Origin of the sequence: Geothrix terrae, from assembly GCF_022808775.1 — a bacterium.
Taxonomy (GTDB): domain Bacteria; phylum Acidobacteriota; class Holophagae; order Holophagales; family Holophagaceae; genus Geothrix; species Geothrix terrae.
Genome location: NZ_JAKZLA010000008.1, coordinates 1 through 182,558, shown reverse-complemented (window position 1 = coordinate 182,558; position 182,558 = coordinate 1). Strand labels below are relative to the sequence as shown.

Here is a 182,558-nt window from a genome sequence, read left to right as displayed (position 1 = left end):
CTCAAAGGCTTCCTATCTTCTATCCGGTTTTCAAAGACGCCCACCGCGTTTCTACACGGTCCAGAAGAACCTTCCAGCCCTTCCCGGCACTCCGCAGCCTCAACTGCGCAGGACATTCAGACTAACAGGGGCGAGCCGCAGCGCAAGCGGAATTTTTTGGGGAGGGGCGCACCAACGTTGCATCTCTGGCGAAAACCCCATGGAATTCCTAGGAAATCCCCAGTTTCAGGAGAGTCCGTCGCTTGCCCGATTCCACCGCGGGCTGATCGAAGGGATCCACTTCGAGGGCCATGCCGCACAACCCGACCACCAGCTGCCAGGCCATGAGGAAGGCGCCCAGTGAGGCCTCATCGAGCGTCTCCAGGTGCCAGTGGATGACCGGCACGCCGGCGTCTTCGAGCGCCTCGCGGGTTCCTTCCGCCTGGGCGCGAACCACCTCCGCGCCGCCCCGGCGGCCCAGCCCCGCAAAGGGGCACTGAACCGGCGGATCAGAAGGCTCCGCCGCCTCCCCGGATCCAATGGTGACCATCACCACGCCGACGTTGCGCGGGCCGTCAAGCCAGCGCTGCAACTGGGCGTGCTGGTCCTGGGGACCCACGGCGCGGATGGGCGTGAAGCCGCGCCGACTGCCATCCTTCGCCTGCTTGCCGAGGCTTTCCGCGATCAGCTGCACCCACCATCCGCCCACGGTCTCCAGGCGCGTGGCGTAGGGCATCATCACCCACTGATCCACGCCGCTGAGATACCCCTTGGTCAGGGTCCCGACCATGTCCCACACACGCGTGCCCCAAGGACCGCGTCCTTGCTCCGTCTGCGCCAGCACCACGCGGGCGCCGGCGAGGAAGCGCCCGGCATCCCGACCGGCCCAGTGCAGCGGTAGCGTCCCGATGGGCGTGAACGCCGAGTAGCGCCCGCCCACCTCCACCGGGATCGGCAGCAGCGTCCATCCTTCGGCCCGGGCCAGCTGTGCGAGTGGATTCTCATCGTCCTGCGTGATGGCGATGGGCGCCCGATGCCACCGGCCCCACCCCTCCTGGGCGCGCAATCTCCCGATCCAGCTCCACAGCTCCAGCGTGCGCCCGCTCTTGGAGGCGAACACCAGCTGGTCCTCGCGCTCCAGGCGCAGGTCATTGGGTTCCGGCGAGGCCAAGGGCTGCCAGCGGAGGCGGAACGGCGCGTCCGCCAGGGCCTGGACGAGCGCGTCCGCCGGCAGCACGGAGCCTCCGATCCCACACCAGAGCAGGCGCCCGGGCCCCAGAGACGCCGGCAGGGCCGGGCCCTCCACCGACCGCCATCCCGACATGGGATGTCCAACCATCTGCCGCCACAGCGCCTTCGGGTCCATCCGGATCCTCCCATCGCAGCCATCTTAGGCCATCATGATCCCCGGAGCCCCTATGCGAACCCTCCGAAAAGCCGTTATTCCCGTGGCCGGGCTGGGCACGCGGTTCCTGCCCGCTACCAAGGCCCAGCCCAAGGAGATGCTGCCGCTGGTCGACACGCCCGTGATCCAGTACGTGGTGGAGGAGGCCATCCGGGCCGGGGTGGAGAGCATCGTGCTGGTGACCGGGCGCGGCAAGGGCGCCATCGAGAATCATTTCGACGTCGCCTACGAGCTCGAGGACACCCTGCGCCGGCGCGGGAAGCATGAAGACCTCGACCTCGTGCGGGACATCACCCACCTCGCGCAGTTCGCGTACGTGCGCCAGGGCGAGCCGCTGGGCCTTGGCCACGCGGTGCTCTGCGCCCGCCATGCGGTCGGCGACGAACCCTTCGCTCTGCTCCTCGGCGACGACGTCTTCGACGAGCGCGATTCGGCCCTCGATGCCCTCATCACGGCCTATCACGCCACCGGGAAGTCCGTGGTGGGCGTCCAGGAGGTTCCGGAGGACCACGTTTCGCGCTACGGCATCGTCAGCGCACCCCGCAACCACGAGTCCGTCTGGGACGTGACAGCGATTGTCGAAAAGCCGAAACCCGAGGATGCGCCCAGCCGGTGGGCCGTGGTGGGGCGCTATGTACTGGAGCCCCGCGTGTTCGACCACCTGGCCGCCCTCAAGCCCGGGGTCGGCGGCGAGTACCAGCTCACGGACGCCCTGGCCCTCCTGGCCAAGGAGGGGCGCCTGGTGGCAGCTCCGATCCCCGCTCAGCGCTTCGACACCGGGAACAAGCTCGACTACCTGAAGGCCAACGTGGAATTCGCCCTCAAGCGGGAGGATCTGCGAGACGACTTCGCCGCCTACCTCAAGGAGCTGGCGAAGCGGCTCTAGCGGCTCTACCGCCGCAGCCTCAGCGCGTTCAGCACCACGGTGAGGGAGCTGAGGCCCATGGCCAGCCCCGCCAGCATGGGTCCGCCGAACCGCTCCAGCTGGCCGGAGGCCGCCAGGGGCACCAGCACCAGGTTGTAGCCGAAGGCCCAGGCAAGGTTTTGCCGGATGATGCGGTGAGTCCGCAGCGCCAAGCGACGTGCGGCCAGGATGGGATCCAGGCCCGGCCGCAGCAGCACCAGGGGAGCCGCCGCCATGGCCGCGCCGGTGCCTTGCTCGCCCGCTCCCGAGCCCATGGCGATGCCGCAGTCCGCCTGGGCAAGGGCCGGCGCATCGTTCACGCCGTCACCCACGAAGCCGACCACGGCGCCCCGGGCCTGGAGATCCTTGATGCGGGTGAGCTTGTCCTCGGGGCGCAGACCCGCGGACACGGAAGCGATACCGACGGCCTCGGCCATGCGGGCGGCCGGTTCGGGACGGTCTCCCGTGAACAGGTGGAGGCGCAGCCCCTGGTGTTTCAGCTGACCGACAACCGCGGCGCTCTCGCTCCGGAGCCGGTCGCCGAGGATGAACACGCCCTTCAGTCCCGAGCCATCCGCCAGGCCCACGGCGGTTCCATCCTCATCCACAGAGGGGAAGGGCATCCCCAGGAACGCGGCGCTGCCCAGCCGCCAGGCCGTCCCTTCGATCTCGCCGCTGACGCCCCCGCCGGGATGGGTCCGGAAGGCGGATACCTCCTTCAAGGCTCCGCCATGAGCCACATGGGCCACGACCAGGCCCCGGGCGATGGGGTGCTCGGAATCCCGTTCCAGGCTCGCCGCAAGCTGCAGCAAGTCCGCTTCGGCCATGTCCGAGGTCCCCACGGTCCGGCGCAGCCGGGGCCGACCTTCCGTGATGGTCCCGGTCTTGTCGAAGGCCAGGTCCGTGGCTTGCCCCAGGGCTTCGAGGGCCGCGGCGTCCCTCACCAGCACACCCTTGCGCGCCGCGGAGCCCAGGCCCACCATGACCGCCACCGGCGTGGCGAGACCGAGGGCGCAGGGGCAGGCGATCACCAGGAGGGTGACGGCCGGTCGCCAGGCCTGGGCCAGGGCCCCGGTCCCCACCCACCAGCCCGCCAAGGTCAGCAGGGCGAGGATCAGGATGACGGGCACGAAGACGGCGCTGATGCGATCGGCCAGATCCTGGGCCGGGGCCTTGGAGCCCTGCGCTTGCGCCACCAGCGCCGCCATGCGGGCCAGCTGCGTCTGGGCCCCCACGGCCTGGATCTCCATCTCGAGCATGGAACCGTGCACCACCGTCCCGGCCACCAGACCTTCGCCACCCCCCTTGGGCACGGGAAGGGGTTCGCCGGTGAGCATGGATTCATCCACCTCCGCCTGGCCGGCGATCACGCGGCCATCGGCCGGCACCGCGTGACCCGGGAGCACCCGCACCCGGTCGCCGGGATGCAGGTCCCCCACCGGGACCTCCACCGCGGAGCCGTCGGCGCCGAGGCGCAGGGCCGTGGGCGGCGCGAGCGCCAGCAGCTCCTTCAGCGCGTCCGTGGCCTTGGCCTTGGCGCGGGCCTCCAGGTATTTGCCCGTCAGCAGGAAGGCCACCAGGGCGGCCGCCGTCTCGAAGCTGAGGTGGTGGACGCCATTCAGCCATTCCACCACGGCGAACAGCCAGGCGACGCCCGAGCCCAGCGCGATGAGCGTGTCCATGGAGGCTTGGCCATGCCGCGCTTGGCGTCCCGCCCGGACGAAGAAGCCCCAACCCGCCCAGAACACCACCGGCGCCGAGAGAGCCGCCTGGAGCCAGGCCGGCAGGTGGAGGCCCAGGCCCGGGAGCATGGCGAGCAGGAGCGGGGCCGTGAGGATGAGGGCCACGAGCATCCGGTTCCTGGCGGGCGCCGGATCATCCTTTGCCTGCGCCACGACCTGGTCGGCCTGGGGCCGGCCCAGGCCATAGCCCGCATCCTCGACCTGCGCCGCCAGGGTCTCGAAGCTGGCGTCGCCTTCCACCGTGGCGGTGGCGGTGGCCAGATTGACGGAGGCGGCCCGGACGCCGGGCGTGGTGGCCAGGGCCTTTTCCACATGCCGCACGCAGGACGCACAGGTCATGCCCGTGACGGTGTAGGTCTCGACGCTCATAAGCCTTCCGGACGCGGCCTAGGCCTGTTCTGACATCTGGTAGCCGGCCTCGGCCACCGCCGCAGCCAGGGCCTCGAAGGTCGCGGTGCCGCTCACGGTGGCAGAGCTCTTGGAAAGGTCCACGGCCACGTTCGTGACGCCCGGCGTGGCGCGCAACGCCTTGTCCACGTGGCGGACACAGCCGCCGCAGGTCATGCCGGTCACGCGATAAGTCTGGGTGTTCATGGGTCCTCCAGGAGGCTCAGGCCCGCAGTTCCGTGAGGGCGGGCAGGCGCTTGGCTTCGGCGAGCAGGGTTTCCATCAGGTTGCAGCCGAGGTCGCTGCTCTGTCCGTCGGGGGTGCCCAGGGTGACGCGGAGGATCTCGACCAGCAGCTGGATCTCGGCCAGCTTGCTTTCAAGGGCCCTGAGCTTGCCGCCGAGGGCGTCGCGCACGTGGGCGCAGGGGGCGCTGTCCTGGCGCAGGGCCCGGAGCAGCTCCTGCACCTCGTCCAGGGTGAACCCCGCGGCCTGGGAGGCCTTCAGGATCCGCACCCACTGGACGGCCTGCGGGGGGAACAGACGGTAGCCCTTCGGAGACCGGGGCAGCTCGCCGAAGACTCCGGCATCGGCATAGAAGCGCAGGTTCCTGGCCGTCAGGCCCGAACGGGCGGCAAGCTGGCCGATCTTCAGCATCCGAGGCGCGGCGAGGGCCGAAGCAGGTGCGGGGTGGAGGTCAACGACGGTCGACATGGGACCCTCCCGAGGACGAACACCCCCAGTCTAAGCTTCCAGTTACATGGAAGATCAAGGATAAAATCACAAAAAACTATATGCGCGATGAGCGATGAATATGCAAGTGCAGCAGGGTCACCGCGGCCGGGGTGACGCCGGGGATCCGGCTGGCCTGCCCCAGGGTCTCGGGCCGGTGCAGGGTCAGCTTCTCCAGGACTTCCTTGGACAGGCCGTGCAGGTGCTCGATGCGGAAGTCCGCGGGGATCCTCACGTGGTCCCAGGACCGGTGGCCTTCCAGAAGGCGGGCCTCGCGTTCGCGGTAGGGGGCGTAGCGCAGCTCGAAGAGCAGCAGGTCCCGTTCCCAGGCCGGGTTCCATCCGGCCTGCGCCTCGTCCCAGCCCTCCAGGAGGGCCAGGCAGGCGTCGGTCTCGGCCGGCCCCATGTGCTGGCGGCGCAGCAGGTCCGCCAGGTTCAGACCCGCGTCCAGGCGCAGTCCAGCCCCGGCGGCGATGGGCCCGAAGGGGCTGGTCTGGGTCACCCAGGCGGCCTCGCACTGGGCCCGCAGCCGCTCCCGCCGCTCGACCCGGCCCTCCACCGAGGCCAGCTCGGCGGCCGAGAGGGCCCCGACCTCTCGGGCCACGTCCAGGAGCCGGGCGTCCGCCACATCGCAGGCCAGGCCCAGCCGGTGCTCGGCCCGGGCCGTGAGCATGCGGTAGGGTTCGTCCGTCCCCTTGGTGACGAGGTCATCGATCATCACGCCCAGGTACGCCTGATCCCGGCCGAGCACCACCGGATCCTTGCCTTCCAGCCGGCGCGCGGCGTTGATGCCCGCCAGCAGGCCCTGGCCCGCGGCCTCCTCGTAGCCGGTGGTGCCGTTGATCTGGCCGGCGAACCACACGCCTTCCAGGGCCTCCACCGACAGGTCCTGCTGCAGTTGCAGGGGATCGAAGCTGTCGTACTCGATGGCGTAGCCGGGACGCAGGATCTCGGCACTTTCGAAGCCCGGCAGGCTCCGCACCATCCGGAGCTGCACCTCCGGCGGCATGGAGGTGGACAGGCCGGCCAGGTAGATCTCCTCGGTCTCCAGGCTCTCGGGTTCCACGAAGATCTGGTGGCGCCCCTTGTCCGGGAACTTCACGAACTTGTCCTCGATGGAGGGGCAGTACCGGGGCCCGACCCCCTCGATGTGCCCCCCGTAGAGGCTCGACTTCGGGAGGTTCTCCCGCACGATGGCCTCGGTCTCCGCCGTGGTGTGCACGATGTGGCAGGGCACCTGCGGCTGGGGGATGCCTGGGCTGAAGAAGCTGAAGGGACGCGGTGGATCGTCGCCGGGCTGGACCTCCAGCCGGCTGAAGTCGATGCTGGCCCGGGCCAGCCGCGGACTGGTGCCCGTCTTCAGGCGGCGATGACGCAGCCCCAGGCCTCGCAGCTGCTCTGCCAGATGCGTGCTGGCGGGCTCTCCGGCCCGGCCCGCCTCGATGCGACGCTCTCCAATGAGGATCCGCCCGTTGAGGAAGGTGCCGCTGGTGACCACCACGGCGTCGCAGGGCAGCACAGAACCGTCCAGCAGCTCCACACCCCGCAGGCCTTTGGTGCCTGATTCCCACAGGAGGGCGGCGGCGATGCCCTGGCGGAGGCGCAGGTTCGGCGTGTGCTCTAGCAGGTGCCGGGCCGCGATGCGGTACTTGACCTTGTCTGCCTGGGCCCGGGGGCCGCGCACGGCCACGCCCCGGCTTTCGTTGAGGATGCGGAAGTGGATGCCCGTGGCGTCGATGAGGCGCCCCATGGCCCCGCCCAGGGCGTCCAGCTCGCGCACCATGTGGCCCTTGCCCACGCCACCGATGCTGGGGTTGCAGCTCATCTGGCCGATCTGGTCCAGGTTCATGGTGAGCAAGGTCGTGGCCGCGCCCAGCCGGGCGGCGATATGCGCGGCCTCGATTCCGGCATGTCCTCCGCCAATCACCACCACCTGCTTCACCCGGGCCTCCGAAGGGGGACAGGATACCCTCCCCAATCGACGCGTTCGGGAGCCGCCGGGATGTGAGAAAATGGCCCCATGCGACCCCGCCTAAGCCCAGAGGAACGCCGCGACCGCCGGAGACGCGCCATGCGGCGGTCCATGTTTGTGCTGCCCTCCAGCATCACCATGGCCTCCATCTTCTGCGGCTTCTCCAGCGTGGTCATGTCCATCAACGCCGCCGGCGCCACCCCCGAGCGCTATTTCCTCTGGGCGGCGGGCCTGCTGGTGCTGGCGGGGGTCTTCGACGGCCTGGATGGCCGGGTGGCCCGGGCCACCAACACGGCCACCGAATTCGGCGTGCAGTTGGACAGCCTGGCGGACGTGGTCAGCTTCGGCATGGCCCCAGCCATCCTCGCCTACCGGTACGGTTTCTTCCACCTGGGCATCCAGGATTCTCACCTGCGGGCCGTGGGCTGGGCGGCCTGCTTCGTCTTCACGGCCTGCGGCGCCCTGCGCCTGGCGCGCTTCAACGTGCAGGTCGGCGCCGTGGACCCCCGCTACTTCGTGGGCCTTCCCATCCCCGCCGGGGCGGCCTGCGTGGCCTCTGTGATCATCTGGAGGCCCACGCCCCCGGCAGTGGCTCTCCATGCCTATGCGTTCGCCGCGGAGCTGTTCCTGGTCGGCCTCCTGATGGTCTCCACGATCCGGTTCCCCAGCTTCAAGAAGCGCGCCGGCAGTCCCCGCGCCGCCATGCTGACCAGCTTCACCATCGTGCTGATCTTCGCGCTGATGATCCTTCTGCAGCAGCGGTTCTTCGTGGGCTTCTTCGCCGCCTACATCACCCTGGGCCTTCTGCTGAACCTGGCCTGGAAGGCCGGCTGGCGCGGGATCGAGCCCCCGAGGGACGGGGCCGAGGACTTGGCGCACGTCCACTGAGCGAATCGACGGAAAGGGGCTGCCAAGCAGCCCCTTTCCGTCGCCGTCCAGCCAGGACGTCAGAAGGTGGTCGCCCCCGGGGGCACCGACACGCCCACCACGTTCGCGACCTTGACGTTGGCCAGAAGCCGGCCTCCCGTCCCGGGCCCGACGGCCAGGACGGCCCCCTGCTTCACGGCCGCCTCGCTCGTGGCCACGGTGGGGATCTTCTGGATCGCCATGCGCTGGATGATGAAGCTGGCCACGGATGTGCCGTCCCCCGCCACATGATCGCCCGCCAGGAGCACGACCGCGTCCGGCTTCCGGCCCGACAGGGCGGCGACCGCCCGGCCCACGTCCTGGGGCCCCTTGACGTCCACGACTAGGACCTTGAAGCCGTCCGCGGCCGCGGTCAGCGCCGCGACGGCCTTCTTGCTGCCCGCCGCGTCGCAGACTACCGCGAGGGTCTTCACCTGGGGCCAGGCCTTCTCCATGGTCCCGATGAGAGCGTCATAGTCTCCAGCCGCAAGCGACAGCGAGACAAGGGCACACGAGAACACCAGGGTCCTGAAACGGGCCATCCAAACCACCTCCAGCCCTTCCACTCTATCCCTGGATAACGGTTGTTGGAATATCGATTTTTTCGTATTGTTTTTTTCTAGGTCAAGATCCCCGCGATGCACGCGCTCAGGAAGTTGGCCAGGGTGCCAGCCAGCATGGCCCGCAGGCCCAGGCGGGCCAGATCGCCCCGGCGCTCAGGCACCAGGGCCCCGATGCCCCCCACCTGGATGGCGATGCTGCTGAAGTTGGCGAAGCCGCAGAGTGCGAAGGTGGAAATCAGCCGCGCCTTGGCGGAGAGGTTCGTCATGGCGCCCAGGTCCAGGAAGGCCACGAACTCGTTCACCACCATGCGCTTGCCCAACAGGGAGCCCACCTGCCCCGCCTCGATCCAGGGCACGCCCATGAGGTAGGCGAAGGGCTTGAAGGCCGCTCCCAGCACCATCTCCAGGCTGAATCCTGGATGGATGGCCTTCATCAACCCGTTGATCAGATAGATCAGGGCGATGAAGGCGATGAGCATGACGGCCACATTGAAGGCCAGCTGCCCCCCCTCGAAGGCACCCCGGGCCGCGGCGTCCAGCACGTTGGCATCGTGGGTGGGGATGTCCACCTTCACCTCACCCGCGGTCTCGGGAGCCTCGGTCTCGGGCTCCAGGAGCTTGGCCATCATCACCGCCCCGGGCGCCGTCATGATCACGGCCGTGAGCAGATGCACGATGTCCACGTGGGCCACCTGCACGTAGGCCACCATGATGCTGCCGGACACATGGGCCATGCCCGCCGTCATGATCACCATGAGCTCGCTGCGGGTCATGCGCGCCAGGAAGGGCCGGATGGTGAGGGGCGCCTCGGTCTGGCCCATGAGGATGCTGGCGGCCACGCTCACGCTCTCGGCGCCCGACACCTTCAGGAACCGGCCCATGGCCCGGGCCGCCGCGCCCACCACCCACTGCATGACGCCGATGTAGTAGAGCACCGCGAAGATGGAGGCCACGAAGATGATGGTAGGCAGCACGGCGAAGGCGAACACCATGCCCACCTTGCCGCCGGGCCCGTCGGACAGGGACCCGAAGACGAAGCTGGCGCCCTCGTGGGCGTAGGCCATGAGGTGCTCGACCACCACGCGCATCTTGTCGAAAGTGGAGCCCACCAGGTTGCCCCGGAGCAGGCCCAGGACGATGACGCCGAAGAGGCCCCAGTTGAGGGGCCTGTTCTCGTAGGAGGCGAACCGCCGGAGCAGCATGGGCGTGAACATCAGCAGCAGCACCACCCAGCCGGCCCCCTTCGGGAAGGGCAGGAAGGACAGCAGCCCCGCGATGGCGGAACCTTTGAGGACGATCAGGGCGAAGACCCACTGGAGCGTGAGGCCCCAGCCGATGGTCCGCCAGTGGATGGCGCTGCGCTTGTGCGACAGCGCGTACGCAATGGCCATGAAGGCCACGATTCCGGCCAGACCCATGAGGCGTTCCATCGGGGCTCCTAGGCCAGGTGGGCGGGTTCATCCCACCCACCTGGCGGGGGCCCGGGGGGACATCGCGAGCTTGGCGAGCAGGCGGTCCTCCCGGACAGCATTAGAGTTCCTGGTTCAGGGCCTCGACGGCCTTCTCCATGTAGAACCGGGCCCGGCCCAGCAGGCCGTCCCGCTGCATCACCAGCACCAGCGTGCACTGCTCCCTGGCGCCCATCATGAGGATCCAGTGCTGCTCGGTGGCGAAGGCCACCTGCTTGACCTCGCCGCGGTCGAACTCCTCCACCGCCTGCTGGAGGTGCCGCTTCACCACATGCTGGTAGGCCCCCAGAAGCTGCAGCCCCTCGTTGGGCACCTGGATGGTGCGTGAGCAGATGGGATCCCCATCGCGATCGTTGAAGGTCGCGGCCAAGGCCTCGGGCACCTGTTCGATGAGCCGATCCAGGAGTTTCTGGAACATGATGGGACTCCGGCAATGCGTGCTGACAGCATGACCGCACTGGGGGGCCATGGCAAAACCCGGGCTCCCTAGATCCCCCGGGCCGCCTGGAGCGCCCAGATCCCGGCCAGCAGGAGCCAGGCCCCGACCCGGAGGCCGCGGGAATCCGGCAGAGGCGGGTAGGGATCGCCCCGCCAGACCCGGCGGAGGTCCCAGAGAACCGCGACGGGAGCCGCGGCGGCGAGGATCGCCAGGGCCGGATACCAATGCAGGGCCGCCCCCCACTGGCCCTGCCCCAGGGCCAGTGTGCCGCGGGTCAGCCCGCAGGTGGCGCAGGCGACTCCCGTGACGCGCTTGAAGGCGCAGCCTGGAAGCAGGTCCGCCCAGGGGGCCAGGAAGCCCGCCAACCGGACGCCCAGCCCCAGGCCCAAGGTGGCCAGTACGATCCAGGGCACCCGCCTCACGCGGCCACCCGCAGCATCGCCAGCAGGACCACCGCCAAGCCGAGCGCACAGGTCCCAAGCAGGATGGCGTGTACCACGGTGGCAGCCACCCCCCGCCAGACACCGCAGCCGTGCCTGGCCCCCAGGGCGAAGCCGCGGAAGAGCCACAGGTAGCCGTCCAGGAGGAGCAGCGGGAGGGCCAGCAGCATGCCCAGGACGGGCACGAAGCCCAGCAGGTCGATCAGCGTGCCCAGGGCCGTGATGCGCAGGGCCTCGGCCTCGGCCACCAGGGTGACGCGGAAGCCGCGCTTCGCCTTCAGCCCCCCCACCAGCCACAACCCGGCGTGGTCCCAGACGGCGTCATGGATCCAGGTCCCCAGCACGCCCAGGGGCACGACCAACAGCAGCCAGGGCCAGATGGCACCGAAGGCCGGAGGGGGCGGAAGGGACCGGAGCAGTTCCCGCAACACGTCCGGATCGGCGCCCAGGGCCTGCTCCAGCCAGGCTGGCGGGGCGCTGTGCCGAAGCTGGCCATAGGATTCGAGCGCCCGCCAGACCGTCAGGCCGGTGTTGGCCAGGGACAGCGGCACCCACACGGCCAGCATCCGCGCCAGGGCCCGGCCCAGGGTCGGCGGCGGCTCGGTGAACGCCGCGGAAGGCCGGACCAAGGCCCGAAAGGGGGCCCGAAAAGAGGCCCAAAAAGGAGCCCGGATCGCGTCCGTGAAGGGAACCCCCATCACTTCCTCAGGAAGAGGGTCTCGAACTCGCGGAGGGCGATGACGTCGCCGTCCCGCTTGAGGGGGCCGTGGAAGTCCTGGGGGCTCAGGTCGGCGAACTCGCCGAAGGTGGCCACGTTCCCGTTGATGTAGGCGATGAACTCATCCTGCCGGTGCTTGATGTAGCCCCGGAAGGGCCGGGCGATGGCCCCCAGCAGGGCGGAATCCAGGGCCGTCCAGGTCTGGAGGTGGGTCTCGAAGCCGTTCTTCCCCTCCCAGTAGCGGTACGAGGTGAGCATCTTCGCCTTCACGGCGAAGGGCGTCTTCAGGCGGCCCTTCTCGGCCACGCCCTCCACCAGGTAGACCCGATGCCCAGGCCGCCGGTACACGAGGCGGAGCGTGCCCTTCAGCCCGTGCGCGTCATCGATGCTCCAGGAGCCGTCCGGATGGATGAAGGCGTAGAAGCCGGGCACGAACTGGCAGTGCCGCCACATGGCCGAGGCCAGGCGGGGATGGTCGAAGAGTTTCTCCATGCTCGCCAGCCGCACGTGCTTCGGCTGGGTCTGTGTCTCGAAGATGAAGTCGGCCCGATCGATGATGTCCTGGGCCTCGGCCTGGGCGGCCGGGGGCAGCTGGGCCAGGAAGGCCGGCGGCTGGGCTTGGACGCAAACGGCCAGGAGGGCGAAGATCACGGCACGCATACCCAAGACGCTAGCACCTCCCCGGGGCCGCCGGGGCCCCCAACGGCGCTAGCGGTTGGCGCGGACCGGACCCCGGGTCGCGGCTATGCTTTTCCTCTGTCCCGAGGCTTCCATGCTGCCCGCCCCCCCCTGGTCCCGCGTCCCGGTCGCCCTGCTCTGCGCCCTGCCGGTCCTGGTCCAGGTGACCGGGCGCGCCCAGGAGGCTGATCTGGCCGAACGCCTGTATCAGAGCGGCGAACGCGCCTACGCGGCCAAGGCCTACCAGGAGGCGGCGGACACCTGGGGCCAGCTGCTCCAGTCCGCCCCTGGGAGCGCGTTCGCCCCGCGAGCCCTCCTGGGGCTGGCCCGGCTCCAGGTGGAGGTGAACCACAAGCCCGAGGCCGCCATGCCCCTCCTGGACCGGCTGAAGGCCGACCACATCCGGACCCCCGAAGCCGCAGAAGGCCTGCTGCTGCGAGGAACCCTGCTCGCCCGGCAGGCCCGGCGCCCGGCCGAGCTCAAGGACGCCATGGCGGAGTTCAACCGCGTCATCGACCTCTTCCCGGAGTCCCCGGCGGTGCCCGAGGCCCGGTTCCGGCTGGGCCGCGCCTGGCGGGACCAGGGGCAGTGGGGCCGCGCCCTCCAGCTCTTCGTGGACGCCTTCCGCCTCCACCCCGACGCCGCCGTGGCGCCCCGGGCCATGCTGGAGGCCGCCGAGACCATGGACCTCCTGGACGATCTCCCGGGCTGCCTGCGGATGCTCCAGCGGCTGCGGACCCTGGCCCCCCACACACCTGAAGCCGGGGAGGCCGCCTGGCGCACGGCCGTGCGAGTAAAGCACCGGCTGCAGAAACAGCCCCTGACCAACGAAGGCTCCTGGCCGGCAGGGCGCGTGAAGTGGCTCCGGACACCAACCCTCATGGCCAACGCGCCAGACGGGGACCTCCTGATCTACCAGAACGACCTGGACCATGCCTTCCGGCTCCACGACGGCGAACTGGCCCCCGCCGGCCCCGCCGCGGCCGGAGCCAAGGCCATGGCCGTCTCGCCTGCCGGCGAGGTCTGGCTCCTCTCCAAGGCCGGCCTCTCCCGGGATTCGGCGGCACCGATGCCACTGAACGGTCTGGGTGCCATCAGCGGCGCCGCCCTGGACCGGTGGGGCGCCCTTTGGGTGGCCGATGCGAAGACCCCCGCTCTGACCGTCTTCAACCCGGATGGTGCCTCCCGCACCGTGGCTTCCCCCATCGCCAACGCCCTGGCCGCCCTGCCCACCGGCGGCATGGCCATCGCCTCGGACGCGGATCGCAAGCTGCTCTTCCTGGATGCCGACGGTCAGCCGCGCGTGGTGGTCCCCTACGGCAGGGACCTTCCGGCCCCCTTCCGGAACGTGGTCGCCCTGGCCTCGGACGGGGCAGGGCAGGTGGCGGTCCTGGTGGATGGAGGCGACTTCGGGGAGGGTGTCCTGATCCTCGATCCCCATGGCGCGGTGCTTCGCCAGGCCACCTTCAAGAGCCTGGGCATCAGCGGCCGCATCACGTCGCTCGCCCTGGACCGCTCCGGCGGCCTCATCCTCTGCGACCGCCGCAACGACCTCCTGTACCGGTTGAACTGACATGCGCCTGCGCCGACTCCTCCCCTTCGTCTTCCTGCTGAGCCTGGGCCTTGGCGCCCAGGATGCGGCCCTCAAGGACACCTTCCTCCAGGCCAAGGCCCTCTGGGCCACCCAGGGGGACCGCGAGGGCGCCAGCACCCGCTTCGAACAGGTGGTCGCGACCCTTTCGCCCAAGGCTGCCGCCCTCGATCCCACCTGGGCCCAGGTGCTCTGCGAAAGCTACAATTGGCTGGCGGTGCTGGATGACCGCAGCCCCCAGACCAAGCCCCGGGCCCAGGCGCGCCTCCAGGCACTCATCGACCTGAACCCGGACTTCGAGGTGGATCGGACCCTCACCTCCCAGCGCCTGGCGGCCCTCTTCGATCGCCTGAGGGCGGAGAACTACGCCCCCGTGCGGCTCAGCTACGCGCCCGAAGGGGGGACCCTGTCCGTGGACGGCCGCCCGGGATCTCCCCAGGCCCGCCGCTTCCTCCCCTTCGGCTCGCACAAGCTGACCTACAGCCGCCCGGGCTATGCGCCCGTCGACCTGATCCTCGACCTCGCCTCCGGGGACACCAAGGCCGCGGACTTCAAGCTCACCCGCATCTCCTCCACCGTGGCTCTGTACGTGCGGCCGAGCGGCTCAGAGGTCCTGCTGGACGGCCATAGCCTCGGCCATGCCAAGGGCCAGGCGGGCCCCGACGCCGCCCCCCTGGTGACGCCCCTGGGCCTGCGCCCGGAGGAGGTCTCCGAACCCTTCATCATCGGCGAGCTGGCCCCGGGCAAGCACCAGCTGGAGCTTCGCGCCCCCTGCCACCGGACCAAGGTGCTCGAGATGCAGGCGGACCTGGCCACACCCTTTGCGGACCACACCCTGGAGCCCATCCGCCTCGATCCCTCCAAGGGCACCCTGTCCGTCCATTCCGACTGGCCCGGCGGCGAACTGTTCCTCTCCGGCCAGAACCAGGGTCCCCTGCCCGTGGCGCAGCTCCCGGTCTGCTCGGGTCCCTATGATCTGCTTGTCCGCTTCCCGGCAGGCGGCTTCTCCCGGCGCATCACCGTGGAGGAGGGCAAGGCCCTCGCAGTGGAGGCCCGGCCGAAGCCGCGCCTCGCCTTCCTGGGCCTGGAGGGGGAGCTGGAATTCACCGGCCGGGCCCGGCTCCTGTCGCTGCTGGAGGGCCTCGGCGACCGCCTGCAGCAGGTGGCCTACCTGCCCGCCCATCCTGGCGAGACGCCCCAGGAGGCCCTGGCGCGGGTGAAGGCCTCGCGGGAGGCCGAACTCATCCTCTCCGCCGCCCCGATCCCGGGGAAGGTGACCCACCAGGTGGAGCTTCGGATCGCCACCCTCGAGGGCGAGGAGGAGCGGCTGCTGGTGAAGCCCCTGGAGGAGGATCCGCTGGGCCCCCTGGTGGCCCGTCTCAACGCCGTGCCCCCCTTGCATGAGCCCGGGCTGGACCTGGCCCTCCTCGACCTCCCCGGAGAGCCGGGGCCCTGGGTCCTGTCCGCCTCCGAGGCTGATCAGAAGGCGGGCATCCAGGTCGGCAGGCCCGTCACCCTGGCCAACGGCAAACCCGTGGCCTCGGTCCAGGCCCTGCGCCAGGTGCTGGCGGCCGCGAAGGGAACCGTGACCCTCAGCCAGGGTGGCCCCCCCGTGAACCTTCCGGTCCAGGACCAGGCCCTGGAGCTCCCCCTGGGTTCCCCGGCCCTCTGCTACCCGGCCATCCTGGCCCGCCTGCGGCTGGACTACGTGGGAGCGAAGGCGGGCGCCAAGGGCGACGAAGCGAATCTCATCCGGATGAACCTCGGCCTGGGCCTCATGCACTTCCGCCGGTACGACAAGGCCATCGAGCAACTGCGGGATGCCCGGCTCGGCACCGCGAGCGGCGTGAGCCAGGGCACCCTCGACTACCACACGGGCCGGTGCTTCCTCCGACTGGGCAGCGCCTACCAGGCCGAAGCAACGCAGGCATTCCGGCAGGCACTGAAGTATCCTCAGGCAACCCTGCTCGGCCCCGATGGCCCCCTGGTCGCCCCCCTGGCCCGGCAGGCCCTTGAAGACCTGAAGTAGTTTGGAGGAACTCATGAAGCGTCAGCGCGGCGAAGGCAAGATCGGCTGCATCGTCTCCCTGCTCGTGTTCGGCACCCTGGCCGCCGCTGGATACAAGGCCTTCCCCGTCTACTACAGCGACAGCGAGCTGGTGGATGCGTGCGGATTCATCGCCAGCAGCTCCGCCAGAAAACCCGTCGAGACCGTCGAACGTGAGGTCAGGGACAAAGCCCGGGAATTGGCCATTCCCGAAGTGTTGGCCGACAGAAGCACCGTCCGGGTCGTCAAGAGCGGCAGCGGCGAGGCCGGCACCTGCACCATCACCCTCCGCTACAAGCGCACCATCGACTTCTACGGCGCCTACCAGTGGACCAAGGAAACCGACAAGCGCATCTCCAAGCCGATCTTCGAGAACATCGGCTGATCCGGTCTTCGATGGGCTTGCGGCGGGGGGCCGGGCGCGGCACCCTGCCATATGCTCCTGTCACTTCCTGAAGACACCACCCTGCCCCGGGGGGCGGCGCTGCACCCGATCCGCGTGCCCGGATCGAAGTCCGTCACCAACCGGGCCCTGCTGCTCGCGGCGGTGGCGCCGGGCACCAGTCGGTTCCGCGGGGGGCTGGAGGCCGAGGACACCCGCTGGATGCGGCGGGCCCTGGCGGATCTGGGGCTCGGCGTCCGGGAGGAGGACGGCACCTGGAGCATCGAAGGCGGCGGCCGTCCCCGGACCTCCACCCCCCTCTGGCTGGGCGCCTCCGGCACCACCCTGCGTTTCCTCCTGCCCTGGCTGGCCCTGAAGGCGGAGGGCCCCGTGCGGCTGGAGGGCGATCCGCGGCTCTTCGAGCGCCCCCTGGGGCCCCTGCTGGCCCCCCTGGAGGCCCTGGGGGCCACCTGGGAACCCGATGCGAAGGGCGCCTGGCTGCGCCCCGCGGCGCGGGCCCCGGAGCGGCTGGACCTGGAGGTGGACGCCCGCCTCAGCAGCCAGTTCCTCACGGGCCTGGCCCTGACCGCGGCGGCCCTGCCCGGAGGCGGCACCCTGCGCTGGACCGCGGTGGCCAGCCCCAGCTACCTGGCCCTCACCACCCAGTGGCTCCACCACTTCGGCTGCGGGGCCCGTCTGGAAGAGGGCCGGTGGCTCATCCCCGGCGGCGCCCTGGCCCCGCGGGACCTGGACCTGCCCGGCGACTGGAGCGGGGCGGCCGCCTTCCTGGCCGCCGCGGCCGCCACGGGCCGGGCCCTCCGCCTGGCACCCCTGGATCCCGAGGATGCCCAGGGCGACCGCGCCATGGTGGCCATCCTCCAGGACGCGGGCTGCCGCGCCCGCTGGACGGGGCCCCAGGATCTGGAACTGGAGGGCCCGCTCCAGCACGGGCTGGATGCGGATCTCACGGACTGCCCGGACCTGGGCCCCGTGCTGGCGGCCCTGGCGGCCCTGGCACCGGGTCCCTCGGAGCTGCGAGGCCTCCACACCCTGCCCCTCAAGGAGTGCGACCGCCTGGACGCCTCGGCGGAGCTGGTGCGCTGGCTGGGCGGGCGGGCCGAGGTGATCGGCGACCACACCCTGCGCGTCCAGCCCGGCCCGCGGCCCGGGCCCCGCCCGCCCTTCGACCCCCGGAACGACCACCGCATGGCCTTCGCCGCCGCCGTGGGCGGCCTGCGCTGCGGCGGCGAGATCCGCGATCCCCACTGCGTGGCCAAGACCTTCCCGGACTTCTGGGAGGTCTGGCGCGGGATGCTGGGGTGCTGAAGGCCTCCTGGCTGGGCCACTGGAAGGCCCCCTGGGGCCTGGACCGCGGACGGCGCTGGGGGGATCCGGCCTGGGCCCTGGCCGCCATCTCCCAGGCCTGGATGCTGGGGGGACATGAGGGCCGCTGGCCTCGGCTCGCCCAGGAGGCCCGTCGCCCCTTCGGTCCCCAGGTGACGGCGCCGCCCACGGCCTTCGGCCCCCGCCCCGATCCTGCCTGGGTGGCCCTCCTGCGCCACGGCAGCCCCGCCGTGCCCGCGGACCGGCGGGGTGCCCGGGAGAGCGAGCTGCTTGCCTGGGCCTGGGAGGCCCTGCTGGAGGGGGATGGCAGCCCGTGGATGGCGGCGGGCTCGGTCCTTCTCGACCGCCCCCAGCGCCTGCGCTGGATCGCGGTCCTGGGGGCCGTGGAAGAGGGCGGCCGCCTCGTGCTCCCGCCCTTCCTCGAGATGCTGGTGCCGCCCGAGCTCCACGGCCTGCCGTCGGACTGGTGGACGTTCCTGCTCCGGAGCCAGGACGCCGGGGGACGCCTGCTGCCGGAAGGAGCCCTGGATCCAGAGCTGCCCTGGCCGCTCCTGCAGGCCCTGGCCGGCCCGCTGGTCCTCGACGGGCCCTGCGAGGCGCTGGCCCCGCACCATGGCGCGCCCTGGCTGACGGAACTCCCCGGGGGACGGCGCATGTTGGATCCCCGCCTGCGGGCCTGGGCCCGGGGCGCGGGCGCCTCCCCGACGGGACTCGACCCTTTGGCGCCCGGCGGCCTGGCCGGCGGCGGGCTTCCGGACCCACCCCTGGCGGCCTTCCTGCGCCTGGAGCTGGCCGAGGATCAACCAGGGGACTGGCGCAGCGCCCTGGAAGCAGACATCCACGAGACCCTCCACCGGCCCACACCACCTGCTCCTTCGGGCGACCCCGCCTGGGATCGGATCCGCATGCGCTGGGGTGGCGAGGCAGCCCCGCCGGCACCGGGCTACCCGGACTGGGGCGCACCGGCCCATCCCTGCGCCGACCCCTTCCACTGGATGGCCGAGGGCCTGCGGGCGGACGGGGCCTGCGATCCAGAGGGTTCCCTGCGGGCCTTCACCTTGGCCCACGCCCACTTCCTGCGGCTGGGGGCAGCCGGCTGGGCGGAGCGGGCTGCCTCCAACGCGGCGCACCTGGCCCTCAAGTGGGCGGATCTCCCGGCCCATGCCCGCTGGGCCGCCCTGCGCGGCCCGCTCCCCCAGCCCTGGCAGGATCTGGAGGAGGCCCAGCTCGCGGAGGTGAACCGCGACCCGGATGCGGCCCTCGCGCGGATCCGCCGCCTGGTGGAGGCGCACCCGGAGGTTCCGGCAGCCTGGGGCCTCCTGGCCCTGCACGGGGCGGACCGGGAGCGCTGGGACCTGGTCCGCGAGGCCCTGCCCCGGGTCCGGGCCCACCCCTACGCCCGGTTCCTGGAAGCCGCCCTGGGTCCCCTGACCGAGCCACCCCCGGCGGAAGCGGATCCTGAGACCCGCCTCAGCTGGGAGGCCCACCGGCTCTTCCGGGGCGGTGGCGATCCGGACGCCTTCTGGGCGGCCTGGCGAGGCTGCCCCACCCAGATCATGCGCCTGGAGCTGGGTCTGCAGGTGCTGGAGCGGCGGCCGGACCTCCGCCGGGCCGAGCATCTGCTGGCCCTCCAGGCCATCGCCGATCGCGCCCATGCGCCCCGCCACCAGGCGCGCCTGGCGATCCTCTGGCCCCCGGCGGAGGCCGTGCCCGCCGAGGACGCGACGGCCTTCCTGGATCGCTGGCTGGCCCAGCGATCCACCCCCACCTGGCTGGTCTGGGGAACCGGGGCGGAGGTCCATGCGCTGGGCGCCGGCGACCCGCCCCCCGAGGGGGCCCTGGGCCGGTTGGCCCGGGAGGGCGGCCTCGCCCCCTTCCGCCAGGACGGCTGGATCTGGCGGGGCCACGCCCTGGTGTGGGAAGGCTGTCCCGTGGGCGGCATCCTGCTGGCCCAGGCGCCGGACGCCGCCCCCGCGGCCCCGGTGGAGCCCCTGCTTCTGGCCCCTTGGCTGGCCCGGCTCCAGGAGGTCCGGCCCCTGGAATCTCCGGAGGATGGCGGCCTGCTGCTCACGGATGGCAGCGAGCCCATGGCTTCGGTGCTGCGGGAGCTGGACCGCGTGGCCACGTCGGATCTGCCGGTGCTGATCCTCGGCGCCACGGGGACGGGCAAGGAGCTGGCGGCCCGGGAGCTGCACCGGCGCTCGGGCCGCTCGGGTCCCCTGGTGGCCGTGAACTGCTCGGCCTTCGCCGAGGGCCTGCTGGAATCCGAGCTCTTCGGCCATGTGAAGGGCGCGTTCACCGGGGCCGACCGCGACCGGCGCGGGGCCATCGAGGCCGCCCGGGGCGGGACCCTGTTCCTGGACGAGGTGGCGGACCTCTCGCCGCGCCTCCAATCCCTGCTGCTGCGGGTGCTCCAGGAACGCGAGATCCGGCGGGTGGGCTCGGACCAGGTCATCCGCGTGGACGTGCGCTTCGCCGCCGCCACCCATCGGGACATCGAGGCCCTGGCCATCACGGGCACCTTCCGGCGCGACCTGCTCTACCGCCTGCAGGGTGCGACCTTGCGCCTGCCGCCCCTCTCGGCCCGCCGCCACGAGTTCCCCTTCCTGGTGCCGCGCCTGGTGGTGAAGGCCGCGGCATCAGCCAAGCGGCCCGTGCCCGCCCTCGCGCCCGGCCTGCCCCAGGCCCTGGCCCGTCTGCCCTGGCCGGGGAACGTGCGGGAGCTGCTGCATGCGCTGGAGCGCGGCCTCCTGCGCTGCGAGGGCGGCACGCTGAGGCCGGCCCACCTGCCGGAGCTGAGCGCGCCGGCCACGCAGGCGCGGAGCTGGGACGAGGCCACCCAGGCCTTCCAGCGGCGGCTCCTGCTGGAGACCCTCCAGGCCTGCGGGTTCCGAGTGGCCGAAGCCGCCGAGACCCTGGGCCTGGCGCGTCCGGCCCTCTACGCCACCGCCAAGCGCCTCGGCGTGGACCTGGTGGCCGAGCGCGGCCGCGCCGCCACCGCCGGCCTTGGCTCAGGGAACGGCCCGGCTACAGCCGCCGCCCGAAGCTCCGCTCCAGCTCCTCGAGGGTGAGCTTCTTGAGGATGGGGCGGCCGTGGGGACGGGGCCCCGTCCGTGAGGGCCGAAGGCCCGAGCGGGAGCATCGTGCGGGGCACGATGCGATCCGGGGGTGGTCGGCGGAGCCGCGCGGGGGTGTCCCCCCACGAGCGCTCGCGCGAGTGGTAGGCCGCCGATTGGGCTAGATTCGCCGCCCGAAGCTCCGCTCCAGCTCCTCGAGGGTGAGCTTCTTGAGGATGGGGCGGCCGTGGGGACACGTGTTGGGCACCTCGCAGGCCAGCAGGTCCCGGATGAGGCCCAGGGCCAGATCCGGGGGCAGGGCGTGGTGCTTCTTGATGGCGGCGCGGCAGGCCAGCTCGGCGTTGAGGTCCCGGCGGAAGGCGTCCAGATCCACGCGACCCTCGCGCTCGAGCCGGGCCAGCAGGTCCTCCAGCAGGGCCTGGGGGTCGCGGTCCGCCAGGAAGTCCGGCAGCCCGCGCACCACCAGGGCGCCATCACCGAAGGGCTCCGCCTCCACGCCCGCCGCCTCGAGCTCCGAGAGGAAGGGCGTCAGCCTCGCCAGGGCCTCCGGCCCGATCTGCACCACCCGGGGCGGCATCAGGGGCTGGATGGCGGGGGCGTGGCGGCGGAGGAAGAGCCGCTCGAAGAGCACCCGCTCGTGGGCCACGTGCTGGTCCACGATCCACAGCTCGGGCCCCCGCTCCCCTTCGATCTCCGCCAGCAGGTAGGTCTGCTGGAAGGAGCCCAGGTAGCGGATGGCGCCGCCGGGGTCCAGGTTCTCGGCAGCCCCTGAAGACATCGGCTCGTAGGCGTAGACCGTCTCCAGAGGCCGCGTGTTGAACGCAGCATCAAGGGCCTGGTAGGCCCCCAGGGCCCCGCCGGAGTGATCGGACCAGAGGCGGGGATGCTGGGCTGCGGCCCGGCGCGAGGGATCCAGCTCGAACTCCGCCTCGAGCGGTTTCGGCGGCAGCTCCAGTACCGAAGCCAGGCCGCCTCGGAGTTGCGCCCAGGCCTCCTCGGCCCCGCTCCGCACCCAGGCGAAGATGCGCTGGGGCTCCCGGAAACGCACCTCGGCCTTGGTGGGGTGCACGTTCACGTCCACGGCTTCCGGAGGCAGCTCCAGGAAGAGCACCGTCGCCGGGTACGAGCCCTTGGCGAAAGTACCAGACCAAGCCTCCGACAGTGCCGCCAGCAGGAGGCGGTCCCGCACGGCCCGGCCGTTCACGAAGAGGTAGAGGTGGTTGCGGTCGCGGAAGCTGAGGTCCGGCGGCGACACGAAGCCCCGCAGACGCCAGGGGAGCTCCCCGTTCACGAAGGGCACCAGGCGAGTGAGCTTTTCGCCGAGCAGAGGACCCAGGCGTTGTCCCGCGTCCGCCACGGGCGGCAGCACCAAAGGTGCGCCGCGGTCAGGGCGGATGGCCCAGTGCACGCCCGGCGCGCTGAGCGCCAGCCGGGCCACGGCCCCCCAGAGCTGGGCGTGCTCCGTGTCCGTGGACTTCAGGAAGCGCCGCCGGGCCGGCAGCTGGGCGAAGAGGTCGCGCACGGCGACCGTGGTGCCCCGGCTGTGGGAGACGGGCGCCACCTCCTTGATGACGCCGAACTCGCAGCGCAGGCGGTGGCCCGCGCCCTCGGTTTCGGCACTGGTCAGGTCGAAGCGGCTCACGCTGGCGATGCTCGGCAGGGCCTCGCCCCGGAAGCCGAAGGAAGCCAGATGCCCCAGGTCTTCCGCCGTGCGCACCTTGCTCGTGGCGTGGCGCTCCAGGGCGAGGTACAGGTCGTCCCGGGCCATGCCCGAGCCGTCGTCGGCCACCTCCAGCAGCCGCTTGCCGCCCTCCTCCCAGGCGATCTCGATGCGCCGGGCCCCCGCATCCAGGGCGTTCTCCACCAGCTCCTTCAGCACCGAGCTGGGCCGCTCGACGACTTCCCCCGCCGCGATCTGGTTCGCGACCTGGTCGGGGAGCACGCGGATCTTGGCCATGGCCTAGAACGCTATCAGCTATCAGCTCCCGGCTGTCAGCTGGTCCTTCGCTCAGCGGTGGTCCGCAGTTCGACCTGGGCGTGGGGGATGAAGAGGTGGCCCAGGTAGGCCAACAGGAAGAGTCCGGCGCTCAGGCCGTGGGCCCAGCTGAAGGCCGTGCGCCAGGCGGGGCTGGTGACCACCTGCACGGCATAGCCGGACAGCACCATGGGCGCGATGAGGAATGCGGCGCCCAGGCCCGTGCGACGGCCCTCGGAGCCCCGCTTCAGCTTCGCCTGGAGGTGGCCGCGCACCGTCATGCCCAGGGCGAAGAGGAGGAGGGGCGCCGTGAGCACGTGCAGGTGCTGGGCCGCCGGGAGCCAGGGGTGGGGCTCGGGGCCGAACTCCCCGGCCCGCACGCCGAACCAGCGCAGCAGGCCGTCCATGAGGCCCGTGCCCGCCGTGGCCAGGGCGGCGAGGTGCAGGCTCCAGCGTTCGAGCGGGCTCATTTCCCCTCCCGGTAGAGCACCTGGTGCAGGGCCAGGCAGCGGCGGGCCGCGTCCGTCATGGCGTTCGCCGTGAGCGTGGCGCCCGACAGCGGGCGGATGGAGCCCTTGAGCGTGAGCTGCGGGTCGAGGTCCTTCCCTTCGAACTGCTTCACCCAGGCCTCCTTGGCCATGTACTCGGCGGGCTCGTGGAAGGTCACGGCCTCCACCCGGAGGATGCGGCCTTCAGGCGAGATGGCCACCAGCAGCGTCTCGTTCAGGGTCCGGACCCGGTGGGTGTCGAAGAAGCCGACGCCCACCAGGGTTCCGTTCCGCCGAGCCTCGTAGGCCACCAGCCAGCGCCCCGGCACCTCCACCTGCGCCAGCGCCTTCGCGCGGCCGGCTTGAGGCTCGCTGAGCACGAATTCCCTCCGGGCGAGCTGGGCCCCGGGAAAAGCCAGGGCCAGGGCCTCCTGCGTGGTGGGCAGGGCCGCGAAGAGCGGCAGGGAGAAGGCGAGGGGAGCGAGGACGCGGATCATGGCGGGTCCTAGAAGTAGAAGCCGAGGCCCAGGTTGAACTGGTCGCGGCCGGTCTCGGCGCGGTTCTCGATCTTGTTCCAGTCGGCCTTCACGGCGACGTTGGGGATGGGCTTGTAGCTCACGCCCACGGTCTTGACCGTCACGTCGTTGGCGAAGTCCGGGGTGACGCCCTCCACCACGCGCTGCTGGGAGTTCAGGCGCTCGTAGCGGACGAAGGGGATGAGGGCCTGCTTGCCGGTGCCACGCAGCACATCGTAGCCCGCCTCCAGGTAGCCGCCGAACTGCCGGGTGCCGGTCTGGAAGCCGTCGCTGGTCGGCGGAAGGGCCGCCACGCCGGCCTCGGAGTTGGTGACGCGGGAGAAGAGGCCCCGCAGCTGGAGGCCCGCGGCGCGGTACTCCGCATGGACGTCCCACAGGGTGGTCATGAGGGACTCCGCGCCGTCCGTGGGATTGGAGTTGCCGCGGTAGAAGCTGAAGCCCAGGGTGGTGCCGGGGATGGGGGCCCAGTCCAGGCGGCCGGTCCAGGCCAGGCTGTTGGCCTTGGCCTCCTTGCCGAACTGGCGCCCGCCCTTGATGCTCTCGGCCGTGAAGCCCTCGTGGCCGTTGCCCGGATCGGGGTTGGCGTCCATGCCGTTCACCAGGTAGAGGCGGTAGCTCAGGTTGCCCGGCAGCTCGCCGTGGAGGCCCACGCCGTTCTCGTGCCATGTGCTGGGAATGATGCGGCGCTCCACCAGGGGGCGCTGGGAGCCGAGGAAGGCGGGGGGCTCGTGCATCTCGTTGATGAAGCCCACGGGCAGCAGCATCATGCCGGCCCGCACGTTGAAGGCCTTGTCGACCAGGAAGTCCAGGTAGGCGAACTCGACCTTGACCTCGCCCCCTGTGGACTCGTCGGAGTAGCCGCCGTGCTCGAACTCCAGCTCGGAGTTGAACACGATGCGGTCCGTGAACTTGTAGCCCGTGTAGAGCACGAGGCGCAGGGCATCGAGGTTGGCTTCCCGGGGGGCCTTCGTCCCGTTCTGCAGCTTGGAGTCGAAGTTCTGGTAGAGGAACTCGCCGTAGCCGCCGATGCTGAGGCCCGCGGGCGCCGCATAGACCTTGCTGGCCGCCGCGCCCAGGCCGAAGCGGCCCTCCTCGCCGGCGGGCGGCACCACGCTGCCGGTCTTCTGGCTCTCGAGCTCCCGGGACATGGCATCCAGGCGGCGCTCCAGATCGGCAATCCGCTTGTCCGTGTCCGGCTTCTCCTGGGCGAAGGCGGGCGCCGCCAGCAGGGCGCACATGAGGGGGGTGAGCAGGAACTTCATCGGGACTCCCGAGCGATCAGGGTGGGGTGGAGGGCGCGGAAGGCCGGGCTCATCCGGACCGTTCCGTCGTTGAGGAGGAAGGCGGCGGCCACACCCTGGCGTTCCGCCCAGGTCCGGCCCGCGTCGGGGCCCAGGACGTAGAGGGCCGTGGAGAGGACATCCGCCGTGAGGGCGTCCGCGGCCACCACCGCGGTGCTGCCCCAGTCGGGACAGGGTTCGCCCGTGCGCGGGTCGAGGATGTGCCGGCCCCGCTCGGAGGTGCCGCTGCTGGAGAGCGAGGCCTCGCGCAGGGAAAGGGTGAGCCGGGCGAGGCGGCGGTCCCGGGGATCGGCCACGGAGGCCTCCACTGGCGCACCCCAGGCCAGCAGCTGGCCGCCGAAGTCCAGCAGGCCCGCAGGCGTACCCACCGCCTGGCGCAGGCGGTCCAGGGCGTAGCCCTTGAGGAAGCCGCCCTCCTCCACGCCCGCCTCGGGAAGGGCCAATCGGGCGGTGCCCGCGGTCCGATCGAGGATCAAGAGAGGGGCGCCCGAGGCGCGGCGCGCGGCCGCCAAGGCCGCTGGATCCGGCGTCCGGCCCCCCGCCCGGATGGCCCAGGCCCGCATCAGGGCCATCAGGACAGGGTCGAAGGCCCCCTCCGTGCGCGCCTGCCAGGCTTTCATCTGCGCCAGCAGGTCGAGCCACTCGCGGTCCAGCGCCACGGGGCGGCCCTGGGCCGCGTTCAGGCGGCTCCAGGTGGAGGCGGGGTCCCAGGTGGAGCAGGCGGCCTCGAGGCGGGCGACCTCCGCCAGCGCCACCTCCGAGGCCCGGCCGAGGTCCCCGGGGCCCTCGAGGTGCAGGCGCAGCTCGGTCCCCATGGCGAGCACGAGGCGATCCAGGGCCGGCGCGGACCCTTGGACGACCATCAAGGTCGGCGCCGGGGCAGTCGCCGGGAGTGGGAGGGGTGGTGCCACAAACATGAGAATGAGTCTCACAACAATGAATCTCGAATTTCAACCCTAAATTTGAGATGAATTCTCAAAACATGATCCCCATCACATCCTGGGTTCACACTGGGGCCATGCGCCTCCGGACCCTGACACCCGCCCTGGCCCTCTTTCCCGCCCTGATCCAGGCGGCCCCCGCCCGGGTCCAGGCTCCCGATGCGCGCTGGCTCACCTTCGCCACGGCGCACTACCGCATCCATTGCCCCGCGGCCTTCGAGGCCTTCGGCCGGGACGTGGCCTCCCGGGTGGAAGGGGTCCATGCCCAATACCTGGGGCTGGTCGGCTTCGCCTACGAGAAGCCGGGGAAGCCCATCGACATCCTGATCCTGGACCCCGTGATGGAGGCCAACGGCCTGGCCTTCCCCATCCTCCCCCGTCCCCATGTGGTGCTGTGGAAGACGGTGCCCGAACCCGATTCAGTCGTCGGCCACCACCGCGACTGGGCGGAGCTGCTGGTGGTCCACGAACTGGGCCACATGCACCACCTGCTGCGCCCGGCCCTGAAGCCCAGCCTCTGGCGGCGCTGGACCGCGGCGCTGGGGCCCCTCGCGGAGAAGTCCCCCCGCTGGGTCACCGAGGGCTACGCCACCCTCATTGAAGGCAAGCTCACGGGCAGCGGCCGCCCCCACAGCGCCTTCCGCGCCGCGGTGCTGCGCCAGTGGGCCATCGAAGGCAAGCTCCCCACCTACGAGGCCCTGAGCGGCACCCAGGGCTTCCTGGGCGGCAGCCTGGCCTACCTGGGCGGCAGCGCCTACCTCGAGTGGCTGGAGAGGACCTCCGGCGATCCGAAAGCGCTCCAGACCCTCTGGATCCACCTGGCGGGAAAGCGTGACTTCGACGCGGCCTTCGCCGCCACCTTCGGCTTCCCGCCCAAGGATGGCTACCAGCGCTTCTGTGCTGAGCTGACCCACACCGCCCTGGAGCTGGAGCGCTTCGCCCGGGCCCAGGGTCTGCGCGAGGGCGAGCTGGTCACCCAGCTCCAGGGCTGGGCCACGGATCTGGCCCTGAGCCCCGACGGCACGAAGCTCCTGGCCCGGGTGCTGGCCGCCAAGAAGCCCGGACTCTATGTCTGGGATCTGAAGGCCGCGTCCAAGGCCGCCAAGCCCCAGCCCGGCGAGCCCCCCGACCACGCCCCCCTCGTGCCGGTGCTGCCTCCGGCGCGACGGCTGGGATCCATCGATGGCGCCCTTCCCTGGAAGCCCGTCTGGACGGCCCCGGACGCCATCGCCTTCCAGCTCCGCCTGCCCGATGAAGAAGGGGTGCTGAAGCCCCGGGGCCGGGTCTGGACCTTGGGCAAGGGCGTGCGTGGCACCTCCGTCATCGCGGCGAAGCCCACCGCACCGGCCGGCCCCTCCTGGAAGGAGGTGGGTGGCATCTGGAACGTGGTGGATGCCGCCGGGCGGCCCCTCACGCGCACCCTGGCCGCCGCCTGGAACCCGGTGGCCACGCCGGACGGCAAGTGGATCTACTACACCCAGCTCAGTGCCACGGGCGTCCAGATCCGCCGTCTCGACGCCACCCTGCCGCCCCTGGAGCCCCGCGACCTGCCCCAGGATCCCGCCGCCCTGATCAAGGGCCAGATCCTCCCCAGGTCCGACGAGCCCAGCCCCCTGCCTCCACCGGTCCCCGTCGTTCCTCATCCCTACCGCGTCGGGGAGAGCCACGAGGCCTTCACCCTGGCGGGCTACAGCCTCACCCCATCCGGCGAAAGCATCCAGCTCGGCGCTGGAGGCAACGACATCCTGGGCCGCCTGAACTGGCAGGTGCTGGCGGGGCTGGGCGACGGCGCGGGCCCCCGGGGCGGCATGGCCGGCGCGGCCTGGCGCGGCTGGCGCTGGGCGCCTTCGCTCCAGGCCTTCTCCCTCCTGGAGCGCCCCTCCAGCCAGCGGTTCGCGCCCGTGGCGGGCTTCGACCGCGAGCGCCGGGGCGTGGAGCTGGCCTTCGACCGGGAGGACCTGGGCCGCCCCCGCGCCCACCTCCGGCCCATCCTGGCCTACGAGCGGGTCACGCCCCAGGGCGGGACATCGATCAGCCGGGCCCTCTGGGGCGCGGAAGCGGGCCTGAGCAACTCCTGGAGCCGGGACGGGCAGGGTCTCCGCGCCGCTCTGGCCGCCCGGGGGCAGCAGGGACGCACGGACGGCCGGAGCTGGACCCTGGCGCGCGCCACCCTCACGCTGGGCTGGATCAACCCCTGGTCGCCACTGATGGTGCGCCTGGAGGAGGGTCGCGTCGGCGGCGACTCCTCGGCTCTGGACCGCTTCCACCTGGGCGGCGTGGGCACCTCCCTGCTGCCCGGATCCCTGGACGCCAACCGGGTGGACCAGGCGGCCCTGCCCGCCTACACCGCCATGGGCGATCGCCTGCGGCGCCTGCGGGGAGACCTGGGGCTCGGCCCCCTCACGGCCTACGTGGAGCACGCGACCGTGTGGCAGGACCCCGATCCCCGGCCCTCGGCCCAGCGGGTGGCGGGCCTGGAGCTGAACAGCCGGAACCTGGGACTACCCATGGACGTGGTGCGCCGCCTCGCGGGGAACCTGTCCTTCACCCTGGGTGTGCATCGCCCCTTGGACGGGGCCATGAAGGGTCGTACCGTGGGAACCCTCAGCGTGATCGTGCGGCCGTGATGTCATCCTGGGAATCCTGATGCTCTTCCTCACCGGCCTCGTCCTCATCTTCCTCGTCCAGTGGCTGCACCTGCGCCTGCTGCGACTGGAACTGCCGAGCCGGTACCATCGAGCGCTGCCCTGGATCCTGGGGCTCATCCACATCCCCCTGATCCTCTTCGCCGGGCTACGCCTCATCGGCCTGGGCGGGCATGGCGCCCTGCCCCTCCTGCGGGGCATGGCCCGGGGGGGATTCTATTTCCAGGCCTTCACGGTCCTGCACCTGCTGGCGGGCATGGCGGCCGAGGGTCTCTGGCACCTGTGGAGCCGCCACAAGCCCGAGCCGCCGGGCGAGGCCTTGGATCCCGGACGGCGCGCGTTCCTGCGGACCGCCGCCCTCGCCAGCACCGGAGCCGCGGTGGCCTTCGGCGCCCGGGGCGCCCGGGAGGCCTATGGCGATCCGGTCATCACCCGCCACGAGCTGGCCTTCTCGAACCTGCCTCCGGGGCTCGAGGGCCTCCGCCTCGCCCAGCTCAGCGACCTGCATTCCGGCCCCCTGGTGGGCCCGGAGCTGGTGCGCCGGTGGCGGGACCTCGCGGCGCGGGAGCGGCCGGACCTGCTCCTCATCACCGGCGACCTGGTGGACAGCCGGCCCGACGAGCTGGGGCCGGTGGTCGACGCCTTCGCGGGCTTCCCGGCGGCCTACGGGACCTTCGCCGTGCTCGGCAACCACGACTACTTCGACGATCCCCGGCCCATCTGGCGGGATCTGGAGGCTGCCGGCATCCGCTGCGTGGAGAACGCCTCGGCCCTGGTCCGCCGGAACGGCAGCACCCTAGCGGTGATGGGGCTCCAGGATCCGATGGCCCGGAACGGCCGGTTCCGGCGCATGGTCTTCGGGCCCGGCCCCCGGCCCACGGAGGCCACCCGCGACGTGCCCGTCGACGCCTTCCGCCTCTGCCTGAACCACCGGCCCAGCGAATGGGAGAAGGCCCTGACCGCCGGCGCGCGCCTGACCCTGTCCGGGCACACCCATGGCGGCCAGATCAATCCCATCCCCGGCCTCAGCAGCGCCCACCTCATCGGCCCCCGCACCGAGGGCTTCTACCGACAGGGCGAGGACGTGCTCTACGTGAGCCGCGGCCTGGGTGTGGTAGGCCTCCCGCTGCGCATCGCCGCCCCGCCGGAGATCACGATCTTCACGCTGAAGCGGGCCTGACCTACTTCTTCTCCGGCGCGTCGAAGAAGCCCACCAGCATCAAGTCCAGCCCCACCTGGCGCTTCAGGCTGATCTTGGCCGCCACGCTGTCGGCCCCCACGCCATAGTCGAGGCGATCCAGCGGCAGCGTGGCCCGGTACGCCCACGTGTGGGCCCCGGCCCCGTTCGTGCCCTCCGCGGGCGTGAAGGGCAGGCTCAGCTCCCGGCTCACCCCATGCATCGTGAGCGTGCCGCGCACCACCACCTTGTCCCCGTCCCGCTTCACCTCCCGCGACACGAAGGTGATGGCGGGGTGCTTCGCTGCGTCGAAGAAGTCCGGGGAGCGCAGGTGCTCGTCGCGCGTGCCATTGGCGGTGTCCACGGAGCGCGCGTCGATGTCCAGGCGGACCTTGGCGCCTTCCAGCGTGGCCGGATCGCCCTGGATGTCGGCTTTGTAGCGGGTGAAGCGGCCCGGCACATCGAAGAGCAGGGTGGAGGCCTTGAAACCCAGCACCGTGTGCGTGGTGTCCACCCGGAAGGTCCGGCTCTGGGCCGCGAGGGAAAGGGTCAGCAGAAGCAGGGGCGCGAAGGCGCGGATTCGCATGGGAACCTCGATGGCAGGGGAGGACAGAAGTCAGTGGGGCGAGCGGAAGCCCAGGACGGCGCCCTGTTCGCGCAGATCCCGGAGGAGGGCGAGCGCCGGGGCCGGATCGGCGAAGCCCAGGGCCGCCGCGGATTCGGCCAATGGGCGCGTGCGGGCCTGGACGAGCAGGGCCGCGGTGGCCGCCGTGAGCTCCAGGACGCGAGCCTCGCCTTCTGCGTCTCGGAACGCCAGGAGGTGGGTGGGCCGCGCTTCAGGCACGGGAGCCGCCTCGGTGGCCCGATGCACCGCGTGGGCGTAGGCCACCACCTGCGTTCCAGGATCGAACCACACGACATCCTCCGGGCCCGGCTCGTCATGGAGATCCTGGGCCGGATCGCCCTCCGGGAAGCGGGCCACCAGCACCTCCAGGAGCTCCGCATGGGCCAGCTCCAGGAGAAAGGGCCAGCGCTCCTGGCCCCAGCCCGTGTCGGCCAGCCAGCCCAGGAAGCTGGGGGCGAGGTCGCGGTAGTGGGTGCTCCGCACCCGCCGGGCCGACAGGAAGGCCTGGACGCAGCTTTCCCAGGCGCCGGCATCCTCGAGCAGGGCCTTCAGCACCGGGAAGGTGGTCTCCAGGGGCTCGACGAGGCTGAGGCGGGCCAGCTCCCGGTAGAGGTCCATGGCTTCGGGCTGATCGCGGAAGGCCTGCTGGTCGCTCGCCGGGAGCCCCAGGCGTTCCGCCGGCGCGCCGAAATCCTCCGGCTCGTCGTCCAGGATCAGGGAGGCCATGGCCCGCTGGAGGCGGAAGGTGCGGGACTCAGGCACGGACGGCCTCCGCCGGCGCGGCTTCCGCCTCTGCCGGGCTCAGCGCCGCATCGTAGGCGGCCTGGATCCGGACCCGCTCCGCCAGGAGATCCCCGAAGTCGGGGATGTGGTTGTCCCGCTCCAGCAGGACGGGCACAGGCCGCCCGAGGCGCGCGAGCGTCCACTGCATGAGCTCGATGACGGGGGCGATCACGTCCGCGCCATGGGTGTCCACGGTGATGGAGCCGAACTTCTTGTGGCCGGCGATATGGATCTGGGCCACGCGGTCCAAGGGCATGCGGGCGAGCCAGGCCTTGGGATCGAAGCCGAAGTTGAGGGCGTTCACGTAGACGTTGTTCACGTCCAGCAGCCAGCCCACATCGGCCCCTTCCAGCACTTCGGAGATGAAGGCCGCCTCATCCATCTCGCGCTCGCCGAGGTGGGCGTAGTACGTGATGTTCTCCAGCAGGAGCGGCACGGACAGCCGGGCCTGGAGGTCCTTGGCCCGGGCGATGGTGTGCCGGGCCGCCGCGCGGGTGAAGGGCAGCGGCAGCAGCTCGTGGAGGCAGCTGCCGTCCACGCCCGTGAAGCAGAGGTGCTCGGAGTGCCAGGGTGTGCCCGTGCGGACCAGGAAGCGGTCCAGCTCACGCAGGTAGTCCCCGTCCCAGGGGTCGAAACCGCCCAGGGAGATGGCCAGGCCGTGGGTGAGGACCGGGTCCCGGTCGAGGATGGCGCACGCCAGCCGGTGGTGGCGGCCGCCGTCCCCGATCAGGTTCTCCGGGCAGGTCTCCCAGAAGGGGACGCCGTGGTCCTCCCGGGCCGCCACCTCGTCGAGGTGGGCGCGCCGGAGGCCGAGACCCACGCCCTGGAAGGATCCGGGAGATCTGCCCTGAGCCATGCGTCGCTCCGCTATTTCTTGTCCGCGGGAGCGTCCTTCTTGGAATCCTTGCTGCCGCAGGTGCCCTTGCCGCAGGAGCCGTCCTTGGCCCCCTTCTTCGCCTTGGCATCCTTGCTGCCGCAGGAGCCCTTGCCACAGGAGCCGTCCTTGGCCTTCGCGTCCTTGGCCTTGGCGGGAGTCTTGCCTTCCTCCTTGGCGTCCTTGGCGCCGCAACCGGCGGCGGTGCTGAGGGCGGCGTCCGCGCCGAAGGGTTCGACGGACGCGGCGCCCAGGGTGGCCGGCGCACCGGCGACCAGGGAGCCGGCTGCGAACAGGGTGGCCGCCCCGATGAGTTTGGTGATCATGGATCCTCCTTGCGGCCAGGGCCGCGCCTGGGGCCGATGCGGCCCCGCTGGTGGGACGAAGTCCGCCCCCCGGCTTGGGGGATCGGGACTGTGGTGCTGTCGTCAGCCTTTGGAGTGCCCGTCCGGGGTGCTTTGTGACACTTTTAAATTTCTATGGCTCGAACCGCCCGTCCCCGGGCGCGATGAGGGCACAGGCCTCCCGGCGCCGCCGGAGGCGGGCCACCAGGCGGTAGACCCCATCCCGAAGCGGGACGGGCACCCAGGCCAGGGCGACAACCACCGCGGGCCAGGGCGATCCCAGCCGCCCCAGCAGGTGGAGGATGGCCTCCGAGCGAGACAGCACCGCGCCCTCGGCCGTGAGGACCACCAGGCTGTCCGGCAGGTCCCGACGTGCCTCTGCGGGCACGGTCCGCCGGAAGGTGGGACCGTCCAGAGGGGCGAAGCGCAGGCGTCTGAGGGTGTCGCGCCGGGCCGCGAAGCGCACCGCCCCATGGCAGAGGCCGCAGCCGCCGTCGTAGAAGACGCGGGTCGGCTCCGGGCCCGGGTTCAACCCTTGATCAGCACCCACAGGCCCACCGCGATGAAGGCCACCCCCGCCACCCACTTGATGGCCGCCTCGGGGATGTACTTGAACAGCACGCCGCCCACGGCCACACCGATGGCCGTGGCGCACACGAGGGCCGCGCTGGCGGCCAGGAACACGGTCCAGATCTGCCCGCTGCGCACCGTCGCCGTCATGGCCGCGAGCTGCGTCTTGTCGCCCACCTCGGCGAGGAAGACGGTGGCGAAGGTGGTCCAGAAGAGGGAGCGGTTCATGAGGCCTCGCAGATCGTGACGAAGGATCATGGTACCGGACTGCCATACTGATCCGATGGTGCTCGACCACTTCGACCTTCCCACGACCTACGTGGACACGCCCGAGAAGCTGCAGGAGGCGCTGCCCCTGTGGCATGCCGCGGGTGTGCTGTCGGTGGACATCGAGTGCAGCCTCACGGGCATGCACCACTGCCTGCTCGCGCTGCTGCAGGTGGCCACCCACGACCAGGCCTGGCTGGTGGATCCGATCCCCCTCGACGGCCTCATGCGGCCGGCCCTGCTCGCCATGGCCCAGGTGCCCTGGATCGTCCACGACTTCTCCGGCGACGGCATCGTGTTCAAGCGCCTCTACGACGTGGTGCCCGACAGCATCTTCGACACCATGCTGCTCTCCCGCGCCCTGGGCTATCCCCAGCCCGGCCTCAAGACCATGGCCAAGCTCAAGCTGGGCCTCGACATCCCCAAGGAGGAGCAGGACTCCAACTGGATGCTGCGTCCCCTGCGCGATACCCAGATCAGTTACGCCAGCCGCGACGCGGCCCTGCTGCTGCCCCTGCTGCGCATCCTGGCCGACGAGGCCGACGCGAAGCGGGACCACCCGGAGATCGGGCCGCGTCTGGCCGCCCTGCCCAAGGAGATGCGCCACCTGCTGAAGCGGGTGCGTGCCTACGTCCCCCCCAAGCACGATCCGGTGGTGGACAAGGTCCGGCACCTGGGGGACCTGGCGGTGGAGCGCGCCCGGAAGCTCACGGCCCTGCGCTGGGCCTGGGGCAATGAAGGCGATGTGGGCGCCGTGATGGAGCTGGGCAACCGCTGGCTCATGGCCCGCCTGGAGCATCCACCCGCCACCAAGGAGGCCCTGGAGCGTACCATCCCCAACCCCCGCTTCCGCCGCAAGCGGCTGGACGCCCTCTGGGAGGTGTTCCGGGAGGGCGCGCACGAAACCCCGGGGGAGGTAGATTCTTCCGATGGACTGATCTGGAACAACTCCGGGCGTCCATGACCGACGAAGGCATCCTCCTGGCATTCCCGAAGGGCCTGCCGGGCTTCCCCAGCTGAGCTCCTTCCGGCGCTTCGAACCCCGGGACGGCTACCCGCTGAAGTTCGTCCAGGGGGTGGACGCCCCGAGATCTCCTTCACCGGCCTGGACTCCGTGGGCATCAAGGAGGGCCATGCCGTGCCCCTCGGACGCGATGATCCTGACCCGGGTCGTGATCCCGGAGGATCCCCGCCGCCGTCGCGCAGAACCAGGCCAAGGTGCAGACCGAGGCAGCGACCCGCGTGTTCAAGAAGGCCCTGGACATCAGCGCCGAGGAGGGCGCGGGCTTGGCCGAGATGGTGGCCCAGACCGGCGGCGTGGGGCAGTGGGTGCACCTCCGCGCCTGAGGGCCACCCCGCGGAATCCCTGGGAGGCCCCCGCAAGGGGGCCCTGGCGTTTAGGGGGACCCCAACCTTTCCGCCCCCAGTTGCGACCCGGGGGGTGAGATCTCGACCTTCTTGGGATTCGAGCCGGAAAACCAGGGGCCCATTTTTGACGCCATTGGCGGCGGGCTGTCTCATCGACCCAGCGAAGAGCCGATCCTTGCGGGCCAGGATGACGTTCCCCCCAGCCGCCGGTAGATGTCCGCCTCGTCCCCACCTCGTGCCCCTTCGGCGGGGATGATCCGCTCCACGCCGGAACGGCGCTTCCCCGTGACTCCTCCTCGGCTTGATTGAGGCGGATCCCACGGAGGGATCGGCTTGATGTACGAGGAGACCGTCACCGCCATGCCCAGGAGAAATGGCCGGATGATTTTAGATGGTGGAAATCACAGAACCGATGGCGCCCGATCAACGGCAGCTGAAGATCTCAGTTCGGCGCAGCCCACCGTTCGATGGTCATGGAGTCCCCCCCCGCCACCACGATGCTGCCATCGCCCAGGCGGTGGGGTTTGAAGAACCTTCTTGCAGAGGTAAGGCTGCCGGCGAAGGTGAAGGCATCCACTCGATCATCGTAGATCTCGCAGGCACCGCTGACATTCAGGGCTCCCCCTCCAAGGATCAGGATCCGGTGATCGTCCAGCGCGATGGCGGCGGACTCCCGTCTCGTATATTTCATGAAGTTGGCGGTCGGGGAGAAGGTGCCACTGGCCGGGTCGTAGATTTCAGCGGTATTGCTCCCGTCGAAGGTTCCTCCGGTGATCAGGACCTTCCCGCTGCCCAGGCGGGTCGCCGTGTGGGTTTCGCGCTGGTCCACAGGATCACCCGTTCGCACAAAGGTGGATGTGACAGGATCGAACAGCCAGGCTTCGTGATAGGTCCCGATTATCGTCTTTTCGTAACCCACGAACAGGATCCTGCCATCGAGCAGTTCCGTGGCGGTGCACCGATCGAAGCCGATGGGCACATTCATGGCCGTGAACAGACCGGTGGCGGGGTCGAACATCTCGGCCCGGTTGATGCCCAGATTCATCTCGTTGACGCCGCCATAGACCAGGACCTTCCCGTTGGGCAGCTTGGTGGCTGTGGGATGTCGGCGAATATCCTGGATGTTTCCGACCATGACCGAAGTTTCGGTGGCCGGATCGTAGACCTCGGCGGTCACCGCGGTCTCGTCCGCACCGCCTCCGACGAATAGAACCTTCCCATCCCCCAGAAGGCAGGTGCCCGCTCCCCCCCTCACCCGGAGGGTCCTTCCCGCCTCCTGGACCTGCCCCGTTATTGGATTCACCTTTGCCAGGTAGGGACCAAGGTCCGACTGGTTCAGAAGGATTTCGCCACTCTGAAGGACCAGGGAATCCCCGTATCTGCGCGAGCCATTGGTGTCTGACCAATGGACGAAGGGGCCGTTGCCGGTGACATGCACGGGGGCCCAGCCCACCTCCCACCAATTCGTGGAATAAGAAGAACCGATGGATACCCCGATGGTCGTCTCGCAGGCGGCTTCGGGCGCAACATACAGGCCGCTTCCTGGCGAGATCGTGCCGTTGATCGGGAAACCGGCGGCATCCTCTTCATGAGTGCCCACGAACCACATCACGCCTGGAATCGAAGGCCCCATCCAGGTGTAACTCATCTGGTGAGTTGAGCCTGCACCAATGGTGAGGACGGCGGGAAGCGGCTTCATCTGCCCGATGCGCAGGGAGAGGGGGTTTCCCTGCAGGGGGTCCTCGACGCTGCGGGCGTAAACCTCGACCTCGAAATTCGTCTTCATGGGGGCCGTGTAGAGGCCTTCGCTCGTGAGGGTCCCGACCTCAGCAGGCGAACCGGGCGAGAGAAGGCTCCAGGTCACCCGCTTGTCTGCCGCGTTCAACACCGTGGCCGTCAACTGCACGGTCTCGCCCAGGACCACGGACCGAACCACATCTGGGAGCACCTGGACCTTCTGCTCGACCACGTGGATCGTCATGTCTGCATGAACCGACGGGACATCCACGCTGGAGACACGGATGTGGTAAGTCCCGGGCGTCTGTGGAGGCGTGTAGGAGTAGAGCGGCCCCAGGCCGACGGCCCCGCCCGCAGGACCTTCCAGAACGGTCAGGGTCACGGCATTGGAAGGAAGGCCCGTGGTCGTGTACCAACCTTCCATGAACACGAGTGATTCCGTAACGAGCAACCGGAAGGTCGATTGGGTCAGTATCACCGCTGGTGTTGGGTTTCGGATGGTCACAGCGGCAGTGGCCGTCTTGGAGGCATCTGCCCCGCTGGCCGCGGTGACGGTATAGCCACCCTCCAGAGACCCAGCTGTAAAGGTGGTGCTCGACCCGTTGGATGCACTCAGGGTTCCACCCGTGCAACTCCAGCGGATGTTCTCATCCGTTCGGCCGTTGACCTGAGCGGTGAAGGTCTGGGTTTGGGCGACCTCCAACGAAATGGCCGTCGGATTGATCGACACCGCGATGGCGATAGGCGGGGTTGAGGAGCCTCCTTTTCCACCTCCGCCACAGGCGACGCACATGAGGACCACAAGGACCGGTCGAAAAATCCAGAGGCATTCCTTCATTGCAGAACCTCGAAACTTTGGCTGATGGTAATGCCCTTGATGATGACGCTGAAGTGGTTTTCGATGAACCCGAACATGGCGTCGGACGCTCCCCATCCACCCTCTTGGGAAGGTTCTGAAATCCGCGAACCCTGGTTGGCCCCTTGGACCGATGGGGACGCCTCGACCGGAATGGCCGTCCACCATGGACACTTAGAACATGCACCTGAACAGGCCGGTGCGCTCATTCCGCATACCGCGGCGCGCGAGGGGGCCGCTCATTTCAGGTAGGGCGCCAGGTACCGTCCCGTCACGCTGGCCTTCTTCTTGGCGATGTCCTCGGGCGTGCCCACGGCAATGACGCGGCCGCCTTCGGCGCCGCCTTCGGGACCGAGGTCGAGGATCCAGTCGGCGGTCTTGATCACGTCGAGGTTGTGCTCGATGACGATCACCGTGTTGCCCGTCTCCACCAGGCGGTTCACCACCTCCAGCAGCTTCTGGATGTCCTTGAGGTGCAGGCCCGTGGTGGGCTCGTCCAGGATGTAGACCGTCCGGCCCGTGGGGCGCTTGCTCAGTTCCTTGGCCAGCTTCACGCGCTGGGCCTCGCCGCCCGATAATGTTGTGGCGCTCTGGCCCAGGCGCACGTAGCCCAGGCCCACGTCCACGAGGGTCTGCAGCTTGTTGGCCAGCACGGGGATGGGCGCGAACAGCTCCAGCGCCTCCTCCACGGTCATGTCCAGCACCTCGGAGATGCTCTTGCCCTTGTAGTGGATCTCCAGGGTTTCGCGGTTGTAGCGCTTGCCCTTGCACTGCTCGCAGGTGACGTAGACGTCGGGGAGGAAGTGCATCTCGATCTTGAGGACGCCGGCGCCCTCGCACTTCTCGCAGCGGCCGCCCTTCACGTTGAAGCTGTAGCGGCCGGGCGCGTAGCCCCGGGCCTTGCTCTCAGGCAGCTGCGAGAACAGCTCGCGCAGCGGCGTGAAGAGGCCCGTGTAGGTGGCGGGGTTGCTCCGGGGCGTGCGGCCGATGGGGGCCTGGTCGATGTCGATGACCTTGTCCACCGCCTCGAGGCCCTTGATGGCCTTGTGCTTGCCGACGATGTGGACGCCCTGGTGCAGCTGGTTGGCCAGGGCCTTGTAGAGGATCTCGTTCACCAACGTGCTCTTGCCCGATCCGGAGACGCCTGTGACGCAGGTGAAGAGGCCGATGGGGAAGTCCGCGTCCACCTGCTTGAGGTTGTTCTCTTCGGCACCCACCACGGAGAGCTGGCCGCGCTTGGCTTTGCGCCGGGTGCGGGGCACGGGGATGGCGTCGCGGCCCGACAGGAAGTCGCCCGTGATGGAGCCCGGCGTGCGGCTGATGTCGTCCGGCGTGCCCTGGGCCACCACGAGGCCCCCGTGCTCGCCGGCGCCGGGACCCATGTCCACGACGTGGTCCGCTGCGAGGATGGTCTCCAGGTCGTGCTCCACCACGAGCACCGTGTTGCCCAGGTCTCGCATCTCCTTGAGGGTGCGGATGAGCTGCAGGTTGTCCCGCTGGTGGAGGCCGATGCTGGGCTCGTCCAGCACGTAGAGCACGCCCTGGAGCTTGCTGCCGATCTGCGTGGCCAGGCGGATGCGCTGGCCCTCGCCGCCGGAGAGCGTGGCCGCACTGCGGTCCAGGGTGAGGTAGCCCAGGCCCACGTCGTCCAGGAACCCCAGGCGCTCGCGGATCTCCTTCAGCACCTTCTCGGCGATGACGGCGTCCTTGCCCTCCAGGGCCAGGTCGGCGAACCAGGTCCGGGCCTCGCGCACGCTCTGCGTCACCACTTGGGCGATGTTGAGGCCGCTCACGTAGACCGCCAGCACCTCCGGCCGGAGGCGCTGCCCCTCGCAGGCCTCGCAGGGGATGACCTGCATGGATTCCTCGAGCTCGGCCTGGATCTCCTCGCTGGTGGTCTCCCGGTAGCGGCGTTCCAGGTTGCCGATGATCCCTTCGAAGTGGTGGACGAAGTCGTAGCGGCTCTTCTTGCCCTCGTAGGTGAACCGCATCTCCTTCTCGGTGCCGTGGAGGAGCAGGCGGCGGATGTCCGCGGGCAGCTTCTTCCACGGGGTGTCGAGGCTGAACTTCAGTTTCCGGGCCAGCTGGTCCAGCATCTGGGAGCGCCAGCCATCGTCGCTCACGCTCTTCCAGCCGCTGGCCTGGATGGCGCCCTCGTTGATGGAGAGGGCCGGGTTGGGGACGATCAGCTCCTCCGCGAACTGGCGCTTGAAGCCCAGGCCGTCGCAGGTGGGGCAGGCGCCGTAGGGCGTGTTGAAGGAGAAGGAGCGCGGCTCCAGGTCCGGGAGCCCCAGCCCGAACTTCGCGCACTTGGCGTTGTTGCAGGCCAGCTTGGAAGAGAACAGCCGCTCGCTGCCGTCGAGGTCCACCAGGGCGGAGCCCTCGGCGAGGTTGCACGCGATCTCCAGGCTGTCCGCCAGCCGCGACTGGATGGCGGGGCTCACCTTCAGGCGGTCGATGACCACCTCGAGGGTGTGCTTCTTCTGCTTGTCCAGGTCGGGGATGCCCTCGGTGAGATCCAGCATCTGGCCGTTGACGCGGGCCCGGATGTAGCCCCGCTTCATGAGGTCCTGGAGCAGCTTCTTGTACTCGCCCTTGCGGCCCCGCACCACGGGGGCCAGGATCTGCAGCTTCGTCCCCTCGGGCTTCGCCAGGATCTGGTCCGCCATCTCCTGGATGGTCTGGCTAGCGATGGGCTCGCCGCAGGCCACGCAGGTGGGCCGGCCCGTGCGGGCGAAGAGCAGGCGCAGGTAGTCGTAGATCTCCGTGACCGTGGCCACGGTGGAGCGGGGGTTCTTGCTGGTGGTCTTCTGCTCGATGGAGATGGCCGGGGAGAGCCCCTCGATGCTGTCCACATCGGGCTTCTCCATCTGGTCGAGGAACTGCCGGGCGTAGGCCGAGAGGCTCTCCACGTAGCGCCGCTGGCCCTCGGCGTACAGCGTGTCGAAGGCCAGGCTGGACTTGCCCGAGCCCGATAGGCCCGTGATCACCACCAGCTGGTTGCGCGGCAGCGAGAGGTCCAGGTTCTTGAGGTTGTGTTCGCGCGCGCCCTTGATGTGAATGTGTTCCATAGACCTCTCAGTTTACGTCAATTTTTCGCTTCCGCAGAATGCGCCTAGAATCATGGGATGCATCCGGCCGAGCTGGCGATCCTGCTCCACCGCGCCCTGGAGGTTCGGCTGGCGGCGCTCCAGGCGCTCCTGGCGGTCGAGGGGTGGGCCTCGGAGGAGGAGCCCCTGCACCAGGTGCGCGTGGCGACCCGGCGCCTGGGCGCCGTGCTGGACCTGCTGGATCCCGAGGCCTATCCCAGCCACAAGCGGCAGCGGCGGGCCCTGAAACGGCTCGTGGACACCCTGGGCCTCCCCCGGGAACTGGATGTCCACGCCGCCTGGCTGGAGACGCGTCGGCACACCGCCTCGGATCCCGCCCAGGGCGCGGTGATCGAACATCTGCAGGAGCGGGTCGACCGGGCCCGGACCCGGGCCCGCCGGACCATGCACCAGGAGCTGGAGGACCTGCGCCTGCCGGAGCTGGACCGGCTGCTGGAGGTGCCGAGCCTTCCGTCCCCCTTCCAGCGCGCCTCCCTGCAGGAGGCCGCCTGGGCCTGCCTCGCGCCCCGTGCCGACACTGCCCTCGGAGATCTGGCGGCCCTGGCCGCCCGCGAGGACGCCCCCGCCCTCCACAAGGCCCGCATCCGCATCAAGAAGCTGCGCTACACCGTGGAGGCCCTGGAGGGGGCCTTCTCGGCCCTGCCCGAACCCGTGCTCAAGGACCTGCGGGCGCTCCAGACCATCCTGGGGGAGTACCACGACCTCGCGGCCCTGGAGACCCTGCTGGGGGCGGAGGAGGAACAGCTCCACGCCCGGGGACGCCTCCTCCTGGCGGGGGGCGTGCGGGCCCTGCTGGAGGAGACCGGCCGCCTGCGGGGGGCCGCCTTCGACCGCTTCAACGCCTTCGCCCGCGGCCAGGGCCCCGCCGCCTTCGCCGGGGCCGTGCGCCCGGCCCTGGGCCTGCCTGGGCCGGAGGGAACGCACCCATGAGCTTCTGGCGCGTGCGGATCCGCCCCCTGGCCTGGCTGCGCAGCGTGCACGCCAAGCTGTTCCTGCTGCTGGGCCTCGTCACCAGTGTGCTCACCGTGGCCGTGGCCTACTCCATCACCCGCAACAGCCGCCGCGAGCTGGAGAGCTATTCCCGCCAGCTCACCATCGACACCGCGGGCACGGTGGAGACGGATGTGGTGGAGCGGGATCCCGCCTTCCGGGATGCCGACAAGCTCGATCAGCTGCTGGAGAGCATCGCCGGCCCCGACCGCAGCATCTTCCAGATCGACGTCTTCAAGCGCGTGGGCAAGAGCAACGAGGTGGAGCTGGTGCGCTCCTCCGGGGACGAAGCGACCGTGGAATGGGGGCCGGAGATCGGCTCCTACCTGACGCTCACCAAGCCCCAGGCGGAGCTGGTGGACCTGAACACCGGCGGCCGCGCGTGGAAGGTCTACCAGCCCATCCGGTCCCACAAGCCGGGCCAGGCGCCCCTCGGGCTCATCCGGGTCTACTGCGACCTGGAGCGCTGGGAGGTGGTCTGGGACAACAACCTCAAGCGGACCTACCGCACCCTGCCGGGGGTCCTGCTCGGCGAATTCATCCTCCTCTGGCTCATCCTGCGCGTGCTCATCAGCGATCCCATCGAGGCCACCGTCCTGGCCATGGAGCAGCTGGAGCGGGGCGAGGCCGGGGCCCGCATCCCCATCCGGCGCAGCGACGAGCTGGGCCTGATCGCGGCGCAGTTCAACGGCATGGCGGTCCAGCTCCAGCGAGCCGGCGAGGAACGCGAATCCCTCATCCGCGAGATCCGCGGCCTCAACGCCAACCTCCAGGACCGCATCGACGCCGCCCTGTCGGAGCTCCAGGCCAAGAACGTCGAGCTCGCCGCCATGGCCGAGCGCAACGCCCTCCTGCGCGAGGAGCTGGGCGGCCAGGAGCGCCTGGCGGTGGCGGGCCAGCTGGCGGCCACCTTCGCCCACGAGGTGGGCACCCCGCTCAACCTGGTGAACGGCCACCTCCAGCTCATGGAGGGCCAGAAGGACCTGCCCGACAAGGTGCGCGAGCGCCTGGGCGTCATCCAGGCCCAGATCCAGCGCGTGAGCGGCATCGTCCGCCGCATGCTGGATCTCACCCGCCGTCCCCAGCTGCACCAGGAGGCCCAGTCCTTCGAAGGCCTGCTGGAGGACCTCCACCAGCTGTGGGCGCCCACCCTCACCTCGCACGGCATCGCCCTGGACATCGATCTGCCCGCCGGCTGCCGCCTGAACGTGGACCGCAAGCAGATGGAGCAGCTCTTCCTGAACCTCATGAAGAACGCCGTGGACGCGATGCCCGGGGGCGGCTCGGTCCGGCTGTCCGCCAGGCCCGCCGAGGAGAGCACGCCCAACGGCCTGTGGTGGGAGATCCGCTTCCAGGACACGGGCCAGGGGATCCCCGCCGAGCTCCTGGGCCAGGTCTTCCGCCCCATGTTCACCACGAAACCCGAAGGCAAGGGCACGGGCCTGGGGCTCAGCATCTGCCGCGAGATCGTCCGCGGCCACGGCGGCGACATCCGCATCGACAGCGTGGAGGGGAAGGGCACCTGTGTGGTGTTCACCCTGCCCGGAGCCACGGCCCAGGCCTAAGCGTTCCGGCCCTCCAGCCGGAGCCTGAAGCCGAAGACCCGCAGGGCCCCCTGAAGGAAATCGAGATCCTGCGAGCGCTCGAATCCCATCCGCTCGTAGAGCCCCCACGCGACCCCCATGGCCTCGGTCGTGTGGAGGACCACCTGGGCGTGCCCCCTCTCCCGTGCCAACCCGATGCAGGCCTGGGTGAGGGCCCGACCGATCCCCATGCCCCGGAACCTCGGATCCACGCCGAGCAGGCGGATGCCGGAGGCGTTCGTGACCGCCGTGGCGGCTCCGCCGGAGCCGTACTCGGCCATGTCCCCGAAATAGACGACGCCGCCCATCAGCTCGCCCGAGGACGAGACGGCCACGAGCACCTTGGCGTCCTTCTTCTCCGCGAAGGCTCCGATCCGGGCCAGCATCGCGTAGTAGCCGGGCTGCTCTTCCGGCGTGGGAAATCCCGCGAGCCCCGAATAGACCTCGACCATCAGCCGGCCAAGCCGTTCGGACTCGTCGTCCCGGAGCTCACGGATGCACAGGTCCTGGTTCATCCCCGCCTTCCCCGCCGTCAGATGTCCACCACTTCCACGTCGCCCAGCGCCTCTTCCAGGAAGCGGCTCCCCACCTCCTTCAGGCGGCTGCTGGCGTCCGTGAGCTGGACGCGGAGGGTGCCGCGGGCGCTCCGGGTGCGGTAGCCCAGGCTGCCCTGGAGCAGGCGGTCCACCACCTTGGCGGTGACCCGGCCGCTGTCGATCCAGCGGGTGCCGGGGCGGCAGCGCTCCAGGCTGGGCAGCAGGGTGGGGTAGTGGGTGCAGCCCAGCACCACGGTCTTCACGTCGGCGGGCAGCAGGTCCAGGTAGCGGCGGCAGACGCTGTCGGTGACGGGATCATCGAACCAGCCCTCCTCCGCCAGGGGCACCAGCAGGGGGCAGGCCACGCTGTGGATGACCTTGGCGGGATCCCGGCGGAGGATGGCCGCTTCGTAGGCGCCGCTGCCCACGGTGGCCAGGGTGCCGATGACGCCCACGGCGCCGGGCGCCTCCGCCGCGGCCTCCGCGCCGGGCTCGATGACGCCGATGACCGGGCAGGGACTCACCGCCTGGAGGGCCGGCAGGCCATGGGCGCTGGCGGTGTTGCAGGCGATGACGATGAGCTTGGGATCGTGGCGCTGGAGCAGCTCGCCCATCTGGAGGGTGTAGCGCTCGATGGTGTGGTGGCTCTTGCTGCCGTAGGGCAGACGCGCCGTGTCGCCCAGGTAGATCAGCTCCTCCTGAGGCACCAGCTGGCGGAGGGCATGGATGACCGTGAGGCCCCCGATGCCCGAGTCGAAGACGCCGATCGGGCGGTCCGCGCGGCTCATGAGGGTTCCCGCGTCGCCAGCACCGCGATCCACTCGCCTTCCTTCAGCACCTTCTCTGGCTTGAACCCATGCGAGACGAGGCTCACCAGGGCCTCGTCCGTGCGCTCCGCCAGGATGCCGCTGGCCACGAGCCAGCCGCCGGGGGCGGCCACCTCCGCCATACGGGGCAGCAGCTCCTGGATGGTCTCCAGCAGGATGTTGGCCAGCAGGCCCGCGTAGGGGCCGTTCACCCTCGGATGGTCCAGGGTGCCCACGAAGCTCTCGTAGGGCCGCTCGCCCCTCAGCAGGTGGGCGTTCAGCTCCATCAGCTCGGTCATGGCCGGCCCGCAGTCGGGGTCGATGTCGAAGGCCGTGAGGCCGCGTCCGCCCAGCAGGAAGGCCGCCAGGGAGAGGATGCCCGTGCCCGCGCCGATGTCGAGCATGGGGCCCTTCAGGCGGCCCGTGGCGGCCAGCTCCTCCAGCAGCTCCATGCACAGGCGCGTGGTCTCGTGCCCGCCGGTGCCGAAGGCGAGGCCGGGGTTCACCACCAGGTCCAGGCGGTCCGCCGGTCCGGGCGTCTCGTCCCAGAGGGGCCGCACGTGGAAGCGCCTGCCCACCTCGAAGGCGCCGAAGCCCTCCCGGCTCTTGGCCAGCCAGTCCTCGTCACCGAAGGCCTCGGCCTCCAGGAGGCGCACCCCGGGGAAGGCCGCCAGACCCGCCGCATCCGGCGGCGTCTGGTCCGGCGGGAAATAGGCGTAGCAGGCCCGGGGCGGGTCGGCCTCACGGTAGAAGGCGGAGGATCCACGAGCCTCCAGCCAGACGCAGAGCGCCTCTTCCTGGGGGTCGGGCACCTCCAGCTTCCACCTCAGATGCGTCGCGTCCGTCATGCCCTCAGGTTAACAGGGGCGCCTCAGGCCTCCGCCTCGGCGCCGTCCGCATCCTCCAGATCCAGGCGCTTCATCTTCTCCAGGAAGGTCGTGCGCTTCAGGCCCAGCAGGTCGGCTGCGCGCTTCTTGTTGCCCCGGGTGATGGCGAGGCTCTGGAGCATGAGGGTCTTCTCCATGTCCGACACCACCTGGTTCAGGTCCATGCCCTCGGGCGGGAGGTCCACCCCGAAGGCCGCCGCCGGGGGCGGGAACGAGGCGGCGGCCGGAGGTACGAAGGCCGGGGGCACGAAGGCCGCGGGCACCACGTTCGGGGCCGGCGCCGGCGCTTCGGAGCGGTCCCCTGGGCGATTCGAGGACAGGCCCATCCGCTCCGCGAGGAAGGTGAAGTCCTCCCGCGTGAGCACGGGCCGCGTGCCCGAGAGCACGATGGCGCGCTCGATGGCGTTCTCCAGCTGGCGCACGTTGCCGGGCCAGGGCAGGGACATCAGCAGGGGATCCACGCTGGGGTGCAGGGCCTTGGGGTAGAGGCGGTGCTCGCGGGCCTTGCGGTTGAGGAAGTGCTGGGCCAGGAAGGGGATCTCCTCGACCCTCGTCCGCAGCGGCGGCATGAGGATGGGCACCACCTCCAGGCGGTAGAACAGGTCCTCGCGGAAGCTGCCGTCCTGCACCTTGCTCCACAGGTCCACGTTGGAGGCGGTCACCACCCGCAGGTCCACCTTCACGGGGGCGCCGCCGCCCAGGGGCTGCACCTCGCGCTCCTGGAGCACCCGCAGGAGGCGCACCTGGGCCGCCAGGGGCATGGTCCCGACTTCATCCAGGAAGATGGTCCCGCCCTGGGCCTCGCGGAACTTGCCCGGCGTGTCCTTGCGGGCGTCCGTGAAGGCGCCCTTGTTGTAGCCGAAGAGCTCCGACTCCAGGAGGTTCTCGGGGATGGCGCCGCAGTGGACGGCCACGAAGGGTTCCGCGGCATCGGCGCTCATACGGTGGATGGCCCGGGCGATGACCTCCTTGCCCGTGCCGCTCTCCCCCAGCAGCAGCACCGTGGCCCGCGTGGCGGCGGCGCTGCGGGCCCGGGCCAGCACCTCCTGCATGGCGGGGCTGGTGCCGATGAGGCCGAAGGCCAGGGCCTGCGAGGCGCTGAGCTGGGTGGTGTTGCCCGAGCGCGGCCGCAGCCCCGGCATGGGCGGCTCGGGCCCCAGCACGCCCCAGCGCACGCTGCCCAGGGCGCCCCACTCGGAGAGGGCCTTGGAATCCATGGGCGGGGCATCCGCCTTCAACCCGAGAAGGATGGGAAGGGCCGCCACCTCGGCCATCAGGCGGTTCATCTCCGGCGGCGGCCAGGCGCCCTTGGCGCTGATCACCCACAGGTCCGTGTCCTTGGGCGGCAGGGCCGGCGAGGCCCCCCGATCCACCGTCACATCCCACAGCCCCGCCCACCGATGCTCCAGCCCCCCGGTGTCGTCCCCGAGGGTGGACCAGTGAAGGCGTGGCAGCTGGGTCATGGGCTCCTTGGTTGAAATCAGCCTAGAGGCAGGGGCAGGGGGGTCAAGTCAAAAAAATGACCCCGGCATGGTCTGCTTGCCCCTGGGCGTACATTGGAAGGGCCACCCCGGAGGTCCCCATGGCCCTGACGGAATCCACCATGGTCCCGCTCGGCACGACTTGTCCGGACTTCACCTTGCCGGGGGTGGACGGGCGGCTCTGGTCCCTGCGCGACTTCCACTGCCCGGCCCTGCTGGTGGTGGTCATGTGCAACCACTGCCCCTACGTGCAGGCCGTGGACGATCGCCTCAACGCGCTGGCGAAGGCCTACCAGGGGCGCTGCGCGGTGGTGGGGCTCAATGCCAATGACGCGGAGACCTACCCGGAGGACAGCTTCGAGGCCATGCGGGCCCGGGCGGCCGCGAAGGGCTACGTCTTCCCCTACCTCTGGGACGAGGAACAGGTGGTGGCGCGCAGCTTCGGCGCCGTCTGCACGCCGGACTTCTTCCTCTATGACCAGCACCGCCACCTGGTCTACCGGGGCCGCCTGGACGACAACTGGAAGGATGCGGCCCACGTGACCCGGCGGGAGCTGAAGGCCGCCATCGACCGCGTGCTGGCCGGCCAGGAGCCGCTGGAGGTCCAGCATCCGAGCATGGGGTGCAGCATCAAATGGCGGAATCATCGCTGAGGCTCTTCTTCGCGCTGCCGCTCCCGTCGGCGCTGCAGGCATCCCTGGGGCGCTGGCAGGCGGCGCACCCCGGGATCGACCGCTGGTCCCGGCCGGAAGGCCTGCACCTGACCCTGGCCTTCCTGGGCGAGCGCCCGCCGGAGGGCCTGTCCGCCCTCCAAGCCCTGGGCGCCGGGGTCGCCGGCTGCCACCGGGCCTTCCCCCTGGCCACGGCTGGGCTGGGCACCTTCCCTACAGGCCCGCGGGCGCGGGTGCTCTGGCTGGCGCTGGCCCCCAGCCCCATCCTCGAGGCCCTGGCCGCGGACCTGCGCGGGGCCCTGGCGGCGGCGGGCGAAGCCTTCGACGCCAAGCCCTTCCGGGCCCACCTCACGCTGGCGCGGCTCCGGCGGCCCCAGCCCCTGGGAGCGTTCGACGCGCCGCCCCCCGCCACCTTCACGGCGGATCGGCTGGTGCTCTTCGAGAGCGGCCCGCAGGGAAGTTACACGCCCCTGCGGGCCTGGAATCTGCGGACGGTATGATCGAGGTTTTTCCGGAGCCCCGATGCGCCTTGCCGTCCTGCCCGCCCTGCTTGCCACCGCCCTGCCCCTCTCCGCCCAGTGGGACCTGCGCCTGGAGTTGCCGCGACCCACGGGCCAGAACCTGCCCCAGACCCTGATCTCGGGCACGGGCCAGCTGGTGGCAGGGGACTTCGACACGGGCAAAGGCTTCATCGCCACCGTGAACCACCAGATCTTCCAGGTGGGCCCCCTGCTGAAGCTGGAGGGCGGCCTGGAATACTCGCAGTTCAAGGCGGACGGCAGCCTGGCCACGGGCACCACCGCCCAGGGCACCGCCCTGAAGCAGCAGGGCGTGGGGCTGGGGCTCAACGCCCAGGTGTGGGTGCCCTTCGTGGGCCTGGCCGGGGAGATCGGCCTCATCCAGCGCTTCCAGCGCTACACCGTGGACACGGCGGGGGCCTCCAGCGCCAAGGACCTGAGCCGCACCTGGCTGCGGGTGGGGGCCCGCTGGCGCATTCCCAGCGTGCTGGTCCACCCCTATCTGGCCGCCAGCTATCAGCAGCCGGTCAGCAAGGATCACCCCGTGCAGCTCGGCAGCGCCTCGGATCTGGGCGCCTACTTCACCGCCCAGGGCAGCGGCCAGGAGTTCGAGCGGATGTGGACCTTCGGCGTGGGGGTGACCTTCTGATGCGGCGCCTGCCCAATCTCGCCGGGATCCTGGGTGCGGCCGTCGTCCCAGCCCTGGCCGCGACCCTCGCTCTGTCGCTCACCGCCGCCGAGCGGCCCCGCTTGGTGGTGGCCATCTCTGTGGACCAGCTTTCCGCCGAGCTGATGCAGACCTACGGACCCGAGCTGACGGGCGGCCTGGCCCGCCTCATGCGCGAGGGCACCTATTTCACCGAGGCCTACCACGACCACGGCTTCACCGAGACCGGCCCGGGCCACTCCGTGCTGATGTCGGGCCGGTTCCCCGCGCACACGGGCATCATCGAGAACCGCTGGTTCGAGCGCGCGTCCGGCCGCTTCGTCTACTGCGTGGAAAACGGGGAGGGCGGCGGCACCCCCGCCACCTCCACCAACGCCCGCTTCCTGGGCGAGACGCTGGGCGACTGGCTCCAGGCCCAGGCCCCCGGCAGCCGCGCCTTCTCCGTGTCGGGCAAGGACCGCGCGGCCATCCTCATGGCGGGACGCCGGCCCACAGCCGTCTACTGGTTCTCGGGAGCCGCCGGCTTCGTCACCTCGCCGGCCTACGCCGACCGGCTCCCCGCGTGGATGATGACCTTCGACGCCGGCCTGAAGGATCGCTTCGCCACCCGCAGCTGGCTGTGGACGAAGGCGCCCTCCACCCCGGAAGGGCGTGTGGCCACCTGGACCTTCCCCGGCCAGGTCATCCGCAATGGCGCCCTGCCCCGCCTCGTCCAGGGCGCGGGCATGCCCCTCGACAAGGGCTTCGAGGCCCGGTTCCGCAAGTCGCCCTTCCTCGACGAGGTCACCCTGGAAGCCGCGGAGACCCTGATGGAGGCGGAGCACCTGGGCCGGGGCCCCGCCACGGACCTGCTGACCGTGAGCTTCTCGGCCACGGACTACATCGGCCACAGCTACGGGACCCTGGGCACGGAGATGCGCGACCAGGTCCATCGGCTGGACCGCACCCTGGCCCGGCTGCTGGAGGCGGTGCGGCGGCGCGACCCCGGCGCCTGGGTGGTGCTCTGCGCCGACCACGGCGGCATGGACATCCCCGAAGCCCTGTCCGACAACGGGTTCCCCGCCCGGCGCATCGACGTGCCCGTCTTCCTGAAGGAGCTCCGGGAGGCCCTGAAGGTCGCCTTCAGGGTGGACGCCGACCTCGTGGAGGACTCGCCCGAACCGAACGACCTCTACCTGCGGGAGGCCGCCCTCAAGGCCGCCGGGCTGGACCGGAAGGCCGTGATCGCGAAGATCCAGGCCTGGCTGCGCGCCCGGCCCGAGGTGGCCGACGCCTTCACCGCCGAGGAGCTGGCCGCCACGGACCCCGCCGTCACAGGCAGCCCCCGGGACTCCAGCCTCCGCGTCCTCCTGCGCCGCAGCTACGCAGCCGGACGCAGCGGCGATGTGCTCGTGGCCTTCAAGCCCTGGACGGTCTTCGGCGTGCCCCCCACGGAATGGCCCACGGGCCATGGGACCCCCTATGCCTATGACCGGCGGGTTCCGCTGATCTTCTGGGGCCCCTGGAAGGCCGGCGAGCGCCCCGAACCCGTCCGCACCGTGGACCTCGCCCCCACCCTCGCCCGGGAGCTGGGCCTGAGGCCCGGCCCCGTGGACGGGCGCGCGCTGGATCTGCTGCCGAAGCGCTAGGATGCCGGCATGACCCTCTCCCGCGACGCCTCCCTCGTGATCCTCACCGGCGCGGGGATCTCCGCGGAGAGCGGCCTGCGCACCTTCCGGGACGCCAATGGCCTCTGGGAGAACCACCGGGTGGAGGACGTGGCCACGCCCGAGGCCTTCGAGCGAAACCCCGCCCTGGTACACCGCTTCTACAACGAGCGGCGGCGGAGCCTGCCGGGCGTCCAGCCCAATGCCGCGCACCACGCGCTGGCCCGGCTGGAGCGGGAGTGGCCCGGCGAGGTGCTGCTGGTCACGCAGAACGTGGACGACCTCCACGATCGCGCCGGGTCGCGGAACCTGCTCCACATGCACGGCGAGCTGCTCAAGGGCCGCTGCCTGGCCTGCCGGACGGTCCTCTCCTGGCCCGGCGACATGGATGCCGACAGCCGCTGTCCCGTCTGCCGGCGCGGAGGGATGCGCCCCCACATCGTCTGGTTCGGCGAGGTGCCGCTGGAGATGGACCGCATCTTCGACGCCCTGGAGCGCTGCGACCTCTTCGCGGCCATCGGCACCAGCGGCCACGTCTACCCCGCCGCGGGCTTCGTGGCGGCCGTGGGCCCAGGTGCCCGGACGGTGGAGCTCAACCTCGAGCCCAGCCGCGTGGTGGACGCCTTCCGGGAGCATCGCGTAGGCCGGGCCACGGAGCTCGTGCCGGCCTTCGTGGACGAGCTGCTGGGGACCTAGGCTTGGCCCATGGCGCTGAGGATGAGGCCATCCTGGGGATCGCCCTGGCGCCAGATGACGGCCACGTGGCCGCCGGGAGCCAGCACGGCACCCGGATTCTGGATGTCCTTGCGGCTGGGCGTCCCCAGGAGGAGGGGCCGCGCGCTCCAGGCCCGGCCATCGAAGCGCCGCACGCAGACCATGGCCTGGGCGGCCTGGCGCTGGAGCCAGAGGACCACGGCGTGGCCCTCGGGATTGACGGCCAGGGCGTGGGCCTGGCTGTGGCCGGCATCCTCCACCAGCAGGGTGCGCTGCTCGTCCCAGCGCCCCTCGGCGAACCGCTTGGCGTAGAGCTTCATCAGGCCCGCCGCCTCCTGCCGCCACACGAGGTGGGCCCCGCCCCGGGCGTCCATTCCCACCTGGGGCCAGAGGATGGCACGGCCCGAGCTGAGGCGAGGCGCGCGCGTCCACTCGATCCGGCGCGCGTCCAGGTGGCTGGCCTGCAGCGTGCGGATGCCCGCCTCACCCTCCTCCACCCACAGCACGATGGCGTTCCCCCGGGCGTCCACGGCCATCCGGAGGTAGATGGAGCGGCCCTCGGCCACCCGCGTGGGGTGGTCGCTCCAGCAGCGGCCTCCGGGATCGTAGTGGCAGGCCACGATGCGGTTCCCGCCGGCATCCCAGGCCACCAGGCCCTGACCCGCGTCATTGACCGCCAGCTGGGGGAACAGGGGCTCCGACGAGGGATCTCCCAGCGGGATGGGCTGCGGATCCCACCCCCCGTCATCGGCCCGGTACCCGCTGGTGTAGACGCGGTAGGCCCCGGGTGTCCCGTGGCACCAGATGACGTGGATGTTCCCCTGGAGGTCCATGGCGGTGTGCAGGCTGTGCACCTCGCCGGCGGCGGCCTGGAGGGTCATGGGATAGGGCACCCAGGTCTCCTGGCTCCCCAGCATGTGGCGGGCGCAGACCCGGACCTGGTCCCCCTCCTGCTCGTGCCAGACCACCGCCAGTTCGCTGCGGCAGTTCATGGCGATCTCCGGCGCCTGGGCCTGGGTGCGGGCGCTGTCGAGGCGCCGGGGCACCACGTCCCAGCTCCGCTGGGCCCCGTGATAGCGGCAGATGTAGACGCCTTCGTGATCCGCGCTCCGGTGATGCCAGGCGGCCAGGGCGTTCCCCTGGTCGTCCATGGCGATCTGCGGCCGGCCCACCCGGCCCCGGTCCAGAGCCCTCGGCCGCTCCCAGGTGCCGGCGGTGGGCGCGGGCTTCCGGGGCAGCAGTCGACTCAGCAGCGATCGAAACGACACGGGGCGTCTCCGTCCAAGGGCCTGGTTCGGGATGGGATTCTGCGCCCATCCTACTCCCGGGCAGGGCAAAAAATCCCTTCTACCTCGCCACCGGCAGCTCCACGAAGCTGGCCCGGCCGGGCGCGTGCCAGACGCGCTGGGTGGCGCGGCGGTAGTCCTCGGGCCGGGCGAAGAAGATGTTGGGCACGAAGGTCTGGGGGTTGCGCTCGTAGAGGGGGAACCAGGTGGACTGCACCTGCACCATGACGCGGTGGCCCGGCAGGAACACGTGGTTCGCAGCGGGCAGGGCGAACCGGTAGACCAGGGGCTCGTCCGGCTTCAGGGCCTTCGGAGCGTCCCAGCCCTCGCGGTAGCGACCGCGGAAGATGTCGGCCGACACCATGAGCTGGTAGCCGCCCATCTGCGGCTGGGCGGCTACCTCGTCTGGGTAGACGTCGATGACCTTCACCACCCAGTCGGCGTCGGTGCCGGTGGTGGAGGCCACCAGGTTCGCCACGGGCTCTCCGGCGATGCGGAGGGGCTCCTTCAGCGGCTCGGACACGAAGGCCAGCACGTCGGGCCGGCCGGAGGCCTCGCGCTGGTCGTCCGTGAGCCACTGGGGCCAGGTGTGCGACGGATCGTAGCCCACGGGCTGGATGGGCCGGGCCCGGAAGGGCACGGGCTTGGCCGGGTCGGACACATAGGTTTCGTACGAAGCGTCCCCGGCCTTCGGCGCGGTGGTGGCCACCTTCAGCCCCGCCTCCAGGTAGAAGGGCGTGGCGTGGACGGCGGTGCCTTCGCCGGCCACGGGCCAGGCCGGGAGCTTCTTCCAAGTGTTGGTGCCCGTTTCGAAGGCGCTCACCGGCGGAAGATCCGCCTTCGCTCCTCCCTTCAGGTACTGATCGAGGAAGGGCTTCAGGATCTCGCGCCGGAAGTGCAGGGCCGTGTCCTGGCCGAATTTCAGGGGTCCCAGGCTGCTGCCCTCGCCGATCTCGCCGCCGTGGCTCCAGGGGCCCATGGCGAGGAAGAGGTGGTCGCCCGTGGTGTCCTTGGGCTTCAGCGCCTTCCACACTGCCAGGGCGCCGTAGATGTCCTCGGCGTCGTAGAGGCTGTGCACCAGGAGCGTCGGCACCTTCAGCGGCCCCTTCCCGGCCCTGCCCGCGAGGACCTGGTCCATGGCCTGCTGGCGCCAGAAGGCGTCGTAGGCCGGATGCTCGGTGAGCTTGCGCCAGAAGCCCAGCTGCTCCATGCCCCGGCTCGCAGCCAGGGCCCCCGTGGAGCCCGCCCGCAGGAACAGGTCGTAGTCGTCGAAGACATCGGTCCACCACTTCAGGTCGTTCGCGCGGGTGGCCTGCTGTTCGTAGATGTAGCTGAGGTTCTGGGCGCGGAAGGCGCCGTGGTGGAACCAGTCGTCGCCCCGCCAGCCGTCCACCATGGGGTTCATGGGCACGGCCGCCTTCAGGGCCGGGTGCGGGTCCACCAGCGCCATGAGGGGCAGGAAGCCGTCGTACGAGATGCCCAGGATGCCCACGCGGCCGTTGCTCTCCGGCAGGTGCTTCACCAGCCAGTCGATGGTGTCCCAGGTGTCCGTGCTGTGGTCCACCTCCGTGGGATTGAGGGGCCCGCGCAGGGGCCGGTTCATCACGTAGTCGCCCTCGGAGCCGTACTTGCCGCGGATGTCCTGGATCACGCGGATGTAGGCGCCCTCCACGATGAGGTCCGCCACGTTGTCGTAGCCTTGCAGCACCGGCCCCAGGTGCGCGCTGGCGGCGTGGCTGGTCTGCTGGGCGGCGCTGTACGGCGTGCGGGTCAGGAGGATGGGGGCATCCTTCGCGCCCTTGGGCACGAGGATGATCGTCTTCAGCCTCACCCCGTCCCGCATGGGGATCATCACTTCCCGGCGCGTGTGGTCCCAGCTCCCCGAGGCCTCCCTGAACTCGGCGGGCATCTCGCTCGGCAGGCCCGTGCCCTGGGCCATGAGCCCCGCAGCCAGGACCAGCGTGAGCGCCGATGAACCCAGGGATCGCGTGATGGACATGGATGCCTCCAGCGCCTCCCGCAGTCGCCGAGGGCCCGGCGCGAAGGCGCGGAGCAGCGGGTCGGCGGTGGAAGGAGATCGGCCAGTCTAGCCTGGGCGGAGCCGGCAGAGTCTTGGAAGCATCTGCGACAATTTTGCCAACCACAACATTCATCGGATTCCGGAACCGGAACCCGGGCCTGGAGTGCAAACCTCGAGTCGGCCCGCACAATTAGGAGATCCGCGAGTCGCCTGATCGCGCCACCAGGAAATTGCTTGAACGGCCTAGACTATTTCCCGGGGAGGCGGGCATGTCCGATCGGCAGCGCCCTTCAGGCCAGGGGGAGGAGGAGGGGGCTCGTCCCCGGTCCCCCCTTCTGGACTGGGCCTACCTGGACACCTGCCTCCAGCATGGGATCCCCGAGGCGCGCCTCCTCCAGATGGTCGACCTGTTCGAGCGCCGCTTCGCCGAGGATCGCCTCCACCTGCTGGAGGCTCTCGAGGCCGCGGACCTGGCGCGGGTGCGCGCCTCCGCCCACCGCCTGAAGGGCTCCTCGGGGAGCATCGGGCTGGCGACGCTCCGGTCTCGCGCGGCGGCCATCGAAGCGGCCGCGAAGGGTGGTGATCCGGCGGCCTGCCAATCCGCCCTGGAAGGATTCCAGGAGGTCGGGGCCGCCTCCATCCAGGCCTTCCGCGATCACCTCAGGACCCACGCGCCGCAGTGACCCGGCGCTCCGGCGCGGGTCGGCTCCGTCAGCCCCGTGGGCGCCTTTCGAGGGCCCCCTGGACGACCCGCCGGATCTCGTCGGGCCCGCAGTGCCCTTTCAGGAGCACATGGATGAACTCCCCATCCGATTCCACCGACTGGCTGTCCCCGGTGTAGAGGACCACCGGGAAGTCGGCGCCGTAGGCTTCGCGCAGGAGGGGCAGCAGGTCGGCGCCGGCCCCGTCGGGCAGCATGCCGTCCAGGACCGCCAGGCCCCAGCGGCCCTCCGGAATCCGCTGCCGGGCCGCTTCCAGCGTGCTGACGTGATCGACCCTCGCCACGCCTTCCAGGGCGCTGGCCAGCAGCTCGCTCACCACGTCGTCGTCCTCCACATGGAGGACGGCGGCGAGCTGGCCCGACCCTTCGCCGACCGGCCCGGAGAGGCTGGGCGGCACTGGAAGCTCCAGGCAGAAGACCGTGCGCCCGGGCTTGGACTCGAAGGCCAGGGCGCCCCCCATGGACTGGGCGAAGGAGCGGGAGATGGAGAGCCCGAGCCCGCTCCCAGGCTGCTGGTGGGGACCGCCGGCCTGGGAGAACTCCTGGAAGACCCTGGGCTGGAAGGCCGCCGGGATGCCGGGCCCGTGGTCCTCCACCTCCACGGCCCAGCCGGTTCCGGAAGGCCGAACGCGCGTGACCACGGATTCTCCCGGGGGGCTGTACTTCACCGCGTTCGACAGCAGGTTCACCAGGATCTGGATCACCCGGTCGGGATCCGCGTGGACTTCGGCCTCCTGCGGGCAGAGGTGCAGGGGCAGGTGCACGCCGAAGGAGTCGCTGTAGGCCTGGACCATCTCCACGGCCTGGCGGGCCAGGGCCTGGAGGTCGCAGCGCCGCAGCGAGACGGACAGGTAGCCGCGCTTTGCCTGGCCAAGGATGTCATCCACGATGCGGGCGAGGCGCACGGTGTTGGTGTGGGCCATGGCGGCGAATTCCCGGGCCTTCCCGGACAGGCCGTCGGCGCGCTCCTGCTCGAGCATCAGCTCCAGGCTGCTCCGGATGCTGGAGAGGGGCGTCCGCAGCTCGTGGATGACCGTGCGCAGAAAGCGCTCCTGCATGCGCTCATGCTCGCGCCGGGTCGAGATGTTGCGGACGATGCTGAGGACCTGGCCGGGCTCGCAGGGCACGATGCGCGCCTCGAAATCCTCCCCGCGCCCGTCGAGGGTGAGGCGGTATTCGATCGTGCGCGTTTCTCCGGTGTCGAGCACCTCGCCGATGCCCTTGAGGAAGGCCATGGCCTCCCCGGGGGGAAGGACCTCGGAAATGGTGTGGCCTAGCAGCTGCTCGGGAGGCTTGACCAGGTCGTCCGTGGAGCGAGCCACGACCTCCAGGTACGTCCCCTGGCGGTCCTGGCGGAACAGGAAATCCGGCAGGGCCTGAAGCATGAGCTTCAGGTGGGCTTCCCGCTCCAGCGCCTCCGGCGCGGGGGCGGCCGGTTCCGCGGGCCCGACGGGATCCCCGGCCCCCGCGGGGGGATGGATCAGCTCCAGCTCCGCCCAGGCGGCCATGTCCAGCAGGTAGTCCCGGTCCGAGCGCGAGAAGACGCGAGGGGCGCGATCGATCACGCAGAGGGTTCCCACCAGGGCGTTCCCCGGGCCCCGGAGGGGCATGCCCGCGTAGAACCGGATGAAGGGGGGGCCGGCGACCAGGGGATTGTCGGCGAACCGCGCGTCGAGGCGGGCATCCTCCACGACGAAGGGCTCCCAGGCCAGGATGGCGTGGCCGCAGAACGACAGGTCCCGCGGCGCCTCAACCTGGTCGAGCCCCTGGCGGGCTTTGAGCCACAGGCGTGTGGCGTCCACCAGGGCCACGAAGGCGACAGGCGCCCGGAAGAACCGGGCCGCCGCCCGGGCGATGCGGTCGAAACGCTCCTCCCCCGGGGTGTCCAGGAGGCCGAGGCTCCGCACCACCTCCAGACGGAAGGCTTCATCGGGAGGCAGGGGAGGCGGTTGCATGGCGGTGGCCGAAGGACATGATCCTCTGTTTTCCAGGGCCCGGAAAGCCACGGCCCTGCCCCGCCTTTGCGGTACCCTGAAGAAACCCGCGCCAAGCCGCACATTGCTCCGGCCCGCCCGACCCTCTCCTGGATGCCATGTACTCGATTCTGCTCACCGAAGACGATCCGGTCACGGCGATGATGGCCGAGGAGATGCTGAGGACCCGCGGCTGCTCGGTCCACTGGGCCGCCAATGCCTCGGAGACGAGGGACTGCCTCTCACGGACGACCTACGATGCGCTGATCATGGACCTGGGCCTACCGGACGAGGACGGATTCGACCTGCTGCGCGGGCTGTCGTACCAGCACCCCAGCCTGCCCATCCTCGTCATGACCACCCGCGACGACGCGGCTTCCGCCATCCGGGGCCTCCGGTACGGCGCCACGGACTACCTCACCAAGCCGGTCACGCCCGACGTCCTCTTCGAAGGGCTCTCGGCCGCCATCCGGCAGAAGGCGGAGTTCTGGAACCTCCAGGAGAACGAGCGCCAGCGCCAACGCTACTCGGACCTGGGGCAGCTGGCCGCCTCCTTCGCCCACGAAGTCCGGAACCCCCTGGCCTCCATCCGGACCCTCTGCGAGCTCCTGAACCAGGATCTCCAGCCCGGCCCCCAGCTGGAGTGCGTGGAGCGTCTCCAGAAGCTGGCCCTGCGCATCGAATCGCTCATGAAGGTCTTCCTCGACTTCAGCCGCCCCTCGGTGCCCACCCCCAAGGTCCTCGACGTGAAGTCCATGGTGCTCCGATCCATGGAGAGCCTCGAGGGCCGGCTGCGCCCCTTCGGCACCAGCCCCACCCTCTCCGTTCCGCCGGGCGGCCTCACGGTCTACGCGGACGAGGTGCAGACCGTGAGCATCCTCGTGGCGCTCCTGGAGAACGCCCTGGACGCCGTGAAGGATCCCACCCGCATCCGGATCGAGGCGGCCTCCGCGGGAACCCTCCGGGGGCAGACCATGACCCACATCCGCATCTACGACGACGGCCCCGGCATCCCCCCCCAGCTGCTGACCAAGATCTTCTCGCCCTTCTTCTCCACCAAGCCCAAGGGAACCGGGATCGGGCTGGCCATCGCCCACCGCCTGGCCCTGGAGAACCAGGGCAGCCTGGTGGCCACCTCCATCCCCCAGCAGGAGACCTGCCTCCTGCTCTCGCTCCCACGGGAGGCCCCTCGTGCCCAGGGTGCTGCTGACGGAAGATGACGATGACCTGGCCTTCGCCCTCACCGGGCTGCTGAGCCGCCAAGGGTACGAGGTCGAACGCGCCGCCACGGCCGCCCAGGCGAGGAGCTTGGCCGCCAGGGCCCTCCACGACCTGGTGGTGATGGACCTCGGCCTGCCCGACGAGGACGGGCACGATCTGCTCAAAGGCCTCCTGGCCCAGGATCCCACCACGCCCGTCCTCGTCCTTACCGCCCGCGACGAGGCGGCTTCCGCCATCCGGGCCCTCCGCCTCGGCGCGGCGGACTACCTCACCAAGCCGGTGGGAGCCGAGACGCTCTTCTCGAGCCTCTCGGCCGCCCTCGAGCAGAGCACCCTCCGCCGTAGCCTCGAGGCCATGCGGCGCCAGTCGATGGCGGGGGAGGGGATCGTGGGCTCGGCTCCGGCCTTCCAGCGGGCCATGCGGGCCCTCACCCAGGCCGCGGGAGCCGTGCATGCCCCGGTGCTCATCACGGGGGAGACGGGCACCGGCAAGGAGCTGGCCGCCCGCTTCGTCCACCGCGCCAGTCCCCGGAAGGATGGCCCCTTCGTCGTGGTCAACGCGGCCTGCCTGCCCAAGGAGCTGGTGGAATCCGAGCTGTTCGGCCACGAGGCCGGCGCCTTCACGGGCGCCAAGTCGGCCCGCCGGGGCCTGTTCGAGCTGGCCTCCCGGGGCACGCTCTTCCTGGACGAAATCGGGGAGCTCCCCCTGGACCTCCAGCCCAAGCTGCTGCGGGTGCTGGAAGGGCACCCCTTCCGCCGGGTGGGCGGGGAGCGGGAGATCCAGGTGGATGTCCGCATCGTGGCCGCGACCCACCGGGAGCTCTCGGCCTTCGTCGAGGCCGGCCGCTTCCGGGAGGATCTCTACTTCCGCCTCAAGGTCCTGGCCGTGCACCTGCCGTCGCTGCGGGAGCGGCTGGAGGACATTCCGCTCCTGGCGGACTGCTTCCTGGCGAAGTTCCGGGAGAGCATGGGCGCCGCTCCTTCGGGCTGCTCGGCCGAGGCCATGGCGGCCCTGACCCGCTACCGGTGGCCCGGAAACATCCGCGAGCTGCGCAACGTCCTGGAGCGCGCCACCATCCTCACGCCCAGGGCCGAGATCCAGCTGGCGGACCTGCCCTCCGAGATCGCCGGATCCTCCGCGGCCTCCCTGCCGCCCGCGCCCCAGGAGCGCCTGGAGGACACGATGCGGAGCCGGATGGTGGAAGCCTGGGAGGCCTCCGGACGCAACCTCAGCCAGACGGCGAGAACCCTGGGCGTGACCCGGGTGACCCTCCGGTCCTGGCTCCGGAAGGCGGGAGCTTACCCGGTCAAAGACTGATCACCTGGTTAATAAATGATCCGGATCGCCGCTCCGAATTCGACTCCGTTAACATTTAAGTCTAATATTACATTCAATTAATAACATGCGAACACTTGGCCTCCCCATTGCATCCCATTCGACCATGGCCAGTGTCCTGATGGTGGATGACGAAGAGGATCTCCTCTGGTCGGTGTCTCAGCACTTCGCGCGTGAGCGCCCGACCGTGGATTTCAAGATCTGCTCCAACCCCATGGAGGCCCTGTCCCTCCTCCATCGGGAGAAGATCGACGTCCTGATCACCGATTTCCAGATGCCTGTGGTGAACGGCATCGACCTGATGATCCAGGCCCAGAAGATCCAGCCCGACCTCTCCATCATCTTCATCACGGCCTTCGGCAGCCCCCAGATGCGCAAGGAGATCGATCAGCGGGGCGCCTTCGGCTTCGTCGAGAAGCCGTTCGCCCCCAAGGCCCTCATCGAGGAGGTCGATCTCGCCATCCAGTCCAACCAGGGTGGCTTCACCGGCTCCCTGAGCCTGGGGTTCGTGGACCTCGTTCAGCTGTACTCCGCCACCCGGAACACGGGGTGCCTGACCGTGCGGCTGGGCCGGCAGACGGGCCGCGTCTGGCTCAAGGACGGCCAGGTGGTCCACGCGGTCCGGGACCAGGTCACCGGAGCCCAGGCGGTCTACGACCTCATCGCCTGGAAGGGCGGCAACTTCGACATGCAGGAGGGCGCCGAGGCGCCCATGCACTCCATCCGGGAGAGCACGGCCATGGTGCTCCTGGAGGGCCTGAGGCTGCGGGATGAGGCCCTGCGCGCCCCGATCGAGGGTTCCTCCTCTCCGGAGGCCTCCGACCGGATTCCGCCCGTCCTCCAACCGCCCCCCAGGGCCTTCCCGCCTGACCTCCTCCACGAAGACACGCGTCCCAGCCTCGAGCCCTCCGAGGGCAAGGAGCTGACCCCCGCCGGGGCCCAGCTCCTGTTCCACCCCGCTCCGAGCCCTCCGGCCCCCCTGGACACCCCGGAGATCCTCCGCCTCCACGAGGAGGCGCTCCTGATCCACGGCGTGCTGTCCGAACGCATCGCGAGGGCGGCTAAGCTGATCGAGGCGGGCATCCAGGTCCCGGTGTCCACCTTCCAGCAGGAGGCCGACCTCCTGCTGGGGACCGTCCGGCTCCAGTCGGAAAGGCCCGCTCCGACGCCCTCTCCCGCCCGCCACACCGCCCCGGCCGACGATCCCGTGATCCAGTTCCTCCTCGAGCTGGAGGAGCGCTACGCCGGCACTCCGGAAGAGCTGGCCAAGGTCCACGCCATCACCGTCCACCCGGATTCCGTCGAGGTGGGGGGCATCGGGCTGCGGCGCCACAATGAAGTCGCCGCTCCGGACCACCGGGAGGGCATCTACGAGTTCAACGGAAGCACCCTGTTCACCTGGCACGCCGCCATGAAGCTGTTCGGGTCCCGCATCCCCTCGGACGACGAGTGGGGCACGATCTTCGAAGCCATCCCGGGGCTGAGCGACAACAGCCGCCTCGCGAACGGCCAGGCCATCCTCCAGATCCCCTTCGTGGGCCACCGGAACCCTTACGGCGACTTCCTGAACCCGGACGACGAATCCAACCTCTGGTCCTCCACCCCGGACGGCAACGTGAAGGCCCGGTGCTGGTACCTGCTGCGGAACTTCCGCGTGGTCACGCGGTACTCCAACTCGAAGATGTACTCCTTCTCGGTGCGACTCAAAGCCGAGTAGGGGCTGAATAGGGCGCCGAACCGGCTCAGCCCCGCCGTCCCCGCCGCACGGCGTCCAAGATGGCCTTCGGCAGCGCCTGGAGCGGCACCACGGCGTCCACGCCGCCGCGGTCCACCGCCTCCTTGGGCATGCCGTACACCACGCAGGTGGCTTCGTCCTGGGCGAGGTTGTAGGCGCCGGCCCGCTTCATCTCCAGCATGCCGTTGGCGCCGTCATCCCCCATCCCCGTCATGATCACGCCCACCCCATTGGATCCGGCGGCGCGGGCGGCGGAGTGGAACAGGACATCCACGCTCGGGCGGTGGCGGGAGACCAGGGGCCCGTCGCTCACGCGGACGACGTAGCGGCCGCCGGACCGCGCCACCTCCGTGTGGCGGTTCCCGGGCGCGATCAGGGCGCGCCCCACGAGGATCCCGTCGCCGTCCGCCGCCTCCTTCACCTCGATCCTGCAGACCTCGTTGAGCCGCTTGGCGAACGCGGCCGTGAACAGCTCCGGCATGTGCTGGACGACCACGATGCCCGCGCAGTCCACCGGCATGGCGGACAGCAGCTCCCGGAGCGCCTCCGTCCCCCCCGTGGACGCGCCCACCACCACCACCTGGTCCGTGGTGGTCCCCAGCACGGGCGCCCCGGTCTCGAGGGGGGGCCGGTGCTGAGGCGCGGCCCGCCTCCGGCGCAGCCGGGAGTGGGCGGCGGCGCGCACCGTGTCGATGATCTGCATGGCCGACTCGTGCAGGAAATCCCGGACGCCGAGCTTGGGCTTGGTGATGACCGACAGGGCTCCCTCCTCGAGGGCCAGCATGGCCGCCTCCGCCCCCCGGGCGGCCAGGCTCGAGCAGATCACCACGGGCAGGGGATCGTCCTTCATCAGCCGGCGCAGGAAGGTGATGCCGTCCATGCGGGGCATCTCGAGGTCCAGGACGATGACATCCGGGCGCAGGGTCTGCATCTTCTGGAGGGCGAAGATGGGATCCTGCGCGGTCACCACCCGCATGTCCCGCTCCTGGCCCAGGATGGCCGTGAGCGCCTGCCGGACCACGGCCGAATCGTCCACCACCAGGACCTGGATCGGGAGCTGTCCGGGGTTCCGCTGGAGTTCTGGCATCGCGCTCCACCCTGCCTGCGTGGTCCTGGCCTCGCTAAAGAAGTACGTGGCCCGACGCGGCGAGACAAGAGAATACGTACGTCGGAGTTCTTATCGGCGGGCGGACCCGACCCTTGAAATCACGGTCAGCGCAGCCGTGGCAGCCTCTGCCCGCTGAAGTAGGTGGACTGGAGCGGCGCGTAGATGGTGGGTCCCACGCTGCGCGCCTGCTCGGTGAGGCCGTGGAGGCTTTCGGCGTGTCCGAGGAGCAGCAAGCCGCTCGGCGCCAGATGCGCCAGCAGCTCCTCCACCACCCCCGCCTTGGTGGCCGTGTTGAAGTAGATCAGGACGTTCCGGCAGAAGATGATGTCGAACCCGCCGGGGACGGGGTAGGGCCGGCTGTTCAGGTTCATCCGGGAGAAGGAGACCAGCGACCGGATCTCGGGTCCGGCCTTCATCTTGCCCTTCTCGGGGCCCGTCCCTTCGAGCATGAAGGCCTTGAGGTAGGGCGTGGGGATCTCCTCGGCCTTCTCGATGCGCCAGAGCGCGTCCTTGGCCTTCTGCAGCACCCGGGTGGAGATGTCGGTGCCCAGGATCTCGATGGACCAGCCCTCCGAGGCCGGGAGCTGGTCCAGCAGCAGCATGGCGATGGAGTAGGGCTCCTCGCCCGTCGAGCAGGCGGCGCTCCAGACCCGGATGGACCGGGGCCGTCTTCCGGCCTGGGCATCCTCCACCCACCTGGGCAGCACCCGGGTCTTCAGGAATTCGAACTGGTGGGGCTCCCGGAAGAAGTGGGTCTCGTTGGTCGAGATCCGGTCGAGCATCTCGATGCGCTCGGCCTCGTCCTTCTGGACGGCCTTGAAATACTCCCCGTAGCTGGTCATGCCCAGGGCGCGGAGCCGCGCGTGGAGGCGGCCCCCTAGGAGGGCCAGCTTGTGGTCCGCGAGGAAGATCCCGGATTCCCGGTGGATCAGGTCCTGGAAGGCGCGGAACTCCTCCTTCCGGATCGAGTAGTCCCCTGCTGCCTCAGACGCGGGAGAGGCGGGGCGCCGCGGTTGGTCCATGGGTGGGGGTGGCCTTTCAATCGCCCGGCGCGGGTTCCGCGCCTTCCGGCGCCGCCTCCGCGGCCTGCCCTGCGATGGCGGTGACCGAGGAGAGCTCGGACGGGGACAGGGCCTTGTCGATGTCCAGGACCATCACGAACTTCTTCCCGGAGCGCCCCATCCCGAGCAGGTACTCCAGCTTGACCTTGGTCCCGAAGTCGGGCGCAGGCTCGATCTGCTCCTCCGGAAGGTCGACCACCTGGCTGATCGAATCCACGATCACCCCCATGGTCGTCTTGTCCTCGCCCGCGCCCACCTCGACGATCACGACGCAGGTCCGCTTCGTGACTTCCCGCTCGGGAAGCCCGAACTTCAGCGCCAGGTCCACCACGGGCACCACGGCGCCGCGCAGGTTGATCACCCCGCGCACCGTCGGAGGGGCCCCGGGCACCTTGGTGACCGTCCCGTACTCCAGGATCTCCCGGGCCTTCAGGATCCTCACCGCGAACTCCTCGTCCGCGAGGAAGAACGACAGGTACTGGCTTTGATCGTGGTTGGCCAGATCGGCCAGAACGCTCATGTCCATCGCCGCCTCCCTCAGAACCGCTTGAAGTGCTGGTCTTGGCCGAGGCCGACCGCGGGCTTCAAGGTTCTGCCCGCCAGCGGGGCGGGTTCCGGGTGCATGAAGTGGGCGACGGGGGCGTGCCGCGAGACCGTCTCCTCGCCGGTCACCTTGAAGAAGGCCACCAGCTGCTGGAGGGCCTCCGCCTGGGAGGCGAGCTCCTCCGCCGTGGAGGAGAGCTCCTCGGCGGCCGAGGCGTTCCGCTGGGTGACCTGGTCCACCTGGGTCATGGCCTTGTTCATCTGCTTCACGCCGCTGGCCTGCTCGCGCGACGTGGCCGCCACCTCCTGGACCAGCTCGGCGGTCTTGCGGATGGCGGGGACGAGCTCCTTCAGCTGCTCGCCCGACTTGATGGCCACCCCCACACTGCCGCCCGCCACTTCGTTGATCTCCTTGGCCGCACCCTGGCTGCGCTCCGCCAGCTTGCGGACCTCGGTGGCCACCACGGCGAACCCGCGGCCGTGCTCACCGGCCCGCGCCGCCTCGATGGCCGCGTTCAGCGCCAGCAGGTTGGTCTGGTAGGCGATCTCCTCAATGATCGAGATGCGCTCGGCGATCATCTTCATGGCTTCGACGGTCTTCTCCACGCTCTGGCCGCTCTCGTCGGCGTCCCGGGCGCTCTGCATGGCCATCTGCTCGGTCTGGCGGCTGTTGTCGGCGTTCTGCTCGATGGAGCTGCTCAGCTCCTCGAGGCTGGCGGTGGTCTCCTCCACGGACGAGGCCTGTTCGCTGGTCCCCTGGGAGAGCCCCTGCGAGGTGGAGGACACCTGCTGGGCCGCCGAGGCCAGCGCGTTGGCGCCCGTCCTCACCTCTCCGATGGTCTGGGACAGGTTCTCCACCATGCGGTTGAACGCGACGCCCATCTCGGCCAGCTCGTCCTTGCCCGCCACATCGACCTTGTCCCTCAGGTCCCCGTCGGCCATCTTCCGCATGCCCTCGGCCACCCGGAGCAGGGGGACGGAGATGCCCCGGGAGATCCGCCAGGCCACCACCAGCGCCGCGATCACCGAAGCGATCGTGACCACCATGACCATCCGGAGCACAGTCTGGGAGAAACCCTGCATCTGCTGGGCCTTCGCGGTCATCTCCTTCTCATGCCTGGCCATCGCCTTTTCCGAGGTGGCCTCGAGCCGGTGGACGGCATCCTTGAAGGGATCCTCCGCCTTGTTCAGCTCCTGCGAGGTCTTGAACAGGCCCATGTCGATCTGGGGGATGACGCGCTCGAACTCCGTGCTGTAGGTGCCGAGGTCCAGTCGGATCGCCCGGACGGCATCCTTGTCCTCACTGGCCTCGAGCCGCTTCTCGACCTGGTCGAGGGTCTCGACCAGGGAAGCGTGGGTCTCCTTCCACTTCCGGACGTAGCCCTCCCGCTTGGCCGCGTCCTCGAAGTTGAGAAATACATCCTTCTCGTAGCGGCGGAGGTTGAGGGTGTCCGTGCCGATGTTCGTGAAGGATTCAGCGAGTGCGTACTCGTGGCTCAGGATGCCGTTGGCTTCCCGGCTGAGCTGATCGACGGCGTTATTGCCGACCAGGGCCACGGCCACGAGGAGGGCGGCGATGATCCCGAACGCCAGGAACAGCTTCGTCCTGATCTTCAGGTCTCGGATTGAGAGCATGGGGACTCCTTTCTACTTATCAAACGGATGGGAGGATCTGGGTCTGAAGTGGAAATGGCGGATTTTCGGCCGGGGCCGGCTCAGGGCGCCTCGCCGCGGGCTGCGGTGCGGACCACCGCCTCGCGCAGGAGGGCCGGGACGTCCAGGATCATGGCGACCCGGCCGTTGCCCAGGATGGTGGAGCCCGAGATGCCGATGGTCTGCTTGAACAGGTTGCCCAGCGGCTTGATCACGGCCTGGCACTCGCCCTGGAGGTCGTCCACGGCGATCCCCGCTAGGCCCTCGCCATGGCGGACCACGACGATCTTCCGGCGGCCCTCGCCGCCCGTCCCGAAGCGGAAGAGCTCCTGGAGGCCCAGGTAGGGCAGCGGCTCGCCCCTCAGGCTGAGCACGCCGGAACCCTCGGTCTCGCTGCGCTGCTCGGCCGGGAGATCGACACATTCGACCACCGCATCCAGCGGGATGACGTAGGACTCGTCCCCGGCCGTGACCCCGAACCCCTCGATGATGGCGAGCGTCAGCGGGAACCGGAGCGTGAATGTGGTGCCCTGGCCCAGAACGCTCTTCACGGAGATGGTGCCCCGCAGCCGCTCCACGGCGCGCCGCACGATGTCCATGCCGATGCCCCGGCCGGAGAGGTCCGTCACCCGGGTGGCCGTGGAGAACCCGGGCTCGAAGATCAGGGCCTGGAGGTCGGCGTCGCTGAGCCGGTCGACGTCCTCCACACCGCCCCACTTCCGGGCCTGCGCCAGCAGCTTCTCCCGCGCCATCCCGCCGCCGTCGTCGGCGACTTCGATGACTACGAACGCTGATTCGTGCCGGGCCCTCAGGTTGACATGCCCGCAGGGGGGCTTGCCCGCGGCGCGCCGCTCCACCCCGTTCTCGATGCCGTGGTCGATGGCGTTCCTGAGGAGATGGATGAGGGGCTCCCGCAGCTGCTCGACCACGGCGTTGTCCACTTCCACGTCGCTGCCCTCGATGGCGAGGTCGATCTCCTTGCCCGTGTGCAGGGCCAGGTCCCTGACCGCCCGCGTGTACCCCTGGAAGAGGGTGCCGACGGGCACAAGCCGGGCCTGCATCACGTGCTCCTGGAGCTCGCTGAAGAGGCGATCCATGTCCCGGTGAGCGTCCTGGATGGCCGAGGCCTTGGCACCTGCAAGCGTGGCGATCTGGGTGTCCAGGCGGCCGCGACTGATGGCCAGCTCCCCGACCAGGTCCAGCATCCGGTCCAGCTTGGCCACCTTCACCCGGAGGGTCTTGGCCGTGTCCCGGGCCCGGGATCGCCGCTCGGCTCCGATCTGGGGCTCCTGCTGCGCCGTACCGCCCCCATGCGAGGCGCCTTCCAGCTCGTTCAGGAGCTCCCGGGTGCTGGCCGGCATCAGGCTCGGATCCTCGGCCCCCGCCAGGGCCCGGAGGGCGTCCACGGAGCGCAGGAGGATGGTGGCCAGGGCGGGCGTGAAAGGCTGCCCGCCCCCGGAGATCTTCTCCAGCAGGCTCTCCAGCCCGTGGGCGAATTCCGTCATGGCCGTGTAGCCCACCATGGACGCGTCGCCCTTGATGGTGTGGGCGATCCGGAAGATGGTCTTGGCCAGGGCCTTGTCCCCGGGCTGCCGCTCCAGCTCGATCAGAGCCCCCTCGAATTCGTTCAGGTGCTCGCCGGTCTCAGCGAAGAACGTCGCACGGATGGCATTGAGATCGATGTCCATGCGGCCTCCTAGAGCGTTCTCACCAGCACCGCGCCATCCAGGGTCTGGAAGTGGATCTTCCGGCCTCGGGCGCCCTCCACGTCCTCGCTCACCACGCGGATGCCATGGGCGGCGAGCCGTTCCCGGGCCACCTGCACGTTCTTGAGCCCGAGGTGGTTGGCGCCGGGAGCCGCCGATCCCAGCACGCAGGCCCCACCGAAGAGCTTGGCCTGGAGCCGCCCGAGGGATCCGCCCGCCCGGGCCGCGGCGCTGATCAGCATGTCCGTAGCCGAATCGCCGTAGCGCGCGGAATCGGGCTCTCCCGCCGGATGGTGGGCGAGCAGGAAGTGGTTCATGCCCCCGACCCGCGAGACGGGGTCCCAGAGGCAGACCGCCACGCAGGAGCCCAGGATCGTGGTCATGGTGCAGGGCACGAGGGAGACATGCAGGTGCCCGGGGTGCAGGTAGACCGATACACCACCGCTGGCGGCATCCGCCGGGATCCAGCCGGGGGCGGGCAAGTGGGGCATGGGTCTCCTTGGTGCGGTCAAGCGTCGGGGGGTGGCTACTTCCCGCCCTTCACGAATTCCTGAAGCTTCAGCCGGTAGAGGGCCATGGCCGCATTCGCGGCCAGCAGGTCGAAGAGCTCCCGGTCGAGGGGCTCGAGCCCGGACTTCTGGGGCAGCAGGCGGTACATGGCGACGGCTCCCACCGTCTCGTCCCCGACACTCATGACGATGCTGGCCGAGGGCCTGGAGACGTCCAGCTCGTCCATGCTGAGGACCGCCGGGTCCGTCACGTGCATCTTCCGGGACTTCAGGTGGCCGGCCAGTGCCCCGTCGGGACGGGTCATGCTGGCGAGGAAGTCATCGGGCAGCCCCATGGAATCGCAGACCTGCCACCCCCCATGGCCATCGGGCTCCAGCAGGGCGAACTCCTCGCAGCCGACCAGGTTGATGACGATCTCCCGGATGGCGTCCACGAGCTCCGCCCGGTCCAGCGCGCTGTTGAGCCGGTAGCTCGCCACGTAGAGGTTCGCCAGGTTGGTGTTCTGCTGCTCGATGGCCAGCTGCTGCTCGGTGGATTTCTGGTTCGCGTTCACCTGGGCGGTCAGCCGCTCCCGCAGGGCGCTCAGCTCGCTCATCTGCTGGTTGGCGCCGGCCTCCAGCTCCTCGACCCGCTTCTGGAGCGCCACCCGCTCGCATTCGAGGGTGGCGACGAGTTCCCTCAGCCCCTCGTTGTCCTCGCGGAGGCGGCGCTCGTACTCGCGCGTCTCCTCCAGCACGCGGCGGACATAGGATTCTTGGTTGGGTTCGTTGGCCACGGAAGGCTCCAGCAATCGGCTGCGGTTGTTCGGGACCGGGAAGGCTCCGGGCGTCAGGAACCGATGAGGTTGTTGATCTTGCTCAGCAGCTCGGATCCGTTGATGGGCTTGGTGACGTAGTCGTTGCAGCCGACCGTGTAGCCGGTCTCGATGTTCACGCCCTCGCCGCGGGTGGTCACCATGATCACGGGGATGTCCTTGATCTCCTCATGGGCGCGGATCTCCCGCAGGGCGTCGAAGCCGTCCATGCGCGGCATCATCACGTCCATCAGGATCAGGTCGGGGCGCTCCTTCAGCGCCGTCTCGAACCCGGCCTCCCCGTCCCTCGCGATCAGGATGTCGAAGGGGCTGTTCTTGAGGATCATCTGCTCGACCATGAGCACGGTGCTGGAGTCGTCGACGAGCAGTATTTTTTTCCGTTGGGTCATGGGGCCCCTCAACACGAGAAGGACCGGGGCGTCAGGGCGTCCCGGCGCTGTTCGAAAACCGGCAGCTACTACAGCCGGGTTTGCAAATCGGCGGCCAATCCCGATCCGTAATTGCATCGATACATATGATACGAGTTACCAATTAAGGGTCGACGAATCCGGAATCCTGTTCTTAGATCAGAATCTGTCCATGGCGGTCAATGTTTGACCGGTCAGGGTCCTCAGCCCGGTCACCCCGCCCGGAGGCGTTCAACCCATCGCGGCTTCCAGGCGCGTGACCAGGCGCTCCAGGTGGGAGCTGAGGGCGTCGATGGGATCCGGCGTCTCCCGCCGGCCCCGCTCCGAGCGCACCCAGCGCCGCAGGAGGGACAAGGTCTGGGGGTCGCGGACGCCCAGCTTCTTGGTGGACTGGATGAGGATCTTGGTCAGCCGCGTCCGGCCCGGGCCCGCTCCCTGCGATTCCTGCAGCTGCTGGCTGAGGCGGAAGGCCTCCTTCGCCACCATGAGGTCGTGGCTGATGAGGGGCATCCGGGCGTTGATCCGGCCCAGGAATTCCTCCAGGTAGCCGAACAGCTCCTCCACGAGCTCGGTTCCGCTCACCAGCGCGAACTCCAGGTCGCTCTGGGCGTCCAGGATGCGGCCGAAGGCCGCGGTCAGCCGGTCCATTTCGGAGCGGTCGCGGGCCCGGATGAGGAAGAACTCCGGGCTCCGGCGGAAGGCGTTCACGTGGTTGTGGGCCTGGAAGAGCGTAAGCGAAAGCCGCAGGTAGTCCTTCTCGCGGACCTGGGCCCGGAGCCTGGGCAGGAGCCGGGCGAGCTGCTCCCACAGGCGGTAGAGGCGCTGCCGCAGCTGGTCCCCCTCATCCTTCAGCGTGGGGGAATTCGGGAACATGCTCTGCCGCAGTTCCGCCGAGAAGGTCCTCACCAGGTCGGCCATCAGCTGCCGCTGGTGGTTGATGAGGCCGCTCTTCAGGTGGTCCAGGGTGAGCGCCAGGTGGTCGGCGTCCGCCTGGGCCAGGGCCTCATGCAGCAGCTCGTGGATGCTGGTCAGGTCCTGGCTCAGGGTGAACACCGCCTGCTGGAGGAAGGCCGACAGCAGCAGGGTCTCCTCCGTCCCCTTGGGGAGGCCCTCCATGATCTTGCTCCGGCCCAGCTGGTCCCCCAGCCGCGCCAGCTCCCGTTCCACGACGAAGTAGATGGGCACGGCCGCGTAGCGCTCCTGCTCGGTCATGTTCCCCGCGGGCGGGATCGGGTCCACGAGCCCCAGGATGGTCAGGTGGGAGGCCAGGCTGTGGGCGAGCACGCGGTAGGCCTTGGGCTGGGATCCGCGCACCCCCTTGAGGGTGGCCCGGACCTCCTGGGTCAGCATGGATTCCAGCCGCCCGCTGTCATAGCGGGGCAGCGACCAGCCGAGGTGGTTCCAGAGCCAGGTGAGGCTGCCGCGGATCTGTTCCAGGGCCCCCCAGTTGATCCCCTGGTCCAGGGGCCACAGGAGGATCAGGCGGAGGGTGTCGAGCACATGCTGGACCAGCAGCAGGGGCTCGACCCGCGAAAGGGTCTCCCGGGGCACGAAGGTCTCCAGGAGGTCCACCAGCCGGTGGATGGCCTCAATGGGCCGGCCCTCCGCGCCCTGGAGGGCCCGGTTGAGCGCCTTCATGCGGCTGTTGAGCTGGGACACCCGCTCCTCGCCCCCGGGCCCATCCACGAGAACCGCCAGCAGCTCCTTGAAGCTGTCCCGCCGCTCCTGCAGGAAGGCCGCCCAGTCGTCCAGGAGCTGGAAGGGGTCCTCCGGCCCGAAGGAGGTGGCCATGGTCCGGAGGGAGGCGACCAGGTCCAGGAGGTAGACCACCCAGGGTGGTTCCTTGTGGGTATGGAGGACCTCGAGGTGGGCCTCCTGGGCGAGGGCCTTCAGCTCGTTCAGGGCGTGGGACAGGACCAGCCCCATGGCCACGCGGTCCTTCCCCAGCTTCGGACCGGAGAGGTGGTTGAGGAAGACCAGGAACAGGCCCAGGGAGCGCTGGAGCTTCGCCTGCTGGGGCGCCGCGGGTGCGGGCGCGGCCTGACTGGGCCCCGAGTCGAGCAGGGGGCCGAGCTCCCCTTCTGTAAATTGGAGGATCTCCTTCAGCAGCTGGAGATCCTGCTGGGAGAGCGCCTTGCCCCTGACCAGTTTCCGGGCCTGCATCAGGGGGTTGGACTCGCGCTCCACGGAGGACATGGCCAAGAGCATAACCCGCTTCACCAGCCTCTCAGCCCTTCAGCAGCCGGTCCTCCGCCAGGCGCAGCATGTGTTCAGCGGCGAGGACGCCATCCTGGTGGTTCATGCGCTGGAAGTGGCCGCGCAGGTGGCGCAGGGTGCGGGGGATGGCCGGGGCGAAGTGGCACTTGTGGCGGTGCACGAGCTGGTGGCCGAAGGTGCCCAGGGCCTTGAGGTTCCGCTGGAGGGCGCTGAGGTTCAGCTCCTCCAGCAGGGCCTCATGGTTCCAGCCCAGCTCGTTCTGGAGGGGCCCCATCAGGGCGCGCCCGGCCTCCCGGGACCAGTCCCAGTAGCCGTCGTAGAGAATGCTGGCCAGGTCGTAGGTGGCGGCCCCCCGGCGGGCGTCCTGGAAGTCGATGACCACCAGCCGGTCCCCGTGGACCATGAGGTTGCGCACGTGGAAGTCGCGGTGGGCGAAGAAGTGGGCCCGGGTCTCCAGGCTGGCGTGGGCTTCCTCCATCATGCGGTCCAGCCAGCGGGGCGGATCCTTCTGGAGGAAGTCGCGGAAGAAGTTGACGCGGCAGTACTCCCACTCGAAGGCGAACTTGGCCTGGTCGAAGGAGCGGCCCATGAAGAAGGCGTGGGCCGGCGCCCCCAGGGTGAGGGGACCGGCCAGGGTGGCCAGCAGCCAGCCCGCCTGCTCGGCCCACCGGAGCTCCTCCTCGGGATGCTCCACCAGGCGGCGCTCCAGGGAGGTGTCGCCCAGGTCCTCCACCAGCAGGCAGCGGTCCCGGTCGTCGCACTGGAGGATGGTGGGCACCCGCAGCACGGGATCCAGGTAGGCCTGCAGGGCCCGGAACTCGAAGTAGCTGTCGTCCGGCTTGTCGGGGGTGTCCAGGGGATGCAGCACCACCAGCGCCGTCCCCAGTTGGGGATGGGCCACGCGGGTGTACTGGCGCGCTCCGGCATCCCCCGCCAAGGGGCGGGGATCCGACAGGTTCCAGCGCGCCAGGGCGCGGGCGAGGCGAGGGTCCATGCCTTCAGGGTACTCCCAGAGGGCCGCCGGGGCAGGGCGTTCCTCCGGAGGCCCCCCGGCCGGGAAGGGGGGCTCAACGCCGCACGGCCCTTTTCGTAGACACCCCGTTCCCGGAGCCCCCATGCGCCTGCTCGCCTGCCTACTGGCCCTGCTCCTTCCCCTGCGGGCGGAGGACGCCGTGGATGACCTCGTCCGCGGCCACATGGCCCACGCCCACATCCCGGGTGCTGCGGTGGCCATCCTCCGCCATGGCCGGATCGAGAAGCTGGCCGTCTACGGGGTCGCCAGCTTGGAGTCCGGGAGCCCCGTCACGCCCGACACCCCCTTCCAGATCGCCTCCAGCACCAAGCTGTTCACGGGCGTCCTGCTCATGCAGCTGGTGGACGAGGGCAGGCTCCGCCTCGACGCGCCGGTCTCCACCTACCTGGGCGAGGTGCCACCCGCCTGGCGGGCCGTCACCGTGCGGCAGCTGGCCGCCCACGCCTCGGGCCTGAAGCCCGTCATGGCCACGGGCGGACCGGTCACCCTGGAGCAGGTCGTGAAGGGCACCCTGGCCGAGCCCCTGGCCACCGCGCCCGGTGCGGTCTCGGCCTACGGATCCGACGACTTCTCCGTGCTGGCCCTGATCCTGGAGAAGGCCGGCGGCCGCCCCTTCCAGGAGCTGCTGAAGGCGCGCATCTGGCAGCGCATCGGGGCCGCCGGCAGCGCCTTCGAGGACGCCACGGAGGCGGGCCTCACCCGCACGGCCGAGGTGATCCCCGGCCGGGCCTCCGTCTACCAGTGGCAGGGGGACCGCCAGCGCCTCCACTGGTTCCGCTATCCGCCCCACACTTATGCCGCCGGGGGCGCCTTCGTGAGCCTGCGGGACCTGGCCGCCTTCCTCCTGGCCCTGGACCAGGGAAGGCTCCTCGGCGCCGGACGGGAGGCCCTGTGGACGCCCTTCCGCCTGAACGACGGCCGTCCGGCCTCCTTCGGCGCGGCCTGGGTCGTGGGCACCTTGGCGGGGCGGCCTTGGGGCGGCCACAGCGGTGGGCCCGCCCTGGCGGACGTGATCTACCTTCCCCAGGAGCGCCTGGGCGTCATCGTCCTTGCGAACCAGCAGCGGCTCGCCCCGGTTCTGGCCCGGGCCATCGCGGCGCGCCTGCTGGGTTCCGGTCCCCTGGCCCAGGAAGCGGCGCCGACGGATCCGGACCCCGCCCTCACCACCCGCCATGCCGCCCTGATGGCGGCGCTGGTCCAGGGTCGCGCGGAGGCCTCGGCCTTCAGCGGCGAGGCCGCGAAGACCCTGCCCGAAGCCGCCGGTTGGCTGGATCTCCAGCTGCCGCCCTACGGCCCGGTCCAACGGGTGGTCTTCTTCGGCGAGCAGCGGCGGGAGGGGCGGCGCCTCCGGACCTACCGCGCCTTCCACACCTCGGGCGTGGTGGTGGCCTGGACCTTCACGCTGGACGGCGAGGGCCGCGTCGCGGACTTCGACCTGAAGGAGGAGTAGCCCTCAGAGCCCCAGCCGCACCTGATGGCCGCCCTCCTCGAACCAGAGGGCATCCGCGTCCGTGATGGAGGCCAGCGGCGCCGCGCCGGGCCCCAGGACGCAACGGGCCAGCCGCCCCGCCGGGCGGGCCATCGGATGCAGGTAGCAGCCCGGGAGCCGTCCCTCCTGGTCGGGCGCCAAGTCCGCAGCGGCCTCGATGAGGGCCCGGGGAGTCCCCACCTCCCGCCAAGGGAAGGGTTCGACCACTACACCGTGGTGGAAGGGCAGCCGAGGCCTCAGGTCGTTCACCTCGCTGGGCCCCTCCGGCAACAGGGCCAGGGCCTCCGGCGACCAGGCGGCGGCCCCCGTGAAGTGGTAGGGCCCCCAGGGCCCCGACACCCCTTTGGGCAGGACCCGGCCTTCGTGATCCATCCACACGGGGTTCCAGTCCCCGCCGGGATGGGGCACCAGCAGCCAGCTGAGGGTGGCCCTGACCCCGCCGTGGCCCTCGCGGTGGCGCTGCCGCAGCAGGTCGAAAGGCACCTCGTCGGCCCAGATGTCGGCGTTCCACACCAGCAGCTCGGCCGCCACGCGCCCCAGGGCATGGCGCAGGCCCCCGGCGCTCCCCAGCAGCTCCGGCTCGTCGCAGACTTCGATTCCATCCGCCACCGCCCGCAGCCGCTCGGGATGAAGGTGGGCGTTGCAGCCCAGGCACGAGGCGCCAGCGCCGCGGAGGGCTTCGGCGCCCCACTGCAGCAGGGGCTTCCCCCGCAGCGTCCAGGCCGGCTTTGGCAGGCAGGCGCTCAGAGGCCCCATGCGCGTGCCCAGGCCCGCGGCCAGGAGGAACCCATCGAGGGGCTCAGGCATCGGCATCTTCCGCTGCGCCGGGTTCCGCCGGCAGGGGCTTCAGGAGGAACTGTCCGGGGGCCAGGCCCCGCATGGACAGCACACGGATCCGCCAGCCCTGGAGCCGCAGCTCGTCGCCGGGGCGCAGCACGCGGCCCAGGCGCTCCTGGAAGAAGCCGCCCAGGCTCACGGACCCCGCCTCGGCCTGGAGGTCCAGCCCCAGGTGGTCCACCAGCTGCTCCAGCATGACGTCACCCTGGGCCAGCCAGGCCCCGCCGCGGGTCTTCCGGAGCTGGATGGCCTCGCGGTCGAACTCGTCCTGGATCTCGCCCACCAGCTCCTCCAGCACGTCCTCCAGCGTCACCAGGCCGTCCACGCCGCCGTGCTCGTTCACGACCAGGGCCAGGTGCTGCTTGCGCTGCTGGAACTCCAGCAGCAGGCCCTGGATGGGTTTCATTTCCGGCACGAAGAAGGCCGGCCGGGCCAGGGCGCGCAGGTCCACGGGCGCCGGACCGTCCTGCATGGCCCAGAGCAGCTCCTTGAGGTGCACGACGCCCACCACCCGATCCAGGTCGCCCTCCACCAGCGGGATGCGGGTGTGGATGGTGGTGCGGGCCAGGGCCAGGTTGGCCTCCAGATCCTGGTGGAGGTCGAACGACACCACCTGGGCCCGGGGTACGGCGATCTCCTTCACGGTGCGGCGGCTGAAGTCGAAGAGGTTCTCGATGAGCTCCTTGCGGTCGAGGTCCAGGCGCCCCTCCGCCTGGCTGCGCTCGAGCATGCGGCGGAACTCGGCCTCGGAGGGAACCAGGTCCTCCACGCCGGATTCGGGATGGATGCCCACGGCCCGCAGCACCAGGTGGCTCAGACGGATGAGGACCCAGGTCAGGGGGCGCACCAGGCGGGACCAGGCCAGCAGCGGGCCGGCGGTGCGGAGGGCCCAGGGCAGGGCGGCACGGATGGCCAGGCTCCGGGGCACCAGCTCCGCCAGCACCACGTCCAGGGTGGTCATCACCAGCAGGGCGAGGCCGGAGCTCACGGGCACCACCATCGCGGGCCAGGGCAGATGGCCGAACAGGGCGCGGAAGAGGTGGCTGAACAGCCCCTCCCCCACGGCGCCCAGGGCCAGGGCGCAAAGCACGATGCCGGCCTGGATCGAGGAAAGGTGGTGACCCAGCGCGCGATGGACCTCCAGCGCGGAGGCCGCGCGGGAGTCGGCGCCCGCCAGGGCCTCCAGCTGGGTGGGACGCACGCGCACGGCCGCGAATTCCGCCATCACGAAAAAGGCGCTGAGCAGGAGGAGGGCGACGCAGACGAGGGCGGCGAGGAGGGACACCTGGAACCTCAGCCCTTGGCGAGGTCGGATCCCCGCCGCAGGTGGTCCTGGACTTCCCGGAGGAGGGTATCCAGGTTCCGGAGGCGGTCGCGGTGCTCGGAGAGCTGGCCGTAGGCGGCCTGCTTCTCGCGCTCGAGCACCGCGTGGGCCTCCCGCTGTTCCGCCAGCTCCTGCTTCACGCGGGCCAGCTCTGCCTCCTTCTGGTCCATCCCGTTCATCAGCTCCAGCCGCTCGCCGTCGTGCTGGACGAGGGTTTCGTCGAGCTGCTGGCGCAGTCCCGCCACCTGGGACGTGAGCCGGAGGGCCTCCTTCTCGCGCTGCTGGAGCGCCTCCTGGCAGGACTGCAGCTCCTGCTCCCGCTCCTGGGCGCCAGCGACGCTGGCGGCGAGCTTGGCTTCCGCCTGCTTCAGGCGGGCCTTGAGCTCAGTCTGCTCCCGCTCCTGGGCCTGCGTGGCGGCCTTCAGCGCCGCCAGGTCCTTCTGGAGCCGGTCCGAGGTCGCCCGGGCGTCCTCGGCCTCCTGCCGGGCCGCGGCGAGGTCCCGGTCCCTGGCCGCGATTTCATCGAGATTCAGGGTGGCGGCTCCGATGCGCTCATGGAGGTAATCCTCGGCCTCCCGGAGCTGCTGATCCCTCACCCGCAGCTCCTCGCGGAGGGCGACGACCTGCTCCTCCAGCAGGTGGGCGCGGGTGGTGTCAGGGGGCCGTGTGGACCGGCTTTGTTTCGCGGCGGCGGGAACGGGAGGGGGTGGCGGCGGTTCAGGGCTGGGCGGTGGCGGAGCCGGCGGGGCCATCGCGCCTCGCAGGTTGTCCAGCCAGTCGTCGGCCCCCTCCACATCCGCCAGGTCGCCCAGCGGATTGTCCGGATCCACCACGCGCGTGGGCACCAGGGGCGAGAGGGCCGCCACCAGGGCGCTGGGGGCGATGGGCTTGCGCAGATAGAGGTCAGCCCTGCCCTTGAGGCTCTGATGCCTGCGGTACTCCTCTTCCGTGGCCTTGGCGCTGATGAGGGCGATCTTCAACGCGCCCAGGGCCGGTTGCCTGCGGAGGGTCGAGCAGAGCGCATAGCCCTTGTTGTCCGCCACCTCGACACAGATGAGCGCGGCCGCGAAGCCGCCCCGCTCCAGGCGCTCCACCACGCCGTCCGGCGAGCTGGCCACCTCCAGATCGAAGGCCGCCTCCAGGCTGACCTTGTGCTCCTTGAGGAAGCTCCGGTCGCTGTCCACAAGAAGGAGGCGCAGGCCCATGATTGATCCTTACCCTGGTTGAACCTTCGAGTTTACCCTGAACGACCGGAGCCCCGGGTGGACCGGGGCTCCGGATCGGGTCACGGCCAGGTTCAGCGGGGCGGGATGGCCAGGGTGATCTTCTGGGCCCCGTTGGGGCTCTGGATGAAGAGCAGCAGGGTCTTGCCGCCGGCCTTCTTCACCTGGGCGTTGAACTCGGCCAGGTTGTTCACGGGCTGCCGGCCCACCTCGGTGATGACCAGTCCGGGGGCCAGGCCGCGCTCGGCCGCCGGGGAGCGGGGATCCACGGAGGTCACCACCACGCCCTTGAGCCGATGCTTCAGGTCCATGGGCTCCACGGTGAAGCCGTAGGTCTTTTCCAGGTTGATGCCCTTCACCTCACCCTGGGACTTCTGGCCGCTCTCATCCTCGGGCTCCTCGCCGGAATCGCGGCGGCGCTGTTCCTCCAGGGCCTTCCGGTCCCCCAACGTGGCCGTCAGGGTGAGGGTCTTGCCATCGCGCCAGACGCTGAGCTTCACGGTATCGCCCGCCCGGCGGCTGGAGATCATGCTCACCAGCTCGTCCTGGCTACGCACGGGCTGGCCGTCCACCGCGGTGATGACATCCAGGCGCTGCACGCCCGCCTTATCCGCCGCCTGGCCCTTCTCCACGGTGCTCACCACCACACCCTCCTTGGCGCCGAGGGCGTCCTGGTAGGCCTGGTCCAGATCCTGGGGTCCCACCCCCAGGTAGCCGCGGCTCACCGGCTTGCCGCTGCGGAGGTCCTTGATGATGCGGTTCACCTGGCTGATGGGCACGGCGAAGCCGATGTTCTGGCCGGCGGGGTTGATGGCGGTGTTGATGCCGATGACCTCGCCCTTGAGGTTCAGCAGGGGGCCGCCGGAGTTGCCGCGGTTGATGGCGGCATCGGTCTGGAGGAAGGAGCTGACGCCGGTGTCCAGCTTGCGGCCCTTGGCGCTGATGATGCCCTGGGTGACCGTGTGCTCGAGGCCGAAGGGGTTGCCGATGGCCACCACCCACTCGCCGATCTTCAGGGAATCCGACTCACCCAGCTTGGCGAAGGGCAAGTGCGCCGCGTCGATCTTGATGAGGGCGATGTCCAGTTCCTTGTCCTTGCCCAGCACCGTGGCCTTGTAGCTCTTCCCGTCGCTGGTCTTCACCTCCAGGGAATTGTCCGCGGCGCCGCCCATGCTGGCGATGACGTGATAGTTGGTGAGGATCTCGCCTTGTGGGCTGATGATCACGCCGGAGCCGCCGGAGACCGCGCGCTGTTCGTCCTCGCCGCCCCTTGGCGACCGCCGCTGCTGCGGCCCGCCGGGGCCGAAGAAGAAGTCGAAGAAGTCATCGCCCCCGATCTGGGGGTGCTGGAAGCGCTGGTTCTTCACGAAACTGGTATTGGTGATGGCCACCACGGTGGGATTCAGCTTCTCGGCCACCTCCGCGATGGGCGGGAGGCGATCCGCGCCCCGCGCTTCCACCGTCACCGGCTTCTCCTCCTGCGCCTGGGCCTGCCAGCCGTAGCTGAGCCCCATCCCCAAGGCCATGCAGCCGGCCGCGAACGCGGACAACCCCAGGACCTGCTTCATCTGACGATTCATAGACTCCTCACTCCGCCGGATTCCGGCCTGCTTCTTTCGATGACCGCAGTCCCCCGAAGGTTCCCGCTGGCCATCCGGGGCCGCCCCGGATAATCTGAATGGTCCGACGGCGGCTGTAGCTCAGTTGGTTAGAGTACTGGATTGTGATTCCAGGTGTCGTGGGTTCGAGTCCCATCAGCCGCCCCAGATCAGCGCCCCGCGAAGCGGGGCGCCTTCATATTCGGGCGGCTGATGGGCTCGAACCCGCCCCGGCCATGCAGGCGCGGCCGGGATCCAGCGTCGAATGGGACCGCGGTCCCGACCGCCGGGTGGCGGAGCACGCGAAGCGCGCGGAGCCGGCCCCCGGCGAGGAGGGAGTGGCCCAGTGGGCTGTCGGGAGCGGGACCGGCTGACCGCGAAGCGGGATGCGGTTCGAGTCCGCCCCGGTGGGTCGAAGCCCTGGGTGGGGTGCCTGATTGGGACCCGAATTCGGCGAGGCCGTCTGAAACCAGGCTCCGGGCCCGCCCGGCCCGGCTCCACCCCCTTTGGCCACCCTCGCCCGGAGACCCGGCTTGGAGGAGAAGGTATAAACATTTTTTTTAGCCTATTGCTTACAGCTCAAGAGGCATTATTGTTAAATTCCTTCATTCTGAGTACACCATGCATGAAAACACTCCGCAGTCCCCTGACAACGAGGCCAACGAGGCGCCCGGGCCCCTTGGCCTCCTGAAGCGACCGGCCATCCGCCAGGCCTGCAAGCTCATCCTGGACACGGGCGTGGCGGCGCTCGCCTGGGTCGTGGCCACCAGTCTGGTGCGCCAGGACCTCCCAACGTCGTACGGCGTCGCCTCATGGGTGGCCTTCGCCATGGCGGTCAACCTCGCCTTCCGGTACACCAGCCAGCACTTCCGCCTGCTGGGGATCGAGGAGGCCGAATCCTTCATCTTCGGCACCATCGTCATGGTGTCCGTCCTCATCCTGGCATCCGCCTTCAAGGATCGCCTGGGCCTCGACCTCGATTCCCACAACCTTCTCCTGGTCGCGGGGCTCATCACCTGTCCCATGTGGCTCGCCCTCCGGCTCGTCTTCGTGGCCGGCTACCAGCGCCTGTCACAGCGCAGGTTCGCCACGCGGGATCGGTTGGATCCCGCCGGAAACCACGGGCATGCCATCCACCGGACCCTCATCGTCGGGGCGGGCCGGGCGGGCGCCCTGCTCTGCCAGGAGCTTCGCGCGAACCCCCAGCTCCAATGCGAGGTGGTCGGGTTCGTGGACGACGCCCTCGAAAAGCAGGGGGTCCGGATCCACGGCATCCCCGTCCTCGGGCACAGCCACCTCCTGCCGGTCTTCATCAAGGAGCGCCAGGCCACCCAGGTGATCCTGGCCATGCCGCGCGTGCCCGGCGCCAAGCTGAAGCAGCTGAGCGAGGTGCTCCAGATCCAGGGCGTGCGGGTGAAGACCGTCCCCGGCATCTCGAACCTCATCGGGGACCGCCCCTGGAAGCCCGAGCTCCGGGACATCGCCATCGAGGATCTGCTCCGGCGGGAGCCCGTGACCCTGGACCTCAGCGCCATCAGCCAGGAGGTGGAGGGCTCCGTGGTGCTCATCACGGGCGCGGGCGGCTCCATCGGCAGCGAACTGGCCCGGCAGGTGGCCCCCTTCCGCCCCGGACGCCTGGTGCTGCTCGGGCGGGGGGAGAACAGCCTGTGGGAGGTGGAGCGGGACCTGCGCAAGCAGTTCCCGGGCATGAACCTCGCCGTGGAGCTGTGCGACATCCGGAACCCCCTCCGGCTCCAGCGGGCCTTCGAGTCGTGCAACCCGGCCATCGTCTTCCACGCGGCGGCCCACAAGCATGTCCCCTTCCTCGAGCGGAACCCCGAAGAGGCCATCGAGAACAATATCTTCGGCACCCTCAACGTCCTGAGGGCGGCCCTCGCCGGCGACGTCCGGATCTTCGTCAACATCTCCACGGACAAGGCGGTGAACCCCACGAACGTGCTGGGCGTGTCCAAGCGGATCGCCGAGTCCCTGGTCATGCAGGCGGCGGACGAGGCCCCGGCGGACCGCCGGTTCGTGAGCGTCCGCTTCGGGAACGTCCTCGGCAGCCGGGGCAGCGTGATCCCCCTCTTCCGCGATCAGATCCGGACCGGCGGCCCCCTCACGGTCACCCATCCGGACATGACGCGGTATTTCATGACCATCCCCGAAGCCAGCCAGCTGGTCCTCCAGGCGGGCGTCCTCGGGGAGACGGGGAAGGTCTTCGTCCTCAACATGGGCGAGCCCGTGCGGATCGTGGACATGGCCATGGACATGGCCCGCCTCTCCGGCCTGTCCCCGGGCATCGACATCGACATCCAGTTCACCGGCATGCGGCCCGGGGAGAAGCTCTTCGAGGAGCTCTTCACGGATAGTGAGCACGGGAATGGGGACCCCCAGGCCAAGGTGTTCGAGGCCATGCAGCCCCCTCCCGATCCTTGGCTCCTGGATGTCTCCCTGCAGAAGCTCCGGGATGCCATCCACCTGCCTGAGGGCCAGCGCCAGCGGGAGATGCTCCGCTGCTTCAAGCAGCTCGTGCCCAGCTACCAGCCTTCCTCGCAGGGCCTCGGGCGGTACGCCGAGGCCGCCTCCGGCCCCTCCCCGCCCGTGCTCGAGGAAGTCCCCCTGTTCAACTGACCCTCTGTGATCCCTACCAGATTCCGACCTGGAGGCCCCGCGCCAGGTAGGACCAGAGGGTGGGGTGATATCGCAGCTCCGAGGGCAGGCTGGGCCGGAAGGGTTTGAGGTTCCCGTGAAGCGCGTCCTCCACGGCCTTCACTGCGATGGGGCGGAAGGCGGCCGCCTGCAGGTAGAAGTAGGTTGCGAAGTTGTCCCGGCGGCCGGGCGTGAACCGGGCCTGGTAGATCACATCGCCCGTGTCGACGCCCGCGTCCACGAGGTGGACCGTCACGCCCGCGTGGTCGGGGTCGCCGCTGGCGAGGGCCCAGTATCCGCCGGCCTGCCCGCGGTACTTGGGCGTGATCCCGGAGTGGAAGTTCATCACGGGCACCCGGATGGCGCTGAGGGTCTCCTTCCCGATGATGCGCGTCCCGAAGACGATCACCACCTCCGGCTGGAGCCGGGCCAGGGCGTCCCGGCAGGCCCGGCTGTTCACGGAGCCGATGGGGAGGATGTCACAGACGGGGCTCGGCTGCGGATCGAGGCCGTGCTCCTTGATGATCTCCCGGATGCGGTCGCGGCTGCCCTTGGCGATGAGCCGGTTCAGGACCAGGAATCCGAGCTGGCCCACCACCGTGAGGAGGCCCTGCCGCTTGATCCTGCGCCGGATCTGGGCAGAGCGGCGCTCCTTGTCCTCGGTGAGGACTGTGATGGGCCCGAACCGCTCCGTGAGGGCGTTGATGATGATCCAGGAGTGGGGTGAACCGTTCGTGATCGCGACGATCGCAGCCATGGCGGGTCGATGTTATCACAACAGTTCATGCCGTTACCGATGCCTACGACCCTTGATCCACCCCTTGAATCAATCCAGGCCATTCCAAACCTTATCAAGGGGTGCCAATCTGTCCCTTGAAGCGATCCCGAAGGGAGGCCGTGTGAATTCCGACGGTCCATTTCCGATCCAATCCCGGTCCAATATCCCGCCCCGGCATGGTTTCACCGAATCCCACTCGGAGAACCTGCTGCGGGATTCGGTGCTCATTGCGGCGGCACTCACGGGCGCGCAGGTGGCTTTGGTCATGCAGGACGACATCGGCGCCTGGTACCGTGATGGCAGTGGCCTCACGAGCGAACAGCTTGCGGATCTTGAGCCGGCCCTGTCCCAAGGACCCGACCCCGAATCGAGGGCCCTCCTGCTCGAGAAATACGGGCTTCTGATCGCCGAAGCCCTGCCTCTGGTCGATGAGAGGCACATGGTCATTGGCTCTCTGGGCGTGCTATCACCGGAGCCGTTATCTCTTTCCGAGGTCCAACGGGACGGGCTGAGATTGCTGGCTGAACATATCCAGAGCATCGTGAGCATGGATCGTCAAAGATCCGAATCGCGCACCACACCGCGCTCGCCTTCGGCTGCGTCTTTTGTGCCGGGACTCGTCCATGAGCTCGGCAGCTTCATATTCGGGATCTCGGCGAGCCTGGACGCCTTTGAGGCAAGGTTCGCGGACGTGGGCGGGATGGGTAAGTACGGAGCCAACATCCGGAGAAGTCTGGACCGGATGAGCGCCTTCATCGTGGAGCTGAGGGAATACGGGTACCCACAGGGGCTCTCCTGGACCCTGCTCGCGCTCGAGCCCTTGCTGCGGGAAGCCATCGAGCACAATCTTCCCCTGGCGGCGAAAAACGGCCTTGATCTTCAACTTCACATTGAAGGGTCCTTGCCAGCGGTCAATGCTGACAAGCAGGGCCTGCAGTCGGCTTTCACCCGCATGATTGGACTTGTTCTGCAGCAGGAGGAACCAGGCGGCCACGTGGCACTCGATGTCGCAAGCAGCCATTCGGGAAGCAGGACCGTGGTCACCGGGCACCTGGATTTCCCTGATGCGAAGATGAAAAATGTCGATACGGCCCGCCTGTTCGAACCCTTCTACTTCCGGGTTTCCGGAATGGGCCGGCTCACACTGCCAGGAGCCCGGCGGGTTTTCGAGGCCCACGGAGGGACCCTGACCGCGGGTCCTGGGGCCGAAGGAAGGATGAGGATCAGGTTCACGCTGCCATCGGAATTGTCCTATCCTTTGCGAGCAGCCAGTCAACCTTGAGGGTTCCATGGCGAAGGCGAAGATTCTGGTCGTGGACGATGACGAAGTCATTGTCTTCGCGATTCGGGATTACCTGGAGCTCCGCGGCTTCACCGTGGATGAGGCGGAGACCTGCGCGGAAGCGGAGATCAGGTATCGCGCAGACGTTTATGATGCCGTCACGCTGGATTACTCCCTGCCGGATGGGAACGCCATTGAGCTGCTTCCGAAGCTCAAGGCCATCGATGCCGGAGTCCCCATCATCCTTCTCACCGGGTATGCAAGCATCGAACTCGCCGTTCGAGCCATCCAGCTTGGAGCCGAGCAATTCCTGGTGAAGCCCCTGGATCTTCCCGCCCTTCTTGTGGTGATCGAGCGGGCGCTTGAAAACCAGAAGAACCGTAGAAAGCAGCTGGCTCGTGACTCGGCGGATCAACCCCAGCGCGCGGTGGATCCCTTCATCGGGGAGAGTCTTGCCATCCATGAGCTGGAGGAGCAGGCCCGTCTCGCGGCTGCGACCGAGAGCCCCATTCTCATTCTGGGCGAGACAGGCACAGGGAAGAGCGAACTGGCCCGATGGCTCCACCGAAACAGCTCGAGGGCTTCAGAGCCGATGCTCGAACTCAATTGTGGAGGGCTCAGCAAGGATTTCTTGGAATCAGAGCTATTTGGGCACGAGAAGGGGGCTTTCACAGGGGCAGTCGGGGTCAAGGTCGGCCTGCTTGAAGCCGCCCACCGCGGGACCGTTTTCCTGGATGAAATCGGGGACATGGACATACAGATTCAGCCGAAAGTCCTTAAAGCCCTGGAAGAAAAGCGCTTTCGTCGATTGGGTGGACTCCAGGACCGGAAGGTGGACTTCCGCTTGATCGCCGCCACCCATCAGCCGCTGGATCGGCTTGTCCAGGAGCAGCTCTTCCGGTCGGACCTCTTCTACCGCATCAGTGCCATCCAGATCCATGTGCCCCCACTGCGCGAGCGTGCCGAGGATATCCCCACCTTCGGCCAGGTTCTCCTGAACCGGTTGACCAACGATTGCGGGCGGGAGCCGATGCGTCTCTCCCAGGGGGCACTGATGAAGCTCAAGCATCATTCCTGGCCCGGGAACATCCGCGAGCTCCGCAACGTCCTGGAAAGGGCCTTGATGGGTGCCAAGTCTCCCATGATCGAAGCGCAGAACCTGGATTTCGCCTCCAGTCCCGACAGCAAGGGATCTGTGGGGCTCTCCAACTTGACCCTGAAGGAGCTGGAGCAGCATTACATCATCCAGGTCCTCAATGAGGAGGGTGGACATGTGGATCGGGCTGCCAAGCGGCTCAATATCCCCCGGAGCACCCTCTACCAAAAACTCAAGGCTTACGGACCCGAATCGTCCAGATTCTAGAATTCAGATCCAAAGTTCAGACATGATCCTTTCCAAGGGTTCGTCCCCACTCTGTTTCGTTGTTATTAATACTTGTAACACGCGATTTAACAAGTTGTGATCCGGTCGGTTCGTGGTGGCACCTCCGTTGCTGTTCGTTAGCTGCGGAGGTTCTAATGCAGGTCAGAAAATTTTTCACCACGCTTCAGGGGATGGCCATTGTCGGAATGCTGATTCTGACGGCTGCCTGCTCCGGAGGTGGCGGCAGTAATGGTTCAGGAAATGCAGGCACGACTGCCCCGGCGGATGCCGTGACTGTCGCCCTGGTCGGTGTCCCAGCCGATGTCAATGTCAGCGACACCGTGCCCGTCACGGCCCAGGTCCAGGGGGCCACCAACATGGCCGTGACCTGGACGGTCGACAACATCCCGAACGGCAATAGCGAGGTAGGCACAATCTCCGGCAGCGGGAACGCCGTCACCTACACGGCCCCCACGACGGAAGGCAGCTACATGCTGGCGGCCACCAGCGTCATGGACACCACCAAGTCTGCCAAGACCCAGGTGCATGTCCGCAAAGCCACCAATACCGCTACCGTGACGCTGAGCCCTGCAGGCGCGACCATCAGCACCGGTGCCACGCAGGCCTACTACGCGGCGGTGTCTGGCACCGAAAGCCAGACGATCACCTGGTTCGTGGATAACGTCTCCAACGGCAACGCCACGGTTGGCGCCCTCACGCCCAACGGTGACGGGGCCCACATGCTCTACACGGCTCCGGCAGCAGGTGGCACCCACACGATCAAGGCCGTGGCGACTAACGCATCCAACGCCAGCGTGAGCGGGTCCACCACCGTCACGGTGCAGGGAACCCTCGCCCCTTCCGTGCCACCCGCCATCACGACTCAGCCCCTAAGCATTGCCGTGAACGCGGGCCAAACGGCCACCTTTAGCGTGGTCGCCACGGGCACCGCCACCCTGAGCTATCAGTGGAGCAAGAATGGGACCGCGATCAGCGGCGCCACCTCCGCAAGCTACACCACGCCGGCCACCAGCACCGCGGACAGCGGCGCAGCGTTCACCGTGGTGGTGACCAATGCCGCGGGCAGCGTGACCTCCAGCGCGGCGACCCTCACGGTGAACGCCGTGAATGGTGTCCAGACGGGATGGGCCGGGTTCGGCTATGCCACCACCGGAGGCGCTGGGCAGCAGGTGGTCCACGTCACCAACCTCAACGACTCGGGGCCCGGAAGCTTCCGCGCCGCCGCAGGTTCAAACCGGACCATCGTGTTTGACGTGGCGGGGACGCTTCCCGTATCGAGTCCCATCAACTTCAGCTCATGCTCCAATGTCACCGTTGACGGGACTTCAGCACCAGCTCCGGGCATCACCTTCACCGGTTACCAGATGGTGTTCTCCAGCTGCAACAATATTATCGTTAAGGGGATACGGAATCGATGCGGCATTGCCGGAAGCAATGGCGAGGGCATCCAGTTCCAGCCTGACAACTACAACGTGGTGATCGATCACTGCTCCTTCTCGAACTACGGGGATGAAGGGATCGACATCTGGCACGGGAACCATGACTTCACGATCCAGAACTGCATCATCGGAGCAGGAATGCCGGGGAGTCCCAACTACCCTTGCTTGATCGGTGGTGGTAATTACAACATCACCTTCTACCACAACCTGATCTCGAACGGTTACTACCGCATTCCGGCTATTGGTTGGGATGACGCCAACGGAACCGCCGCTCCTGGGATCTGCGCCGAAGTCATCAACAACGTCGGATGGAAATACTCATCCAACTACGGCATTGAAATCTACTGGGGCGCGAAGGCCAACGTGCTTGGGAACTACATGTATAACGCGGTCAATCCAGGCAATACGGCCGCCGTTCACGTTGACACGAGCAGTGGCGCCCCGGCTCAGTGTTATTCCAGTGGAAACTTCTCAAAGGATGGATCCAGCATTGGCAACAATATGTCCTCTCCATTCCCCGTGCCCTCCGCGGCCCGGATCACGGCGACCAGCGCCCTGGATGGAGCCAACTACGTGAAGGCCAATGCCGGATGTCGCGTGGGTGGACTCGATGCTTATGATCAGGCCCTCATCAACGACTTGAGTTTCTAGGCAAGTCTGGAACCAGCCTCCTTGGTCATCGCGGTGCAGAAGTTTCACCAGATGACCAAGGAGTTGCTGCGTGCGGAAAGACGTTCCATTGTTGCGGATCGCGGCGAGCGGATGCGGCGGCCTTCCACCTGTCGCACCGGACGGAACGGTACGTCCCAGGCCTGCCCTGGGTCCGGTCAGCGCTGCGGTCCGTTCCCCGACAAGGTGTTGCGAGAGACGCCCTCTACGGACGAATCGGAGGAGTTGATCCCGCGGCCCAGGTTGCCCGTCACGGTGTTTCCGCTGATGGTGTTCCCCTTGCAAAGGTACTGGAGGATGCCATCTCCGGCATTGCCCGTGATGGCGTTCCCCGTCAGGGTGCAATGGTCCGCCCCGTTCCGCAGGAGGATGCCGAGGCCGTTCTTCCCCACCCGATTGTTGGTGATCTGCACGCCAGCGCAATTGGAGATCTCGATGCCGGCGCGCGGCGAGGGACTGAGCGTGTGCGCCCCATTGCCTGTGCTCGTGTTGCCATCCACCACAACGCGAGAGATCCAGGCCCGGCCCGTGTGGGCTTGGGGCACTCCGATCTCGAGGCCGTACCCGGCGTTGTCCACGAACGTGCAACCCGTGATGAGGACGTTGTCCACCGTATCGCCGGCGTTGGGTTCGATGTCCAGGCCATCCTCCGGGAGGGTACCCGCGGTGTTCTTGAAGGTGGAATCCCGGACCACGATGCCCTTTCCGCTGGTGATCGACATCCCCTGGCGCCGGTTGTGGTCTGCGGTTACGCCGCAAAAAGTCACCCCTTGGCTGGAGGACACATAAAAACCATCTCCCCAGCACTCCTTGGCAGTGACACCCGCGACCACCACCTGCCGGGCCTGCGCGAGGGAAAGGCCGTGGCCCCACTCACCTCCCTGGCCGGTGTGGCCCGCCCGCTCACCCAGGAGCGTACCGCCGGAGATGGTCACCCGCTCCGCCCTGGAGACCAGGAGGATCGCGGAATGGGCCGAACCATTCGGGATGGCCTTCAAGACGGCCCCAGGAGCAAGGGCCAGCGTCATGTCGCTCCTCAGGCGCACCGATACGAGCGCGTTGACAAGGTAAGTCCCCTTCGGGACGCTCACGGTCCCACCCGTGCCGGCCACCACGTCCACTGCCCGTTGGATGGCCTGGGTATCGTCGGAGATACCGTCGCCCCGGGCCCCCCACTTACCGTCCCGGACATTGATGACCAAGGTGGATTTCGGGGCGGGCACGCACCCTTGGCCAGGCAGACTCGCGGTTCGTCGACCGGGCCCGCCTGCAGCACCGCTGGTGGCACCTAGAAGGCCAGCCAGCAGCGCTCGGAGCAGGGGAGAAGGAGGGTTCATCGCATGCATGGCGGCGACCTGTCGGGAGTCTGTGCGGATGGTAGCCCCGTCCCGACTGCCCATCAAGGCATGTTGAGCTACTCAATTGCTTTATTTCACACGCATGGTGCTAGAATAATCCGATGTTGCATCTGTCTTCTGTGGGGATTTTATGAGGGACGCATTCCTGCCCTTCAGCCCGCCTTCCATCGGGAACGAGGAGCGCGACGAGGTGATGGACACCCTGAGGTCCGACTGGATCACCACGGGTCCGAAAACCAAGGCGTTCGAAACCAAGCTGAAGGACTACTTCGGCGCGCCGGCCGTGGTGGGCTTCAATTCATGCACGGCGGGCCTCCATGTGGGCCTGTTGGCCCTGGGTGTCGGACCCGGTGACGAGGTGCTCGTCCCCTCCATGACCTTCTGCGCCACGGCGAATGTCGTCGAACACGTCGGGGCAAAGCCGATCCTCGTGGATGTATCTCCGGACACCCTCAACATGGACCCGGAAGCCGCGGCCCGGGCCATCACGCCCAGGACGAAGGCCATCCTCCCAGTCCATTACGCCGGGCACCCAGTGGATCTGGACGCCATCTTCGCGCTGGCTGACCGCCACGGCCTCCAGGTCCTGGAGGACGCCGCCCACGCCATCTCCGCCCGCTACCGCGGCCGCTTGGTGGGCTCCCGGTCCAACCTCGCGGCATTCAGTTTCTACGCCACCAAGAACATCACCACCTCGGAGGGCGGCTGTCTGACCGGGGATGCGGCGCTGGTCGAGAAGGCACACATCTACGGCCATCACGGGATGAACCGCGACGCCTGGAAACGCTTCGATCGGAGCGGCTCCTGGTACTACGAGGTCGTCCTGCCAGGGTTCAAGTACAACATGACGGATATCCAGGCGGCGCTCGGCCTCCACCAGCTGGACCGGCTGGTGGGGTTCCAGCGGCGGCGGCGGGAGGTGGTGGCCGCCTACGGGAACCGGCTTGGGCGGCTCACCTGTCTGGAACTCCCCATTGAACGCCCGGAGGTGGAGTCGAGCTGGCACCTCTATGTGCTCCGCCTGCGGCTGGATCAGCTCAGGATCGACCGAAACGCCCTCATCGAAGGCCTCAAGGCACGCAACATCGGGACTTCGGTGCACTACCTCCCCGTGCACATGCACCCGTATTACCGGGAGAAGTATGGCTACCGGACCGAGGATTGTCCCGTGGCCGCGGATGCCTTCAGCCGGATGCTGAGCCTCCCCCTGCATCCAGGGATGACCGATCAGGATGTCTCAGACGTCTGTGAGGCCCTGGAAGACCTCCTCGGTTCGAGCCAGGCCTAGCCATGACGCGGCTTTTCGACTTCCTGAGCGCGATCCTCGGGCTGGTCCTGCTATCTCCCGGTCTGCTCCTCATCGCGGCCCTCATCTGGCTCGTGGATGGCCGCCCGGTCTTCTACCGGCAGGTGCGGGTGGGTCGCGGGGGGCGCCCGTTCCGGATCTGGAAATTCCGGACGATGGTCGTGGACGCGGATCGCATCGGGCGCCCCCTCACCGTGAGCGGAGACCCCCGGGTGACGCGGACGGGAGCCTGGCTGCGGCGCTGGAAAATCGACGAACTCCCGCAACTGATCAACGTGGTCACGGGCGACATGGGGTTCGTGGGCCCCCGGCCCGAAGTCCCACGCTTCGTGGCGCTCTACACCGAAACGCAGCGCCGGGTGCTGGACCTCCGGCCGGGCATCACCGACCTGGCCTCGATCGCCTACCGGAACGAAAGCGATCTGCTGGAGGGCCACGAGGATCCGGAGGCCCACTACATCGGGACGATCCTTCCTGACAAGATCCGGATCAACCTCGACTATGCCGCGAAGGCAGGGGTCTGGCGCAACCTCAAGGTGATCCTGGCCACCCTCGGCCTCCTCGCCCCGGAGCGGGTCTGATACCGGTTCGCGTCCAGGCGTGAAGGATGTGCCCCGAGGCATCCCCTCAGGTCATGGGCCAATGAGGGATCGCCGTCCCCCTCTCGCGGGCCTCCATCAGGGCGGACAGGTGCATGACCCCGATGGGGATCGGCGCCTGCTTGGCATACCCCGCTGGGGTTCGGCGGAAGAGCGTGGTGGTGTAGACGTCGTTCAACACGAAGGTCATCGAGATCTCTCCGATGACCCAGCCCTTCGGCCCCCGCATGAAATCGTAGGCCATGGAGGTGAAGCCATGCCGGTTGCTGATTTCCAGGGCGAGATCGCAGGCCTCCGTGGGCAGATCCTCAGGCTCGACCATCTCCCACAAGCCGCTTCCGCTGGCCCGGAAATCATCGGGCCGGTTCCTTCGGACGAACACCGACAGGAGGTCGGTGCCCAGGGTCGTGATGCGCCAATCCGAATCGGCCTTGATGAATTCCTGAGCATAGATGTACCTGGGACAGGCGTTCAGATACCGGAGTTTCCTCGCCAGCAGGAGGTCCCCTTTCTCCAAGCGCGGCAGGTAATGGAATTTCATCATCACCTTTTCCATGAGGCTCTCCGGTCGGAAGATGCCCTTCAGCAGCTCCAGGGCCGCGGCACGATCCCGCATGCGGACCACACCGCTCGCCGAGGCGCCCATGTGCGTCTTGGCGATCAGTGGGTAGGTCGCCCCGTCCAAGTACGTCCGCGCCTCCTCTTCGCTGAAGCTGATGAAGGTCTCCGGTACCGGGTGGCCGTGGGCCTTCAAGAACAACGTCTCCCGGATCTTGTCGTCGTAGAGCCAGAGCATGAGGGAATTGGGGAAACAGGGGACTCCCATCGCCTCGATGAGCGGAATCATGGTCCGAATCTCCGCCATTTCGCTCGGGTCGCCCATCGTCGGGCGCCACACGAAGAGATCAACGCCTCTCACCGCCTCCATCCAGGCATTGTCATCCACCGGTACGCCGCGCGCTTCCAAGCCGAGCGTGGCGCAGGCCTCTTCGAACTCCCCCCGCCAGTTCGCGGGGACCCGGCGCATTCGATCACTCAGTCCGACGATCATGACTCGCCCTTCATGGCAGTGGATTCCTGGAGTGAGGTCTGGCGCATTCGGTGAGCGCCGTAGGCGCCCGCCACCAGCCCCACGATGAAATAGAAATGCCAATGGAAGGCGATGTTCGCGGTGGTGCAGGCCGTGATGATGCACGGAAGGGCCAGGGCGAAAGGAAGGCCTCCCTCAAGCGCTCGGACACGCCAGGCCTGGCTGAGAAGCAGGCCGCAAACGATCAGGAATGGAATGAGACCGAAGAGTCCCATTTCCACGGCGAACATGGCCATTTGATTGTGAGCCACGATGCCAACGTCGGAATCCCCAGTCCTGGACCGGTGCCCGAGTTCCACGCGGTAATTCTCGGGGCCCAAGCCATACAGCGGGGAGCGGAAGAACTGCTCGATGAGCACCGGCGCCATCCGGGCGCGGTCCTCGCTGCTAATGTCGGCGCTCACCACGCGTTCGGATCGCTTCTCGATGATCGACTTGGCCAGAACTCCGCCCACGATCGCGCCCATGAAGATGACCGACATCAGAATGGCGGGCGGGGACCATCGCGCACGTCGCGTTTCGATGGCCACCATCGTCACGACTCCGATGGCAGCGAGGATGGCAGCCGTGCGTGAGCCCGTCAAAAGAAGACCCAAGATCACGATGATCCCCCCCCCGGCGAACAGCAGCCGTGCCACCCACCCATAGCCCGTGCGAGGTTGGATCACCCGGGCGATGGCAACGACGAAGGCTGTTGCGTAGATGACGCCAAGCACGTTCGCGTTCTGCTCGAATGCGGAAACGCGCTGCGACCCGAGTGCTTCAACGATCGGGCTACCGACCCCGATGCCGAGCAGGTGAAGGACCCCCGCCAAGGTACAACCCAGAACGAAGAAGTCGCAGGCCCGCTTTCTCAGCCGGTCCTCCCTCAGGACGGCCGCCAGGATCCAGGCCCAGAGCATGGGCCGGATCATGTTGCGGGTTGAATCAGCCATCTGGTTCGGGAGGGTCGACAGCAGCGAACCATAGACGTACCGAGTGCCGAACAGAATCCCCATCCAGATGAGGATGGGTGAAAAACCCCGTTTGAGAACCCTCGGCGAAAGCAGGAGACAAGCCCAGAAGAACAGCTGGGTCACGCTCATCAGCGAATACTGACGGTTCGTCATCGGAACGAATACGTTCGTGAAGGGAACGAGGGCGATGGTGATCATCGCCCCCCAGGTCACGAAGGTCCAGGTCCCACGCAATTCATAGTTCTGCCCCGGGCCATCCTTGAACAGCTCCGCGACCCAGGATCGGGCCGAGCTTGGGCCTGGAAGCCCGGTCGCACGGTGTTCCGTCATCCTCGGCCCTCCTCCGGCGGAATCGCCCGATCAATCAAATTATCAAGGGAGGTTCGAAGCGCGCTCCGATGGCTTTCGCAACTGACCAGGTTGTAGATCCTGAGCAAATCCGCCGGGGTCAAGTGGCGGAACAGCCATTCGCGACGGTTCAATCGCTGGAGCCATCTCCCAAATCCGAAAAGCCGCGTCAGGAACCCAGCGCGTCGCTGATCACAGAATGCGTTCCACACCTGGATGTACCGTTCCGGATCCCCCAGCACCTCCGACTGAACCCGCAGCAGCTCCAGAAGGGCCTGAGCCTCCCGTTCGGAGGATCGCCGGATGCCACCTCCAGCGGCGCTCTGCTCGATCGGATGCAAGGACACCTCCGCGGGTTGTCCATCATGGAAGTTGATGACCAGCCCCAGACCCTGGCCGCCCAGCGGACCATGGTCGGCGTAATCGAAGATGAAATTTCCCTGGCCATAGAGGATCGTTCCACCTCGATAGACCTCCATGCATCCGACGCAGTGGGAGTGCTGGCAGACCACGACATCGGCACCTTGCTCCACCAGGAACCGGCAGGTCTCCCTCAACCAGGGCGCCGGGTACTGGAAGCCTTCGGTCCCTCCATGCAGAAGGACCACCAACCGGTCGAACTGACCCCGATGCTCGGCCAAGGTGCGGACGACCCAGATCGGGTCAGCGGGGTTCGCTCCCGGACGCGAACCCGTCGCCAGGCAGCGCTCATCTTCTGCGATGGCCAGGAAGGCGATGCGCACGCCTTTCCGCGTGACGATGAGGGGCTTGCGGGCTTCCGCCAATGACGCGCCGGCTCCGAAGGTGCCGAGATCCGCAGAGGCACAGGTGGCCAAGGTGTCCTTCAGGCCGGCCTCCCCGAAATCCATGATGTGGTTGTTGGCGAGACCTACGGCGCCGAACCCGCTCCGACGCAGGGTCTCCGCGGACCCAGGAAGAGCGCGGAGGTTGGGGCCGGATTTCGGCACCGGCCGACGGCCCCCCTCGGCGAGCGGGCACTCCAAGTTCGCCACAGCGAAGTCGCACCCTCGGATGAGGTCGAGCACATCTCCGAAGATGAGATCGGATTCACCCCTGTCAAAGGGACCTGACATGCGCCCGATCGGGCAGATATCCCCACCGACGAAGACCCGTGCGCCTCCTTCAGCCATGGCTCGCGACTCCTTTGCACCGCTTGCCCAGCAGCCACCAGACGGAAACCGAGACACAGCTGAAGGCCACCAGGGAGACCCCCAGGGAGGAGGCTGCGATTCCTGGAGCTCCCATCCGCTGCATGAAGACCCAGTCGAGGACAGCGTTCAGGATCGCCTGCAGGACCGCGATCGCGGCCAGGATATGGTTGGCGCGCATGGCATTGAGGGCCCGCACCAGCAAGGTTGCGGTGATCGGGATCGGCAGGCGAAGCAGATAGAACATCTGGATTCGGGACACGAGTCCGGTGTCTTGGGCCGAGAACCGGCCTCGCTCGTAGAGGATGGTCGTGATCAGCGTGGACCCTACAGCAAGCAGACAGGCCATGAGGATGCTCAGGGCCCCTACGATGAGAAGGTACTTCCAAAGGGTCCGACGAAATTCCAACCAGTTTTCCTCGCTGGCGAACTGCGAGAACCGCGGCAGCACGGCCGTACCCAAGGCCGCCATTCCCAGGCCGGCGAAGGCCGTGGGGATCTTCATCCCGTAGCTCAATGCGCTGTTGCTCCCAGGGCCGAGCATCGAAGCCATGCCCTGGTCCACCAGCGACATGGAGGTGATCAGGAAGGCCCCGCTGATGGTGGCCCCATATTGCGCGAGGACAGCCCGGACATGCTGAGTCATCCCGTGCCAGTGGGGCAGGAGGGAGTGCCCTCTTCGAAACAGGCTGACGCCCACCACCCCCGCCTCCAAGGCCGCCCCGAGAAGGGTTCCGGCCAACAGGGCGCCAATGCCCCAGACCTTGTAGGCCACCGCCAGGGCGGCCAGGATCGCGAGTGGATTCAGCGCCGGGGCCACGGCCACGATGCCGAACTTCTCGTGCGCGTTGAGGATCGCCCCCCAGGTCGTGGACAACCCCGTCGCCACCACCATGGGCATGGACCAGTAGACCAGTCGCTGAGCCAAGGCCAGCTTTTCGGGCGAGTACCCCGAGGCGATGATAGGCAGCCACCGGGGGGAGGTCAGGGCCACCACCAGGGAGAGGACTGTCAGCAACGCGAGATTGAGCAGCAGCACCGTGGCATAGAGTCGCCCCGCCGAGGCTGGCCCCTCCTTGGTGCGGACATCAATGTAGGTGGGGATCAGAGCTGCATTCAGGGAATTGGAGATGAGGCCGACGGCCACCGAAGGTGCCAGGGTGGCGATCACGAAGGCGTCGAAAGCGTTGGAAGTTCCAAAGGCGGCCGCGACCACCGATTCCTTCACGACGGACACCACCTTGACGCCCACCGCGAAGAACCCAACGGTAAGCACGGCCCGCAACACACCCCGGTTGGCCGCGGCCAAGGGGAGGCGGGCCCAGACTCGTCGCAACGCGACCACCACCATGTAGGAATCCACCTCTAGATTGGGCGTCTCAGGGATCTCAGGTTCTGATTCGACAGGGTGACGAACCCCGTCGAATGCTCAGCCAGTCGACCAGTTCCACCGGTTTTCGTCATGGTTCCATGTTCTCGCTTCCTGTCAAGGCATCATCGTGTTAATAACGTTCACTGTTTCATTCTTTACGCGTTTTTACCAAAAACCTTTGCCACATGATCCGAGGGCTCATCGAGGATGGTCCCTCATCGCCTTGGCATCCGATTCGAGCAGGCGCACCAGGCGGCTGGCGAGCGCCGTGCGAAGCGCGAGGAACCCCCACGACGGGAGTTCAGGCCCCATCCGGGCTTTGACGGCCCGGATCCAGGAAGTGGGGATGACCCGTTTGAGGGCGGCTCTCACCGCTCGGCTGGAGGTCGGCGTAAAGGCGGTGTCCGAGAGGTGCCCGAGGAGGCGGGCCCTCCACGAAGCCGGCAGCAGGACTTCGACAGTCTCGCTTTCGAGTTCCTCACGGAGCCAACGCAGATAGGGTTCCGAATGTATGAAGTCGCTACGGTCGTCGTCGGCGCCCATCGTCGCATAGGGCACCGGCGGGCCCGCGGCCCTCGCGATCTGGCTGAAGGCCGCCTTGCTGGTGCGCAGGTCGTCGGGCATCTGGCGGACGAAGGAGAGCACTTCGCGAGACAGGAGCGGGCTCGCGATCTCCACGAAGGGAGCCTTCACGTCATTCAATGCGGCGAGGCCGACGGGGATCCGGTGGCCATGGTAGAGGCGGTCTCGGTAGGCGGGGATGGATTCGCCGGCTCGGTGCTCCAGCGTTTCTGGGAGCCGCTGCGCGCCATCCGCGAGTTCCTCGGCCTCGGCCTCCGTCAGGAAATCCCCCAGCATGGTCAGGCCCACGGAGGTCCTCGCGTGCTGCACGGTCCTCACGGGGATCCAGCCGAAGCCCTCATCACCCCGGATCACCCCCGAGATTCCGCTCGCCGCGAAGGAAGCCCACATGCGCAGGCCATCCAGGTAGGGAAAGAGCTGGTCCGTGGCGCCCCCGCTGGCGGCCAGGAACTGATCCACGACCGCCGCAGGCGGATCTTCCGATCGTTCCGAGAGCAGGTAGTCATGGGTGAGGCCATAGTGCGAGGCGATCCTCCGGGCGATGAAGGCATCGTTGCCCGGCTGGTGGAGGGAGGACGCGAGTCCCCAGGTCATGGTGGGGGGGCGCGTTCCGGCTTCCACCAGAACCCCAAGGATGAACCGGCTGTCATAGCCTCCCGACAGGGGCAGGGCCCAGCGCGCCGAGGTGAAATCGAATCGTTGGATGGCCGCCCGCATGATCCCCAGCAGTTCCTCCCGGCAGGCCGCGGCGTTCATCGGCCTGGGGCTGAACTCGATCGGGGTGGTGCGAAGGTCCAGGGTCCACCGCTGGCGGTCCAGCACCAGGCAGGCGTTCTGGGGCAGACGGTGAATGCGCCGGTCCCAGCCATCCGAAGGGCCGAGCGTACTCGAGGACAGGAACCACGCAAAGGCGGCCCGGTTGAACTCCAGACTCTCCATAAGAGCGACCAGCGCCCGCTGGGACGTTGAGGCGAGGAAACGGGTCTCCGTGAGGACGTACCAGAGCGTCCTGGATCCCGCGAAATCGCTGCACAGTTCCACTCGCCCGCCATCGGATCGGACCAGGGCGAAGGATCCATCCGGCACCGGGGATCCAGGCTCGTGCCATGCCGGCCACGAACCCGCAAAAGCTCCCAAATGAGCCGAGGTTTCCCTCGCCGTGGCCGCCCCCACGGGCCCCGTTAGGCACAGTGCCTCCTGTGACCCCATCACCACCCGATGGGGGTGGCCGGTCACGTTGGAGGGCGTGATCCGGTCCGCCACACGCCTCAGATCGCCCTCGCTGAGCGCACCCTGGGGACCACGCCAACAGGCAAAGATCACATTGGACATGCCATACCTCCCGCGGGGATCTTCTGGCCTCTGGCCTGCTGGATGGCGCCCTCCCACAGGGCCATGACCCGCTCGCCCGAAAACCGCTGCACCACCTCGCCGGCTCGTGCCGAGAGGCGCGCACGCTCAGCGGGGTCCGACATCAGGGTGACCAGGGCCTCGGCCAAGGCCGAGGGATCCTCGGGGGGCACCAGGCGCCCATTCACGCCGTCCAGAATGATCTCCCTCGCCGCGCCCCCGAAATCTGTGCACACCACAGGAAGCCGGCAGGCCATCGCCTCCACCAGCGCATTCGGGAATCCTTCGGCGCGGGAGGACATGACAAACAGGTCCGCACCACGCAGGACCGCGTAGGGATGCTCGGTCAGGCCCGGGAGGCGGGTGCACCCGGACAGGCCCAGGCTCAGGGCCTGGGCTTCCAGCGCCTTTCGTTCAGGTCCCTCGCCCCAGATCTCCAGAGTCCATCCAGGCACCCGCTCCCGGACCAGGGCGAAGGCCCGCAAGAGGAGGTCGAACCCCTTGACCGGAAACAACCTTCCGATAGCGACGAGACGGTGGGATGAAGCTTTCCCGGGATCCCCCTCCTGAATGGGCGGTGGCGGGGGTACCGGGTTGGGAATGACCAACCCCTTTCTGCGAACCCCGGCGGGGAACCACTCCAGTACCGCCTGCGACTGGAAGACGACGGTGTCGGCTCGGGGATAAGCCAGATCGCGCAGGAGGCCCCAACGCCATCCGAGAGATCGCCTGGAGGGATCCGTACGCTCCGAGATGATGACGGGGATGCCGAGCCCTCGCGATGCCAGGACCGCCAGGATATTGGCCTTGTCGATGAAAGCGATCAACACGTCGGGCTGGGCCTCGCGGATCGCCCTGCGAATGCTGCGGATCCGGCGGAGGTTGTTGAAGAGCCCGGAAAGCAGGGTATGGCTTTCTCCCAACAGGTTCAGAGGTTGAACCTCGATGGCACGGTCCAGGTGGTAGAAAGGCGCCTTCCCCTCATCCTCCATGGTCAGGACCACGACCTGCCTCCCCCTCGCCGACCAGTCATTTGCGAGAAAGGAGAGCACCCGCTCCGCACCGGCGGCTCGAAGGCCCCAGATGAAAAAGCAGATCTTCATGCGCTCCTTCCTCGTGCAGGGGGTAGGGGGCTGGCCGGAGCCAGGGATAGACACGACTATGAAACGTCATTCTATCGATTTTTGACATCCGAATGTATTGTAGATGAAGTCCTGTTGGAGAACCTTGTTCCATGGAAACCGGCAGCCTCCCCAACCGATTGCTGTTCCCGTCTTGGCCATCGAATCCCCGGTGAAGGAGACGACCCGCATGACCGACAGCCGCTACCTGGTGCGTTTCGACGACATCTGTCCGACCATGAATTGGGCCATGTGGGAGGCCATCGAGGCTCGTCTGGTCCAGTTCGGAGTGAAGCCCATCCTGGCGGTGGTGCCCGATAACCGCGACCGCAAATTGATGGTCGACCCCCCCCACGCGGAATTCTGGGCCCATGTCCGTCGATGGCAGGCCATGGGCTACACCATCGCGCTCCACGGGTACCAGCACGTCTACGTGAACAGAAACCCCGGGATGTTGAAGCTGACCCCGCAGAGCGAGTTCGCAGGCCTTCCGCGAGCTGAGCAGGAGGCCAAGCTGAGATCGGGGCTCGCGATCTTCGCTCAGCAGGGCGTCCGGGCCGAGGCCTGGGTGGCCCCTTCCCATTCCTTCGACCGCACCACCGTGGAGATCCTCGCGGACCTCGGCCTGACCCACATCAGCGACGGCCTCTGGCCCCGGCCTTTCACCGAAGCCAACGGGATCACCTGGATACCTCAGCAGCTCTGGGATTTCCAATCCAGGCCCGCGGGCATCTGGACCGTGTGCAACCACCACAACCACTGGACCCCGCAGCGGCTGGAGATGTTTGCCGAATCCCTCCGCACCTATGCGTCCCGCCTGACGGATGTCCCCGCCGTGCTCCAGGACTACGCGGGACGGAGGCTCTCGCTGTCCGACCGCTGGCAAGGATTTTCAGAATACGTCTGGACCCACCGCATCATGGGGCCCCTCTGGACCGCCCGGCGGCATCTGCGCGAACGAAGGGCGATGACCCAATGACCCGGAAAACCCGCGTGCTGTTCCTCATCAATTCCCTCGCGGCAGGCGCCGAGCGACAGCTGACGCAATTGGTGCGGGCGATGGACCGGGATCGGTTCGGCCTCCACATCGCCGTCATCTCCGACCCCGGATACAGGAATCGAGGCGAGTACTGGCCGGAGGTGGCATCGACCTCAGGTGTGACCCTTCACAGCCTCCACAGGCGGCAAGGTCTCCTGGGCTACCTGTGCGCGCGGCGCGTTCAGGTCATCCCGAACGACGACGACGTCTCTCGGTTCAGCCCGAATCCCCGGCCGGGCTTTTGCAACGGAAGCCCCTGGCCTCGATGGTCTTGGACCTCCTTCGAGAGGCACCGGAAATCCACTCAGCCCGCCGCGCAACCTGCCGGGCCCGGATCTCGACACGGTTCAGCGACCAAGCCCTGGCCCGGGACACCGAGAAGGCCTTGCTTGGCCTCCTCTCTGGAGACCTCCTCCTCGTCCAGCCTGTCGGAGCACCCTCGATGAGCACCCACTTCGAAGGCCCACGCTATCTGCTCCGCTTCGACGACATCTGCCCGACCATGGATTGGTCGACCTGGAACGCCGTCGAGGAGATCCTGGTCGCACAGGGTGTGAAGCCGATCCTGGCGGTGGTTCCCGATAATCAGGACCCGAAGCTGATGGTCGATTCGCCGGCACCCGACTTCTGGGATCGGGTGCGTGGTTGGCAGGCGCGGGGATGGGCCATTGGCCTGCACGGGTACCAGCACCTCAGCGTAAATTCGGAATCAGGCATCCTGGGCTTCCCGTCGAAGAGCGAATTCGCCGGCCTGCCCTACGGGGAACAGCTCCACAAACTGAAACTCGGCATGGAGATCTTCGCCCGCGAAGGGGTCCGGCCAGACGCATGGATCGCGCCTTCCCATTCCTTCGACCTGGTCACCGTGGCCGCGCTGAGGGAGCTCGGGATCCGAACCATCAGCGATGGCATGGCCTTCGGTCCCTACCAGGACAACCAGGGAACCGTCTGGATTCCCCAGCAGTACGCGATGATGCGACCCATGCCTTGGGGGGTGTGGACCTTCTGCTACCACCTTGGTCTTCTCTCCGGAGGGGGGATGACCCTCTTCCGGAAGCGGCTGGAGCAGCTGGGGCCGAGAATGATCTCCCTCAGCGAGGCGAGGGCCCTTGGCGGCCGCCGCCTCTCCCCGCTGGACCGGATGGTAGGCCTTTCCCGGAAGATGCTGACCATGACGCGGAGGCAGCGAACGAGGGGGGCGTCGTGACCCGGACTCGAGTCGTATTCCTCATCCCTTCCCTGATCGCGCATGGGGCCGAGCGGCAGCTGTGCGAGCTGGTGCGGGGGATGGACAAGAGCCGGTTCGAGGTTCACATCGTGGTGTTCTATGGCCCCGAAGCGCATGGCGAGAACCATCTGTGGGGCGAGACGGAGGGGATCCCGGACAGCACGTGGTATTGCCTCCATAAGCGGAGGGGCAGTGCGGGGTACCTGACCGCGCTTCCCCGCCTACTGGCCCTGCTGAGGCGGATCCAGCCGGACGTTCTCCATGGGTACATGGACGCCAACTTGCCGGCCCTGCTGCTGGGGCGCCTCCTTGGCAGACCCGTGGCCTGGGGTATCCGCCGCACCAGCAGCGACCTTTCCCTGTTGGATGGCCGATCCCGGTGGCTGCTCAGGATCTCGGCGCGCCTGTCCCGGTTCACGGATCTGATCATCTTCAACTCTGAGGCGGGACGGGTCAGTCATCATGCCATGGGCATGCAAGCGCCCCGGATGCTGGTCATCCCCAACGGATTCGATGTCACCCGATTCGCGCCGGCCTTGCCCAGCGGCCTGAAGCAGCGCCGCGCCTGGAATGTGCCCGCGGAGACGCCGCTCATCGGCATCGTGGGTCGTCTGGAACCGGTGAAGGACCACCCCACCTTCCTGCGCGCGGCTGCGCGGATTGCCCGTGATTGGCCTGGAGCGCGCTTCGTCTGTGTGGGCAGCGGGCCGGCGGGCTATTCGGAGTCCCTGAAGCAACAGGCCGAGTCCCTCGGCCTCCGCGACAGCGTCCTGTGGCCTGGTGCGTGCACAGAGATGCCCGCCGTCTATAACGCCCTGACCGTACTCGCCCTGTCCTCGACCGACGAGGGTTTCCCCAATGTCCTGGGCGAGGCCATGGCTTGCGGCATCCCCTGTGTCTCGACCCGGGCTGGCGATTCCGAGCGGCTGGTGGGCGACCCTGAGGCTGTCGTGGACCCTGGCGATGATCGGGCCCTGGCAGCGGCCATCTCCCACCTCCTGGGAGAACCCGCAGCGTCCCGCGCCGCGAAGGGCCTGGCCCAACGCTCGCGGATGTGCTCGGAATTCAGCACTGAGACGCTCGTCCGCAGAACGGAAGCCGCGCTGGCATCCCTGCGTCGCCTCCCATCGACCCGCCCTTTCCCTGCCGGTGCCTGAATGTACGACATCGTGTTTCTCACTGATCAATTGGGCCGCGGGGGGGCCGAGACTCAACTGGTCCGGATCTGCAAATCCCTGCATCGAAGGGGTTGGAAGGTGGGCGTCCTCTCCCTTTTTCCCGGCAGTGATTTCGACGAGGAACTCCAGGCCGATGGCATCCCCCACCTGTCGTGCGAGCCCCTCCGCGTGCCGAAGAACCATCCTCTCATTCCGATTCGCATGACGCTGCGGCTCATCCGGCAGCTGCGCGCCTGGAAGCCGTCCGTGCTGATCTGCTTCAGCTACCACTCTGACGTCATCGGCCGCGTGTGCGGTCGATTGGCGGGCGTCCCGGTCATCATCGGCTCCCTCCGGACCGCCATCGCCAAGACCTCGCTTCGTGAAAAGGTCTACCGGATCACCGAACCGCTGGTCGATCTGACCGTCTCGAACTCCCAGGCCGGAATCAATTACATGGTTTCGCGGAAGGTCCTCACGCCGAGGAAGACCCTGGTGATTCCAAATGGGATGTTCACCTCGGATTACCCCTCACCCGTTCCCCGAGAGGAGATGAGGGCCGACCTCGGAGTCGCCCCGGAGGCCTTCCTGTGGCTCGCGGTCGGCACGCTCAGTCCGGCGAAGGACTACCCCACCATGCTCGAGGCGGCGGCGCAATGCGCAGTGGCCGACCCCCGATTCCGCCTGGCCATCGCGGGAGGAGGCGAGCGGATCGATGCCCTCCGGGCGGATGCGGAGATGCGCGGACTGGGTCAGGTCGTGCACTTCCTTGGGAAACGTACCGATGTGGCGCGGCTCATGAAGGCAGCGGATGCCTTCGTGCTCTCTTCGGCCTGGGAAGGCCTTCCCAACGCCGTGATGGAGGCGCTGGCATCAGGCCTTCCTGTCGTGGCGACGGATGTCGGGGGGGTCCGGGAGCTGGTAGCCCCCGGCCGCTCCGGGTGGATCGTTCCACCGCGCGACCCGGCAGCCCTGGCGAACCAGATGCTGGCCGCGATGGCCCTGGATGCCCCCGCGCGTGACCGGATGGGTGCGGTCGGACGGGAGCACATGGCCACCGGCTACGACCAGGAACGCATCATCGAACGGTGGGAGGACCTGGTCCGCCATACGTCGGCGGCGGCCCGGAAGCTCTTGCCGAAGCAGGCGCCTACCTTTGTCATCTCATTGGACTTCGAGCTGCTCTGGGGCATCCGCGACAAGCAATCCATCCAGACCTACGGGGACCACATCCTGGGGGAGCGCGAAGCCATCCCGGCCATGCTTGCATTGTTCAAGCGATACGGCATCAAGGCCACCTGGGCAGCGGTGGGCATGACCCTCTTCGACCGCCGCGAGGAGCTCCTCAAGCACTTGCCGGACCTGCGACCCACCTATGATCGCGAGGAGTTGAATCCCTACCTGGCCCTGGACGAGATCGGAGCAGACGAGCGCTCCGACCCCTACCACTTCGGGCTGTCCATGATCCGCCAGATCCTCGACTGCGAGGGCATGGAGCTCGGGAGCCACACCTTCTCCCATTTCTACTGCCTGGAGAGGGGTCAGACCGAGGCCCAGTTCCGCGATGACCTAGAGGCCTCCATTGCCGCCATCCAACGGTTGGGACGCCGCCCGGTCAGCTTCGTGTTCCCCCGGAACCAGTACAACCATGATTACCTGTCCATCTGTGCGGAGGCCGGATTCACCTGCTTCCGTGGCAACGAAAAGGCCTGGATGTACCGCGAGGCCGCCAACGATTCCCTTTCTTCGACCCTGCGGACGACCCGCCTGTTGGACCACTACCTGAACCTTTCCGGTTCCAACGGTTTCACCCCCCATGAAGAGGGGGGGCTGATCAACTGCCCCTCCAGCCGGTTCCTGCGGCCGATCAACCCCTACCTGAAGCCCATGGATGGGTTGCGCCTACGGCGGATCAAGCGCGCCATGGAGGCGTCAGCCGAGGCGGGTGAGTGCTTCCACCTCTGGTGGCACCCCCATAACTTCGGCACCCATCTCAAGGAGAATCTGGCGAATCTGGAGGAACTCCTCCGGTTCCATGTCATCCTGCGCGACCGCCACGGCGTGGTCCCCATGAACATGGGGGAGATCGCCTCCAGGGCCCGGACCAGCCGCAGGTCGGCTCCATCACCAGGTCCCCGAGTTGTCGTAGGAGCGGGTTGATGGGCCGCTCCTCGCAGAACCAGGGTGCCTGGGCAGCCCCCGAAGCCGGGGGGCACGGTGTTTGCCGCTCCCGTTACTTGGGCAATGCCTTGGTGGGGGAGCACGGTCCCAGCCCAAGAGAGCGACCAGTTTCAGAGACCGGCGTCATTCTGATGCCACTCCTCGGCTGCGAAAACATACGCCTGCCGGTTCAGGCCTCGCACGGTTCCGGCGGCCCCTTTCAGGGCCGAGCTGAGCGCGCTCAACCTCCGCGAATCCGTCGCACTGCGGGGCAACACCCAGCCCCTCGGCCCTCGATCTGGGCGAGCTTTGCAGTTTGTACTATTTCAAAAATTCCCATTAGAAATATACACTCGATTGAGAAATAATCGCCTCGGCAATCTCGCCACAGGGCAAACTGAACGGCCATCCAACGCACGTCTCACGGAGTGGAGCATCATGCGCATCGCGGTTGTGGGTCTCGGATACGTAGGACTGCCACTGGCACTCGAGCTCGCGAAGAAATTCCCGAATACGGTAGGGTTCGACATCCAAGCGTCGAAGGTGGCCGAACTCCAGACCGGGGTGGACCGTACCCGGGAAGTGGAATCCGAGGCCCTGAAGAGCACCACGCTGAAGATGACCGCGAATCCCGAAGACATGCGGGGGGCCGACTTCATCATCGTCGCCGTGCCCACGCCCATCGACGGCTGGAACCGGCCGGACCTCACCCCCATGCTCAAGGCCAGCGAAACCGTCGGCAAGGTGCTCGGCAAGGGCGCCATCGTCGTGTACGAATCGACGGTTTTCCCCGGTGTCACCGAGGAAATCTGCGGGCCCGTCCTGGAGCAGTACTCCGGGCTCAAGAGCGGACAGGACTTCAAGCTCGGCTACTCCCCGGAGCGCATCAATCCCGGAGACAAGGTCCACACGGTGGATCAGATCGTAAAGGTGGTTTCGGGCCAGGATGCGGAGACCTGCCAAACCATCGCCAGCGTCTACGGGGCCGTCATCCGCGCGGGGATTCACCAGGCCAATTCCATCAAGGTCGCCGAAACAGCCAAGGTCATCGAAAACACCCAGCGCGACATCAACATCGCGCTCATGAACGAACTGGCCATCATCTGCGAAAAGGTCGGGATCCGGACGGCGGATGTGCTGGCCGCAGCCCGCACCAAGTGGAACTTCCTCCCCTTCAGCCCCGGCCTCGTGGGCGGACACTGCATCGGCGTGGATCCCTACTACCTCACCACCAAGGCCGAGGAGCTGGGCTATCAGCCGCAGGTTATCCTCGCGGGCCGGCGCATCAACGACACCATGGGCGCCTACGTGGCCCAGAAGCTCGTGAAGCTCCTCATCCAGCAGCAGATCCCCGTGAAGACCGCGAAGGTCGGCATCCTCGGCCTCACCTTCAAGGAGAACGTGCACGACATCCGGAACAGCAAGGTGCCCGACATCGTCGAGGAACTCCGCCAGTTCGGGGTCGATCCCCTGGTCCATGATCCGCTGGCCGACCATGAGGCGACCCATGAGGAGTACGGGATCCACCTCTCGCCCTTCGACAGCTTCCGGGATCTCGATGCCCTGGTCTTCGCCGTCAGCCACCAGGTCTTCCTCGCCGGCGGGGCCGCCTCTCTCCGTGCCTGCCTCAAGCCGACCTCCGTGGTCGTGGACGTGAAGTCCTGCTTCCAACCGGCGGACTTCCCGGATCCCATCTCTTACTGGAGCCTGTGATGAGCCTGTACCAGGCACTCTGCGAGGACCTCAGGGTCCACCCGAAGCGGTGGCTCGTGACCGGCGTGGCCGGGTTCATCGGCTCGTCCGTCCTCCAGAAGCTTCTGGAGCTGGACCAGACCGTGGTCGGGCTCGACAACTTCTCCACGGGGAAGCCCTGGAACCTGGAGAACGTGCGCCAGGGGGTCTCCCCGGCGGCGTGGGCGCGGTTCACCTTCATCGAAGGGGACACCCGAGACCTGGACACCTGCCGGCAGGCCTGCGAGGGCCGCGAGGTCGTGCTCCACCAGGCAGCGCTCGGTTCCGTCCCCCGCTCCATCAAGGACCCCATCGCCAGCCACCAGTCCAACGTGGACGGCCTCCTCAACATGCTCGTGGCCGCCCGGGACGCCGGTGTCCGGCGGATGGCCTACGCCTCCTCCAGCTCCGTCTACGGGGACGACGCCGGTCTCCCGAAGGTCGAAGAACGCACCGGGCACCCCCTTTCTCCCTACGCCCTGACCAAGGTCATCGGCGAGCAGTACGCCGCCATCTTCGCCCGGACCTATGGGTTCAAGACCCTCGGCTTCCGCTACTTCAACGTCTTCGGCCCCCGCCAGAATCCCAACGGCCCTTATGCGGCGGTCATGCCCAAGTGGCTCCAGGCCCTGGCCGACGGAGAGACCTGCACCATCCACGGCGACGGCGACACCAGCCGGGACTTCTGCTTTGTGGCCAACGCTGTCCAGGCCAACCTCCTGGCCAGCGTGGCCCCCGAGAGCGCCCTGGGCGAAGTCTTCAACGTCTCCTACGGCGGCACCACGTCCCTGACGAACCTCTACTGGATGATCGTGGAGCGCCTCGCCGCCGTGCATCCCGGGTTCGAGCGGCGGGACCCCCTGTACGGCCCGCCCCGCGAGGGTGACATCCGCCATTCCCAGGCGGATCTCTCCAAGATCCGGGCCCACCTGGGCTATGAACCCACCCATTCCGTGGCCCAGGGGCTGGATGAGCTGGTCCCCTGGTTCGCGGCCCAGGCCGCCCGGCTCTGATGCGGATCGCGGTGCTGGGAGGCGAGGCGAGAGACCTCGTGAACTTCCGCGGCCACCTCATCTCGGAGATGGTCCGGGCGGGGCACGAGGTCTACGGCATCGCCCCAGGCGGCACTCCCGAGATCCGGGCGAGCCTGGAGGCGCTCGGCGCCACGTACGTCCCCATCGTCCTCGACCGCACGGGACTGAACCCCCTCCGGGACCTGGCCAGCCTCGTCCGCCTGCGGAACCTGTTCCGCCGCCTGCGCCTCGAAGCCCTCCTGGCCTACGAGGTGAAGGCCGTGGCCTTCGGGACCCTGGCCGCCCGCCAGGCGGGGGTCCGCCAGCGTTTCGCCATGATCACCGGCCGGGGGACCACGCTGCAGGGCTCCCCCACGGGACTCCGCGAGCGGGCGGTCCGCCGCCTGGTGAAGGCCTTCTACCGCCGCGCCCTGCGACAGTGCCAGGGGGTCCTCTTCCAGAACGAGGACGATCTCGCCTTCTTCCGGAACGAGGGGATGCTGCCGGAGGGCCACCCCTGGCGGATCGTCAACGGCTCCGGCGTGGATCTGGATCACTATGTCCAGTCGCCGCTCCCCCCCGGATCCGTGACCTTTCTCTTCGTGGGACGGTTGCTGCGGGACAAGGGCCTGAACGAGTACGTCCAGGCCTGCCGGACCCTCTCGGACCGGCATCTGGGGGCGCGCTTCCAGATCCTGGGCCCCCTGGACAGCAATCCGAACGCCATCAAGGCGGAGCAGGTCGAGGCCTGGACCCGCGAAGGCATCGTGGAATACCTCGGCGAGACCGGGGATGTCCGCCCGGCCCTGGCCGCCGCCCACGTCCTGGTCCTGCCTTCCTACGGGGAGGGAACGCCCCGCTCCGTGCTCGAGGCCATGTCCATGGGGCGGGCCGTCGTTACCACTGACGCGCCTGGATGCCGGGCCACCGTCCGTGACGGAGGCAACGGGTTCCTGGTGCCGGTGCGGGACAGCGCCGCGCTCGCGGAGGCCCTGTCGAAGCTGGCCTCCGACCGGGATCTCATCGGCCGCTTCGGCGCCGAGGGCCGGCGGATCGCCGAGGCGAAGTACGATGTCCGCCGGGTCTCGGCGGACATCATGGCCTTCATGGGGCTGGGGTGAGGTCGGCGGAACCACCCCGGCCCCTCACTCGTAGCGGTAGTGATAGGCGTAGCGGTAGTGCGTGTAGTTCCCCGCGACTCCGAGCGGCTGGACGTCGTTGAAGACGCACCCCATCAGCGGCAGGTCCTGGCGTTCGAGCTGGGTCAGGCAGGTCCGCAGCTCGTCCAGGGAATGCGAGCCGTACTTCATCACCAGGAGCACCCCGTCGACCCGTGAGCCGATGATGATGGCATCCGTGACCGCCAGCACCGGCGGTGCGTCCAGGATCACGTAGTCGTAGGCCTTCGAGGCCTGGGCCAGGAAGGAGTCGAAGGTCTCCGCCATCAGGAGCTCGGAGGGGTTCATGGGGATGGATCCGGACATCATCAGGGAGAGCCGGGGCACCGCGGTCTTGTGGACCACCGTCTCCCATTCCGCGGTCCGCGCCAGCACATCGGCCAGTCCGCCCGCCCGGTCCTTCGACCAGAACTGACGATGCAGGGCGCCCTTCCGGAGGTCTGCGTCCACCACCAGCACCCGGCTTCCGGACCGGGCCAGCACCGCGGCCAGGTTCCCGGCCACGAAGGACTTGCCGATGTTCGGCGACGGGCCCGTGATCATGATCGTCTGGCAGGAGGCGTGCTTCCGTGAGAAATGGAGGGTGGTGCGCAGGCTGCGGAGACTCTCGGTGGCCAGGTCGTCCGGGTTGAGCGCCGCCAGCAGATGCAGGCCGTCCTCGCCGTTCTGGATGGCCTGGGTGTGGGCCTCCTGGGCCTTGCTGTGAGGAATGGTCACCAGGACCGGCAGCCCGAGCTTGGATTCGACGAGGCGATGGTCCTCGATGCGCGGATTGATGGCCTTGCGGAGGATGGCGAGACCGATGCCGACCAGGAGGCCGAGGAAGGTGTACAGCCCCATGAGCAGGGTCTTCCGGGGTGCCACGGGCTTGGGATCCGCCGTGGCGGAATCCACCACCGTGATGCCCCCCACCTCGCCGGCGCTGGCGATCCGCAGTTGCTGGATGTTGTTCAGGATCGCGGTGTAGAGCTCCGTGTTGACCGCCACCTCGCGGGACAGGCGCACCACCTCCTGCTGGGCTCCCGGCAGGGTGCGGACCTTCGATTCGATCCGCCCGTTCTCCGCTTTGAGCTGGGCGATCTGCTTGTCGAGGGTGGCCACCACGTCGGCGTCCTCCCGGTAGGTCCGGAGGAGTTCCTGGCGCCTCTGTTGGAGCGAGGAGACCTGCGTCTTGAGGTTGGTGCTCTGCTGGAGGTAGGCATCCGCTTCGCGGGCGAGATCCACGGATCCAGTCCGGGTCCGGAACTGGTTGAGCCGGTTCTCCGAATCGTCCAGCTTGGCCTTCACCTGGGGCAACTGCTCCTTGAGGATCTCCAGGGTCTTCATGGTCGTGGAGTTCTTCCCCTCGACCTTGTGGTGGATGTACTGGTCGATGATCTCGTTCAGGATCTTCGCGCCGAGGGCCGGGTTGGTACTGGTGAGGGTCAGCCCCAGCACGTTCGTGAGCTTGCCCTTTTCCGCCACGTCGAGGTTGGCGCGCAGCGAGGAGATCCCGTCGGTCACAGGGCTCCGCTCGACCGTGAAGAGCTGCCCGGGCTTGGCCCGGATGGAGCGGATGACCAGCTTCAGGGGTTCCCCCACGTACGACACGGTCAGAGGCTGGCCCACTTCGCCTTTGCCCAGGGGGGCGCCCTTCGGGGAGTCCAGCTGGAAGGCCCCGTCTCCCAGGGCGCGGAGGCCGAACACCGTTCCGCGCAGATCGTCCGGCACGTCGAACGACTCCAGGTCGATCTTGGGGGCCTCGGGGTTCCCGCGGTTCAGGGCGGCGCCGATGATGGGGAACAGCTTCGGGCGGGCCTTGAGATCGAGGCTGAGCGCCTCCACCGTCCGGCCCAGCACCAGGTTGCTTTGGAGGATCTCGACCTCGCTCGGCGTGTCGGAAGGCGCGGAGAGCAGGCCCTCCATCTTCGCGAAGGCCGGGTCTGACGGGCCTGTCCGCTTGGCCTGGACCTGCAGCAGGGCCTGGACCTGGTAAACCGGGGCCGCCTGCCAGACGTACAGGCCGCCCAGCCCGACGAACACGACGAGCGCCGTGAGGATGAGGAGCTTCCCCTCCCAGAGGTTGGCGAGCCATTCGGTGATCCCCATCTCCTCGGGCTCGTGCAACCGCCCCAGGGGCCGAGGGCGGGGCTCCTCCGGATCCAGCCGGGGGGGTCGAATGCCGGTGGCGAGGGGACTGTTCATGCAGACCTCTGCTCATGTGCCAAGCGGGGCAGCCAGTCTGACACGGATAGGCGGATGTTCTCACAGGCTGTGCGGAAAGCCTCGGAACCCTGGCGGAAGGGATCCGGGATCTCCCGGGCCCCCTCCGGGCGCCAGTGCCCCAAGAGGAAGATCCGGCCGAGGAGGCTGGGAGTCATTTTTTCACACCAGGCTTTCTGAGGAAGGTCCATCACCAGGACGAGGTCGGCCGCCAGCAGCATCTCTTCGGTCAGCTGCCGGCCCGCATGGCTGGAGACATCCAGGCCCGACTCCGCCATCAGCCGGGACACCTCGGGATCCACCGGGAGGCCCTCCAGGGCGTTCAACCCGGCGGACGCCACCTGGATGTCCGGAGCCAGGGCGGCGCGCAGCATCGCCTCGGCCATGGGGCCCCTGCAGTGGTTGCCTTCACAAATGACGAGGATGCGGTGAATGGCGGGGGTACAACCAGTCTTCATGGCCTTGAGTTCGACGAGGAGCCCAGGTACTTGGCGCTCACGGCGGTCTGCAGCAGGCCGCTGTAGGCCGGCAGGATGAGGTTCACGACCTGGCCCCAGCGCACCACCGTGCCCTTGTCCACGTAGACGATGTCCCGGGGCCGCAGCGGGAACCGGTCCGCGAGGATCATGGCCGTCGGATTGCGGGCGTCCAGGTGGAAGACATCCACCGCATTGAGCGAGGAACCCTGGCGGATCACGTAGATGCACCTGGGGTCCGCGGTCTGCCCCTGGATGCCGCCCGAGTCCTGGATGGCCTTTGCGAGCGAGAGATGGCCGTGGACCAGGGGCGTCGTCCCGGGTCTCAGGAGCTCACCCATCATGTAGATGGGGGCATCGTTCAGGTGCGGCACCTGGAGCGAATCCCCGTTCTGCAGCAGGATCTGGCTCACCCGGTTGCCCTGGGAAAGCAGGGCCTGGAAATCCAGGGTCCAGGTCTTCTGGCCCCGGGAGAGGAGAAGGCGGCTGTCATCGGCCGTGGGGAGGAGTCCGCCGGCGCGGTTCAGGGCCTCGGTCAGGGTGAGCGGCACATCGTTGACGGGATAGACGCCCGGATTCCGGACCTCTCCGCCCAGATAGACCTTCTGCGATCGGTAGGCGATCACCTTCACGTCCACCTGCGGGTTCTGCAGCACCTTGTTCAGGAGCGCGGCGAGCTTGTCCCGGACCTGGCCCACGGAAAGGCCCGCGACATGGAACTTCCCGACATAGGGGAAGAACAGGTCGCCGCGTTCATCCACCACGGTGCCGGCGGCGGTGTCCTGCCGGTACTGACCCAGGGGAAGGGTGATCTCGGGGTGATCCCAGACGGTGACCAGCAGGATGTCCTGGGGGCCGACCAGGTAGATTGGGGGATTCTGCATGAGCAGACCCTCCAGCGCGAGCGGCTCGCCGGCCGGCCGCTCCTGGGCCTGGACGGCCGTGAGGTTCAGCGGCTGCAGGGAGACCGTGAGACCTTCAACCCGGGTGGTTTCCGGCCGGGAGGGTTGCTCCCGCAGTTTCATGCCCGGCGCCCGGCATGCGCTGAGCAGCAGGATCGCGCCCAGGGCGGCTCCCAAAGCGACCGTCGGAGTGGCTCCCGGAGCGGCTTTGGCCCGGGGACGCATCCCCATCTCCCGGCCTGGAACCGCGGAATGGCGCGGCGCGGCGGGTGCTGAACCGACGGTTTGAATCCGAGCACTAGACGGGTCTTGTGGACACACGGCAGTCTCCGAGAGGAGCTGATAGATATATCGCTATTTACCACAAGCTCGCAAGGAAAATCAGCACGCTTGCGCAAGTTGGTCGATGATATGGTTCGCATCCAGAGGCCCTCCATGCAGCCCCTCCCCCTTCCACCCCCAGGCCCCGGAATCCGATGGCGCCGACAGGCCGGATCCGCTCCCCGCGGAGTCAACCTGCCACCTAAGTGGAAGGGCATGTTTGGGGGCCTGGCGATCGGCGGGGGACTCCTCCTGTGCACCTGCCACGGGGGTGGATCCGGAGCGGCGGGGGGGGTCGAGCCGCCGGCGGCGAGCTGCACCCCCACGCCCGCATCCTCCCGGGTCGTGAACGTCAAGGAGGCGCCCTACGGCGCCAAGAGCGACGGAACCACCGATGACACGGCCGCCCTGCAGAAGGCCATCGATGCCGTCGGCGGCACCGGGGGCACCGTCTCGGTCCCGGCGGGAACCTACCGGGTGGATGCCCTCACCTCCCTGCTCCTGAGGAGCGGCATGACCCTCTCCCTCGACAGCGGCGCCATCCTGGCCGCCATCCCGAACGGCGCGGACAACTACACCATCCTGCGCGTGTCCGGGGTCTCGAACGTGAACATCCTGGGCGGCACCCTCCTGGGCGAGCGCAGCGCCCACACGGGCACCACCGGCGAGCAGGGCATGGGACTCCGGATCACGGGCGGCGCCCAGCACATCGCCGTGGTGGGGGTCACCGCGAGGGAATGCTGGGGCGACGGGTTCATGGTCGCCGATGCCAGCGACGTGACCCTCTGCCACGTCACCGCGGACCACAACCGCCGCCAGGGGCTCTCCATCACCGGGGGGAACGGCGTCATCGTCCGGGATTCCCGCTTCGCCAACACCGGCGGCACCCTTCCCGAGGACGGCCTCGACATCGAGCCGAACAGCGGCCAGACGGTCAACAACGTGCTGATCACGGGTTGCGTCTTCACGAACAACGCGGGCGACGGCATCGAGGTGGGGGTGCCCATCGCCTATTCCGGCCTGGCCTTCATCTACAACGTGGTGATCGAGAGCAACACCATGAGCGGCAATGGCGCGAGCAGCCTCAGCTCGGGCCCCCGCAGCGGCCTTGAGGTCTCCAACACCGGCGGCCATGTCGTGAAGAACAGCACCGTCCAGGGCAATGCCGGCTTCGGCATCTACCTGAGGAACGGGGTCACGGGCACGACCGTCACCCGCAACACCGTGACGCAGAACCGCCTGAACGGCATCCTCGAGTACCTGTCCTCGGGCAACACCATCACGGAGAACGCCCTCTCTGGCAACGGAGTGCCGCCCTGATGCCGCCGCGATCCACGCACGGCCCGCAAAGCGCTCCGGGCCGATCCTCGAACGACCTCCAGGAGAGACCTTTGATTCAGGAAGCGGTCCACGATACCTCGCACCAACAGGAGGGACATCAGACCGGACCCGCCACCGTCTGTTCCGCCCAAAGCAGCGGAAACCTCGTCCGATTCTGGGAGCTGCGGGGACGGCCCGTGTTCGAGATGCACGGCATCTGGTGGGGACACCACCGGGGGCCCTTCTACACCAGCCTCCCCTTCCAGCTGAAGGCGGACGTCGGGCCCGACGAGGCCAGGGAGATCCTCAGCCGCGCCCGCATCCCGGGACTGTGCTTCCCCTCGGACCGGCCCGGCCTCCCCGCCGGCCACTATGTCATCCGCCCGGAGGGCTACGGCCTGGCGGCCGTCAACCGCAAGCAGCGCGGCCACGTGACGCGCGGGCTCGAGGCCTGCGAGCTCCGGACCCTCGGCGCGGACGAACTGCTGCACCAGGGCATGCCGCTGAACCGCGAAACCCTGTCCCGGCAGGCGCGGGAGGATGCCACCTTCCTCGACCCCGTCCGGTGGAAGGCCTTCGTCCAGGCCGTGGGGCGCTGCCCCGGCATGACCGTCCATGGCGCCTTCGTGGAGGGGCGGCTCGCCACCTACCTGATCTCCTGCCGCGACGGCCAGTGGCTGCACCTCATCTACAAGATGTCCTCCCGGACGGGCCAGGAGCACCACCCCAACCACGCCCTGGATTTCGCCATCATCCGGGACGCCGCGGCGGATCCCGGGATCCGGTTCATCGGGAACGGCATGACCTCGATCCTGCCCAACGAAGGGCTGGACCGCTACAAGCGGCAGCTCGGCTACCAGGTGGAGCCGCACAACCTCAGCATCCACTTCCATCCCTGGCTGGCCCCCGCCCTGAGCACGGCTGGAGCGATCGCGGTCCTGCGGCGCGCCCAGACCCTCCTGCCTGGCGGCTCCCGTCTCGCCTATTACACGACGGTCCTCGAAGGGGCCCTGACCAGCCGCGCCGGCCTCACGAGACGTTAGGCCGGACCTTAGATTCCGAACCAGATTCCATTCAGCGCTTTTTTCTTGGGGCAATCCATTCCCCGTGGCGCTGTTCTCACGGGCGCCTTAGGATGGGTTTGTCTTCCGGAGTCCATTTGCCGAACGAGCGTCCCCACGGTCTGGATCTCAAGGGCTTCATGCTCAAGATCGACCGTCTCGATGCGATCGGCCGCCTCCGGAACGCCGAGCGGCGCATCCAGGCGCTGGAGCAGCGGGTGTCTGAGCTGAGCCTGCTGGACGGGGTCACAGGCCTGCCCAATCATCGGCATTTCGCGGACCGGCTATCCCAGGCCCTGCTGGTGGCCCAGCGGCACGGACACATCGTCGCCGTCCTCCTCCTGGACGTGGACCGCTTCAAGCGCGTCAACGACCTGCTGGGACACCCGGGGGGCGATGAGGTGCTGAGGCTCCTCGGCCAGCGCCTCCAGGAGGCGCTGCGCCAGGGCGATACCCTGGCGTGCATGGGCGGCGACCGGTTCCTGGTCCTGCTCCAGGAGATCAAGGATGTGGTGGCCGCCGCCCGGGTGGGCCAGAAGCTCCTGGAGGCCCTCCAGGTGCCCTTCCGCGCCGGGTCCCGGGAGATCGATCTCACCGCCAGCATCGGGGTCTGCGTCTTCCCCAACGACGGCATGGACGCCCACATCCTGGAGGCCCACGCGGAATCCGCCCTGGTCCGCGCCAAGGAGCGCGGCGGCAACCGCATCGAGTGCTTCACCAGCACCCTCAACGAGGTCTCCCTGGAGCGGCAGGAGCTGGAGAGCTGCCTGCGGAGCGCCCTACAGAACGGCGAGCTGCAGATGTACTACCAGCCCCAGTTCTTCATGGACGGACGGCTCGCGGGGGCCGAGGCGCTGATGCGCTGGAACCACCCGCTGCTGGGCGCCGTGCCCCCCGTGAAGTTCATCCCCCTGGCCGAGGAGAGCCGCCTCATCCTGCCCATTGGCGAGTGGGCGCTCCGGGAGGCCTGCGGCCAGATGGCCCGGTGGCAGGCCATCAGCCCCTCCCCGCTGATCCTCGCGGTGAACGTCTCCGTTCTCCAGTTCGCCAACGGGGACTGGGATGCCTGCGTGGCCCGGGCCCTGGCGGACACGGGCCTGGAGCCCGGCTGCCTCGAGCTGGAGCTCACCGAGAGCCTCGTCATGCGGCAGGGCCATGAGGACCTGGCGCCGCTCCACCGGCTGCGGGAGATCGGCACGCGGATCGCCATCGACGACTTCGGCACGGGCTACAGCTCCCTGGGCTACCTCCAGCGCCTGCCCATCACCACCCTGAAGCTGGACCAGTCCTTCATCGCCGCGCTGCAGTCCGAGGATCCGGGCCTCGCCTCCGACGCCATCGTGCGCGCGGTGATCCAGCTCGCCCACAGCCTCAACCTCACGGTGGTGGCCGAGGGCGTGGAGACCGAGGTCCAGCGCGACGCGCTGGAGCTGCTCGGCTGCGACTGCCTCCAGGGTTTCCTGCTGGGGCGGCCCCAGCCGGCGGACGCCTTCGAGGCCATGCTGGAGTTCATGTCCACGAAGCAGTTCCTGAGGAAGGCCTCCGGGCGACCCCGGGAGGAGGCGAAGGTTCTCCAGGCGGCCCCGGCGGGCCGCGGCCGGGGATCCCGCTAGAGCCGCCTTGGTCCCCTCCCTGCGGGCCATCGCACGCGACACATCGAGAATGGTCCCTGGAAAAAACATAATGTGACGACGGCAAACGTCCAAGCAGGGGACAATCGGGTGGTCCTTGTGCCTCCGGACCGAAGGGACCCTCCCCGGCCCCGGAGCCAGGCGCCACCCCGCGGTGCCTTCACAAGGTCCAAACCCGCCGAGGCCCCCATGCAGCGCCGCACCATCGACGTCGACGAACGCCTGCCCCTGCTGCAGACCGCGCCCCTGAGCCTCCAGCACCTGTTCGCCATGTTCGGCGCCACGGTGCTGGTGCCCTTCCTCTTCAAGGTGAACCCGGCGACCTGCCTGCTGATGAACGGCGTGGGCACGCTGATCTACCTGGTCGTGGCCAAGGGCCGCATCCCCGCCTACCTGGGCTCGAGCTTCGCCTTCCTCTCGCCGGTCTTCGCCGTGCTGGCGGCGGGCCTGAGCTACTCGGCCGCCCAGGGCGGCTTCATCGTCTTCGGCCTCATCTTCATGCTGCTCTCGCAGGTCGTGCGCGTGGCGGGCACGCGGTGGATCGACGTCATCTTCCCCCCGGCCGCCATGGGCGCCATCGTGGCCATCATCGGCCTGGAGCTGGCCCCCGTGGCCACCAACATGGCCGGGCTCACGGCAGGCCCCGCGGTGCTGGGCATGCCGCTGCGCCTGGCCCTGGTGGTCTCGCTGTCCACTTTGGCCGTGACCATCCTGGCCTCCATCCTCCTGCGCGGGTTCCTGGCGGTGATCCCCGTTCTGCTGGGCGTCATCGCGGGCTACCTGATCTCCCTCGGCCTCGGCGTGGTGGACTTCCAGTCCGTGCGCCTGGCGCCCTGGCTCCAGGTGCCCACTCTCTACGCGCCCACCTACAACCTGCAGGCCATCCTCATCATCCTGCCCGCCGCGCTGGTGGTTCTGGCGGAGCACGTGGGACACCTGGTGGTGACGGGGAACATCGTGGGCAAGGACCTGATGAAGGACCCCGGCCTGCACCGCTCCCTGCTGGGCGACGGCATCTCCAATGTGCTGTCGGGCCTCGTCGGGGCCACGCCCAACACCACCTATGGCGAGAACATCGGCGTCATGGCCATCACCAAGGTCTACAGCGTGTGGGTCATCGGCGGCACGGCCGTCATCGCCATCCTGGTCTCCTTCTCCGGCAAGCTGGCGGCCCTCATCCGGAGCATCCCCGTGCCCGTCATGGGCGGCGTCTGCATTCTGCTCTTCGGCGTCATCGCCGCCGCGGGCATCCGCATGCTCATCGAGAAGCAGGTGGACTACACCCAGTCCCGCAACCTGATCCTCACCTCGGTGGTGCTTATCAGCGGCATCAGCGGCGCGGCCGTGAAGCTGGGCACCGTGGAGCTCAAGGGCATGGCCCTGGGCACGGTGGTGGCCATCGTCCTCAGCCTGCTCTTCTGGGGCCTCGACCACCTCGGCCTCAGCAACGACACCGACACGCAACCCTGATCCTTTCTCCCCTTTTCCGGAGGTCTGCATGGACCGGTTCTTCCACCTGAAGGCCAAGGGCACCACGGTGGCCACGGAGGTGCTCGCGGGCACCACCACCTTCATCTCCATGGCGTACGTGATCTCGCTGATCCCCAACGCCTTCCTCAAGGTGGCGGGCATCGCGCCGGCGCAGGGCTTCACGGCCTTCGTGATCTGCGCCATCCTCGCGACCCTCATCGGCGCCTTCTACGCGAACCTGCCCATCGCCTTCGCCTCGGGCATCGGCCTCTCGGCCTTCTTCGCGTTCACCGTCTGCGCCCCCGCCAACCAGGGCGGCATGGGCTACACCATCCAGGTGGCTCTCACGGCCCTGCTGCTCGAAGGCCTGGTCTTCATCGCCCTCAGCGCCATGAAGGTGCGCGAAGCCTTCATGGACGCCATCCCCTTCTCGCTGAAGAAGGGCATCTCCGTGGGCATCGGCCTCTTCATCGCCATCATCGGCTTCGTGGATTCCGGCGTGACCCAGGTGGGCCTGAAGTTCGAGCCCGACGCGATCTTCCCGGTCCTGAAGAACGACCCCTCGGCCCTCTTCGGCCTGCATGACGTGAACAACCTCTTCATCGCGAAGTTCTGGGACCACGGCCACCTCACGCCCGCCTTCTGGTCCGTGGTGGGCCTCTTCCTCATCGCCGTGCTGGTGGCCAAGCGCGTGAAGGGCGCCATCCTCCTGGGCATCCTGGCCATCACCCTGGTGGGCCTGCTGCCCGTGAGCTTCGGCGGCGGCTTCACCCACCTGCCCAAGGGCACGCTCTTCCAGATCCCCAGCTGGCCGAAGATGTTCCAGTACGACTGGAGCTGGGCCAGGTCCCTGGGGGGCATGATCAACATCTTCATCATCCTGTTCACCCTGCTCTTCGTGGACATGTTCGACACCATCGGCACCCTCATGGGCATCGGCGCCCAGGGCAAGCTGCTGGACAAGGAAGGCAAGTTCCCGGGCGCGTCGAAAGCCTTCATGGCGGACGCCGTGGGCACCACCTTCGCCTCCATGTTCGGCACCACGGCCATCACCGCCTACATCGAGAGCGCCTCCGGCGTGGCCGAGGGCGGCAAGACGGGCCTCACGGCCCTGGTGGTGGCGGGCTGGCTGGCCCTGGCCCTCTTCCTCTCGCCCCTCTTCCTCATGGTGCCGCTCCAGGCCACGGCCCCGGCGCTCATGATGATCGGCTTCTTCATGCTGTCGGAGATCAAGGAGATCAAGTTCGACGACGTGACCGACGCCATCCCCGCCTACCTGGCCGTGGTGGTCATGCCCTTCACTTTCTCCATCGTCAACGGCATCGCCCTCGGCATGATCGCCTACACCGTGCTGAAGGCCGCCACCGGGCGCTTCAAGGAGATCAACCCGATCATCCTCGTGCTCTCGGTCATCTTCCTCCTCAAGCTCCTCTTCCTGTCCGCCTAGGACCCCGCCCCAACCCGGAGAACCCATGACCAAGCTCGCCCTCGCCCTCCTCGTGGCGGCCGCCCTGCCCCTGGCCGCCGCCGACTGGAGCGACACCTTCATCGGCTACCGCACCGGCACCCAGTTCCGCGAGCCCGGCATCGACGGCACCGTGAAGAAGAACATCGTCCAGCTCGGCCACGTCAGCGGCTGGGCCTACGGCACCAACTTCTTCAATGTGGACATGCTCATGTCCGACCGGAACGACCCCACCGCCAGCGGGAACAGCGGCGCCAACGAGGTCTACGCCCTCTACCGCGGCTCGCTGAGCCTCGGCAAGCTCACGAAGACCGACCTCGGCTTCGGCCCAGTGCGCGACATCTCCCTCACCGCCGGCTTCGACTTCAACTCCAAGGACAACGCCTTCGCCTCCAAGAAGCGCTTCCTGGTCGCCGGGCCCACCTTCAACTTCAAGGTGGCGGACGGCTTCTTCGACCTGGGCCTCCTGGCCTGCCACGAGCAGAACTACAACGGCATCGTGGGCCGGTCCGTGGACTTCAAGACCACGTACTACCTCACCGCCGCCTGGGGCATCCCCTTCCAAGTGGGCCAGGTGGGCGCCGAGTTCAAGGGCTACGCCAACTACGAAGGCGCCAAAGGCAAGGACGGCTTCGGCATCGACACCAAGCCCGAGACCCTGGCCAACCTCTCCCTGCTCTTCGACATCAGCCCCCTCTTCGGCACCAAGAAGAAGGTCTACGTGGGCCCCGGCTTCGAGTACTGGAACAACAAGTTCGGCGGCCCGAACAACGACGGCCCCGCCCCCGCCACCAACAAGCGCGTCACCGCGCCCATGGCCCAGCTGCAGATCCACTTCTGATCCCTTCGGAAGGCTCGAAAGGGGGGGCCTGCGGGTCCCCCTTTCGTTTACCCGGTGAGGCTCGGTCCAGGAGCGCTCAGCCCAGGAGCTTCGCCATCACGTCGGAGTGCAGGTTCCAGTGAAGGAACCCCGCCAGGCCGAAGACCAGACCGATGCTCGCGAAGATCCCCGCCACGGCGAAGAGCCACCGCTTCCGGGTGAGGGCTGTGACCCCGGCCAGCGCCACGGCCACGCTCAGGCAGGCCTCGGCCAAGTCGAACTGGTCGTCATGGACGTTCATGGCGTCGTAGTCCTTGGCCGCCCGCTCCGCCTCCATCCTGATCTGCTCCTTCTCCTGCTCGTATTTCCTCCCGGCCGCTTCCTGGGCGGCGATCCGGGCCTCCACCTTGGCGCGGGCTTCCGGTTTCAACCCGGGGCTCATGTCGAGCTGGACCCTCAGCATCTCCACCGCGTTCTCGGCGATGTGCTGCTTGGTGCTCTTGCTCTGGTAGAAGGCCCACTGGTCCACCGCCTTGGCCTGGGACTGCTGCATGGCCTGGACGACATTGCCGTCCTTCACGTTGCACAGGGCCATGAACGTCGCCACCACCGCCACGAACAGGGCGATGAACCCATTGAGGCGGCTGTCCCTGGCGTGGTCCTGCACCTCATCCTGGATGGGGTCGAGGGTCTCAGACATGGGCGCCTCCCGGAGCCCCCAGTCTAGGCACGCCCCAACCCGCTAGACTATCCCTCGCGCGCCTATAGCTCAGGTGGATAGAGCAGCGGCCTTCTAAGCCGCAGGTCGCTGGTTCGAGTCCAGCTAGGCGCACCAAGTGCGCCTAGCTGGACTCGGGCCAGCCCCGGCCGCGCGGACTCGGCCGGGGTCCAGCGTCGAGTGGGATCGCGGAGGTGCGACTAGATGTCGCACCGAAGCGAGACCGGCGATCAGCGCAGCCGAGCGCAGTTCGAGTCCAGCGTTACGTGGGCCGACGCCCACTCAGGCGCCTAGCTGGACTCGGGCCAGCCCCGGCCGCGCGGACTCGGCCGGGGTCCAGCGTCGAGTGGGATCGCGGAGGTGCGACTAGATGTCGCACCGAAGCGAAACCGGCGATCGGCGCAGCCGAGCGCAGTTCGAGTCCAGCGTTACGTGGGCCGGCGCCCACTCAGGCGCCTAGCTGGACTCACGCCGTGTGAAGGCTCCTCAAGTAGCCCGCCATGGCCTGGTCCGCTTCACCGATGTGCTGCTCGAGCCAGGCTCCCAGCTCGACCAGAGCGTCCCGACCGACGGCCTGGCCCTTCATCCGCCGGTACTGGAGATCGCGTACCCGGAGAACCACCTCCTGGTGCTGGTTCGCGTGGGCGACGCGGCCTGGGAACCCCGCCTCCTTCATGAGGCTTTCTTCGGTCTGACAGTGCTTGATGAGGTGCCGGGCCAGGGCGGCCAGCGGCTCGTCCAGGAGGGTTCCCGGCATCCCCGCCTCGAGGTCCCCGGCCAGCCGGGCCAGCGCCTCGAAGAGCTCCCGGTGCTGCTGGTCGATGGCTCCCAACCCGGTTTCGAGCTCGGGGCGCCAGCGCACGGGGGATTTCGCGCTTCGAGGGACAGGGGCGGGATTCACGTGCAAAGAATACCAGAGCATCAGGAAGCCCCTGACCAGGGTGGGAGCCAGGACCCCGTTCCTCGGCCCCACCGGCCGATGGAGACTGGATAAAATCATCCCCCCATGCCCGCCCTCCCATCCCTCCTCCTCGATCCGGAGCTGACCCGCTTCGTCATGGGGGGCGTGTCCATCAATGCGGGCTCCGGCGGTGCGGAGGGTCTCCCCAGCCTCTGCCGGGCCTTCGGCTGCCGCGTGGACCCGGGCACGGGCCGCATCACCCTCTTTTTCTCCGCGCCCCAGGCCGCGGATCTGATCCGGGATGCCACGGCCAGCGGAGCCTTGGCCGTGGTCTTCAGCGAGCCCCCCACCCACCGGACGGTCCAGATCAAGGGCCAGGACGCCCGGCTCGTCCCTCTGGCCGAGGACGATCTGGCCTGCGTCACGGCCTACCGCACGGCCTTTGCGCAGTCTCTGGTCTTCCTCGGCTTCACGGAAGTCATGGTCCGGACCCTGCTCGATTGTCCCGACGAAGCGCTGGTGGCCCTGACCTTCACGCCCTCGGCCTTCTTCAACTCGACACCGGGGGCCCAGGCCGGAACGCCCCTGATCCCGGCCCTGACTCCACCCCCGACGCCGGGGGCCCCATGATCCCCATCCGCGCCCTCCGCGACTGCCTGGATGGCGTCATCCCCGGCGTGGTCTCCACCTGCGCCCCGGACGGCACCCCCAACGTGGCCTACATGTCCCAGGGCCAGTACCTCGACGACCGGCACCTGGCCCTCTCCTACCAGTTCTTCAACCGTACCCATCAGAACCTGCTCGCGAATCCGCGGGTCACCCTGGGCCTCATCCACCCCCAGACCGCCCAGCAGTACCGGCTGCACCTCGTCTACGAGCGCACGGAGACCCAGGGTCCCGTCTTCGAATCCATGAAGGCCAAGCTGGCGGGCATCGCGTCCCACACCGGGATGAGCGGCGTATTCCGCCTGCTGGGCTCCGACATCTACCGCATCGAAGGGGCGGAGGTGGTGCCGGGCAGCACGCTGCCCGCCCCGGCCTCCGCGGTGGATCCCCTCCTGGCCCTGCGGACCTGCATGGAGCGGCTGCCCACCAGCTCAGACGCCGAGTCCCTCCTGGATGCGCTGCTGGACGGCCTGCAGGCCCACTTCGCCATCGAGCAGGCCCTGGTGATGATGCTGGATCCCCGGCGGGACCGGCTCTACACCGTGGCCAGCCGGGGCTATGCGACCTCGGGCGTGGGCTCGGAGATTCCGCTGGGCGATGGCGTCATCGGCGTGGCGGCCCGGGAGCGCGTGCCCATCCGCATCTCGCACGTCACCTCCGAGTACGCCTACGGCCTCGCCATGCGCGAGGGGGCCGAGCGGCAGGGCATGGGCGACCGGCTGGAGACGGAGATCCCCTTCCCGGGTCTGGCCTCGCCCGGCAGCCAGCTGGCCGTGCCCATCCCCGGAGCCCGCGAGCCCCTGGGCGTGCTCTTCGTGGAGAGCCCCACGGAGATGCGCTTCACCCACGCCGATGAGGATGCCCTGGTGGCCCTGGCCACCCAGGTGGGGGGCCTCTTCCGCCTCTTCCTGGCGGAGCTGGAGCTGGGCGACGAGGCCCAGCCCGCCGCGGCCCGGGATCCCCGGCCGGGCGGGGCGCCCCTGCGGGTGCGGCACTACGCCGCCAACGACAGCGTGTTCCTGGGGGACGACTACCTCATCAAAGGCGTGGCCGGAAACATCCTCTGGACGCTCCTGCAGGATCACCAGGCCCTGGGCCGCACCCAGTTCAGCAACCGGGAGCTGCGCGCCGACCCCCGGGTGCGCCTGCCGGACCAGAGCGACAACCTGGAGGCCCGCCTCGTCCTGCTCCACCGTCGCCTGGCGGAGCGGCAGGCCTGCGTGCAGTTGGAGAAGACGGGCCGCGGCCGCTTCCGGCTGCTGGTGGCCCGGCCCCTGGAGTTGGAGGACATGGACCCCGGAGCCTGACCCTGGACCTGCCTTTTCTTAAAACCTTCTTAAAGGCTTGCTAATTCTTTCTTAAGGATGGAAAAAACAAATAAACCATTCGTCATTGGTGGCATATATCCCTCATCGGGTTTCGAGTCCCGACCTTCCTGATGAGGCACACCATGACCCTGAACCGCTCCTTCCTCCTGGCCATCCTCGGCCTCACGCTCGGCACGGGCACCGCGCAGGCCGCCCCTCCGGCGCAGACGAAGCTCGTCCAGCACGGGGCCTACCTCGTGCGGGTGGCCGGCTGCCACGACTGCCACACCCCGCTGAAGATGGGTCCGAAGGGCCCCGAGCCGGACATGAGCCGCATGCTGTCGGGCCATCCCGAGGGTCTGCAGATGCCGCCGGCGCCGAAGCTGACCGAGGCCCCCTGGGGCTGGGCCGGCTCCCTGACCATGACCGCCTTCTCGGGTCCCTGGGGCGTCAGCTACGCCGCGAACCTCACGCCCGACAAGGAGACCGGCCTGGGCGCCTGGACCGAGGCCCAGTTCTTCCAGATGGTGCGCAGCGCCCGCCACCTGGGCCAGGGCCGGGCCATCCTGCCCCCCATGCCCATCCAGAACCTCCAAGCCGCCAGCGACGCCGACCTGAAGGCGATCTTCGCCTACCTGCACTCGATCCCGGCCGTGAAGAACAAGGTGCCCGCGCCCATCGCGCCCGCCCCCACGCCCATCCCCATGCACTGAGCCGGATCCCGCCATGCCCACCCTCCTCCCGGCCCTCCTGGCCCTCGGCGCGTGGCCGGGGGCCGCGAAGGCTCCCGCCCCGCCCCGCCTGCTCTCCCAGACCGGCCTCTACGCCGCCCCGGGCCTGGTGGCGGCCCGGAACCTGCCCTACGCGCCCCAGTACCCCCTGTGGACCGACGGTGCGGCCAAGGCCCGGTGGATCCACCTGCCGGCAGCCATCGATGGCCGCGACGAGGCGGGCTGGGTGTTCCCCGTGGGTACCAAGGCCTGGAAGGAGTTTGCCTTCGGGGGCCGCAAGGTGGAGACGCGCCTGCTCTGGAAGACCGGGCCCGGGACCTGGGTCTTCGCCAGCTACGCCTGGAACGAGGCCCAGACCGACGCTGTCCTCGTGCCCGAGGGCGGGCTGCCGGATGCCGCCGAGGTGGCCCCGGGGCTGCGCCACGGCATCCCCTCGCGGGCGGACTGCCGGGACTGCCACGGCCAGGAACGGGTGGAGGTCCTCGGCTTCACGGCCCTCCAGCTCTCCCCGGACCGGGACCCGGGGGCCCTCCACGGGGAGCCCCTCCGCCCCGGCATGATCACCCTGAAGGATCTGGTGGCCCGGCGCCTCCTTCGCCGCGCCCGGCCGGACCTCCTGAGCCGCCCTCCCCGCATCGCGGGCGATCCCGCCACCCGCGCGGCCCTGGGCTACCTCCAGGCCAACTGCGCCACCTGCCACCGGGCGGACCGGCCCATCCCGGGCCTGGACCTGGACCTGCGCCCCGCCCATGCCCTCCGCACGACCGCGGGTGCGGGCAGCTTCCCCGTGCCCGGCCAGCCGGAGAGCCGCATCCTCAGCCCCGGGCACCCGGAGCGCAGCGCCCTGCTGCACCGCATGGGCAGCCGGGATCCCATCGCCCAGATGCCCCCCCTGGGCACCGTGCGCGTGGACCAGGCCGCCGTGGACCACGTCCGCCGCTGGATCGCCGACGCCCCCTTCGTCCCGTCCCACTGAATCCCAACCCCTTCCCACGCGAGGTCCCATGACCCCTTCTGGAACCGTGTCCACCCGCCAGGACCTGCTCGCCACCATGCTGCGCATCCGGGCCTACGAAGAGAAGATCGTGGCCTTCCACGCCGCGGGTCCCTTCCCCAACGTCTGCACCTCCGTGGGCCAGGAGGCCGCCGCCGTGGGCGTGGTCTCCGCCCTCCGCCCCGAGGACCAGATCCTCACCAACCACCGCAGCGCCGGGCACCTCCTGGCCCGCGGCGCCGACCCCGGCCGCATGCTGGCCGAGGTCATGGGCCGCAGCACCGGCTACTGCCAGGGCCGCAGCGGCACCCTGCACATCTCCGTGAAAGAGCTGGGCGTGGTGCTCACCTCCACCATCGTGGGCGGCGAGCTGTCCCTGGCCCCGGGCGTGGCCCTGTCGCGGGCCATGCTGGGCGGCGAGGGCATCGTGGTCTGCTTCTTCGGCGACGGCGCCGCCTGCGAGGGCATCTTCCACGAGTCCCTGAACCTGGCCTCGGTCTGGAACCTGCCCGTGCTCTACGTCTGCGAGAACAACCAGTGGCAGGCCTTCGTCCACCGGAAGGAGACCATGGTGGGCGACCACGTGGCCCCCTGGGCCGCGCCCTACGGCATCGACAGCCTCACCGTGGACGGCAACGATGTGGAGGCCGTGTGCAAGGCCGCCCTGCGCGCCGCCGCGCAGGTGCGCGAGACGCGCCGGCCCTTCCTGCTGGAGGCCTGGACCTACCGCCAGCGCGGCCACATGGAGCCCCACGACCAGTCCTATGTGGATCCCGCCGAGATCGAGGCCTGGATGGCCAAGGACCCCATCGCCCGCCTGGAGGCCCGCCTCCTGGAGGCCGGCGAGCTCACGGCGGACGGCCTCGAGGCCCTCCACGCCCAGGCCCGCCAGGCCATCGAGGACGCCGCCACCTTCGCCGCCACCTCGCCCTATCCCGATCCCGCCGACCTCGCCACCGGCGTCTACGCCTGAGGAGCCGACATGACCCAGATGACCTTCCACGACGCCGTCGAAGCCGCCCTCCACGAGGAGATGGCCCGGGACTCCCGCGTGCTCATGTTCGGCGAGGGCACCGCCACCAAGCGCAAGGGCCTGCTCAAGGCCTTCGGACCCCAGCGCGTGCGCAACACGCCCCTGGCCGAGGGCATCATCGCCGGCACCGCCGCCGGGGCCGCCGCCACGGGCCTGCGCCCGGTGGTGGACCTGCTCTTCGCGCCCTTCCTCTGCTTCGCCATGGACGAGCTGGTGAACAGCGCGGGCAAGCTGCGCTACATGTCCGGCGGCCAGTTCTCGTTCCCCATGGTGGCGCTGGCCATGACCGGCGGCGGCTGGAGCGTGGGCGCCCAGCACAACCACAACCTGGAGGCCTGGTTCGTCCATGCCCCGGGCCTCAAGGTGGTGATGCCGTCCACGCCCGCCGATGCCAAGGGCCTCATGAAGGCCGCCATCCGCGACGAGAACCCCGTGCTCTTCTTCATGGACATCGGCCTGGCCTTCGCCCCCGGCGAGGTGCCCGAGACCGACGAGGTCGTCCCCCTCGGGAAGGCGGCCGTCCGCCGCGAAGGCCGTGACGTCACCCTCATCTCCTACGCCAAGACCACCCACACCTGCCTGGCCGCCGCCGAGGCCCTGGCGGCCGAGGGCGTCTCCGCCGAGGTGGTGGACCTGCGCACCCTCAAGCCCCTGGACGAAGCCACCATCCTTGCCTCCGTGCGCAAGACCGGCCGCGCCATCCTCGTCCACGAGGCCAGCCGCCTCTGCGGCGTGGGCGCCGAGGTGGCGGCCCTGATCTCCGAGCAGGCCTTCGAGGCCCTGCGGGCCCCCATCCTCCGCCTCACGGGCCCGGACGCCCCGGCCCCCGCCAGCTACCCCCTGGAGCAGGCCTTCGCCCCCCAGGCCGACGCCATCGCCGGGGCCGCCCGGCAGCTCGTGGCCCGGATGCTGGAGGCGGCTCCGATCTGGTGAGGGGCTACAGCCCGAGGACGGCCACCCTCGGACGGCCCTGGGCATCCCCGACGAACCGGAGGGCGGAATAGCGCCGATTCCGCTCCACCAGGGCCTGGACTAGCCCGGCCTGCCCCAGCCCGAACTCGAACAGGAGGTGCCCCCCTGGCTTCAGGAAGGCCGGCGCCTCCTTCAAGAGCCGCGTGAGGATCGTGATCCCGTACGGGCCGCCGTCGAACGCCGCCCTCGGCTCGTGCTGAAGCAGGCCGGCCAGGGATGCCTCCAGCACATGGGAGGGGATGTAGGGCGGGTTCATCACCACCAGGTCCATGGTGCCTTCAAGGCCCTCGGTCGCGAGGGACGCGAAGAGATCCCCCTGGGCGACCACCACCCGATCTTCCAGGCCAAGACGGGCCACATTCGCCCGCGTCAGGAGGGCGCAGGCGTCCGAGGTATCCGAGGCCCAGACCCTCACGGAGAGCACCCCCAGCGCCGCAATGCAGGCCAGGTTCCCCGATCCGCAGCCCATGTCGATCATCCGCAGCTCGCACTCCGGTTCCTCGACCGACCGAGCGCGGAGGAGGGCCAGGACCTCCCGTCCCAGGATCTCCGTCTCCTCCCGGGGAACCAGGACATCCTCACCCACCAGCAGGTCCACCCCCAGGAAGCGGTGGTGCCCGGCGGCAAGCCGGGCGGCGGGGCCCGGATCCTCCGTCCGGGTCACAGCATCGACGCTTACGCTCACCTTGTCGTCTTTCATCGGTCCTCCCTGGTCAAGCCGACTGCCTCCTGTGTACCCGGATGGCGGGCCTCAGCCTCCGGTCAAGCTGGACTGGTCTCCCCGCCCCTCGAGGACCTCCACGATGCGCCGCCCCAGCAGCGGCGCAGCCTTCGCGGCGAGGGTCCGAGAGGGATGGGCATTGGTGGGTCCATCCGCATAGGCCGGCTTCAGGTACAGGCCGCCCTCCGTCTCCAGCTCGCGGAAGTCCCACACGAAGATGTTGTCGCCCTTCTCATCCCAGCTCTCCTTCACCCAGGTGGCGAACTGCCGGGCGCGCTCGGCCTCTTCCGGGGTGGTGGAGGCCTCCGTCAGCGCCGGGCCCGTCCATACGATGAAGGTCGTGTGGGGGAACTGGTGCATGCGGGTCTTGAGGGCCTCGTACTGCAGGCGGTAATTGGCGAGGGTCTTCTTCGGGGAGGCCACGCTGGGGGCTCCGTCCTCGGGCTGGACCCGGCTGATGGGGAAGCAGTGCTTGAAGACGATGACGTCGTGGGAGGCGGCGAGGTCATCCAGGTTGGGCTCCTGTCGGTCCCTCGCGGCCCCGGCGTGGGTCACCCACAGGTTCCAGTAGTCGTAGGGGTAGTTGTCCCAGGGGTAGCGGTCGTGCACCAGACGCCGGAACACCCGGGTGGGGAGCATCCGGTCCAGCCGGGTGTGCCCCCCGTTGGCCATCGGATACGTCATCTCCGTGATGGCGTAGCGGGTGCCGTGGTTCGCGTTCCAAGCCTGGAAGAACTGGGGCAGGCCGGCCTCCCAGATGGCCTCGCCGGTGCTGTGGTGCAGGAAGAGGATCTTTGAGGCAGGTTCGGGCGGCACGACGCGCTCCTTGGGCTGGGCGGCTCCGGGAGTCCCCGCCCCGGGGGAACAGGTCAGGAGGAGGGCCGCCGCCGCGGGAAGAAAGCTCCTCCTGATCCACACCAGGGCGGGTTTCGGGGGCGGAGATCCGGGCATCGATGTCATGGGGCCCTCCAAGGCGGCGGGAGCGGAATCAGCGGCCCGCGAAGGCCGGCGTCCCAAGGGAGGTCATGTTCAAGGGAGGGGTCCGCAGGTAGTACGTCGACCGCTTCTTCTGGGTGAAGTCCTCGAAGGCACGACGCACCTGATCGGACGTCATGTCCAGGGCCGCGGCCGTCTCCTCCACAGAGACCTGGTTCTCCTGGGCGTACCAGAGCAAGTCCATGGTCCTGAAGGGGATGCGGAAGAAGAATTCCTCCTGGGTCGTGGGGGCGCTGTACGTATCGGAGGTCGGCGGGCGCTTCTGGATCACCTCGGGAACATCCAGGTGGCGGGCCAGCTGGTACACCTGCGTTTTGTAGAGGTGGACGATGGGCATCAGGTCCACGCCGCCATCGCCGTATTTGACGAAGAATCCCTGGTCGTGCTCGTTCTTGTTGGGCGTCCCGATGACCGCGTAGTTCCTGAGCTCGGCATGGTAGTAGAGCATCGCCGTGCGGGTGCGCTGCTTGAAATTGGACGCGGCCACGATCTGGGCCAGATCCGCGGGGCGCAGCCGCGCACTCTTCTCCTCGCCCCCGGGGGTGATGATCGTCAGGGAGAAGACGTTCAGCGTGCCCTGGTCCAGAAGCCCGGGGGGCAGGACGATCTTCGCCTTGTACCCGGCGCTGGCGTTGTACTCGGGGAACACCCGCGCGATGGCCTCATCCCGCCGCTGGTAGCAGGCATAGCCGTCCAGGGCCGGCGTGATGACCTCCAGCACGGGCGTGACACCGTAGTGGGCCGCCAGCATCCGGGCCAGATCCTCGGAGGCGGGATCCGAATCCTTCTCGGGCAGCAGGAGGGGCACCACCCGCTCGGGTCCGAACGCCTTGACGCAGAGCGCCAGGCAGACAGAGGAATCGATCCCCCCACTGATGCCGAGCACGGCTCCCATGCGATGGAGACCCCGCATGTTCTCCCTCAGCCACTGCACGATCCGATCTGTTTCGGCGGCAGCATCGATATCCAGGACTCGCGGGTTCATGGGCATGGGCATTCCTCAGGGACAGACGCCCCGACCGATCACGACCTTCACGTCGTCGCCATCGTCCAGGGGAGGGGTGGGTACGAATCCGGACAGAAACTGCGCGTCCACGAGCTGGGTGGAGATGATGCCGGCCAGGGCCATGTCGTCGGTCTCACCCAGGCCCTGGCCCCGCCGGGCCTTGGCGATCAGATGGTCCACGGCCACGGGATTGAAGAAGCCCGAGGCGCGGATGGCGGAGGGCGAGAGCAGCTCCTCGAGGTAGTCCGGGGGCGAGTCGTTGAAGAAGGCGCGATGGATCGGCGCGCGGTAGGGCTGCTTGGGCCGGTCGGTGATCTCCGCGGGAAGCCATTCGCGGCTGATCTCCTTCAGCAGGAACTTCTCTTTGAGACCATGGAGCTTCAGGTCCGGGGGAAGCCGGTTGCAGAAATCGACCACCCGATGGTCCAGGAAGGGGAACCGCCCCTCCACCGAGTGGCCCATGGCCACCCGGTCGCTCTGGGACGACAGCAGGTACTGGGACAGGAAGATCGAGATCTCCAGGTACTGGGCCCGGTGGAGGGGATCCCAGCCGTCGAAGCCCTCGGGGAAGGAGGGATCCAGGTGGGTTCCGGAACCGGCGGCGCGGATCCGATCCGCCATGTCGTCGCTGAAGAAGCGCTTGACCCGGCTGGTGGTGCGCCAGCGGAGGCTGTGGGAATAGCTGGAGGAGGCGGTTTCCTCCAGCCCCAGCCCGAAGAAGGCCGTCGCATAGGCCGATCCGCCCTGGGTCAGCCCGGAGATCCAGGGGTAGATCCGGCTGAACAGGGCCGGGCGGAGCTTGGAGTCGGGTTGGGCCGCCCAGAACCTCCGGATCTTGGCTTCCTTGAACAGGTCGTAGCCCGCCAGGAATTCATCGGCCCCCTCGCCCGTGAGGACCACCTTGAACCCCTTCTCCCGGACCAGCCCGGACAGGAGGAACATCGGCGCCGGAGAAGTCCTGAGAAGCGGGGTCTCGGCGTGCCAGACCACCTCCGGGAACACCCTCCCGATGTCGGCGTCGGAGGCGTGGACCACGTGGTGATCGGTGCCCAGGTGCCGGGCCATCCGGGTCTGGAACCCGCTTTCGTCGTAGTCCGCATCCGAGAACGAGATCGAGAAGGTCTCCAGCGGACTCGCCGTGTGATGGCGGATGATCGCGGTGATGGTGGAGGAATCCAGCCCTCCGCTCAGGTAGGCCCCCACGGGCACGTCCGCCCGGAGCCGGATGCGTGTGGCATCGATGAGGAGTTCCCGCAACTCCGCGGCGTACTCATCCTGGGAGCGCGCCGGTTCCGGGCGTCCTTCCGGGAAAGTCAGCTGCCAGTAGGGCTCCAGGGCCACCCGGCCTTCCTGCAGCCGCAGGAAGTGGCCCGGTGGGACCTCCTCGATCCCCTGGAAGAAGGACCGCGGCGAGAGGGGGCTCCAGAACGTGAAGATCTGGTCCAGCGCCAGGGGATCCACGGCGGCCACCACGCCGGGGCCGGCCAGGATCGCCTTGATCTCGGAGCCGAACACCAGGCGGCCGTCGGCGAAGGTGTAGAACAGGGGCCGTACGCCCAGCCGGTCCCGGGCCAGGAACAGGGCGCGATTGCGCGTGTCCCAGATGGCGATGGCAAACTGGCCGTTGAACTTCGCCAGGCAGTCCGGACCGTACTCCTCATAGGCGTGAAGGACCGTCTCCGTGTCGCAGGCGGTGGCGAACCGGTGCCCCCTCCGCTCCAGCTCCTGGCGGAGCTCCGGGTGGTTGAAGACCTCCCCGTTGAACACGATCCAGAGGGTGCCGTCCTCGTTGGAGATGGGCTGCTGGCCGGTGCTCAGGTCGATGATGCTGAGCCGTGCGCTGCCCAGGGCCGCGTGGTCGTCCACGTAGATTCCGAACTGGTCCGGGCCCCGGTGGCGGATCATCCCCAGCATGCGGCGGAGGGTCGAGACCTCGGCCGGGGGTCCCCCGTTGAGCCCGCAGATGCCCACGATGCCGCACATTGACGCTCCTATCGCAGTCCGAGCCGGCTGATCTTCCCGGAGGAGGTCATGGGCAGGTCGGTCCTGAATTCGACGTATTTCGGAACCATGAATTCCTCCAGGTGCGCCCGGCAATGGGCGATCACCTGGGCTTCCGTCAGCGGCGCCCCTTGGGCCACGACGAAGGCCTTCACCACCTCCCCGGCCGTCGGATCGGGAACACCCACCACCACGGCCGTGACGCCGGGAAGCATGTGGAGGACGTTCTCCACTTCCTTGGGTGCCACCTTCTCCCCGCGGCTCTTGATGATGTCGTCCTTCCGGCTGAGGAAGTAGAAGTACCCGTCGGCATCCTGACGGAACAGGTCCCCGGAGTAGCAGAGCCGCTCGCCCGGGATGGGGCCGGGGCGGAACCGGTGGGCCGTCGCCTCCGGGGCCTCCCAGTAGCCGCGCATCACATGCCGGCCGCGCACCACCAGCTCGCCCGTCTCGCCGGGGCCCAGGCGCCGCCCGGATTCGTCCTCGATCCAGGCCTCGGTGCCGGGAATGGGGATGCCGACGGAGCCGGGCCGGATGGCGAGCTGGTCGGGGGGCAGGTAGAGGGTGCGCTTGGTCTCGGTGAGGCCGTACATCGAATAGAGTGCCACGCCCGGAAAGGCGGCCTGCAGCTCGAGGATCCGGCTGGGCGGCAGGGAGGCCGCCGTGTTGGTGAGGTAGCGGAGGCTGGAGGTGTCGTAGGCGCGAAGGTCCTTCTGGACCAGCATCGCGAAGATGGTGGGAACCCCGGGGAATCCCGTGGGGCGCTCCTCCTGGATCTGCTGGAGGATCACCGTCGGGTACATGAAGGACCGCTCCAGCACCAGCGTCCCACCCACCTTGAACGCCATCAGGAGCTGATACAGGCCGTAGTCGAAGGACAGGGGCAGGGCGCTGAGGATGATGTCCTCCGCCCGGTTCTGCAGGTAGGTCATGATGGCGGTGCTGGCGAAATCCACGTTGCTGTGATCGCACATCACGCCCTTGGGTTCGCCCGTGCTGCCCGAGGTGTAGACCAGGCAGGCCAGGTCCAGGTCGATGTTGCGGAGGGGCAGGGGGGTCGCGGGGGCTTCGGCCAGGATCTCCTCGAAGCGCCGCAGGCGCGCATCCGCGGGCCTCTCCTGCGCGCCGCAGAGAACGCTGAGGGTGAGGGAGGGAACGGCGTCCCAGCCTCCGGTCCGCTCCTGCATCAACAGCGCCTTGGCACGGCAATCGTTCAGGATGTAGGCCAGCTTCTCCGCCTTGGTGGAGGCGTTGATGCACACGAAGGTGCCGCCCGCTTTCAGCGCGGCGAAGATCCCGACCACCGCCTCCACAGAGTTGGGCAGGTGGAGGGCGACCCGGTCGCCTCGGCCCACGCCCCCCTGGACGAGGGCGTTCCCGAGCCGGTCCGTCATGTCGTCCAGCTCCGCGTAGGTCAGCCGCCGGCCATCACACACCAGGGCGACCTTCTCCGGAAAGCGGGCGGCCGAGCGGGTCAGGAATTCGTGGACAAGCACCCGGAACCCCTCATGAATGGCCCGCCAGCTTGCTGGTGATGAACGAGCTCAGCCGGCTCACGGAATCGAAATTGCTGGGCAGGAGCTCGTGGTCGGCCACCGCGATGCCGTACTGCTTCTCCACGAAGGTCACCAGTTCCATGACCCCCAGCGAATCGATGATGCCTTCCCGGAGGAAGGAGGCGTCATCCCCGTACTTGAAGCCCTGGTCGCTGAACAGGAAGTTCCGCGAGATGAACTCGCGGAGCTCGGGAGCAACGGAGTTGGAGTCGGCGATCATGATCTTTCTCCTTCCTTCGGTGTCAGTGATTGGGATGCCCGAGGCAATTCATTCCTGGCATCAGCATCCCCAGAATGTATGCTTGTTTTACAGCTATTCAATGGATATGACTATTGAAAAAACGGTTACAATATTTCTCAGACCCGTGAATGTGCCAGGCCCTCCCCCTCCAAATTTTGGAGGGGCTGTCAAACCGCAAGCCTCGCGCCCATCGGCCCTTTTCCGCGATCCCGGGCGCCCGCAGGGGGGTAAATGCTCATCGTCAGTTCCGCGCGCAAAATCTACAATCGCCTCCGGCTCTGGCAGCTCCGGAGGGCCGGCCTGACCCTTCCGGACGATTGCAAGCTGGGAGGGCTCCCGGACTTCGGGTCAGAACCCTACCTGGTCACCATTGGCCACCATGTGGCCATGGCCGCGGAAGTCTGCTTCCTCACGCATGACGGCGGCACCCACGTCTTCCGCGATCAGGAGCGCTACAAGAAGGTCATCAAGTTCGGCCGGATCACGGTGCTGGACAACTGCGTGATCGGCCAGCGGGCCATCATCCTCCCCGGAGTGACCATCGGCCCGAACTCTGTGATCGCCGCCGGATCTGTCGTGACGCGAAACATCCCTCCGGATGTCCTGGCCTGCGGCAACCCCGCCAAGCCCGTCATGTCCATCCATCAATATGCGGAGTGGTGCCTGGCCGCGACGCCGGACTACGACCCAGCGGAGTACCGCCGCGACAAGAAGGCCGTCCTGTTGAGGCTCCCCATGCGGGGATCGTCCCGGCCCCCCATGGCCGGATCGGAGGCGTCTTCCGGGGAAGCCGAGTCGGCCTGAAGGGTTTGTCAGGCTCATCGCGCAGGCCGTTCTCCGGCGCGAGGGAGGCTCCTACGGTCCGACCGACCCACTCGGGCTGATTCGAACTGCGTCTGGCTTCGCCAGCCGCCGGCCTTTCTACGGCAGGACATCTGGTCCTGCCGTAGAAAGGCCACTCGCGAGTTCGAATATCGCCGGGTCTTTTCCGACCAAGAAATGGGAGGCCGTTCGGCCCCCCATTTCTTGGTCGGAGCGGCGAGATTCGAACTCGCGACCCTCTGCTCCCAAAGCAGATGCGCTACCAGGCTGCGCCACGCTCCGATGGATCCAGTCTACTTACTTTCCGCCGATGGCGACGCTCCGGAGGTTGAGGCCGGCGCGCTGGAGGTCGAAGATCTTGGAGGCGAGGCCCACCATGAGCTGGATCTCCATGTCCTCCCGGCCGCGCTTGGTGGCCCCGGCGGGCGGGATGGCGATGAGGTCGTTGGGGGTGCGGGTCTTGGACCAGGCCAGATCCATGGCAAAGGAGATCTTCTTGTCCTGGCTCGCCAGCTCGCCGGCGATGTGGGACATGAGGCCGTCCCCGCCGTAGCCGAGGCGGAGCCAGCCCGGGCCCTCGAAGCCGCGGCTGCTGTTGGTGAGGTTCACGGCCTGGAGCTTGTTCCCGGCGCCGTAGGTGAAGTCCATGCGGGTGTGGACCCCCTGCTCGTCATTCCGGAACTCCACGCGCTGGGGCATCTGGGTGGCCTTGTCCACGGTCACCTCCAGGCGGCCCCGCTTCCAGAAGCCCAGGCTCTGGGCCATGCTCTGCTCGCGGCGCTTGGCGTCCCAGGGCTTGGTGGGGGCGTTGAAGACGAGATGCTGGAGGGTCCGGCCGCCGCTGGTCTCCTCGCCCGCCAGGCTGGCCTTGAAGGTGGGGGCGTCGATGTAGACGGCCTTGATGTCGTTCAGGGTCTGCCGGAACCAGGCCATGTAGGTCCGCGGCGCGTCGGACGGAGGCGGCTCCACCCGGGTGGTGTAGGCGTTCTGCTCCTTGCTGTACAGGAAGCCCCGGGTGCCGCGGCGGGTGTAGAGCAGGTTGCCGAAGTCCCCGGCCAGGTCCGTGCGGAAGTCGCCATTGGCGAAGTAGGTGCCCTTGAGGCGGAGGTTGGCCTGGCCGCCCTGGCTGTTGCCCTTCACCTGGCCTTGGCTGAGGCTGTCCACCTTCTGGTTCACGGCGGCGCCGCTGAGGGCCACGCCGAGGGTGCCCTGCATCTCCACGGAGGTGATGCCCTGGTAGGGCTGGCCGAACCACCCGGCATCCACGGCGTCGAGCACCTGGAGGAAGGTCCGGCGGGCGGCCTCGGAGGTGGGTTCGGCCTTCGGGGCCGTCTTCAGAGTGGGCCTGGCGGCGGGCTTGGCCGGGGCCGGGCCCTGGGCGGGCAGCAGCGACACGGTGAACAGCAGAGGCAGAACGGTGTAACGCATCAGATCTCCTGACTCATGAACGGGAGTGCCGAGGAGCGGCCTTGGGTTCCGGCCGATCCTTGGCATAGCAGGCCCGGCACAGGGCCTTGGCGGGATCCTCGGGCACGAAGGGCAGGTACTCCTGGGCCCCGCAGGTGGCGCAGGTGATGTGCGTGAGGACCCGGGTGGCCTCCTTCCCCCCCTTCCGCTTGTAGGTGAAGGAGCGGCGGTAACAGTCGGGGCAGAGGTAGAACTTCTGGCCGGTCTCCACCTTGAAGCGCATGCCGCACTCGGCACAGATCTTCTCCCGAGGCGACTTGGGGTCCGGAGGAGCCACGGGCGCCCGCTTGGTCAGCCGGACTGGGGCCTGGCCCGGCCCGCGCGTCGCCTCCGGCGCCGCGTCCCCGGAAGCGGGGTCTTTCGAGGGTTTCAGCCCTTTGATCATCGTTGTATGGTCCTACTGCGGCGCGGGCCGGAAGGTTTAGGGTACCCCATCGGATCCCCCCCGGCGAGTTCCGGTCCCGGCGGGGTGATGGCATCCTGGGCCCATGCCTTCTGCCGCCGATCTCCTGGAGCCCCTGCGCCGCGGGGAGGCGCGGGCGCTGGGCCGGGCCATCTCCTGGATGGAAAATGGCCACCCCGAGGCCCGGGCCCTCATGGCCCGCCTCTGGCCCCACCTGGGCCGGGCAGTCGTGATCGGCATCACGGGCTCCCCCGGCGCCGGCAAGAGCACCCTCACGGACCAGCTCGCCCGGGCCCTGCGGGCGGAAGGCCAGAAGGTGGGCATCCTCGCGGTGGATCCCACCTCGCCCTTCAGCGGCGGGGCCATCCTGGGCGACCGCATCCGCATGCAGCGCATCGCCGCCGATCCCGGCATCTTCATCCGGAGCATGGCCACGCGCGGGGCGCTGGGCGGCCTGGCCCGGGCCACCCAAGACGCCATCGACCTGCTGGATGCCGCGGGCTTCGACACGGTGATCGTGGAGACCGTGGGCGTGGGGCAGGATGAGGTGGACGTGGTGGCTTGCGTCCAGACCTGCTGCGTGGTGCTGGTGCCGGGCATGGGCGACGAGATCCAGGCCATCAAGGCCGGCATCATGGAGGTCGCGGACCTCTTCGTGATCAACAAGGCCGACCGCGACGGGGCCGACCAGGTGGAGCAGGAGCTGGTGGCCATGAAGTCCATGGCGGCCACGCGGCCCTGGGATCCGCCGGTGCTGCGCACCGTGGCCCAGCGGGGCGAAGGCGTGCCGGAGCTGCTGGAGCAGGTCCGGCAACATGGCGCCTGGCTGCGGGCCCACGGCGGGCTGGCCCGCAAGGCCCGGGAGCGGGCCCGCCTGCGCTTCGAATCGCTCCTGGCCGAAGCCGCCCTGCGCCGGGCCCGGGCCCAGGCCGGCCCCGAGCGCCTGGAGGCCGCCATCCAGGCCATCGCCGACCACGCCCAGGACCCCTACTCCGCCGTGGCGGGCATCCTGGGTGAAGGCTGACCGGGGGCTCAGGCCCTGGAGAGGATTCCGTAGAGCTCCGGCCGGCGGTCCCGGAAGAAGCCGAAGGAGGCGCGGTTCCGGCGGATCTCTTCGAGGTCGAAGTCCGCGGTGATCACGCCGGCGTCCGTGCGGCCCAGCTCGGCCACCTTGTCGCCGCGGTGGTTGGCGATGAAGGAGTGGCCGTAGAAGGTCTGGTCGCCCTCCGTCCCCACCCGGTTCGCGGCCACCACCGGCACGACGTTGGACACGGCGTGGCCGATCATGGCCCGCTGCCACAGGTTCTTGGTGTCCAGCTCGGGGCTCTCCGGCTCGGTGCCGATGGCCGTGGGATAGAGCAGGACCTCCGCGCCCATCAGCATCATGGCCCGGGCGCACTCGGGATACCACTGATCCCAGCAGATGCCCACGCCCAGCTTCCCGAAGCGGGTGTCCCAGACCTTGAAGCCGGTGTTGCCGGGGCGGAAGTAGAACTTCTCCTCGTAGCCAGGTCCGTCCGGAATGTGGCTCTTGCGGTAGACACCGAGCATGGAACCGTCCGCGTCCACCATGGCCAGGCTGTTGTAGTGGTGGGGCCCGTCCTTTTCGAAGAAGGAGACGGGGATCACCACGCCCAGCTCCTTCGCCAGGGCCTGGAACCGCGCGATGGTGGGATGGCCCTCCACGGGCCGGGCCCAGTCGAAGAAGGCGTCCTTCTCCTCCCGGCAGAAGTAGGGGCCCTCGAAGAGCTCGGAAGGCAGGATCACCTGGGCGCCCGTGGCGGCGGCCTCGCGGACGAGGCCCTCCACCCGGGCCACGTTCTGCGCCAGGTCCCCGGTGAAGGCGCACTGGGTGGCGGCGACGCGGATGGTGCGGGACTCGGCGCTCATCGGACCTCCGGCTGCTGCTGGGTGATGCAGTGGAAGGCGCCGCCGCCGCTGAGGATGGCGCGGGCGGAGCGGCCCACCACGCGGTGGTTCGGGAAGAGCCGCGCCAGGGCGGCCACGGCTTCCCCATCGTAGGGCGTGCCGTAGGTGGGCACCACCACGCTGCGGTTGCCGATGTAGAAGTTCACGAAGCTGGCGGGCATCAGCTCGCCTTCTTCGTCCCGCACCACGCCGGGCGAGGGGATGCGCACCACCTGGAGCCGCCGGCCCCTGGCATCGGTGAAGCCCGCCAGGTCTGCGGCCAGGCGGTCCAGGGTGGCGGCGTTGGGATCCGCGGGATCGCGGGCCTCCATGCAGACCACCACGCCCGGCGCCACGAAGCGGGCCAGGGTGTCGATGTGGCCGTCCGTGTGGTCGTTGAGGAGACCCTCGTCCAGCCACAGCACCTTCTCGGCGCCGAGCCCGTCGGCCAGGGCCGCTTCCAGCTCCGCCCGGTCCAGGCCCGGGTTGCGGTTGGGGTTCAGCAGGCACTGGCGGGTGGTGAGCACCGTGCCCTCGCCGTCCACCTCCACGGACCCCCCCTCGAGGATGAAGGCGTGGTCGCGGCGGGGCGCGCCGCTGAGGGCCGCCACGCGGCCCGCCACCCGGTCATCGCCGGGCAGGACGTACTTCTCGCCCCAGCCGTTGAACCCGAAGCAGGCGGCCTGGAGAGCGCCCGCGCCGTCCTTCACGAAGATGGGCGCCGTGTCCCGCAGCCAGATGTCGCCCACGGGCACCCGGTGGAAGCGGACCCGATCCGCCACCGGAGCCAGGGCCTGCCGGGCCGCCGCCTCGTAGGCCTCGTCTCCCACCAGGATGTCCAGGGCTTCGCCGCCCTGCTCGGCGATGGCGATGCAGAGGGCCGTCCACTCCCTCTGGGCCGGGGCCAGGTTCTCCCGCCAGAGGTGGCCGTGGCCGGGCCAGGCCAGCCAGCAGGCGCTGTGGAGATCCCACTCGGCGGGTTGTCGGCAGGTCGGATGGGACATGGTGCGGAACCCCTGGACAGGATGCGGCCCCGGATGGGAGCACCCTCCAGTTCATCAAAAGGGCCTTCTTCCGTCGAGGCTTATTGCGGGGAGGCAGCTCCCGATGGATGCGACGACAGGAATCTCCCCGGGGACGCGTCATGCCGCATATCATGATGCATCGTCCCGGAGCCTCCATGTCCCTGATCCGCGCCCTCCGCGCCGCGCTCCTTCCGGTCCTTCTTCTCGGCGCCCTGACCACACCGGCAGCGCCGCCCGCGGCCTCCGCCGCCTCGGTCCGCGAGCAGTACGACAAGCGCGAGGTGCTCATCCCCATGCGCGATGGCGTGAAGCTGTTCACAGCCATCTACACGCCCAGGGCCACGGGCCAGGCCTACCCCATCCTCCTGCAGCGCACGCCCTACAGCGTGGCCCCCTACGGGCCGGAGGCCTACCCCGACCACCTGGGCCCCTCGGCGCCCTTCCAGAAAGAGGGCTTCATCTTCGTCTACCAGGACGTGCGCGGCCGGAAAATGTCCGAGGGCGACTTCGTGAACATGCGGCCCCAGCGCGCCGCCAGCGGCGCCGCCGTGGACGAGAGCACGGACACCTACGACACCATCGAGTGGCTGGTGAAGCACGTCGAGCACACCAACGGGAAGGTGGGCCAGTGGGGCATCAGCTACCCCGCCTTCTACACCGCCACGGGCATGCTGTCGGGCCACCCGGCCCTCAAGGCCGTCTCCCCCCAGGCGCCCATCGTGGACTGGTTCCAGGGCGATGACTTCCACCGCAACGGCGCCCTGTGGCTGCCCCATGCCTTCAATTTCATGGTGAATTTCGGCAAGCCCCGGCCCAAGCCGACCTCGGAGTGGGGCACGCCGTTCCATCGCACCACCTCGGACGGATACGCGTGGTTCCTGCGGCTAGGATCCACGGGCGCCACCCGGCAGTACACGCAGGACGTGGCCTTCTGGAACGAGATGCTGGATCACCCGGACTACGACGCCTTCTGGCAGGCCCGCAACCTCCGCCCCCACCTCAAGGATGTGAAGCCCGCGGTCCTGACGGTGGGGGGCTGGTTCGACGCGGAGAACCTCTTCGGCACCCTGCAGGTGTTCAAGACCCTGGGCCGCCAGAGCCCGGCCACCGACAGCCACCTCGTCATGGGCCCCTGGTTCCACGGGGGCTGGGAGCGCAGCAAGGGTGACCACCTCGGCCCCGTGCAGTTCGGGGCCGACACCGCGACCTGGTTCCAGGCGGAAGTGCTCTTCCCCTTCTTCATGCAGCACCTGAAGGGCGCGAAGGAGCCCGCCCTGCCCAAGGCCACGGTCTTCGAGACCGGCGCCAACCGCTGGCGCCAGCTGGATGCCTGGCCGCCGAAGCAGGCCCGGGAGGCGAGGCTCTACCTGCAGCCCCACGGGGGGCTGGCCTTCACGGCGCCCGGAACGGAGGGCGGCGCCGATGCCTTCGTCTCCGATCCCGCCAAGCCCGTGCCCTTCATCGAGAAAGTCGCCATCGGCATGCCCAAGGACTACATGACCGCGGACCAGCGCTTCGCCGGCCGGCGTCCGGACGTGCTGGTATTCGAGACTGGGCCCCTCTCCGAGGACCTGACCCTGGCCGGTCCCCTGCAGCCTGAGCTCTTCGTGGCCACCACGGGTACGGATGCCGACTGGGTGGTGAAGCTCATCGACGTCTACCCCGACGACTTCAGGAACCCGGATTTCAAGGAGGGCGGCTCCCCCTGGGATCGCACGCCCAATCCCATGGGCGGCTACCAGCAGCTGGTGCGCGGCGAGGTCATGCGTGGCAAGTACCGGGACAGCCTCGAGAAGCCCGCGCCCTTCGTCCCCGGCCAGCCCACCCGCGTGGCCTGGTCCATGAACGACATCTTCCACACCTTCAGGAAGGGCCATCGCGTGATGGTGCAGATCCAGAGCACCTGGTTCCCCCTCATGGACCGCAATCCCCAGGTGTTCATGAACATCAACGACGCGAAACCCGGGGACTACCAGAAGGCCACCCACACCGTCTTCCACGACGCGGCGCGGCCCAGCAGCCTCGGCGTGAATGTCTGGTCGGAAGCGCGGGAATGAGCCACGGGTGGACACGGAGGCTTTCTTGATCCGTGTCCATCCGCGTTTATCCGTGGCTAAAAGGCACTTCCCTTCCAACCCTCCAGCACCCGGAACCGGCTGCCCATCCGATCCGGCAGGGTGAGCTGGAGGAGGTTCTCGGTGCGCTTGACGCGCTCGGGGACCGGCAGGGCCATCCAGCCGGGGGCCCACTGTTCCAGGGGGGCGTGGGTGCGGATCCACTTGCTCAGCTCCATGTGGCCCAGGCCCGTGAAGCCCTCGCCCTCCAGCAGGCGCGCCAGGCGCGTGAAATCGACATCGGCTGTCAGATCCGCCTCGCCCAGGTCCTCGTGCCAGTTGCCGTCCACGGTGTGGGCCTTGAAGCGGCGCAGGTCGGCACCCTTGGCCAGCAACCGGTCCGCGGACTCGCCGTAGTCCACGGCCAGGAAGAGGCCCGCCTCCAGGGGCGCCGCCAGCTCGCGCACCAGGCCTGGCAGGGCCTCGCACCAGATGCTGCCGTCGCGGGGCTCCAGGCCGTCGGTCTGCTCCGCGAACCAGGCTCCGGCTTCGCCGGGATCCGCCGCCTGCCACTCGGGGCCCGCCGCCGTCAGCACCTCGCGCGTCCAGCGCTCGCCGTCCCAGCGCCAGGGCTGGGCGGGCAGGGCGTCGAAGAGCTCGTTGCTGAAGATGGCGCCCGTGAAGGGTTCCAGCGTTTCGTTCTCGGAGGCGAATCGCGCGCGATTCGCCGCAAGGAAAGGCGCCAGGGATTCCTCCGCCGCCCTTCTGGCGGCGGGGTTGTCGTCGCGGTGGACGTAGACCAGGGCTTCGGCGAAGGGCCCGGTGACGGCATTCAGCACGTCGCGGCCCAGCCAGCCGCGGCCTGCGCCGGGCTCCAGGGCCGTGAAGCGCGCCGGGCGGCCCAGGCGCTCCCAGGCCGCCTCCAGGCGCAGGGCGAGGGTCTGGCCCAGCAGGGGGCCCAGGTCCAGGGCCGTGTAGTAGTCCTTGCCCTCGAAACCCCAGGGGCCCTCCTGGCGCCGGTAGTAGCCGTGCTCGGGGTGGTAGAGGCCCAGCGCCATCACCTCCGAGGCGGGCACGGGGCCTGAGGCGAGACGGGTCTGCAGCAGGTCGTTCAGCGGATTCACTTCTTCTCCAGGGGCCACCTCTCCAGCAGCACGGGCAGCAGCCACTGGGTGAGGATCAGGGCCAGGGCCACACCGCCTAGGCAGGCGAGGCCCAGGCCCCGCAGGCCGCGGTAGCCGCTGAAGACCATGCCGCCGAAGCCGGCGAGGGTGGTGCCGGCGCAGACGCCATTGACGCGGGCCACGCGCTCCGGGGCGTCGGCCTCGCCCCGGGCCCGGTGCAGCAGGTTGAAGGCCGTGTCCACGCTTACGCCCAGGGCGATGGGAATGGCCATGAGCGACAGGAAGGTCAGGGGCTCCCCGGTCCAGCCCAGGGCGCCCAGGGCCCCCACCTGGCTGGCCGCCAGGGGCACCAGGGCCAGCAGGGCGAAGCGCAGGCTGCGGCCGAAGAGGGCGATGACCACGAGGATGCCCGCCAGGGCCAGCAGCACCGCCTGCCGGACCGTGTCCCGGGCGATGCCCTTCACCACGCGGAAGAGGGGCTGGGTGCCCACGAAGCGCCCGCCGGCCGCCTCGACCTCGGGCGTGAGCCGGAGAAGCGAGGCCTCATCCAGCCGGATGGGGACCGTCAGGGCCGGGGCCAGGGGAGCGGGCATCGATCCATGGTGCAGGCGACCCCAGAGGGTCCAGGGATGGCGGCCCTCCGGGGCGGGTGCCGACCGGGGCAGCAGGACCTGGAGCGCCCGTACGGGCTGGGAGGGGTCCACCGCGGCGGCGGCCAGGGCCGACAGGGGCCCCTCCAGCCCCGCCGGGTCCAGCCCCGCCCTGGCGGCGGCCTCGAGCACCTGGTGCCGCCAGGTCTCCGAACCCAGGGTGTGCTGCAGCTCCGGATCGAGGCTCTGCCAATCGGGCACCGGCAGGCCCGCCTCGCGGAGGATGGGGCTCAGCTTGTTCCACCGGGCCGGGAGACGGTCCGGGTCCTCCAGCGGAATCTGGAGGGCCAGGGGCTGGAGGCTGGCGCCGAGGGTCTTCGTCAGCCGCGCCTGGAGGGTGAGGGCCGGGTTCCCCTGGGCCCGGAAGCGCCGGAGGTCCTCCTCCCAGCGGGTGCGGGGCGCGCCCGCCAGCGCCAGGGCCAGCAGGGCCAGGGCGGCCCAGGGGGCCCAGACGCGGCGGCGGGGGCGGGGCGGGGGCGGCCCCGGAGCGAAGGTGCCCCGGCCCCGGTCCAGCCCCATCAGCATGGGCGGCATCACCAGGAAGGTGGCGACCAGGCAGGCCAGCAGGCCCAGGCCCGTGGTGAGCCCCAGGTCCCGGATGCCCGGAAAGGGCGCGAAGGCGAGGGCCAGGAAGGCCAGGGCCGTGGCCAGGGCGCCCGCCACCACGCCGGGGCCCGTGCCCAGCATCGCGGCCCGGAGTGCCCGCGCCTTGGCCCGGCCCGCCCGGCGCTCCTCGCGGTAGCGGCTGAAGAGCATGATGCCCACGTCATCGCCCACGCCCAGCAGCACCGCGCCGAAGCCGGCGGCCATGAGATTCACCCGGCCCAGGATCCACCCCGTGAGCCCCAGAGCCCACACCATGCCCACGAGCAGAGGCCCCATGACGAAGCCGTAGCCCGCGAGGGTGCGGAAGCCCAGCCAGTACACGAGGCCGATGAGGACGAAGCTGAGGACCAGGCTGAGGGCCACCTCGTAGCTAAGCCGGTGCGATTCCCAGGCGGTGATGGCATGGGCGCCCGTCACCTGGAGGGCGAAGGGGCGGTCGGCCTGGGGGGTCAGGGCCGCCTCCACGGCCTTCAGGGCCGCGGCCGGAGGCAGGGGCCCCTCGGCGCCCCGCCCGAGCCAGGCCAGGACGCGGGTGGTGGCCTTCACATCCGAGGCGGGAAAGCCCGCCACCAGGGGCACCAGGATGAAGCGGCCATCCTTGGTCTCCAGGTAGCCGGTCCGCATGCGCAGGGTGAAGGCCCGGCCCAGCTGCACGGCCTTGGCCATGCCCTCGCCGTTCTGGGGGGCGAGGGTCCGCAGGCCCAGCGGATCCAGCCGCGCCAGGGCCGCGGGGAGCGGTTCCGGCGAGCCCAGGGCCCGGGCGGTGGCCTCCAGGCGGCGCTTCACTTCCGCCGGGTTCTTGAGAGGCTCCAGGCGGTCCCCCAGCCAGGCTGGGGCCAGGGAGTAGAGGGTTTCCGTGGTGAGCCGGCTCACCGCCGCGTCCCCCTCGGTGATGGCCCCCACGGCCAGGAGCGCGGGCCAGGGGCTCACGCCTCCCGGCCCGGGCACCGGGATGGGATCGGACAGGCGACCCTCGGCGGCCAGCCCGTTGAGGGGCAGGTCGCCCTTGGTGAGCAGGCGGTCCACCAGGCCCTCGGCCCAGGCGCGGCGGGCCTCCAGGTCGGCCGGGCCCCCTTCGGCCACGAGCCAGATCAGCTCCTGCTGGCCGACGCCGGCCTCCAGGTTGGCCCGCACGGCGGGATGCTCGGAGGGCAGCAGGCTCATCAGGTCGAGGGCCCGCTCCACGCGCAGGGTGCCCCAGCCCAGAGCCAGCGTCAGGCCCGCCGTGAGGATCCAGAGTCCCCGGGACCGGGACAGGTGCAGGCGGAGCAGGCCGCGCAGCAGGGCTTTCATCACCTGTCCGCGCCGGCGCGATCGATCCAGGGCTTCAGGGCCGGCACCATCTCCACGCGCTCCGCCCCCCGCAACCGCTCCATGAGGCTGCCATCCTCCAGCCGGGCCAGGGGATGGTTCTCCCGGCGGTCCAGGGCCTCGGGCGGACCAGCCGCCGTGAGGACGGTGGGCAGCTCTTCGCTGTAGCGGTGGTCCAGGAGCTGGGCCAGGGCCGCGGCCACGCGGAGGTCCGAGTCCATGCGGTCCCAGTCATCCAGCACCAGGAGGGGCGGGTCCTGGAGGGGCTCGATGAGATCGCGCACGCTCTGGAAGGCCTGGTTCTGGAAGCTGCGGATGTCGTAGTAGGCGTCCTTGATGCTCTGGCTGAGGGTCCGCACGGAGACGAAGCGCCCGCCGCGGCCCGTGCGCTCGGTCCAGGCCCGCAGGGCGGCGGCGGCCAGGGTGCTGCGGCCGCTCTGGGCGGGGCCGTGGATCCACCACAGCTCCCAGCCGTGGCGGAACTTGTGCTTGCCGGTGGTGGCCCACTGGGACAGGGCCTCGGCGCCCGCCGGGCGGATGCCGTGCTCGGGCCGCTTGCGGAGGGCCGTGAGGAGCCGGGCCAGGTCGTCCCGGAAGGGGATGGGCCCCACCTCCTCCTCGGGCCGGGCCAGCCACTCCTCTAGGTCCGGCACGCGCTCCAGCATGGACCGGGCCCCGCTGGCCTGGGCGTTGTTCCACCACTTCCAGAAGCGGGTGAAATCCGCCTCGCGGTAGCGGGCGGGCAGGCCCAGGGTCTCCGCGTCCGGCGCCACGTCGGCCGTGCAGCCGCAGACCCGCACCGGCTTCTGGGGATCCGGATCGAAGATGAGGCCCTGCCCCTGGCAGCGGGGGCAGTCAGGGCGGCCCTTCACCATGGGACCGCTCCGGCCGGGCCTGAACCCGCCGCTGCGCTCATGGCCCGTCCCCGCCGCGCAGGAAGCCTCCCAGCACCTCGCGGCGACGCTCGCGGATGCGGGAGAAGGCTCGCTCCTCCAGCTGCCGCACCCGCTCCCGGGAGATGGGCGGGTTGAACTGCTTGCCGATCTGCTCCAGGGTCAGGGGCTCCTGGCCGCCCAGCCCGAAGTGCAGGGCGATGATCTTGCGCTCCTTCTCGCTGAGGGTCTGAAGGCTGGCCTCGATCTGCTCCAGGAAAGCCTCCTGGTCCAGCGTGTGCATGGCGGAGGGCTCCACCTCCTGCTCCAGGCTGTCGCCCACGGTGAGGTCCGAATCGCCCAGGCCCTGCTCGGTGGAGACGGTGGACGTGGTCTGCTGGAGGAGCTGGAGACGCTCCACCTCCTCCACCGTGAGGTTGGCCGCGTCCGCGATCTCCTGGAGCATGGGCACCCGGCCCAGGGACTGGCTCAGCCGCTGGGTGACGCGGTTCAGGTGCACCAGGTGGCCCGCCACCTTCTGTGGCAGGCGGATCTTGTTCCCGTGTTCGGCGAGCGCGTGGAAGATGGCCTGCCGCACCCACCAGGAGGCATAGGTGAGGAACTTGTTCTGCCGTTCCGGGTCGAAGCGCTTGGCGGCCTCGATGAGGCCGAGGTTGCCCTCGCTGATGAGGTCCAGCAGGTCCAGGCCCATGCCTTCGAACTTGCGGGCCTCCTTCACCACGAAGCGGAGGTTGCCCTCGACGAGCTTGCGGAGGCCTTCCGGGTTGCGGTCGTTCTGCCACAGGCGCCCGTTGATGCGCTCCTCCTCCGCCGTCAGCAGGGGCAGGTGGCGGATGGAGTCGAAGTACTTGTCGAGCGAACGCTCTTCGAGATGCCGGAGGGGCACGGAACACCTTGGGGGAGGAACCAGCATAGCAAGCGATCCGCGCCCCCAGGGCAACTGCGACCGGCTTCAGCGCTTGCGCAATCCGTGGGGCGTGAGCTTCACCAGGCCCGTGCCGCTGGCCGGCCAGGGCACATCCTTCACGCCGGCGGCCTCCAGGGCCTGGGCCAGCCGCTCCAGGTCCTCCTGCATGCGATTGAGGCGATCCCGCAAGGTGAGCACCACCTCCACACCGGCCAGGTTGACGCCCAGGTCCCGCGTGAGGTTGAGGATGAACTCCAGGCGCTCGAGGTCCTCGTCGCTGTAGAGGCGGGTCTTGCCTTCGGTGCGGCTGGGGGTGAGCAGGCCCTCCCGCTCGTAGAGGCGCAGGGTCTGGGGATGCACGCCGTAGCGCATGGACACCACGCCGATCATGTAGGCGCCGAGGCGGGGATCTTTAGCCATGATGCTGTCCTCGCTGTTTCCGCACGTCCGCGTCGTTCAGCTCCGCCAGCTCGCGGAGGAGGTCCTTGCTGCGCTCGTCCTGGATCTGGGGCGTCACCACCGCCACTTCCGCGATGAGGTCGCCCCGCTGGCTGCTCCTGGGGATGGGCATGCCCTGGCCCTTGAGGCGGAGCTTGGCGCCGGTCTGGGTGCCCGGGGGCACCTTGATGGTCTGGTGGCCCTCCGGCGTGGGCACCTCCACCTTGGCCCCCAGGGCCGCCTCGGAGAAGCTGACGGGCAGCTTCACGTAGAGGTTCGGACCCTTGCGCTCGAAGCGGGCGTCCGCCTCCATGCTGATCTGCAGGTAGAGGTCGCCGGGCCCGCCGCCGCGGCGGCCCGCCTCGCCCTTGCCCGCCACGCGCAGGCGCGCGCCGTCCTCCACGCCGGCCGGAATGGCGATGGTGACGGTCTCCTGGCGGGGATGCCGGCCCGCGCCCCCGCACTCGGGACAGGCCGGGGCGCGCATGCCGCGGCCCTGGCAGTCGGGACAGGTCCGGCCGAAGCTGAGGAACCCGCCGCCGCCGCCCAGCTTGCCCTTGCCGTTGCAGGTGCGGCAGACCTCCTGCTTCCGGGAGCTCTCGCCGGTGCCGCGGCAGGCCAGGCAGGGCTCGGAGCGGTTCACGCGCAGGCTCAGGCGCGTGCCCTCGAAGGCCTCGCGGAAGCCCAGGCGCACGGTATGGACCAGGTCTTCCCCCCGCTCGGGCCCGTGGCGCATGGGCCGCCCGCCGAAGCCCGCGAAGATGTCCTCGAAGGAGAAGCCCCCGCCCTGCTCGAAGCCCGGCGGCGCCTGGGCCCCGGGGCCGTTGGGATCGCCGTAGGTGTCGTAGTTCTTCCGCTTCTCGGGGTCCGAGAGCACCTCGTTGGCTTCCGAGAGCTTCTTGAACTCGGCCTCGGCCTGGGCATCGCCCGGGTTCAGGTCCGGGTGGTGCTTCCGCGCCAGCTTGCGGTACGCCTTCTTGATGTCCTCCTCGGACGCCGTCCGGGGCACGCCCAGGATCTTGTAGTAGTCGGGATGGGGCATGGCTTTAGTCTAGGACACTAAGATTTCGTTCGCCGAAAAAAAGCGGAGTCGCGGCTGGGCCGAGACTCCGCGAGGGGGTCCGGGGGTGTGCGCGCAGCGAAGCGGAGCGCGGGACCCCCGGGGAAGGTCAACTGACGACTTCAGCGTCGATGACGTTGTCGTCCCCACCCTTCTTTTCACCTCCGGGTGCGCCAGGCGCGCCCGGAGCCGGGCCGTCACCGGCAGGAGGCTCGCTCTTGTAGAGGGTCTCCGCCAGCTTGTGGCTCTTGGCCGTGAGGGTCTCCAGGGCCTTCTTGATGCGGTCCTGGTCCAGGCTGGCCAGGGCGGCCTTCGCCTCGACGATGGCCTCCTCGGCCTCCTTCTTGTCGGCCTCGGGCAGCTTGTCGCCGCTGTCCTTCAGGAGCTTCTCCACCTGGTAGACCATCTGGTCGAGGTGGTTCTTCTCCTCCAGCAGGGCCTTGCGGGCCTCGTCGTCGGCCTTGTGGGCCTCGGCATCCTTCACCTTGGCGTCGATCTCCTCCTTGGAGAGGCCCGTGCTGCCCGTCAGCGTGATGCTGGCGTCCTTGCCCGTGCCCTTGTCCTTGGCGGTGACGTGGACGATGCCGTTGGCGTCGATGTCGAAGGTGACTTCGATCTGCGGCATGCCGCGGGGCGCGGGCGCGATGTTGCCCAGGTGGAACTGGCCCAGCAGCTTGTTGCCCTCGACCACGGGCCGCTCGCCCTGGAACACTTCGATGTCCACGCCGGGCTGGTTGTCCACGGCGGTGGTGTAGATCTCACTGCGCTTGGTGGGGATGGTGGTGTTGCGGGGGATGATGACGCTCATCTGCCCGCCGTTGGCGTTGATGCCCAGGGAGAGCGGCGTCACGTCGAGGAGCAGCACGCCCTTCACGTCGCCCGCCAGCACGCCGGCCTGCACGGCGGCGCCCAGGGCCACGACCTCGTCGGGGTTCACGCTGTGGTTGGGCTCCTTGCCGAAGATGGACTTCACCATCTCCAGCACCTTGGGGATGCGGGTCGAGCCGCCCACCATCACCACCTCGTCGATCTCGTGGTGGGCCAGCTTGGCGTCTCGCACCGCGTTCTCGCAGGGGCCCTTCAGCTTCTGGAGGATGGGCTCGATCATCAGCTCGAACTTGGCGCGGGAGAGCGTCTGGTTCACGTGCTTGGGGCCGCTGGCATCCGCCGTGATGTAGGGCAGGCTGATGTCGGTCTGGGTGGTGCTGGAGAGCTCGATCTTGGCCTTCTCGGCGGCCTCCTTGAGGCGCTGCATGGCGTCGGCCTGCTTGCGGAGGTCGATGCCCTCGGCCTTCTGGAACTCGTCCGCCAGCCAGTCGATGATGGCCTGGTCGATGTTGTCGCCACCCAGGTGGGTGTCGCCGTTGGTGGACTTCACCTCGACCACGCCCTCGGAGACTTCGAGGATGCTGATGTCGAAGGTGCCGCCGCCGAAGTCGAAGACGGCGATGGTGCCGTCCTTCTTCTTGTCCAGGCCGTAGGCGAGCGCGGCGGCTGTGGGCTCGTTGACGATGCGCTTCACGTCCAGGCCCGCGATGGCGCCAGCGTCCTTGGTGGCCTGGCGCTGGGCGTCGTTGAAGTAGGCGGGCACGGTGATGACGGCCTCCGTGACCTTTTCGCCCAGGTAGGCCTCGGCGGCCTCCTTCATCTTGTTCAGCACCGCGGCGCTGATCTCCTCGGGACTGAGGTGCTTGCCATTCACCACCACGGCGCAGCCGCCCTTGTCGGCCCGCTCCACCGTGTAGGGGACGAGCTTCTGTTCCTTGTCGGAGTCGGCGTAGGGCAGGCCCATGAAGCGCTTGATGGAATAGATGGTGCTCTTGGGCTGAGCCACGGCCTGGCGCTTGGCCGGGGCACCCACGAGCCGCTCGCTGGTCTTGGGGTTGAAGCCCACCACGGAAGGCGTGGTGTCCGCGCCCTCGGGGTTCGGAATCACCTTCGGCTGCCCGCCCTCCATGACGGCCACGCAGCTGTTGGTGGTGCCGAGGTCAATGCCGATGATCTTGCCCATGTCGTTCCTCCTGGGGTCTGCTTGGGGAGTCAGGCCGGGCTGCGCCCACCCTGGCCCTACGAGGATACAAGCTGGGCACTCTTTGTCAATATGATCTTCTAGTTTTGACTCATATTTTCTTCTTGGTCGCTTAACGCCCTTCAAGGGATATGCTGACATCATGACGCTTCGTCCCTGCCCCATCTGCCGAACGCCCACCGCCTGGGAGGGCAACCCCTTCAAGCCCTTCTGCTCCGAGCGCTGCCGGCTCCGCGACCTGGGCGCCTGGGCCAGCGAAAGCTACCGCGTCCCGGAGAAGCCCCAGGAGGAGGACGGCGAAGGCTGGAGCGGCGAGGGCGAGGAGGGCTGATCCGGCTTCAGGCCTGAGCCTGGGCCTCGGCCCGGGCCCGGATGGCCTCCAGGCTGGCAGGCGCCGGATGCAGGTCCTGGCTGCGCCCCGCGTGCATCACCTGGCCAGGCACGTCATGGCCCACCAGCTCCGGCAGGCTGCGGGCGGCCGCCAGGAGGCGCGGCAGGTCCACGGCCACGGGGAATCCCATGGCCTGGAGCATGTGGACCAGGTCCTCGGTGCAGACGTTCCCGGTGGCGCCCGGCGCGTAGGGGCAGCCCCCCAGCCCGCCCAGGGAGGCGTCGAAGCGGACGACCCCGGCCTCCAGCGCCGCGAGGGCGTTCGCCAGGCCCATGCCCCGGGTGTTGTGAAGGTGGGCCGTGAGCTCAGCCTCCGGGAACCGCGCCCGGAAGGCTGCGCAGAGGGAGGCCACCTGGCGGGGATGGGCCATGCCCGTGGTGTCGCAGAGGGTGATACCCGCCACGCCCCGGGCCAGGAACCGCTCGGCCAGGCCCAGCACCGTAGCCTCGGGGACCGCGCCCTCCATGGGGCAGCCGAAGCTGGTGGAGATCGACACGTTCAGGGCCGCCCCGGTCCCCTTCACCAGGTCCACCACCTCCAGCAGCCGCGCCACGGACTGCTCGCGGGTCATGCGGAGGTTCAGCAGGTTGTGGGTCTCGCTGGCGGACACCACCAGGTTCAGCTCGTCCGTGCCCGCGGCGAGGGCCCGCTCAGCGCCGCGGAGGTTGGGCACCAGGGCCGTGTAGACCACGCCGGGGACGCGCCGGATCCCGCGCATGACCTCGTCGGCGTCCGCCAGGGCGGGGATGGCCTTGGGCGAGGTGAAGGAGGTGACCTCGATCTTGGCCAGCCCGCAGAGGCCGAGGGCATCGATCAGCTCGATCTTGTCGGCGGTGGGGACGAAGCGGTCCTCGATCTGGAAGCCGTCGCGGGGGCCCACTTCCTGGATGTGGATGGGATGGGGGAAGTGGTGCTCGAACATGGGATCCCTCAGATCACGCCCTTGGCGCGCAGTTCCGTTATGGCCGCCTCGGACACACCCGCCCGGCGCAGCACGGCCTCCGTATCCGCCCCCAGGGCCGGCGCGGGGCGCTCCACCCGGCCCGGCGTGAGGCTCAGCTTGGGCACGATGCCCGGGACCTCGATGGCCTGGCCGTCGGGCAGGCGGGCCTGGAGGATCATGTCCCTGGACCGGTAGTGGGGATCCTCGGCGATGTCCCGGGCGTTGTAGATGCACCCCGCGGGCACCCGGGCCTCGTCCAGGGCCCCGAGCACCTCGTCCAGGGATCGCGTGGCCGACCAGGCGCCGATGGCCGCATCCAGTTCCGCCGCCCGGGCGGCGCGGCCGTCGTTGCCCGCCAGCCCGGGATCCTCGGCCAGGTCCTCCCGGCCGATGCGGACCATGAGGCGCTTGAAGATGCCGTCGCCATTGCCCGCGATGAGGGCGTAGCCGCCGTCCGCGCAGCGGTAGGCGTTGGTGGGCGCGATGCCCGGCAGGGCGCTGCCCGAGGGCTCGCGCACCACGCCGAATGCGCTGTACTCGGGCAGCAGGCTCTCCATCATGTGGAAGACGGCCTCGTAGAGGGCCACATCGATGACCTGCCCCTCGCCGCCGTTCACCTTCCGGTGGTAGAGGGCCAGCAGCACGCCGAGGGCCCCGTGCAGGCCCGCCAGGGAGTCGCCGATGGACACGCCCACCCGCACGGGCGTGCGGCCCGGTTCGGCCGTGAGGTGGCGCAGGCCGCCCATGGCCTCGCCGATGACGCCGAAGCCCGGGCGGTCCCGGTAGGGCCCCGTCTGGCCGTAGCCCGATATCCGCAGCATCACGAGGCCGGGGCTGAGGGCGTGCAGCTCCTCCCAGCCCAGGCCCCAGCTCTCGAGGGTGCCCGGGCGGAAGTTCTCGATGAGGACGTCCGCCTCCTTCGCCAGGTCGCGGACGATGGCCTGGGCCTCGGGCTTCCGCAGGTCCAGGGCCACGGACCGCTTGTTGCGCGACTGCACCTGCCACCAGACGGAGGTGCCGTCCTTCAGCAGGCGCCACTTGCGCAGGGGGTCGCCGGCGCCCGGCGGCTCGACCTTGATGACCTCCGCCCCGAACTCGCCGAGGATCTTGGCCGCGAAGGGCCCCGCGATGAGCTGGCCCAGCTCGAGGACGCGGATGCCGCTGAGGACCGAGGGCTGCATGGGGAACTCGCGAGAGGGGCGGGGTCTAGACCACGCCGAGGATGCCGAGGAGCGCGCCGGCCGCCAGGAGCCAGAGCACATGGACCCGCGTTCGCCAGACCAGCAGGGCCGTGGCGGCGGTCAGCAGCCAGAGGGGCCAGGCCGGGCCGGCATCGTGGGCCGTGCGGGCCAGGATCCAGCCGGTGGCCAGCATGAGGCCGATGACGACCGGGGCCATGCCCTGCTTGAAGGCCCGAACCGCGCGCAGGTGCCGGTTCCGGTGCCCCCACTGGGAGGCCAGGTGCGTGACGATGGTGCTGGGCAGCAGGATGCCGGTCAGGGAGAGGACCACCCCGGCCAGCGCCAGCAGCGGCCCGCCGGAGTTCATGCCCAGGTTCCAGCCCAGGAGGGCCACGAAGAGGATGTTCGGGCCCGGCGCCGCCTGCGCGAGCGTGATGGAGCTGCTGAACTGGGTCTCGCTGAGCCACCGCTGCTGGAGCACCAGGTAGCGGTGCATCTCCGGGGCCGTGGTGAGGGCGCCGCCCACGGACAGCAGCGACAGCAGGAGGAAGTGGCCGAAGAGTTGCAGCCAGTCCCAGCCGTGCAGAGGGAAGGCTCCCGGGGCGGCCGTCACGGGTCCAGCCTCGCGTAGGTGGCCAGGCAGGCCACGCCGCCGAGCCCCAGCAGGACGAAGGGCATGGGCCAGTGCAGCAGCGCCACCCCTCCGAAGGCGGCCACGGCCAGGGCCCCGCAGGCAAGCGCGCCGAGGGGGTGGCCCTTCAGGCCCCCGGAGAGGCGGAGACCCGCGGCCATGATCAGGCCTGCGGCCACGGCGCCCATCCCGCGCAGGGCCCGGGCCACGGCGGGATGCCCGCCGAACCGGCCGTAGGCCACGGCCAGCAGCAGGACCAGCAGCAGCGGCAGCGCGAGCATGCCGGCCATGGCCGCCAGGGCGCCCCGCCAGCCGAAGCGCCGGCCGCCGATGACCAGCGAGAGGTTCATGACGTTGGGGCCGGGCATGATCTGGGCCACGGCCCATTCCTCGACGAAGGCGGCCTGGCTGAGCCACCGCTTCCGCTCGACCAGCTCCCGGTGCGCCACGGCCATCACGCCGCCGAAGCCCTGCACGGCCAGCCAGGTGAAGGTCAGGAAGAGGTCCGTCAGGGAGCGGGGCCCCGGTTGATCCTCGGGTAGGGTCTCGTGTTCGATCATGGTCATCCGTGGAAAACAGGAAGGGCGAGGGGGACCCGCGCCCGGCAGGTCCCCCTCGGTGACTGCGAACCTACCAGAGGTGCAGCACCTTCCACCAGGCGCCACCCACGACCACCCAGATGAGGATGTTCACGACGCTGACCATGAAGCCCAGGCGCCACCAAGTACCGATGGGCACATAGCCCAGGCCGAACATGGCCGGGGCGGGGCCCGTCCCGTAGTGGGTCATGCTGGCGTGCAGGTTGGAGAAGAAGCACAGCACCAGCGCGGCGAGCATGGGCGGCGCGCCGAGCGTGATGGCCACGCCCAGGAAGGCCGCGTACATGGCGCCGGCGTGGGCCGTCATGCTGGCGAAGAAGTAGTGGGCGTAGAAGTAGGTCACGGCCAAGACCAGGAAGCCGAACTGCCAGCTGTGGCCCGCCATGGAGGCGCCCACCACCTTGCTGAACCAGGGGATCATGCCCAGCTTGTTCAGGAAGCCCGCCATCATGATCAGGCCGCCGGTCCAGATGAGCACGTCCCAGGCATTGTGCTCCTCCAGGACATCCTTCCAGGTCAGCACGCCCGTCAGCAGCAGCAGGGCCAGGCCCAGGAGCGCCGCCGTGGTGCCATCGATGCCGAAGCTCTTCTCGCCGATGACCCAGAGCACCAGCACGAAGCTGAACACGGCGACCATCAGCCACTCGGACATGGACGGACGGCCCATCTCCTTCAGCCTGGCCGTGGCCATCTCCACCGCCTCGGGCGTCTCCGTGATCTCGGGCTTGTAGAGCTTGTAGAAGAAGTAGGGGATCACCAGCAGGCCCACGAGGCCGGGCACGATGGCGGCCACGAACCAGCTGTTCCAGGTGATGGTGATGCCGAAGTCCGCGGCGAACTTCTGGGTCATGGGGTTGGCCGCCATGGCCGTGAGGAACATGGCGCTGACGATGAGGTCCAGGTTGAAGCAGGTCATGGTGAGGTAGGCGCCGATCTTGCGGGCGGTACCGTCCTCGGGGTTGCTGCCGTAGGCCCGGGCCAGGGAGCGCATGATGGGCATGATGATGCCGGCCGTGCGGGCGGTGTTGCTGGGCACCACGGGCGCCAGCACGAACTCGGTGGCGGCGAAGCCATAGGCCAGGCCGAGGGTGCGCTTGCCCAGCAGGCGCATGAAGAAGTAGGCGATGCGCGTGCCCAGGCCCGTCTTGATGAAGCCCCGGGCGAACATGAAGGCCACGATGATGAGCCAGAGCGTCTTCTCGGCGAACCCGCTGAGGCTGTCGCCGATGGGCAGGGTGCCCGTGATGGCGGTGAGGCCCACGCCGATCATGGCCACGGCGCCCATGGGCAGGGGGCGGAGGATGATGCCCAGGATGGTGGCCACGAAGATGGCGAAGAGGTGCAGCCCGCGGACCCAGTCGGCCTGGCGGACCTTCTCGGCCTCGGCCTTCGTCTTGGCCTCCGCCTCCGCCTTCACCTTGGCCTCGGCTTCGGCCTTGGCCTTCGCGGCGGCCTCGAACTTGACCCTGGCTTCGGCCTCGATGCGCTGGACGTCGAGTTCCTTGGCGCTCAGCTTTTTGGCCGCGGCGGCCGGCTTGGGCTCAGCCTTCAGTTCGGTTTTCGGCTCACTTTTGGGCTCGGCCGCCTTGGCCTCCGCGGGCTTGGACTTGTCGGCGGGCTTGGCCGACTTCTCGCCGAGCTTCGCGCCCTTCTCGCCGTTCTTGGCCTTGGCGGCGGCGCTTCCCGCGAAGAACTTGGCGTCGGGCACCGGCGCGACGCGCGGAAGGATGACGTAGAGGAGGCAGCCCACCGCGAGGGTGGCCAGGAGGCGGAGGGGCTTGGCCCCCTGCCATCCACCGCCTTGGGATTCCGGATTGGACATATCAGCACCTGCGGGAGGGGCCAGACGGGCTGGCGCCAGGGTTGGGGGTCGCGAGAGACCGCCGGGCCCAGTCGTCCGGACCCGGCGGGAGGGCCACCTACAGGGCGCGGATGCGCATGCCGATGGCGAACTCGGTCTGGGAGTCGTGGGGGTTGGTGGCCGAGAGGCGGAAGGCGTCGTGCAGCTTCAGGTAGTCGAAGACCACGTAGGCTTCCATCTTCTTGCTGAGGTGTCGCCGCACGGCCCCGTAGGTGGTGTCCCGGCGGCCCGACACGAAGTAGGCCTTGTTGGCGGTGTCGGCGAAGGGGTTCTGCCAGGCGCCCGTGGCGGCGCCCAAGCCGGCGTCGTCGGCCTTCATGGACTGGAAGCCCAGGTAGTAGCTCCACTTCGGATCCGTCTGGATGGAGGCCGACACGGTGAAGGCGGAATCCCTGCGGTCCGGGTGGTTGAGGCCCTGCTCGGCCGTGTAGTGGAAGTAGCCGGCGTTCAGGCGCAGCCACGCCACCGGGCTCACGTTGCCGCCCAGGGAGGCGGACTTCTGCGTGAAGCCGTTGTTGTTGGCCTGGGTGTAGAAGCCGGCGAGGTGGAAGGCCTTCGCGTTGTAGCCCAGGGCCATGGAGGCCGTGGAGTTCTTGGTGGTGGTGTTGGGCTCGTAGTTCAGGTTGTAGGCCGCGCCCATGGCGAAGCCGCCGTCGGTGACCTTCTTCCACACCACGCCCTTGTCGATGCGGGTCTGGGCCGGCCCGCCCGTGGGGGAGCCCACGCTCACGGCCCCGGCGTAGTAGACCAGGGACTTGAAGTTGTTGTTGTTGGTCCAGCCGCCCTCGTCGTAGTTCACCTCGGCATGGGCGAAGGGGTCGCCGTAGATCACGGCGAAGTCGCGGGCCAGGGTGTTCTGGCGGCCGAAGGTGAGCTGGCCCAGCTCCTTGCTCTTGATGCCCAGCCAGGCGTCGCGGTTGAACAGGGTGTTGGCCTTGCCCTGCTCGCCGTCGTAGAGGAAGTACTCGCTCTCCAGCTTGTAGATCACGCTGAGGCCGTCGACGTTGGTCTTGATGGCGCCCTTCAGGCCCCAGCGGCTGCCGCTGAACCAGGACTCCATGAAGTCCACCTTGGTGCGGCCGTCGGCGGTGGCGTTGGTCTTGGACCCTAGGGTGGCGTCGATGAGGATGTAGGGGGTCAGCTCCGCGGGAAACTTGAAGGCCTCCGCCTTGGCTTCAGGCTTGGCTTCAGGCTTGGACGCCAGCTTCTGCTCCAGCTCGGCGATGCGCGCGTTCTGCTTGGCCAGCTCGGCCTTGACGTCAACCTCCTGGGCCGGGAGGAGGGCGGCCGCGGCAAGGCAGGCCAGGGTGCGGAGATGCATGGGGACTCCTTGGTGTGAGGGATGGGTACAGCGGGATCGGGAGAGACGGACAGCCGGAGGTCGCCCCCCGGGAGAGGGATCAGGGCGAAGCGGGATGGATCACTGGGAATCTAGGAGGCCAACCTTTCAGTCAGCTTTCAGCGCCTCCGGATGTGCGTACGGTCACGCGGCGCGTCCGGCGCGCGCCGGTGCGATCATCCTGGAAGACCCCCGAACCCGATCCGGAGCCGCCATGACGCGCACGCCCAGGTCCCTCGCGCTTGCCGCTGTCCTGCTGGCGGGAGCCGCCTGGCCCGGCCGCGCCGCCGAGCGCATCGTCCTGATGGTGGGCGGCATCGAGAAGATCATCTACCTGCCCGTGAAGCTGGCCCAGCAGCTGGGCTACTTCGAGCAGGAAGGGCTGGAGGTGGAGGTCCACAGCGAATGGGCGGGCGTCCGCGGGGTGGACATGCTCCTCGTGGGCGGGGCCCAGGGCGTGGTCGGGTTCTATGACCACACCGTCTACATGCAGACCCAGGGCAAGGCTGTGGTGTCGGTGGTCCAGTTCTCGCAGGCTCCCGGCGAAGTGGAGCTGGTGTCCTCCCGGCTGCCCAGGGTCCGCACCATGGCCGATCTCGGCGGCCAGACCCTCGGCGTCACCGGGCTCGGCTCATCCACCCAGTTCCTCTCCCGCTACCTCGCCCTGTCGGCAGGACTGCGGCTGAACCAGGTGACCTTCAAGCCCGTGGGCACCGGTGAGTCGTTCATCGAGGCCATGAGCAGTGGAACCATCGGCGCCGGCATGACCACCGAGCCCACGGCGTCGCGGCTGCTCGCCACCGGCCAGGCGCGGGTGCTGGTGGACCTCCGCACCCCGGAGGACACGGCCAGGGCGCTCGGCGGTCCCTACCCGGCCTCCTGCCTCTACATGCAGACCGCTTGGGTGAATCGCCACAAGCCCGAGGTGCAGAAGCTCGTCAACGCGCTGGTGAAGGCCCTCCGCTACATCCAGGGCCACACGGCGGCCGAGATCGCCGCCCACGTCCCCGCCGACTACTACGGACAGGACAAGGCCATCTACATCAGGGCCCTGGCGCGCAGCAAACCCATCTTCATCCCCGACGGCCGGATGCCCGCCAACGGCCCCGCCAACGTCCTGCGCATCCTGACCCACACCGAGCGATCCCTCCAGGGGAAGGCCGTGGACCTCGCCAGCACCTATACCCTGGAATTCGTGAACGCCGTCAAGTGACCTCTCCCGGAATCCGCCGCCCATGAAACTCCTGCTGGTCGAGGACAACCGCGCCCTCTCCGAGTGGCTGGCCCGGACCCTGAGGGCGGACAAGTACACGGTGGAGTGCGCCCAGGACGGCCTGGAGGCCGACGGTCTCCTCCGCACGGAGGCCTACGATCTGGTGATCCTGGACCTGGCCCTCCCGGGGCTGGATGGCCGGGAGGTTCTCAAGCGCCTCCGGAGTCGGCGCAATGCCGTGCCGGTGCTGATCCTCACCGCCTTCGACGCCACCCGCGACCGGGTGGAGGGCCTGGATTTCGGGGCCGACGACTACATGGTCAAGCCCTTCGAGGTGCATGAGCTGGAAGCCCGCATCCGGGCCCTGCTCCGGCGCGTCAACCAGCAGAAGAACCCGGTGTTCGCCTGCGGCTCCCTGGTCTACGACAGCAACCGCCGCGAATTCACCCTGTCGGGCGCGCCCCTGGCCCTGACACCCCGAGAGCACGCCGTGCTGGAGGGGCTGATGATGAAGGCCGGCCGGACGGTGAGCAAGAAGGCCCTGGCCGAGAGCCTCTACTCACTCGACCAGGACGTGAGCCCCGAGGCCATCGAGATCTACGTCCACCGCCTCCGGAAGAAGCTCGAGGACGGCGACGTGGTGATCGCCACACTCCGGGGCCTCGGCTACCTCCTGAAGCCACGCCATGAGGCCTAAGAGGTCATATCAACACCCGACGAGGCCGCGATGAAGCCAGGCTGGATGCACCGCAAGGAAGGGCCCGCAGGGCGATGCGGGACATCGTTCAAGGGCCCTGACACCGAGGGGCGCCAGCCTGGCTTCATCCCTCCGGGCGAGGGCCGGCGGGCGTCGCGATGCTTCGTCACGCTCGTCGCGCGTAGTGCCTGCTACGCGTCTCCTCGCCTTCCTCGCCTCGCTCGCCCGGCGGCCCTCGCGCGGCCTCGTGGGGTGTTGATATGACCTCTGAGTCCGCCCTCAGCCTCCGGGCCCGCCTGCTGCTGTGGCTGCTGGTGCCCCTGGGCGTCCTCGCCCTCACGAACCTCACCCTGGCCCGGCGGGAGGCCCGGCACACGGCCGACATGGTGCAGGACCGCCTGCTGCTCGGATCGGCCCGCATCATCGCCCAGCAGATCCAGTTCGAGGATGGCCTCCTGGACGTGGCCATCCCCCCGGCGGCCCTGGAGCTGTTCCAGTCCAGGGCCCAGGACCGGGTGTACTACCGCATCGCCTCGCCCAAGGGGGTGCTCCTCTCGGGCTACGCGGAGCTGCCCCCCCCAGCGGAGGCGCCCCGACCCGAGGAATCGGTGTACTTCCAGACGGAAGTCCGGGGCGAGCCCGTACGGGTGGTGGCCTACGCCCAGCCCGTCTTCGCGGCCCCCGCCGAGGGCCCGGTGATCATCGAAGTGGCCCAGACCCTCCAGGACCACAACCAGCTGGCCCGCAAGCTCTGGACCACCACCCTGCGGCAGGACCTGTGGACGCTGGCCCTCGCCGGCCTCCTGATCTGGTTCGCCCTGCGCCGGGGCCTGAAGGACATCCTCCGCCTCCGGGATGAGGTGGGACGGCGCAAGCCGGGCTCGCTGGAACCCATCCAAGCCGGACCCATGCCCCAGGAGCTCCGGCCCCTGGTGGAATCCCTCAACGGCTACATCCAGCGCCTGGACGCTCAGATGGCGGTCCGCAGCCGCTTCATCGCCAACGCCTCGCACCAGCTCCGCACCCCCTTCGCCGTGCTCCAGACCCAGGCCAACTACGGCCTCCGCAGCCCGGATCCGGCCGTCAAGGACGAAACCCTCGGGGCCATGTCCGAAGGCGTCCGCCAGGGGACGCGCCTCGTGAACCAGCTGCTCGCCCTGTCCCGGGCCGAGGCCGGGGCCCAGACCCGCCGGCCCGGCGAGGTGGTGGACCTGACGGAGCTGGCCCAGCGGGTGCTCGAGGAGCAGGCGACCCTGGCCCAGGCCCGCCGCATCGATCTGGGCTTCGACCGCCCCGAGGACCGCGTGGACCTGCCCGCCTCGTCCACCATGCTCCACGAGCTGGTGGCCAACCTCGTGGACAACGCCCTCCGCTACACGCCCCCGGGCGGGCGGGTCACGCTTTCGCTCCGCCGGGTCGAGGGGCGTCCGGTCCTGTCCATCGAGGACAACGGGCCCGGCATCCCCCCCGCCGACCGCGCCCGGGTGTTTGAGCGGTTCTGCCGGCTCGGCAGCTACGACACGCCCGGGTGCGGCCTGGGGCTCTCCATCGTCCAGGAAGTGGCCCGCGCCCTGGGCGCCGAGGTCCGCCTGTCGGATCCCACCACGGGTCCCGGCCTGGTCGTCACGGTGGCGTTCCCAGCCGGAGCCACCCGATAGGCCGGGATCCCCGCCCTACTGCGCCTGGTGGACCTTCTTCACCATGTAGCGGGGCCGGTCGCGCACTTCCTGGTAGATGCGGCCGATGTACTCGCCCAGCAGGCCGAAGGCGATGAACTGGCAGCCCACGAAGAAGAAGAGGATGGCGAACAGCGTGAACACGCCCTGGGCCGTGCCTTCCGGGTGCAGGAAGCGGTAGACCACCAGGCCCAGGAAGAGGATGAAGCCGATGGCGGCCGTGACGACGCCGAACACGCTGAGGGCCTGGAGGGGGATCAGGCTGAAGCTGGTGAGCAGGTCGAACTGGAGGTTGATGAGCTTCCAGAGGCCGTACTTGCTCTCGCCGGCGGCGCGCTCCGCGTGGGCCACGGGCACCTCGGTGATGCGCTTGGCGAAGCTGTTGGCCAGCGCGGGGATGAAGCTCGAGCGCTCCTTGCAGAGCAGCATGGCGTCCACCACCTCGCGGCTGTAGGCCCGCAGCATGCAGCCGTAGTCGTGGAGCTTCACGCCCGTGGTCTTGCGGGTGACGGCATTGACGATCTTGCTGGGCATGGTGCGGAAGAAGCTGTCGTTCTCCTGGCGGCCCTGGCGCCAGCCGCCGACGACGTCGTAGCCCTCCTCCACCTTGGCCACCAGCTTGGGGATCTCCTCGGGAGGGTTCTGGAGGTCCGCGTCCAGGGTGACGACGACGCGGCCCTTCACCTCGGCGAAGGCGCCGAAGATCGCGCTGTGCTGGCCGTAGTTCCGGTTGAACTCCACGACCTTCACGCGGGGTTCCTCCTTGGCGATGGCCACCAGCAGGACCAGGCTGCGGTCCCGGCTGCCGTCATCCGTGAAGATGACCTCCCAGGGTTTCGAGGGATCCGTGAAGGACTCCGCCATCACCTTGGACAGGCGCGCCCACAGCGTGGGGATGTTCTCCTCCTCGTTGTAGATGGGGATGACGATGCTCAGATAGGGGTCCATGGGCGCTCCAACCCCTCATTCTAGTAGGATCTATAGCTGTCCTGGAGTCAGCCATGCCCGAGCCCAAGATCCTGCTGGTGGAAGACGAGCTCAGCCTCGCCGAGGGCATCAAGCTGAACCTCGAGCTGGAGGGCCTTGCCTGCACCTGGATTCCCCGGGGCGACCAGGCCCTGAAGCAGATCCTGGCCGAGGCCTACGACCTCGTGATCCTCGACGTGATGCTGCCGGGCATGGACGGCTTCACCATCTGCCAGAAGGTGCGCGAGGCGAAGAACTTCACGCCCATCCTCTTCCTCACGGCCAAGAACACGGACGACGACCGGGTGCACGGCTTCGAGACCGGCGCCGACGACTACCTGGGCAAGCCCTTCCAGGTGAAGGAGCTGCTGCTGCGGGTCCGGGCCATCCTCCGCCGCGAAGCCTGGTACCGGAGCCGCGAGATGAGCAGCCGCCAGGCCTTCGGCGCCCACTGGGTGGACTTCGACAACTACTGCGGCGAGGGGCCCAACGGCCCCTTCCAGCTCGGCATGAAGGAGTGCATGATCCTCCGCCTGCTCATGGAGCGGCCCGGCCAGGTGGTGAGCCGCACGGACATCCTGGACAAGGTCTGGGGCGAGGACGCCTACCCCACCAGCCGCACCGTGGACAACTTCATCGTCCGCATCCGCCGCGTGATGGAGCTGGACCCGCACCATCCGCGCTGGGTCCACACCATCCGCAGCGTCGGCTACCAGTTCGATCCCGAAGGGAAACAGCGGAAGGGCGAGGAGTGATGTTCCGCGGCTGATCCGAACCCGGAACTTAGGGCGGGATGGTCCCATCCATGGGGGTATCTTTTACCCACCCATCCCCAATGGATGCCATCCGGAGGCTTCATGCCCGTTTGTCCTCGTCTGTTCACCGCGTTGGCCGTGGCCCTCGCCTTCGGGGCGGTTCAGGCCCGGGCCGAGGAGCCGCGCTTCGGCCTTCAGCTCCACGCGAACTTCCCGACCGGCGACCTCAAGACGGCGGTCGACAACAAGCCCGGTGCCGGGCTCGGCGCCCATGTCACGTTTGATCTAGGTGCGGGCCACGTGATCAGGCCAAGGTTCGACGCCGTGTTCTATCCCGAAGGCACGGTCAACGGATTCAAAACCAAGGCGAACGATCTCAGCCTGGGCGCGGACTACCTCTACTTCCCCGGCGGAACACCCGGCGGCCTCTACCTGACCGCCGGGCTTGGCCTCCACCGCTGGCGTGTGGACACCGAGACCCCCGCCATCGCCCCATTCCCGGCATCCTCGGCGTCCCAGTCCTCGACCCGCTTTGGATACTCGGCCGGGCTTGGATACAACTTCAACCGGACCGTCGGGGCCGAGCTCCGCTATGTCAGCTCTCATTACGCCAACCAGACCGCCTGGGATCCGACCGCCAATGCGCTCCAGGCCGGCGTGACCTTCCGGTTCTGAGCGGGTACTCGAGGGCGGTTGGCGTCCTTGGAATCAAGGAAAGCGGGGCGCGGTCGCGCCCCGCTTTCCCTTCGGGAACGACTATTTGACCTCGATCTCGCGGCTGCGGCCCAGCTTCTCGAAGGTGGTCATCTGCTCGGCGAGGCTGGCGGCGGGGGCCCCCTGCTTCACGTCGGAGAGGACCTGGCGCTTCTCGTCACCCTTGCTGAACTTGCTCTCGGCCATCACGGGCTCGAGGGCCGGCAGCAGGGTCAGCTCGCCCGCCGGGCCCTCGGGGGCCTTGGAGGTGGCGATCGCATCGGCGTGGGCCAGCAGGGCGGCGCCGGGCGTCGCTCCGAGGCGACGCAGGTCCAGCCAGCCGAAGCCGGGATCCCGCAGCAGGTCGAGGTCCTCGTTCTCCAGCCAGATCATCAGGGCGTTCAGGGCCTTGGTCTGCGCGGGATCGGGCACGCTGCGCAGCTTCTTCTCGCCCTTGACGTCCACCTCCTGGCGGGTGTTGTCGATCCAGGCCTGGGCCCGCTTCACCCACAGGGCCGTGATGGCCTTCTGATTGGCGAAACCCTCGGGCGCCTTGGGCCCCTTGGCGGCCTTGGCCTTCTTGCCCTTGGCCGGCGGCTCGGGCGCCGTCCAGGCAGGAGCGGCGGCGTCCACCTTGGGATCGAGCAGGAGGCCCCGCAGCTTGGCGAGGCGCGGCTCCAGCCCCTTGGCGTCGGCCTTCGCGGCGGCACGGGCGGCGGCCTGCAGGTCCTTCCAGGTGGTCTCGAGGAGGAGCTTCTTCCCGTCGGCGTCATAGAGCCCGTGCTGGGCGCGCACCTTGGCCAGGTACGTCTCGACGGCGGGAATGGCGGCCGAGGCCTTCTCCGGGAGGATGGACTTCACGGCCACGAGGGCGCCGAGGGTGTCGCGCACCTCGACGGCCTTGGGGTGGCTCCGGTAGTAGCCCAGCTCATGGGCCGAGAGGGCGGCGCGCTGCAGGGTGTAGGCCAGCTTCCGCTGGCTGGGGCGGAGCTGGTCGAAGGGCTTCGCTTCGGCTTGGGGCGCGGCCGGGGCCTCGGCCTTCACCTCGGCGGGCTTGGGCTCGGGGGCGGGCACCTGGGTCGGCGCGGGCGCGGGTGCAGGGGCTGGCGCCGGAGCCGGCGCGGGGGCCGGGGCAGGTGCGGGCGCAGGAGGGGGGACGGGTTGGGGCGTCTGGGCCAGGAGGCCCGAACCCACGATGACTGCCAAGACCCAGCGACGCTGCATAGGAGGCTCCTCGTTGAGGGTGCGATGAGAGTCCCCATTATGCCGCAGCGGGGGGGCTCACGCCTCGATCGGAGTCTCTAGCAATTGCTCCAGGCTTCGTTTCAATTGTTTTAGATCGAAAGGCTTACCCAGGTGGGGCACCTGGTTCGTCTCCAGGAAGTCCCGGGTCTTCGTGTCGAAGGAATCGCCGGTGGTGTAAAGGATGCGGCGGGTCAGGGCCGGCTGCTGGGCCCGCAGCCACTCGAAGAGGTCCACCCCCGACAGCCCCGGCATGCGGATGTCGGAGACGATCAGATCGAAGGTCGCGGCCTTGAGGCGCTCGACCGCCTCATCGCCCCGCCCCGCCGAGGTGACCTCCAAGCCCCAGACCTGGAGGGCGTCCACCAGGCACTCCAGCAGGAAGGCTTCGTCGTCCACCACCAGGGCGCGGCGCCCCTGGAGCCCTGTGACGCCGGCCGCCGCCGAGTCCGCGGTCACCGCCGGGTCCGCGGCCCCCGCGAGGGGCAGCTCCATCAGGAAGGCGTTCCCCAGGCCGGCCTGGCTCCGCACCGTGAGCTGCCCGCCGTGCTGGCGGGCGATGAGATGGGCCACTGGCAGGCCCAGGGCTTCCGGGGTCGAGGCCGAGACGGGATCGAACAGGTCCGGAAGCTCGGCCTCCGGCAGCGGGGTTCCCGAGTCCTGGACCACCACCTGGATGTGGCCGTCCACCGCGCGGGTGGCCACGCGCAAGCGCTTGACCGGGCTGGCGGCCAGGGCCTGGAGGCCGTTCAGCATCAGGTTCGTCAGAGCCTGGCGCATGAGGACCGGGTCCAGGGGCGCTTCGGGAAGGGTCGGGTCCAGGCTCAGGTCCAGGTCGACCTCCATGCGCCGGGCCTTCAATTCCACGAGGTCCACGGCCTCCTGGATCACCTGGTTGAGCTGGGTCCGGACCCGGGCGGGGGTGGGCGGGTTCAGCACCGTCTGGAGCGGGTCCAGCAGGCTCTGCACCGAGTCCACGGCCTTCACCAGCCGCGCGGCCTGCTCCGCCTGGTGGGGATCCAGGGCGGATTCGGAGATGAGCCGGGCCTCCAGCAGCACGGGGGTGAGGCGGTTCGAGGCCTCGTGGAAGAGAGCCGGAACCAGCCGCCCCAGGGCCTCGTGCTTCTGGGAACGGACCAGCTGCGTCTCCAGGGCCTGGGTCTCGCTCGTGTCCCGCACCAGGGCCGACACCGCCAGGACGCGGTCATCGGCGCCCCGCACCGGGGCGTAGGTGACGCTGGCGGGGAAGGTCTCCCCCGCCTTCCGGACCCGGACCGTGTCGATGTCTCGGACCACCTGGCCCCGGCTCACCTGCTGGATGACCTGGTCCAGGTCGCCCCGCTCGCCCCCGGGGGCCAGCTTGCAGATGCTGTGGCCCACGATTTCCGGCCGCGAGTATCCGAAGATGCGCTCGGCCGCGGCGTTCCAGGTGAGGATCTTCCCGTCGGCCGAGAAGGACACCAGGGCCTCGCCCATGTTCTGGATGAGGCCTTCCAGGTACTTCCTGGTCTTCTGGTTGTCCTGGTTCACCCGCTCCAGCTGGGCGTAGAGCTGGGTCATCTCCTCGTTCTTCTTTTCCAGGGACTCCTTGGCCTGCTTCAGCTCGGAATAGAGCCGGGCCGTCTCCATGTTCGACTGGAGGGCGCTCTCCAGCAGCTCCTGGGGATCCGCCGCCCGGCCGGGCTGGAGGTCGGCCACGGTCACGTTGCCATGCTTCAGGACCGTCACATCCGCCACCGGCGCGGACTCTGTCCCGGATTCCGTCCTGGCCGGATCCGGCGGGGGCGGAAGCTCCCGCAGGGTCGAGCGCACGTTGGATTCGATGAGGGCGAGCATCCCGTCGAAGTCCTTGATCTTCTTGTCCAGGTGGTACTTGCGGAAGGTGTAGTCCACCGTCTCCCGGGTGATGGCCAGGAAGGTGTCCAGCACCCCGGGACCGCGGTTGGCCACGGATTCGAAGTAGGGCACGTTGCGGAAGTTCAGGCGGCGGTTCATGACGCCCACCGCCAGGGCGTCCGGCAGGTCCCGCTTGTTGTACTGGAGGACGAAGGGGATCTGCTTGATGTTCAAGCGGTTGGCATTGAGGTTGTGGTACAGGTTCGACAGCGAGTCCACGTTGTCCTGCATCTTGGCTTCGCTGGAATCCGCCACGAAGACCACGCCGTCCGCCCCGCCCAGCACCACCCGCCGGCTGGCGTCGTACTGCACCTGGCCCGGCACGGTGTAGATCTGCAGGTGGATGGAGTTGCCGTAGACATAGCCCAGGTTGATGGGCAGCAGGTCGAAGAAGAGGGTCCGGTCTTCCTGGGTGTTGACGGAAAAGAGCTCACCGCGCTGCCGGTCCGAGCACATGGCGTGCAGGGACTGAAGGTTGGTCGTCTTGCCCGAGAGGCCCGGCCCGTAGTAGACCAGCTTGAGCAGGATCTCATTGGCACGGGTATTGAACTGAACCATGGGTTCGCCAGGGAAAAAGTGGAGTCAAGCCTAACACGGGCCTTCGGAAGACAAGCCGCTCCCCAGCTTTACGGCAGGCCCCGTGATAGCATGACCTTTTTCACCTTTCCGAGGTTTTTGGCGTCATGACCGTCCCGACTCATGTCGCGATCATCTTCTCGGTATGCCCTCCGGGCATACGCGAGACCGGCCACGCGGAAGGGGCAGGCTTCCCTCCCTCCGGGGGCCCGCGATGACTGTCCCGACCCATGTCGCGATCATCATGGACGGCAACGGCCGCTGGGCGGCGCAGCGGGGGTGGCCCCGCATCAAGGGGCACAAGGCCGGGGTGCAGGCGGTGGAGCGCATCCTGGAGGCCGCCTCGGACGCGGGCATCCGGCACCTGAGCCTCTACGCCTTCTCCACCGAGAACTGGAAGCGCCCCCCCCAGGAGGTGGCCGCCCTCATGGCCCTCCTGCGCATGTACCTGCGCATGTTCGTCCACCAGCTGGCCCGCAAGGGCATCCGCTTCCACCACCTGGGCGCCCTCGAGGGGATGCCCGGCGGCATCCAGGCGGACATGCGGGCCCTGGAGAAGGCCACGGCGGGGAATCCGGGCATGACCTTCCACCTGGCCGTGAACTACGGATCCCGCCTGGAATTGGCCCAGGCCGCCCGGCGCTGCGTGGAGGAGGGCCTCCGTCCCGATCAGGTGGACGAGACCGCCCTGGGCGCCCGCCTCTGGACCGCCGGCGTGCCGGATGTGGACCTGCTCATCCGCACCAGCGGCGAGCACCGCATCTCGAATTTCCTGCTCTGGCAGTCCGCCTATGCCGAACTCTACATGACAGACCTCCTGTGGCCGGACTTCGGCCCCGCGGAGCTGAAAGAAGCGCTTGAGGACTACGCCCAGCGCGAACGGCGTTTCGGGGGGATCTGATGGAACGGACCACGCCCAAGGTCGACACGAAGAACATGACCGTGCGCATCGCCACGGCCCTGGTCTTCGGCGTCTTCTTCTTCAGCCTCCTCTGGTTCGGCGACCAGCCCTGGGCCCCCTGGACCTACCTGGCCGTCATGGCCCTCGCCATCCTCGGGGGCGTCCGCGAGATGACCCTCATGGCCCGGGTGCGGGGCTTCAACCCCTCCCTGGCCGCGGGAACCCTGGTGGGCTGGGGCATCCTCGCCCATTTCTTCCTGGCCACGGGCGGCCAGGATCCCCTGCCGCTCTGGCTGGTCCTCGCGGCCGGGGGCCTGGTGATCCACTTCAGCGCCCTCTTCTTCGACCGGAAGCTGGAGGAAGCCCTGCCCAGCCAGGCCATCACCTGGCTCGGAGCGCTCTACCTGGGCTTCGGCCTGGGCTTCCAGCAGAAGCTCTTCATGCTCCAGGGCACCCTGCCCAGGACCGGCAGCCGCCTCATCCTCGCCCTGTTCATCATCACCTGGTTCGGCGACAGCGCCGCCTACTTCGTGGGCACCTTCCTCGGCAAGCACAAGCTCGCGCCCCGGGTGAGCCCCAAGAAGAGCTGGGAAGGCGCCTTCGGCAACCTGGGCGGGAATCTCCTGGGGGCCTTCCTCATGAAGGCCACGGTCTGCTCCGAGTGGTCCGTGGTGGACGCCGTGGCCCTCGGGCTGCTGCTCGGCATCGCGGGCCAGCTGGGGGACCTGGTGGAGAGCACCTGGAAGCGCAGCGCGGGCGTCAAGGATTCCTGCGTGGGCGTGAGCATCCCCGGTCACGGCGGCGTGCTGGACCGCGTGGACAGCCTGGTGTTCGCCGCGCCGGTGCTGTTCGCGTATGTCCACTTCGTCCACGGGTTCAATTGACGTGAGACACCTCGCCCTCCTCGGCTCCACGGGGAGCATCGGCACCTCCACCCTGGACGTGGTGCGGGCGCATCCGGACCGCCTCTCGGTGGTGGCGCTGGCGGGCGGGCGCAACCGGGAGCTGCTGCGGGACCAGTGCGACGCCTTCCGGCCCCGCTGCGTCTCCGTGGGATCGAAGGGGGACGCGGAGTGGCTCCGCGCGAACCTCTCCTACCGGCCCGAGGTCCACTGGGGGGACGACGGCCTCCTGGCCTGCGCCCTCCATGCCGACGCCGACACAGTGGTGGCCGCCATCGTGGGCAGCGCCGGGCTCGCGAGCACCGAGGCCGCCCTGCGCGCCGGCCGCCGGGTCTGCGTGGCCAACAAGGAATCGCTGGTGGTGGGCGGCGCCCTCATGCACGAGGCGGCGCGCGCTGGCGGCGGCGAGCTGCTGCCCGTGGATAGCGAGCACGCCGCCCTGCATCAGCTGCTGGACGGGCGCGATCCCGCCTCCATCCGCGAGGTGAGGATCACCGCCAGCGGCGGCCCCTTCCGGGATTGGCCCCTGGCGCGGATCCAGGCCGCGACCATCCAAGAGGCCCTCAACCACCCCACCTGGAAGATGGGCCCCAAGATCACCATCGACAGCGCCACGCTGATGAACAAGGGCCTGGAGGTCATCGAGGCCTCGGTGCTCTTCGGGCTCACGGCCGACCAGGTGGCCGTCACGGTACACCCCCAGAGCCAAGTCCACGCCATGGTGGGCTTCCACGATGGCAGCTACCAGCTCCAGGTTTGCGCCAACGACATGAAGCTGCCCATCCAGTACTGCCTGCTCTACCCGGACAAGCAGCCCGGTCCCGTGGCCCCCTATCCGTGGGAGGAAGCCCGTACCTGGACCTTCGAGGCCCCGGACCTGGCGCGCTTCCCCTGCCTGGGGCTGGCCTTCGAGGCCCTGCGGGAGGGCGGCACCGCCCCGGCCCTGCTGAATGCCGCCAACGAGGTGGCCGTGGCCGCTTTCCTCCAAGGCCAGCTGGGGTTCTGGGACATCCAGGCCTGCAACCGGGACACCCTGGCCCGGATTCCCGCCGCGCCCCTGGCCTCCCTGGGCCAGGTGCTGGATGCAGACCGGGCCGCGAGGCGTCATGCTGAAGGATGGGTCCGAACCAGGGTCCGATCTTTCGGGTGTCCATGAACCGCCTCCGCCTGCCTTTGTCGTTCTGCTTCGCCTTCGCCGCCGTTTCGATCGTCGCCCTCAAAGTTCCCGGCGTGGGGTTCTGGGGGCCCGTGCTCATGCTGGGCGGCCTCATCTTCCTTCACGAAGGCGGCCACTTCCTGGCGGCCAAGTGGATGGGCATGCCCGTGGAGGTCTTCTCCCTGGGCTTCGGCCCCCGCCTCCTCGGCTTCAAGTGGCGCGAGACGGATGTCCGCCTGTCCCTCCTGCCCCTGGGCGGCTACGTGAAGCTGGCGGGCTTCAACCCCGAGGAGCCCGGCGCCGAGGATCCCTACGGCTTCCTCCAGCAGCCCTTCCACAAGCGGATGCTCTTCTACAGCGGCGGCATCCTGGCCAACCTGGCCACCACGCTGGTGCTCTTCGGCCTCGTGGGCGTCCACCAGGCCCGCGTCACCAAGGTGCAGGAGACCTGGACCGTGGTGGAGGTGGTGCCCGGCAGCGCCGCGGAGCAGGGCGGCCTCAAGGTGGGTGACGAGCTGCGCGGCATCGGCGACCTGAGCTTCCCGGGCGCCCAGTGGGAGGCGGCCGTGGCCTACATCCAGGCCCACCCGGACCAGCCCGTGCCCTTCCGTCTCACCCGGGACGGCAAGCCCATGGAGCTCCCGCTCACGCCCCGGGCCGAGGGCGGCAAGGGACGCCTGGGCTTCATGCCCCTGCCCGTGGCCACGCCGCTGGAGTTCCGCCCCTTCCAGGCGGGCGACCTGTGGACCGGTGGCCGTTATGCGGTGGAGACCTCCTGGCGCCTCACGGGCCAGGTCTTCAGCTTCCTCAAGCGCCTCGTGACCTTCCAGGCCCGCAGCGCCGAAGTGGCCGGTCCCATCGGCATCATCAAGCAGGGCAGCAAGGCCGCCCAGCATGGCTGGGAGACCTTCCTCTTCATGTGCGGAGCCATCAGCCTCCAGCTGGCCATCCTCAACGCCCTGCCCATCCCGGCCCTGGACGGCGGCCACATGGCCCTGCTGGCCTTCGAGAAGCTGCGGCGCAAGGATCTCACCATCGAGCTGAAGGAGAAGATCCTCACGGGCGGCTTCATCCTCCTGGCCTCCCTCATGGCCCTGGTGATCTTCCTGGACCTGATGAAGCTGCGGAGGTAGCGGAAGCCTCACCCCGCCGCACCGCTCCCGGCCCGCGGCAGCAGCACCCGGAAGGCGGTGCCTCGCCCGGGGGCCGTACCCACCTGCAAGGTCCCCCGATGCTGCCGGACGATGTTGAGCACCATGGCCAGTCCCAGGCCGGTGCCGTGGCCCGGGGATCGCTGGTCCCGGGCCTTTTTCCCTCAGCCCGGCATGACTCCCCGGGGGAAGGCATCCAACCGGTGTCCCTGGAGGTTCCTTGCGCGCCGCCCTCGCCCTCTTCCTCGCCCTGTCCCTGCCCGCCGCTGAAAGGAAGGTTCCCATGTCCCTGCACGAGATCACCCTCCGCACCCTGGATGGGAAGCCCCAGTCCCTGGCCGCCTACAAGGGCAAGGTCGTGCTGGCCGTGAACGTGGCCAGCGAGTGCGGGTTCACGCCCCAGTACGCGGGGCTGCAGAAGCTCTACGCGGACTACAAGGACCGCGGCCTGGTGGTGCTCGGCTTCCCCTGCAACCAGTTCGGCGCCCAGGAGCCCGGCACCGCGGCCCAGATCGAGAGCTTCTGCCAGAAGAACTACGGGGTGACCTTCCCCCTCTACGAGAAGCTGGACGTGAAGGGCGCGCACCAGGCCCCCGTGTACCAGTTCCTCACCGCCAAGCACGGCGAGCCCGCCTGGAACTTCCACAAGTACCTCGTGGGCAAGGACGGCCAGGTGCTCCAGGCCTTCCCCAGCAAGGTCGCTCCCGACAGTCCCGACCTGCGAGCCGCCATCGAGTCCGCCCTGAAGTAGTTACTTCGTCGCCACCACGGCCGCCGGCGGCGTCTCGCGCATCTCGACGTAGAGGGCCTTCACGCCGTTGATGAGGAACTGCATGGCCACGGCGGCGAGGATGAGGCCCATGAGCTTGTTCACCACCTTGGTGCCGATGGCGCCCAGGCGGGCGAAGACGGCCGGCGCCTTGCGCAGGAAGAGGTAGACGATCCAGGTGTTCAGGAAGATGGCCAGCAGCACCACGCCGTACTCCAGCCAGCTGATGCCCGCGATCATGCCCATCACCGTCGACAGCGTGCCCGGGCCCGCCACCAGCGGGATGCCGAAGGGGATGATGGCGAAGTCTTCCGGCAGCTTGCGGCTGGCCTCGGCCTTCTCGTCCTCGGTGGTGCGCTCGCGGGGATCCTCGCCGTAGAGCATGGCGATGGCGCGGTAGAGCACCAGCACGCCGCCCACGAAGCGCATGGCCAGCGCCGTGAAGCCGAAGAGGCTGAACATGAACTGGCCCACCAGGGCGAAGGCCAGCATGGCCGCGCCCGCCGTCAGCGCCGCCTTCTTCGCGCTGCGGCGCAGGGCCGGCGCCTCCATGCCCGCGGTGGCGCTGGCGAAGATGGCCGCCGCGCTGATGGGATTCAGCACCGAGAACAGCGAGGTCGCCACGCCGAGGGCGAAGGATAAGGTGGGCAGGGGGCCGAGGTGGGGCATGGCCTACTGTAGCCGCTAGGGCCTGTTTTCAAAGGGGGGCGTGGCCGCGCAAGGGGCGCCGCCCAAGCGAGGCCAGGAAAGCGACGAAGGCGATAGCGGCTCCTATCGGCGAGGAGCTTGACGCAGCATCGCGCCGGGCGCCGCCCCTTGCCCTCCGGGACGATGGCCAGCCGCGCCCCTGGCTGCGTTGCCAACCTCGAGCGATGTCCCGCATCGCCCTTCGGCCGGCGCCTTGCCATGAGCGCGGCTGGACACCGTCGCGGCGGCGTCCCACTTTGAAAACAGGCCCTAAACTTCTCCCATGCGCGACCTCGAGACCCTGCGGGAGCAGCACCAGCGCCGGCTGGCCTGGATGCCCTGGCTCTACTTCGCCCTGAAACCCCGCCACCGCGCCTGGGCCGAGGCCTGGCAGGCGGAGGTGCAGGCGCGCCTCGTGGCCCAGGAGACCGTGACCCTCGGCTCGGGCTGCTTCATCGCGCCGGACGCCGCCATCTTCGGCGAACCCGGCCGGGGCGTGGTGCTGGGCGACCGCTGCGCCATCGCCGCCCAGGCCTTCCTGCACGGGCCCCTCACCCTGGGTCGCGACGTGAGCGTGAACGCCGGCGCCCGTCTCGACGGTGGGCGCAAGGGCATCACCCTCGGCGACGGCACGCGCATCGCCAGCGGGGCGGCCCTCTACGCCTTCGATCACGGGATGAAGCCGGACCGCGACCTCAAGGACCAGCCCGTGCGCTCCCGCGGCATCCACATCGGCCGCGATGTCTGGATCGGCGCCAACGCCGGCGTCACCGACGGCGTGCGCATCGGCGACCACGCCGTGGTGGCCATGGGGGCCGTGGTCACGAAGGACGTGCCCGAGTGGGCCATCGTCGCGGGGGTGCCCGCCGTGGTGGTGGGGGACCGCCGGCACCGCTGATCGCGTCGTCCCCTGCCACGCCCGCGGGCTCCGATGTTGCATTTCGCGCGGCGACCCTGCGCCTTCACGAAGTCAACCGTGCTGTTGGCTTCACTTCCAGATCTGGCACGGGTCGTGAGACGTCCTCCGCACGGGGTGACCCACCCCACCCCAGCAAGGAGGTCCCATGCGCCGTCTGGTCCTGCTCGCCCTCGCCACCCTCGCCGCCTTCCCCCTCTCCGCCCACCACCCCTGGCGCCGTCCCTCCCGCCGCGTGGTGGTGGTGGAACGGGATGCCTGCGGGGATTCCTACCGCCGCTGGGAGGACGACCGCTGGGAGCGCCGGGGTTATTATCCCGAAGCCTACGTCCGGCCCTACCGCGATGAGGACTGCGAAGCGGGTCGCGTGGTCCTCCAGCCGCTGCCGCGGCCCCTGCCTCGGCCTCTGGCCCCGCCCTTCCAGGCCCGCGTGGAGCTCTGGTTCCACTGAACCGGAGGATCTGGCAGCCCGCGGATTCGACAGCCCCTGTCCCATGGACGGGCCCAAGCTGAAAGGGTTCTCTCCCGTTTTCCGACTTTTTTCGTCATTCAGTCTTGACGAACGCGAATAAAAGACGAATATTTGGGAAACGGAATTGACGGAGCCCCCATGCGGACCTCTTTTCGCAGTTTCGGCTACAAGTTCAGCGGCTACTTCATGGAGTACGGCCCCATCGAGGCGGAGAGCCTCGAGGCGGCCAAGGCCCAGATCCGCCAGCGCCTCGGCGTGAGCCGCCTCCCCCTGGGCTTCCAGGTCTGGGACCTCTCGGAGCGCCCCCTCACCCGCTGGCGGGTGGCCGCCGCCAGCTGATTCAGGCCCGGCGGGCCTTCCACCAGGCCGTGCCTTCGGCCACATCGCGCGTGATCTGCGCCCGGAGCTCGTCCACCGAGGCGAAACGGGCCTCGCCGCGGAGGCGGTGGAGGAAGCGCAGGTGGAGGCGGGCGCCGTAGAGGTCGCCCTCGAAGCCCGGCAGGTGGGTCTCCACCGTGAGCCGCCGGCCCTCGAAGGTGGGCTTTTCGCCCACGTTGGTGAGTCCCAGGCGGGGCCCCCCCAGGGAAGGATGGTGGTGCGGCAGGAAGGCTTCGGTCACATAGACGCCGTAGGCCGGCAGCTGCTCCTGGTCCCAGGCCAGGTTCGCCGTGGGGAAGCCCAGGTGGCGCCCCCGCCGGTCCCCCTCCACCACCACTCCCGTCAGGGTGTAGGGGTGGCCCAGCAGCTCCGCGGCGGCCTCCACCTCGCCCCGGTCCAGGGCCTCCCGGATGCGGGTGCTGGAGAGGCGCCCGCCATCCGGGGCCCGCAGGGCCAGGGTGTGCACGGCGCAGCCGTGTTCGGCGCCCCAGGCCTCCAGGGTGTCCACGTTGCCGCTGCGGTCTCGGCCGAAGCAGAAGGCCCGGCCCACGTGCAGCTCCACGGGCGAGAGGGCCCGCCGCACGCCGCCCAGGAAGGCGGCGGGGCTCAGCTCCGAGAAGGCGCGGCTGAAGGGGATCACCCAGGCCAGGTCCATGCCCTCGGATTCGAAGGCCTCCAGGCGCTGCTCCAGAGTCATCAGCAGCTTCGGCTTGCGCTGGGGCGCCACCACCACCGTGGGGTGCGGATCGAAGGTGACCACGGCCGCCCGCAGGCCCGCGGACCGGGCCCGGCTGGCAGCGATGCGCAACAGCTCCCGGTGGCCCGCGTGGACGCCGTCGAAGGTCCCCAGGGTGACGATGGAGGGCCCCGCGGCGGGGGCCGTCTCCAGGGTGTGGCGCCAGACCTGCATCATTCGGCGCCGTCCTGCTCCGCGGGCCAGGCCAGGCTGGCCACCACGCTGCCGGCCAGGATCGCGGCGATGATCAGCAGGCTGTACTGCACGGGGATGTGCACCCAGGTCGCGACGCACATCTTCACGCCTACGAAGGCCAGCACCATGGCCAGCCCGGTCTTCAGGCGGTGGAAGCGGTCCATCATCTTGGCCAGCAGGAAGTAGAGGCTCCGCAGGCCCAGGATGGCGAAGATGTTCGAGGTGTAGACCACGAAGGGATCGCGGCTCACGGCCAGCACCGCCGGGATGGAATCCACGGCGAAGACCAGGTCCGTCACCTCGATGGTGATGAGCACCAGCAGCATGGGCGTGGCGAGGCGGCGGCCCTCCTTGAACGACCAGAAGTGCTCGTGGCCGCCCCGCTCGTCGTAGGGCACGAAGCGGCGGAAGGCGCGCACCAGCGGGTTCTGGGTGGGATCGGGATCCTCGCCCTTCACCAGCAGCATCTTCACGCCGGTGTAGAGGAGGAAGCCCCCGAAGACGTACATCATCCACTCGAAGCGGTTCAGCAGGGCCGTACCCGCGAGGATCATCGCGGCCCGCATGACGAGGGCCCCCAGCACGCCCCAGAACAGCACCCGGTGCTGGTGCCGCAGGTCCACCTGGAAGCTCTGGAACACCAGGACGAACACGAAGAGGTTGTCCACACTGAGGGACTTCTCCAGCACGTAGCCCGTGAACCACTCCAGCCCCTTCTGGGTGCCCTCCGTCTGGAAGATCACCACGTTGAAGATGAGGGCCAGCGTGATCCAGACCGCGCTCCAGATCCCGGCCTCCCGCATGCTGGGCGCGTGGATCTTCCGGTTGAACACGCCCAAGTCCAGGGTGAGCATCAGGAACACGAAGGCATGGAAGCCCCCCCAGGCCCACCAGGGAGCGGCTTGCAGCAGGGCATCGACCAAGGAGTCCTCCAGGACATCCAGCTTATCGAACGCCGGAAGCCCCCCGACCAGAGGGAGCGCTCTCCCATGGGATGATGGTGCCCGTGAGCCTCCCCCGACTCTTCCTCGCCCCCCCGGCTGACGCCGCCGAGAACGTCATCCTGCCCCTGGGCGTCGAGGCCGCGCGCCACCTGCGGGCCCTGCGCCTCCAACCCGGCGACGCCCTGGAGCTGGTCCTGGGGGATCAGCCCTGGATGGCGGACCTGGCCGAGCTGGACCGCGGCCGGGCCGTGGCCCGCCTGGTGGCCCCCCTGCACGAGGATCGCGAGTCGCCCATCTCCCTTCAGGCCTGCCTGCCGATCCCTGCGCAGCTCAGCCTCTTCGACGACTGGCTGGCGCCCCTGGTGGAGCTGGGCGTCACGCTCATCCAGCCCGTGGCCTACGCCCGCAGCGAGTTCGATTCCGCCAAGGCCGCCGCCCGCGCCGAGCGCTGGGCTCGGATCCTCCAGTCCGCCTGCGAGCAGAGCCACCGCAGCCGCCTGCCCGAGCTCCGCTCACCCATTCCCTTCCACGCGCTGCCGGCCTGGGACGCGCCCCAGAAGTGGGTGGCCTACGAGCTGGCCACGGGGCAGGCCAACCCGGACCTGCGCCGGGAGGCCCTGGCCTTCACCTGCGGGCCCGAAGGGGGGATCACGGACGCTGAGTATGCCGCCCTGTCCGTCGCCGGCTGGTGCCCCGTGAGCCTGGGCCGCAGCATCCTCCGCGCCGTCACCGCCCCCGTGGCCCTGCTGGGGGCCGTGCAGTTCGAGCTGGGAAGGCCTCCCGACAAACCCCGTCTTGCGAGGTAAGCTGGAGGCTCCCTCCGGAGTCCCCATGCGCGTGCTGCCGTTCCTCCTGGCCACGGTCCCCTTTCTCGCCCAGGCGGCGCCCCCCGTGCAGGAGGGGCCCCTTCGCGCCCACCTGGCCTTCCTGGCGGATGACCTGCTGGAGGGCCGCGGCACCGGGCAGCGGGGGGCCGAGCTGACCGTGCGCTACCTGGAGACCCAGCTGCAGGCCCTGGGCCTGAAGCCCGCCCAGGGAACGTCGTACCGGCAGGCCGTCTCCCTGCTGGGCCTCCGCACCCTCACCGACCGCAGTGTCCTGAGCTTCATGGGCGGCGGGGCCTGCGCCACGCCCGCCTTCGGCTCGGGCATCGTCTACGGTTCCGGCGCCGCCAGGGCCGAGCAGTCCTTCGATGCACCCGTGGTCTTCGCGGGCTTCGGCATCCATTCACCCGCGGACCGCTGGGATGATTTCAAGGGCGTGGATCTGAAGGGCAAGGTCCTGCTGGTGCTCGTGAACGAACCCGCCCCCACCGCCGAGGAACCGGAGCGGTTCGAGGGCCCCGACCTCAGCTATTTCGGCCGCTGGACCTACAAGTTCGAGGAGGCCGCCCGCCAGGGCGCCGCCGGCATCCTGCTCATCCACACCACCCCCTCCGCCAGCTATGGCTGGCCCGTGGTGCGCAATGGCTGGGACGCGGAGCGCTTCCGGCTGGCCAGGGGCCCCGAGGGGGCGCCGCTCGAGGGCTGGGTCACCGAGGAGGTGGCCCGGGCCCTGGTGAAGCAGGGGGGCGGGGACCTCGACGCCCTCCGGGCCGCCGCCCAGCGCCGCGACTTCCGGCCCGTGCCCCTGGACCTGCGCCTCAAAGGCACCCTCGCCAGCGCCGTGCGCACCCTCGACCAGTTCAACGTGGCCGGCGTGATCCCCGGCTCCGACCTGGCCCTGAAGGAAGAGGTCGTCATCTATTCCGCCCACTGGGACCACCTGGGCAAGGGCGCCGCCCCCGCTCCGGACAGCCACCCAGGCCACGACGGGGACGACATCTACAACGGCGCCGTGGACAATGCCTCGGGCTGCGCCGCCCTGCTCGCCATGGCCCAGGCCGCCGTCCACGCCCCGGCCCGGCGCAGTCAGATGTTCCTCTTCGTCTGCGGGGAGGAGCAGGGGCTGCTGGGTTCCAAGGCCTACGCCGCCAGCCCCCTCTGGCCCCTGGCGAAGACCGCGGCAGACCTGAACCTGGACAGCCTCAACTTCGTGGCCCCCGCGCGGGACATCGGCCTGCCCTTCGGCAACCGCAGCACCCTCGGCGACCTGGGCACCGCCGTGGCCAAGGCCTCGGGCCTCGCCGTCGCCTCCACCCGTCCCGATACCGCGGGCGGCTACTTCCGCTCGGACCACTTCAGCTTCGTCCAGGCGGGCGTGCCCGCCCTGTCCGTGGGTGGCGGCCGGGACTACCTGGGTGCCGACCCCGCCGCCCTGAAAGCCAAGGCCGCCGCCTACGGCAAGCGCTACCACCAGGTCACCGACGAATACGACCCCACCTGGGACCTGCGCGGCATGCTCCAGCAGGCCCAGTTCACCTTCGACCTCGGCCAAGCCGTCGCCAACGCCCCCACCAAACCCACCTTCAAAGCCGCCCGCTAGCCCCGCCCCCGATCCGCTCTTTTTTAGTCTGCCTAATCAGCCCTCCTGCTGCTGTAGTCCCACGGGATTTTCAACACTTACCATCCCCCAAACCCGGGCTAGACGACCCTCAACCCCCTCCCCCCTCATCGTCCAATTCAAAGTTAGGCTTCCACCTTTGCTGGAAATTACTCAGCCTTTGTTCATACATCTGCGTCCATTGTTAGTTCAACCTCTCGGCCCATTCTATGCACTGGGGGAAAAATGGCAGCACTTGTCGTAATTACTTTAATAGCGGCGATTCTCATCTTCTTGCATTTATACAAGGCAAAGAAGCAGTATGGGAATGAATACATGGATATGGTCGATGGGATGATGAAGAAACTCGGCACGAACGTCGAATCTGAAGAAATCCAGGACCTGCTCGACACGCTTACAGAGATTAGAGAAGTTCATAAGGGACTCGCCAGCCACAAACCCAAGATGACTTCTGAAATGGCAAGATTGATCGCTTCAATAATGCTCCAAAAACCGACAACCGCCTCTGCTACCAAGAAAGAACAATTGGAAATCATGATTAGAAACGAAGCTGTTCTTACGGCATTTGCCTGGCGGACAGCAGAAGGGACCCTTGTTCCTGACTTACAGATGTTCGAATTGATCAAAGATGGGATGTCAGAAGAAGAAAGGAAGGAGTATCTGAGTTTGAAAGAGAAAGATAAAGTTCAAGTAGAGAAGGGTCTTAATCTTGCAATTTTAGCCGAACTGAAATCAAAATAATTCTATTCGAAATCAGCCTAACCCTCCGCTCAAGTCGGACCCCGCCTGCACTGCCTTTCGCTCTCTCTCAACATTTCGCTATCTCGGCTCCGCTCATCGTCTCGGTGCAGGCGTGGCCGCTTAGCTTCCTTCGTTAGGGCTCTCGCATGACCCTACTACCCGCCTTCCCAATCGCACTTATTGTCCTGCTTGCTCCGGGTCATTTGCAGGACTCTCGTGTCAGTGAGAGTGCTGGCGTGGGTTTCTTGAAGCATGCGCTGGTGGAAGACAGGCTTTCCCACGACCGAAAACTACCGAAGAGCGATAGAGAAGCTCATGCAAAAGCTTTTCATCTTGAACTCAACCGTGCATTCAAACAATTGATGATGGAAGCTCATTCAGGTGATATCGAATCAATGTACCGCATTGGCGCTTACAGTCGGATGTTTGCCAAGGAGGGGCTGACTACTCAGAAGGAATGCCTCCCATGGATTGAGCAAGCAGCACTCAAAGGCCACCCTGAGGCCCCCTTTGAGTACGCTTTAATAATGCTCGATGATGATTCTATCGACAAAGCTAAAGGATTTGAGTGGCTGAAGCGTTCCACCCAGATGGGGCAACGAAAGGGCGAGGCTGCAGTTCATCTGGTTCGATACTATTCGTACGGATCGAAGGAATTGGGCATTAAGCGGAATCCAGCAATAGCGTGGACTTGGGCCGAAAAGGGTGCCAAGGCATTCGGAATGGATGTCGCTGAATTCCTGATTGTAAATGGCCTTCAGAACCCAGATAAGATCAAACCTAGTTTTGTTCAATTTGAATAGACGTATCGTTGATCGCCCTAACCCTCCGCTCAACTCGGACCCCGCCTGCATTGCCTTCCACTCTCTCTCAACATCTCGCTTTCTCGGCTTCGTTCAGCGTCTCGGTGCAGGCGGGGCCGGTTAGCTTCATTCGTTAGGCGTTCAATGAGCCTCCGAAAATCCATCCTCGCTCTTTGCTGGCTCGTCGCCTCAACTACCACTTTGCTTGCAGATGGCTTCAAATTCACGAAAGGGCGACTCGCTGACGAGCCGGTAATTGAAATTCAACTCACGAAAGCTCAGGCAGCCCTGGTTCGAAGCCAGTTCAAGCCCGGCATGAAGATCAAGCTGACAAAGAGGCAGCAGTTCGATATCCGATCAAAAGCCAAAGCCAAGATTGGCCCTACTGTTCTTGAACTGTGGAAACCAGCTGATCTTGATGGCGACTGTTCCTGTTTCCTATGGAATATTGGCCTGATCTTCAAGGATGGTTGGGTTGAACTGCCAATCCACCGCATCGTCTCCGACAAAGAAGCCGAAGAACGTCAACCAGATCCAGAAAGCTAATGGTTCGGCACACGCCTAACCCTCCGCTCAACTCGGACCCCGCCTGCATTGTCTTCCGCTCTCTCTCAACATTTCGCTTCCTCGGCTCTGCTCAGCGCCTCGGTGCAGGCGGGGCTGGTTAGCTTCATTCGTTAGGCCTCTCATGGAAGCCACGATTACTCATTGTCCTGTCTGCGGGCATGGGCCATTCAACTCCGCCTATGCTTCAGCGCAGGAGCTCCGTTGGTCCTACGACATCTGCGAATGTTGCGGGTGTGATTACGGATACGACGACCACGAACAGCATTACCAATCTTGGGTGAATCAGGGTTGCCTATGGTTTTACCCCGAACGTAAGCCGATAAACTGGCAGCTAGAATCCCAGCTTCCTTACATAATCCGGCCATGGCCACCATCGGCCTAACCCTTAGCTCAACTCGGACCCCGCCTGCATTGCCTTCCGCTCTTTCTCTTCATCCCGCTTCCTCGGCTCCGCTCATCGCTTCGGTGCAGGCGGGGCCGGTTAGCTTCATTCGTTAGGGCTCCTGCATTGAGATCCAACACCCTTGAATTCATCACACCAATGGAGCCTGAGAAATGCCTTTCGGCGTTAACCGATGTTATCGATATTCAGAATTCGATTTTGTGGGAACCGCGCGGCACTCGGCCTGTTTTAGGTATCGCATCAATTTCTGGGTTCCGACTCCACAAGAGAATTAACTATCGCAACAGTTTCCAAACATTTGTGTATGGCCAAATCTCACCTACTGCAACTGGGTCTCAGGTGTTTATCAAGTTTCGTGTAAATCGAATCCCGTTCTGGTTCTCAGTTCTGGTTTCTGTTTGGTGCGGAACCGTGTGGTATTCCAGTCGTAGCAAGGGCGATCTATCGTTTATTCTTCTATTGATGGTTGCCTTCCTTTGGGCGATCTTTGGGCTCGGTCGTTTCATTGCCAGGTCCGAGCAAGGATTCTTGGCAAATTTCCTTTGCACTACACTCAAAGCACCGTCATCGCGTCCCGAGCCCTAACCCTCCGCTCAAGTCGGACCCCGCCTGCATTACCTTTCACTCTCTCTCAGCAGTTTGCTATCTCGGCTTCGCTTGTCGCCTCGGTGCAGGCGGGGCCGCTTAGCTTCATTCGTTAGGTCGCTCAAGAATGATCCGCTTGATTTCCAGCTTCCTACTGTTTCTGACACTCGTTCCATTCCGGCTGGTAGCCGGAAACCCCTCTGTTCTCGGTGTGTTGGAAACACCGCAATGCAAAGAGCAGAGTGGCATTCGTGTTAGGGCCTTGTTCGCGAAGAGTGGAAAGAATTGGATCTCATTAGACAACGATCAAGCTGGGCGCAGGTTTCTCATCACCAAAATGGAATGGATCGTCATTTATGAAGGAAAGAAATTAGGTTCTATTGAAACGACAGATCCTGGGTTCAGCACTGAATATCCGTGGACCTACTCAAGAGACAGGGTATTGAATCCAATCTCAAGTCATTCATTTTCTTCAGTTAAAAATAAAGGGAAACGTTTTCATGGCTGGTGCTCAATTCCAGAAGATCGCCCGTTGATCGTCCTTTCTGAAGGGTCAGCAATTGACCCATCCAAATGGACACGATCAACTCTAAGCATGAAAAACAAAGAACGACTTTTCGGTGTATTCAAGAAAGTGGCTGGCCGTGCGTTCTTTTGCCCCAAAGACCCAGAGACTTCTGTTCCATTTCAATACACCCTAAAAAGCATCGAAGTTCTCGACTGTCTTAAAGACAAAGATGGTCGGCAACTCGTCACGCTGCGCCTTCGGCCCATCAAAGAGTCTGAAACCTGTGATGGTCCTCCCGATACCGCCTGGGATCAGCACACATTCCTACTCTCAGAAGGAGCCACATATCTTGGCGCGGGCCTGGAACTAGTTGGCTCGGGTGATTTCGATGGCGATGGGCAATCTGAACTGCTGTTTTGGCACAGCGGGTATAACGAAGATGGGTATTTGCTATTCTCAAGTGGGTTAATACAGAAAGCAAAATACTTTTGGGGCTACCACTAAGTTTGTAATTCGGCGAATCTTGGCACATCATTCATTGCGATGTTCGCCACCTAACCCTCCGCTCAACTCGGACCCCGCCTGCATTGCCTTCCGCTCTCTCTCACCTTCTCGCTTCCTCGACTCCGCTCAGCGCTTCGGTGCAGGCGGGTCCGGTTAGCTTCATTCGTTAGGCCTCGTTCGCCCTTCTCTTTCTGTCTGCTTGGCGGTGGGGTTCTGGCCCAGCTTCGTCAGCCTGGCTTGCTCTGGCGGCAAACCCGCATCATTCCTCGTCCTTCTGGTTTCACCGA

Annotated in this window: 158 protein-coding genes, 3 tRNA genes and 1 pseudogene; 73 read left to right on the top strand and 89 right to left on the bottom strand. The window is 68.5% G+C overall.

The features are described from left to right. Window positions 1-208 precede the first annotated feature (208 nt). The gene (locus MLE42_RS14745; protein ID WP_243288637.1) at window positions 209-1,303 is read right to left on the bottom strand and encodes a hypothetical protein; all 1,095 of its coding nucleotides are present in this window, start codon (window positions 1,301-1,303) and stop codon (window positions 209-211) included. Between the two features lie 94 nt (window positions 1,304-1,397). Here MLE42_RS14745 and galU point away from each other — a divergent pair, with 94 nt between their 5' ends. Beyond that, window positions 1,398-2,270 (top strand): UTP--glucose-1-phosphate uridylyltransferase GalU, encoded by an 873-nt coding sequence (gene galU, locus MLE42_RS14740; protein ID WP_243288636.1) that lies wholly within the window; start codon window positions 1,398-1,400, stop codon window positions 2,268-2,270. A gap of 5 nt (window positions 2,271-2,275) precedes the next feature. Here the strand turns inward: galU and MLE42_RS14735 are convergent, their stop codons facing one another. From MLE42_RS14735 to mnmG, 4 genes are all read right to left on the bottom strand, one after another. Then, window positions 2,276-4,399: a heavy metal translocating P-type ATPase gene (locus tag MLE42_RS14735; protein ID WP_243288635.1), complete on the bottom strand. Its 2,124-nt coding sequence runs from the start codon at window positions 4,397-4,399 to the stop codon at window positions 2,276-2,278. A gap of 18 nt (window positions 4,400-4,417) precedes the next feature. Further along, window positions 4,418-4,624 (bottom strand): heavy-metal-associated domain-containing protein, encoded by a 207-nt coding sequence (locus tag MLE42_RS14730; RefSeq protein ID WP_243288634.1) that lies wholly within the window; start codon window positions 4,622-4,624, stop codon window positions 4,418-4,420. A gap of 16 nt (window positions 4,625-4,640) precedes the next feature. Then, on the bottom strand, window positions 4,641-5,129 hold the full coding sequence (locus tag MLE42_RS14725; protein WP_243288633.1) for a MerR family transcriptional regulator: 489 nt from the start codon (window positions 5,127-5,129) through the stop codon (window positions 4,641-4,643). 76 nt (window positions 5,130-5,205) lie between these two features. Then, window positions 5,206-7,089 carry a tRNA uridine-5-carboxymethylaminomethyl(34) synthesis enzyme MnmG gene (gene mnmG / locus MLE42_RS14720; protein ID WP_243288632.1) on the bottom strand — a complete coding sequence of 628 codons (1,884 nt, stop codon included), beginning with the start codon at window positions 7,087-7,089 and terminating at the stop codon, window positions 5,206-5,208. A gap of 129 nt (window positions 7,090-7,218) precedes the next feature. Between mnmG and pssA the strand changes: the two genes are divergently transcribed. Continuing rightward, window positions 7,219-8,007 carry a CDP-diacylglycerol--serine O-phosphatidyltransferase gene (pssA, locus tag MLE42_RS14715; RefSeq protein ID WP_243288631.1) on the top strand — a complete coding sequence of 263 codons (789 nt, stop codon included), beginning with the start codon at window positions 7,219-7,221 and terminating at the stop codon, window positions 8,005-8,007. A 59-nt stretch (window positions 8,008-8,066) separates the two neighbouring features. Here pssA and MLE42_RS14710 read toward each other — a convergent pair whose 3' ends face one another. From MLE42_RS14710 to MLE42_RS14685, 6 genes are all read right to left on the bottom strand, one after another. Next, window positions 8,067-8,567, bottom strand: coding sequence for an ABC transporter substrate binding protein (locus MLE42_RS14710; RefSeq protein ID WP_243288630.1), 501 nt, complete (start codon window positions 8,565-8,567; stop codon window positions 8,067-8,069). A 77-nt stretch (window positions 8,568-8,644) separates the two neighbouring features. Next, window positions 8,645-10,018 (bottom strand): NupC/NupG family nucleoside CNT transporter, encoded by a 1,374-nt coding sequence (locus tag MLE42_RS14705; RefSeq protein WP_243288629.1) that lies wholly within the window; start codon window positions 10,016-10,018, stop codon window positions 8,645-8,647. A 100-nt stretch (window positions 10,019-10,118) separates the two neighbouring features. After that, on the bottom strand, window positions 10,119-10,475 hold the full coding sequence (locus MLE42_RS14700) for a roadblock/LC7 domain-containing protein (RefSeq protein WP_243288628.1): 357 nt from the start codon (window positions 10,473-10,475) through the stop codon (window positions 10,119-10,121). Between the two features lie 68 nt (window positions 10,476-10,543). Continuing rightward, complete coding sequence (locus MLE42_RS14695; RefSeq protein WP_243288627.1) at window positions 10,544-10,909, bottom strand: DUF2752 domain-containing protein; 366 nt, start codon at window positions 10,907-10,909, stop codon at window positions 10,544-10,546. Between the two features lie 5 nt (window positions 10,910-10,914). After that, complete coding sequence (locus MLE42_RS14690; RefSeq protein ID WP_243288626.1) at window positions 10,915-11,565, bottom strand: hypothetical protein; 651 nt, start codon at window positions 11,563-11,565, stop codon at window positions 10,915-10,917. A 68-nt stretch (window positions 11,566-11,633) separates the two neighbouring features. Continuing rightward, complete coding sequence (locus tag MLE42_RS14685; protein ID WP_243288625.1) at window positions 11,634-12,314, bottom strand: hypothetical protein; 681 nt, start codon at window positions 12,312-12,314, stop codon at window positions 11,634-11,636. A 112-nt stretch (window positions 12,315-12,426) separates the two neighbouring features. Between MLE42_RS14685 and MLE42_RS14680 the strand changes: the two genes are divergently transcribed. From MLE42_RS14680 to MLE42_RS14660, 5 genes are read left to right on the top strand one after another with little or no spacing between them, the layout of a single operon-like run. After that, the gene (locus MLE42_RS14680; protein ID WP_243288624.1) at window positions 12,427-13,905 is read left to right on the top strand and encodes an outer membrane protein assembly factor BamD; all 1,479 of its coding nucleotides are present in this window, start codon (window positions 12,427-12,429) and stop codon (window positions 13,903-13,905) included. Window position 13,906: 1 nt separating this feature from the next. Further along, window positions 13,907-15,952, top strand: a complete 2,046-nt coding sequence (locus MLE42_RS14675) for a hypothetical protein (protein WP_243288623.1) — start codon at window positions 13,907-13,909, stop codon at window positions 15,950-15,952. 13 nt (window positions 15,953-15,965) lie between these two features. Beyond that, a complete protein-coding gene (locus tag MLE42_RS14670; RefSeq protein ID WP_243288622.1) occupies window positions 15,966-16,355 on the top strand; it encodes a hypothetical protein in 390 nt (129 codons plus the stop codon). Between the two features lie 51 nt (window positions 16,356-16,406). Next, window positions 16,407-17,678, top strand: coding sequence for a 3-phosphoshikimate 1-carboxyvinyltransferase (aroA, locus tag MLE42_RS14665; RefSeq protein WP_243288621.1), 1,272 nt, complete (start codon window positions 16,407-16,409; stop codon window positions 17,676-17,678). Continuing rightward, a complete protein-coding gene (locus MLE42_RS14660; RefSeq protein WP_243288620.1) occupies window positions 17,672-20,767 on the top strand; it encodes a sigma 54-interacting transcriptional regulator in 3,096 nt (1,031 codons plus the stop codon). The genes aroA and MLE42_RS14660 overlap by 7 nt, the downstream gene beginning before the upstream one ends. Before the next feature lie 166 nt (window positions 20,768-20,933). On the opposite strand, the gene mutL is transcribed toward MLE42_RS14660, so the two are convergent. Genes mutL through MLE42_RS14635 form a run of 5 tightly spaced genes read right to left on the bottom strand, consistent with a single transcriptional unit; the run spans window position 20,934 to window position 25,936 of the window. Further along, a complete protein-coding gene (gene mutL, locus MLE42_RS14655) occupies window positions 20,934-22,730 on the bottom strand; it encodes a DNA mismatch repair endonuclease MutL (RefSeq protein ID WP_243288619.1) in 1,797 nt (598 codons plus the stop codon). A gap of 35 nt (window positions 22,731-22,765) precedes the next feature. Then, window positions 22,766-23,218: a hypothetical protein gene (locus MLE42_RS14650; RefSeq protein ID WP_243288618.1), complete on the bottom strand. Its 453-nt coding sequence runs from the start codon at window positions 23,216-23,218 to the stop codon at window positions 22,766-22,768. After that, a complete protein-coding gene (locus MLE42_RS14645) occupies window positions 23,215-23,733 on the bottom strand; it encodes an FMN-binding protein (RefSeq protein ID WP_243288617.1) in 519 nt (172 codons plus the stop codon). The genes MLE42_RS14650 and MLE42_RS14645 overlap by 4 nt, the downstream gene beginning before the upstream one ends. A gap of 8 nt (window positions 23,734-23,741) precedes the next feature. Then, window positions 23,742-25,034: an OprO/OprP family phosphate-selective porin gene (locus MLE42_RS14640; RefSeq protein ID WP_243288616.1), complete on the bottom strand. Its 1,293-nt coding sequence runs from the start codon at window positions 25,032-25,034 to the stop codon at window positions 23,742-23,744. Further along, the gene (locus MLE42_RS14635; protein ID WP_243288615.1) at window positions 25,031-25,936 is read right to left on the bottom strand and encodes an FAD:protein FMN transferase; all 906 of its coding nucleotides are present in this window, start codon (window positions 25,934-25,936) and stop codon (window positions 25,031-25,033) included. The genes MLE42_RS14640 and MLE42_RS14635 overlap by 4 nt, the downstream gene beginning before the upstream one ends. A gap of 155 nt (window positions 25,937-26,091) precedes the next feature. Between MLE42_RS14635 and MLE42_RS14630 the strand changes: the two genes are divergently transcribed. Both MLE42_RS14630 and MLE42_RS14625 read left to right on the top strand, forming a co-directional pair. Further along, a complete protein-coding gene (locus MLE42_RS14630) occupies window positions 26,092-28,641 on the top strand; it encodes a TolB-like translocation protein (protein WP_243288614.1) in 2,550 nt (849 codons plus the stop codon). Window positions 28,642-28,660: 19 nt separating this feature from the next. Next, window positions 28,661-29,839 (top strand): metallophosphoesterase, encoded by a 1,179-nt coding sequence (locus MLE42_RS14625; protein WP_243288613.1) that lies wholly within the window; start codon window positions 28,661-28,663, stop codon window positions 29,837-29,839. A gap of 1 nt (window position 29,840) precedes the next feature. On the opposite strand, the gene MLE42_RS14620 is transcribed toward MLE42_RS14625, so the two are convergent. From MLE42_RS14620 to MLE42_RS14595, 6 genes are all read right to left on the bottom strand, one after another. After that, the gene (locus MLE42_RS14620; protein WP_243288612.1) at window positions 29,841-30,422 is read right to left on the bottom strand and encodes a YceI family protein; all 582 of its coding nucleotides are present in this window, start codon (window positions 30,420-30,422) and stop codon (window positions 29,841-29,843) included. A gap of 30 nt (window positions 30,423-30,452) precedes the next feature. Continuing rightward, on the bottom strand, window positions 30,453-31,223 hold the full coding sequence (locus MLE42_RS16230; protein WP_338029974.1) for an HvfC/BufC family peptide modification chaperone: 771 nt from the start codon (window positions 31,221-31,223) through the stop codon (window positions 30,453-30,455). Beyond that, window positions 31,216-32,100, bottom strand: coding sequence for an MbnB/TglH/ChrH family RiPP precursor modification enzyme (locus tag MLE42_RS14610; protein WP_243288611.1), 885 nt, complete (start codon window positions 32,098-32,100; stop codon window positions 31,216-31,218). The genes MLE42_RS16230 and MLE42_RS14610 overlap by 8 nt, the downstream gene beginning before the upstream one ends. An 11-nt stretch (window positions 32,101-32,111) precedes the next feature. Continuing rightward, window positions 32,112-32,444 (bottom strand): hypothetical protein, encoded by a 333-nt coding sequence (locus tag MLE42_RS14605; protein WP_243288610.1) that lies wholly within the window; start codon window positions 32,442-32,444, stop codon window positions 32,112-32,114. A 151-nt stretch (window positions 32,445-32,595) separates the two neighbouring features. Continuing rightward, window positions 32,596-32,994: a thiol-disulfide oxidoreductase DCC family protein gene (locus MLE42_RS14600; protein WP_243288609.1), complete on the bottom strand. Its 399-nt coding sequence runs from the start codon at window positions 32,992-32,994 to the stop codon at window positions 32,596-32,598. Then, on the bottom strand, window positions 32,991-33,260 hold the full coding sequence (locus tag MLE42_RS14595; protein WP_243288608.1) for a TMEM165/GDT1 family protein: 270 nt from the start codon (window positions 33,258-33,260) through the stop codon (window positions 32,991-32,993). The genes MLE42_RS14600 and MLE42_RS14595 overlap by 4 nt, the downstream gene beginning before the upstream one ends. 58 nt (window positions 33,261-33,318) lie before the next feature. On the opposite strand from MLE42_RS14595, the gene MLE42_RS14590 reads away from it, so the two are divergent. After that, window positions 33,319-34,263: a ribonuclease D gene (locus tag MLE42_RS14590; RefSeq protein WP_243288607.1), complete on the top strand. Its 945-nt coding sequence runs from the start codon at window positions 33,319-33,321 to the stop codon at window positions 34,261-34,263. Window positions 34,264-34,484: 221 nt separating this feature from the next. Beyond that, window positions 34,485-34,646 (top strand): YjfB family protein, encoded by a 162-nt coding sequence (locus tag MLE42_RS14585; protein ID WP_338029975.1) that lies wholly within the window; start codon window positions 34,485-34,487, stop codon window positions 34,644-34,646. A gap of 463 nt (window positions 34,647-35,109) precedes the next feature. On the opposite strand, the gene MLE42_RS14580 is transcribed toward MLE42_RS14585, so the two are convergent. Further along, window positions 35,110-37,242 (bottom strand): Kelch repeat-containing protein, encoded by a 2,133-nt coding sequence (locus MLE42_RS14580; protein WP_243288605.1) that lies wholly within the window; start codon window positions 37,240-37,242, stop codon window positions 35,110-35,112. Window positions 37,243-37,499: 257 nt separating this feature from the next. After that, a complete protein-coding gene (uvrA, locus tag MLE42_RS14575) occupies window positions 37,500-40,331 on the bottom strand; it encodes an excinuclease ABC subunit UvrA (RefSeq protein WP_243288604.1) in 2,832 nt (943 codons plus the stop codon). 57 nt (window positions 40,332-40,388) lie between these two features. Here uvrA and MLE42_RS16225 point away from each other — a divergent pair, with 57 nt between their 5' ends. Both MLE42_RS16225 and MLE42_RS14565 read left to right on the top strand, forming a co-directional pair. Further along, complete coding sequence (locus MLE42_RS16225; protein WP_275975936.1) at window positions 40,389-41,300, top strand: CHAD domain-containing protein; 912 nt, start codon at window positions 40,389-40,391, stop codon at window positions 41,298-41,300. Beyond that, window positions 41,297-42,925 carry a sensor histidine kinase gene (locus tag MLE42_RS14565; protein WP_243288639.1) on the top strand — a complete coding sequence of 543 codons (1,629 nt, stop codon included), beginning with the start codon at window positions 41,297-41,299 and terminating at the stop codon, window positions 42,923-42,925. The genes MLE42_RS16225 and MLE42_RS14565 overlap by 4 nt, the downstream gene beginning before the upstream one ends. On the opposite strand, the gene MLE42_RS14560 is transcribed toward MLE42_RS14565, so the two are convergent. From MLE42_RS14560 to MLE42_RS14545, 4 genes are read right to left on the bottom strand one after another with little or no spacing between them, the layout of a single operon-like run. After that, window positions 42,922-43,458, bottom strand: a complete 537-nt coding sequence (locus MLE42_RS14560) for a GNAT family N-acetyltransferase (protein ID WP_243288603.1) — start codon at window positions 43,456-43,458, stop codon at window positions 42,922-42,924. The two genes, MLE42_RS14565 and MLE42_RS14560, sit on opposite strands and share 4 nt — an antisense overlap. 17 nt (window positions 43,459-43,475) lie before the next feature. Further along, the gene (gene murI / locus MLE42_RS14555; protein WP_243288602.1) at window positions 43,476-44,267 is read right to left on the bottom strand and encodes a glutamate racemase; all 792 of its coding nucleotides are present in this window, start codon (window positions 44,265-44,267) and stop codon (window positions 43,476-43,478) included. Beyond that, a complete protein-coding gene (locus MLE42_RS14550; RefSeq protein ID WP_243288601.1) occupies window positions 44,264-45,133 on the bottom strand; it encodes a 50S ribosomal protein L11 methyltransferase in 870 nt (289 codons plus the stop codon). The genes murI and MLE42_RS14550 overlap by 4 nt, the downstream gene beginning before the upstream one ends. Before the next feature lie 23 nt (window positions 45,134-45,156). Beyond that, window positions 45,157-46,635 (bottom strand): sigma-54 interaction domain-containing protein, encoded by a 1,479-nt coding sequence (locus MLE42_RS14545; RefSeq protein ID WP_243288600.1) that lies wholly within the window; start codon window positions 46,633-46,635, stop codon window positions 45,157-45,159. 119 nt (window positions 46,636-46,754) lie between these two features. Between MLE42_RS14545 and MLE42_RS14540 the strand changes: the two genes are divergently transcribed. From MLE42_RS14540 to cobB, 5 genes are read left to right on the top strand one after another with little or no spacing between them, the layout of a single operon-like run. Then, a complete protein-coding gene (locus MLE42_RS14540) occupies window positions 46,755-47,306 on the top strand; it encodes a thioredoxin family protein (protein WP_243288599.1) in 552 nt (183 codons plus the stop codon). Then, window positions 47,288-47,824 carry an RNA 2',3'-cyclic phosphodiesterase gene (gene thpR, locus MLE42_RS14535; RefSeq protein WP_243288598.1) on the top strand — a complete coding sequence of 179 codons (537 nt, stop codon included), beginning with the start codon at window positions 47,288-47,290 and terminating at the stop codon, window positions 47,822-47,824. Before MLE42_RS14540 ends, thpR begins: the two co-directional genes overlap by 19 nt. A 22-nt stretch (window positions 47,825-47,846) precedes the next feature. After that, window positions 47,847-48,491 carry a hypothetical protein gene (locus tag MLE42_RS14530; protein ID WP_243288597.1) on the top strand — a complete coding sequence of 215 codons (645 nt, stop codon included), beginning with the start codon at window positions 47,847-47,849 and terminating at the stop codon, window positions 48,489-48,491. Then, complete coding sequence (locus MLE42_RS14525; RefSeq protein WP_243288596.1) at window positions 48,491-50,137, top strand: alkaline phosphatase family protein; 1,647 nt, start codon at window positions 48,491-48,493, stop codon at window positions 50,135-50,137. The genes MLE42_RS14530 and MLE42_RS14525 overlap by 1 nt, the downstream gene beginning before the upstream one ends. Window positions 50,138-50,146: 9 nt before the next feature. Beyond that, the gene (cobB, locus tag MLE42_RS14520) at window positions 50,147-50,851 is read left to right on the top strand and encodes a Sir2 family NAD+-dependent deacetylase (RefSeq protein ID WP_243288595.1); all 705 of its coding nucleotides are present in this window, start codon (window positions 50,147-50,149) and stop codon (window positions 50,849-50,851) included. Here cobB and MLE42_RS14515 read toward each other — a convergent pair. Beyond that, window positions 50,848-52,137, bottom strand: coding sequence for a hypothetical protein (locus tag MLE42_RS14515; protein WP_243288594.1), 1,290 nt, complete (start codon window positions 52,135-52,137; stop codon window positions 50,848-50,850). The two genes, cobB and MLE42_RS14515, sit on opposite strands and share 4 nt — an antisense overlap. 79 nt (window positions 52,138-52,216) lie before the next feature. After that, window positions 52,217-54,154, bottom strand: a complete 1,938-nt coding sequence (locus MLE42_RS14510; RefSeq protein WP_243288593.1) for a CocE/NonD family hydrolase — start codon at window positions 54,152-54,154, stop codon at window positions 52,217-52,219. A 290-nt stretch (window positions 54,155-54,444) separates the two neighbouring features. On the opposite strand from MLE42_RS14510, the gene MLE42_RS14505 reads away from it, so the two are divergent. Then, complete coding sequence (locus tag MLE42_RS14505; RefSeq protein WP_243288592.1) at window positions 54,445-54,858, top strand: Hpt domain-containing protein; 414 nt, start codon at window positions 54,445-54,447, stop codon at window positions 54,856-54,858. 28 nt (window positions 54,859-54,886) lie between these two features. Here the strand turns inward: MLE42_RS14505 and MLE42_RS14500 are convergent, their stop codons facing one another. Further along, entirely contained in the window at window positions 54,887-56,851 is a 1,965-nt protein-coding gene (locus tag MLE42_RS14500; protein ID WP_243288591.1) for a hybrid sensor histidine kinase/response regulator, read from the bottom strand. Between the two features lie 137 nt (window positions 56,852-56,988). Here MLE42_RS14500 and MLE42_RS14495 point away from each other — a divergent pair, with 137 nt between their 5' ends. From MLE42_RS14495 to MLE42_RS14485, 3 genes are all read left to right on the top strand, one after another. Further along, complete coding sequence (locus tag MLE42_RS14495; protein WP_243288590.1) at window positions 56,989-58,089, top strand: hybrid sensor histidine kinase/response regulator; 1,101 nt, start codon at window positions 56,989-56,991, stop codon at window positions 58,087-58,089. Next, window positions 58,061-59,407: a sigma-54-dependent transcriptional regulator gene (locus tag MLE42_RS14490; RefSeq protein ID WP_243288589.1), complete on the top strand. Its 1,347-nt coding sequence runs from the start codon at window positions 58,061-58,063 to the stop codon at window positions 59,405-59,407. The genes MLE42_RS14495 and MLE42_RS14490 overlap by 29 nt, the downstream gene beginning before the upstream one ends. Window positions 59,408-59,531: 124 nt before the next feature. Continuing rightward, a complete protein-coding gene (locus MLE42_RS14485; RefSeq protein WP_243288588.1) occupies window positions 59,532-61,142 on the top strand; it encodes a response regulator in 1,611 nt (536 codons plus the stop codon). Window positions 61,143-61,167: 25 nt separating this feature from the next. Here MLE42_RS14485 and MLE42_RS14480 read toward each other — a convergent pair whose 3' ends face one another. The 10 genes from MLE42_RS14480 to MLE42_RS14435 all read right to left on the bottom strand — a co-directional run bounded on the left by MLE42_RS14480 (window position 61,168) and on the right by MLE42_RS14435 (window position 72,173). Continuing rightward, complete coding sequence (locus MLE42_RS14480; protein WP_243288587.1) at window positions 61,168-62,247, bottom strand: protein-glutamate methylesterase/protein-glutamine glutaminase; 1,080 nt, start codon at window positions 62,245-62,247, stop codon at window positions 61,168-61,170. Window positions 62,248-62,372: 125 nt separating this feature from the next. Continuing rightward, window positions 62,373-63,290, bottom strand: a complete 918-nt coding sequence (locus MLE42_RS14475; RefSeq protein ID WP_243288586.1) for a CheR family methyltransferase — start codon at window positions 63,288-63,290, stop codon at window positions 62,373-62,375. 16 nt (window positions 63,291-63,306) lie between these two features. Beyond that, on the bottom strand, window positions 63,307-63,849 hold the full coding sequence (locus MLE42_RS14470; protein WP_243288585.1) for a chemotaxis protein CheW: 543 nt from the start codon (window positions 63,847-63,849) through the stop codon (window positions 63,307-63,309). 17 nt (window positions 63,850-63,866) lie between these two features. Then, entirely contained in the window at window positions 63,867-65,507 is a 1,641-nt protein-coding gene (locus MLE42_RS14465) for a methyl-accepting chemotaxis protein (protein ID WP_243288584.1), read from the bottom strand. A gap of 80 nt (window positions 65,508-65,587) precedes the next feature. Beyond that, a complete protein-coding gene (locus tag MLE42_RS14460; protein WP_243288583.1) occupies window positions 65,588-67,213 on the bottom strand; it encodes a chemotaxis protein CheA in 1,626 nt (541 codons plus the stop codon). A gap of 8 nt (window positions 67,214-67,221) precedes the next feature. Beyond that, complete coding sequence (locus MLE42_RS14455) at window positions 67,222-67,722, bottom strand: chemotaxis protein CheD (protein WP_243288582.1); 501 nt, start codon at window positions 67,720-67,722, stop codon at window positions 67,222-67,224. 35 nt (window positions 67,723-67,757) lie between these two features. Then, window positions 67,758-68,516: a coiled-coil domain-containing protein gene (locus MLE42_RS14450; RefSeq protein ID WP_243288581.1), complete on the bottom strand. Its 759-nt coding sequence runs from the start codon at window positions 68,514-68,516 to the stop codon at window positions 67,758-67,760. A gap of 53 nt (window positions 68,517-68,569) precedes the next feature. Continuing rightward, complete coding sequence (locus tag MLE42_RS14445; RefSeq protein ID WP_243288580.1) at window positions 68,570-68,944, bottom strand: response regulator; 375 nt, start codon at window positions 68,942-68,944, stop codon at window positions 68,570-68,572. Window positions 68,945-69,193: 249 nt separating this feature from the next. Further along, window positions 69,194-71,170, bottom strand: a complete 1,977-nt coding sequence (locus tag MLE42_RS14440; protein WP_243288579.1) for a hypothetical protein — start codon at window positions 71,168-71,170, stop codon at window positions 69,194-69,196. 19 nt (window positions 71,171-71,189) lie between these two features. After that, window positions 71,190-72,173, bottom strand: a complete 984-nt coding sequence (locus MLE42_RS14435) for a phosphotransferase (protein ID WP_243288578.1) — start codon at window positions 72,171-72,173, stop codon at window positions 71,190-71,192. Window positions 72,174-72,294: 121 nt separating this feature from the next. Here MLE42_RS14435 and MLE42_RS14430 point away from each other — a divergent pair, with 121 nt between their 5' ends. Further along, window positions 72,295-73,662, top strand: coding sequence for a serine hydrolase domain-containing protein (locus MLE42_RS14430; RefSeq protein ID WP_243288577.1), 1,368 nt, complete (start codon window positions 72,295-72,297; stop codon window positions 73,660-73,662). 3 nt (window positions 73,663-73,665) lie between these two features. Here MLE42_RS14430 and MLE42_RS14425 read toward each other — a convergent pair whose 3' ends face one another. From MLE42_RS14425 to MLE42_RS14410, 4 genes are all read right to left on the bottom strand, one after another. Next, complete coding sequence (locus tag MLE42_RS14425) at window positions 73,666-74,508, bottom strand: NTP transferase domain-containing protein (RefSeq protein WP_243288576.1); 843 nt, start codon at window positions 74,506-74,508, stop codon at window positions 73,666-73,668. Continuing rightward, the gene (locus tag MLE42_RS14420; protein WP_243288575.1) at window positions 74,501-75,823 is read right to left on the bottom strand and encodes a hemolysin family protein; all 1,323 of its coding nucleotides are present in this window, start codon (window positions 75,821-75,823) and stop codon (window positions 74,501-74,503) included. The genes MLE42_RS14425 and MLE42_RS14420 overlap by 8 nt, the downstream gene beginning before the upstream one ends. 8 nt (window positions 75,824-75,831) lie before the next feature. After that, entirely contained in the window at window positions 75,832-77,067 is a 1,236-nt protein-coding gene (locus MLE42_RS14415; protein ID WP_243288574.1) for a response regulator, read from the bottom strand. A 92-nt stretch (window positions 77,068-77,159) separates the two neighbouring features. Then, the gene (locus MLE42_RS14410) at window positions 77,160-78,665 is read right to left on the bottom strand and encodes a Do family serine endopeptidase (RefSeq protein ID WP_243288573.1); all 1,506 of its coding nucleotides are present in this window, start codon (window positions 78,663-78,665) and stop codon (window positions 77,160-77,162) included. Window positions 78,666-78,774: 109 nt separating this feature from the next. Here MLE42_RS14410 and MLE42_RS14405 point away from each other — a divergent pair. Further along, a tRNA-His gene (locus MLE42_RS14405) sits at window positions 78,775-78,851 on the top strand. Between the two features lie 453 nt (window positions 78,852-79,304). Next, a complete protein-coding gene (locus MLE42_RS14400; protein ID WP_243288572.1) occupies window positions 79,305-81,317 on the top strand; it encodes a nucleoside-diphosphate sugar epimerase/dehydratase in 2,013 nt (670 codons plus the stop codon). 13 nt (window positions 81,318-81,330) lie between these two features. On the opposite strand, the gene MLE42_RS14395 is transcribed toward MLE42_RS14400, so the two are convergent. After that, entirely contained in the window at window positions 81,331-82,092 is a 762-nt protein-coding gene (locus MLE42_RS14395) for a formyl transferase (protein WP_243288571.1), read from the bottom strand. 142 nt (window positions 82,093-82,234) lie between these two features. Here MLE42_RS14395 and MLE42_RS14390 point away from each other — a divergent pair, with 142 nt between their 5' ends. From MLE42_RS14390 to MLE42_RS14380, 3 genes are all read left to right on the top strand, one after another. Continuing rightward, window positions 82,235-83,395, top strand: coding sequence for a sensor histidine kinase (locus MLE42_RS14390; RefSeq protein ID WP_243288570.1), 1,161 nt, complete (start codon window positions 82,235-82,237; stop codon window positions 83,393-83,395). A gap of 7 nt (window positions 83,396-83,402) precedes the next feature. Continuing rightward, on the top strand, window positions 83,403-84,758 hold the full coding sequence (locus MLE42_RS14385; protein ID WP_243288569.1) for a sigma-54-dependent transcriptional regulator: 1,356 nt from the start codon (window positions 83,403-83,405) through the stop codon (window positions 84,756-84,758). Between the two features lie 155 nt (window positions 84,759-84,913). After that, on the top strand, window positions 84,914-86,869 hold the full coding sequence (locus MLE42_RS14380) for a hypothetical protein (RefSeq protein ID WP_243288568.1): 1,956 nt from the start codon (window positions 84,914-84,916) through the stop codon (window positions 86,867-86,869). A 176-nt stretch (window positions 86,870-87,045) separates the two neighbouring features. Here MLE42_RS14380 and MLE42_RS14375 read toward each other — a convergent pair whose 3' ends face one another. Next, entirely contained in the window at window positions 87,046-88,110 is a 1,065-nt protein-coding gene (locus MLE42_RS14375) for a right-handed parallel beta-helix repeat-containing protein (protein ID WP_243288567.1), read from the bottom strand. A 265-nt stretch (window positions 88,111-88,375) separates the two neighbouring features. Here MLE42_RS14375 and MLE42_RS14370 point away from each other — a divergent pair, with 265 nt between their 5' ends. Continuing rightward, entirely contained in the window at window positions 88,376-89,533 is a 1,158-nt protein-coding gene (locus tag MLE42_RS14370) for a DegT/DnrJ/EryC1/StrS family aminotransferase (RefSeq protein ID WP_243288566.1), read from the top strand. Window positions 89,534-89,535: 2 nt separating this feature from the next. Then, on the top strand, window positions 89,536-90,132 hold the full coding sequence (locus tag MLE42_RS14365) for a sugar transferase (RefSeq protein ID WP_243288565.1): 597 nt from the start codon (window positions 89,536-89,538) through the stop codon (window positions 90,130-90,132). Window positions 90,133-90,178: 46 nt separating this feature from the next. Here the strand turns inward: MLE42_RS14365 and MLE42_RS14360 are convergent, their stop codons facing one another. The 6 genes from MLE42_RS14360 to MLE42_RS14335 form a co-directional block, all read right to left on the bottom strand. After that, window positions 90,179-90,997 carry an ATP-grasp domain-containing protein gene (locus tag MLE42_RS14360; protein ID WP_243288564.1) on the bottom strand — a complete coding sequence of 273 codons (819 nt, stop codon included), beginning with the start codon at window positions 90,995-90,997 and terminating at the stop codon, window positions 90,179-90,181. A 200-nt stretch (window positions 90,998-91,197) separates the two neighbouring features. Further along, window positions 91,198-92,526, bottom strand: a complete 1,329-nt coding sequence (locus MLE42_RS14355; RefSeq protein WP_243288563.1) for an O-antigen ligase family protein — start codon at window positions 92,524-92,526, stop codon at window positions 91,198-91,200. Further along, window positions 92,523-93,695: a CapA family protein gene (locus tag MLE42_RS14350; protein WP_243288562.1), complete on the bottom strand. Its 1,173-nt coding sequence runs from the start codon at window positions 93,693-93,695 to the stop codon at window positions 92,523-92,525. The genes MLE42_RS14355 and MLE42_RS14350 overlap by 4 nt, the downstream gene beginning before the upstream one ends. Beyond that, the gene (murJ, locus tag MLE42_RS14345; protein WP_243288561.1) at window positions 93,688-95,064 is read right to left on the bottom strand and encodes a murein biosynthesis integral membrane protein MurJ; all 1,377 of its coding nucleotides are present in this window, start codon (window positions 95,062-95,064) and stop codon (window positions 93,688-93,690) included. Before murJ ends, MLE42_RS14350 begins: the two co-directional genes overlap by 8 nt. A 219-nt stretch (window positions 95,065-95,283) precedes the next feature. Continuing rightward, the gene (locus MLE42_RS14340) at window positions 95,284-96,753 is read right to left on the bottom strand and encodes an asparagine synthetase B family protein (protein ID WP_243288560.1); all 1,470 of its coding nucleotides are present in this window, start codon (window positions 96,751-96,753) and stop codon (window positions 95,284-95,286) included. 233 nt (window positions 96,754-96,986) lie between these two features. Next, on the bottom strand, window positions 96,987-98,120 hold the full coding sequence (locus MLE42_RS14335; RefSeq protein WP_243288559.1) for a glycosyltransferase family 4 protein: 1,134 nt from the start codon (window positions 98,118-98,120) through the stop codon (window positions 96,987-96,989). A 208-nt stretch (window positions 98,121-98,328) separates the two neighbouring features. Between MLE42_RS14335 and MLE42_RS14330 the strand changes: the two genes are divergently transcribed. The 7 genes from MLE42_RS14330 (at window position 98,329) to MLE42_RS14300 (ending at window position 107,587) form a co-directional block, all read left to right on the top strand. Continuing rightward, window positions 98,329-99,117, top strand: coding sequence for a DUF2334 domain-containing protein (locus tag MLE42_RS14330; protein ID WP_243288558.1), 789 nt, complete (start codon window positions 98,329-98,331; stop codon window positions 99,115-99,117). A gap of 502 nt (window positions 99,118-99,619) precedes the next feature. After that, window positions 99,620-100,384, top strand: coding sequence for a DUF2334 domain-containing protein (locus MLE42_RS14325; protein WP_243288557.1), 765 nt, complete (start codon window positions 99,620-99,622; stop codon window positions 100,382-100,384). Next, a complete protein-coding gene (locus MLE42_RS14320; protein WP_243288556.1) occupies window positions 100,381-101,562 on the top strand; it encodes a glycosyltransferase in 1,182 nt (393 codons plus the stop codon). The genes MLE42_RS14325 and MLE42_RS14320 overlap by 4 nt, the downstream gene beginning before the upstream one ends. After that, window positions 101,563-103,722, top strand: coding sequence for a glycosyltransferase (locus MLE42_RS14315; protein ID WP_243288555.1), 2,160 nt, complete (start codon window positions 101,563-101,565; stop codon window positions 103,720-103,722). 438 nt (window positions 103,723-104,160) lie between these two features. Next, complete coding sequence (locus MLE42_RS14310; protein WP_243288554.1) at window positions 104,161-105,435, top strand: nucleotide sugar dehydrogenase; 1,275 nt, start codon at window positions 104,161-104,163, stop codon at window positions 105,433-105,435. Beyond that, window positions 105,432-106,466 carry an SDR family oxidoreductase gene (locus MLE42_RS14305; protein WP_420843101.1) on the top strand — a complete coding sequence of 345 codons (1,035 nt, stop codon included), beginning with the start codon at window positions 105,432-105,434 and terminating at the stop codon, window positions 106,464-106,466. The genes MLE42_RS14310 and MLE42_RS14305 overlap by 4 nt, the downstream gene beginning before the upstream one ends. Next, window positions 106,466-107,587, top strand: coding sequence for a glycosyltransferase family 4 protein (locus MLE42_RS14300; protein ID WP_243288552.1), 1,122 nt, complete (start codon window positions 106,466-106,468; stop codon window positions 107,585-107,587). The genes MLE42_RS14305 and MLE42_RS14300 overlap by 1 nt, the downstream gene beginning before the upstream one ends. A gap of 24 nt (window positions 107,588-107,611) precedes the next feature. Here MLE42_RS14300 and MLE42_RS14295 read toward each other — a convergent pair whose 3' ends face one another. The 3 genes from MLE42_RS14295 to MLE42_RS14285 are packed head-to-tail and all read right to left on the bottom strand — an operon-like array spanning window position 107,612 to window position 111,449. Continuing rightward, on the bottom strand, window positions 107,612-109,828 hold the full coding sequence (locus tag MLE42_RS14295) for a polysaccharide biosynthesis tyrosine autokinase (RefSeq protein ID WP_243288551.1): 2,217 nt from the start codon (window positions 109,826-109,828) through the stop codon (window positions 107,612-107,614). Next, window positions 109,825-110,304 carry a low molecular weight protein-tyrosine-phosphatase gene (locus MLE42_RS14290; RefSeq protein WP_275975935.1) on the bottom strand — a complete coding sequence of 160 codons (480 nt, stop codon included), beginning with the start codon at window positions 110,302-110,304 and terminating at the stop codon, window positions 109,825-109,827. Before MLE42_RS14290 ends, MLE42_RS14295 begins: the two co-directional genes overlap by 4 nt. After that, the gene (locus tag MLE42_RS14285; RefSeq protein WP_243288549.1) at window positions 110,301-111,449 is read right to left on the bottom strand and encodes a polysaccharide biosynthesis/export family protein; all 1,149 of its coding nucleotides are present in this window, start codon (window positions 111,447-111,449) and stop codon (window positions 110,301-110,303) included. The genes MLE42_RS14290 and MLE42_RS14285 overlap by 4 nt, the downstream gene beginning before the upstream one ends. Window positions 111,450-111,761: 312 nt before the next feature. Between MLE42_RS14285 and MLE42_RS14280 the strand changes: the two genes are divergently transcribed. The 6 genes from MLE42_RS14280 to MLE42_RS14255 all read left to right on the top strand — a co-directional run bounded on the left by MLE42_RS14280 (window position 111,762) and on the right by MLE42_RS14255 (window position 119,333). Next, entirely contained in the window at window positions 111,762-112,865 is a 1,104-nt protein-coding gene (locus MLE42_RS14280) for a right-handed parallel beta-helix repeat-containing protein (protein WP_243288548.1), read from the top strand. Between the two features lie 197 nt (window positions 112,866-113,062). Beyond that, the gene (locus MLE42_RS14275) at window positions 113,063-113,908 is read left to right on the top strand and encodes a hypothetical protein (protein WP_476729710.1); all 846 of its coding nucleotides are present in this window, start codon (window positions 113,063-113,065) and stop codon (window positions 113,906-113,908) included. 116 nt (window positions 113,909-114,024) lie between these two features. Next, a complete protein-coding gene (locus tag MLE42_RS14270) occupies window positions 114,025-115,539 on the top strand; it encodes a putative bifunctional diguanylate cyclase/phosphodiesterase (protein ID WP_243288547.1) in 1,515 nt (504 codons plus the stop codon). Between the two features lie 207 nt (window positions 115,540-115,746). After that, window positions 115,747-117,027 carry a uracil permease gene (uraA, locus tag MLE42_RS14265; RefSeq protein WP_243288546.1) on the top strand — a complete coding sequence of 427 codons (1,281 nt, stop codon included), beginning with the start codon at window positions 115,747-115,749 and terminating at the stop codon, window positions 117,025-117,027. A gap of 28 nt (window positions 117,028-117,055) precedes the next feature. Continuing rightward, complete coding sequence (locus tag MLE42_RS14260; protein ID WP_243288545.1) at window positions 117,056-118,474, top strand: NCS2 family permease; 1,419 nt, start codon at window positions 117,056-117,058, stop codon at window positions 118,472-118,474. Window positions 118,475-118,499: 25 nt separating this feature from the next. After that, a complete protein-coding gene (locus tag MLE42_RS14255) occupies window positions 118,500-119,333 on the top strand; it encodes a hypothetical protein (protein WP_243288544.1) in 834 nt (277 codons plus the stop codon). A 76-nt stretch (window positions 119,334-119,409) separates the two neighbouring features. On the opposite strand, the gene MLE42_RS14250 is transcribed toward MLE42_RS14255, so the two are convergent. After that, on the bottom strand, window positions 119,410-120,012 hold the full coding sequence (locus MLE42_RS14250) for a DUF4337 domain-containing protein (RefSeq protein WP_243288543.1): 603 nt from the start codon (window positions 120,010-120,012) through the stop codon (window positions 119,410-119,412). 58 nt (window positions 120,013-120,070) lie between these two features. On the opposite strand from MLE42_RS14250, the gene MLE42_RS14245 reads away from it, so the two are divergent. Then, a tRNA-Arg gene (locus MLE42_RS14245) sits at window positions 120,071-120,147 on the top strand. Window positions 120,148-120,496: 349 nt separating this feature from the next. Here the strand turns inward: MLE42_RS14245 and MLE42_RS14240 are convergent. After that, on the bottom strand, window positions 120,497-120,892 hold the full coding sequence (locus tag MLE42_RS14240) for a bacteriohemerythrin (RefSeq protein ID WP_243288542.1): 396 nt from the start codon (window positions 120,890-120,892) through the stop codon (window positions 120,497-120,499). Window positions 120,893-121,036: 144 nt separating this feature from the next. Between MLE42_RS14240 and MLE42_RS14235 the strand changes: the two genes are divergently transcribed. The 6 genes from MLE42_RS14235 (at window position 121,037) to MLE42_RS14210 (ending at window position 126,595) form a co-directional block, all read left to right on the top strand. Further along, window positions 121,037-121,561, top strand: a complete 525-nt coding sequence (locus MLE42_RS14235; protein ID WP_243288541.1) for a hypothetical protein — start codon at window positions 121,037-121,039, stop codon at window positions 121,559-121,561. Then, window positions 121,558-122,904: a GAF domain-containing protein gene (locus tag MLE42_RS14230; protein ID WP_243288540.1), complete on the top strand. Its 1,347-nt coding sequence runs from the start codon at window positions 121,558-121,560 to the stop codon at window positions 122,902-122,904. The genes MLE42_RS14235 and MLE42_RS14230 overlap by 4 nt, the downstream gene beginning before the upstream one ends. Before the next feature lie 143 nt (window positions 122,905-123,047). Continuing rightward, window positions 123,048-123,617 (top strand): hypothetical protein, encoded by a 570-nt coding sequence (locus MLE42_RS14225; protein ID WP_243288539.1) that lies wholly within the window; start codon window positions 123,048-123,050, stop codon window positions 123,615-123,617. Between the two features lie 13 nt (window positions 123,618-123,630). Then, on the top strand, window positions 123,631-124,611 hold the full coding sequence (locus MLE42_RS14220) for a c-type cytochrome domain-containing protein (RefSeq protein WP_243288538.1): 981 nt from the start codon (window positions 123,631-123,633) through the stop codon (window positions 124,609-124,611). Window positions 124,612-124,639: 28 nt separating this feature from the next. Continuing rightward, entirely contained in the window at window positions 124,640-125,602 is a 963-nt protein-coding gene (locus MLE42_RS14215) for a thiamine pyrophosphate-dependent dehydrogenase E1 component subunit alpha (protein WP_243288537.1), read from the top strand. A gap of 9 nt (window positions 125,603-125,611) precedes the next feature. Beyond that, window positions 125,612-126,595, top strand: a complete 984-nt coding sequence (locus MLE42_RS14210; protein ID WP_243288536.1) for an alpha-ketoacid dehydrogenase subunit beta — start codon at window positions 125,612-125,614, stop codon at window positions 126,593-126,595. Between the two features lie 4 nt (window positions 126,596-126,599). Here the strand turns inward: MLE42_RS14210 and MLE42_RS14205 are convergent, their stop codons facing one another. From MLE42_RS14205 to MLE42_RS14180, 6 genes are read right to left on the bottom strand one after another with little or no spacing between them, the layout of a single operon-like run. Beyond that, window positions 126,600-127,334 carry a N5-glutamine methyltransferase family protein gene (locus MLE42_RS14205; RefSeq protein WP_243288535.1) on the bottom strand — a complete coding sequence of 245 codons (735 nt, stop codon included), beginning with the start codon at window positions 127,332-127,334 and terminating at the stop codon, window positions 126,600-126,602. A 51-nt stretch (window positions 127,335-127,385) separates the two neighbouring features. Further along, window positions 127,386-128,315 (bottom strand): hypothetical protein, encoded by a 930-nt coding sequence (locus tag MLE42_RS14200; protein ID WP_243288534.1) that lies wholly within the window; start codon window positions 128,313-128,315, stop codon window positions 127,386-127,388. A gap of 28 nt (window positions 128,316-128,343) precedes the next feature. Further along, on the bottom strand, window positions 128,344-129,342 hold the full coding sequence (nadE, locus tag MLE42_RS14195) for an NAD(+) synthase (RefSeq protein WP_243288533.1): 999 nt from the start codon (window positions 129,340-129,342) through the stop codon (window positions 128,344-128,346). Between the two features lie 9 nt (window positions 129,343-129,351). After that, window positions 129,352-131,340, bottom strand: a complete 1,989-nt coding sequence (gene asnB, locus MLE42_RS14190) for an asparagine synthase (glutamine-hydrolyzing) (RefSeq protein WP_243288532.1) — start codon at window positions 131,338-131,340, stop codon at window positions 129,352-129,354. A gap of 8 nt (window positions 131,341-131,348) precedes the next feature. After that, window positions 131,349-132,854, bottom strand: coding sequence for a class I adenylate-forming enzyme family protein (locus tag MLE42_RS14185; RefSeq protein WP_243288531.1), 1,506 nt, complete (start codon window positions 132,852-132,854; stop codon window positions 131,349-131,351). 10 nt (window positions 132,855-132,864) lie between these two features. Further along, window positions 132,865-133,134: an acyl carrier protein gene (locus MLE42_RS14180; RefSeq protein WP_243288530.1), complete on the bottom strand. Its 270-nt coding sequence runs from the start codon at window positions 133,132-133,134 to the stop codon at window positions 132,865-132,867. A gap of 252 nt (window positions 133,135-133,386) precedes the next feature. On the opposite strand from MLE42_RS14180, the gene MLE42_RS14175 reads away from it, so the two are divergent. Next, window positions 133,387-133,959, top strand: a complete 573-nt coding sequence (locus MLE42_RS14175; RefSeq protein ID WP_243288529.1) for an acyltransferase — start codon at window positions 133,387-133,389, stop codon at window positions 133,957-133,959. A gap of 223 nt (window positions 133,960-134,182) precedes the next feature. Here MLE42_RS14175 and MLE42_RS14170 read toward each other — a convergent pair. From MLE42_RS14170 to MLE42_RS14160, 3 genes are all read right to left on the bottom strand, one after another. Continuing rightward, a tRNA-Pro gene (locus tag MLE42_RS14170) sits at window positions 134,183-134,259 on the bottom strand. A gap of 15 nt (window positions 134,260-134,274) precedes the next feature. Continuing rightward, window positions 134,275-135,405, bottom strand: coding sequence for a hypothetical protein (locus tag MLE42_RS14165; protein ID WP_243288528.1), 1,131 nt, complete (start codon window positions 135,403-135,405; stop codon window positions 134,275-134,277). A 13-nt stretch (window positions 135,406-135,418) separates the two neighbouring features. After that, window positions 135,419-135,829: a hypothetical protein gene (locus MLE42_RS14160; protein ID WP_243288527.1), complete on the bottom strand. Its 411-nt coding sequence runs from the start codon at window positions 135,827-135,829 to the stop codon at window positions 135,419-135,421. A gap of 103 nt (window positions 135,830-135,932) precedes the next feature. On the opposite strand from MLE42_RS14160, the gene meaB reads away from it, so the two are divergent. Then, complete coding sequence (gene meaB, locus MLE42_RS14155; protein ID WP_243288526.1) at window positions 135,933-136,871, top strand: methylmalonyl Co-A mutase-associated GTPase MeaB; 939 nt, start codon at window positions 135,933-135,935, stop codon at window positions 136,869-136,871. 8 nt (window positions 136,872-136,879) lie between these two features. Here the strand turns inward: meaB and aguB are convergent, their stop codons facing one another. After that, complete coding sequence (gene aguB / locus MLE42_RS14150) at window positions 136,880-137,737, bottom strand: N-carbamoylputrescine amidase (protein WP_243288525.1); 858 nt, start codon at window positions 137,735-137,737, stop codon at window positions 136,880-136,882. After that, window positions 137,734-138,759, bottom strand: coding sequence for an agmatine deiminase family protein (locus MLE42_RS14145; protein ID WP_243288524.1), 1,026 nt, complete (start codon window positions 138,757-138,759; stop codon window positions 137,734-137,736). The genes aguB and MLE42_RS14145 overlap by 4 nt, the downstream gene beginning before the upstream one ends. Window positions 138,760-138,935: 176 nt before the next feature. Between MLE42_RS14145 and MLE42_RS14140 the strand changes: the two genes are divergently transcribed. Further along, window positions 138,936-140,837 carry a CocE/NonD family hydrolase gene (locus MLE42_RS14140; protein WP_243288523.1) on the top strand — a complete coding sequence of 634 codons (1,902 nt, stop codon included), beginning with the start codon at window positions 138,936-138,938 and terminating at the stop codon, window positions 140,835-140,837. Between the two features lie 56 nt (window positions 140,838-140,893). Here the strand turns inward: MLE42_RS14140 and MLE42_RS14135 are convergent, their stop codons facing one another. The 7 genes from MLE42_RS14135 to dnaK all read right to left on the bottom strand — a co-directional run bounded on the left by MLE42_RS14135 (window position 140,894) and on the right by dnaK (window position 149,834). Beyond that, window positions 140,894-141,958 carry an SAM-dependent methyltransferase gene (locus MLE42_RS14135; protein WP_243288522.1) on the bottom strand — a complete coding sequence of 355 codons (1,065 nt, stop codon included), beginning with the start codon at window positions 141,956-141,958 and terminating at the stop codon, window positions 140,894-140,896. Beyond that, a complete protein-coding gene (locus tag MLE42_RS16220) occupies window positions 141,955-144,507 on the bottom strand; it encodes an MMPL family transporter (protein WP_275975933.1) in 2,553 nt (850 codons plus the stop codon). Before MLE42_RS16220 ends, MLE42_RS14135 begins: the two co-directional genes overlap by 4 nt. After that, on the bottom strand, window positions 144,507-145,400 hold the full coding sequence (locus tag MLE42_RS14125) for a P-loop NTPase family protein (RefSeq protein ID WP_243288521.1): 894 nt from the start codon (window positions 145,398-145,400) through the stop codon (window positions 144,507-144,509). Before MLE42_RS14125 ends, MLE42_RS16220 begins: the two co-directional genes overlap by 1 nt. Before the next feature lie 37 nt (window positions 145,401-145,437). Beyond that, window positions 145,438-146,304 (bottom strand): sigma-70 family RNA polymerase sigma factor, encoded by an 867-nt coding sequence (locus MLE42_RS14120; protein ID WP_243288520.1) that lies wholly within the window; start codon window positions 146,302-146,304, stop codon window positions 145,438-145,440. A 66-nt stretch (window positions 146,305-146,370) separates the two neighbouring features. Further along, complete coding sequence (locus tag MLE42_RS14115; protein ID WP_243288519.1) at window positions 146,371-146,745, bottom strand: MerR family transcriptional regulator; 375 nt, start codon at window positions 146,743-146,745, stop codon at window positions 146,371-146,373. After that, entirely contained in the window at window positions 146,738-147,805 is a 1,068-nt protein-coding gene (dnaJ, locus tag MLE42_RS14110) for a molecular chaperone DnaJ (protein ID WP_243288518.1), read from the bottom strand. The genes MLE42_RS14115 and dnaJ overlap by 8 nt, the downstream gene beginning before the upstream one ends. Window positions 147,806-147,932: 127 nt before the next feature. Continuing rightward, window positions 147,933-149,834, bottom strand: a complete 1,902-nt coding sequence (dnaK, locus tag MLE42_RS14105) for a molecular chaperone DnaK (RefSeq protein WP_243288517.1) — start codon at window positions 149,832-149,834, stop codon at window positions 147,933-147,935. Window positions 149,835-149,994: 160 nt separating this feature from the next. Here dnaK and MLE42_RS14100 point away from each other — a divergent pair, with 160 nt between their 5' ends. Continuing rightward, window positions 149,995-150,183 carry a DNA gyrase inhibitor YacG gene (locus MLE42_RS14100; protein WP_243288516.1) on the top strand — a complete coding sequence of 63 codons (189 nt, stop codon included), beginning with the start codon at window positions 149,995-149,997 and terminating at the stop codon, window positions 150,181-150,183. A 7-nt stretch (window positions 150,184-150,190) separates the two neighbouring features. On the opposite strand, the gene MLE42_RS14095 is transcribed toward MLE42_RS14100, so the two are convergent. The 6 genes from MLE42_RS14095 to MLE42_RS14070 all read right to left on the bottom strand — a co-directional run bounded on the left by MLE42_RS14095 (window position 150,191) and on the right by MLE42_RS14070 (window position 156,779). Beyond that, window positions 150,191-151,165: a hydroxymethylglutaryl-CoA lyase gene (locus MLE42_RS14095; protein WP_243288515.1), complete on the bottom strand. Its 975-nt coding sequence runs from the start codon at window positions 151,163-151,165 to the stop codon at window positions 150,191-150,193. 8 nt (window positions 151,166-151,173) lie between these two features. Continuing rightward, window positions 151,174-152,367 (bottom strand): CaiB/BaiF CoA transferase family protein, encoded by a 1,194-nt coding sequence (locus MLE42_RS14090; RefSeq protein ID WP_243288514.1) that lies wholly within the window; start codon window positions 152,365-152,367, stop codon window positions 151,174-151,176. Between the two features lie 25 nt (window positions 152,368-152,392). Further along, complete coding sequence (locus MLE42_RS14085) at window positions 152,393-152,980, bottom strand: chromate transporter (RefSeq protein WP_243288513.1); 588 nt, start codon at window positions 152,978-152,980, stop codon at window positions 152,393-152,395. Beyond that, window positions 152,977-153,558 (bottom strand): chromate transporter, encoded by a 582-nt coding sequence (locus tag MLE42_RS14080; protein WP_243288512.1) that lies wholly within the window; start codon window positions 153,556-153,558, stop codon window positions 152,977-152,979. The genes MLE42_RS14085 and MLE42_RS14080 overlap by 4 nt, the downstream gene beginning before the upstream one ends. A gap of 70 nt (window positions 153,559-153,628) precedes the next feature. Beyond that, window positions 153,629-155,419 carry an anion permease gene (locus MLE42_RS14075; RefSeq protein ID WP_243288511.1) on the bottom strand — a complete coding sequence of 597 codons (1,791 nt, stop codon included), beginning with the start codon at window positions 155,417-155,419 and terminating at the stop codon, window positions 153,629-153,631. A gap of 97 nt (window positions 155,420-155,516) precedes the next feature. Continuing rightward, the gene (locus MLE42_RS14070; RefSeq protein ID WP_243288510.1) at window positions 155,517-156,779 is read right to left on the bottom strand and encodes a porin; all 1,263 of its coding nucleotides are present in this window, start codon (window positions 156,777-156,779) and stop codon (window positions 155,517-155,519) included. 232 nt (window positions 156,780-157,011) lie between these two features. Between MLE42_RS14070 and MLE42_RS14065 the strand changes: the two genes are divergently transcribed. The 3 genes from MLE42_RS14065 to MLE42_RS14055 all read left to right on the top strand — a co-directional run bounded on the left by MLE42_RS14065 (window position 157,012) and on the right by MLE42_RS14055 (window position 160,365). Then, complete coding sequence (locus MLE42_RS14065) at window positions 157,012-158,010, top strand: ABC transporter substrate-binding protein (protein WP_243288509.1); 999 nt, start codon at window positions 157,012-157,014, stop codon at window positions 158,008-158,010. 22 nt (window positions 158,011-158,032) lie between these two features. Continuing rightward, a complete protein-coding gene (locus MLE42_RS14060; RefSeq protein ID WP_243288508.1) occupies window positions 158,033-158,707 on the top strand; it encodes a response regulator in 675 nt (224 codons plus the stop codon). Window positions 158,708-158,967: 260 nt separating this feature from the next. Continuing rightward, window positions 158,968-160,365, top strand: coding sequence for a sensor histidine kinase (locus MLE42_RS14055; RefSeq protein ID WP_243288507.1), 1,398 nt, complete (start codon window positions 158,968-158,970; stop codon window positions 160,363-160,365). A 15-nt stretch (window positions 160,366-160,380) separates the two neighbouring features. Here MLE42_RS14055 and MLE42_RS14050 read toward each other — a convergent pair whose 3' ends face one another. Continuing rightward, window positions 160,381-161,331 carry a glycosyltransferase gene (locus MLE42_RS14050; RefSeq protein ID WP_243288506.1) on the bottom strand — a complete coding sequence of 317 codons (951 nt, stop codon included), beginning with the start codon at window positions 161,329-161,331 and terminating at the stop codon, window positions 160,381-160,383. A 53-nt stretch (window positions 161,332-161,384) separates the two neighbouring features. On the opposite strand from MLE42_RS14050, the gene MLE42_RS14045 reads away from it, so the two are divergent. Continuing rightward, window positions 161,385-162,104, top strand: coding sequence for a response regulator transcription factor (locus MLE42_RS14045; protein WP_243288505.1), 720 nt, complete (start codon window positions 161,385-161,387; stop codon window positions 162,102-162,104). Window positions 162,105-162,206: 102 nt separating this feature from the next. Beyond that, window positions 162,207-162,779 (top strand): outer membrane beta-barrel protein, encoded by a 573-nt coding sequence (locus MLE42_RS14040; RefSeq protein ID WP_243288504.1) that lies wholly within the window; start codon window positions 162,207-162,209, stop codon window positions 162,777-162,779. Window positions 162,780-162,860: 81 nt separating this feature from the next. Here the strand turns inward: MLE42_RS14040 and MLE42_RS14035 are convergent, their stop codons facing one another. Both MLE42_RS14035 and MLE42_RS14030 read right to left on the bottom strand, forming a co-directional pair. Next, the gene (locus MLE42_RS14035; RefSeq protein WP_243288640.1) at window positions 162,861-164,021 is read right to left on the bottom strand and encodes a hypothetical protein; all 1,161 of its coding nucleotides are present in this window, start codon (window positions 164,019-164,021) and stop codon (window positions 162,861-162,863) included. 57 nt (window positions 164,022-164,078) lie between these two features. Then, window positions 164,079-166,493 (bottom strand): PAS domain S-box protein, encoded by a 2,415-nt coding sequence (locus tag MLE42_RS14030; protein ID WP_243288503.1) that lies wholly within the window; start codon window positions 166,491-166,493, stop codon window positions 164,079-164,081. A gap of 232 nt (window positions 166,494-166,725) precedes the next feature. Here MLE42_RS14030 and uppS point away from each other — a divergent pair, with 232 nt between their 5' ends. From uppS to MLE42_RS14010, 4 genes are read left to right on the top strand one after another with little or no spacing between them, the layout of a single operon-like run. Further along, window positions 166,726-167,412 carry a polyprenyl diphosphate synthase gene (uppS, locus tag MLE42_RS14025; RefSeq protein WP_243288502.1) on the top strand — a complete coding sequence of 229 codons (687 nt, stop codon included), beginning with the start codon at window positions 166,726-166,728 and terminating at the stop codon, window positions 167,410-167,412. After that, window positions 167,412-168,296, top strand: coding sequence for a phosphatidate cytidylyltransferase (locus MLE42_RS14020; protein WP_243288501.1), 885 nt, complete (start codon window positions 167,412-167,414; stop codon window positions 168,294-168,296). Before uppS ends, MLE42_RS14020 begins: the two co-directional genes overlap by 1 nt. Before the next feature lies 1 nt (window position 168,297). After that, entirely contained in the window at window positions 168,298-169,470 is a 1,173-nt protein-coding gene (gene dxr, locus MLE42_RS14015; protein WP_243288500.1) for a 1-deoxy-D-xylulose-5-phosphate reductoisomerase, read from the top strand. Further along, on the top strand, window positions 169,467-170,603 hold the full coding sequence (locus MLE42_RS14010) for a M50 family metallopeptidase (RefSeq protein ID WP_243288499.1): 1,137 nt from the start codon (window positions 169,467-169,469) through the stop codon (window positions 170,601-170,603). Before dxr ends, MLE42_RS14010 begins: the two co-directional genes overlap by 4 nt. 8 nt (window positions 170,604-170,611) lie before the next feature. Here the strand turns inward: MLE42_RS14010 and MLE42_RS16400 are convergent. Next, window positions 170,612-170,755 (bottom strand): annotated as a pseudogene (locus tag MLE42_RS16400) (ATP-binding protein); the annotation flags it as partial. Window positions 170,756-170,904: 149 nt separating this feature from the next. Here MLE42_RS16400 and MLE42_RS14005 point away from each other — a divergent pair. Next, window positions 170,905-171,372, top strand: coding sequence for a glutathione peroxidase (locus tag MLE42_RS14005; RefSeq protein ID WP_420843102.1), 468 nt, complete (start codon window positions 170,905-170,907; stop codon window positions 171,370-171,372). On the opposite strand, the gene MLE42_RS14000 is transcribed toward MLE42_RS14005, so the two are convergent. Continuing rightward, entirely contained in the window at window positions 171,373-172,059 is a 687-nt protein-coding gene (locus MLE42_RS14000) for a MarC family protein (protein WP_243288497.1), read from the bottom strand. It lies immediately after the preceding gene. Between the two features lie 301 nt (window positions 172,060-172,360). On the opposite strand from MLE42_RS14000, the gene MLE42_RS13995 reads away from it, so the two are divergent. The 3 genes from MLE42_RS13995 (at window position 172,361) to MLE42_RS13985 (ending at window position 173,804) form a co-directional block, all read left to right on the top strand. Continuing rightward, entirely contained in the window at window positions 172,361-172,975 is a 615-nt protein-coding gene (locus tag MLE42_RS13995; protein WP_243288496.1) for an acyltransferase, read from the top strand. A gap of 166 nt (window positions 172,976-173,141) precedes the next feature. Next, window positions 173,142-173,444, top strand: coding sequence for a hypothetical protein (locus MLE42_RS13990; protein WP_243288495.1), 303 nt, complete (start codon window positions 173,142-173,144; stop codon window positions 173,442-173,444). A gap of 159 nt (window positions 173,445-173,603) precedes the next feature. Then, window positions 173,604-173,804 carry a hypothetical protein gene (locus MLE42_RS13985; RefSeq protein WP_243288494.1) on the top strand — a complete coding sequence of 67 codons (201 nt, stop codon included), beginning with the start codon at window positions 173,604-173,606 and terminating at the stop codon, window positions 173,802-173,804. 1 nt (window position 173,805) lies between these two features. Here the strand turns inward: MLE42_RS13985 and MLE42_RS13980 are convergent, their stop codons facing one another. Together MLE42_RS13980 and MLE42_RS13975 are read right to left on the bottom strand one after the other, a co-directional pair. Continuing rightward, window positions 173,806-174,756 (bottom strand): bifunctional riboflavin kinase/FAD synthetase, encoded by a 951-nt coding sequence (locus MLE42_RS13980; RefSeq protein WP_243288493.1) that lies wholly within the window; start codon window positions 174,754-174,756, stop codon window positions 173,806-173,808. Then, window positions 174,753-175,697, bottom strand: coding sequence for a TerC family protein (locus MLE42_RS13975; RefSeq protein ID WP_243288492.1), 945 nt, complete (start codon window positions 175,695-175,697; stop codon window positions 174,753-174,755). Before MLE42_RS13975 ends, MLE42_RS13980 begins: the two co-directional genes overlap by 4 nt. An 83-nt stretch (window positions 175,698-175,780) precedes the next feature. Between MLE42_RS13975 and MLE42_RS13970 the strand changes: the two genes are divergently transcribed. The 6 genes from MLE42_RS13970 to MLE42_RS13945 all read left to right on the top strand — a co-directional run bounded on the left by MLE42_RS13970 (window position 175,781) and on the right by MLE42_RS13945 (window position 182,271). Continuing rightward, window positions 175,781-176,524 (top strand): RsmE family RNA methyltransferase, encoded by a 744-nt coding sequence (locus MLE42_RS13970; RefSeq protein WP_243288491.1) that lies wholly within the window; start codon window positions 175,781-175,783, stop codon window positions 176,522-176,524. A 25-nt stretch (window positions 176,525-176,549) separates the two neighbouring features. Then, window positions 176,550-178,142, top strand: coding sequence for a M28 family peptidase (locus MLE42_RS13965; RefSeq protein ID WP_243288490.1), 1,593 nt, complete (start codon window positions 176,550-176,552; stop codon window positions 178,140-178,142). Window positions 178,143-178,385: 243 nt separating this feature from the next. Then, window positions 178,386-178,901 carry a hypothetical protein gene (locus tag MLE42_RS13960; protein ID WP_243288489.1) on the top strand — a complete coding sequence of 172 codons (516 nt, stop codon included), beginning with the start codon at window positions 178,386-178,388 and terminating at the stop codon, window positions 178,899-178,901. A gap of 146 nt (window positions 178,902-179,047) precedes the next feature. Continuing rightward, window positions 179,048-179,704: an SEL1-like repeat protein gene (locus MLE42_RS13955; protein WP_243288488.1), complete on the top strand. Its 657-nt coding sequence runs from the start codon at window positions 179,048-179,050 to the stop codon at window positions 179,702-179,704. 144 nt (window positions 179,705-179,848) lie between these two features. Further along, window positions 179,849-180,250, top strand: a complete 402-nt coding sequence (locus tag MLE42_RS13950; RefSeq protein WP_243288487.1) for a hypothetical protein — start codon at window positions 179,849-179,851, stop codon at window positions 180,248-180,250. Between the two features lie 1,145 nt (window positions 180,251-181,395). Continuing rightward, a complete protein-coding gene (locus MLE42_RS13945) occupies window positions 181,396-182,271 on the top strand; it encodes a hypothetical protein (protein ID WP_243288486.1) in 876 nt (291 codons plus the stop codon). Window positions 182,272-182,558: the final 287 nt, after the last annotated feature.

Coding starts and splice junctions, on each gene's coding strand:
- MLE42_RS14745 (WP_243288637.1), bottom strand. CDS start 1,303: ATGTCGGGATGGCGGTCGGTGGAGGGCCCGGCCCTGCCGGCGTCTCTG.
- galU (WP_243288636.1), top strand. CDS start 1,398: ATGCGAACCCTCCGAAAAGCCGTTATTCCCGTGGCCGGGCTGGGCACG.
- MLE42_RS14735 (WP_243288635.1), bottom strand. CDS start 4,399: ATGAGCGTCGAGACCTACACCGTCACGGGCATGACCTGTGCGTCCTGC.
- MLE42_RS14730 (WP_243288634.1), bottom strand. CDS start 4,624: ATGAACACCCAGACTTATCGCGTGACCGGCATGACCTGCGGCGGCTGT.
- MLE42_RS14725 (WP_243288633.1), bottom strand. CDS start 5,129: ATGTCGACCGTCGTTGACCTCCACCCCGCACCTGCTTCGGCCCTCGCC.
- pssA (WP_243288631.1), top strand. CDS start 7,219: ATGCGGCGGTCCATGTTTGTGCTGCCCTCCAGCATCACCATGGCCTCC.
- MLE42_RS14710 (WP_243288630.1), bottom strand. CDS start 8,567: ATGGCCCGTTTCAGGACCCTGGTGTTCTCGTGTGCCCTTGTCTCGCTG.
- MLE42_RS14705 (WP_243288629.1), bottom strand. CDS start 10,018: ATGGAACGCCTCATGGGTCTGGCCGGAATCGTGGCCTTCATGGCCATT.
- MLE42_RS14700 (WP_243288628.1), bottom strand. CDS start 10,475: ATGTTCCAGAAACTCCTGGATCGGCTCATCGAACAGGTGCCCGAGGCC.
- MLE42_RS14685 (WP_243288625.1), bottom strand. CDS start 12,314: ATGCGTGCCGTGATCTTCGCCCTCCTGGCCGTTTGCGTCCAAGCCCAG.
- MLE42_RS14680 (WP_243288624.1), top strand. CDS start 12,427: ATGCTGCCCGCCCCCCCCTGGTCCCGCGTCCCGGTCGCCCTGCTCTGC.
- MLE42_RS14675 (WP_243288623.1), top strand. CDS start 13,907: ATGCGCCTGCGCCGACTCCTCCCCTTCGTCTTCCTGCTGAGCCTGGGC.
- MLE42_RS14670 (WP_243288622.1), top strand. CDS start 15,966: ATGAAGCGTCAGCGCGGCGAAGGCAAGATCGGCTGCATCGTCTCCCTG.
- aroA (WP_243288621.1), top strand. CDS start 16,407: ATGCTCCTGTCACTTCCTGAAGACACCACCCTGCCCCGGGGGGCGGCG.
- mutL (WP_243288619.1), bottom strand. CDS start 22,730: ATGGCCAAGATCCGCGTGCTCCCCGACCAGGTCGCGAACCAGATCGCG.
- MLE42_RS14650 (WP_243288618.1), bottom strand. CDS start 23,218: ATGAGCCCGCTCGAACGCTGGAGCCTGCACCTCGCCGCCCTGGCCACG.
- MLE42_RS14645 (WP_243288617.1), bottom strand. CDS start 23,733: ATGATCCGCGTCCTCGCTCCCCTCGCCTTCTCCCTGCCGCTCTTCGCG.
- MLE42_RS14640 (WP_243288616.1), bottom strand. CDS start 25,034: ATGAAGTTCCTGCTCACCCCCCTCATGTGCGCCCTGCTGGCGGCGCCC.
- MLE42_RS14635 (WP_243288615.1), bottom strand. CDS start 25,936: ATGGTCGTCCAAGGGTCCGCGCCGGCCCTGGATCGCCTCGTGCTCGCC.
- MLE42_RS14630 (WP_243288614.1), top strand. CDS start 26,092: ATGCGCCTCCGGACCCTGACACCCGCCCTGGCCCTCTTTCCCGCCCTG.
- MLE42_RS14625 (WP_243288613.1), top strand. CDS start 28,661: ATGCTCTTCCTCACCGGCCTCGTCCTCATCTTCCTCGTCCAGTGGCTG.
- MLE42_RS14620 (WP_243288612.1), bottom strand. CDS start 30,422: ATGCGAATCCGCGCCTTCGCGCCCCTGCTTCTGCTGACCCTTTCCCTC.
- MLE42_RS14610 (WP_243288611.1), bottom strand. CDS start 32,100: ATGGCTCAGGGCAGATCTCCCGGATCCTTCCAGGGCGTGGGTCTCGGC.
- MLE42_RS14605 (WP_243288610.1), bottom strand. CDS start 32,444: ATGATCACCAAACTCATCGGGGCGGCCACCCTGTTCGCAGCCGGCTCC.
- MLE42_RS14595 (WP_243288608.1), bottom strand. CDS start 33,260: ATGAACCGCTCCCTCTTCTGGACCACCTTCGCCACCGTCTTCCTCGCC.
- MLE42_RS14580 (WP_243288605.1), bottom strand. CDS start 37,242: ATGAAGGAATGCCTCTGGATTTTTCGACCGGTCCTTGTGGTCCTCATG.
- uvrA (WP_243288604.1), bottom strand. CDS start 40,331: ATGGAACACATTCACATCAAGGGCGCGCGCGAACACAACCTCAAGAAC.
- MLE42_RS16225 (WP_275975936.1), top strand. CDS start 40,389: ATGCATCCGGCCGAGCTGGCGATCCTGCTCCACCGCGCCCTGGAGGTT.
- MLE42_RS14565 (WP_243288639.1), top strand. CDS start 41,297: ATGAGCTTCTGGCGCGTGCGGATCCGCCCCCTGGCCTGGCTGCGCAGC.
- MLE42_RS14560 (WP_243288603.1), bottom strand. CDS start 43,458: ATGAACCAGGACCTGTGCATCCGTGAGCTCCGGGACGACGAGTCCGAA.
- murI (WP_243288602.1), bottom strand. CDS start 44,267: ATGAGCCGCGCGGACCGCCCGATCGGCGTCTTCGACTCGGGCATCGGG.
- MLE42_RS14550 (WP_243288601.1), bottom strand. CDS start 45,133: ATGACGGACGCGACGCATCTGAGGTGGAAGCTGGAGGTGCCCGACCCC.
- MLE42_RS14545 (WP_243288600.1), bottom strand. CDS start 46,635: ATGACCCAGCTGCCACGCCTTCACTGGTCCACCCTCGGGGACGACACC.
- MLE42_RS14540 (WP_243288599.1), top strand. CDS start 46,755: ATGGCCCTGACGGAATCCACCATGGTCCCGCTCGGCACGACTTGTCCG.
- thpR (WP_243288598.1), top strand. CDS start 47,288: ATGGCGGAATCATCGCTGAGGCTCTTCTTCGCGCTGCCGCTCCCGTCG.
- MLE42_RS14530 (WP_243288597.1), top strand. CDS start 47,847: ATGCGCCTTGCCGTCCTGCCCGCCCTGCTTGCCACCGCCCTGCCCCTC.
- MLE42_RS14525 (WP_243288596.1), top strand. CDS start 48,491: ATGCGGCGCCTGCCCAATCTCGCCGGGATCCTGGGTGCGGCCGTCGTC.
- cobB (WP_243288595.1), top strand. CDS start 50,147: ATGACCCTCTCCCGCGACGCCTCCCTCGTGATCCTCACCGGCGCGGGG.
- MLE42_RS14510 (WP_243288593.1), bottom strand. CDS start 54,154: ATGTCCATCACGCGATCCCTGGGTTCATCGGCGCTCACGCTGGTCCTG.
- MLE42_RS14505 (WP_243288592.1), top strand. CDS start 54,445: ATGTCCGATCGGCAGCGCCCTTCAGGCCAGGGGGAGGAGGAGGGGGCT.
- MLE42_RS14500 (WP_243288591.1), bottom strand. CDS start 56,851: ATGCAACCGCCTCCCCTGCCTCCCGATGAAGCCTTCCGTCTGGAGGTG.
- MLE42_RS14495 (WP_243288590.1), top strand. CDS start 56,989: ATGTACTCGATTCTGCTCACCGAAGACGATCCGGTCACGGCGATGATG.
- MLE42_RS14485 (WP_243288588.1), top strand. CDS start 59,532: ATGGCCAGTGTCCTGATGGTGGATGACGAAGAGGATCTCCTCTGGTCG.
- MLE42_RS14480 (WP_243288587.1), bottom strand. CDS start 62,247: ATGCCAGAACTCCAGCGGAACCCCGGACAGCTCCCGATCCAGGTCCTG.
- MLE42_RS14475 (WP_243288586.1), bottom strand. CDS start 63,290: ATGGACCAACCGCGGCGCCCCGCCTCTCCCGCGTCTGAGGCAGCAGGG.
- MLE42_RS14470 (WP_243288585.1), bottom strand. CDS start 63,849: ATGAGCGTTCTGGCCGATCTGGCCAACCACGATCAAAGCCAGTACCTG.
- MLE42_RS14465 (WP_243288584.1), bottom strand. CDS start 65,507: ATGCTCTCAATCCGAGACCTGAAGATCAGGACGAAGCTGTTCCTGGCG.
- MLE42_RS14460 (WP_243288583.1), bottom strand. CDS start 67,213: ATGGACATCGATCTCAATGCCATCCGTGCGACGTTCTTCGCTGAGACC.
- MLE42_RS14455 (WP_243288582.1), bottom strand. CDS start 67,722: ATGCCCCACTTGCCCGCCCCCGGCTGGATCCCGGCGGATGCCGCCAGC.
- MLE42_RS14445 (WP_243288580.1), bottom strand. CDS start 68,944: ATGACCCAACGGAAAAAAATACTGCTCGTCGACGACTCCAGCACCGTG.
- MLE42_RS14440 (WP_243288579.1), bottom strand. CDS start 71,170: ATGCTCTTGGCCATGTCCTCCGTGGAGCGCGAGTCCAACCCCCTGATG.
- MLE42_RS14435 (WP_243288578.1), bottom strand. CDS start 72,173: ATGGACCCTCGCCTCGCCCGCGCCCTGGCGCGCTGGAACCTGTCGGAT.
- MLE42_RS14430 (WP_243288577.1), top strand. CDS start 72,295: ATGCGCCTGCTCGCCTGCCTACTGGCCCTGCTCCTTCCCCTGCGGGCG.
- MLE42_RS14425 (WP_243288576.1), bottom strand. CDS start 74,508: ATGCCTGAGCCCCTCGATGGGTTCCTCCTGGCCGCGGGCCTGGGCACG.
- MLE42_RS14415 (WP_243288574.1), bottom strand. CDS start 77,067: ATGGGCCTGCGCCTCCTTCTTGTGGACAGCGACCGGAGCTTCCTCAAG.
- MLE42_RS14410 (WP_243288573.1), bottom strand. CDS start 78,665: ATGAATCGTCAGATGAAGCAGGTCCTGGGGTTGTCCGCGTTCGCGGCC.
- MLE42_RS14400 (WP_243288572.1), top strand. CDS start 79,305: ATGCATGAAAACACTCCGCAGTCCCCTGACAACGAGGCCAACGAGGCG.
- MLE42_RS14395 (WP_243288571.1), bottom strand. CDS start 82,092: ATGGCTGCGATCGTCGCGATCACGAACGGTTCACCCCACTCCTGGATC.
- MLE42_RS14385 (WP_243288569.1), top strand. CDS start 83,403: ATGGCGAAGGCGAAGATTCTGGTCGTGGACGATGACGAAGTCATTGTC.
- MLE42_RS14380 (WP_243288568.1), top strand. CDS start 84,914: ATGCAGGTCAGAAAATTTTTCACCACGCTTCAGGGGATGGCCATTGTC.
- MLE42_RS14370 (WP_243288566.1), top strand. CDS start 88,376: ATGAGGGACGCATTCCTGCCCTTCAGCCCGCCTTCCATCGGGAACGAG.
- MLE42_RS14365 (WP_243288565.1), top strand. CDS start 89,536: ATGACGCGGCTTTTCGACTTCCTGAGCGCGATCCTCGGGCTGGTCCTG.
- MLE42_RS14360 (WP_243288564.1), bottom strand. CDS start 90,997: ATGATTCCGCTCATCGAGGCGATGGGAGTCCCCTGTTTCCCCAATTCC.
- MLE42_RS14355 (WP_243288563.1), bottom strand. CDS start 92,526: ATGACGGAACACCGTGCGACCGGGCTTCCAGGCCCAAGCTCGGCCCGA.
- MLE42_RS14350 (WP_243288562.1), bottom strand. CDS start 93,695: ATGGCTGAAGGAGGCGCACGGGTCTTCGTCGGTGGGGATATCTGCCCG.
- murJ (WP_243288561.1), bottom strand. CDS start 95,064: ATGGTGGTGGTCGCGTTGCGACGAGTCTGGGCCCGCCTCCCCTTGGCC.
- MLE42_RS14335 (WP_243288559.1), bottom strand. CDS start 98,120: ATGAAGATCTGCTTTTTCATCTGGGGCCTTCGAGCCGCCGGTGCGGAG.
- MLE42_RS14330 (WP_243288558.1), top strand. CDS start 98,329: ATGACCGACAGCCGCTACCTGGTGCGTTTCGACGACATCTGTCCGACC.
- MLE42_RS14325 (WP_243288557.1), top strand. CDS start 99,620: ATGAGCACCCACTTCGAAGGCCCACGCTATCTGCTCCGCTTCGACGAC.
- MLE42_RS14315 (WP_243288555.1), top strand. CDS start 101,563: ATGTACGACATCGTGTTTCTCACTGATCAATTGGGCCGCGGGGGGGCC.
- MLE42_RS14310 (WP_243288554.1), top strand. CDS start 104,161: ATGCGCATCGCGGTTGTGGGTCTCGGATACGTAGGACTGCCACTGGCA.
- MLE42_RS14300 (WP_243288552.1), top strand. CDS start 106,466: ATGCGGATCGCGGTGCTGGGAGGCGAGGCGAGAGACCTCGTGAACTTC.
- MLE42_RS14295 (WP_243288551.1), bottom strand. CDS start 109,828: ATGAACAGTCCCCTCGCCACCGGCATTCGACCCCCCCGGCTGGATCCG.
- MLE42_RS14290 (WP_275975935.1), bottom strand. CDS start 110,304: ATGAAGACTGGTTGTACCCCCGCCATTCACCGCATCCTCGTCATTTGT.
- MLE42_RS14285 (WP_243288549.1), bottom strand. CDS start 111,449: ATGCGTCCCCGGGCCAAAGCCGCTCCGGGAGCCACTCCGACGGTCGCT.
- MLE42_RS14280 (WP_243288548.1), top strand. CDS start 111,762: ATGTTTGGGGGCCTGGCGATCGGCGGGGGACTCCTCCTGTGCACCTGC.
- uraA (WP_243288546.1), top strand. CDS start 115,747: ATGCAGCGCCGCACCATCGACGTCGACGAACGCCTGCCCCTGCTGCAG.
- MLE42_RS14260 (WP_243288545.1), top strand. CDS start 117,056: ATGGACCGGTTCTTCCACCTGAAGGCCAAGGGCACCACGGTGGCCACG.
- MLE42_RS14255 (WP_243288544.1), top strand. CDS start 118,500: ATGACCAAGCTCGCCCTCGCCCTCCTCGTGGCGGCCGCCCTGCCCCTG.
- MLE42_RS14250 (WP_243288543.1), bottom strand. CDS start 120,012: ATGTCTGAGACCCTCGACCCCATCCAGGATGAGGTGCAGGACCACGCC.
- MLE42_RS14235 (WP_243288541.1), top strand. CDS start 121,037: ATGCCCGCCCTCCCATCCCTCCTCCTCGATCCGGAGCTGACCCGCTTC.
- MLE42_RS14230 (WP_243288540.1), top strand. CDS start 121,558: ATGATCCCCATCCGCGCCCTCCGCGACTGCCTGGATGGCGTCATCCCC.
- MLE42_RS14225 (WP_243288539.1), top strand. CDS start 123,048: ATGACCCTGAACCGCTCCTTCCTCCTGGCCATCCTCGGCCTCACGCTC.
- MLE42_RS14220 (WP_243288538.1), top strand. CDS start 123,631: ATGCCCACCCTCCTCCCGGCCCTCCTGGCCCTCGGCGCGTGGCCGGGG.
- MLE42_RS14215 (WP_243288537.1), top strand. CDS start 124,640: ATGACCCCTTCTGGAACCGTGTCCACCCGCCAGGACCTGCTCGCCACC.
- MLE42_RS14210 (WP_243288536.1), top strand. CDS start 125,612: ATGACCCAGATGACCTTCCACGACGCCGTCGAAGCCGCCCTCCACGAG.
- MLE42_RS14205 (WP_243288535.1), bottom strand. CDS start 127,334: ATGAAAGACGACAAGGTGAGCGTAAGCGTCGATGCTGTGACCCGGACG.
- MLE42_RS14200 (WP_243288534.1), bottom strand. CDS start 128,315: ATGACATCGATGCCCGGATCTCCGCCCCCGAAACCCGCCCTGGTGTGG.
- nadE (WP_243288533.1), bottom strand. CDS start 129,342: ATGCCCATGAACCCGCGAGTCCTGGATATCGATGCTGCCGCCGAAACA.
- asnB (WP_243288532.1), bottom strand. CDS start 131,340: ATGTGCGGCATCGTGGGCATCTGCGGGCTCAACGGGGGACCCCCGGCC.
- MLE42_RS14180 (WP_243288530.1), bottom strand. CDS start 133,134: ATGATCGCCGACTCCAACTCCGTTGCTCCCGAGCTCCGCGAGTTCATC.
- MLE42_RS14175 (WP_243288529.1), top strand. CDS start 133,387: ATGCTCATCGTCAGTTCCGCGCGCAAAATCTACAATCGCCTCCGGCTC.
- MLE42_RS14165 (WP_243288528.1), bottom strand. CDS start 135,405: ATGCGTTACACCGTTCTGCCTCTGCTGTTCACCGTGTCGCTGCTGCCC.
- MLE42_RS14160 (WP_243288527.1), bottom strand. CDS start 135,829: ATGATCAAAGGGCTGAAACCCTCGAAAGACCCCGCTTCCGGGGACGCG.
- meaB (WP_243288526.1), top strand. CDS start 135,933: ATGCCTTCTGCCGCCGATCTCCTGGAGCCCCTGCGCCGCGGGGAGGCG.
- aguB (WP_243288525.1), bottom strand. CDS start 137,737: ATGAGCGCCGAGTCCCGCACCATCCGCGTCGCCGCCACCCAGTGCGCC.
- MLE42_RS14145 (WP_243288524.1), bottom strand. CDS start 138,759: ATGTCCCATCCGACCTGCCGACAACCCGCCGAGTGGGATCTCCACAGC.
- MLE42_RS14140 (WP_243288523.1), top strand. CDS start 138,936: ATGTCCCTGATCCGCGCCCTCCGCGCCGCGCTCCTTCCGGTCCTTCTT.
- MLE42_RS16220 (WP_275975933.1), bottom strand. CDS start 144,507: ATGAAAGCCCTGCTGCGCGGCCTGCTCCGCCTGCACCTGTCCCGGTCC.
- MLE42_RS14125 (WP_243288521.1), bottom strand. CDS start 145,400: ATGGTGAAGGGCCGCCCTGACTGCCCCCGCTGCCAGGGGCAGGGCCTC.
- MLE42_RS14115 (WP_243288519.1), bottom strand. CDS start 146,745: ATGGCTAAAGATCCCCGCCTCGGCGCCTACATGATCGGCGTGGTGTCC.
- dnaJ (WP_243288518.1), bottom strand. CDS start 147,805: ATGCCCCATCCCGACTACTACAAGATCCTGGGCGTGCCCCGGACGGCG.
- dnaK (WP_243288517.1), bottom strand. CDS start 149,834: ATGGGCAAGATCATCGGCATTGACCTCGGCACCACCAACAGCTGCGTG.
- MLE42_RS14100 (WP_243288516.1), top strand. CDS start 149,995: ATGACGCTTCGTCCCTGCCCCATCTGCCGAACGCCCACCGCCTGGGAG.
- MLE42_RS14095 (WP_243288515.1), bottom strand. CDS start 151,165: ATGTTCGAGCACCACTTCCCCCATCCCATCCACATCCAGGAAGTGGGC.
- MLE42_RS14090 (WP_243288514.1), bottom strand. CDS start 152,367: ATGCAGCCCTCGGTCCTCAGCGGCATCCGCGTCCTCGAGCTGGGCCAG.
- MLE42_RS14080 (WP_243288512.1), bottom strand. CDS start 153,558: ATGATCGAACACGAGACCCTACCCGAGGATCAACCGGGGCCCCGCTCC.
- MLE42_RS14075 (WP_243288511.1), bottom strand. CDS start 155,419: ATGTCCAATCCGGAATCCCAAGGCGGTGGATGGCAGGGGGCCAAGCCC.
- MLE42_RS14070 (WP_243288510.1), bottom strand. CDS start 156,779: ATGCATCTCCGCACCCTGGCCTGCCTTGCCGCGGCCGCCCTCCTCCCG.
- MLE42_RS14065 (WP_243288509.1), top strand. CDS start 157,012: ATGACGCGCACGCCCAGGTCCCTCGCGCTTGCCGCTGTCCTGCTGGCG.
- MLE42_RS14060 (WP_243288508.1), top strand. CDS start 158,033: ATGAAACTCCTGCTGGTCGAGGACAACCGCGCCCTCTCCGAGTGGCTG.
- MLE42_RS14055 (WP_243288507.1), top strand. CDS start 158,968: ATGACCTCTGAGTCCGCCCTCAGCCTCCGGGCCCGCCTGCTGCTGTGG.
- MLE42_RS14050 (WP_243288506.1), bottom strand. CDS start 161,331: ATGGACCCCTATCTGAGCATCGTCATCCCCATCTACAACGAGGAGGAG.
- MLE42_RS14045 (WP_243288505.1), top strand. CDS start 161,385: ATGCCCGAGCCCAAGATCCTGCTGGTGGAAGACGAGCTCAGCCTCGCC.
- MLE42_RS14040 (WP_243288504.1), top strand. CDS start 162,207: ATGCCCGTTTGTCCTCGTCTGTTCACCGCGTTGGCCGTGGCCCTCGCC.
- MLE42_RS14035 (WP_243288640.1), bottom strand. CDS start 164,021: ATGCAGCGTCGCTGGGTCTTGGCAGTCATCGTGGGTTCGGGCCTCCTG.
- MLE42_RS14030 (WP_243288503.1), bottom strand. CDS start 166,493: ATGGTTCAGTTCAATACCCGTGCCAATGAGATCCTGCTCAAGCTGGTC.
- uppS (WP_243288502.1), top strand. CDS start 166,726: ATGACTGTCCCGACCCATGTCGCGATCATCATGGACGGCAACGGCCGC.
- MLE42_RS14020 (WP_243288501.1), top strand. CDS start 167,412: ATGGAACGGACCACGCCCAAGGTCGACACGAAGAACATGACCGTGCGC.
- MLE42_RS14010 (WP_243288499.1), top strand. CDS start 169,467: ATGAACCGCCTCCGCCTGCCTTTGTCGTTCTGCTTCGCCTTCGCCGCC.
- MLE42_RS14005 (WP_420843102.1), top strand. CDS start 170,905: ATGTCCCTGCACGAGATCACCCTCCGCACCCTGGATGGGAAGCCCCAG.
- MLE42_RS14000 (WP_243288497.1), bottom strand. CDS start 172,059: ATGCCCCACCTCGGCCCCCTGCCCACCTTATCCTTCGCCCTCGGCGTG.
- MLE42_RS13995 (WP_243288496.1), top strand. CDS start 172,361: ATGCGCGACCTCGAGACCCTGCGGGAGCAGCACCAGCGCCGGCTGGCC.
- MLE42_RS13990 (WP_243288495.1), top strand. CDS start 173,142: ATGCGCCGTCTGGTCCTGCTCGCCCTCGCCACCCTCGCCGCCTTCCCC.
- MLE42_RS13985 (WP_243288494.1), top strand. CDS start 173,604: ATGCGGACCTCTTTTCGCAGTTTCGGCTACAAGTTCAGCGGCTACTTC.
- MLE42_RS13980 (WP_243288493.1), bottom strand. CDS start 174,756: ATGATGCAGGTCTGGCGCCACACCCTGGAGACGGCCCCCGCCGCGGGG.
- MLE42_RS13965 (WP_243288490.1), top strand. CDS start 176,550: ATGCGCGTGCTGCCGTTCCTCCTGGCCACGGTCCCCTTTCTCGCCCAG.
- MLE42_RS13960 (WP_243288489.1), top strand. CDS start 178,386: ATGGCAGCACTTGTCGTAATTACTTTAATAGCGGCGATTCTCATCTTC.
- MLE42_RS13955 (WP_243288488.1), top strand. CDS start 179,048: ATGACCCTACTACCCGCCTTCCCAATCGCACTTATTGTCCTGCTTGCT.
- MLE42_RS13950 (WP_243288487.1), top strand. CDS start 179,849: ATGAGCCTCCGAAAATCCATCCTCGCTCTTTGCTGGCTCGTCGCCTCA.